Raw genomic sequence first — 226,784 nt, 5'->3', positions numbered from 1 at the left:
CGGGTCGACGGCCGTGACGGGCAGCCCGGCGGCGTCGTACGCGGTACGCCATGTGCCGCCCAGCGGATCGACGAGGGCCGTCACGAGGCCGCGTCCGTCGATCTCGAAGGTCGTGGTGGCCCCGGTGGGGTCGGTGACCGCCGTGCGGTTCCCCCGGGGGTCGAACCGCTGCCGCCAGACGGCCCCGTCGGCGCCGGTGATCTCGACGGGCAGCCCCGGCCCGTCGTGGACGACGGTGACCCGGGTGCCGTCCGGGCGGGTGACGAGGGCCAGGTTGCCGTCCCGGTCGTAGGAGTAGCGGGTGGTCCCGCCGAGCGGGTCGGTGCGGGACAGGAGGCGGTCGCGGCGGTCCCACTCCGAGCGGGTGACCCGCCCGAGCGGGTCCACCTCGGCGACCACCTGCCCGGCGTCGTTCAGGTGGAAGCGGGTGGTGTGCCCGAGGGAGTCGGTGAAGGCGGTCAGCCGGTCCGCGTAGGCGAAGTCCGCGTTCAGGAAGCCCCCGGTGCCCCGGCCGCGCACGCAGCGTCCCGCCTCGTCGTAGGTGTAGCGGTAGTCGCCGCCGTTGCTGTCGCGCCAGCGGGTGAGCCGGCCCTCGGGGTCGTGCTCGAAGCGTACGGCGGCCCCGGAGGAGTCGGCGACCCCGGCGAGCCGGCCGGCGTCGTCGTAGCGGTACCGCCGCAGCTCCACGCCCGTCTCCCCGGTCCGGGGCAGGAGGCGCAGCGCGGTGATCCGTTCCCCGGAGGTCTCCACCGTGATCCGGTGGTCCCCGGAGTGCCGCACCGTCGCCGGCGCTCCGGCGTCGTCGTAGTCGACCTCGACGCGGTGCCCGTTGCGGTCGGAGATCTCCGCCAGCGGGAAGACCTCCGGCGGCGTGCCCGCCGTCCTGGTGAACCGGAAGACGTGGCCGTTCTCCGGCACGGTGACCGTATACGTCCCGCCGTCGGCGCTCACCGTCAGCGGCCAGGGCGGTCCCTCGACGGGCAGCACCGGGGCCTCCGGCATCGGTGCCGGATAGGCGAGGATCATGCCGTCGGCCGCGGCGAAGCAGGCGCCCGACGCGTCGGCCTCCACCCGCTGGTCCAGCGTCGAGCTCCACGACTCCCCGAACCAGCGGCCCGCGCGGTAGAGCGAGGAGCTGTGCGCGCAGATCGTGCTCGCGGTGAACGCGGCGCTGGACGACCTGCGGGACCGGGTCGCGCGGGCGGGCGGCGAGGTGGACCACGAGGCGCTGCTCGCGCGGCTGCGGGAACTGCAGAGCGACTCGGTGCGGCAGATGGAGTCGTTCGCCCAGTCCATCGGCGAGATCGTCGGCCGCATCGAGAGCCGGACGGAGCGGTGAGCGGGCACGGGCCGGCGCGGCCGGTGCTGATCGTCAGCTCTCCCGGCCTGCGGGCCGTGGCGGAGGACCTCCGGGAGGCCGGCGAACGGCTGACCGGCCGGTGGGACGCCCTGTGGGCGTCGGTGAACACGGCGGGCATGTGCGGGGGCGACGACATGATCAGCCAGCTGATCAGGGCGTCCTTCACCTCCGTCATGGACCGGGCGGAGGAGTCGGTGAGGTCGGTGACGGAGCTGTGCGGCGTCTACGGCGCCCACGGCTCCCGAATGGACGAGCCGGTACGGCAGGGCGAACACGCCGTGGTGAGGCACATCGCGTCGATCGAAACCGCGGGGTGACGGATGGGACTCCAGCTTCCCCCGGCTCTGGCGGCCCTGCTCGTGGATCTCGGCTTCCAGTGGACCCGGTCGGACGAGGTGATCCTCGCGCAGGTGGGTGACCTGTGGCGGGACTTCGAGTCGGGGCTGGACGACGTCGAGCACCTCCTCGCGGGCGCGCTCCACCGCATGCGGGACGGTAACGCGGGGGAGGGCGTGGAGGCGTTCACGGCCGCCATGCTCGCCGGAGACGCGCCGCAGGCGACGGTGCGGGACGCGGGCACGGGCTCGCTGGCGGTCGGCGCGGGCTGCTACATCAGCGCCGCGATCGTGCTCGCGGTGAAGAGCCACGTGATCGTCCAGCTCGCCCTGCTCGCGGCGGGGCTCTCGGCGCTGTTCGCGGCGGCGGGGCCGACCATGGGGGCGTCGCTCGCCCAGGTCCCGGTCGTCAAACAGGTCACCGGCCGGCTCATCGACATGATCATCTCGCGCCTGACCGCGCTGCTCGTCTGACGGCCGCGAACGGGACCCGGCGCCCGGCCTCCGCCCGCCGTACCATCACCCGCCGAGCCGAGCCGAGCCGAGCCGAGCCGAGCCGAGCCGAGCCCGTGCCGCCGCCGGGGGCCGGCGGGTTCCCGGCCCGCGCCGCCGGGGCGTCAGCGGGTGCCGCCGGGCCTCCAGAGGATCTCGTCGCCGTGGGCGGCGACCCGGCACAGGATGAACATCAGGTCGCTCAGCCGGTTGAGGTATCTGGCGGTCAGCGGGTTGACGTCGTCGTGGGCGGAGAGGGCCGCCCAGACGGTCCGCTCGGCCCGCCGTACGATCGTGCGGGCCACGTGGAGCTGTGCGACGGCGGGGGCGCCGCCGGGCAGGATGAAGCTGCGCAGCGGCTTGAGACGCTCGTTGAACTCGTCGCAGCGCTCCTCCAGCCACTCGACGTAGGAGGGCTCGACGCGCAGCGGCGGGAACTCGGGGTTCTCGGTGACCGGGGTGCACAGGTCGGCGCCGACGTCGAACAGCTCGTTCTGGATCCGGCCGAGGACCGCCGCGACGTCCTCGTCGAGGGCGCCGGTCGCCAGGGCCACGCCGATCGCCGCGTTGGCCTCCTCGACGTCGGCGTAGGCGGCCAGCCGGGGGTCGGTCTTGTGGGTGCGGCTCATGTCCCCGAGCGCGGTCGTGCCGTCGTCGCCGGTCCGGGTGTAGATCTTGGAGAGCACCACCGGCTCGTCCCTGTCAGCTCGCGTCATGGGGTTCAGCGTAGCGACCGTAAAACCCTTACGATCCTCTTCATAGCGGACAATATGCTGGATAAATGGGCTCTGGTTTCTACCTCCGATTTCCCCATCTCTCCCGTGACACGCTGACGTTCGTCGCCGACGACGACGTCTGGGCCGCTCCCGTGGACGGCGGGCGCGCCTGGCGCCTGACCTCCGACCGGGCCCCCGCGGCGCATCCCCGCCTCTCCCCGGACGCCACGAAGGTGGCCTGGACGAGCTTCCGCGACGGCGACCCCGAGGTGTACCTCGCGGACCTGGAGTCCGGCTCGGCCGAGAGGCTGACCTACTGGGGGGACATGCGGACCCGCACCCGCGGCTGGACGCCCGACGGGCGGGTCCTCGCGGTCAGCGCGACCGGGGAGCCGTTCGCCGCCTGGAGCTGGGCCTACACCATCGGTGACGGCCTGCCCGAGCGGCTGCCGTACGGGCCGGTCACCGACCTGTCGATCGCCGGGGAGGGCGAGGAGGCGGGGGAGGCGGCCGGCGCGGTGGCGCTGCTGACCGGCGCCCTGGGCCGCGACCCGGGCACGTGGAAGCGCTACCGGGGCGGCACCGCCGGCCGGCTGTGGGTACGGCGGGCGGGCGAGGAGTCGTTCACCCGGCTGCTGGCCGACCTCGACGGCCACTTCGCCGACCCGATGCTCGTCGGCGGGCGCCTGGTGTTCCTGTCCGACCACGAGGGGATCGGCAACCTCTACTCCTGCGCCCTGGACGGCACCGGCCTGCGCCGGCACACCGACCACGACGTCTTCTACGCCCGGCACGCCACCACCGACGGCACCCGGATCGTCTACCAGAACGCCGGCGACCTCCACCTGCTGGACGGGCTGGACGCCGAGACCCGGAAACTCGACGTCAGGCTCGGCTCCCCGGCGCGGGGGCCGCAGCCGTACCGGGTGGACGCCGAACGGCGGCTGCACGACCTGGCGGTGGACGAGACCGGCCGGGCCAGCGCCGTCGAGGTGCAGGGGACCGTGCACTGGATCACCCACCGGGACGGCCCGGCGCGGCAGCTCAGCTCCGGCCTGGCCGCCGGGACCCCGCGCCTCCTGGGTACGGACCGGGTGGTGTGGGTCGTCGACGACGGGCACCGGCAGGGCCTGGAGATCGGGCCGGCCGGCGGCGGGGAGACCCGCAGGATCGCCGAGGGGCTGCTGGGCGAGGTCGGTGACGTGGCCGTCGCGCCCGACGGGAACACGATCGCGGCGGCGGCCAGGGACGGGCGGCTCCTGCTGGTGGACGTCACCTCCGGCGAGGTCGTCGAGCTGACCCGGGCCGAAGGGCAGGTCGACGGGCTGGCCTTCTCGCCCGACTCCGCCTGGCTGGCCTGGTCGCACCCCGAGGCCGATCCGCTGCGCAGGATCCGCCTGGCCCGGCTGGCGGACCGGGTGGTCACCGACGTCACCGACGGCCGGTTCGTGGACACCTCGCCGGCCTTCACCGGCGGCCACCTGGCGTTCCTGTCGCGCCGCGGCTTCGACCCGGTCTACGACGCGCACTCCTTCGACATGTCCTTCCCGTTCGGCCACCGCCCCTACCTGGTGCCGCTGTCGGCGGCCACCCCGTCGCCGTTCGCGCCCAGCGCCGAAGGGCGCCCCGTCGGGTCCCCGGACGACGACGGCGACGGCGACGACAAGGGCGAGGACGTCTCCGCCGCCCCCGCGCTCACCGTCGACCTGGAGGGCATCGCCGGGCGGGTCGTGCAGGTGCCGGTCCCCGAGGGCCGCTACTCGAAGCTCAGCGCGGTCAAGGACGGGTTCGTCTGGCTGCGCGAGACGCTGGCCGGGGAACTGGGCGAGGACCGCGAGAAGGTGGGGGCCGACGCGCCCAAGCCCGCGCTGGACCGCTACGACCTGGTCAAGCGCAGGTGCGAGGAGATCGTCGACGAGCTCGACGACTACTGGGTGAGCGGCGACGGCACCCACCTCGTCGTCTCCTGCGACGGCGAGCTCACCGTCCACAAGGTCGGCGGCAAGAACGACGACGACGTGACCGTGGACCTGTCGCGGATCCGGGTCACCGCCGATCCCCGCACCCACTGGCGGCTCGCCTACGACCAGTTCGGCCGCCGGATGCGGGCCGACTTCTGGGTCGAGGACATGGCGGACGTCGAGTGGGACGCCGTGCTGGAGGAGTACCGGCCGCTGGTGGAGCGCGTCGCCACCGCCGACGACTTCGCCGACCTGCTCTGGGAGGTCGCCGGCGAGCTCGGGACCTCGCACGCCTACGTCATGGCGGCCCCGTGGGGGCAGCCGACCTGTGACCGGGTCGGCCTGCTGGGGGCCGACCTGTCCCGGGACGCCGACGGACGCTGGCGGGTGGACCGGGTGCTGCCGGGCGAGTCGTCGGACGTGCACGCCCGCTCGCCGCTGGCCGCGCCCGGCGCGGCCGTCCGCCCGGGGGAGAGGCTGCTGGCGGTGGACGGCCGCCCGGTGCCGCCGGACGGGCCGGCGCCGCTGCTGGTCGGCGCGGCCGACAAGCCGGTCGAACTGACCCTGGACGGCGGGCGCAAGGCGGTCGTCACCCCGCTCGGCGACGACCGGCGCCTGCGCTACCAGGACTGGGTGAACGGGCGGCGGGCGCGGGTCCGCGAGCTGGGGGAGGGCCGGGTCGGCTACCTGCACATCCCGGACATGGTCGCCGAGGGCTGGGCGCAGTTCCACCGCGACCTGCACCGGGAGATGGCCCGCGAGGCGCTGGTCGTGGACGTCCGTAACAACCGGGGCGGTCACACCTCCGAGCTGGTCATCGAGAAGCTGATCCGCCGCGTCATCGCCTGGGGGAACCCCCGCGGCATGACGCCCCAGACCTACCCCCAGGACGCGCCGCGCGGTCCGCTGGTCGCCATCGCCGACCGCGACGCCGGGTCCGACGGCGACATCGTCACCGCGGCCTTCAAGTTCCACCGGCTCGGGCCGGTGGTGGGCACCCGCACCTGGGGCGGGGTGATCGGCATCGAGGACGCCCACCGCCTGGCCGACGGGACGCGCATCACCGTGCCGAAGTACTCCTTCTGGTTCGAGGACCTCGGCTGGGGGGTGGAGAACCACGGCGTCGAGCCGGACGTCGAGAGGGACATCACCCCCGACGACTGGGCCGCCGGACGCGACACCCAGCTGGAGGAGGCCGTACGGCTGGCACTGGCCGCGCTGCGGGAGCGCCCGGCGGTGACCCCGCCCGACCCGGCGACCCGGCCCTCCCGCCGCCGCCCGGTGCTGCCGCCGCGGCCGTAGCGGGCGACGGCGTCACCGAAAGGCCGTGTCCGCCGTCTCTCCGGAGAGGCCGCCGCCCGTCGCCGGACCCGGCGACGGGCGGCGGGACCACGGCCGTCCGGGAGCCCCGGGAGGGACGACGGGATCGGGCCCGTCCGATCCTCCGGAGAAAAAGGCCGGCTCCGGCAGAATTTTTTCCCTCCGCCGGGGCAGGCCTTTTCGGTAGGCGGAAGGATCGCAGGGGGTCAGACCATCGCCTTTCACATCACGTAGTCATCGAGCCGCTCCGTGTGACCGCCCCTACAGGTCACGCGCCGTGGTTCTCGTCCGGCCGCATCCCCGGCGGCCGGACACGAGGAGGAGGCATGCGCGTCGCTGAAAACCCCGAAGCACAGGTGGTCGACGTCGGGAACCGTCTCGACGTGGGCACCGTCGCCGAGGTGCGCCCGCGGCTGCACGAGGCCGTCGACACGGGGCACGGTGACCTGATCGCCGACCTCTCCGGGCTGGAGATGATCGACGCCACCGGCCTGGGAGTGCTGGTCGGCACGCACCGGCGCGCGGCGGCCGCCGGACGCCGGCTCATCCTGCGCGGCGTGCCGCCCAGGGTCATGCGCGTGCTGGCGGTGACCCGGCTCAACCGGGTGCTCACCGTCGAACTCCCGGTGGACGCGGTCGCCTGACCCCGGTCTCGGGTCTCGGGTCTCGGGTCTCCGGAAACGGCCCCGGGCGTCTGATTCCGGTCCCCGGAAACGGTCCCGGGCGCCGGCGGGCCATCGGGCCACCGGGCGGTGAGTCCCCTCACACCACCAAGGCCCGGTGGAAGACGTGCACGGCGGTGTCGATCATGTGGTCCACCTCGGGCGGGTCGTCGGCCAGCACCCATTCGGTGAGCAGCTCATGGATGGCCCCGATGACCCCGATGGCCAGCAGTCGCCGGTCCAGTCCGGCCGGGCCCGCCAGGGCGGGGTCATCGGGACTGATGATCTCGACTGCCTCGCGGAAGCCCGCCAGGGCCTGCTCACGCGCTTTGGCGAGGCAGCCGGCGGCTCGCCGTACCTCCAGGTGCATGAGGCGGGCCCGCCGCCTGTCCTCGGTGACGAAGCCGATGTATCCGCCGATGCCGGCCCTGATCCTTTCGAGCAGTGAGTCGGGGGCCTGCGCGACGGCCTTCGCCACGGACGCCAGTGACTCCTGCACGCACCGGTCGTGCACGGCCTCCATCAGCTCGTCGCGCCCGGAGAAGCACTCGTAGAAGGCGCGGTTCGAAATGCGGGCGGCGGCGCACAGCTGCTCGATCGTCGTCTCCGGGAATCCGAGATCGCAGTAGAGCGTGTACGCCGCGGTCATCAGGCGCTCGCGGCGGTCCGCCAGTCGCTCCTCGGATGACATTCCCCGATAGGGCCGTCCATTCATGTCAAGCTCCCGGTGCCGTCGTGAGCTTGACAATGCATCGCTTTATCACTTCCACCCCAAAGTCATGGCCCCAGAATCCACCATTATGGGTGCAAGATCCGTTTTTCTGGAAGAGTCAAAACGTCATGTATTCCGGTCTTCATGTAAGAAGGTCAGGATTCTGACCGGTCGGTCAAGCGCTCGGGGAGGCCGGAGCGGAAACACGAGAACATTTCTCATTTCGGACGGCCATGTGGCTTTCCGGAAAAGACGGCCCGGAGGGCGTCCGGAGGATCGGGGAGGGCTTCAGAAGAGCGTGTCGGTGCGCTCGATGCCCCGCAGCGCGTCGTAGTCGAGGGTGACGCAGCGGATGCCGCGGTCCTCGGCGAGCGTCCTGGCCTGCGGCGCGATGGCCTGGGCCGCCAGGATGCCGGAGACGGGGGCGAGCAGCGGGTCGCGGTTCATCAGCTCCAGGTAGCGCGTCAGCTGCTCCACCGCGTCGATGCCCGCGCGGCGCTTGAGCTCCACGGCCACGGTCGAGCCCTCGTGGTCGCGGCACAGGATGTCCACCGGCCCGATCGCCGTCATGTACTCGCGGCGGACCAGCGTCCAGCCCGCGCCGAGCGTGGTGATGTGCTCGGCCAGCAGCTCCTGCAGGTGGGCCTCGACACCGTCCTTGATCAGGCCGGGATCGACGCCCAACTCGTGGGTGGAGTCGTGGAGGATCTCCTCCATGGTGAGGACGAGCTTCTCGCCGCTCTTGCCGTGGGTCACCGTCCAGGTGCCCTCCTCCTCGCGGAGCCGGCACGGCGGGTTCATCCAGTTGAGCGGTTTGAACGCCCTGTCGTCGGCGTGCACGGACACGCTGCCGTCCGCCTTGATGAGGATGAGCCTCGGCGCCATCGGAAGATGAGCGGTGAGCTTCCCCACGTAATCCACGCTGCATCGCGCGATGACCAGCCGCATGGGGGCCAACCTTACCGCCGGAACGCCGGTGCCGGTGGCCACGCCGGCGGATCCGGCGACCCGCACCGGCGTTGAGCTGGATTTGGGGTGGTTTTGGGGAGAGCGGGGGACCTCTGGGAGACTGGTCGGCATGACGCGCAGCTTCGACCGGACCGGAGCGGCCGCCCCCGGCTCGACGGGCGCCGCGGGCGCCGTGACCTCCGTGGTTTCCCCGGTCTCCGCGGTTCCCGTGGTCTCCGCCCCCGTGCCGCCGCCCGGCCGCCCCGCCACGGCCGCGGCGCGGAGCGTCCGCGACCTGCCATGAGCCCCCGCCGATCCCGCCGCAAGGATCCCTTCGCCCGCGACGGCCGCGGCGGGCGCGGAGGCTCCGGCCGCCCGCCGTCCTCCCGCCCCGTGGGGATGTTCGTCGCCGGTGTCGACCAGGTCGAGGAGTGGCCGGACGGCGACTGGCACGTACGGCGGGTCACCGGCGCCGGGGCGGACAAGACCTACCGCTGCCCCGGCTGCGACCAGGAGATCAGGTCCGGCGTGCCGCACCTGGTGAGCTGGCCCGCCTGGACCGGCGGGGAGGAGGAGCGCCGGCACTGGCACACCGCGTGCTGGCGCCACCGGACCAGACGGGGGCCGGGCCGGACCAGATACTGACCGGATACTGAAAGGCGGCCGTACGGTCCCCGCACCCAGGGCGGCCGACGGCGGCCGACGGAGGCCGTACGGTCCCGTGCCCCGCTGCTCCGGCCACGACACGACGTCACGAAGTGAGGAACACATGGAGATCCGGGCCTCCACGGTGCTGCCCGCGCGCAGGGAGCCGATCGAGCTGGTCACCGCCGACGGGCTGACGCTCGTCGGCGAGCTGGCCCTGCCCGCGGACCGGCCCCCGGCCGCCACGCTGGTCTGCCTGCACCCGCTGCCCACGCACGGCGGCATGATGGACAGCCACATCTACAAGAAGGCGGCCAACCGGCTGCCCGCGCTGGCGGACCTCGCCGTGCTGCGGTTCAACACGCGCGGCACCACCTCCGACCGCGGCACCTCCCAGGGGGCCTTCGGCGGCGGCGAGGACGAGCGTCTCGACGTCGCCGCCGCGCTGGAGTACGCCGAGTTCCACGACCTGCCCCGGGCCTGGCTGGTGGGCTGGTCCTTCGGCACCGAACTGGCGCTGAAGTGGGGTCGCGACCCGCTGGTGGAGGGGGCGATCCTGCTCTCCCCGCCGCTGCACCGGGCCACCGACGCCGACCTCGACGGCTGGGCGGAGTTCGGCCGGCCGCTGACCGCGCTGGTCCCCGAGTTCGACGACTACCTGCGACCGGCCGAGGCCCGCGAGCGCTTCGCCCGGGTGCCCCAGGCCGAGGTGGTCGGGGTGGACGGCGCCAAACACCTGTGGGTCGGCGAGCCGTACGTGCGGATCGTCCTCGACGAGATCGTCCGGCGGGTCAACCCGGCCGCGCACCCCCTGCCCACCGAGGTCCCCGAACCGTAGCGCGGGCCGGCGCGATCCAGCGAGGCCGCCGGACGGCCGGGAGATCGAGGGGCCGGAAGACCGGGGCGCGGGCCGGCGTCTCCGGTCCGGCCATGCCGCTTCGCGCGTCAAGGGATGTCAGAACCGGGACGCGCGACTACCGTGGATCTGTGCATCTGTACACCCGGTCGGCGGGCGAAGGACTTCCGGTCGTCCTGCTGCATGCGTTCCCCCTGTCCTCTGCCATGTGGCTGGCCCAGCGCGAGGGCCTGTCCGCGGTCTGCAAGGTCATCACCCCCGACCTGCGCGGCTTCGGCGGCTCGGTGCTCGGGGACGAGGAGCCGTCCCTCGACGTGATGGCCGACGACGTCGCGCGGACGCTCGACCGCGAAGGCGTCGACCGGGCCGTCATCGGAGGGCTGTCCATGGGCGGCTACGTGACGATGGCCCTGTGCCGCCGCCACCCCGACCGGCTGCTGGGGCTCGTCCTCGCCGACACCAAGGCGAGCGCCGACCCCGACCAGGCCAGGGTCAACCGTGAGCGCATCGCCGCCGCCGTGGTCGAGGACGGCCCGGCCGTACTGCTGGAGGAGGTCCTCCCGCCGCTGGTCGGACGGACCACCGCCGAGCGCCGGGCGATGGTGTACGGCAGGGTGCGCGGGCTGGTCCAGTCGGCCCCGCCGCGGGCGGTGGCCTGGGCCCAGCGGGCCATGGCGGCCCGCCCGGACTCCTTCGACACCCTGCGCGCGCTCAAGGTGCCCGCGCTGGTGCTGGTGGGGGAGGAGGACGGCCTCACCCCGCGGGCCGACGCCGAGGCGATGGCCGGGGCGGTGCCCGACGGGCGGCTGACCGTGATCGAGAAGGCCGGCCACCTGAGCGCGGTCGAGCAGCCGGAGGCGTTCAACCGCCCGCTGGCGGGCTTCGTCGCCGAGCTGGCCGGGCGGGCGCCGCTCGGCGGCTGAGTGCGAACCGGCCCGGGGACGCGGGACCCGGGACGCGCGGGCCCAGGGACCGGGCGGACCGCGAGGACCCGGGGCGGGGGTTCCGGGACGCCGTGAGGACCCCGCGGCAGGGTTCGGGCGGAACGCGAGGATCCGGGGCGCGGGCTCGGGGACGGCGCCACGAGGACCCCGGAAGACGAAGAGGAGCCCGGCGATCCACACGGATCGCCGGGCTCCTCAGGTCAGCCGTCTCGACGCCTCCCGATCAGCGGCCCCCTACTCCTGCCACCACTCGGCGTCGTCGTCCTTGGTCTCGGCCTTGGGCGCGGGAGCCGGGGCCGGCGCCGAGGCCGGAGCCGGGGTCTCGGCCGGAGCGGAGATGGCCGGCTTGACCGGGGCCGGGGCGATCGCCGGCTCCGGGTCGGCGGCCGGAAGCGGCGCGCCACCGAGCAGCTGGCGGAGCTGCGCGAGGTGGCTGGTGATGCTGTCGCGCTGCCGGGTCAGCTCGTCGACCTGGCGCTGGGCGACCGAGAGACCCCGCTCGGCCTCGATCTTGGCCTCGGAGACGATCGTCTCGGCGTTCGTCTTCGCCTCGGCCACGAGCTGGTCGGCGTTCTTGCGCGCGTTGGCGAGCAGCTGCTTGGCGTGGGTGTCGGCGTCGCGGCGGGCCTGCTCGGCCTGCTGCGTGGCCTTGGTGGCCCGCTGCTCGGCGGTGGCGGCGCGCTCCTCGGCCTTGGAGACCATCTGCTGGGTGTGGGCCTGCGCGGTGGCGTGGCGCTCGGCCTCCACGCGCTCGGCCTCCTCGCGCCGGGCGGCGAGCTGGATCTCGAACTCGGCCTCGTCCTGGGCCCGCTTGGCCTCCGACTCCTCCAGGACCCGCTGGGCCTGGGCGCGCATCTCGTCGGCCTGGCGCTTGGCGGTGGTGAGGATCTCGTCACGCTCGCGCTTGGTCGAGGCCCGCAGCTGGGCGACCTCGCGCTCGGTGGTGGTGCGCAGCTTGTCGATCTCGCGCTCGGCGTCGGCGCGCTTCTCGGCCACCTCGTGGTCGGCGGTGGCGCGAAGCTTGGCCACCTCGCGCTCGGTGGTGGAGGTCAGCTCGTTGGCCTCGCGGCGGGCGGTCGAGCGGATCTCCTCGGCCTCGCGCTCGGCGGTGGTGCGCATCTCGTCGGCCTCGCGGGTGGCCAGGGCCCGCTTCTCGGCCGCCTCGTTCTCCGCGGCGGCGCGCGCGTCGGCGGCATCGACCTTGGCGGCGGCCCGGATCTCGTTGGCCTCGGACCGGGCGGCCTGGACCAGCTCGGTGGCCTGCTCCTCGGCGAGCCGGAGCAGCTGCTCGATCCGCGCGCCCAGGCCGGAGTAGGTGGGGCGCTCCTGCTCCTGCAGCTGGCGCTGGGAGTCGGCCAGGTCGCGCTGCAGGCTCTGCGCCTGTTCCTTCGCCTGACGCAGCTCGGCGTCGACCTGCTTGAGATGATCATGGACCTGGTGCCGGTCATAGCCACGGAGCACCACGTCGAATTCCCGAGCGGGGGAGTCTTCAAAGAAATTGTTGAGCTGGGCGTCGATGTCGGACTGCATGGAGGCTCGATCCTGGGTTGTCGAGACGGCTACACGGGGCGGACGAAGGATTCGGACACCCGAGCTGGGATCCGTGGCGGGACCCACGTCCGGTGATAGGCCAGCGTACTCTGGAGTTGCCGCGTTGGCGGTCCCCTCTGACTTTCTGCGTGACTTGTTACGTATGAACCTTTCCTGCATGTGACGCGACACCCGGCCGCCGCGTTGACCGCATCCGGCCGCCACTTGGCCGGGCGCGCCGGCGGCGACCGGCGGGCGCGTTGACCGGACACGTTGACCGCTTCCGGCCGCCGCGTTGACCGTGTCCGGCCGTCACCCCGATCGCTCCCGGGTGTCACGCCGCCCGCGTCCGCCGGACACGGGCGTCCGTGCCCGGCCGTCACACCGGCCGTGCCCGGGGTGGCAACGTCCGGCGGGGCCGTCGGCGTCCGGCGGGGCCGTCGGCGTCCGGTGGCCGGGCCGTCAGCGTCCGTGGGACGACGCGTCGCCGGTGCCGGGGGCCTGAACCAGCTCGGTCAGCACCCCGCCCATGTCCTTGGGGTGGAGGAAGGCGATCGACGACCCCAGCGTGCCGTGCCGGGGCTCGGCGTCCAGCACCCGGACGCCCCTGCCGCCGATCTCCCGCATCGCCTCCGCCACGTCCGGCACCCCGAACGCCACGTGGTGCACCCCCTCCCCGCGCCTGGCGAGGAACTTCCCGACCGGGGTGTCGGGGCCGAGGGGCTCCAGGAGCTGGATGTAGGAGCCGCCGCCCTCGCCGTCGGCGACGTGCAGCAGCGCCTCCTTGACGCCCTGCTCCTCGTTGGTCTCGCGAGCGACCACCCTGAGGTCGAAGGTGCGCTCGAAGAACGCGATCTTCTCCTCCAGGTCGTGGCAGGCGATCCCCACATGGTCGATGCGCATGAACATATGGACGGCCTCCATGGCGATCGGTTCGGTACTCATGGGTATGGTGGCAAAGTCGTTCGAAGACTCGCCAGGAGGCCCCTGCTCATGTCTGGTTCCGTCATCGTCGCCGGAGCTCGCACCCCCATCGGACGGCTGCTCGGCTCGCTGTCCGGCCTCACCGCCGCCGAGCTCGGCGGCATAGCCATCAAGGCCGCGCTGGAGCGCGCCGGCGTCGCCCCCGAGACCGTGCAGTACGTGATCATGGGTCAGGTCCTGCAGGCCGGGGCGGGGCAGATCCCCTCCCGCCAGGCGGCCGTCCTGGCCGGGATCCCGATGACCGTGCCGTCGCTGACCATCAACAAGGTCTGCCTGTCCGGCCTGGACGCCATCGCCCTGGCCGACCAGCTCATCAGGGCCGGCGAGTTCGACATCGTGGTCGCCGGCGGCATGGAGTCGATGTCGAACGCCCCGCACCTGATGCGCGGCCTGCGCCGGGGCGTCAAGTACGGCGACGCCACCGTCGTCGACTCGATGGCCTACGACGGCCTGACCGACGCCTACGACCAGATCGCGATGGGCGAGTCCACCGAGCGGCACAACGTCCGCCTGGGCCTGACCCGCGAGGAGCAGGACGCCTACTCCGCCCGCTCCCACCAGCTCGCCGCCGCCGCGATCAAGAACGGCGCGCTCGACGACGAGATCGTCCCGGTGCCGGTCCCGCAGCGCAAGGGCGACCCCGTCCTGTTCTCCGCCGACGAGGGCGTGCGCGGCGACACCACCGTCGACGTCCTGTCGCGGCTGCGCCCGTCGTTCGTCCCGGACGGCACCATCACCGCCGGCTCCGCCTCGCAGATCTCCGACGGCGCCTGCGCGGTCGTCGTGATGTCGAAGGCCAGGGCCGAGGAGCTGGGCCTCGACTGGCTCGCCGAGATCGGCGCGCACGGCAACGTCGCGGGTCCGGACAACTCGCTGCAGTCGCAGCCGGCCAACGCCATCAAGCACGCCCTCGCCAAGGAGGGCATCACCGCCGGCGACCTCGACCTGCTGGAGATCAATGAGGCGTTCGCCCAGGTCGTCCTCCAGTCGGTCAAGGAGCTCGACGTCCCGCTGGAGAAGGTCAACGTCAACGGCGGCGGCATCGCCATCGGCCATCCGATCGGCGCGTCCGGCGCCCGCATCGTCCTGACCCTCGCCCACGAGCTGAAGCGCCGGGGCGGCGGGACCGGCGCGGCCGGCCTGTGCGGCGGCGGCGGCCAGGGCGACGCCCTGATCATCCGTGTCCCGTCGGCCTGACGTGGAGACGTCCAGCCCCGCGGCGCGGCGCGACCCGCTGCCCGCGGAGGTCTCCGAACTGGTCGCGCAGGCGCGGCAGGGCCGTCCCCGGGCGGTCGCACGGCTGATCTCCCTCGTGGAGAACGGCTCGCCGCTGCTCCGGGAGGTCACCGCCGAGCTCTGCGCGGCCCGGCCGCCCCGGGCCCGCGTCATCGGGCTGACCGGCTCCCCGGGCGTGGGCAAGTCCACCTCGACCGCGATGCTGGTCCAGGCGTTCCGCAAGCTCGGCAGGCGGGTCGGGGTCCTCGCCGTGGACCCGTCCTCGCCGTTCACCGGCGGGGCGCTGCTCGGCGACCGGGTGCGCATGCAGGACCACGCCACCGACCCGGAGGTCTTCATCCGGTCGATGGCCAGCCGGGGCCACCTGGGCGGCCTGTCGTGGGCGACGCCGCAGGCGCTGCGGGTCCTGGACGCCGCCGGGTGCGAGGTCGTCCTCGTCGAGACCGTCGGGGTCGGACAGGCCGAGGTGGACATCGCCTCGCTGGCCGACACGACCGTCGTGCTGCTCGCCCCGGGCATGGGCGACGGCGTCCAGGCCGCCAAGGCGGGCATCCTGGAGGTCGCCGACGTGTTCGTGGTGAACAAGGCCGACCGCGACGGCGCCCAGGCGGTCGTGCGCGAGCTGCGCACCATGACCTCCCAGATCGAGGGGCCCTGGCGACCGCCGATCGTGACGACCGTGGCCTCCCGGGGAGAGGGCGCCGAGGACGTCGTCGCCGCCCTCGACGAGCACCTGGCGTACCTGGAGGAGTCGGGCGAGCTCGACCGCAGGCGCCACGTCAGGGCCCGCGACGAGATCGAGGCCATCGCGGTCGCGACGCTCCGCGCCCGCTTCGCCCACCTGCACGGCGACCGGCGGCTCGACGCGCTCGCCGGGCGCGTCGTGTCGGGCGGTCTCGACCCCTACACCGCCGCCGACGAGCTGCTGGACGCCGCCGGCTGACCCCGTGCCCGCCGTACGGCCCGCGCGTCCCGTGCCCGCCGTACGGCCCGCCGGTCCGGGACCGGCGGGCGGAGCCTACGGCCGGCCGTCCAGCGTGACGGTGACCTTCTTGAAGCCCAGGCCGCCCAGCATGCCCTGGAGCATGGCCCTGGTGTTCTGGTCGGCCCGGTCGCGCAGGTCGCTGGCCTGTGCGGCATCGGCGATCTTCTTCTCGGCCAGCTGGTAGAGCTCGCGCTGGTCGCCCGGGGAGGACGACAGGAAGTCCTGGACCCGGTCGAACAGGCCGCGCTGCTGGGCGTAGACGTAGGACCGCCGGTTGTCGAGGTTGGGCTTCTCGAGCTGCGCGTGCGGCAGCTTCACCGTCACCTCCCTGCGGTCGGGCGACACGGTCAGCGCGCCGGAGGACAGGCCGCCGAAGTCGACGTAGGCGTCGACGCCGCCGGCGCCCACGAAGAGGGTCCGGGTGCCCTTGACGGCGTCGGGCAGGAACGCGGCGTCCTTCTCCAGGTCGACGATGACCTGGAAGTTGCCGGTGGCCGCCTCGAAACGGCTGAGGTTGTGGATCGACTGCAGCAGCGCGGGCTGGCTGCGGTCGATCGAGGTCTCGCCGAACGGGTTCAGCCGCGTCCAGACCAGCCAGGCGGCTCCGGCGACGATGGCGAGCGTGACGACGACCCCGGCGAGGAAGCGCAGGCCGCGTCGGCGACGCGGCGGGGACGCCCCGGGGGGTGCCTGTGGAGAAGCGTTCACGACGATCTCCTTCCCCCCACGGGGTCCTTCTCACGCCCGCCGGCCCGGCCGTGCCCCCGGAAAGGCCGTCCCGGTGAATCGGAACGGGAGACCGGGGCGGGAGCCGTCCGGCGGCCCGGTGGTCCGGCAGTGATCCGGGAACGGTCCGGAAACGGTCCGGCGGGCCTCAGCGGTCCGGCGCGGTCCGGCCCGCCGGGGCCGTCCGGGGGAGGGGCGGCGCGCCCGCCACGGTGGGCGCGCCGCCCGGCGTCCCGTAGAGGGCGGACGCCTGGGGCGCCGGCCCGGCGGGCGCCGTGCCCCCGGCCCCCGTCCCTCCGGTCCCGAGGCCCCCGGCTCCCGGATACCCGCCTGCCGGAGGCGGCGCGGCCGGCTGCGCGACCTGCGGTACCTGCCCGCCGAAGTCGCCGCTCTGCAGCCGGCACCCGGCGAACCGGTCGTAGTGCGTCCGCAGCCAGTCGCGCCGCTGGGTGTCGGTGAGACCCGCGAACCACGCGGCGGCGTACTGGTGCTCGGCCAGCGGCCCGCCGGGCAGCGGCCGCCCCGCCAGCCACGCGACCACGATGTCGCGGTACCCCTGGGCGGTGGTGCCGGCGCAGCGGGGGGCCAGGCCCTCGACGAACTCGGCGGCCGCCTGGTCGGCGAACCCGCTGGACAGGTCGTCCACGTGGATCGGCACCGAGCCCGGCGGCAGCGGGGCGTCCTCGCGCCGCGGGCGCTGCTCCAGCCGGGAGAACTCCCCGGGCGTCCCGGCCAGCCGGGAGGCGATCCTGACGAACGCCGAGCCCAGCTCGGGCAGTCCGTCGCGCATCCCCGGATGCACGCAGACCATGATCGGCCACTCCTCGCAGCTGTAGACCACCCGCTGCGCGGTGACCGTCCGCGGCTCGTTGAGCAGCCGGGCCATCCCCGCCGCCGCGGCGAGCACGGCGAGCAGCGCGCCGGCCAGCGCGAGCGACTGGCGCGTCACGACCGCGGCCCAGCCGAGCAGCAGCACGGCGCTGATGCCCAGCAGCCAGAACGTCTGGTCGGCGAACGCCGACGTGCTCAGCCCCTGGAAGGGGTCGTACGGCTCGCGTGTGGCCGGGGCGAGCCGGTCGGCCCAGGTCCCGCTCTGGGCGAGCCAGGTGAAGAGGCCGTAGCAGCCGAGCCCGGCGATCACCGGGGTGATCGTCCAGGGCAGCAGCCACCCGATCACCCAGCCGACGGTGACGTACAGCGCCAGGCCGGCCATCCCCATGAACAGGCCGCTGGGCGGCAGCCGCCCGGACTGCTCGCCGAGGATCGTCCGGACGGCCAGCACCAGCGTCGTCGCGGCGAACGCCACGGCCGGCACCGCCGCCACCGCCAGCGGCGTGCGCACCGCGCGCCAGGTGGTCGGCAGCCACCGGCCGCTCTCGCGCCGCCTGCGCACCGCCACCCAGGCGGCGAACGCCGCGGACACCGGCCCCGTCAGGCGGAGCGAGCCGATCATGGCGACCACGGTGTTCTCCCAGGCTCCGACGCCGGGTATGAGGACGCTCCACGCCGCGGCCAGCCCCAGCACGAGCAGGACGGCGGCAGCCACCAACGCGCTCTGCTGGAGTTCTTCGCGTGAAACGCCCCTGTGCTCACGCACCGGCGTGCGTGGAACGCATCCACGCCGCGTCGGCCGGCCATGAGCTCGCGTGGCGCACGAGCGCCATCGGATCGTCGTTCATCAAGCACCCCCCGTGCTGTGAATGTGCGGTGGCCGGTCCCCTCGGCAACCGGTCCGGCGTGCATCCCCCGCAGCCGGACTGAGGCGACGCGGCTTTGGCCGCGCCCTCACCATTCGATGTGGGAACCATAACTGAGCGTGACGTTTGGTGCCCGGGTTCTTGGTGAAGCGGTCAATCTTGTGACTCTACGTATACGGGCGAACCGGGATGAGCTCGCGCTACCGTAGCCCTGTGGCTACAGGTCAGCTGAATCTGCCGTTCGACCCCATCGAGCGAGCCGCCCGGACGTGGCGCGTTCACTTCGGGCCGTCCTCGGCCATGGCCGCCGTCACATCGATCATGAGAGCGCACCAGATCCTGCTCTCGCAACTGGACACGCTACTCAAACCGCATGACTTGACCTTCGCCCGCTACGAGGCGCTGGTCCTGCTGACCTTCAGCAGGACCGGGTCGCTGCCGCTGTCGAAGATCGGCGAGCGCCTGATGGTCCACCCCACGAGCGTGACCAACACCGTCGACCGGCTGGAGCGCGCCGGGCTGGTCCGGCGCATGCCCAACCCGCGCGACGGCCGGGGGGTGCTGGCCGAGATCACCGGCAGGGGACGGAAGGCCGTCGAGGCGGCCACCGCCGACCTGATGGCCGCCGACTTCGCCATGACCATGTACGGCGAGGCCGAGCTGGAGGAGATGTTCGGCCTGCTCCGCACGCTGCGGGTGGCGGCCGGCGACTTCGCGGACTGAGCCCCGGCGGGCCGTACGGCTCCCGGCTCGCCGTGACGGTCCCCGGCCTCCCCGCGCTTCCCGTGGCGGCTCCGGTTCTCCCGCGCGTCGGCTCGCCGTGTTCTTCCTCGCGCCTTGACCAGAAATTATTAGGACGTCCTAGTATCTCTCCTAGGGGGATGTCCCGGGCCTCACCCGTCACGAGCGGGCGGCCCGCCGGCGTCCTCCACGAGGCCACGAGCCACGAGGCCACAAGCCGCACACGAGCCGCGAGCCGTACAAGGGAGTTGGCATGAACGCCGAGGAGATCGAGGCAGGGCGGGCGCGCTGGCAGGCGCGGTTCTACCAGACGGCCAGGCGGCCGACGGAGTTCCGGACCCTGTCGGGGCTGGAGGTGGAGCCCGTCTACGGGCCCCAGGGCGACGACCCGCGGATGGAGCGCATCGGCTGGCCGGGGGAGTACCCGTTCACCCGCGGCCTGCACGCCACCGGCTACCGGGGCAAGACCTGGACCATCCGGCAGTTCGCCGGGTTCGGCAACGCCCGGCAGACCAACGAGCGCTACAAGATGATCCTCGCCGCGGGCGGCGGCGGGCTGAGCGTCGCCTTCGACATGCCGACGCTGATGGGCCGCGACTCCGACGACCCGCGCTCGCTCGGCGAGGTGGGCCACTGCGGCGTCGCGATCGACTCCGCGCTCGACATGGACCTGCTCTTCGACGGCATCCCGCTCGGCGACATCACCACCTCGATGACGATCAGCGGCCCGGCCGTGCCGATCTTCTGCATGTACGTCGTGGCCGCCGAGCGGCAGGGCGTGCCGGTCGGCAGGCTGAACGGCACGCTGCAGACCGACATCTTCAAGGAGTACATCGCCCAGAAGGAGTGGCTGTTCGCCCCCGAGCCGCACCTGCGGCTGATCGGCGACCTGATGGAGTACTGCGCCGCCGAGATCCCGGCCTACAAGCCGCTCAGCGTGTCCGGCTACCACATCCGCGAGGCCGGCTCCACGGCCGCGCAGGAGCTGGCCTTCACCCTGGCCGACGGGTTCGGCTACGTGGAGCTCGGCCTGTCGCGGGGCCTGGACGTCGACGTCTTCGGGCCCGGCCTGTCCTTCTTCTTCGACGCGCACATCGACTTCTTCGAGGAGATCGCGAAGTTCCGGGCGGCGCGGCGGATCTGGGCGCGCTGGATGCGCGACGTCTACGGCGCGAAGACGGACAAGGCGCAGTGGCTGCGCTTCCACACCCAGACGGCCGGGGTCTCCCTCACCGCGCAGCAGCCGTACAACAACGTGGTGCGCACCGCCGTCGAGGCGCTCGCGGCCGTGCTCGGCGGCACGAACTCGCTGCACACCAACGCCCTGGACGAGGTCCTCGCGCTGCCCTCGGAGAAGGCCGCCGAGATCGCCCTGCGCACCCAGCAGGTGATCATGGAGGAGACCGAGGTCGTCAACGTCGCCGACCCCCTCGGCGGCTCGTGGTACGTCGAGGCGCTCACCGACCGGATCGAGGCCGAGGCCGAGGCGATCTTCCAGAGGATCCGCGACATGGGCTCCGACGGGACGATGACCTCCGGCATCCTGCGCGGCATCGAGGACGGCTGGTTCATGTCCGAGATCGCCGAGGCCGCCTTCGACTACCAGCGCAAGCTGGAGAAGGGCGACAAGCGGATCGTCGGGGTCAACTGCCACACCTCCTCCGTCGAGGAGCCGCTGGAGATCCTGCGGGTCAGCCACGAGGTCGAGCGCGAGCAGAACCGCGTCCTCGCCGGCCGCCGCGCCGCCCGCGACCAGAAGGCCGTCGACGCGGCGCTGGCCGAGATGACGCGGATCGCCGCGGGCGAGGGCAACCTCATCCCGCCGATGCTGGAGGCGGTCCGCGCCGAGGCCACGCTGGGCGAGATCTGCGACGCCCTGCGCGGGGTGTGGGGCGTCTACAGCGAGCCCGCCCGCTTCTGAGAGCCGCCGCCCCCGCCGGCCCGTCGTGGAGCGGGCCGGCGGGAGGCGGGAATCAGGGTGGCGATTCTGCGTGGCCTGCGGGATACGGCAGGATTGGAGTCATGAGCCCAGCGGACTTCAAACGACCCGGATCGCTGTACGGCGCCGTGGATCTCGGCGCGCGCAAGCAGGCAATGGAGGCGCAGGCCAAGCGCGAGGCCGTCGCGCGGGAGGGCGGCGGGACCGCGGCGCAGGTGATCCACGCCGACGACGCCACCTTCGCGACGGAGGTCGTCGAACGCTCCATGAACAGCCTCGTGCTGCTGGAGCTCACGGTGACCCGTGCCGAGCAGGCCAGGGAGTACAGCCTGCTGCTGGAGAAGCTGGCCGCCGAGAACGCCGGCCGGTGGACCCTCGCCCGGGTGGACGTGGAGACCAGCCCGCAGATCGCCCAGGCCCTGCGGGTGCAGAACGTCCCCGCCGTATACGCGATCTTCCAGGGGCAGCCGGTGGCGGTCGCCCCCGGCATCGCCACCGAGGAACAGCTCCGTGACTGGCTGTCGCAGCTCATGGAGGCTCTGGCCCAGTACCTCCCGCCGGCCGCCGAGGGCGCCGAGGCGGGGGAGGAAGGCCAGGCGGCCCCGGAGCCGCAGGCCGAGCCGGAGATCATCGCCGCCGAGCAGGCCATCGACGCCGGCGACCTCGAGGGCGCCGTGGCCGCCTACGAGCGGCTGCTGGCCCGCTCCCCGAACGACGTGGACGCCAAGCTGGGGCTGGCCGGGCTCGGCCTGATCCGCCGGACCCAGGACGCCGACCCCGCCGACGTGCAGCGTCGCCTGGCCGACCCCGCCGACATCGAGGCCCAGCTGCTGGCCGCCGACTTCGAGATGCTCTCCGGCGAGGTGGACGCCGCCTTCGACCGGCTCGTCGCGGTGGTGCGCCGTACCTCGGGCGAGGAGCGCGACCGGGCCCGGGTGCACCTGCTCGGGCTGTTCGACACGCTGCCCGCCGAGGACCCGTCCATCGCCCGGGCCCGCCGCAACCTCGCCAGCGCCCTCTTCTGAGACCGGCGTCCTCCGCTGGGGGCGGCGCCCTCTTCCGGGAACCGTCCCAAGCGGGGGCGCGGAGAATGCTGAACGCGCTCCCACGGGGCATTGAACGGGCATGCGGGTCGTCACCATCTCCGCGACGTACGGCACCGCCGGAAGCGTGATCGGCCCGGCGGTGGCCGGGCGCCTGGGCGTGCCCTTCGTGGACCGGGCGATCCCCGGCGAGGTGGCCGAGGTGCTCGGCTGCACGCTGGAGGAGGCGCTGGCCCGCGACGACCGGGCCGAGCACGGGCTGTCCATGCTGCTGTCGGGGGTCATGCGGCTCCCGGCCGTCACCTTCGGCGGCCTCGACGTCTACCTCCCGGGAGCGCCGCCGCTCCCGGAGGACTTCGTCGCCCACACCGAGCGGGTGATCAGGCGGACGGCGCGCGAGCGGGGCGGGGTGTTCCTCGGCCGCGCCGCGGCGATCGTCCTGGCCGACCACCCCGGCGCGCTGCACGTGCGGCTGGACGCCCCGGTGGCGCGCAGGGTCGTCCAGACCGCGACGCTGACCGGCGTCCCCGAGGAGGAGGCGCGCAGGCTCGTGCGCGACGCCGACCGGGCGCGGACCGCCTACGTCCGCCATTTCTACCGCGCCGACCCGGCCTCGGCGACGCTCTACCACCTCGTGCTCGACAGCACGACCATTCCGGTCGACACGTGCGTGGAGCTCATCGTGACCGCTTCGATGGCACTGAGCTGACCGAGCTGGCCCGTCCACCCGTCAGGTGATGGCACGATGGATGCATCCTTGAAGCAAGTCAGTCGCAAAGGAGCGGATTGACTGTGGCCACCGTGCCGAGCGTTTCATACTCCATCACCGTGCGCCTTGAGGTGCCGGCCGGCGGCAAGGCCGTCAGCCAGCTCACCCACGCCGTAGAGTCCGCCGGGGGTGTGGTCACCGCGCTCGACGTGACCACGGCGGGTCACGAGACCCTGCGCATCGACGTGACCTGTGCCGCGAGGGACACCGAGCACGCGCAGGCGATCGTCGACAACCTCGGCGGGGTCGAGGGCGTCGTCATCCACAAGGTCTCCGACCGCACCTTCCTCATGCATCTCGGCGGCAAGATCGAGATGAAGTCGAAGGTGCCGCTGCGCAACCGAGACGAGCTGTCCATGGCCTACACCCCCGGCGTCGCCCGGGTCTCGATGGCCATCGCCCGCAACCCCGAGGACGCCCGCCGCCTCACCATCAAGCGCAACAGCGTCGCCGTCGTCACCGACGGCTCGGCCGTGCTGGGCCTGGGCAACATCGGCCCGGCCGCCGCGCTGCCCGTCATGGAGGGCAAGGCGGCGCTGTTCAAGCGGTTCGCCGACATCGACGCCTGGCCGATCTGCCTGGACACCCAGGACATCGACGAGATCGTGCGCACCGTCCAGCTCATCGCCCCCGGCTTCGGCGGCATCAACCTGGAGGACATCTCCGCGCCGCGCTGCTTCGAGGTGGAGCGGCGGCTGCGTGAGCTGCTGGACATCCCGGTCTTCCACGACGACCAGCACGGCACCGCGATCTGCGTGCTGGCCGCGCTCACCAACGCGCTGCGCGTGGTCGGCAAGGAGCTGGGCCAGGTCCGCATCACCCTCGCCGGCGCCGGCGCCGCGGGTACGGCGGTGCTGCGCCTGCTGATGGCCGCGGGCGCGCGCAACATGATCGTCTGCGACTACCTCGGCGCGGTGCACGGCGGCCGGGACGACCTGGACGACACGCTGCGGTGGATCGCCGACCACACCAACGCCGAAGGCTACGCGGGCGACCTGCGCGGCGCGATCAAGGGCGCGGACGTGTTCATCGGCGTCTCCGCCCCGGGCATCCTCAGCGGCGACGACATCGCCACGATGGCCGACGACGCGGTGGTGTTCGCGCTGGCCAACCCCGAGCCGGAGGTCTCCCCGGACGACGCCCGCGAGCACGCCGCCGTGGTCGCCACCGGCCGCTCCGACTACCCCAACCAGATCAACAACGTGCTGGCCTTCCCCGGAGTCTTCCGCGGCCTGCTCGACGCCCAGGCCAACATCGTCAGCGAGGAGATGCTGCTCGCGGCGGCCAAGGCACTCGCCGCCGTCGTCACCGACGAGGAGCTGGGCCCGAACTACATCATCCCCAGCGTCTTCCACGCCGACGTGGCCGGCGCCGTCGCGGCGGCCGTGCGCGAGTCGGCGGGCGGCCGGGCACGCAGCGGCATGACCGAGGCCTGACGGAGAAGTCCCCGCCGAGGGCCTTCGGATGGTGAGACCCGGAATCGCCGGTCCTCGGTCCCACCATCCGGGGCCCGGCGCCGGCGGAGCCCGCGGTCACCCCGTCCGATCCGCCACCGACAGGACGATCTTCCCGGTGGTGCGGCCCGATTCGCCCAGCCGGTGCGCCTCGGCCGCCCGGGAGAGGGGAAGCACCGTCTCCACGCGTACGCGCAGTTCACCGCTCTCCAGCAGCCCGGCGATCCTGCGCATGCCGTCGTGGTCGGGCTCGACCAGCATGAATCCCGCGCGGATTCCCAGCGCCCGTGCCCGGGGAACCAGATCGTCGCCCCCACGCGGCAGCGACACCAGTACGCCGCCCTCATCCAGCACCCGCAGCGAGCGCGGGCCGTACTCACCGCCCACCGCGTCGATGACGACGTCCACCCGATCCACGGCGGTGACGAAGTCGACCGCGGTGTAGTCGATCACCTCGTCGGCGCCCAGGTCGCGCAGGAAACCGTGTTTGGCCGCCCGTGCCGTGCCGATGACGTGCGCGCCCAGATGTTTGGCCAGCTGTACCGCGAAGTGGCCGACGCCGCCCGCCGCCGCGTGGACCAGTACGCGCTGCCCGGGGCGGACCCCGGCGGTGTCCACCAGCGCCTGCCAGGCGGTGAGCGCCGCCAGCGGGACGGCGGCCGCCTCCACGTGGCTCACGTTCGCCGGCTTGCGGGCGAAGTGCCGGGCCGGCGCGGTGACGTATTCGGCGTAGGCGCCCGCCTGGTGGGGGAAGCACAGGAAGCCGAACACCTCGTCGCCCGGCGCGAGGATCCGCACGCCGAGCCCCACCTCCTCGACGACTCCGGAGACGTCGTAGCCGAGGATCGGCGGGTCGTCCCAGGGGACGAACCCTCCGGTGGCCCGCGACTTCCAGTCGATGGGGTTCACCCCGGCCGCGTGAACCCGCACCAGCACCTCGGTGGGCAGCGGATCCGGCCGGGGGAGTTCGATCTCGGTGAGAACCTCGGGACCGCCCCAGCCCAGGGGCGTGATCGCACGCATCATGGGCTCAGCCTCACCGGGGTCGGCCGCCTCCGCCAGCGGCCCGCATGCCGGTATGCGCAAGAATCGGGCCATGCACCGCGTCGCCGCCCTAGCCCTCGACGGGGTGGTCCCGTTCGAACTCAGCCTGGCCGCCCGGATCTTCGGCACCGCCGAGGGACTGTACGAGGTGATCACCTGTAGCCTGGACGGTGCGCCGGTCGCGACCGGCGCGGACTACTCGGTCGTGGTCGCGCACGACGCGAGCGTGCTGGCCGAGGCCGACACCGTGGTCGTCCCGGGGTCGGAGGCGCACGCCGCGTTCACCGGGCCGCACGCGCTGCCCGAGCCGCTGGCGATCGCGCTCGGCACCATCCGCCCCGGCACCCGGCTCGTGACGATCTGCATCGCCACCTATGTGCTGGCCGCGGCCGGATTGCTGAACGGGCGGCCGGCCACCACACACTGGCGGCACGCGGCGCACTTCCGGCGGCACTATCCCCGGGTGAGGCTTGACCCCGGCGTGTTGTTCGTCGACGACGGCGACATACTGACCAGCGCCGGTGCGGCCGCCGGGTTGGATCTGTGCCTGCATCTGCTCCGCCGCGACCACGGCAGCGAGCTGGCCAACCAGGTGGCCCGCCGGTGCGTGGTGCCGCCCTGGCGTGACGGTGGGCAGGCGCAGTACGTCGAGCGTCCGCTGCCCGCGTCCTCCGATGCCTCTGTGGCCGCCACCCGTGAGTGGGCGATGCGGCACCTGGGTGAACCGCTGTCACTGGTCACGCTGGCCGATCACGCACGGATGAGCCTTCGCACCTTCACCCGCCGGTTCCGCGCGGAGACCGGGACCAGTCCCGGACGGTGGCTCCTGCAGCAGCGTCTCGATCTCGCCCGTACCCTGCTGGAGGCCGGGGACCTGCCGGTGGACCGGGTGGCGACGCGTTCGGGGTTCGGCACGGCCGCCTCGCTCCGGCGGCACTTCGCGGTGGGGGTCGGCGTCTCACCCGTCGCCTACCGGCGCGCATTCCGGCGGGGGGCCGCCGTCGCGGTGAGCCCCGGGTGCTTTTCCGGGAATCCGGAGCCGGGGTGAGCGGCGCGAAGCGGGCCGTACCCCTCATCATGGATGTATGGCGGAAGCGATCTACGTCGGTGGGCTGCTGGTGGCCGCGCCGCAACTCGACGACCCCAACTTCCGGCGCAGCGTCGTCCTGATCCTGGAGCACGACGCCGAGGGCGGCACCCTGGGCGTGGTGCTCAACCGGCCCAGCGACATCTCGGTGACGCAGGTGCTGCCGACCTGGGACACGATGGTCACCGGGCCGCCCGTGCTGTTCCAGGGCGGTCCCGTGCAGACCGACAGCGCCCTGGCGCTGGCCGCGGTCCCGAGCGGGCAGGAGCCGCTCGGCTGGCGGAGGCTGCACGCCGGCACCCCGGCGGTGTCGCGGCTGGGCACGGTCGACCTCGACGCACCGCCGGAGATCCTCGCCGGTGAGATCGCCCAGATGCGGATCTTCGCGGGATACTCCGGGTGGACGGCCGGGCAGCTGGAGACCGAGATCGGGGAGGGAGCCTGGTACGTCGTGGACGCCGAACCCGGCGACACGTTCTACCCCGACCCCGGCTCGCTGTGGCGGGCGGTGCTGCGCCGCCAGCCGGGCGAGCTTGCCTACGTCGCGACCTGCCCCGACGACCCCTCCATGAACTAGCCGGGTACGGCCGCGCCGTACCCGGCGGGACCTACCCCCGGCGGCCGGCGGCTCAGCCGCCGCCCGGGATGGGACCGTCGTCCGGAGCGGAGCCGTCGCCCGGGACGGGAGCGTCGTCCGGAGCGGAGTCCTCGCCGGTCGCGCTCCCGTCGGGCGCGGGGCGGTCCCAGCCGGGGCGCAGCGAGCGTTCGGCCAGCCTGAGCATCGGCTCCACGTGGCGGGTCAGGTCGGCGAGGTCGTTGAGCTCACCCGGCCCGCACCCCTCCAGGCCGATACGGACGGCGGAGGTGAACAGCGAGACGACGAACTGGGAGAGCAGGTCGCCGGGGTCCCTGCCCTCGCGCCGGGCGATCTCGGCGGCCAGCATCCGCTCGTTCTGCATCATCATGCGCACGCCGCCGGCGAAGAGCGCCGGGGTGCTCTCGATCAGCTCACGCGCCTTGAGGAACCTGCTCCGGTCGGCGATGTCGGACTGTTCCATCAGCGTGATCATCGCGTGCATCGCGCGGCCCAGGGCGGTGAACGGGGACTCCTCCGCGGGCCTGGCGGCCAGCTCGGCGAGCAGGATCTCGTGTGCGTCGGCGTCCAGAGAGAGGGCGACGTCCTCCTTGGTCGCGAAGTAGCGGAAGAAGGTGCGGGGGGAGACGTCGACCGCGGCGGCGATCTGGTCGACCGTCGTGGCGTCGTAGCCCTGCTCGGCGAACAGGTCGAGGGCCGCGTCGACCAGCGCCTGCCGCGTCCTCTGTTTCTTGCGTTCACGCAGGCCGGGGCGGCTCATCTCTGTCACCTCTTCGAAACGTGGTGTTCACAGTGTGCCATACGTCACTGAGTGACAAAGTAAACAGTTTGCCAGTTGTCAGTGACTGCCATAAATTACCCCCGTATGACGCCTCATCCGGGGCGGCCGAGCGCAAGGGGGAGTTATCCATGGCAGAAGCCGAGACGGTGGCCGCGCCGTCACCCGACGTCGATCCGCCGCCGGTTCAACGGCATCCGTGGCTCACCCTCCTCGCGGTCTCGCTCGGCGTGATCATGGTGATGCTCGACGGCACCGTCGTCGCCATCGCCAACCCGGTGATCGCCACGGACCTGAAGGCGTCCCTCGCCGACCTCCAGTGGGTGACCAGCGGCTACCTACTCGCCCTCGCGGTGTTCCTGATCACCGCGGGCAAGCTCGGCGACCTGTTCGGGCACAAGATGATCTTCTTGGTCGGGGTCGCCGGCTTCGCGCTCTCCTCGCTCGCGATCGGCCTCAGCTCCTCGGTCGGCATGCTGATCGCGCTGCGCGTGCTCCAGGGCCTGTTCGGCGCGATGCTCCAGCCCGCCGCGCTCGCGCTGCTGCGCGTCGCCTTCCCCGGTGAGCGGCTGAAGACCGCGATGGGCGCCTGGGGTGGCATCATCGGCCTGTCCAGCGCCGCCGGCCCGATTGTCGGCGGCCTGCTCGTCGAGCACGTGAGCTGGCAGTCGGTCTTCTTCATCAACGTCCCGGTCGGCGCCGTCGCCCTGGCCATGGGCCTGTGGGTGCTCGTCGAGAGCAGGGCGCAGACCCTGTCCAAGGTCGACTGGCTGGGCGTCCTGCTGCTGTCGCTCACGATGTTCTCCCTGGTCTGGGCCATCATCAAGGCCCCCGAATGGGGCTGGGGCGACCCGCTGACCATCGGCTTCCTGGCCGCCGCCGTGGTGCTCGGCGCCGTGTTCGTGTGGTGGCAGCGCCGCGCCGCCGAACCGCTGCTGCCGCTCAGCCTCTTCGGCAACGCCTCGGTCTCCATCGGCACCGGCCTGATGGTGCTGGTCGCGTTCTCCATGTTCGGCGCGATGTTCTTCCTGACGTTCTTCTTCCAGGGCGTGCACGGGCTCTCGCCCATGGACTCGGGCCTGCGCATGCTGCCGATGAGCGCTGGAATGATCTTCGCCTCGCCGCTCGCCGCCGTGCTGATCGGCAAGCTGGGTCCCAGGGTGACGATCTCGGGCGGCATGCTCGTCACCGCCCTGGCGATGTTCCTGCTGTCGCGGCTCAGCCTCGACGCCGCCTTCATCGACAGCGCGATCCCGTTCGTGCTGCTGGCCTTCGGGCTCTCACCGGTCTTCGTCGGCGCCACCGAGATCATCGTCGGCAACTCGCCCGAGGAGCTCAGCGGCGTCGCGGGCGGCGTCCAGCAGTCGGCCATGCAGGTCGGCGGCGCGCTCGGCACCGCGATCCTCGGTGCGATCGTCTCGGCCCGGGTCGCCGACGTCTACCCGCGGCACTGGGCCGACACCGGCCTCCCGGCGCTGCCGCCCGAGCAGGCCGAACCGCTGAAGGCACTGGCCCAGTACGGCGGCGCGCCCACCGCCCAGCAGATGCCGGGCGTGCCCGAGCAGGTCATCCGGGGCATCGCCGACGTCTCGCACCTGTCCTTCCTGGACGGCATGCACCTCGGTTTCACGGTCAGCACGGCGGTCGCGGTCCTCGCCGCGGTGTTCGCCCTGTTCGTCAGGGCGGGCCGCAAGACCGCCGACGCCCCGATCCACATGGGCTGACCCGCCGGACCCGGTACGGCTCCCGCCCGCCGGGGCAGGGAGCCGTACCCGTTTCGTGGCTCTGAGCTGCGGCGACGCGATCGGGAAGGGGATTGGAAGTCCCCATGAACGGTTAGACGTCAGACATGAGAACGATCACCCACTGTTTCCGGATCACAGTGATGATCACCGTTTCCACGGTGATCCTCGCCCCCGGTCCGGCTCGCGCCGGAACCGTACCCTCCCGGAACTCCCGCGACGTCCCCGCGCCGGGGCCGCCCGTCCTGAGGTTCGGCGACGGCGCCGGCCTCGGCCGGGAGATCGTCGCGGTGAAGAAGCGGCTCAACGGGCTGGGGTTCAACGCGGGCCCGCCCACCCCCGTCTACGACTCCGGCATGCGCACGGCCGTATGGGCCTTCCAGAAGGCCAACGGGATGCGCCCGCTGGACCGTATCGACGCCGCCACCTGGCGGGCGCTGGTCCATCCGGCGCGGATCAGGCCGCTGGTGCGCGACGGGGAGCCGTCGAGGGTGGAGATCGACCTGCGCCGCCAGCTCCTCACCGTCTGGCGGCGCGGCAGACCCGTGCTGGTCAGCCACGTGTCCACCGGCGCGGAGCGGTCCTACTGCGAACGCGGCCACTGCGGGTTCGCCGACACCCCGCCCGGCGACTTCCGGGTGGGGGAGCGGGTGCGCGGCTGGTCGATGGGCTACCTGGGCGCGATGTACTACCCCGTCTACTTCAACGGCGGCATCGCCATCCACGGCTCCACGCTCGTCCCGCGCTACCCCGCCTCCCACGGCTGCGCCCGCATACCCCTGAACAACGCCGTGCCGCTCTTCCGCCTGGCACGGCCGGGGGAGCCGGTCCACGTCCGCCGGTCCGCACCGGAGCGGAACCGTCTCCCGGACCGGGGCGCGGATCGGGACGCGGACCGAGGCGCGAATCGGGGCGCGGATCGGGACGCGGACGGCCGCCGATGAGCGCCGGAGCGGCGACCGGTGGGATGCGGGCATAAAATCTGCAGGGTGAGCACGAAGATTCTCCCTGAGAGCGACGTCCGGCCGAACCTCTCGCACGGTGACGGCGACCACGAGCGGTTCGCCCACTACGTCGAGAAGAACAAGATCATGGAGAGCGCGCTGAGCGGCACCCCGGTGCGCGCGCTCTGCGGGAAGGTCTGGGTGCCCAACCGCGACCCACAGAAGTTCCCCGTCTGCCCCGAGTGCAAGGAGATCTACGAGGGCCTCCCCAAGGGTGAGGACTCCGGCGGCGAGTGAGTGTTGCTCGCGGCTGATCGCCGCAGGTCAGGCTAAGGTCGGTTCTCGCCGGACGGCGAACGACCGGCCGGGGTGACCTGTCGGGGGAGTGCATGGCTCGGCGCGCGATCGCCGTTCTCGTGATGTGCGTGTCGGCGGCGGGCTCCGCTCCCGGCGCACCGTCGCGGCCGTCCGCGGTGGCCGGACCGGCCCGGTGCGCCGAGACCGCGCGGGCTCCGGTCCCCGGCATGCCGGCCGTACGGCTGCCGGTCCCCGGTGCGCCGGCCGAGAGCACCCCGGTCCGGGAGTCGTTCCCGGGCACGCGGGCGCGGGCGCCGTTCCCCGGCGTGCGGGCCGAGGCCGCGCGGGTGCGGGCGCCGCTCCCCGGCGCGTCCGTCGAATCGCACGGCTCCGGCCGGGTCCAGGCCGAGGAGATGCTGGCCGACCTGCGGGCGCGCCAGGCCAGGCTGCCGCGTCCGGCGGGCCTGAGCTGGACCCCCGTCACGGTGCCCGTCCAGGCGCACGTCATCACCGCCGGTTCCCTCGGCGCGCCCGACGACACGGTGCGCGCCCAGATCGCCACGCTCAACGCCGCCTACGGCGGGCGGTACGGCGGGGCCGACACCGGGATCAGGTTCCGCCTCGACGGCCTGACCCGGACCGACGATCCCGTGCTGTTCCGTGACCCGCTGGGCCGTCTGGCGACGCTGGAGCGGATGCGCCGGGGCGGGCCGGAGACCCTCAACCTCTACATCGCCCAGCTCGGCCGCCTGGTGCTGGGCTACTCGACCTACCCGTACTGGTACGCCGGCGACCCCGCGGGCGACGGCGTGGTCCTCGACTGGCGCACCCTGCCGGGCGGTTCGCTGCGCGACTTCGGACTCGGCTTCACCGGGGTCCACGAGATCGGCCACTGGCTCGGGCTGCTGCACACCTTCGAGAACGGCTGCCTCCCGCTGGGCGACACCGTCGACGACACCCCGTCCGAGGGTCTCCCCACCCAGGGCTGCCCGGTGCGCAAGGACACCTGCGCGGGCGACGGCGCGGACCCGGTGCACAACTTCATGGACTACACCCACGACCGGTGCATGTCGGGGTTCACCGAGGACCAGGCGACCAGGATGCGGGAGATGTGGACGGCGTACCGGCGGACGCCGCCCGCCGGGCCGGAGCCCGAGGCGACGCACCGGCAGGCGTCGCCCGCGGAGCCGGAGGCCGGGACGATGCGCGAACGGGCGCGGGCCGCCGGGCCGGAGCCGGGCACGCCGTACCGGCAGGCGCCGCCTGCCCGGCCGTAGCGGGACACTACCCTTGTGAGGTGACAGTACCGAAGACGGTTAAGACTCCGTACGAAGCCCCTCGTATCTTCGGCCCCGCATACCGCACCGCCTCGCTCGGCATCCTGCTCGTCGTCACGCTCATCGCGTTCGAGGGCATGTCCGTCGGTGCGATCATGCCGGCCGTCTCCAAGGACCTCCACGCGCTCGACCTGTACGGCATGAGCTTCTCCGCCTTCCTCATCGCCGGTCTGTTCGCCAACGTCGTCGCGGGGCTGTGGTCCGACCGGCGCGGGCACGCGGCGCCGTTCCTCCTCGGCGTCGGCCTGTTCGTCGCCGGCATGGCCCTGGCCGGCGCGGCCGGCTCCAAGGAGCTGTTCATCGTGGCCCGCGCCGTACAGGGCCTGGGCGGCGGCGCGACCATCGTGGCGACGTACGTGATGATCGCCCGGGTCTACCCCCCGGTGGTCCGGCCCAAGGTGTTCGCCGCGCTGTCGGCGGCCTGGGTGCTGCCCGCGATGATCGGGCCGAGCGTCGGCGGCGCCGTCGCGGAGGTGTTCGGCTGGCGCTGGGTCTTCTACGGCATCGTGCCGCTGGTGATCCCCGCGATGCTCATGCTGCTGCCCGCGCTGCGCACCGGCGGGGGACCGGCGCCCGTGCCCGCCACCGGTCCCCGCTCCCGGCCGCTGGCGATGACCCTGTCGGCGGCGGCCACCGCCGCCGGCGCCGGTGTTCTGCTGTACGGCGTGGACCGCCTGCACACCGCCCCCGTCGTCGGCGGCGTCGCCACCGCCCTGGGCCTGGCCGGACTGGTCGCGGGCCTGCCCCGGCTGCTGCCCACCGGGGCGCTGCGGTTCGGCCGCGGCCTGCCCACCACGATCATGATGCGCGGCCTGCTGTCCTCGGCGTTCTTCGGGGTCAACTCCTTCATCCCGCTGGTGCTCACCTCGGTGCGCGGTTTCAGCGTCGCCGAGGCCGGGATCGCCCTCACCACCGGCGCGCTGGGCTGGTCCACCGGCTCCTACCTGCAGAGCCGCCGCGACTACGACCGCGCCCTGCTGGTGCGGATCGCCGCCGCCGCGGTCACCGCCGGCATCCTGCTGACCCTGCTGTCGCTGGTGCCGGGCGTCACCGGGTGGATCGACGTGCCCGCCTGGATCATCGCCGGGTTCGGCATGGGCGTCGGCGTCGCGAGCATCAGCGTCACCGCGATGCGCCAGTCTCCCGACGAGGAGCAGGGGGCGAACTCCGCCGCCCTCCAGGTCGTCGACACCCTGGGCAGCGCGCTCATGATCGGGTTCGGCGGCGTCCTGATCAACCTGGTCGGCCACGACGACATCGCCACCGGATACACCATGATCGTCATCCTGACGGCGGCCGTGGGGCTGTTCGGCACGATCATCGCCGTGCGCATGCGCGAGCCCGCCTCCTGACCGCCGCGCCCTCTTCCGCCGCGCCCGTCTCCTGAACGCGCGCCCGTCTCCTGAACGCCGCACCCCCTGGAAGAACTCGCCTCCTGATCGCGGCGGCCCCGGAGAGCCCGCCTCCGGGCCTCGGCTGCCCCTCCGGTGGCGTCCGCGCCCGGCCGCGGCGCTTCCCCCGTCGGTCCACGGCCTGATCTCCGTACGAGCCGTACGAGCCGTACGAGCCGCACGGACGCCCGGAAGGTCACGGAGGAGCGCGGCGGTTCCCGATCGGTCTATGGCCTGATCGCCCTCCGGAAGGCATGGTAGGACGGGATGACCGTGACCACCGGAGGGAGTCGTCGTGGGCGAACGGCCTCGCCGGGCGTGGCAGCCGGAGGAGCCCGGCGGGCGCCCGCACCCCCCGGAGGAACCTGAAGGACCCTCGCGTCCCGTCGGGTCCCCCGCCCCCGGACGCCAGCTGGGGGCGCCCCGGGACTTCGAGGAGTTCTGGACGCCGGACGACCATGACCCCCCGGGCTTCCGGGGGTTCCGGATGTTCCGGGGACTCCGGGGTTCCCGTGACGCCCGGGACTCCTCGAAGCCGCAGGACGCTCGGGACGCCGAGGGAGCCCGGAACCCCGGAGGCTCCGAAGGCCACGAGGGTTCCGGTGGTCTTGAGGACTCTGGGGGCTCCGAGGGCTCCGGAGGCGACAGCCGGGTGTGGCCGCCGGAGGAGCGCGGGCGGCGGGGCCAGCACCGCGCCCGGCCCGGGGAAGGACGGTCCCGTCGGGCCGATGAGCGGACCCCGCCGGGAAGGGAACGGTCCCGGCGGCCCGAGGAGCGGGCCCGGCCCGGGGACGCCCGGTTCGCCGGGGAGCGGGCCCGGCCCGGGGACGCCCGGTTCGCCGGGGAGCGCGCCCGCATCGCCGAGGAGCCCGCGCCTCCGCCTCCGCCCGCCCGGCCCCGCCGGGCACGGCACGCGGGAGAGCCCAAGGAGGACGACCTCCCCTCCCCGGCCCGCTGGTACGGCGGGCCCGCAGGAGTGCCGCGCGAGGACGACCTGCCACCGTCGGCCCGCCTGTACGGCGCGCCCGCCGCCCCCGCCCAGGCCCGCGTCCCCGGCCCGCTGCGCCGCGTCCTGCTCGTGCTGCTGGCCGTGCTGGTCGCCGGCGGGGCCGTCGCCTGGGGGGCCGCACTCCTGCTGCGGACCCTGCCGTCGTCCTCGGGACCCGCCGCGGTGAGCGACCCCGCCGCCGGAGTGCGCTACCCGCTGCCCGAGGGCTGGCGGACGGGCGGCCCGCCGCCGGTCACCGGGTTCACCTCCGTGGCCGGCCGGGACGGGCTGGTGACCGTGCTGACCAGGCCCGCCGATCCGGTGACCGACGCGCGCAAGGAGACGGTCCGGCTCGCCGACCTGTACGGCAGGCTGCTGCTGCACGGCGACGAGGTGAAGGTCACCGAGGACCGGGGGGTCACCGTCGGCGGGAGGACGGGCTACAGCCGCACCCTGCGGGCGGAGTACAGGGACGTGGTCAACCGCCCGGCCTACCTGCGTGTGATGTTCCTCACCGGCCGGACGGGACCACCGGTCGTCGTGCTCGCCGCCGCACAGCCGGACGACCCCCGGACCCGTGCCGAGATCGACACGGTGGTGGCCGGGATCCGCTAGGGGGCGGCACCGTACGGTGTCCGGAGCCCTTTAGCACCCGGAGGCGATATTGGCGAGCATCTCACCGGATCGGCACGTCCTGTCGGCGACTCAGATTACGCTGGTGACACTGTGAGCACTTCCGCCGCATCCCACCTGTCCCCCTCGTACCCCGACCGCGCAGCCTGGGGCACCGCGCCGAAGCTCCGTGCCTGGCAGCAGGAGGCGTTCGACCTCTACTGCCGCCGCGCGCCGCGTGACTTCCTCGCGGTCGCCACGCCCGGCGCCGGCAAGACCACCTTCGCGCTGCGCATCGCGAGCGACCTGCTGTCGCGGGGGATCATCAAGGCTGTGACGATCGTCACACCCACCGAGCACCTCAAGAGACAGTGGGCGGACGCCGCAGGCCGGGTCGGCATCGCCATCGACCCCGAGTTCAAGAACAGCCAGGGCGCGACCTCACGCGACTACGTCGGGGTGGCCGTCACCTACGCGCAGGTCTCGATGCACCCGGCGCTGCACCGCGCGCGCACCGAGGCCCGCAAGACCCTTCTCATCTTCGACGAGATCCACCACGCGGGCGACGCGAAGTCCTGGGGCGACGGCGTGCGCGAGGCGTTCGAGCCGGCCGCGCGGCGTCTGGCGCTGACCGGCACGCCGTTCCGGTCCGACGTCAACCCCATCCCGTTCGTCACCTACGCCGAGGACGGCGAGGGCATCCGGCGCAGCGTCTCCGACTACTCCTACGGCTACGGCCCGGCGCTGGCCGACGGCGTGGTCCGCCCGGTGATCTTCCTTGCCTACTCCGGCGAGATGCGCTGGCGGACCCGCGCCGGCGACGAGATCGCCGCGACGCTCGGCACCCCGCTCACCAAGGACCAGCTCGGCCAGGCGTGGAAGGCCGCGCTCGACCCCAAGGGCGACTGGATCCGGCAGGTGCTCCACGCGGCCGACCGGCGGCTGACCGAGGTGCGCCGGGGCGTCCCCGACGCGGGCGGCCTGGTGATCGCCACCGACCACGAGACGGCCCGCGCCTACGCCCGGCACATCCGCTCGATCACCGGCGAGGGCGCCACGGTCGTGCTGTCCGACGACCCCGACGCGTCCAAGAAGATCAAGATGTTCTCCGCCTCGCAGGACCGCTGGCTGGTCGCGGTCCGGATGGTCTCCGAGGGCGTCGACATCCCCCGGCTGGCGGTCGGGGTGTACGCCACCAGCACCTCGACCCCGCTGTTCTTCGCCCAGGCCGTCGGCCGTTTCGTCCGGGCGAGGAAGCGGGGGGAGACCGCGTCGGTGTTCCTGCCCTCGGTGCCCACGCTGATGGGCCTGGCCGGGGAGATGGAGGCCGAGCGCGACCACGTCCTCGACCGCAGACCGGCCGAGGAGGGGCTCGACGACTTCCTGCTGGAGGACGCCCAGCGTACGAAGGACAATCCTGACGTCATCGGCGACGAGCTGCCGTTCGAGACCCTGGAGGCGGTCGCCACCTTCGACCGGGTGCTGTTCGACGGCGGCGAGTTCGGCACCGCCGCCGAGCCCGGCTCGCCCGAGGAGGAGGACTTCCTCGGCCTGCCCGGCCTGCTGGAGCCCGACCAGGTGCGGACCCTGCTGAGCAAGCGCCAGTCCGACCAGCTCAGGGCCCAGCGCAAGGCCCCCGAGCCCAAGGAGACGGAGCTCGCCCCGCACGAGCGGATCGCCGAGCTGCGCCGCGAGCTCAACGGCCTGGTGGGGGCGTGGAACCACCGCACCGGCCAGCCGCACGGCGTCATCCACGCGGAGCTGCGCCGGGCCTGTGGCGGCCCGGCCATCGCGCAGGCCACGGCCGAGCAGGTCCAGGAGCGGATCGACCGGATCCGCCAGTGGGCCACCCAGCGCCGCTGACCCTCCGCCCCGGCTTTCCCGGGGTGGGCCCGCCCTGACGCCGGACCCGCCCCGGTCCAGGCTCACCTGGAGGCTCACCTGGTCCCGGTTTCGGCGGCGGTCAGGCCCGGTCGAGGGCGATGAGGAGGCCGCTGCGGCCGTCCACCGTCCGCAGCCTGCCCCGGACCGGCGGCGGGGCCAGGCGCGCCCGCACGGAGGCGACGCCGTCCGACACGGCCACCGGGACGGTCCTGGCTCGGGCCGGACGGTGCTCCAGGGCGCCCTCGTTCAGCCAGATCCGCACCTCGCGTCCTTCCCGGCCCTCCCGGCGCAGGAGAACGGTGGCGGTGCCGCACTCGTCCGCCGTGGCCGGCCAGAACAGCCGCAGCGCCCGCGGCTCGCCCGCGCGGCGGACCAGCGCCGCGCGCTCCGGCACGACGGGCCGGGCGGCGCAGGGTGCGGTGGGTCGCGCCGGCCCGGCCGTCCGGAGGTGGACCCCCGCGTGCCCGGCCGTGCCCGGGGCGATCGCGTGCCCGGCCGCCGCCACGGCCACGGTGCCCCGGGGCACGGCCGCCCCCGGGCCGCCGCCGTTGACCCAGACGGTGACCGCCTCCAGCCCGGCCAGCGCGCACACCGCCCCCGCCCGGGCCGAGCCCCGGCCGCGCACCAGCAGCCACAGGGACAGGGGGGCCAGGACCAGCCAGGAGACACCGAGCAGCAGCATGGGCGGACACCACCGTGAGATCGAAGAGCGTTTCCGCTCTCCGTGATACTCCTGCCACGGCCGGTGGTGTCGGCCTTGGACGTTCCGTGACCGTCCTTTACGAACGGATCACCGGGGCCTTCGCCCCCGGGGACCCGGGGAACGGCCGCGCCGTTCGGGCGCGGGACCGGCCTCCGGTCATCGGGGCGTCACCCCGGGAGCGATCGTGCCGTCCGGGTGCGGGACCGGTCCCCGAAACGGGCGCGCCTGTCCGGCGGACGCCCCGCCGCTCAGGCGCCGACCACCGGCTCGCCGCTGAGCTCGACCCCCGCGGCGCGCAGCTCGGCCAGCGCCCGCTCGGTGGTCGGCCGGGCCACCCCCGCGGTCAGGTCGAGCAGCACCCGTACGGCCAGCCCGCCGGCCGCCGCGTCCAGCGCCGTGGCGCGCACGCAGTGGTCGGTGGCGATGCCGACCACGTCCACCGAGTCCACACCGCGGTCGGCGAGCCAGCGGCCCAGGGGGGTGCCGTCGGGCGCGGCCCCCTCGAAGCCGCTGTAGGCGGCGGCGTGGGCGCCCTTGCTGAACACCTCCTCGGCGAGGGAGTCGTCGAGGGCCGGGTGGAACTCCGCCCCCGGCGTCCCGGCGACGCAGTGCGCGGGCCAGGAGTCGACGTAGTCGGGCTCGGCGGCGAAGTGCGGGCCGGGGTCCACGTGGAAGTCACGGGTGGCCACCACGTGGTCGTAGCGGTGGGCGGCGGCGTGCCGCGAGACGGCGGCGGCCACCTCCGCCCCGCCGCTCACCGCGAGGCTGCCGCCCTCGCAGAAGTCGTTCTGGACATCGACGATGATCAGTGCATTCGTCACGAAGCTAGTCAAACACGGTCGGAAGGACCGCGTCTCCCCGGGAGAGATGGTGGGCGTCCGAGGGCAGCTCCGCCAGCGCCTCGCGGTGCCAGGCACGCGACGCCTCCAGGCTCTCGCGGCCGACGACCTCGCCGCCGCGCACCAGCGGCACCTGGAGCGGCCGGGCGCCCGGCACCTGGAGCGGCCCGGCGTCCGGATCCCGGAGCGGCCCGGCGTCCCCGGCCTCCCCGGAGGTGAAGACCAGCTCGGCGTCCGCCGTACCGGAGGCGTCGAGCCGCCGGAAGGCGCGCTTGCGGCCCCCGCGGCTGGGCTTGCCCACCGACTTCTTGGCCACCGGCGCGAGTACCCCGGAGGCGTCCTCGCGGGCGACGAGCTTGTACACCATCGCGGCCGTCGGCACCCCCGAGCCGGTGACCAGGGACGTGCCGACGCCGTAGCCGTCCACCGGGGCCGAGGCCAGCGACGCGATGGCGTACTCGTCGAGGTCGCTGGTGACGATGATCCGGGTCTTGTGCGCGCCCAGCGCGTCGAGCTGTGCGCGGACCTCCGTCGCGACCTCGCACAGGTCGCCGGAGTCGAGCCGCACCGCGCCCAGTTCGGGACCGGCCAGCTCCACGCCGGTCCGCACCGCCTCGGCGACGTCGTAGGTGTCCACCAGCAGCGTGGTGCCCGCGCCGAGCGAGACGATCTGCGCCTGGAAGGCGTCCCGCTCGGAGTCGTGGAGCAGCGTGAACGAGTGGGCCGCCGTCCCGGCGGTCGGCACGCCGTACAGGTGGCCGGCCATCAGGTTGGAGGTGAAGGAGAAGCCGCTGAGGTAGGCGGCGCGCGCGGCGGCGACCGCGGACCTCTCGTGGGTACGGCGCGAGCCCATCTCGATGATCGGCCTCCCGGCCGCGGCGTGGACCATCCGGGCGGCGGCGGTGGCGATCGCGCAGTCGTGGTTGAGGACCGAAAGGATCACCGTCTCCAGCAGCACGGCCTCGGCGAACGTGCCCTCCACGGTCATGATGGGGGAGCCGGGGAAGTAGCACTCGCCCTCGCGGTAGCCGTACACGTCGCCGGAGAAGCGGTAGCCCGCCAGGAAGTCGAGGGTCGGCTCGTCCACCACCTCGCCGTCACGGAGGAACGCGAGCTCCTCGTCGCCGAACCGGAAATCCTCCACCGCGTCGAGCACCCGGCCGATCCCGGACACCACGCCGTACCGCCGCCCGCCGGGCAGCTGCCGGGCGAAGACCTCGAACACCGCGTGGCGGGACGCCGCCCCGCTGCGCAGCGCCGCCTGCAGCATCGTCAGCTCGTAGTGGTCGGTCAGCAGCGCGGTGCTCGTGGAAGTACTCACGATTCGAAGACTATGGGGACGGTAGGGCAGACTGTTCCTGTGGGTGGCATCGCTCCGATGGAGGTCGAGCGTCCGGAGACGGACGTCCGGCCAGACCTGCCATGGGTCACCGTCGTCTGGAACGACCCGGTCAACCTCATGTCCTACGTCACGTACGTCTTCCAGACCGTCTTCGGCTACTCGCGGGAGAAGGCCGAGAAGCTCATGCTCGACGTGCACCAGAAGGGCAGGGCCGTGGTCTCCAGCGGCACCCGCGAGGAGATGGAACGCGACGCGCAGATCATGCACTCCTACGGCCTGTGGGCCACGGTGCAGCACGACTCGTGAGCCGCGCCGTGGAGGTCCCTTCGGAGCCGGGTTCTCCCGGCGACCCGTCACGGGGCCGTGCGGCGGCGGGGTCCGTCGTGGGACCTTTCCGGCGGCGAGGTTCGTCGCGGGGCCGTTCCGGCGGCGGGCGACGGCGGACGAGTGAGGACAGGCGAGTGAAGGCAGGCGGCCGGTGAGTTCGGGATTCAGGCGAGGACACGAGGGCGGGGTGATCGCCGTCTTCGAGGACGCCGAGGTCTCGATCCTCCGCTCGCTCGCGGCCCAGATCCTCGACCTGATCGAACCGCCCGAGACCGGTGACGACCCCCTGGAACGCGCCCTCGGCATCGGGCCCTCCACGCCGTCCGAGCCGTCCGGCGACCCGGTGCTGGCCCGGTTGTTCCCCTCGGCGTACGAGGACGACCGGGAGGCCGCCGCGGACTTCCGCCGCTACACCGAGGCCACCCTGCGCGACGGCAAACGGACCGACGCCCGGACCGTGCTCGACAGCGCCGCGCCCGGCCGGGTCGAGCTCACCCGCGAGCAGGCCCACTCGTGGCTGCGCGCCCTCAACGACGTACGGCTGGCCCTCGGCACCCGCCTGGAGGTGACCGAGGACGTCCACGAGGAGTTCGCCGAGCTCGCCGAGGACGACCCCCGCTACCCGGCGTACGTCACCTACGACTGGCTGACCTACCTCCAGGACACCCTGGTCCGCGCCCTCTGACCGCCTCCGGATCCGGGGCGCGTCCCGGCGGCGGCGTCCCCGGCGGGTCCGGGGCCCGTCCCGGCGCTGCGTCTTCGGCGCGGACGGCCCCGTGTGACGGCGTTCCCCCTGCCCGGGGGATTCCGGGTGACGGTGTCTCCCCATCAGGGCGGGTCCGGGCGTCCCGGGTTCCCACCCCAGGTCACGACGCGGGTCCTCCGGGGCGCTCTGGTACCTTCCAGGCATGCTCACGATCTCTCGGGAACTGGCTGACAGGATCATCGCCCACGCCAGGGCCGACCACCCGGACGAGGCGTGCGGGGTGATCGCCGGTCCGGCCGGTTCCGACACACCCGAGCGGTTCGTCCCGATGGAGAACGCCGAGCGGTCGCCCACCTTCTACCGCTTCGACTCGATGGAGCAGCTCCGCGTCTGGCGGGAGATGGACGACCGTGACGAGGAGCCGGTGGTCATCTACCACTCCCACACCTCCACCGAGGCGTACCCCTCGCGCACCGACATCAGCTACGCCTCCGAGCCCGGCGCCCACTACGTGCTGGTCTCCACCCGCGAGGAACTGGGGGAGGACGCGGAGTTCCGCTCCTACCGGATCATCGACGGCGTGGTGGAGGAGGAAGAGGTGAAGATCGTCCCCGCGTGACCGCCGCCGTGCCGCCGCGGGCGCCCGCCGTACGGGCGCGGATCGCAGAGGAGGCCGTACGGTGCCTGCCGCTCACCGCATGGAACGCGGACCGGCGCTTCCCGACGGGCACCGGCATAGGGCGTAATCCTCCTTTTCGGTAAACTGACCACGCCGACCATCGACCCGAGCCAGGAGGACCGACATGCTGTCACGTCCCTGCGCGCGGGCCCGGCACACGGGCCTGGCGCCCGTGCAGACCTACCTCTTCGCGCACACTCCCACCGTCGTCGTCTACGACTGTCGCTGAACCACGGCTTTCCGGAAAACCCTGCAACCCCGCCCGGAATCCCCCTGTGCCCGCCGGTGTTCTGATCCGGGGGGCGAGCACTCTCATGACGACACAAGGAGATTGACCCGCGATGGCCATCGAGGTTCGCATTCCGACCATCCTGCGCACCTACACCGACGGCGCCAAGGCCGTCGACGCCAAGGGCGCGACGCTCGAGGAGCTGATCGGCGACCTGGAGACCCGGCACCCCGGGCTGCGGGACCGCCTGGTCGACAAGGGCGCGCTGCGCCGCTTCGTGAACGTCTACCTCAACGATGAGGACGTCCGCTTCCTGGGCGGTCTGGAGACCCCGGTCTCCGACGGCGACACCGTCACCGTGCTGCCCGCCGTGGCCGGCGGCGCCCGCTAGGACCTGCCTCGCGGATCCCCGCCCCGGCGGAGGGTCCGCATGACGGGGCTCTTCCAGGCCCTCCGCCGTCACCGGCCCTCCGGCGGGCCGGTGACGCGCCACTTTCCGGCTCCCGCCGCGCCGCAGGGCACGGCCGGTGCCGGGACACCACGAAGGTCCTGCGGCGCGGCTGGGCACGGCCGGCGCGGGAACACCACGAAGGTCCCGCCGTGCGGCCGGGTACGGCCGGCCGCCGGGACGCCACGAAGGACGACGCGGAAGCCACACCATGCGCTTTGACTCACTGATCGACTCCGTCGGCCGCACCCCGCTGGTCGGCCTGCCCCGGTTGTCCCCTTCCGAGGACGTGCGGGTCTGGGCCAAGCTGGAGGACCGCAACCCGACCGGTTCGATCAAGGACCGCCCGGCGCTGTGGATGATCGAGCAGGCCGAGAAGGACGGGCTGCTCAAGCCCGGCTGCACGATCCTGGAGCCCACCAGCGGCAACACCGGCATCTCCCTGGCCATGTCGGCCAGGCTCAAGGGCTACCGGCTGATCTGCGTGATGCCGGAGAACACCTCCGAGGAGCGCCGCCAGCTCCTGCGCATGTGGGGTGCGGAGATCATCTCCTCCCCGGCGGCCGGCGGCTCCAACGAGGCGGTCCGGGTGGCCAAGGGCCTGGCCGCCGAGCACCCCGACTGGGTGATGCTCTACCAGTACGGCAACCCGGCCAACTGGCGCTCCCACTACGAGACGACCGGCCCGGAGATCCTCGCCGACCTGCCGTCCGTCACCCACTTCGTCGCGGGCCTGGGCACCACCGGCACCCTCATGGGCGTCGGCCGCTTCCTGCGCGAGCACGTCCCCGACATCAGGATCGTCGCCGCCGAGCCCCGCTACGGCGAGCTGGTGTACGGCCTGCGCAACGTCGACGAGGGCTTCATCCCCGAGCTGTACGACCCCGAGGTGCTGACCACCCGCTACTCGGTCTCCTCCGGCGACGCGCTGCGCCGTACCAGGGAGCTGCTGGCCACCGAGGGCATCTTCGCCGGGGTCTCCACCGGCGCCGCCCTGCACGCCGCGCTGGGTATGGCCGCCAAGGCCGTCAAGGCGGGGGAGCGGGCCGACATCGTGTTCGTGGTGGCCGACGGCGGCTGGAAGTACCTGTCCACCGGCGCCTACGAGGGCACCCTGGACGAGGCCGAGGAACGCCTGGAGGGCCAGCTCTGGGCCTGACGCCGTAGCCCCGCGTGAGGCTGTGACGGTGCGGTACGGTCGTTGACGCCGTCCCGGCCAGGGGGAGGAAGTGAGCCCGGGCTTACCGCCGGAACCGGCGGGACCCCGGGCTTCGCGTTTTCCTGGCTTACCGGGAGACGGGACCCTTCTAGGCGATTGCTACAGAATGCAAACGATATTCCGACTTGCCCTCTTTGTGGGTCAGGTTCGGAGATCATCTGGGCATGGCAGAGCACCATCGTGCACAGGAGTCACACGAGCTCAGGCCACACGTACCGAACGTGGCCCGCATGTACGACTACTTCCTCGGCGGCAAGGACAACTTCGCCGCCGACCGGGACGCCGCCGAGAAGATCATCGCCATCACCCGCGAGGCGGGAGGCGACCTGCGCCTGCTGGCCCGCGAGCACCGGGCGTTCCTCGGCCGCGTGGTCCGCACGCTCGCCGGGATGGAGGTGCGGCAGTACCTCGACATCGGAACCGGGCTCCCCACCAAGGAGAACGTCCACGAGGCGGCCCAGCAGGTGACGCCCGACGCCCACGTGGTGTACGTCGACAACGACCCGGTGGTGCTGGTGCACGCCCGCGCGCTGCTGCGGGACGACCGGCACACCCGGATCGTCGAGGCGGACCTGCGCGACCCCGCCGGCATCGTGGACCACCCCGAGGTCCGCGCCTTCATCGACTTCGACCGGCCGGTGGCCGTGCTCCTGATGGCGATCCTCCCGTTCATCACGGACGAGGAGGACCCCGGGCGGATCGTCCGCGACCTCACCGCCCGCCTGCCCTCCGGGAGCCACGTGGCCATCTCCCACTTCTGCGCCGCGCAGACCAGCCCCGACCTCGTCCAGGAGGCGCAGGACGTCTACGCCCGGACGGGACCGACCGGGATCACCCTCCGCAGCCAGGAGGAGATCCTCGGGCTCTTCGACGGCCTCGAACTCCTCGACCCCGGCGTCGTCCCCATCAACGCCTGGCGTCCCGACCGGGAGGAGGAGGCGGCGCCCGCCGACTTCAGCCGCCCGTCCTGGCTCGGCGGCGTCGCCCGCGTACCCTGACCTGTCCCGGACCGATCGGCGGTCGAGGCCGGGGCCCTCGACGAGACCGAGGAGCGACCGAGGCCGACTTCTGGCCCGGCGTACTGTGTCACCCTCAACTCATGTCGTCCGGTGTGAGCAGCCCGAGGCGAAGCGCCGCGCGCTCGTAGACGTCCATCTGAGCTCGGGGACCGACGGCGAGGATCTGGATGAGAGGAAGCGTTCGCGGGCGATGAGCAGGTAATTCGCGGTAGACGATGCGCCAGCGTGCGAGCCTGGGGATCTCGTCGAAGTAGAGGCGGCGGCATCCGGTGAGATCAGGGTCGGCCGTGCCGATGAGTTCTCTCCCGCGTTCCTCTCCGTACATGAGGTTCTGGATCCGAAGGACCGCGATGCTTCGGAGGCGGTGTGTCGGAAGGTTCTTGAGGTCGTCATGGACCTCGGGCCTCAGCCGGACATCGAAGATGCGTTCACGGGGGGACATGATCCGGAGAGTAGCTGATTCATGACTCTCCGAAGTCATGTTGGGGCATTGCGTTATGCGGCTGACTCCCTCCCGGGGGGAGGGGCGGCGCAAGGCTCCTCCAGGTCTATTCCGAGGGAATCCGCCACCTCCTCCAGGGTCAGATCGGATTCGGCCGTCGAGTTCGCGAGGCGGTCCCGGATAAGGGGGGCCAGTTGGATCTCGTCGATGAGATCCGCGAGCTTCTCATAGAGTTCGAAGCTGATGATCACGGCTTCGGGCTTGTAACGGCGACCGATGACGACCGGTTCGGCCTGGAGGCCCTCTTCGCCGATGCGGGCGATGGTCTCGCTGAGCTGGGCGCGGGCGGTGGAGATTGGTTCCACGTGTACGAACTTCGCCATGCCGTGATCGTAGCACCACGGAAAGTCACTTGTACAAGTAGTTGTACAACTTTTCGTCGCGTCTGAACGTGTCCTGACGGGCGGCCGGCTGGCCGATCGGATCACGCTTCCCCTTCTCCTGGAATGACCGTCAAAACGGGGGAGCCGGTCGACCGACAGCGTGTTCGTAGTGGCCGACGGTAGCTGGAAGATCCGTCCATCGACGCTTATGAGGGCACTCGGGCGAGGTCGAGGAGCACCTGAAGGGGCGGCTCTGGCCTGACGCCGTATCCTGCCGCGCTCACGGCCTCGTCCGCGCCAGCGCCTCAAGCTGCTGGACGACCCTGTCGATCGGCGCACTAGCGTCGATCTCGGCGGTGCAGGTAGCCCGGAGCAGCGGCTCCACGTCGGCCAGGTCGCGCAGGATGGCCTCACGCTCCTCAGGATGCTTGCCGAAGGGGTTGTTGGTCCGCGTCGCGATGCGCGCGAGCATGATCTCGGCGGGAGCGCTGAGCAGGACGATGTGGTCGAACCGCGGGTAGAACCGCCCCTGGTTGGTCTTGCAGCCGGCCACGAAGAGGGTGCCCTCGCGGTGGCCGGTGAGCAGGTCGTCGATGGCCGGCTCCCGCCACGCCCAGTCGGTGGATCCGTCCGGCAGGGTCACCCAGTGGCTCCACCGGCCGCTGTCGGTGTCGACGGCGCGATGGCCCCGGGCCGCCAGCATCTCCATCGCGGTGGACTTGCCGGTGCCGGACATGCCCGTGACCAAGACCTTCGCCATCGGCCGAGACTACCGCGCCACCCCGAACTGCCGGAGCTGACAGGACCCCGGACTTCGCGCTTTCCCGGTCGATCACAGCGCAGTCGGAGGAGCGTGATCCCTGCCGCTGCTGATGTCGTTGCCGCGATCCTCTACAAGAACGAATCTGGCGGGTCGCTCCTGCCTGCGCGGGGACAATGCTCCCCGTGAAGGCGGGGCCGTCGCTGTGCCTTCGGATCAGGCGGCACGGTACTCGTCATCGATCTGGTCCGGCAGGAATGACGCGGGGATGCCATGCCCGATCAGGAAGCGGCGCTCACGCTCGAACACCTCGCGGGTGTGGCAGGCGTAGGTGGCCACATCTCAGAGGAGAGCGTGTCGCGAAACGGCCCCTCCTAGTCGTCGATCAGGTAGCAGGAATGGGTGCCTCGCATCCAGTCATGTCCGAACTCCGTGCCGGTGACGCGGCCGACGAGCACGAAGGCGGAGGTGACGCACTCCGCGAGGGACGGGCTGTAACCGTCCAGAGACAGCTGGGTGAAGTCCTCCCACTCGGCGGGCATGTCCTCCTCGTCCTCCTCCCCATGGGTCTCCGACCACTCCTCGTAGGCGAGCCAGCCGGGCAGCAGATCGGGATCGGTTCGCCAGCTCGTGTCCGCCCAGTCGAACCGCAGCCCTTCCGCATAGGCGTCGAGCGCGTACGGGTCGCCGCCGCGACGGGCCTTGGGCCGAGTGATACTCATCTCGGTCAGGTAGCTGCCGTCGGCCGCGTATAGAAGGGTGCCGGGATCATTCACATGCCGGCTCAGCCCAAGCGCCCGGCCGCCCATCGACAGCTCGTCGAGGGCGTCGATGGCCTGAACGCCGTGGTACTGCACCACTTGGGTCCATCGGTCATTCAACCGGCCGATCCATACCGCGCCCTCGTCTTCGGAGAAGTCGTGCTTCTCCAGTTCCGCCCAGCTCAGCTGAACTTCGCTCCCGAGATTCGCGCCCATGAGCCGCGCCGTATCATGCACTCCCCAGTTCTCCACCCATAGGCCCAGGAACTCCTGGCCCATGCCGTAGGACCGGATGAGATGCCACAGCCGCTCCTCATCTCTCACTTTTTCTCCTCGCGAATCGGGTAGAGGCCGCCGGTACGGCTTTCGCCGCGCCGGCGGCCCACGTTTCTACTTGATATGCACCCAGAACTTGTCGTTGGCGAGCACCCGATATCTGGCGTAGAAGATATTCAAGTGCCTGCCGGCGCTCGTGTTCTGGCTACCCAGGATGCTCTTCACCGAGAAGTTCTTCGCCCCATACCTGTCATGGACGAACGCGGCGCCCTGCTTGGTCGAGGCGAACGGGAACTCATCGCACTGCTCCCATTTCGTCTTGTTCTTCTCGCCCGTTAGCTTACGCGGCCGATCATCGAAGAACTCATCGCAGACCTCGTCCTTCGCGTCCTGGTTGGCCGTGTACCGTGGGTCCTTGCTGGTGATTCTGGACAACGCCTCCCCGCTCGGCCACTTGCCGGGGAAATGCTTGGGCCCGTCCGTCTTGAAGGGCACGGTGTCCTGTGGACGGGTGTAGGCCAGCTCGATATGACGGGCGACCGCTCCGTTGTCGAGGTCGAGACGTGACATCTCGTAGACCCGGCTCGAACCGTAGAAGACACATCCGCCTCGGTAGGTGGCCGTCTTCGCACCCATGGAGAGACTGTCGCAACGAACGGTGGGCGCCCCCGCGGACTTGTCGTTCTCGGGCTTACCCCACGCGGAGACCGCGATCTTGTCCCAGTTTCCCGCGTGCACCGGGTCGTTGTAGACCATCCAGGGGCGGATCGAGCATCGGCTGGCCCTTCCCGTGCCGAAGGTCGAATGGAAGATGAAGACGTCGTCTCCGTCGTCCATCCACTTCTTCACGTTCCCGGTGCGGGTCAGGCCGCCGTTGTCTCCGGAGGAGAACACCTTGACGCAGTCATTGGTGCCTCCGACGACGTCCACCTGCAACTTGAAGCTCTGGTACAGGTCATCAGGATCCGTACCGCCCAGGCCGAGCAACATGTTCCAGAAGTCGTCGTCCGCCGTCCAGAAGTTGTCGACTCTGGTCCAGACCTTGATGTCGCGGGGTGACAGGCTGGTTCCCGCTCCGCCGATCACGCTCAGCCCGTCGGCGGAGCCGAGGTAGCTGTGCATGACCACGGTCATGTCGAAGTTGAGGTAGTCCTCCACCCCGGTGGTCGTCAACATGCACTTGCAGTGCTTGTTGTACTTCGTGCTTCGCTCGTATATCGCGAAACTGAGGTGACGGCTCCAGCAGCCGCTGTAGGGCGCGATGGAGTCCCACCCTTCGCCTCCGTTCCAGATGTCGGAGCCGCCAGTGCGCTGGTCGCGGCCTCGCTCGCAGTCCTCCAGGGACATGTGGTCGTACTTGAAGTCGTCCGACGCCAGCGTGGACGCCTTCGCCGGTGGCGAGGCGAGCGGAGCCGGTGTGGACTGCGGCGCCTGAAGAGCGGTGATCTCCGCCGGTGTCAGGTTCTTCAGGTGAACACGGACCTCGTCGATGCTTCCCACCATGGCGCTGCCCACGGTCATGAGCCGGGCGGCGTCCCAGGTGGGGAAGGTGAGCGTGGCCGTACCGATGGCAGTGCCGTTGAGATGGATCGTGGCCGTCTTGGTGGCCGCGTCGTAGACACCGGCCAGGTGGAACCACTCGCCCACCGGGGGCTCCACGCCGGAGCGTACGCCCTCGACGGTGGCATCGGCGGAGTCAGCGCTGGTGAAGGTGAACACCAGCCCATGCTCAGGGTCGTTGCCCAGCCGGAAGGGAGCCTGGTGGGTGCCCTTCTGCTCGACGACGCTGTAGGTGCCGTCCTTGTCGTTCCAGCGCAGCCAGGCGGCCACGGTGAAGCTCTGGTCGGTGCGGATGACCGGTCCGGCGGTCTGAGCCAAGGGCTCTTCGCCGGGCTGGGCGACGTCGACGGTGACCTGCTGCCAGTCCGACCAGGTCGAGGAGGCCTGCTCGGTGACCGCGCGGACCCGCCAGCGCACCTTCCACCCGTCGGTCAGCTTCCCGGCGGGGACGGTGAGGCTGGCCTGGGTGCCGGAGACGACGTTGTCGGCGCTGCCGGTCCAGATCTGACCGCTGCCCTGCCCCGCAGGTGCGGCCGGGTCATGCTCGATCTCGGCTTCAGCCCGTAGTGCCTGGCCGGTTGGGTCGGTGACGGTGGCTTGCAGTGTGGGAGTGAGCGTGGTGCTCACCGCGACGCCGTCTACCACCTTCAACGGGGTGATGGTCAGGCCGGTTGCGGTGGGCTTGGGCAGACTGACGGTGAAGGACTGCCAGCCTGACCAGGCGGAAGCGGTGGTGGCCGAGACCGCGCGGACCCGCCAGCGCACCTTCCACCCGTCGGTCAGCTTCCCGGCGGGGACGGTGAGGCTGGCCTGGGTGCCGGAGGCGACGTTGTCGGCGCTGCCGGTCCAGATCTGACCGCTGCCCTGCCCCGCAGGTGCGGCCGGGTCATGCTCGACTTCGACCTCGGCGCGCAGTGTGCCTCCGGCAGGGTCGCTCACCTGGGCCAGTAGGCTGGGAGTGCGAGTGGGGGCGACGGTGGTGCCGTCCACCTGCTGGGATGGGGTGACCTGCAACGCACCCACAGCCGGTTCGGAGACCGGATCGGACACGTCGACGATGAGAGTTTGCCAGTCCGACCAGGGCGAACCTAGGGCGGTGGCGGGGTTTATCGCACGAGTCCGCCAGCGCACCTTCCACCCGTCGGTCAGCGTGTTCGCCGGAACAGTCACGATGGCCTGGTTGCCGGAGACGACGTTGTCGACCGCACCGGTCCAGACCCGCCCCGATCCCTGACCGGGGACGGCCGGGTCGTGTTCGAGTTCGAACTCGGCCCGTAGCGGCTGGCCGGCCGGGTCGGTGATCGTGGTGTGCAAGGCCGGGGTCAGGCTGGTGGTGACGGTGACGCCGTCCACCTGCTGAGCGGGGGTGACCTGGAAAGAGCCGACCGCCGGGTTCGGTACGTCCACGGTGGCCTGCTGCCAGTCCGACCACGCCGAGGCGCTCGATGCGGCCGCGTTAACCGCCCGGGCCCGCCAGCGCACCTTCCACCCGTCCGTCAGTTTCCCGGCCGGGACGGTGACCGTGACCGGGCTACCAGAGGCCACTGCGGCCGAGGCACCCGCCCAGACCTGGCCGGTGCCCTGGCCGGGAGTGGCCGGATCGTGCTCGATCTCGAACTCACCAGTCAGATTGCCGCCGATGACATCGGAGACGGTGGCGGTCAGTTGCGGGGTGAGCGAGGTGGCGGTGGTGTTGCCACCGGTGCTCTGGGCTGGAGTGATAGCTAGACCGCTCACCTGCGGAACCGAGGTCGGACCGGAGGTGGTGATGGTCAGCGTCGGCGGCCGGTTGAAGTCGGAGGTCTCCTCGGCTGAGGGGAAGACCCGGTAGTTGTCGGCGGTGTTGGCCTCGTTCGGGTGGCGCAGCATCAGCCCGTGGTTGGCCGAGCCGTTCGCCCAATCCTGGGCGATGCCGGTGATGTTCCACTCCAGCGGCGCCACACCCTGAGTACAGCTTTGCCCGAAGGCAGTCGTGTTGGTGACGGCGTCCTCTGTGGTCGCGGCGGGCTTGTTGCTCCAGTGCAGGTTGTTCTCATCCCAGGCCGCGGTCACTCGGCGCACCTGAAGGCCCGGCCCGACCGCGGTGCCGCAGCCCTGGGCGTCGATGTTGAGCAGCGACAGCCTGGCGTCGCTCACCGTCTGCCCGGCCAGGCCGGCGGTGTCGAAGCGCAGGTAGATCCGTGACAGCGAGCCGTACATGCGTCCGGCCGTCAGGTACCAGGCGGTCGGATCGGCGGGCCACTCGGCATCACTGCTGTCGGCGACCTCCACGTCATTGTTGAATGGCAGCGTGGTGGTCGGATCTACCCGCACCGGGTACGTGGTGGCCGGGTCGGTCAGGAACGCATGATCGGGCTTGAGCACCAGCTCGGTGCGGCCGTCCTTGACCACCACATCGGTGGCGACCTTGGCGTGCCGTGCCTTGGGTGAGCCGCCCTTGGCCAGACGATCCTTGGCCTGGGAAGCCTTGGTGCTCGCCTCCCACATGGCCGGCTGCGGCGCTGAGGCGATCAGCTTCTTGCCCTTACCCTTGGTAAGAAACAGGCGTCCGTCTTTCCCCTCGGACAGGGTCAGACCGTCGGCCTGCACACCGATGCGGATCTCCAGCGGCTTGGTGGGTCGCTTGTGTAGCACCACGTCATGCCGGAACCCAGTCGGCAACGCCGTCACCACTAAGTCGGCGCCCACGCCTGCGGCATCGGCGTAGGTAGCGACATTGTCCTTGATAGTCGGCTTGGGCAGCGGGATCGGCCACGTCAGCGCGTAGGATTTCCCATCGGCGGTCATCTTCACGAAGGGGTCCGTGCCACCACCGGAGATCTCCACGGCCGCGCCTTCGGCAAGGGCCTTGGGCCACAGCTTGCCACCCTGCTCGGCCAGCGTGGTGTTGATCGGCACCCATGCGTCGTTCTGCCGGGTCCGCACCGGGCCGGCCGTGATCTCGGTCTTGAAACTCTTCCCATCCGGCTGGGCGTAGGTAATGCTGGTGGCGGTCGTCTCGTCGTCGACTTCGACGGCCTTACCCTGCTTGGCCGCTGCCTGGGAGGCAGCGATCCGCGCCTGCGACGGCACGTTGGAAACCGCGTTGCCGTTTTTCCCCACGATCCACGCCGCCGTGTCGTTCAGGCTCGCGTTGTGACCGTTGCCCGACGAGTCGGCCGTGGTGGAACCTGTACCTTCGTCGAGCTTCCAGTGGGCGGCCAGCGTGCTGACCGTGAACGACCACGGGTGGGGGTCCATCTTATTGTTGGAGTCGTCGCGAGCCCCACTGACCAGCGCGGTGTATTTGGCTCCTGGCGTCAGCGGTCGGCCTGGCGTGAACGTCAGGACCTTGTTGCCAGCGTCCATGATTGAGGTGCCCTCGACCACCGCATCCTGGGCGTCTTTGACCGCGATGACGGCGTCGGTGACCGCCTCGTTGAACGTCGCGGAGATCTTGGCGGAGGGCAACGCGTCGGTCGAGTCCTCCATAGGGCTGACCGCGCTCACCTCCGGGTCGAATTCGTCCATCTCCGGATCGACGTCCGTGGTCCAATCCTCGCCTGGCAGGGGCGTCAGGTTCTCTGGACCCACGAAGTACGGCGTGGCCGCGTTGCTCTCCAGCCTCTCGGCGAGCGCGTCCGACATGGGCCCGAGGTCGATGACGGAGGAGTCAGCCTGTCTGGCCAACGCGAGCGCCTCTTCCGGCGTGGGCTTGGACCGCCTCGGAGCGCCGCTCTCCGTCCAGTGCAGGACGCTCCGCTCGACTGTCGCGGGCTCGTACTCGACCATAAGGGTGGGCGGGTGGCGGAAGCCCGGGTAGGGGCTGCCGCCGTATTCGCTGGCGTAGTACTGGCGCCAGTTGATCGCCGGGCTCTCAGTGACCGCCCGCAGCAGCAATCCGTGGTTGGGCACGCCCTCTTCAATCCAGGCGCGGGCCATGCCGGAGATCCGGTGGACGAGCGCCTCTTCCTTGGCGCACCACCCAGTGGCATTGGGGTCGATGCTGTAGCCGTACTCGTTGCCGCTGCCGCCCTCGGCTCCGTTGTTGGAGGGCTGGTTGTTCCAGCTCAGGTTGGTCGACGTGCCATCGAGGGTCCACGGGGAGGTAACGCGGGAGGCCACGATGCCCGACCTGATCTCACCACACAGCTGGTTGTTGGGCCCGCCGGACTTGTAGTTCCACACATACAGGTCCGCGTCGATGACCCTGGCGCCCTCCAGCTCCGGGACGGTGGTGTTGAACTTCAGGTATACGCGGGCGATGTCGGCGCTGGTCTGCGTGGTGCCCACGCGCAGGTATCCGGCCGAGGCGTTGTTGGCGCTGGGGCTGTTCTTGTTGACCCAAGCGTCGGTGGGGACGCCGCCGCCGAACCATTCGGAGGCGGCCGCGATCGTCACCGGGTAGGTCACCGCTGGGTCGGCCAGGAACGTCGCATCTGGGGTGAACACCAGCTCGTGGGTCTTGCCGGAGGGTTCCACGCTTGCGGTGACCGGGAAACTCTTGCCCTTCTCAGGCGAATTCTCCACCTTGGCGTCCATCGCGGTCAGCACGATCGGCGCCGCCTTCGGCTGTCCCTCGGCGTCCTGCAGCTGCGGCTGCCCCTCGGCGTTCTTGCCGAACTTCGTGTCCTTGGGCAGCGTGAGCGGCAGCCGCACCGTCACTGGGCCGGTCGGCTTGCGTCGGAAGACCACCTGGGAGACGAACCCGTCGGCCAAGGCCAGCACCACCAGGTCCGCCCCTGGTGCGACGGCGTCGGGGTAGGTGATCGTATTTTCGGAGATCTTGGGTTCCGGCAGTGCCCGGCTCACGCCCAAGCCGCTCTTGCCCTCTTCCCCGGTCGCTGACACCAGGTGCTTGGTGCCGCGTCCGCCGAAAGTCAGCGGGGTCTTGACCCGGGCGGCTTGCAGTTTGCCGTCGCGGGTCACGATGCGGGTGTCGATGGGCTCCCAGACGCCGCTGTCGGGGTTCTTCAACTGGACGGGCCGGGTGTGCAGCTCGGCACGCAGGTTCTTGCCGTCGGGGTCGGCCCAGACCTTCATGGTCTCGGTGGAGCGGGAGGGAACCTCGACGGGTTTGCCGGACTTGACGGCCTTGTCCCAGGCGCTCTTGAGGGTCGGATCTGAGGCGGCGCCTGGTGGTGTCGTCGATGCGGAGGCCGGGGTGGGGGATGGCGTGGGGCCCTGGGCGATCGCGGGCGCGCTCATGAGCGAGAGCGGCAGCATCAGCGTTGTGATCAGGGCAACGCGGTGGTGCGTCCGGGCGGATGAGCCAGACGCTAATCGGCGTGTTTTCACTCACGACCTTTCGAACATATGTATCAAAACGAAGCTATCGTCACATAAAGCAAAGGGATAAGTAAAGATTGTTTTCGGTATCGGGAAAGTGCTGCTCCGTGATCACCACACGTCGTCCACTCGCAGGCGCAGCCACGATCCGCTTGTGGCCTTGAGAATTTCGTCTGCCTTCGCGAGCCGTTCAGGGCGCCGCGAAGCGTGATCGGATTAACCGGACCGTGACAGGGGGGACTGGCCGACGACCGTTGTGTCGCTGAGACCGAGCAGAGGGAGCGGCTCACCGAGCGGCTGTCCATGAGGAAGATCGTCACCGCGCTGGACGCCGCCCAGCAGGAAGCGGCCGACGATGGTTATGGAGCGGTGGACACCGCGCTGGCCCTGTACGAGCTGATGCGCGAGCACGTGGCCTGTACCGACGACACTGCTCTCCGACTATCTGCCGCATCGGCGGCGCCTCCACCCTCAAGCGGCACCTGCTCTCCGTCGGGACATGACCGGCCAGTACGGTGAGCGCGTGAGTGGCGCCCCAATCCTCGGCAGCCGGATCACTGGCGGCATGAAGGCACCATGCCGCTCACCTCCTCGGGATCGGCGGACACCGATCCGCGCGACTCCACCGCACCGAAGATCTTCGCCATGATCCATCACCGGTGTGGGAGCCTGGGCGCGTGGCGGTCGAGTGGTCCCGGGAGGAAGCCCTTGAAGCGGTCAGGGCGTGCCTGCCGGGTATGAGCGCGATGACGGACGGGTGCTCCGGCCTCGATGTCGTCATGGAGCCGGACAACCTGCTGGTGGTCTTCCGCTGGCGGCGGGATCCGAACGTGTACGCCGTCGAGGTCGCGTTTCCGGCGACGCCCACGAGTCCGTGGACCGGCTTACCGGTGACCTCGGCGTACGAATGGGCCGCGGACGTCATGGCCGGCCTCTCGGAGAACCTCGCGACCGGATTGGTCCTCCGGAGCCGCCGGAAGGTCCGCGACGGGTATGTCGTGCTGGACGCCCGTGATGCCGTGGACGTCTGCCCCGCCGGTTACTTCATCGACTCGGTTCCCCTCGTCGGCGCGCCTTCCTCCTCGCGGCCGCCCTTCTCATGGTCGTGGCGGAGACGGACCCATGTCACCTGGGGGCCGCCGGAGGAGTCGGTTCCCCTGCCCGCGTCCGAGGTGGGCTCCTGGCTGGCCGGAGCGGGGATGGACGTGAGCCTACCCCGGCGGCTGATCGCCGAGGCGAGGCTTGCCTGCTGGCTGCAGGCCCATGTCGACAACGACCGTGGAGAACCCTATGTCGGCCAGGTGGTCGCGTCCTGGGAGGACGCGCGGTGCGCCACCGCACGTCTCGACCTGGTGCACACCAAGCCCGGCGTCCCGTCGGAGGTACGGGGTGCGTTGGTGCGTTCAGCGGTCCGCATGGTGACCGAGAACGGTGCTCTGCACGTGGTCACCGCGCTCGACGTTCCCGAACTGCACGGGCTGGGGTTCCGGCCCGCGAACGGTGGCGGTCTCACGTTGCGTACCAGCGACGCCGACCGGTCGTCGGCTCCCGTCGCCGAGGGCTGACCCCAGGCGTCGCTCGTCCGTCTCGTCCGAGGCCGGACCTCCGCGAGACCAGGGTGGAGACCCTCCGCGGGCGCATCCATGGAGGATTGCTCGCCATCGATGCGGGCGATGAGCGGGACGCCGGGTTCACGAACTCCGGCCGGAGAGCTGGAACCAGACGATGCGGCCAGCGGCGGTCTCGTACCAGCCCCAGGCGGTGGCCAGCTCCTGGACCAGCCACAGGCCGCGCCCTCCGCTGCCGTCGCCGTCGGCGTCCGAGCACAGGGCGGGGCGGCACCCCTCGGATCCGGCGTCGATGACGTCGATGTGGAGCGTTCCAGAGTGGTTGGCGACGGCGACGAGGACCCGGCCGCCGGGGACGCGGCCCGAGTCGGAGTGCCGTACGGAGTTCGTCACCAGTTCGGTGACCAGGAGGAGGGCGTCGTCGGTGTGCGGGTGCTCGGTGTCGTCCAGCAGGTCGCGGACGTAGCGGCGCATCCGGGGGACGGTGGCGAACTCGGCGGGCAGCTCGACCTGCCCGAGCAGTCCCAACGCCCTCAATTGAGGGAGCGCAAGGCTCTGACTCTTGAGGAGGCGGCCGAACGCGTCGGCTGGTCCACAGCGAAGGTCTCCCGTATCGAGACGGCCCGTGTCGGGATCACCTCCCCTGACCTCACCCGCTTGCTGGACCTGTACGAGCTGGACCCCGCCAAGCGGACCGCTTTGCACGCGTTGGCGCGAGCGGCACGAACCAAGGGATGGTGGGACGCCTACACGGACTCGTTGCCCAGCGACTATGCGACCTATATCCAGCTTGAAGCAGAAGCCGCATTCATCCGTAGTTTCGACGGCATGCTCGTCCATGGACTGCTCCAAACGGAGGACTACGCCCGTGAAGTGATCCGGTCGGCTCTGATGGCTCTGTCACCGCCCGCGGAGGTCGAACGCCGTGTTGAGGTCCGGCTGACCCGTCAGAACCTTCTTCTGCGCGAGGAGAGCCCGCTCCGGTTCTGGACGGTGATCGATGAGGCTGTCCTCGCTCGGCAGATCGGCTCGGAGGTGATCATGCATGATCAGTATGTCAAGCTCGTTGAACTTGCTGAGCAGGACAACGTCACGATCCAAGTGCTTCCATTCACCGCCGGAGTTCATCCCGCCACCTCTGGGACGTTCGCCATCATGGAGTTCCGCGAACCTTACGATCCTGACGTGGTGTACGTCGAGAGCATGACGAGTAGCTTGTACGTGGAGAAAGATGTCGAAATGTACTGGTACACGCTTGCTTTCGATCACCTCCGAGCGGCGGCGCTCGGCCCCGATGAGTCGAGAGCATTGATTTCAAAGATGGCGGAGAAGACCTTCTGAGAACAGCCTGCGCTCGATCGAAGGGTGAATCGATGAACGTGTCCCGCATTACGTGGCGCAAGAGCAGTCTTAGCGGAAACGGTTCAAACTGTGTTGAGGTTGGTGTCTGGCGCAAGAGTTCCTTGAGTGCCGCACAGGACTGCGTGGAGGTCTCCGCATGGCGGAGAAGCTCTCTCAGCGGTAGCGGTCAAAACTGTGTCGAGGTGGCCGCTGGATCCCAGCCCGACCGCCTCTTCCTGGTCCGTGACTCCAAGGACCCCGACGGTCCGGTGCTCTCCTTCGCCCCAGCCGAGTGGGACGCCTTCCTCGTCACCGTCAAGAGCGGCGCACTCGACGCGCTGGCCTGACCGGCTTTTCGACGGCCCAGATGCCGGCGGCAAGGAGGTGAAGAGGCTGTTCGGAAGACGCGGACCAGGCCCGGATGCCGACCGAGTGAAAGCGATGACTCCGCGGCATCCGGAGCCAGCCGGACGGGCAGGAAGGACATGAGCCCTACGCCACCGGTGCCCACTCGCCGGCGAAGGCTTCCGTCTACCTGATCGCGAGGTCCATGGCCCGGCCCGGTAGCGACCGGTTCGGCTCGGTATGGAAAAGGGCAGCGCCCGCGGAGGCGGACGCTGCCCCGGGGTGTGGATCAGTCGGCGTGGACCGGGCGGCCGGTCCTGGTGAGGGACGGGTTCTCCGCCGGCCTCCTCGCGGCGGACGGCTCCGTCGGGTACTCGGGAGCGCAGCGGGTGCCGGGCTGCGGCACCTTGAGCTCGATCAGATAGTTCGCGATCGTGTCGTGGGCGCAGACGCTGTTGCGGAACTGGCCGTGCCCGACGCCCTCGTACTCCAGCAGGACCGACTGCGGGATCTGCTGCGCGGCCGCGTGGTTCCAGGCCGCCGGGGTGCCGACGTCGTGGCGGGCGGTGGCCACCAGGATGGGCGGGGTGTCACCGATGCTGAGTCGGTGCTGCGGGTTGGAGACGGGGCCCTGCCAGTTGAGGCAGCTCGTCACGTCGGACCAGAACGGCGAGAGCTTCGTGTGGGGGGCGATCGTCTCAAGGCGCCGCCGGTACTGGTCGAGCTGGGCGAAGCTCGTGACGTCCCACTTCCAGTCGGAGCACCAGATGGCGGGGTAGGGGTTGGCGACCGCTTCGGCCTTAGCGGTGAACGAGGGCGGCGGCGCGGCGCCCTCGGCGAGGGCCTTCAGCCAGTCGGCGGCGTCGAACCAGTCACTCGGGGCGTACATGTAGTCGAACAGCCCCACCCGCAGTTCCTCGGCGGAGATCAGGTGTCCGTCGGCGGGGTCGGTGAGGTCTCTGGCCGTGGCCCTGGTGTGCAGGCCGTCCCACACGTCGACGACCTTCTCGTCGTGCAGCGCACAGGCCGCGGTCTCGCCGCACCACTCGGCGAACTCGAGGAAGCTGCCCTCGAAGTCCTCCGTCGTGGTCTTCAGGTAGTGCCACGCGGAGGTGATGCTGTGGTCCATGTTGGAGTCGATCGCCATCGCCCGGATGTTCTGGGGGAACATCTCGGCGTACTGCTGGCCGACCTGCGTGCCGTAGGAGATCGCGAAGAAGCTGACCTTGCGTTCGCCGAGCGCGATCCGGATCGCGTCGACGTCGCGGGCCGCGCTGGTGGTGTCCACATGGTCGAACAGCGGGCCGGTCCGCGCGCGGCAGTCCCTGGACAGGTCCGCGTTGAACGTCAGGAGCGACCGGTATTCGGCCTCGCTGGCCGGATAGGTGACCGGTGTGCGGTCGACCAGGTCCTCGCTGCACACCGCCTGCGTGCTGCGGCCGACGCCGCGCGGGTCGAGGCTGACCAGGTCGAAATACTGGCGGACGGGATCGCTGTCCGGGATGCCGCGGTTGAGGATGAGCGAGTTGATGCCCGAGCCGCCGGGGCCGCCGGGGTGGACGACCAGCACGCCGATCCGCTTGGCGGGGTTCAGCGCCTTGAGCCGTCCGATCGCCAGGTTCAGGGTCGGCCCGTTCGGCTTCTTCCAGTCGATCGGCACCTTCAGGGTCGCGCACTCACCCTTCTGGGTGGTGCCGCACTCCGTCCAGGTAGGCGGCTCGGAGGGGCGCCACTGCGAGGCGGAGGCGGTCTGGGCGGCGGGCTGCTCGGCGGAGGGCCGCTCAGCGTGGGCGAGGGCCGGGTGCGTGAACGAGGCCGTCAGAGCGAGCCCCGCGAGCGCGACGGTGAACAATCGCGTCTTCATGGATTCCTTTCATGAGCGTGCGCCGTGTGCGAGGGGGCGGCGACGGGTCAAGGACGTGTGGAAGCGGCCTTGACCGAGGCGGGTGGCACCCGTGGTGGAACGAGTGCTGCGGCGCCTGTCATGGAGGTTCACCCGGTCCTTCTGCGACGCCCGCCCCCTGGGCGGCATGAGAACCTGACGGGAACGTTCAGGAACCCACGCCCGAAGATCGCAAGTAGACGGGTGGATCTTGTCGTAGTCCGCATCCGGCCGCAAAGGGTTTCAGCCCTGGCTGAAAGGGATGCTTCGCCCAGGGCCGTACCGGGCCGGCGTCATGGGGACCCCTGCGGCGGACGATCTGTGCCGTGAACGGCCGGAGCCCGGCGACGGGTGGTCGCCGGGCTCCGTTCCAGGGCGTGGACCGGGTCTTCTCCCGGTCCCGGGCCTCACGTGACGGCCGGCCGTACGGCCGCCGGGCGCGAGGCGGGGCGGGTCAGTCGAACAGCACCCGCAGTGAGAAGGTCATCTCGTCGCCGGAGGCGGTGCCGCTCAGGCCCACGGCGCGCAGAGCCTGGAGGTTGGCCTTCTCCTCGCCCTGCATGCTCTTCAGGTAGAGGGGCTCGATCTTGTTGAGGTCGGCGAAGAGGGCGAAGGTCGCCTTGTCGCCGTCGGGGATGGCCTGCTTGAAGCTCTCGCTGTCGCCCAGCTCGCCGTCCTTGGACAGCGCGGTGGCGTACTCCTGGGTGCTGGCCACCGTGAACACGCCGTCGCCCGCGACCTTGCCGAGCTGCATGGGGGTGCCGGACTGGGAGAGCGCCTTCTCCAGCTTGCCGAGGACCGCCTGGGCCTTGGCCGGGTCGGTGGTGATGCGGGCGCCGACCCTGGGCTGGTTGTCGGTGAGGCCGTTGGCGTCCAGCGCGACGGTGAGGTTCTCGCCGAGCAGCGTCACCAGGTCGGCCGGGAGGGCCAGCCCGGTCTGCTGCTGGATCTGGGCGACGGACTGCTTGAGGCGTCCGCCGGCGGCCTGGTCGGCCGAATCGATGATCTTGGGCCACTGCTTGGCGACCGCGTCGCCGAGGCCGGAGATGGAGACCGCGCCGACGGTGGAGGCGGGCAGTCCGCCCATGCCGTTGGCGACCGGGTCCGCGAGGCCCTCGACCGGCTGGGCGCCGCGGGTGACGCCGGCCACTTCGGCGTAGGAGCCGTCGAAGCGGAGCGCCGCGGCGATCCGGGCGTTCTTGAGGGTGTCGAGGGCCGTGGTGTTGCTCTTGGACTCCTCGGGGAGGAACGGGATCATCCGTCCGGCGTTCACCCAGAACGACAGCACGCCGGTCTCGCCGAGCGCGCCCAGGTCGCCGGAGAAGTCGGCGTCGTCGGACAGCGGGGGCGCCTGCGCGGCCTGGTCGGCCTCCGCCTTGGTCTCGGCCACCAGCGCGTAGTCATCGCGGAAGGCGATGCCGTGCTTGTCCTCGCTCATCAGCTTGTCGATGCCGGCCTTGGCCTTGGCCTCGTCGGTGACCTGGATGGCGACCACGGGCCTCGGCTCGCCGCCGCTCTTGGCCGGCGGGAGCACCGCCACGCCGATCCGGCTGCCGAGCCACGGCTCGACGTCGGCGGCGTAGTCGACCTTGGCGAGATCGTTGCCGTCCTTCGTGAGCATCGAGTACAGCGCCTTGCGCGGGTCGTCGCCCTTGAAGGAGTCCCTGGTGTTCGAGAACTTCTGCGCGATCTGGAAGAGCGCGACCTTCTGGCCGGCGGCGGGGTCGAGGTCCAGGCGGGCGTAGACGATGGCGTTGCCGGGCAGCACGTCGTGCGGCTGGGTGCCGCCGCCGCTGAGCAGGTTGACCGCGTAGAAGCCGCCGCCGCCCACCAGGGCGGCGATCAGGACGGCGATCCCCGTGATCAGCATGCCCTTGCCGCTCCTGGGCCCCTTGCGGCGGGCCGGAGGGGACGCGGGGTGGCCGGAGCCGAGGATCTCGGTGTTCTGCCCGCCGCCGTAGGGCGGCTGCTGGCCGTAGGCCGCCTGGCCCCCGTACGGCTGGCCGCCGGAGGGCTGGCCCCCGTACTGCTGGCCGCCGTAGGGCTGCTGGCCCGCGCCGTGGGACGCCTGGTCACCGTAGGGCTGCTGGCCGCCGTACGGCTGCCCGCCGGAGGGCTGGCCCCCGTACTGCTGACCGCCGTACTGCTGGCCTCCGGACGCCTGGCCGCCGTAGGGCTGCCGGCCGTACGGCGTCTGCCCGGACGCCTGCTGCCCGTAGGACTGCTGCCCGTAGGGCTGGCCGGAGGACTGGCCGTAGGGGGGCTGCTGGTGGGCGGCCTGCTCCTGCCCGCCGTACGGCGTCTGCCCGGACGCCTGCTGCCCGTAGGGGGGCTGGCCGTAGACCTGGGTCTGGTCGTACCCGGAACCGCCCTGGGGGTGACCCGGCTGCGGCGGCTGCTGCGGGTAGCCGCCCTGCTGCGGGTGCCCCGAGGCGGGCGGTGAGACCCGCTGGGTGGCGTCGTTCCAGGGATAGGGGGACGTGCCGTCAGGCTGCCAGCCGGAGCCGGGAGGCTGGCCAGGGGGGTTGTTGGGAGACATGCTCTCTCACAATGTGGATTTAGTGGGTAAAGCGAAAATAGTGGACTTCGGTAGCCGGGCGCTTGCATTGCACTAACCGTGAGACCGCCTGTCAGGGCGGAGCCGGGGGCCGGAGCCTCTCGCGGGGGCGCGTCCCGTGCCCGGACGGTGAGGCGTCGGCGCAGGTCATGGCGGTGGTGAGAGGCCGGGGAGGCGGGACCCGCCGGGAGTCGGTACAGTGAACGCTCTAGAACAAGGTTCGGGAGCGTGGATGACGAAGTTCGACGAGGCGACGCAGGCGATCCGGGTGGACGAGGCCACCTACGACGTGTGCCTGGACGCCGGCTACTCGATCGGCGGCCCCCTCAACGGCGGCTACCTCATGGCGGTGCTGCTGCGCGCCGCGGTGGACGCCTCCCCGCACGAGCACCCCGTCAGCACCGCGGCCCAGTTCCTGCGCGCCCCCGTCCCCGGCCCCGCCCAGGTACGGCTGGAGCAGCTCAAGGCGGGCCGCACCGCGGCGATGACCCGCGCCACCCTCGTCCAGGACGGCGTCTCCTTCATCGAGGCCCTCGTGACGACGGCGACCCTCGGCGACGCCGCCCCCGACTGGACGGGCGAGCCCACGGCGGTCCTGCCGCCCGTCGAGGAGTGCGTCAGGCTGCCCGACCCCAAGCCGGAGTCGAACATGACGCTCAGCGCGCGGATGGACATGCGGTTCGACCCGCCCACCATCGGCTGGCTGCAGGGCAGGCCCACCGGCCGTCCCGAGGCCCGCGCCTACTTCCGGATGTCCGAGCCGCAGGACCCAGACCCCTACGTGCTGGCGCTGGCCGTCGACGCCCTCCCGCCCGTGGTGTTCTCCGCCGGGGCGCGCGGCTGGGCCCCCACCGTGGAGCTCACCTGGCACCTGCGCGCCCTGCCCGCGCCCGGCTGGCTCACCCTGGTCGGCGGCGGCAGGCTGATCAGCGACGGCTGGTTCGACGAGGAGGTCGAGGTCTGGGACTCCACCGGACGGCTGGTCGCCCAGTCACGGCAGCTCGCCCGGGTGGGCCGCGGCTGAACCCGGCCCGGCGGGACCCGGCCCGGCGGGATCGGGAACGTGGCGGGACCGGGGACGCGGCGGGACCGGGGACGCGGCGGGACCGGGGACGCGGCGGTGCGGGCGGTGGCCGTTCGAACCGGGCCCGGCCTGGAGCGGCCGGGACGTTCCGGGCACGGCCGGGGGAGCGCCGAAGCGGCGGACGCCGCTGTGACGATTATTACCGTGATCGGGGACCCGGGGTCCCCTAACCTTGGGAACCGTGTCCCAAGCGAGCATCGGGATCTTCGACAGCGGGGTGGGCGGTCTCACGGTGGCCCGCGCCGTCATCGACCAGCTTCCGAACGAGTCCGTCCTCTACGTGGCCGACACGGCGCGGCAGCCGTACGGGCCCAAGACCATCGCGCAGGTCCGCGCCTACGCGCTGGAGGTGATGGACCACCTCGTCGAGCACGACGTCAAGATGCTGGTGATCGCGTGCAACACCGCCAGCGCCGCGGTGCTGCGCGACGCCCGTGAGCGCTACGGCGTGCCGGTCGTCGAGGTGATCCAGCCCGCGGTGCGCCGTGCCGTACGGGCGACCCGCAACGGCCGGGTCGGGGTGATCGCCACCCGGGCCACCATCGAGTCGATGGCCTACCACGACGCCTTCGCCGCCGCCCCCGACGTGCTGCTGACCGGGGTGGCCGCGCACCGGCTGGTGGAGTTCGCCGAGCGGGGCGAGACCATGAGCGACGAGCTCATCGAGGTCGTCCGCGACTACCTCAAACCGGTGCTGGCCGACGGCTGCGACACGCTGATCCTGGGCTGCACGCACTACCCGCTGCTGGCCGGGCCGATCGCCTACGTGGCGGGGGACGGCGTCACGCTGGTCTCCAGCGCCGACGAGACCGCCAAGGACGTCTACCGGATCCTGCACGACCGGGGGCTGGCCGCGACCTCCGGCACTCCCCGGCACCGGTTCCGCACCACCGGTGACACCGGGCTCTTCGAACGGCTCGGGCGGCGGTTCCTCGGCCCGGAGATCGAGGCGGTGGAGTTCGCGGCGCTGGGCGACGGCCCCGGCGGGCGGCTCGTGGAAGCGGGGGAGGCGCCGTGAAGGTGACGATCGTCGGATGCTCGGGGAGCTTCCCCGGGCCGGACAGCCCCTCCTCCTGCTACCTGCTGGAGGCCGAGGGGTTCCGCATGCTGCTGGACTTCGGCAACGGCTCGCTGGGCGCGCTGCAGCGCCACATCGGCCTCTACGACGTGGACGCGATCTGCCTGTCCCACCTGCACGCCGACCACTGCCTCGACATGTGCTCCTACCACGTGGTGCGCACCTACTCCCCGCAGGGGCCGCACCCGAGGGTGCCGGTCCACGCGCCCGCCGACGCCCCCCGGCGGCTGGCCGGCGCCTACGGCATGCCCGACGAGCCGGGCATGGAGACCTCCTTCGACTTCGCGCCGCTGACCCCCGGCACGTTCGAGGCGGGCCCGTTCCGGGTGACGGCCGCGCCGATGAACCACCCGGTCGAGACCTACGGCTTCCGCGTCTCGTACGGCGGGCGCTCGGTGGCCTACTCCGCCGACACCGGGGAGACCGCCGAACTGGTCCGGCTGGCAGCCGACGCCGACCTGCTGCTGTGCGAGGCCAGCTTCCCCGACGTCCCGGGACTGCCCGCCGATCTGCACCTCACCGGACGCCAGGCCGCCGAGCACGCGGCCAGGGCCGGGGCGGGCACGCTGGTGCTGACCCACCTGGTGCCCTGGCACGACCCGGCCCGCATCCTCGCCGACGCCTCCCGGGCCGGTTTCCCCGGACGGATGGAACTCGCGCGGAGCGGCGCCGTCTATGACCTAGGGTGATGCCATGGCTCGTGCAGATGGACGCTCCCCTGACCAACTCCGCCCCGTCACCATCACCCGTGACTGGCTGACGCACGCCGAGGGCTCGGTGCTCGTCGAGTTCGGCGGCACCAGGGTGCTGTGCGCCGCGACCGTGCAGGACAGCGTGCCGCGCTGGCGGCGGGGCAGCGGCCAGGGCTGGGTCACCGCCGAGTACGCCATGCTGCCCCGGTCGACGAACACCCGCAACGACCGCGAGTCGGTGCGCGGCAAGATCGGCGGCCGGACGCACGAGATCTCCCGGCTGATCGGCCGCTCGCTGCGCGCCTGCGTCGACTACAAGATCCTGGGCGAGAACTCCGTCGTCATCGACTGCGACGTCCTGCAGGCCGACGGCGGCACCCGTACGGCGGCCATCACCGGCGCCTACGTCGCGCTGGCCGACGCGGTGAAGTGGATGCGCGAGCGGAAGATGTGCTCGGGCAACCCGCTGGTCGAGTCGGTCGCCGCGGTGTCCGTCGGCGTCGTCGGCGCGACTCCGCTGCTCGACCTCTGCTACACCGAGGACGTCGCCGCCGAGACCGACATGAACGTGGTGATGACCGGCTCCGGCGCGTTCGTCGAGGTCCAGGGCACCGCCGAGGGCCGGCCGTTCGACCGCGCGGCGCTGGACGAGCTGCTCGACCTCGGCGCCGCCGGGTGCGCGGAGCTGACCCGCCTGCAGAAGGAGGCCCTGGCGTGAGCGCCGGAGTCCCGTCGGCCGTGAGCCGGGGGGCGGGGAGCGACGCGGGCCACGGACCGGGGGTGCCGGCGTGAGCGCCGGAGCGGCGTCACCCGCGAACCCGGGGATGCCGGGGGTCCCGGAGGCCGCGGGCCGGGTGGTGCTGGCCACCCGCAACGCCGGGAAGATCACCGAACTGCGCCGCATCCTGGCCGAGGCCGGGGTGCCGGTCGGGATCGTCGGCCTGGAGGAGTTCCCCGAGATCGGCGACGTCCCCGAGACCGGCCTGTCCTTCGCCGAGAACGCCCTGCTCAAGGCGCACGCGGTCGCCCGCGCCTCCGGCCTGCCCGCGATCGCCGACGACTCGGGCCTGTGCGTGGACGCGCTGAACGGCATGCCCGGCATCTTCTCGGCCCGCTGGTCGGGCAGGCACGGCGACGACCTCGCCAACCTGGAGCTGCTGCTCGCGCAGGTGTCCGACGTGCCGGCCGCGCACCGGGGCGCGCACTTCGCGTGCGCCGCCGCGCTGGCCCTGCCGGACGGGCGGGAACGGGTCGCCGAGGGCGCGATGCACGGCGTGATCGTTGACGCGCCGCGCGGCACCGGCGGCTTCGGCTACGACCCGATCTTCGTGCCCGAGGGCGAGAGCCGGACGAGCGCCGAGCTGTCGGCGGCGGAGAAGGACGCCATCAGCCACCGGGGCCGCGCCTTCCGCGCCCTGGTCCCGATCCTGGTGGAGACGCTCTCCGGCGCGACGGGCTCGTAGCCGGGTCCGTGTGCGGCCGGGGCGCTCCCTCGTGGGCGGTTCCGTGCCCGGAGTCCGGGGGATGGGCCGGGCCGCAGGCACCCTGGCCGAGTCCCGTAATCGGCGCGTAAGATCCCGGCCCCGCCGCCGGGCGTAGCGTCGGAGGCATGAGGAGTGACAACCGCCTGCCCGTCTGGGCCTCGGCGCTGATCGGACTGGTGACCGGCGCGGTGGCGATCGGGGTCTCACTGCTGGCGGCGGGGCTGGTGAAGGCGTCCGCCTTCCCGGTCTTCGCGGTCGGCAACGCCGCCGTCGATCTCACCCCGGCCGGGCTGAAGGACTTCGCGATCCGGACCTTCGGTGAGAACGACAAGCCGGTCCTGCTGGCGGGCATCTTCGCCGTCATGGCCGTCCTCGCCGTCGCCGTGGGCGTCTCCGCCGCCCGGGACCTCCGGTACGGCCTGGCGGGACTGGCGGCCTTCGGGGTCGTCGGCCTGGCCGCCGTGCTGACCCGTCCCGATGCCGGCCCGGTGGATGCGATCCCCACCGTCGCCGGGGTCGCGGTGGGCGCGATCGCGCTACGGGCCCTGCTCAGACGCGCCTCCGCCGCCCGGGACGACGGCACCCGGGACGACGGCACCCGGGACGGTGACGCCCGGGACGACGGCGTCCGGGACGGCGACGCCCGTCCTGAGGAGACGGGGCCGCCGGTCATGCGGGCCGGGCGCGACCGGTACGCGGTGAACCGGCGCGGGCTGCTGACCGGCGTGCTCGGCGGCGCCGCCGTCGCCGGGGTGAGCGGCCTGGCCGGCCGGGCGCTGTCGGGCCGGTCGGAGGTGAGCGCCGCCCGGGTGGGCCTGGCGCTGCCCCGCCCGGCCGTGCCGGCGAAGCCGCTCCCGGCCGGGACGGATCTGCGGATCAGGGGCCTGACGCCGTTCGTCACCCCCAACCGCGACTTCTACCGGGTGGACACCGCGATCGTCGTGCCGCAGGTCGATCCGCGCGACTGGACGCTGCGGATCGGCGGCATGGTGGACCGGCCGGTCGAGCTCACCCTGGCCGACCTGCTCAAGCGGCCCCTGGTGGAGGGGGACGTCACACTGTGCTGCGTCTCCAACCCGGTCGGCGGTCACTACACCGGCAACGCCCGCTGGCTGGGCGCGCGGCTGGCCGACGTGCTGCGCGACGCGGGGGTGCGGAGCGGAGCCGACATGCTGCTCAGCACCTCCGCCGACGGCTGGACCTGCGGCACGCCGCTCGACGTCGTCCTCGACGGCCGCGACGCCCTGCTGGCCGTCGCCATGAACGGCGAGGCGCTCCCGGTCGACCACGGTTTCCCGGTCCGTCAGGTCGTGCCCGGCCTGTACGGGTACGTCTCGGCGACCAAGTGGGTCACCGAGATCAAGGTGACCCGCTTCGACCAGGACACGGCCTACTGGACGACCCGGGGGTGGGCGGAGAAGGGGCCGATCAAGACGCAGTCGCGCATCGACCTGCCGAGGGACGGCGGGAGCGTCCCGGCGGGCCGTACCGTGATCGCGGGTGTCGCCTGGGCGCAGCACCGGGGGGTGGACGCCGTCGAGGTGCGGGTCGACGGCGGGTCGTGGCTCCAGGCCAGGCTGGCCGAGGCGCCGACCGCCGACACCTGGCGTCAGTGGGTCGTCGACGACTGGGACGCCGTCCCGGGTCGGCACACCATCGAGGTGCGGGCCACGGACGCCACCGGCCACACCCAGACCGCCCAGCGGGCCCCGGTCACGCCCGACGGCGCCACCGGCTGGCACGCCGTCACGGTCACCGTCACCTGAGCCTTCCGGCCTCAGGCGGGCCTCACGACGGCCTGTACGAGACGGCCCGCACGGGACGGCCCAGGGCGATGACGGGACCGGTCCGGGCCGGGCCCTCGGCGCGGCGCCGGGCGCGGCACCTGCCCGAGTTCCTGGCCCGCGGGCAGGGCTTGGCGGCCTTGAACTGCGAGGTCACCGTGGAGAGCAGCCCGGCCGGCCCCGGGAGGCCGCCGAGCGTGCCCGGCGCCACCGCCGGAACGGCGAGGAGGGAGGCGAACATCGCCCCCGCCGAGAGGGCATGCTTGATCGTCGTCATGGGGTCACTCCCTGCCGTCAGTCGTTGATCCCGCCGGGACCTCCGGGACCGCCGGGCTGCAGGTTGTCGCCGTATCCGATGCCGGGCGGCTTCGGCGGCCTGCCGCGCTTCTCCTTCGGCGGGCGGGGCCGGTCCAGGCCGGGTCCGTAGGAGACCGCGGAGAAACCGCGGTGCCTGATGCACCTGCTGGCCTTGCGCCTGCTCGGGCAGGTGCCGTCGTCCCGTGTGAGGGCCGGGGCGGTGACCGGCGCGGCCCGCACGGCGGAGCCGGCCGATGCGGTCCCGGCCATGGCGGCCCCGGCCGCCGGGACGGCGAGCAGGGAGGCGAGCACCGTCCCCGTGAAGAGGGTGTGCCTGATCGTCATGGACATCACTCCGTCCGGCCCTCGGGTCCGGGTGCGGCCCGGACCGGCGAACCGCCGGGCCGCCGCCTCAACCGACGCCGTCCCGGCCTGGGAACCTCGTGTCCCACGGTAGGCACGGCGGGCCCCGGAGGTCGTCCAGGGGAGATCAAAGCCTTGCGCACGGCTTATTACCATCGAGTAACCACCTGTGACCGAAGGCATCGTTTCCATCACGGAAGGTGACATGGGCCACGCGGGGCATCGGCGCCGTCGCGCGCCGGGCCGGGGGCGCGGGTAACGCCCCGGTAGGTCGCCCCGTCGCCGTCCGGCCGCGGAACGTCCCGGTGCGCGTCCCCCGGTTCGGTCAACTCGCCCGCCGGTCTGGTCAACTCCCCCGCGCGGCAGGCGGGGCGGCCCTAGCATCGGGCCCGGACGGATGGGCGAGGGGGACGCATGACGCGGTTGTTTCTGCCCGAGGGGGTCTACAACCCCGTCGTGGCCGCGGACGGGCGGCGGTGGCGCGACTTCGAACTGGACGGCTCGCAGCCGCTCCCGGTTCCGGCCGCGCCGCCACGGGAGCCGGAGCCGGCGCGCTGGCGGCCGCTGCTGCTCGACCGGTGCCGGCCGTACGGCGTGGCGGGCGGGCTGGCGATGCCCGACCCGCAGACCCAGGAGGACGTGACGCGGGCGGTGCCGCTGACCGAACGGGGCGTGCCGCGGCGCTTCCCCGACCCGCGCGGCATGTGGATCAGGCTGGTCAACGGCTCCGGTCCCGCAGAGGACCCGTTCCGGGCGACCAACGCGGTGGACTGCGCGCTGGCGGTGCTGTCCACCTGGTACGGCGCGCCCGCGGTGGCGGCCCCCCGGCGGCCCGAGTACGACCGCGCCGGAAAGCCGCTGCTCACCGGGGAGGCCGGGGGGGTGGCCCGCGCCGAGCGGTGGCTGGGCCAGCGCTTCCGGTACGTCGGGCAGGGGCGGCAGGCCTACGTCCCGATCGCGCAGGCGCTGCTGTCCGGCGGGCACGGATCGTGCGCGGTCATCATGAACCGGTGGCCGGGCGGCGGCAGCCACGCCTGGAACGCGGTCAACTTCTCGGGCGAGGTGATCTGGATCGACGCGCAGCGGGGCCACATGTCGGTGGAGCCGCCGTACGGGTCGGTCGCCGGGGTCTTCTGCGTGGTGGTCGACGCGGAGGGGCGGCGGCTGTGAACCCCATCGATGTCATCGACGCGGAGGAGGGGCCGTGAACCTCGACCAGGCCAGGGCGATCGCCGAGGAGTACTTCAACGGCGTCCGCCGTCCCGGCTCCGCCGTGGAGATCCGGCTCCACGGCTTCGGCGGCGGCTACGTCGCCTGGGCGGCGGAGCCCGAGCCCGACGACCCCGGGGTGCTGCCCGACACCGTCGGCGGAGGCTGCGTGGTGATCGACAAGTACACCGGGGAACTCGCCATCCGGCCGCTGCTCCACCCCGAGGCGGTCGCCGAACAGTGGCCGGGCCCCCGCCTCCGATAAGATCGCTGCTTTTAGGAGTACGATACTTATAAATGTACTCCTAAAAATGGAGGGCCCGTGCGGCTGAACAAGCCTCCGGACATGTTCGACCGCGACTGGGAGTGGCGGCAGCTCACCCGCTTCGCCCGGGACGAGGGTGCGGGCGCCACCCTGGGGGTCGTCTCGGGACGTAGGAGGCAGGGCAAGTCCTTCCTCTTGGAGTCGCTCTGCGAGGCCGGCGGCGGCTTCTACTACGCGGCGACGGAAGCCGTGCCACGACAGGAGGCGCTCAGGCAGCTCGGTGACGCGGTGGCGGCCTACACCGGCGCACCGGGGACGGTCCGCTTCGGCGACTGGGCGCAGGCCGTCGACGGGCTGCTGGCCCTGGCGGCGGACCGTCCGCTCCCCGTCGTCCTCGACGAGTTCCCCTACCTGGTCAGGGAGGCCAAGGATCTTCCCTCGGTCATCCAGAAGGCGCTGTCGCCGCGTCGCGCCGAACGGCTGGCCTCCAGGGCGCGGATCCTGCTGTGCGGATCCTCGATCTCCTTCATGGGGGGCCTGCTCACCGGCGCCGCCCCGCTCCGCGGCAGGGCGGGCCTCGAACTGGTGGTGCCGACCTTCGACTTCCGGACGGCCGCCGGGTTCTGGGGCATCACCGACCACCGGCTCGCGGCCATGCTGTACTTCGTGCTCGGCGGCACGCCCGCCTACCGCACCGAGTATCTCCGAGGCGAAGCGCCGGCGAGCCTCGGCGACTTCGACGCGTGGATCGTCGAGCACGTGCTCAATCCGGCGAGCCCCCTCTTCCGTGAGGTGCGCGCTCTCCTTGCGGAGGATCCGACCCTCCGTGACACCGGCCTCTATCACACGGTTCTCGCCGCCGTGGCCGAGGGGAACGCCACCCGGGGCGGTATAGCGACCCGGATCGAGCGCAAGGCCACCGACATCTCCCACCACCTGACGGTCCTGGAGGACGCGGGTCTCCTCGTCACCGAACCGGACGCCTTCCGATCCAACAGGTCGGAGTACCGCATCACCGAGCCGCTGGTCCGCTTCTACCATGTGATCATGCGCCCGTACTGGGCGCAGCTGGAGCAGGTACGGCCCGGCCGTACCGAACGCATCTGGAAGGCGTCCGCGCCGAAGTTCCTCAGCAACGTCGCCGGGCCGGTGTTCGAGCGGATGTGTCGCGTCTGGGCGTCGAACATGGCCGCCGACGACACCTTCGGGGGCTTCCCCGCGAGGATCCTCTCGGGAGTCGTCTATGACCAGGCCACGCGCACGGGACACGAGGTCGACCTCGCCGCGTTCGACCCCGAGGGCGGATTGCTCGCCATCGGCGAGATCAAGTGGGGAGACGTCGTCGGTCTCGGCCACCTGAACAGGCTTGAGAAGATCGCCTCCTTGCTGGCCGCCCGGGGACAGGCGCCCGGAGTGCTCGTCATGTTCAGCGGAGCGGGGTTCACCGACGATCTCCGGACGGCGGCCGCCTCCGGTGACGGCCGAATCCAGTTGGTGGACCTCCGCAGGCTCTACACGGGGGAGTGAGGGAACGGCCGGGGCGCCGCCCCCGCGGACGGCCCCGGCCGTTCCCTGCGCGCACTCCGTCCGGCGCGCCGCCCGCCGCCCCTCGCGGACGCCCGGACGCGTTGGCGGCCGGTCAGCCCGTGGCGAGGGAGCCGACGATGGAGGCGCGGGCGGCCCGGCGGGCCGGCAGCACGGCGGCGACGACCCCGGCCAGGCCGGACAGCGCCACGAACGCCAGGACCTGCGTGACCGGCACCTGGAAGGCGACGTCGTCGGCCATCGTCCGCGTCGCGGCCCAGCCGAACCCGACGCCGAGCCCCACGCCGACCAGCGCGCCGATGAGCCCCAGGATCAGCGCCTCCACGGTGAGCATCCGCCGCAGCTGGGGCCGGGTCAGGCCGAGCGCCCGCAGGAGTGCCGACTCGCGGGTCCGTTCGTGGACCGACAGTGAGAGCGTGTTGGCGATGCCCAGCAGGGAGATGAGCACCGCCAGGCCCAGCAGGCCGGTGATGATCATCACCATCATGTCGAGCGACTCCTCGAACTCGCCGCGGACGTCGGCCGCGCTGGCGACCTTCGCCGTCGGGTACGGCCGCGCCGCCGCCTCGACCACCCGGCGGCCCACGTCGGCGCCGACGCCGTCCCGGGCGTTGATCATCAGCCGACTGTCGCCGACCGCGCCGAAGTAGCGGTCGAAGTCACCCGCCGGAACGGTGACCGGCGGCAGGACGCCCGAGTCGGGGTCGAAGGTGGCCACGACCCGCAGGCTCACCGTGCCGGCCTCGGCGGTCCGCACGCCGATCCGGTCGCCGGTCTTCAGCTTCAGGCTGGTGGCGACGTTCCGGTTGACGACCGCCGTCCCGGGCGTGAGCAGGGCGATCGACCCCTCGTCGAGCTTCGGCCGGAAGTCCGGCGCCGGGGTGAAGGTCCCCACCCGGAACTCGGCGCCGCGGTCCCCGACTTCGGCGATCTTCTCGCGGAACGCCGCGACCGAGGCGAGCTCGGGCCGCTTCCGGAGGCCCTCGCCCAGGGCGCGGGGCATCGTGGAGTCACGGTCCTGCGGCTGGACCAGGTAGTCCACCGGGAACTGCTCGTCGAGCCGCTCGGTGAAGGTCACCCGTATGGTGCCGGTGATGACGGCGATGAGGGTCATCAGCGTCACGCCCACGGTGAGCGCCACGGTCGTGGTGGCCGACCGGCGGGGGTTGCGGCCGGAGTTGTCCACCGCGAGCCTGCCGGGCACCCCGGCGAGCTTCGCGGGCAGCCAGCCGACCAGCGCGCCGAGCGGCCTGACGAGCACCGGGCCGATGATCAGCACGCCCAGGAAGAAGACCGTGCCGCCGCCCATGACGACGAACAGCGCGGACTCGCCGGGGCCCATGGCGACCCCGGCCGCGGTGACGCCCGCTCCGGCGAGCAGGAACAGCGCCGCCAGGGCCGTCCGGACGACGCCGGTCCGGAAGACGTGCTCCTCGGCCTGCGAACGCAGCGCCGCGATCGGCGCGACCCGCGTCGCCGTCCGGGCCGGCAGCAGCGCCGAGCCCACCGTGACGACGACGCCCAGGGCCACGGCCAGCCCGATCGTGCGCGGCGACAGCGCCGGTGCCGTGCCGGTGGGCAGCGGCGCGCCGAACGAGGTCAGCGCGGCGAGCGCTCCCAGGCTCAGGCCGTAGCCGAGCAGCAGCCCGAGGGCCGAGGAGATCAGGCCGACCACCGTCGACTCCAGCAGGACCGAGCCGAAGACCTGCCGGCGGGTGGCGCCGATGCAGCGCAGCAGCGCCATCTCCCTGGTCCGCTGGGCGACGAGGATGGTGAAGGTGTTGTAGATCACCAGGGCGGCCACGAACATCGCCACCAGGCCGAACAGCAGCAGGCCCGTCTTGAGGACCCCGGTGTCCGCGCCGTTCCGCTTCACCAGGTCGTCGGCGAACCTCTCCCCGGTCATGACCTGGTAGCCGGATCCCAGGGCGGCGGCGACCGCCGCGCGGGCCCGCTCCTGGGAGACGCCCTCGACGGCCGCGACGTCGATCTCGGTGAAGGCGCGCTGCCCGGTCATCCGCTGCGCCATGGCGGTGGTGTAGCCGACCGCGCCGGTGTAGCCGAGCTCCTGGTCGAGGCCGACGTCGAACAGGCCGACCAGCGTGAACTCGTGCCGGGCCTCGCGCGAGTCGAGCACCGTGATCCGGTCGCCGACCTTGAAGCCGCGGGTCCTGGCGGTGTTCTCGTCGAGTACGGCCTGCGCGTCGGTCCTCGGCGCCGTGCCGCTGGCGATCTCGGTGCGGTTCAGCGGGCCCTCGACGACGGAGACGCCGGAGGTCGGGTAGTCGCCGGCGGCCTTGCCGTCCTTGCCGATCAGGGCGGAGGTGCCCCGCACCAGCCCCTGGGCGTCGGCGACCCCGCCGGTGGCGCGGATCTTCTCCAGAACCGCCGCCGGGACGCGCTTCGGCTCCCGGCCGTCCGTGCCGGGGCCGGGCAGCACGGCGACGTCGATCCTGTCGGCCGCCGCGCCGAACCGCTGACCGAAGCCCGCGTCGATGGTGTCGGTGAGCACGAACGTGCCCGCGATGAAGCCCACGCCCAGCGCGATCGCCAGCGAGGTGAGCAGCAGGCGCAGCCGGTGCGCCAGCAGCCCGGCCAGTGTCGCCTTGATCATCTCCTCAGGCCTCCAGCTTCATCAGCGTGTCCAGCACGCTCTGCGGCGTCGGCCGGTGGATCTCGCTGACCAGCAGGCCGTCGCGGAGGAACACCACGCGGTCGGCGTAGGAGGCGGCCACCGGGTCATGGGTGACCATCACGATCGTCTGGCCGAGCTCGCGCACCGACGTGCGCAGGAAGGCCAGCACCTCGGCGCCGCTGCGGGAGTCGAGGTTGCCGGTCGGCTCGTCGGCGAAGATGACCTGCGGCTTGCTGATCAGCGCCCTGGCCACGGCCACCCGCTGCTGCTGGCCGCCGGACAGCTCCGCCGGGCGGTGCCCGAGCCGGTCGCGCAGGCCCACGGTCTCCACCACGCGGTCGAACAGGTCCCGGTCGGCCTGGCGTCCGGCGATGTCCAGCGGGAGCCGGATGTTCTGCTCGGCGGTCAGCGTCGGCAGCAGGTTGAACGCCTGGAAGATGAAGCCGATCCGTTCGCGGCGCAGCAGGGTGAGCCGCTTGTCGTCCAAGCCGGTCAGCTCGACGTCGCCGATGTGCACCTGTCCGTCGCTGACCGTGTCGAGGCCCGCCAGGCAGTGCATCAGCGTGGACTTCCCGGACCCGGACGGCCCCATGATCGCGGTGAAGGCGCCGGTCGCGAAGGAGACGTCCACCCCGCGCAGCGCGTGCACCGCCGCGTCCCCCCGGCCGTAGCTCTTCGTCAGCCCCTTCGCGACCACGGCGGGCGCCGCGTTCTCCCGCGCGCCCCGCGCGCCGACCTCGCCACCGGTGAGGGTCACGTCAACTCTCCTTGCGACAACAGCGTTCATTACCGGGAAAACGCTATTGCCAGGAGAAACGCCCGCCATCGGACTGCGGGACGGACCTGCCCTCCACCGGAGGGCTCGCGCGCGGCGGCCGTTTCCCACCGCCGGAGTAGCCCGGCATCGGCCGTTCGGCCGACCCGGCCCCGCGTGACCCTCCCTGTGCCCGACCGCTCCGTGCCCGACCGGCTCGTTCCTGCCTGACCCGCTCCGGCCTGACCCGCTCCGGCCTGACCCGGGCACGGACCCCGGGCGGGGTCAGCCCGCCGAGTTCGGGGTGACCAGGCCGCTCTCGTAGGCGTACACCACCACCTGCGTCCGGTCCCGCAGGCCCAGCTTGGCCAGGATCCGGCCCAGGTGCGTCTTGACCGTCGCCTCGGCCAGGACCAGCCGGCCGGCGATCTCGGCGTTCGACAGCCCCCGCGCCACCAGCACCAGCACCTCGCGCTCCCGCGCGGTGAGCCCGTTCAGCGCCGCCGGCTCCGCCGTACCCGGCGAGGGGAGGTGTACGGCGAAGCGCTCCAGCAGCCGCCGCGTCGTGCTCGGCGCCACCACCGCGTCGCCGCTGTGCACCGACCGGATCGCGCTGACGAGGTCGGCGGGCGGCACGTCCTTGAGCAGGAACCCGGCCGCGCCCGCCTTCAACGCGGCGAACGCGTACTCGTCCAGGTCGAAGGTGGTGAGGATCAGCACCCGCGGCCCGTCCGGCTCGGCGCGGATCAGCCGGGTCGCCTCCACCCCGTCCATGACGGGCATCCGCACGTCCATCAGCACGACGTCCACCCCGGTCGTCCGCGCGGCCCGGACCGCCGCGGCGCCGTCGCCCGCCTCCGCGACGACCTCGATGTCGGGCTGGGCCCCGAGCACCATGCGGAACCCCGTCCGCAGCAGCTCCTGGTCGTCCACCAGCATCACGCGGATCACGCCCCGCCCACCTTCTCGCTCGACTCTCGTCCGACCCTCGATCAGCCTTTGCTCAGTTCTGCTCAACCGGCCGCGGGCTCGCCCACCGGCAGCCGCGCCGTCACCTGGAACCCGCCACCGGGCCGGGGCCGGGCGTCGACGCTCCCGCCGAACACCGCGGCCCGCTCCCGCATGCCGACCAGGCCGTGACCGTCCGGGCTGCGGGGGGCCGCGGCGCCGCGGCCGTCGTCGGTCACCCGCAGCAGCAGCTCGCGCGCGCCGTACTCCATCTCGACCATGGCCCGCGTGCCGGGACCGCCGTGTTTGAGGGTATTGGTCAGCGCCTCCTGGACGATCCGGTACACCGTCAGCTCCTCCCCCTCGGGAAGGGCCTGGCGGTCCCCGGCGATGCGCAGGTCCACCGGCAGGCCGGAGGAGCGTACCCGCGCCACCAGGTCGTCGAGCTGGGAGAGGCCGGGCTGCGGGGTGTACTCCTCGGTGGTGTCGTCGGCCCGCAGCACGCCGACCATCCTGCGCATCTCGGCCAGGGCCCGCCGTCCGGTGGCGGAGATCGTCCTCATCGCCTCGCGGGCCGTGTCGGGGTCGCCGCCGCCCAGCGCGTAGCCGGCGCCGTCGGCCTGGACGATCATCACGCTGACGTTGTGCGCGACCACGTCGTGGAGCTCGCGGGCGATCCTGGCCCGCTCGGCCGCGGCGGCCAGCCGGGCCTGCTGGTCGCGCTCGCGCTCGGCCCGCTCGGCCCGCTCCTCCAGCCCCTCCAGGTAGCGGCGGCGGGTGCTGGTGTAGATCCCGGTGATCCAGATGGCCATGACGAACACCGAGGCGCTGGCGAAGGGCTTGCCCTCGAACTCGCCGGGGAGCCGGACGAGGGCCAGGAAGATGCCCAGTTCGGAGGTGAGCAGCGCGCCGATCGCCCAGCGCGGCGCGCGGTACGCCGCCACGCCGTACATGGCGATGAGCACGGAGAGGTTGAAGAACAGCGGCTGCACGTCGGCGAGCCACTGGGCGAAGCTGACCAGCGAGACGGTCGCGAACACCGCCAGCGGGCGGCGCCGCATCCAGAACAGGGGCGCCACCAGCGCCGTCGCGAGCGCGAGGAACCCCCAGGAACCGAGGTCCCGGCCGAGCGGGCTGACGTTCCCGGAGCGGATCTGCTCCGCGTTGACGAGCGAGAGCAGCAGGAACGGCGTCAGCCACAGGAGGCCCACGACCGCCGGGTGCCGCCGGCTCCAGGAGTGCAGTCTGCCGAACACATCCCCACGATACGTACGGGCGGATCGGTCCCCTTCCGCCTCAGGGTGGAGCGCGGTGTACGACCCAGGTAGCACATTTTGTACGGCTTACGTGTGCTTTACCGCTCCTTGGGCATCATGGTGTCCGGGAGCGCCCTCCGGGGTGAGTAAAGGGAGACCGTTGGTGATGGCGGATCACAGCGCCGGGCCGCGCGATGGTGAGGACGCACCGCGCGGCCCGGCGACTCGGGAGACGTCCGTCCGCCGGTCCGGCGACTCGGGAGAACCCGCCGGCCGGTGACGATGGGAGAGCGCGAAGCGGCCCCGGCCCCTGGGGAGGGGACCGGGGCCGTCGCGGTCACGTGACGGACGGGCCGCCACGCCGGAACCGCCGGATCAGGACTTGGTGATCTTCACGTCGTCGACACCGGCCTCGATGAGGCTCGCCGTCGAGGCGTCGGCCGTCTCGACCAGCAGGCGGACCGTCTGGCCCGCGTAGGACGACAGGTTCACCGTCGCCGTCTGCCAGGCCCCGGCCCGGTCGGAGGCCGCGCCCAGCTGCTGGAACACCACGGTGTTCGAGCTGCCGCTCACCACGCGGACCCGGAAGTAGTCGCTGCTGCTGGCGTTGTTCAGGTGCGCCAGGTACCAGGAGAACGTCAGCGTCAGCGTCCCGGACGGCAGCGCGATCTCCGGCGAGCGGACGCTCGTCAGGCCGCCGTCCACGTCGTAGTCGCCCGCCGCGGTGCCCGCCAGCCGGCCGGTGACCAGGTCGTTGGACCCGCTGACGGTGGTGCCGAGCTGCAGCGTCACACCCGAGGAGGTCGCCGCCGGGTCACCGCGCTCCCACTGCCCGGTGGTGGCGGTGTCGGTGCCGCCCGCGTTCACCGTCCAGCCCAGGTCGGTCTCGAAGGTGTCGCTGAAGACGACATTGCCCGACGTGCCGACCGTGAGGGTGAACGTGGCCGTGTGGTCCACGCTGGCGCCGTCACCGGTGACGATCACGTTGTAGGTGCCCGAGGCGGTGCCCGCCGGAACCGAGATCGTCATGGTGGAGGAGGCGCCCGAGGTCACCGACGCCGGGCTGAAGGACGCGGTCGCCCCGGACGGCAGGCCGGAGGCCGAGAACGTCACGCTCTGCGCGCTGCCCGAGGTGGTCTGCGTGCCGACCGTCGAGGTCGCCTGCTGGCCGGCCTGCACACTGGCCGAGGACGGGTTCAGCGTCATCGAGAAGTCGTTGCTCGTCGAGCCGCACGAGGCGGGCTCACCCGAGGCGGCCGGGACGTTGACGGCGTTCCACGCGGCCTTGGTCGCGTTGAACTCGGTGCAGGAACCCGGGAACAGCTGGATCGCCGCCTCCAGGCTCGCCTTGCGGACGAGCTGGTGGGTCCACGTCGAGGTCTTGCGGTTCAGCGCGCCCATGAAGATCTGGCCGGCCTTCTGGATGCCGACGCCGGTGACCGCCGTGCCGTTGCAGGTCGGGCTGACCGGCTGGCCGTTGGTCGGGTTGGACCCCATCGAGAGCAGGTAGAACCAGTGGTTCTGCACGCCCGCCCCGGCGTGGACCTCCAGGTTCGGCACCGAGGAGGAGTAGCAGTCGGGGTGGCCGGAGATCTGCGACGGCTTGTGCATGTAGCGGATCGGGCCGTTGCCGACGAGGTTGACCTCCTCGCCCACACTGAGGTCCGGCGGGTCGTACTGCGCGGGCTCGTTGGCGTAGAACTCCGTCAGCGCGCCGAAGACGTCACCGGTGGACTCGTTGAGCCCGCCCTTCTCGTTGCTGCCGGTCGAACCGCCCGGCGTGGTCTGGAAGATCGCGTGCCCGAACTCGTGGGCCACCACGTCGATCGGCGTCGCCTGGCGCTGGTTGTCCTGCGAGTGGCCGAAGTTGGTGTAGCTGCCGTTCCAGTAGGCGTTGACGTCGCTCAGGCCGACCCGCGCGGGGAAACCGCTGCCGCTGCCGTTGATGCCGTCGCGGCCGAGCCAGTTCTTGAGCATGTCCCATTCCTGGGCCACCGCGTACATGGCGTCCACGCACGCGGTCTCCAGGTTGGTGCCCGAGCCGTTGCCCCAGCTGTCGTCCGTACCGGTGTAGGCGGTGCCGCCCTGGCCGCCGCAGCGGATGCCCGGGCGGGCCGGGTCGGTCATGGAGTACGACGTCCCGGAGCCGGTGGTGCCGATGGTGACCGGGCCGTTGTAGTAACTCGACCCCGAGCCGTCCCTGACCTCGTCCGACTTCTCGGCGACCTCACCGGTCACCGCGTCGACGAAGACGTGCATCTTGCTCTCGCGGCCGCGGTCGGCGCCGGTCACCAGGACCTCGTAGGCCAGCCGGCCCCGTCCCTGGGCCATCACCGAGAGCTTCGGCGCGGCCACCTCGGCGGGGTCGCTGATCTGCGTCCGGGCGATCTCGGCGGCCTTCGCCGCGTCGATCTTCGGGGTGGTCGGGACGCTCAGCGGCTCGGTCTGGGCGACCGACGTGCTCAGCACGCCGCCGGCGGCGTTCGTCACGACCACGAAGTCGCCGCCGTAGACCGGCAGGCCGGCGTAGGTGCGCTGGTAGGCGATGTAGCTGAGCCCGTCCTTGGTGGCGAGAGCGCTGTGGCGCAGGAAACGGTCCTTGGGAGAGGCCCGCAGGATCGCCGGTTCTGACTCCACCAGGCGGTCGGCGGCCTGGGCGGGAGTGTCGGGGGAGGCGGCCGGCGGAGCCTGGGCGATCAGCCCGGCGGCTCCGGCGGACGGGGCGGACAGTGCCACGGCGAGGCTTGACGCCGAGGCAACGAGCGCAAACGCGACAGAGCGTTTCACGCGGGTGCTCCTTTGCTGAGCGGCGGCCACGGGATCTTTTTGGGGGGTTGTCCGTGGTCCGCCGTGGTGCACGGTGGCGAGTCCCGGAGCGCGTTCACGCACGCTGCGCGCCTGGCGATGGTGAACGGCGGAGGGGAGAGACTCGTCGGTAGCACTGGGGCTGAGAGGATTTGACCCTGTGGAGAGATCGCCGTCAATATCTTGGTCAAAAGAGGAAATTTCACGATTTGGTGACGGAAAGCGATTGCTGCACGGAGCCCCTGTTCACAGACTCCGTCCGTCGTTCACGACCGGGTTCCGGCGTTCACAATCCCCTCCGGCCGGCGCCCCGCGCGCGGCGCGCCGGCCGGATACGGCGGGCCGTCGAACCGGCGGCGTGCGACCGGAACCATTCGCCGGGCCGCCGGGCCGGCGGCCGGGCCGTTCCGGCGGGCGTCGGACCGGCGGCGTGCGGCCGGAGCCATTCGGCGGGCCGTCAGACCGGTGGCCGGTGGCCGGGCCGTTCCGGCGGGTCGCCGAACCGGTAACGGGTGGCGGAAACAATCCGGTGGACCGTTAAACCGGTGGCGGAGCGCCGGAACCGCCTGGCACCATCTGCCCGATGAACCGCGACCTGATCAGCCACATCGCCCATCTCGACCATCCCGTCGCAGCCCCCGTGAGCGAGACGAACCTCGACCGCCTCCTCCGCCGGCCGCGCCTCCCCGACGGAGCACGGATCCTCGACCTCGGCTGCGGAGAGGCCCGCTGGACGCTCCGGGCGCTGGAACTCCACCCGGGGACGATCGCCGACGGCGTGGACGTCTCCCCGAGCGCCCTGGCCTCCGCCGGAGAGGAGGCCGCCCGCCGCGGCCTCACCGAGCGGCTCCGCCTCCACGAGACACCCGCCGCCGAGTTCGGCGGCGCCGCTCCCTACGACCTCGTCCTGTGCGTCGGAGCCACCCACGCCTACGGCGGGCTGCGCCCCACCCTCGACGCCGTCCGCAGCCACCTGCGCCCCGGAGGGCTCGCCCTGGTGGGGGAAGGATTCTGGGAGACCTCGCCCACACCGGCCTTCCTGGACCGGTTCGGCGCCGAACCCGACGAGTACGCCGACCTCGCGGGCACCGTGACCCGGGCGGAGGACGCCGGATACGCCACCGTCTACGCCCACACCAGCGAACTCGCCGAATGGGACGACTACGAGTGGTCCTGGACCGGCACCCTCACGAACTGGGCCCTCGACAACCCCGGCCCCGACGGCGACGCCGCCCTGGCCGCCGCCCGCGACCACCGCGACATGTGGCTCAACGGCTACCGCGGCGTCCTGGGCTTCGTCACCCTCCTGCTGCGCCGTACCGGCTGAGGTCACGACCCTGGATACGGGCGGCCGCCGGCCGGGCGCCGGCGGCGCGTTCCTCCTCGAGGGTCGTCTCACGCAGCAGTCGCAGCGCCTCACGGATGACCGCGGACCTCGACTTCGCGCCCTTCTTCTCCCGGTAGTACTCGATGAAGAAAGCGTCCTGGGGCGAGACTGTCACGGCGGTGTCCACGGATCTCAGAACCGCCGAGTTGTTTTCGATTCTTTTGTGGGGCCGACGGGATTCGAACCCGCTCTGTACAGTACCTAAAACTGCCGCCTCCTGCCGTTGGGCTACGGCCCCTTTATTTTTTCCCGCGAAATTCTCTGTCTGAGAATGGCAGTTCGGGCAGAGAAAACGCAAGTTGTTTATTCTGTTGTCGAGCCAGTCGCCGTTGATGTGATCGACGTGCAGGGTCAGGTTCCGGCCCTGCCAGACTCCCTCGATCTTACAGCCCTCGCAGCGGTAGGGTACGCCCACTTCCTGGAGCGCCCGACGCAGCATGGGAGGCTTGATCCTGTGGGATCCGGGCGGGAGCACACGAAGGATCTGATCTGACGACAGGCGCTGGCGCGAGCGGCCTCCCCGATGGTGAGCCTGGCCGAGGAAGTGGGACGTGTCGATGCCGAAGCGCTTCAGCTGGCGGCTGATGTGGGCGTGGTTGCCTCCGGCGACCGTCACGCCCAGGCGGCGGAGGACCTCGGTGACGCTGAGGGATTCCGCCGCCGCCTCGGCCAGCATTTCGGGGGTGTATTTGTATTTGATGGGCACGTGCCGAGGATGGGCGGCGTGACCGACAATTCTCGGGGCGCGATCAAATGGCGATAAAAGGGTGAAAAGGTTATTCGTCCACGCCCAGCTCCCGGCGGAGACGCGCCACGTGGCCGGTGGCCTTCACGTTGTAGAGAGCCTTTTCGATTTTGCCGTCGGCGTCGATGACGAAGGTGGAGCGCAGCACTCCGACGATGGTCTTGCCGTACATCGTCTTCTCGCCGTGCGCGCCGTACGCCTTGTGGACCTCCAGCTGCGGGTCCGACAGCAGCGGGAAGGTCAGTGCGTCGCGCTCGGCGAACTTCGCCAGCCTGGCGGGGGAGTCCTTCGACACCCCCAGTACGGCGAAGCCGGCGGCGGCCAGCGAGTCGAGGCCGTCGCGGAAGTCGCAGGCCTGCTTGGTGCAGCCCGGGGTCATCGCGGCGGGATAGAAGTACAGGATCACCCGCCTGCCACGCAGACCCTCCAGGGAGACGGTCGTGCCGTCGGCGGCGGGAAGGGCGAAGTCCGGGGCGGCGTCGCCGGGCTCGAGTTTCATGGTGTCCCTTCGTGGAATCGTTCCCGGGTCAACTTACCGGTCGGCCCGAAGTGTCGTCGGGGGGACGGACCTGACAGACTGATCGATGTCAAGGGCGAGGAGAGGAGAGCCATGGCGGACACCGATCCCATGGAGCTGGAGCGGCGCATCGCGCGGACCCGTGCCGAGTTGGCCCAGACGGTGGATGCCATCGCCGACCGGGTGAGCCCGAAGAACGTCGCGCGCCGGACGGTCGCCAAGGCCGAGTCGGACGCCAGGCGGTTCCTGGTCTCGGTGAGCGAGCGGGTCGGCGAGGCGGTCGGGCTGAACCCGCGGCCGGTGCGGCCGGGGGAGGAATCCGAGGACCTCTGGGCGGGGGAGCAGCCGGAACTGGCGGAGCTCGGGCCGATCCTGGTGGGTGTGGGCGCGGTGCTCGCGGTCAGCGCGGCGGTCCTGCTCTGGCGGCGGCGCCGCCGCTGACCGGGCGGCGGGCCGTACGGACGGCGTCGCCGGGGAAACAAGCCGCCGGGGAAACAAGGCGTCAGGGAAACAAGCCGCCGGGGAAGCAAGGTGCCGGAGAAGTGAGTCCACGGGGACGTGAGTTGCCGGGGACGTGAGGACGTGAGGCCCGCGGGTGTGAGCCCGCGGGCCGTGTGCGTCAGAGGGGGCCGGATGCGTCAGAGGAAGGTCCGGCCCTCACCGCGGTAGGTGGGAGCCTCCTCCACGATCTCCTCGCCGTCGACGAGGTGCAGGCTCGCGAAGCGCTCGGACAGCTCGCCGGCCTTGGCGTGGCGGAACCATACGCGGTCGCCGACGCGCAGCTCCTCGGCCGCCTGGCCGAGGAGGGGGGTCTGGACCTCCCCGGCGCCCTCGTCGGGGTCGTAGCGCAGGCCGCAGGGGAGGTAGGGCTGGGGGAGGCGGTCGGGGCCGGGGGCGCCGGAGGCGTGGTAGCCGCCTCCGAGGACGGTGACGACGCCGGCGGCGGGGCGGCGGACGACCGGGAGGGCGAACAGCGCGGCGGGCCGGCCGGTGAAGCCGCGGTAGAAGTCGAACAGGCGGGGGTGGAAGAAGCCCGATCCGGCGGCCACCTCGGTGACGGCCTTCTCGCGGGCGGTCTTCTCGATGCTGCCGGTGCCGCCGCCGTTGACGAACTCCAGGTCGGCGACCTGGCGGACGGCGTGGACGATGCGGCCCCGGCGGGAGACGAGCTCGCGTCGCGACCTGGCCTGCATCCACCGGATCGCCCGGGTGCGGGCGGCGCCGCCCGGCGGGGCGTCGCCGACCCCGGCGATCTGGGACTCGTAGGCCATCAGCCCGACGAGGCGGAAGCCGGTCCGCTTGGCGATGCCGGCGGCCAGGTCGGCGGCCTGGCCGGCCTCGCGGACGGTGGAGCGGCGGGCGCCGACCCGGAGCCGGCCGCCGAACGCGACGAACCCCGCGTCGATGTCAAGGCAGACCCGGATCTCGTGGCGGTCGCGGACGCCGGCCACGGCCGACTCGACGAGGTCCAGGTGGTCGGGGTGGTCGACCATGATCGTGATCTCCCGGGCCGCGCGGCCGTCGGCGGCCAGTTCGGCGAGCGCGGCGCGGTCGGCCGTGGGGTAGGCCACGAGCACGTCCCGCAGTCCGGTGGAGACGAGCCAGAGGGCTTCGGGGAGGGTGAAGGCCATGATCCCGGCGAAGCCGTCCATGGCGAGGATCCGTTCGAGGACGGGGCGGGAGCGGATCGACTTGCTGGCGACCCTGATCGGCTTGCCGCCGGCCCGCCGGACCATGTTCTCCGCGTTGGAGCGCATGGCCGCCAGGTCGAGGACGGCGAACGGGGGGTCCAGGTGCGCGGTGACCCGGTCGTAGCGCTGGCGGTCGTCCATGACGGCAGGATAACCCGGCGCGGCCGAACATGAGCAGTATTCATGTCCATCGGGCGGCGGTAAAGTCTCCCGCCAGGGCGATCACAAGATCATGAAAATGGCAGGTCGCGGCCCGCACGGGAGCTTCCGGCCGGTTAAGCCTGGGGGCGTGACGAGTAGCCTTCAGGAGACCTCGGCGGGGCTCGGGGGGACGACGGCCGAGGAACAGCAGCACGCCGCGCGCCGCCGGGCGGTACGGCTGTTCCGCCCGGCGAGGAGCCCGGCCGGCGTGGTGGTCGCCCTGATGACGTCCACCGCGTTGTCGGCCGCCGCCGGGGTGACGGTCGGGATGGTCACGGACCACCCGCTGGGGCGGGTGCCGTACCGGAGGATCGCCACCGGGCCCGGCGCCGCCGCCTGGTCGGACCCCTCCGTGATCCTCGTCTCGGTGGGCGCGATCGTGGCCGGCGCCGTGCTGCTCACCCTCGCGCTGCTGCCGGGGCGCACCCGGCTGGTGCCGCTGGAGACCTCCGATCCGCGGCTGTACATCGGCCTGACCAGGAGCGGGCTGCGCCGTACGCTCCGGGCGGCGGCCGAGTCGGTGGACGAGGTGACCGGCGCGCGGGTACGCCTCGGCGCGCGGGACATCGAGATCACGGTCATCAGCGGCGCCGAGCGGACCGGCCCCCTGCTCCGCCAGGTCGGCACGGTGGTGGGCGACCGGCTGGCGGGCCTGGGCGCGATCTCCGAGGGGGAGATCGTGGTACGGCTCCGCAAGCGGGGACTCTAGATGTCCGGCGGACGGGAGCGGCGGATGGACGGAGAGCGCGGATGAGGCCGTACCGGGGCAACCGCATCGGGCTCGCCGTCGTCGGGCTGGCGCTGGCCGCGGCCGGCCTCTACGGCTTCCTGCGCGGGGAGGGCAAGCTCCCCCGGCCGCGCGGGGAGCGCCTGCTGCCCCGCGGGCTGCCCGCCCGGGTGGCCGAGCATCCGTGGGCGGGGTGGGCGGCCGCGCTGCTACTGACGGCGCTGGCGCTGCTGTCGATCCTCTGGCTGATCCGGGCCGTGGGGCTGGGACGCCTGGGGAGCCGGAGCGGCAGCGCGACCGCCATGCTGGGGGTTGCGCTTAAAGAAATCGAAGGGCTCGCCCGGATCCGCGTCCGGTGGGTCAAATGCGACCGGCTGCGGATCTCGGTGACCTGCGGGCCGTCGTCGGACCTCGCGAAGCTCGTCGCGCGGCTGAACCGCGACGCGGTCGGCAAGGTGCGCCGGACGGTCGGAGACGACGATCTCGGGGCGGTCGTCCGGCTGCACGTCGGACGGCGCTGACCCGCCGGACCACGACCCGGCCGGTACGGCGGGCGTCGGCCGGTCCGCCCACGGATCCCGGTCTCCCAGGCTCGGGTAGGCATCGCGGGACGGGCTGAAGAACGTGCCGGGACGCGCGTCGGCCGCCGCGGCGACCGGGATCGGATGCACGAGCCGGTCGCTCCGCCCGGGCGCGGGGAAGGCCGGCACCTCCGGGCCGGACGCGCCCGGGGTCTCCTCATCCGCCGCACGAGGTCTCCTGGAGGTCCGGGAGAAGGCCAGCCCGGCCGCCAGGCAGGCGAACGGCAGGGCGGGCACCACGTACCGGTGGTCGAAGGCCGCGATGAACGGCGGCAGCGCCAGCAGCGTCGCGCCGGCCGCCCACGGCAGCAGCACGGCGCCGCCGAGCCGCCGGATGCGCGCCAGGACGCCGACCAGGCCGATCAGCACGATCGCGGCGATGAACGGGCCGCGCAGATAGCCGTACCGCTGGTAGTCGCGGAGCAGCCCGGCGTACGGCTCGGCCAGCACGGGCCGGCCCGAGACGCCCTGGTAGGCGGCGGTGATCTGCTCGGCCGTCCGGCCCCGGGAGGCGGCGCCCTCCGGGAAGGGCCTGGCCGTCTCCGGGAAGACGTAGGCGCTCTGCGGGCCGGGGGCGGGGTAGACGCGGCGGTTCCAGTCGAAGATGTGGGCCACGTCGGCCAGTCCGGTGCGCAGGAAGTCGAGGGGCTGGGCCCTGATGGCCTGGGCGGCGAAGTCGCCGGCGAGCCGGTCGCGCTCTGCCCAGCTCCCCTCGATCTCGTTCAGCGGGGAGGAGCCGTCCCAGATGTACGCCGGTGGGGCCTTGCGCTCGCTCACCGGCTCGTCCGGGCACAGGACGGCCTCCGGACCGGCCGGTCTGATCTTCGGGCAGTCGGCGAAGGTGAGCGTGCGCGCGTACAGGAAGGCGTTGCCACGGGTCAGCCCGTAGGAACCGTACTCGGAGTGGAACCAGGCGGCGTAGGCGCCCAGGCCCAGCGCGGCGGCCACGGCGGTGGCGGTGACCGCCCGCCAGCCGGCCCGGCGGATCACCAGGCAGACGAGGACGACGGCGGTCAGCGGCAGGCCGATCGTCCGGGTGACGGTCGCCGCGGCCAGCAGCAGTCCGGCGAACAGGGCGGCCGGGACGCCCGGCCGCTCCCGCCGCAGCAGCAGCGTGACGGCCAGCACCGCGAGGAACTCCATCAGGGAGTCGGCCATGACGAGGTGTTCGAGCTGGACCTGGTGGACGTCCAGCAGGACCGGCAGGGCGGCGAGCGTGGCGCCCCAGCCGGGCAGGCCGCCGGGGCGGCGCAGCACGAGGTAGACGCAGACCGCCGTGGCCAGGCCGAGGAGGTGCTGGACGACGACGACGGCCGGCACGCTGGACAGGGGGTGCAGCAGCCACAGGAACAGCGAGTATCCCGAGGGCCGCGACTCCATGGGCCGCGGGTCGAGGCCGCCGTTGAGGTAGACGAAGGAGTCGGCCCAGAACCACAGGGCCGGGCGGTAGCCGAGCACGGCCAGGGCCCGCAGCGCGCCCCCGGCGAGCAGGGCGGCCAGGAAGACCCAGTGGGCGCCGAGAAGGCGGAGAAGGCGCGGGGAACGGCGGTCCGGACGTACTCCCGCTGACACCTTCCGACCTCCGGGTCCATCTCGGGTGGAAGGCTCCTGCGGCCGGAACCTCCGCGACGAGCCAACCAGCATAGGCCGCCCGGCGGAGATCAGGTGCGGAAAGGCGGCTTTTGCGCTGATTCTGCCGATTCTGATGATTCGATGGTCATGCGCCGGAGACCTTCCCGCACGGTGACCTGCGGAGACGTGCGCGCGGCCTGCGGTGGCGGCTCAGCACTCGATGACGTTCACCGCGAGGCCGCCGCGGCTGGTCTCCTTGTACTTGTCGAGCATGTCCCGGCCGGTGTCGCGCATCGTCTTGATCGCCTTGTCCAGCGGGACGAAGTGCCGGCCGTCGCCGCGCAGCGCGATCCGGGCGGCGGTGATCGCCTTGATCGAGGCCACCGCGTTGCGCTCGATGCACGGGATCTGCACCAGTCCGCCGATCGGATCGCAGGTCAGGCCGAGGTTGTGCTCGATGCCGATCTCGGCTGCGTTCTCCACCTGCTCCGGGGTGCCGCCCAGCGCCTCGGTGAGCCCGGCCGCGGCCATCGAGCAGGCCGACCCGACCTCGCCCTGGCAGCCGACCTCGGCGCCGGAGATGGAGGCGTTCTCCTTGAACAGCACGCCGATCGCCCCGGCGGTCAGCAGGAAGCGCACCACGCCGTCCTCGCCGGGCGTCGGCGTGAACCGGTGGTAGTAGGTGAGCACGGCCGGGATGATGCCCGCCGCGCCGTTCGTCGGGGCGGTGACGATCCGGCCGCCGGCCGCGTTCTCCTCGTTCACCGCCAGCGCGAACAACGTGACCCAGTCCATCGCCTGCAGCGGGTCCTGCCCGGACGACTCGCCGCTGAGCCGCCGGTGGAGCTGGTGGGCCCGGCGGCGGACCTTCAGCCCGCCGGGCAGCACGCCCTCCTTGTCGATGCCGCGCCGCACGCACTCGCTCATGACGCGCCACAGGTTCAGCAGGTCGTCGCGGATCTCCTGCGCGGAGCGGCCGAACGCCTTCTCGTTCTCCATCATCAGCCCGGAGATCGACAGGCCGGTCTCGGCGCAGTGCGCCAGCAGCTCGGCACCGGTCGTGAAGGGGTACGGCACCGCGGTGTCGTCGGGCTTGATCCGGTCGGCACCGGTGGCGTTCTCGTCCACCACGAACCCGCCGCCCACCGAGTAGTAGACCTTCTCACGGAGCGGGTCACCCGACTCGGAGAAGGCGGTGAAGCGCATGCCGTTGGGGTGGTGCGGCAGCGAGATCTTCCGTTCGAAGACGAGGTCCTCGCCGATCACGAAGGGGATCTCGTGCGCGCCGTACAACCGGACGGTCCCGCTCTCGCGCATGGCGGCCAGCCGCTCGTCGACGGTGTCGACGTCCACCAGCTCGGGCTTCTCACCCGACAGGCCGAGCAGGACGGCCTTGTCACTGCCGTGGCCCTTGCCGGTCAGCCCGAGCGAGCCGTACAGGATCGCCTCGACCCTCGCGGTCTTCTCCAGCAGCCCGTCCTGGGCGAGGCCGCGGGCGAACCTGTGCGCCGCGGCCATCGGGCCCCCGGTGTGCGAACTGGACGGGCCGATACCGATCTTGAAGAGATCGAAGACGCTGATCGCCATTGATCTGGTCCTTGCTTGCGTCGCCGCGACCACGCGAGCCCCCATGGCCCGCATGGTCACGGCACTGTTGGGAGGAGGTCAGGACTCACCGGAGGTGAGCACGCCGTACTCCTCGGCGGACAGGAGGTCCTCGGGCCGGCCCTCCATACGGACGCGGAAGAGCCAGCCCTCGCCGTAGGGGTCGCTGTTGACCAGCGACGGGTCGTCCACGACCAGGTCGTTGACCTCGACGATCTCGCCGCCCACCGGGGCGAAGATGTCGCTCACCGACTTGGTGGACTCGACCTCGCCGACCGCGTCACCCGCGGCGACGGTGGAGCCGACCTCGGGGACCTGCACGTAGACCACGTCACCGAGCGACTCGGCGGCGTAGGCCGTGACGCCCACGGTGAGGGTCAGGCCGTCGTCGATGCCCGCGACCCACTCGTGCTCCTTGGTGTACTGCAGGTCATCGGGAATGCTGCTCACTTTTTCCTCCTGTAGAAAGGCAGGTCGACGACCTCGACCGCTTCATGGGTACCCCGGATGCTCACGGCCAGACCCTCGGAACGGTCACCGTCCACGTAGGCCATGGCGATGGGCCTGCCCAGGGTCTGGGACGGGGCTCCGCTGGTCACCTCGCCGACGACGGCGCCGTCACCGGCGACGACCACCGGGTAGCCGTGGCGGGGCACCCTGCGGCCGGTCGCGATCAGTCCGACCAGGCGGCGCGCGGGCGGGACGTCCCTGAGAGGCTCCAGGGCGGCCCGGCCGACGAAGTCGCCCGGTTTGTCAAACCTCACCACACGGCCGAGCCCGGCGTCGAACGGGGTCAGCCCGGACGTCAGCTCGTTGCCGTACAGCGGCATGCCCGCCTCCAGGCGGAGGGTGTCGCGGGCGGACAGGCCCGCGGGGATGAGACCGTGCGGGGCGCCCGCCTCGGTCAGCGCCGACCACAGCGCCTCGGCGTCACCGGCGGCGACGAACAGCTCGAAGCCGTCCTCGCCGGTGTAGCCGGTGCGGGCGATGAGCGCCCGGACCCCGGCGACGGTCGCGGGCAGGCCGGCGTAGTACCTCAGGCCGTCGAGGTCGGCGTCCGTGAGCCCGCCGAGGATGGCGCGCGAGTTCGGGCCCTGCACCGCGACCAGCGCGTACTCCTCGGAGCGGTCGTCCACCGCGGCGTCGAAGTCCTTGGCCCGATCGGTCAGCTCGGCGGCGACCCGGGGGTAGTTGGACGCGTTGGCGACGACCATGAACTCGTCGGCGGCCAGGCGGTAGACGATCAGGTCGTCCAGCACGCCGCCGTCCGGCGAGACGATCATGGTGTAGCGGGCGCGGCCCGGCTCCAGCGCCGACAGGTGGCCGACCAGCGCGTAGTCGAGGGCCTCACCCGCCTGCGGGCCGGTCACGAAGATCTCACCCATGTGGGAGAGGTCGAACAGGCCCGCCGCCTGGCGGACAGCGTTGTGCTCGGCGGACTCGCTGCCGTAACGCAGCGGCATCAGCCACCCCGCGAAGTCGGTCAGGGTGGCGCCGAGAGCCTCGTGGACACCGCGCAGCGGCGTGGGTCGTGACATGTTCGCACCTCAGGCAGGGGACGGATGAGAGCATCCTCCCCCTCTGTCATCGTTGCCTGAGAGCTTCGCCCGATTTTTGCCGGACTTTCACCTTCGGCGAGGCCGTACGGCCTGCTTTCCAGAGGTCACCTACCCGCACGGTCCTTTGCCTTGAGAGGTTCGCGGGGAGGGCTTGCTCCTTCAGGGGTCCTGGCCTGGATGTCAGGACTCTCTCCCGCACGGGTTCATCGGTGCCGTGGCCAGCCTAACCGGCGGCACCCGCCGAGCGAAATCCCTCACGGGGACTCACCGGGAACTCACCGGGGACTCACGGGGGCTCGCGGGGGACTCGCGGGGAAACGTCCGTCTCCGCCCGGCCGTACGGCGGGGCGGCCGTGTCGCATGGGTTCCTTGCATAATCTGATGAATCGATGGACGACTTCTTCCGCGAGAGGATCCTTGAGACGGGACGGCTGCCGCTGTTCTGCTTCTTCGTCGCGCTGATCGCCGCGTTCGTGCTGACCAGGATCAACGTCCGGCTGATCCGGGCGAAGATCGGCTGGTTCGGGAACGTCAGCGTCGGTGACATGCACATCCACCACGTGGTGTTCGGCGTGGTGCTGACCCTGCTGGGCGGGGTGGCGGGGCTGGTCGTCTCGGGCCTCTCCCAGGGCTGGTACGCCGTGACGGCCGCCGTGTTCGGGGCGGGGGCCGCCCTGATACTGGACGAGTTCGCGCTGATCCTGCACCTTCGCGACGTCTACTGGGAGGAGGAGGGGCGGGCGTCGGTGGACGCGGTGTTCACCGCGATCGCGATCACCGGCCTGCTCCTCACCGGTCTGCGCCCGCTGGTCTGGGAGAACTCCGACGGCACGCCGCGTGGGGCGTGGCTCACCGCCGGCGTCATCGTGGCGAACCTCGCGCTGGCCGTGGTCACCCTCCTCAAGGGGAAGATCTGGACCGGCCTGGCCGGTCTGTTCCTGCCGCCGCTGCTGATCGTGGGCGCGTTACGGCTGGCCCGTCCGGGCTCGCCGTGGGCGCACTGGTTCATGGCGCCCGGCTCCCGGCGGCCCCGGCCCCGGAAGATGGCCACGGCGGTGCACCGGGAGAGGCGCTGGCGGCGACCGGTCATCCAGGCGAAGATCGCCTTCCAGGAGTTCGTCTCCGGCCGGCACGACCTGCCCTCCACCCGCCGCCTGGTCAGGCTCCAGGAGCGCCACGAGCACCCTGCGGGTCAGGAGCGCGTCACGGGCCGGGAACGTGCCACGGGCCGGGGACACCACGAGGGCGCCGCGGGCCGGGACGGCCGCGAGCAGAGCCGGGACGACCGCGGGCACACCACGGGCCGGGGACGCCATGAGGGCGCCGCGGGCCGGGACGGCCGTGAGCACACCGCGAGCCGGGAGTGACCCGGCCGTGAGCGGACTTCCGTCCCGCTGGGAGGGCGTGGCGCACCGGGTGCCCGACTCCCTCGCCGACCTGCGCGGCCCCGCCACCGGGGTGGTCAGCCTGCCCGTCCACCTGGCCTGGTCGGGCCTGACCGAGTTCGACCTGGGGAACCGGCTGCTGCGGATGAGCCTTTACCGGACGGTCATCACCGGCGGCGGGCGCGAGGACGCCGAGGCGTACCTCAACGCCGGGATCCTCCTCGCCGACTGGCCCCTGCTGCGCCGTGGCCTCGGGCCGAGTTACCGCGGAGCCTGGGAGGGCAAGATCTCCGCGTTGGGACGAGCGCGAGCCAGGTGGGAGTGAGCAGGGTGGACGCGATACGACTGCCCCCGTTGCAGGAACGGATGCTCCAGGCCGTCCTGCCGGTCTGCGACCGGTTCGGCCTCGTGCTGGCCGGCGGCTACGCCATGAACGCCCACGGCCTCACCGAACGCCCGAGCAACGACCTCGACTTCGCGACCGCCGCCGAGACGCCGCTGCCCGAGGTGGCCGGCGCGGTCGCCGACACGTTCCGGGAGGCCGGGCTGGACGCCACCGTGGTGGAGTCCGGGCCCCGGATGGCGCGGCTGGTGGTGAGCGACCCGGTGACCGAGCAGAGCTGCGAGTTCGACCTGCTCAGGGAGGCGCTCCAGCGCGGGCCCGTGGTCGTCGGCGACGTGTCCGTGGTCTCCCTGGACGACGCGGTCGGCCTGAAGATGCGGGCCCTGCACGAGCGCAGCCTCGCCCGCGACGTCATCGACGTCGTCTCGGTCTCCCACCTGTACGGCTTCCGCGACCTGGAGGGCCTCGCCCGCCTGCACAACGAGGAGTTCTCGCTCGCCGAGCTGGTGATGCGCCTGGAGTTCGTCGAGCTGATCGCCGACGAGGACTTCGAGGCCTATGGCCTGACCGCGGAGGAGACCGCCGCGATCCGCCGGTACTGCGCCGCCTGGGTGGAGGACGTCAAGCTCCGCCGCCCGGAGGACGGCGACGCCGAGTACGGCGCCGAGTCGGCCGACCTCCCCGACATCGGCTGATCCTCGGGGAGGCCGTCCGGCGTCGGACGGCCGAACATGTGGATCTCCGCCGCGAAAGTCTCGCCCGTGCGCGACCTGGTGTGCAAGGGGCGCCGGACGGCGGTCCTCGACGCCCGAAGCGGTCCGCCGCCCGCCGCCTGCCGCCTGCCCTCCGTCGCCCGTCGCCCGCCGTGCCAGAGCCGGGCGGCGGACCGCTTCAGTGCCAGCACGGGCCGATTCGTGGTCCGGCAGGCATATCCGGCCGCTCCCCGGGAAGCTGAAGGGCCTGCCTGCCGAAGGAGTGTGGATCGTGGGTCTGGTCGAGAAGCTCAATCTGCGTGAGATGAAGGCGAAGGCCAAGCGGAAGCTCGGCGGCCGGGTCGGCGACCGGCGGCTCGCCGCCGAGGGGCGGACCGAGGAGGCCGAGGCCAGGCTCCTCAAGACCCAGGACGAGATCCTGGACACCGTGGCCGAGATGCGCAGGGAGTACGGCGCCGCCCGCCGCGGCTGACACCCGCCTCCGCCCGGCGGCGCCGGGCGCCGGCGCTCCGCGGCCCGTGCTCCCCCTCCGGGCCGTGGAGCGCCGGCGCCCTGCGCCGCCGTCAGTCCAGGCTCTGCACCTGGTAGCGGGGCCCGAGCTCGGAGTGCCAGGGGTCGGTGGCGGCGACGACCAGGCCGGGCCCTCCGATGAGCTCCGCCAGCACCTCCTCGACGCGCCCGGGGTCCAACCCCGTCACCCGTGCGATCTCCGCCACGTGTCCCGGTCCGCCGGAGCTCTCCAGCTCCGAGACCGCCCTGAAGACCGCGGCCTGTTCCGCGGTCAGGTTCGCGTCGGCGGACGGGCCGATGTCCGCCGCGTCACCCGACACCCCTGTCATGTCCGAACCGCCGGGCAGGTTCACATCGTCCGCGTCCTTCATGCCGGTCCCCCTCCTGGCGCTTTCCGGTACTCGGCGGGCCCCCTGACCGTCACCATCCCCCCGGGTGACCGCCTCAAGCCTTCGGCGGGGATTGCGGAAAATCTGCGTAGCGGGTGGCGAGATACTTCGGAAGACCCGGCTTCCCGCTGATTCGCCGCTCCGGAAAGCGGGCACCTGGCCTGTGCGGAGCCTCTTCTTCGCAATTCGGAGCGTCCCGTGGGCGCTCCCCGGCTCACTCCTCTTCGCCCAGTCCGTGCGGGACTAGGGTCAGGGCGGGGGCCGGAGGACGGCCGGAAACGGAGGGCGTCCCGGCGGCGGCCGGGACGCCCTCCCGCACCGGGCCCCGCACACACCCTCCCGCACCGGGCCCCGCACACACCCTCCCGGGCGGGCCCCGCACACGGCCTCGCACATCGGGTCTCCCGGACCGGGTCTCCCGGACCGGACCTGCCGCGCCGGGTTGACCCGTGGCCTCCGGGTGACAAATATGAATGCATTCATTCATGACGATGAGGAGGCTCGGTCATGACCGGCAGCCGGACCGTGCGCGCCCCACGCGGCACCACGCTCACCGCCAGGGGATGGCCGCAGGAGGCGGCGCTCCGCATGATCCAGAACAATCTGGACCCGGAGGTGGCCGAGCATCCCGAGCAGCTCGTCGTCTACGGCGGTTCGGGGCGGGCCGCGCGCGACTGGCGCTCCTTCGACGCGATCGTCCGCACCCTGACCACGTTGGAGGGTGACGAGACGCTGCTGGTGCAGTCCGGCCGCCCGGTCGGGGTGTTCCGCACCCACGAGTGGGCGCCTCGGGTCCTCATCGCCAACTCCAACCTGGTGCCCGACTGGGCGAACTGGGAGGAGTTCCGCCGCCTGGAGGCCGCGGGCCTGACCATGTACGGGCAGATGACGGCCGGCTCCTGGATCTACATCGGCACCCAGGGCATCCTGCAGGGCACCTACGAGACCTTCGCCGCCGTCGCCGCCAAGCGGTTCGGCGGCTCGCTCGCCGGGACGATCACGCTGACCGCCGGGCTCGGCGGTATGGGCGGCGCCCAGCCGCTGGCCGTGACGATGAACGGCGGCGTGGTGATCTGCGTCGACTGCGACCCCCGGTCCATCGACCGCCGCATCGAGCACCGCTACCTGGACGTCCGCGCCGCCGACCTCGACGAGGCGCTGCGCCTGGCCTACGACGCCCGCGACCGGCGCGAGCCGCTCAGCATCGGGGTCGAGGCCAATGCCGCCGACGCCTTCCCCGAGCTGCTGCGCCGAGGCGCCGAGATCGACGTCGTCACCGACCAGACGTCGGCGCACGACCCGCTGATGTACCTGCCGTCCGGCATGGCCTTCGAGGACATGGCCGCCGAGCGCGACAAGGACCCGGCAGGCTTCACCCGCAGGGCCCGCGAGTCCATGGCCCGGCACGTCGAGGCCATGGTCGGCTTCCAGGACGCCGGCGCCGAGGTCTTCGACTACGGCAACTCCATCCGGGGCGAGGCGAAGCTGGCCGGCTTCGAGCGTGCCTTCGACTTCCCCGGCTTCGTGCCCGCCTACATCCGGCCGCTGTTCTGCGAGGGCAGAGGTCCGTTCCGCTGGGCCGCGCTGTCGGGGAACCCCGCCGACATCGCCAGGACCGACCGGGCGATCCTGGACCTGTTCCCCGACAACGAGCCGCTGGCCCGCTGGATCAGGATGGCCGGGGAGAGGGTCCACTTCCAGGGGCTGCCCGCCCGGATCTGCTGGCTCGGGTACGGCGAACGTCACCTGGCCGGGGAGCGGTTCAACGACATGGTGGCCTCGGGGGAGATCGAGGCGCCGCTGGTCATCGGCCGCGACCACCTCGACTGCGGGTCGGTGGCGTCGCCGTACCGGGAGACCGAGGGCATGGCGGACGGCTCCGACGCGATCGCCGACTGGCCGCTGCTGAACGCCATGCTCAACGTCGCCTCCGGCGCCGCGTGGGTCTCCATCCACCACGGCGGCGGCGTCGGCATCGGCCGGTCGATCCACGCCGGTCAGGTCACCGTCGCCGACGGCACCCGGCTCGGCGCGGAGAAGCTGAACCGGGTCCTGACCAACGACCCCGGGACCGGTGTGATGCGCCACGTCGACGCCGGCTACGACGAGGCCGTCACGGTGGCGGAGGAGCGCGGCGTCCGCGTCCCGATGCGCGAGTCCTGACCGGCCTGCGGGCCCGAGGGCCCGCGCCGGAACACGGGCGGGCCCGCCTGGCAGCCGGGCCCGTCCGACGGCCGGGCCCGCCGGAGAACCGGGCCCGCCGGCCAGGGCGCGTACGGGTCCCGTCCGGGCGGGTACGCGCCGGTCGTGCGGCGGTCACGTGCCGGACGCGCGGTGGACGCACACCGGATGCGCGGCGGGTGCGGGAATGCCCGTGCGCGGCCCGGCGGTTGGAGGGGACGTGGGGCACGGACTCGATCGACTTCTTGAAGGCCGGCGGCTGTCGCCCGTGCAGCGGCGGATCGCCCGTTACCTCGGCGACCACCTGGACGAGGCGATCTTCCTGTCCAGCGTGGAACTGGCCGACCGGGCCGGGGTGAGCCAGCCGTCGGTCACCAGGTTCGCCGTCGGGCTCGGCTTCGCCGGGTATCCCGAGCTGCGGCAGGCGCTGCGGCCCCTCGTGGTGGGCGACCGGGTCCCGCCGCGCGCCGGCGACCCGCGGAACGCCAACGATCTGCAGACCGCCATCGACGTCGAGATCGGCAACCTGCGCGGCGTGCGCGAGGGCCTGGCCGACCCGTCGCCGGTCGCCGAGCTGGGCGCCGCGCTCGCCGGGTGCGAGCCGCTGCCCGTGCTGGGGCTGCGCGTCTCCAGCGGGCTGGCCACCACGTTCGCCTACTTCGCCCGCCGCATCCACCCCGACGTCCGCCTGATGGTCCACGGCGGCTCCGAGCTGGCCGACGGCCTGCACGCCGCGCGCCGGGCCGGGGCGGGCTGGCTGGTCGCGGTGGTCCTGCCCCGCTACCCCGCCGAGGCGGTCGCCGCCCTGAACCAGGCACGCGAGCTGGGCCTGCGGACCGCGGTGATCACCGACCGGCGCGACGTGCCGTTCGAGGCCGACGTCCTGCTGGACGCGCCGGTCGGCGAGCGGCTGGTGTTCGACTCGCACGCGGCACCGCTCGCCCTGGCCATGGTGCTGGTGGAGGCCATGGCCGACGCCGCGCCGCTGCGCACCCAGGCCCGCCTGGAGGAGTACGAGCGGATGACCGACCAGGGCGGGGTCTTCGTCGAGTGACGGCCCCACGGCCTCCCAGACCCCGGCCCGTCGCCCGGCCCCACCACCTCCCCGGCTCCACCACCTCCCCGGCCCCGCCACCGGGAGGCGGGAGCCGGGGTCGCGGGAGGACCGGGGAGCGGGCGGGCGCCGGGGCCGGGGGAGCGGGCTGCGCGGGTCAGCCGGCCAGCTTGCGCAGCGAGCGGACCGACCAGGTCAGGGTGAGGACGCCCAGGACCAGGAACAGCGCGAAGGCGGTCGGGATCGTGCCGCTGGAGAAGTCCCCCGCGAACAGCGCCCGGCCCGCCTCGACCGCGTAGTACAGCGGGTTGAACTTCGCGGCCGCCTGCATCCAGTCCGGGCCGAGGGAGATCGGCAGCATCAGGCCGGACAGCAGCATCAGCGGCAGGAGGAAGAACTGCACGATCTGCGACATGCCGTTCTCGTCGCGGATCGACAGCGCCAGGCCGTACGACAGGTTCGCGGCGAACAGACCGGTGACGGCCATGAGCAGCAGCATGAGGCCCATCGCGGCCAGGGAGATCCGCAGGCCCATCAGCGCGGCCACGCCGAGGACCAGGAGCGACTGCAGGACCAGCATGATCATGTCCTTGGCGACCCTGCCGAGGACGATCGAGGGCCGCCACGCCCGGCTGACCGCCAGCCGCTCCAGCACCCCGTTGCGGGTCTCGTTGATCATGCCGAACCCGGTGAACATCGAGCCGAACAGGGCGATCATCACCAGGGCGGCGGGGGTGAACACGACCAGGGCCTCGGACAGCGTCCCGCCCGGGGTCAGTTTGGTCAGCAGCGGGGCGAACAGCAGCAGGTAGAGGACGGGCTGCATGATGCCGAGCAGGGGCCAGGCGGGGTTGCGGCGGAGGTTGCCGAGTTCGTAGCCCAGAAAGAGCATGGTGTGCCGGAGCATCGGGGGGTTCCTTCTTCGGTCGGGGGTCGGGGGTCGGAGGCCGCACGGCCGGGCGGCGGGTGCCGGGTGGCGTCGTGCGGTGACGGCCGGGCGGCGGGTGTCAGGCGGCGTCGCGCAGGGAGCGGCCGGTGTGCTTGAGGAAGACGTCGTCGAGCGTGGCCCGGTCGAGGGAGATGGAGCCGATCGTCACGCCTCCGGACTCCAGGGCGCGCAGCAGCGCGGGCAGGCTGTGCTCGCCGTCGTCGAGGTAGGCGCGCAGGACCTCCCCCTCCAGACGCGTCTCGGCGATGTACGGCTGCGCGGCCAGCAGTTCCCGGGCCGCGGCCGGGTCGCCGGTCCGCAGGGTGACGACGTCGCCCGCGACCTCCTTCTTCAGCCCGGCGGGGGTGCCCTCGGCGACGATCCGGCCGTGGTCGATGATGACCAGCCGGTCGCACAGCGCGTCGGCCTCGTCGAGGTAGTGGGTGGTCAGCAGCACGCTGGTGCCCGCGTCGCGCAGGGCGCGGATCTCGTCCCACAGGTTGGCGCGGTTCTGCGGGTCCAGTCCGGTGGTGGGCTCGTCCAGGAAGACCAGCGGCGGCCGGTTGACCAGGCCGATGGCCAGGGCGAAGCGGCGCTTCTGCCCGCCGGAGAGGGTCCGCGCCGGGCGGTTCGCGACCTCGGTCAGACTGAAGGTCTCCAGCAGTTCGCCGGCGCGGGCCAGCGCGTCCCTGCGGGAGGCCCCCGCGAGGCGGGCGGCCAGCACCAGGCTCTCCAGGCCGGGGGCGTTGTCGTCCACGCCGCCGGCCTGGCTGACGTAGCCGATCCGCTCGCGGACCTTGGCCGCCTCGGTGACCACGTCGTGTCCGGCGACCCGGGCGGTCCCGGCGGTGGGGACGGTGAAGGTGGCGAGCATCCGGACCGTGGTGGTCTTGCCCGCGCCGTTGGGGCCGAGCGCGGCGAAGATCTCGCCCTCGCCGACGCTCAGGTCGATGCCCCGGACGGCCTCCACCTCCTCGGCCTTGCCGCGCCCGCGCCGGGCGGTGAAGGTCTTGCGCAGCCCCTGCGCCTCAATGATCATGATTCTCCGTTCGGGGATGGGGGGTCGTGCGGTGCTCCGGGGTGTTCGCCGGAGAAGAGTGGCGAACGCAGGGACGTGCCCTTCCGGAGGGCGTGGCTGGAAGGTCCGGAAGGCGCGCCAGGACGTTTCACGGCGCGTCCCAAGAAGAGGGTGAACCCTCCGGTGGGGTGAGGCTCAACCGGTTTTTCAGGGCAACTCGCCGTTCCTGACCTTCTCGGCGGCCTCCTCCACCCAGGTGAGCTGGGCCTGGAGCTGGAGGAGGTTCAGCCGCAGGCACTCGTCGATGTGCGGGGGAGCGCCGTAGGCCTGCTTGCCGCCCATCGCCCGCCGGACCATCTCGACGGAGAACCGGAGCTGGGCGGCCCTGGCGTCCAGCGCCGAGGTCAGTTCGGCCGGCGCCAGCCGGTCCATGAAGGTGAGCGCCACCTGGAACGGGTCGACGATCGGCTTGATCTCCCACCAGTTCGACAGCAGCAGGCGGTTGAACTCCTCCCGGCCGGTCTCGGTGATCGCGTAGACGGTCCTGCCGCCCCTGCCCTCCTCCGCCCGCTCCAGCAGGCCCTCGTCGGCCATCTTGGCCAGCCCGTGGTAGATCGAGCCGTAGGCCACGTTGGCCCAGTGGTGGGTGCCCATGACTTCGAGGCGGCGCCGTACCTCGTAGCCGTGGAGCGGGCCGTCGAGCAGCACGCCGAGCAGGAGAACGCGGGTGGAGGACATATACAAGTTTGTATTCAAGTTTGTATATGGTGTCAACCGTGAGAGAGATCAGACGCGACGACGACGGCGCCCTCCTGGGCTACCTGCGGCAGAACGGCGACGGCTGGGAGCCGCTGACCGTGTTCGGCTACCCCCTCGGCGAGACCGGGTCCGAGGACCAGGCCGACGAGGAGGTCCGGCGGTCCGGGCTGGAGGTGCTCATGGGGCACTGGGAGTTCCTGCGGGACGGCGAGTGGTACCGCTGCGTCATCCTGGAGGCCGCCGCCGGGGAGGTCCGGGTCCGCCCGGACGACCACCGCTACCCGCACGACGAGTACGCCCTGACCCTGGAGCGGCCCGGCCCCGCGACCTTCCGCCCGTACCGGTAGCCGTGCCGGTGGCACCCCGGCGGTGAGCCGGTGGCGACCCGGTGGCGGCCCGCGGACGGGCGGTGACCTGGGCGGCGCCGCCCGGAGGGGGTGACGGCGGGCCGGCGGGCCCGGAGTAACGTGGCCCGCATGTCCGCACGACCGACCGCACTGGTCACAGGAGCCTCCCGGGGAGTCGGGGCCGCCGTCGCCCGTGCCCTCGCCCCCACCCACGATCTGCTGCTCGGCGGCCGCGACGCCGAGGCGCTCGGCAAGCTGTGCGCCGAGCTGCCCGGCGCGCGGCCCTGGCCGGTGGAGCTCACCGCCGTCACCGAGGCCGACGTCGCCGGGATCGACCGGCTCGACGTGCTGGTGCACAGCGCGGGCGTGGTGACGCTGGGCCGGATCGAGGAGACGCCCGCCGAGGTGTGGCGCCGCACGATGGAGGTCAACGTCGTCGCGGTGGCCGAGCTGACCCGGCTGCTGCTGCCCGCGCTGCGCGCCGCCCACGGCCAGGTGGTGGCGATCAACTCGGGGTCCGGGCTGAACGCCAACCCCACCTGGGGGTCCTACGCCGCCAGCAAGTTCGCGCTGCGCGCCTTCGCCGACGTGCTCCGGCAGGAGGAGCCCGCCCTGCGGGTGACCACCGTCTACCCCGGGCGCATCGACACCGAGATGCAGCGCGGGGTCCGGGCCCAGGAGAACGGGGCCTACGAGCCGGAGAGATACCTGACGCCGGAGTCGGTGGCCCGCGCGGTGCTGGCGGCGGTGACCGCCTCGCCCGACGCGCACCTCACCGACATCACCCTCCGCCCGGCGGTCCGCCCCGTCGCCTGACGCCTCGCGAGCCGCCTGGGGAGATCGGGCCGCCCGGGGGAGATGAGGGCTCGCAAATGAATGGCTTCATTCACATAATGGGATGGTGTTCGACGAGATGTGGGGTGCCATCGAGCACCTCGGACGTGACGGCCGCACCGGCGGGTACCTGCGCGACGCGTGGTCGCCCGCCGACCGGGAGCTGCGCGAGTGGTTCCGCCAGGAGGCGGAGCGGCGCGGCCTCGACCTGCGCCAGGACCGCAACGGCAACCTCTGGGCCTGGTGGGGCGACCCGTCCGCCCGTCCCGGCGTCGTCACCGGCAGCCACCTGGACTCGGTGCGGCAGGGCGGTGCCTTCGACGGCCCCCTCGGCGTCGTCTCCGCCTTCGCCGCCCTCGACACGCTGCGCGCCAGGGGCGCCGAACCCGCCCGCCCGCTGGGCGTCGCCTGCTTCACCGACGAGGAGGGCGCCAGGTTCGGCGTTCCCTGCGTGGGATCCCGGCTCCTCACCGGTGTCCTCGACCCCGACCGCGCCCGCGGACTGACCGACGACGAGGGCGACTCGCTGGCCGAGGTGCTGCGCCGGGCCGGACGCGACCCCGGAGCCCTCGGCCGGGACGACGAGACGCTCCGGCACATCGGGGTCTTCGTGGAGCTGCACGTCGAGCAGGGCCGCGGCCTGGTCGACGCCGGAGCCCCGGTCGGCGTGGCCTCGGCCATCTGGCCGCACGGCCGCTGGCGCTTCGACTTCCGCGGACGGGCCGACCACGCCGGCACCACCCGCCTGGCCGACCGCGACGACCCCATGCTGCCCTTCGCCCGGACCGTCCTGCTGGCCCGCGAGGCCGCCGAACGCGCCGGGGTGCTCGCCACCTTCGGCAAGGTGCGCGTCTCGCCCGGCAACGCCAACGCCGTGCCCGGCCTGGTCAGCGCCTGGCTCGACGCCCGGGGCGAGACGGAGGACGCCGTCCGGGCGCTGGTCGCCGAACTGGCCGGCTCCTCCGGCGCCGAGGTGAGCGCCGAGTCGTGGACCCCCGTCGTCGACTTCGACACGGACCTGCGCGACCGCCTCGCCGCGGTCCTCGGCGGCGCCCCCGCGCTGCCGACCGGCGCCGGGCACGACGCCGGGATCCTCGCCGCCGCGGGCGTTCCCAGCGCCATGGTGTTCGTGCGCAATCCGACGGGAATCTCACACTCCCCGGACGAACACGCCGAGACGTCCGACTGCCACGCGGGGGTCGCCGCCCTCGCCGACGTGCTGGAGGACCTGTGCCGGAGCTGAACTACTGGTGCGAGCTGGCCTGGCTGCCCCCGGGAGAGGCGGTGAAGGGCGTGCTCGTCACCGTCACCGGCTCGATGATCTCCGATGTCGTCCCCGGCGTGGCCGAGCCGCCCGCCGGGGCCGTCCGCCTCACCGGGCTGACCCTCCCCGGCCTGGCCAACGCCCACTCCCACGCCTTCCACCGCGCCCTGCGCGGGAGCACCCAGCGGGAGAAGGGCAGCTTCTGGACCTGGCGCGAACAGATGTACGCCCTGGCCGCGGCGCTCGACCCCGACTCCTACCTCGCCCTGGCCAGGGCGGTGTACGCCGAGATGGCGCTGGCCGGGATCACCTGCGTCGGGGAGTTCCACTACCTGCACCACGCGCCCGGCGGCAGGCCGTACGAAGACCCCAACGTCATGGGGCACGCCCTCGTGCGGGCGGCGCGGGAGGCGGGCCTGCGCATCGCGCTGCTGGACACCTGCTACCTGACCGGCGGCATCGGCACCCCGCTGACCGGAGTCCAGCAGCGGTTCGGGGACGGCGACGCCGAAGGGTGGGCGGCGCGGGCCGAGGCGCTGCTCGCCGCCTACCGCGGCGAGAAGGACGTGGAGATCGGCGTGGCCGTCCACTCGGTGCGCGCCGTCCCCGCCGAGCAGATGCCGGTGATCGGCGCGTTCTCGGCGCACCACGCGGTCCCGGCCCACGCCCACGTCTCCGAGCAGCGCGGCGAGAACTCCGCCTGCGTGGAGACCTACGCCGCCACCCCGGTCGAGGTCCTGTGCGAGCACGACGTCCTCGGACCCCGCTCGACCGCCGTGCACGCCACCCACCTGTCCGACGTCGACATCGCGCTGCTCGGCCAGTCCGGCACCCACGTCTGCATGTGCCCCACCACCGAGCGCGACCTGGCCGACGGCGTCGGGCCCGCCCGGAGGCTGCGCGACGCGGGATCGCCGATCACCCTCGGCTCCGACAGCCACGCCGTCATCGACCTGTTCGAGGAGGCGCGCGCCGTGGAACTGGACGAACGGCTGGTCAGCGAACAGCGCGGCCACTGGACGGCCGCCGAGCTGCTGTGCGCCGCCACCGCCGACGGCCACTCCTCGCTCGGCTTCGCCGACGCGGGCATGCTCGTGCCGGGCGCGTGGGCCGACCTGGTGTCGGTCCGCCTCGACTCGGTCCGTACGGCGGGCACGCCCGCGCGCGACCTCGCGGAGACCGTGGTCTTCGCCGCGTCGGCCGCGGACGTCCACTCGGTGGTGTCGGGCGGCCGCCGCGTCGTCGAGGACGGCCGGCACGTCCTGGGCGACGTCGGCGCGATGCTGGGCGAGGCTATCGCGGCGGCCCGCGGGGAGGGGACGTGAAGGGCGTGCGCGGGTCGGCGGGTACGGGCGGCGGAGCGGATCGGGGGAGCGGCGTGGTGGGAACGGAGCGGGTGGACGGTACGGCGGGGGAGGGGCGGAGCACGCTTTTCCACCGGATCGGGCTGCTCTACACCGGCGACCCCGATCGGGAGGAGATCACGGACGCCGCGCTGGTCGTCGAGGACGGCCGGGTGGCGTGGATCGGAGCCTCCGGTGAGGCGCCCGCCGCCGACGAACGCGTGGACGCCGGCGGGCGCTGCGTCGTCCCCGGATTCGTCGACAGCCACGCCCATCTCGTCTTCGCCGGGGACCGCACCGCCGAGTTCGCCGCCCGCATGTCGGGCGAGCGCTACACCGCCGGGGGCATCCGCACCACGGTCGCGGCGACCCGCGCCGCCACCGACGCCACGCTGGCCGGGCGGGCGGCCGCCCTGGTCGCCGAGATGCTCGCCCAGGGGACCACCACCGTCGAGATCAAGAGCGGCTACGGCCTCACGGTCGACGACGAACGCCGGTCCCTGGAGATCGCCCGGCGGTTCACGGCCGAGACCACCTTCCTGGGTGCCCACGTCGTGCCGCCGGACGCCCCGTCCGCCGACGACTACGTCCGCGTCGTCACCGGGGAGATGCTCGCGGCCTGCGCGCCGTACGCCAGGTGGGTGGACGTGTTCTGCGAGCGCGGCGCGTTCGACGCCGAACAGAGCCGGGAGATCCTGCTGGCGGGCATGAAGTCCGGGCTGCTGCCGCGCGTCCACGCCAACCAGCTCGGCGAGGGGCCCGGAGCGCGGCTCGCCGCCGAGGTGGGCGCCGCCTCGGCCGACCACTGCACCCACCTGACGGACGGGGACGTCGATGCCCTGGCCGCGGCGGGGGTCGTCGCCACCCTGCTGCCGGGTGCGGAGTTCTCGACCCGCTCGCCGTACCCGGACGCCCGGCGGCTGCTCGCGGCCGGGGTGACCGTCGCGCTGGCCACCGACTGCAACCCCGGCTCCTCCTTCACCTCGTCCATGCCGTTCTGCGTCGCGCTGGCCGTACGGGAGATGCGGATGACGCCGCTGGAGGCGGTCCGGGCCGCCACGTACGGCGGAGCCAGGGCCCTGCGCCGCGACGACGTCGGGGTACTGCGGACGGGAGCCGCCGGTGACCTGGTGATCATGGACGCCCCGTCCTACGTCCACCTCGCCTACCGGCCCGGGGTGCCGCTGGTGGCACAGGTCTGGAAGGAGGGGCGTCGTCTGGTTTGAGGCCTCGGTCGTCTGGTTTGAGACCCGTGAGACGTGGGCAGCGGCGGGGGGTGTGACACCACGCGCGCGGACGTCCTTCCCGGGGAAGGCATCCTCCTTGAGGAGGAAATCCAAAACCATTCTCCAGGCGTACTTCTTTAGGGAATCTTTGCTCCGGTCCGAGCGTTGATCAGACAAGCGGTGTGTCCGTGCACGCGGGGCGTTGAGCGAATGCGTGGGCACGCCATAAGCAGGCGGAGCGAGGTGCCATCGGATGGCAAGGCCGACGGGGAATCGGACGCAGGAGCAGCAGGTCTCGGATCGGGACCTGCTCGGGACCTACCTGGCTGAGATCGGGCGGGTCCCCCTGCTCACCGCGGAGGAGGAGGTGGAGCTCGCCAAGCGCATCGAGGCGGGCCTCTTCGCGGAGCAGTTGCTGGACGGCGGGCTGCCGGAACCGCGGATCGGGGACGCGGCCGACGAGGAGCTGGAACGGATCGCCGTTTCCGGGCAGCGGGCCAAGGACGAATTCATCCAGGCCAATCTACGTCTTGTGGTGGCGGTCGCGCGCAAATACTCCGGCCGGGGAATGCCGTTGATCGATTTGGTCCAGGAAGGAAACCTGGGCCTGGTGCGGGCGGTCGAGAAATTCGACTACCGCCGGGGTTACAAGTTCTCCACCTACGCCACGTGGTGGATCCGCCAGTCGGTGGGGCGCGCCATCCACGAGCAGGCCCGCCCGGTCCGGCTGCCCACCCACGCGGGCGAGCAGATGACCCGGCTGATGAGGGTCCGGCGCGACATGCTGGCCGAGTTCGACCAGGAGCCGACCGACGCCGATCTGGCCACCGTGCTGGAGCTGCCGATCGAGCGCGTCCGCGAGCTGCGCCGCTGGGCCTCCGAGCCGGTGTCCCTGCAGCTCGGCGTGGGCGACGAGGACGAGACCGAGCTGGGCGACATGATCGCCGACGAGACGTGGGCCGACCCCGAGCAGCAGGCCATGGACATCCTGGAGCGCGAGCGCCTGGAGCAGTGGCTGACCGGTCTGGAGGGGCAGACCCGGGAGATGCTCCGCTGGCGGTACGGCCTCATGGACGGCCGTGAGCACACCCTCACCGAGGTCGGCGAGCGCTACGGCATCGGCCGCGACCGCGCCCGCCGCATCGAGCGCGACGCCCTGGCCCGCCTGCGGAAGATGGCCACGGCGGCCTGATCCCGTTTCCACCAGGCCCGGCTCTTCGGAGCCGGGCCTTCCGTTTTCCGGGTGATGAAGGCGGGGCGGGGGTTTCCTCGGGCTGGGGCTTTTCCGCCGGGTGGCCGGGCGCCGTGGTCTCTCGCTTTCGGGCCGCTCACGGTTCCCGCCGTGGTCGTCACCGGGGCCGGCCCGCCGGGATCATGACCCCCAGGTGACGGGGAGTTCGTGGACTCCGAAAATCATCATGTCGTCGCGGAGGGGGACCTTCTCCGGTGGTACGGCCAGCCTCAGGTCGGGGAAGCGCCGGAACAGCGCGGAGAAGCCGGCCCGGATCTCGACCCGCGCGAGCTGCTGGCCCAGGCACTGGTGGACGCCGTGCCCGAAGGCCAGGTGGCTGGTGGAGGGTCTGGTCAGGTCGAGGGTGTCGGGGTCGGGGAAGCGCTCGGGGTCGCGGTTGCCGCCGGGGATCGAGACCATGACGCTCTCGCCCGCCCGGACGAGGACGCCTTCGATCTCGATGTCCTCCAGGGCGGCGCGGATCGTCCCCGGGACGATCGGGAGATAGCGCAGGAGCTCCTCCACGGCGCCGTCGGCGGTCTCCGGGTCGGTGAGCGCCGGAATCCGCCCGGGGTTCAGCAGCAGGGCGAAGGCGCCGAGCCCCAGGACGTTCGTCGTGGTGTCGAAGCCCGCGCCCAGCAGCATGAACGCGATGTTGGCCAGCTCCTCGTCGGTCAGCCCGGCATCCGCGACGAGCCCGCCGAGTATGTCGTCGGTGGGCTCGGCCCGCTTGCGCCGTACCAGCTCACCGAGGTGGCCGCCGACGTCGGCCATCGCCCGCTGCCGGTCCTCCTGGGTGGCGTCCTTCCGGATCATCTCCGTGACGTCGGCCTGGAACCGTTCGCGGTAGTCGTACGGCACACCCAGCAGTTCGCAGATCACCAGGGCGGGAACCGGCGCGGCGTACTCCCGTACCAGGTCGGCCGGAGGGCCGGCCGCCTCCATCCGGTCGAGCCGTTCCTCGGCGATCTGCTCGACGCGGGCGGCGAGCCGCCGCATCCGGCGTACGGTGAACTGCCCGGTGAGCAGGCGCCGGTAGCGGGCGTGGTCCGGGTCGTCCATTCCGATGAACATGCCGGGAAGGGCAGGCGGGATCTCCGCGGCGCTGAACGGGCTGTTGCGCAGCTCCTGCCGGGCGCTGAACCGGGGGTCGGCGAGGACCGCGCGGATGGTCGCGTGCCGGGTGACCATCCAGCCGAGCCTGCCGTCCGGGAAGCGGACCCGGGCGATCGGCCGCTCGCCGCGCATCGCCAGGATCTCCCGCGCCGGGTCGAACGGACCGGCGGCGGTCATGGGGAACGTCAGGGGCTCTGTCGGCATCTTCGCCGTCCTCACCGGGCGACAGGGGTCGCCCACGTCGTCTCTCGGGGCTGTCGTGTTCCGGCCTCCGCGATCTCATGAAACTACATCAAGTGTAAGAATACAATGAGGGTAAGAATAGTTTGCATGTAAAGTGAGTTCGTGGACGATTCACGGCGCGAGCGGAAGAAGCGGCAGACCAGGCAGCTGATCGCGGAGACGGCGATCAGGCTGTTCGGCGAGCAGGGATACGAGCAGACGGCCGTCGCGCAGATCGCGGCCGCCGCGGACGTGGCCACGAAGACGTTCTTCAACCACTTCCCCAGTAAGGAGGACGTGCTGTTCGCCGACGCCCGGGAGCGCAACGCGGTCCTGCTGGAGGTGCTCGCCGGCCGTCGTCCGGGGGAGAGCCTCCCCGACCTGTTGACCCGGATGTACGACAGGCTGCTGGCCGACTACCTGGTGGCGGGTGCGGACGACCCCGAGCTGATGGAGACCTACACCCGCCTGGTCATGACGGTGCCCGCCCTCCAGGCGAAGGCGTTGCACATGATGTTCGAGCTGCAGAAGGAGATGGCGGCGGTCCTGGTGAAGGTCTATCCCGACGAGCTCGACCCGGTCGGCGCCGCCGCGGCGGTCGGCTCGGTGATAGGCGCCGTCCAGGGGGCCGCGCTGGCCAGTATGGACCTGGGCGAGCCGGAGGAGCGGTTCTGGGTGTCGATGCGCCGTGGCTTCGACCTCGCCCTGCGTGCCCTGCGCGCTCCCTGAGTCGTTTTCGCCCGTGGAGACCCGGGTGTAGGCCCGGGTCTCCCGTGGCCTCATTCCGGATACGCGGGGCGACCGAGGCGGTCACCGGCCCTGTGGAGCAGGTCGCCGAACGTCTTCCGGGTGCCGTCCTCGAATCCCGCGAAGAAGCGGTTGGCCATGGGCACGGCCCAGCGGCTCCGCCGTGCCACGTTGAGGACGCGGTGGACGAGACGGGTTCCCCGGGGGTGGGGCTGGAGGAGATACTCGCCGCGGTACCACCAGTTGCCCTGCAGCGCGAGGGCGTTCCGGCTCACCTCGACCGTCATCGTGTGGCCGGGGGCGTGGAGCGTGAACCGCTCCGGACCGCCGGACAGTCTCCCCTCGTGCGAGCCGTCCAGCAGCCACAGGTTGTCCGGGCCGACCGGGCCGGGCCGTACGGCGAGCAGCAGCCCGGCCACCTCGGCGACGGGGGCCTCGATCACCCCCGCCACCTCGCAGATCGTAGATCTCACCGGCTGGGCCCGGCCGGTGCCGACGGGTTCGTCCGCCGGGTGTTCTGGAAGGAGGCGAAGCGCCAGGCGTCGGGTTCCCGTACGGCCGTCAGGGTGATGACGGAGTCGCGCCCGGGGTCGGGCGTCCCGTCGAGGGACGAACCTCCGCCGGCGACCACGACCGCGACGTCCGGTCGCAGGAAGCGGATCGAGGGGGACGCCAGGCCGGTCAGCCTGGAGCCCTTCAACGGCCCCTCGAAGAGCGCGCGGTGGGAGTCCTCGATGGCCTTTCGGCCCGTCATGTGCAGGCCGAAGAACGTGACGTAGTCCGCGTCCTCGGTGAACTGCCCGGCGTAGGCGACGGCGTCGCCGTCGTTCCAGGCGGCGGTCATCCGCCCCAGCAGCTCTCCGACCTCCTCGATGGCTTCCACGGCGTGGTCGGTCATGTGCTCCTCCTCAGGAATCGGGCCCGTACGGGCTCTGGTCCGGTCCGTGAGGCGGCCTATCCTTGGAGACTGCGAGTCCTGGACGGCCGCATCGCGGATCCGGTTCGGGGTCATCCGTCGGCCGGGTGTTGGCGCACCCGGCCGGCGGTCTCTCACTCCTGTGGCGGCTCCTCGTCGAGGAGGCCGTCCAGCAGGGTGCTCTTGACGGAGGCGGGCCAGGCGAGCTCGCCCGACTCCAGGCGTGCGACCACCCCGCGCACCCAGCCGAGTTCGGCGGCCCTGAGCGCCCGGTCGCACTCCACCTCCAGCGTCAGGATCGCGGGCAGCCCGGAGGCCGCCAGCCCGCTGATGTGGGCGTCGGCGGCCACGACCATGCCTTCGAGGGTGGCGGCCCGGGTTCGCAGGCACCGGCCGGCGTCCTCGGGCGACAGGCAGCCCATGAGGGAGACGGCCGCCGTGAACGCGCCGCCGTCGGCCCCGGCCTCCTCCAGGAGCCTCCGGAGCCGGCTGCGCAGCTCGGCCCCGCCCTCCGGGGTGATCTCGTACACCGTGCGCTCGGGCCGGCGGCCCTCCCTCGTCGTCCCGGCGGGCGTGATGAGCTCCTCCGCCGCCAGCCGGTCCACCGCGTGGTAGAGGCTGCGGGGCAGGCCGGTGACGTAGTCCTTGTGGGTCTCGACGATGAGGCGGTGCAGCTCGTAGGGGTGGCTGGGCCGTACGGACAGCAACGCGAGCACGGTCAGCCCGACCAGATCCGGTTCATGTCTCCGCCGCGCCGCCATCCCCGCCTGCCTTCGATATGCAACTCTCTATATTGCATATTGCACTATCGCGACATGCGCGTCCAGACGGAGTCGGGATCCGGCGGCCGCCGTCCCTTTCGCGCGCCCGGTCATCCCGCGCCTCAAGTCGCTGAAAGTGATCACACGGCTCCCAGGGTCTACGCTGTCGGCCACGGTCGATGAATCAATGATCATGGGACGGTCGTCTTCACGACGCCTGGCCGGACATCGTGAAGCCTTGATGGAGTACCGGGGGGTCTGCCAGGTGTCCGAAATCGACAACAGGGCCTTGCTGGAGGAGGTCTTCGCCGAGACCGCGAAGGGGAACGGGCGGCCGTTCGTCGACGCGCTGGCCGACGACCTCCGCTGGACGATCATCGGGCGGACCGCGTGGTCGCGCGTCTACGAGGGGAAGCGCGCCGTACTGGACGAGCTGCTCCGTCCGCTCTCGGAGCAGCTCGGCGGACGCAACGTCGTCAGCGCCGAGCGTTTCGTGGCCGACGGCGACGTGGTCGTCGTCGAAGCCCGCAACCACGGTGTCACGACGTCGGGGCATGACTACCCGAACCGTTACTGCTGGATCTTCGTCATGCGCGACGGCGAGATCGCCGAGATCACCGAGTACACCGACACCCAACTGATCGCCGAGGTGCTCGCCCCGCCTCCGGCGGCCCGGTGACCGTCCGAGCGCCGGGTGAAGTCTGACGCGGTCGTCGCTCCCCGGCGCCGGCGCGCCGGGGAGCAGGGGGCTTCCGCCGGTCAGTGCCAGGCGCCGGCGATCGCGCCGAGCACCGGCAGCTTCACCAGCCAGTCCCCGGCGTGTGCCGCGGCGAGCCGCCACGGGGTGTTCTCGTGGAGGATCGCGCCGGTCCACAGCACCGCGGGAAAGCCGAGCCACAGGACCAGCCCCAGCAGCAGGCCGCCGGTCCAGGTGCCGGTTCCGGTCCATACGGCGAGGCCGGTCACCGCGCAGGCCAATACGAGGCAACGCCCGAACTCGGCCGCGAACGTCCGCGGCGAGGCGGGGGCCGCCGAGGTCACCACCCGGCCGCCGAGGACGGCGTAGTAGAGGCCGCCCAGCACGAACGCCGTGACGGTCATGACCGGGACGAGGAGGAAGAGGGACTCAGGCATCGGCGGCACCGCCCGCGAAGTCCGCGGCGAGCGAGGTCAGGCGGTCACGCCACCACCGCTTCGCCCGTTCGGCCGCCTCGGCGTCCGAGAGGCGGGCGTGCTCGACCGTCACGGTGCCGCGGTTCTCACTCTTGGCGGTGAACGTGACGTGGACCCGGGTTCCGTCCTCATCCCAGTCGAAACGCGCCGACCTGGGCCGGGTGGCCGTACGTTCGCGCAGCCGCCCGTCGGGAAGCCAGCGGTCGCGTTCGGTCTCGTCCACGAAGGCGGTGAAGAGCCGGTCGGCGGAGGCGTCCATGGTCCGCGACACGGTGACGGCGAACCCGTCCGCGCGCTGACCGACGGCGCGCCCGCGGGCCCGCTCATAACTCCCGGTCACCGCCTGCGGCTCCCACGCCAGCGGGACGGCGCCCAGCGACCCGGCGACCCAGCGGGCGATCTCCCGATGCGGTCGTCCCGCCATCCCGGCGGCGTCGAGGAGGTCGAACCACTCCTCCCAGCCGCGCCCGGTCCGCCGCCGGATCGTCTCGTCGGAGGCCGCCAGCACGGGGGCCGCGCCGGGGCCGTCCGGCTCGCGGGCCGCGAGCAGCGCGGCGCGCGCCGCGGCGTAACGTTCGCCCGTCTTGGCCATCCGCAGCCGGACGAGCTGTTTGAAGGATCGCTGCACGGTCAAGGTCCGCTCCCTGTCCACGGCGGCGATCCGCGACCCACGCTCGCGCGACCCCGCCGGAAGGGGCGTGACAGACCGGCGCCCCGAGGGCTCGGGCCCCCTTTGCCCCCGCTGGGCCGGTGGCGTGAGCACCGGAACCGGGGGTTGGGCGCAGGACGGCGCCGCACACCGAGATTACACCGCCGATGCCGGCTTGCCGATCGATATGTTCCGTTCGAAGGGAAAGACCGAGGTATGAAGGGTTCCTCAGGAACACACATGACCGGCACCCCCGGAGGCGCGTGATGCGTATGGACGTCAACGGCGTGGAGCTTGAAGTCCAGGTCAGCGGGGAGGGGCCGGACGTCGTGCTGTTGCACGGCTACCCGGACACCCACGCCTGCTGGCGGCACCAGGTGGCCGCGCTGAACGCCGCCGGATACCGCACGATAGCCCCCGACCTGCGGGGCTTCGGAGCCTCGGCCAAACCGGAGGGGCTGGAGAACTACCGCCTCTCCCGCTACGTGGCGGACCTGCTCGGGATCCTGGACCACCTCGGCGTGGAGCGGTCCCATCTCGTCGGCCACGACTGGGGGTCGCCCATCGTGCAGCTCACCGCCGTCGCGGCGCCGCAGAGGACGCTCAGCCTCACCTGCATGTCGGTGGGTCACCCCGCCACGCTGGCGGCGGCGGGCCCGGCGCAGTGGAGGCGCTCCTGGTACATGCTGCTGTTCCAGCTCCCGGGCGTCGCCGAGCGGTGGCTCAGCCGCGACGACTTCGCGGCCATGCGGCGGTGGATGGGGCACCCCGAGGCGGAGGAGGTCGTCGCGCGCATGCGCGACCCCCGCGCGCTCACCTCCTCGCTGGCGATCTACCGTACGGGGCTGCGCCGCATGCCGTCCGGCAGGATCGCCAAGCTGCCGCCGGTGCCCGTCATGGGCGTGTGGAGCAGCGGCGACCGGTTCCTCACCGAAAGGGCGATGCTCCTCACCCAGGAGCACGTCACCGGACCGTGGCGCTACGAGCGGGTCGACGGCGCGGGCCACTGGATGCAGCTGGAGGCCCCGGACAGGGTCAACGCCCTGCTCCTCGACTTCCTCTCCACCGCCGCCCCGCCCCGCTGACCTCGCCGGCTCCCCTGCCTGGCCCCAGGGCCGGTGGAGGGGGAGCGGCGACTCCCCTCAGGCGAGGTCCGCGTCGTGCACGAGGATCGCCGCCTGCACCCGGTTGGTCAGGCCCAGCTTGGCGAGCACCCGGCTGACGTGTGCCTTCACCGTCGCTTCGGCCAGCCGGAGCTCCCGTCCGATCTCGGCGTTCGACAGGCCGCGGGCCAGCGCCCTGATCACGTCCTCCTCCCTGGCGGTCAGCGACGCGAGCCGGTCGCGAGCGGTCTCGGCGCGTGAGGGCGCCCGGTCGACGAAGGAGGTGATCAACCGTTTGGTGACGGTGGGGGACAGCATGGCCTGGCCCGCCGCGACCGTGCGGACGGCGGCGGCCAGCTCCCGGGGCGGGGTGTCCTTGAGCAGGAACCCGACCGCGCCCATCCGCAGCGCCTCGTGGACGTACTCGTCCAGGTCGAAGGTGGTGAGCATGACCACCTTGGGCGCGCCGGGCGCGGCCAGGACGCGTGCCGCGGCGGTCAGGCCGTCGGTGCCGGGCATGCGCACGTCCATCAGCACCACCTCGGGCCTGAGCCTGGCGACGGCGGTGACCGCCTCGTCGCCGCCGCGGGCCTCGCCGACGACCACGATGTCGCCCGCCGCCTCCAGGATCATCCGGAGCCCGGACCTGACCAACGCCTCGTCGTCGGCGATCAGCACGCGGATCATGCGGCGGGGATCCTGGCCAGGACCTGGAAGCCGTCTCCGTCCCGCGGACCGGTCTCCAGCCGCCCGCCGGCCAGCTCGACGCGCTCCCGCAGACCGACCAGCCCCCATCCGGAGCCGGGCAGGCCGCGGCCCGGCTCCGCCGAGGGTCCGTTGCGCACGACGACCTCCAGTGCGGCGGGCAGGTAGCGGACGAACACGTCGGTCTCGGCGTCGCCCGCGTGCCTGTGCACGTTGGTGAGCGCCTCCTGGACCACACGGTAGGCGGTGCGTTCCGCGGTGGGCCCGAGCGGGCGCGCCTCGCCCTCGTCGTGACGGCTGACCGTGAGGCCCAGCGCCCGGGTCTGGTCGAGCAGCCGGTCGAGGTCGGCCAGCGTGGGCTGAGGATCGCGTGCGGGGTCCTGTGAGCGCAGCACGCCCAGCACCTCGCGCAGGTCGCTCAGCGCCTCCCTGCCGATGCCGCCGATCAGCGCCGCGGCCTCGGCGGTGCGGTCGTCGGTGGCTCCGACCTCCAGGGCACCCGCGTGCAGGACCATCAGCGACACCCGGTGCGCGACGACGTCGTGCATCTCCCGCGCGATGCGGGCGCGTTCCTGGCCGCGAGCCCGCTCCGCGCGCAGCGCCTGCTCGCGGCGCAGCTGCCGCGCCTGTTCGCGCGCCGCCTCCAGCACCTGCCGTCTGGAGCGGATCCACATCCCCACGACGAGGGGGAGCCCCAGCAGCGCGGCGCCGAGGAGGAACACGTTGGCCGGGGTGCCCGCGACGATTTCCCGGTACCCGCCGCCCCACCGGGAGACGAGGCCGCCGAGCAGCCACACCACGACGGCGACGGCCCCGTAGAGCCGCAGGTGGCGGCGATGCAGGCGCGTGCCCGCGTAGTAGGAGGCCACGGCGGCGGCGGGCCACATCACCAGCCAGACGTAGGTGACGGCCCCCACCGCGGCGAGCGGCCACGGCGAACGCCTGGCGTGGACCGCGGCCGCCCCGGAGACGGCGGCGACGCCCGCGAGCACGGGGACGGGCAGCTCGGATCCGACCCCCACCGAACCGGTCGCGGACGCCATGGAGAGGAGGAACACCGCCGCGCCGAGCGCCCACGGCGTGATCCGCTCGACGATCCCGGCGTCGCCGTACGTCATGAGCCGAGGTTATCCGGCCGTCCGGGCGGCGCCCCGCTACGAAAGTAGCGGGTGCCGGGAGACTTCCGCCGGGGACGGTACGGCAGGACCGCCCGGCAGGGTGGCGGCATGAGAAAAACGATCATCGCGAGCGCGCTCGCCCTCTGCGCGTTCACCGACGCCGGCACGGCGCACGCCGCGTCGCCCACATCCGCACCCACCATGCCCGCGCCCGTCCTGCCCGCGCCGACCGGCGACCACCCCGTCGGACGGACGGTCGTCCACCTGGTCGACTCCACCCGCCCCGACCCGTGGGTCGAGGGGAGGAAACGCGAGCTGATGGTCTCGATCTGGTATCCGGCGCGCAAGGCCGTGGGGAAGCGGGCCCCGTACGTCACGCCCCGGGAGTCGGAGCTGATCATCAAGAGCGTGCCGCAGCTGAAGGACGTGCCGCCGGACACACTCGCCAGGACGAGGACGTACGCCCACGTCGACGCGCCCCCGCTGAAGCGCAAGGGCGGGTGGCCGCTGGTGGTCATGTCACCCGGCATGACGCTGCCCCGCGCCACGCTGACCTCGCTGGCCGAGGACTTCGCCGGCAGGGGTTACCTGGTGGCGGGCATCGAGCACACCTACGAGTCGGTGGCCACCACGTTCCCGGACGGCAGGACCGTCACGTTCGAGGCGGGCAGGGGCGGCCAGACGCCGGAACTGGGGGAGAAGGTCGCCCGGGTCCGGGCCGCCGACACGGCGTTCGTGCTGAATGAGCTTGAGAAGGACAGGCGCTGGAACCGGCTGGTCGACGAGACCAGGACCGCGATGGTGGGACATTCGGTCGGCGGGCAGAGCGCCGCGCATCTCCTGCAGGGGAACCGGCGGATCCGGGCCGCGGTCAACCTGGACGGCACCTACAACCCGAAGACGCCGGCCGAGCCCGTCCGCAAGCCCTTCATGATGATCGGCAACCCGCGGCACGAGCCGGCCGGTGACGGGGAGGACGGGTCCTGGAACCTGTTCTGGCCGCATGTGACCGGCGACTGGAAGCGCTGGCTGACCGTCACCGGCGCCGAGCACATGAGCTTCGTCGACTACGCGGTGCTCCAGCCGCAGCTGGGACTGCCGGCCGCCCCCCTCGACGGCGAGCGCTCCCTGGCGATCACCCGTGCGTACGTCGGCGCCTTCCTCGACCTGCACCTGAAAGGCGAGCGCAGACCGCTGCTTGACGGCCCGTCGGACGACTACCCCGAGGTGAGGTTCTGGTAACCGGAGAGCCGCTCCCGCCCCCCAGGCCCTGTTTCTCCCGATGCCGGGGCCACGGGGAGGAACGGCCACGGCGAACTCCATGAGCGACCCGAGGGGGTCGGGTACGGCGGGTACGGTGGGCGGTCCGTAAGTGAGGGGCTACGGCGCCCGGCCCTGCGCTCTCCCCTGTCAGTGTGGCCGCAAGGCTACGGCGACCAGCCCTGAGTGGGGAAGCAGGGTGGCTTCAGCATCGGTGAGGACCGTGGGCCGCCCGAAAGCAAGAAGCTACGGTGAGCCGGCCGTACGGACGAAGCGGTCTTGGCGCGGAGGTGGGCGGGTGTTCCGGCCGGCTTCAAAACGCCAGAAACCGTCGCGCCCGGGACCAGGCCGGAGGCCGGGAAACACCAGAGCCCGGCCACAGCGCCGGCCGGAACACCCGCCCACCGCAGCGCGCACCGTCGTCCAGCCCGGGAAGGGGCCGGAACACCCACCCACCGCAGCGCGCGCGACCGCTCACCCGGTAAGCGCCGACCCGCACAGACCCAGGGAAACGCCCCGAGCCTCGAAACAGGCGGTGACCGTTCCGAGCCCAAGACCGTCACGGTCGAAGACCCGTCTTGGCCCCGCCCGGAGTTCGAGGTCGTTTCAGGTCGAAGCGCCGTTCGAGGACCGAAGCGTCGTACGGGATCAGGGCTTGGCGTACTTCTCCAGGTCGTCGAGGATCTTCCCGGCCGCGGTGACGCCGATCCCGGTCATCCAGATCTCGTCGTCCACGTTGTGAGCCGTGCCGTTCTCGACCGCCTTCAGGTTCTTCCAGAGCGGCCCGGCCGTCACCGACGCCTGCGCCTGCGCGGCCTGCTCGCCGTACGCGCAGTAGAAGAGGACGTCGCCGTCGGCCTGGGAGAGGTTCTCCTGGCTCAGCTCGGCGAAGCGCCGGTCGGCGACGCCGTTCAGCTGCTGGGGCTCGGGGCGGGCGAAGCCCGCGTCGCCGACGACGATGCCGCTGAACGACGTGGGACCGTACATCCGGATCGTGCCGGGGATGAAGCGGATGATGCTCACCGTGCCCGCGTCCGAGCCGTTCAGAGAGCGCGCCCGGGCCTGGTAGTCGGCGAGGAGCTTCTCGGCCTGGGCCTTCTTCCCCAGCGCTTCGGCGTCGAGGAGGAAGTTCTCCTTCCAGGTGGATCCCACCTTCTCGGTGAACACCGTCGGCGCGATCCGGCTTAGCTTGTCGTAGAACTGCTCCTGGCGGAACTTCGAGCCCAGGATGAGGTCGGGCTTGAGGGCGGCGATGGCCTCCATGTTGGGCGCCTGCAGGGTGCCGACCGCCTTCGTCGCGTCCAGGGCGGAGCCCAGGTACTTCGGCCATTTCTGGCTCGCGTCCGCCTGGGCCGCGCCGACCGGGGACAGGCCGAGGGAGACCATGCTGTCCAGCTTGTCGGTGTCGAGCACGACGACCCGCTTGGGCGTCTCGGGCACCTTCGTCTCGCCCATCGCGTGTTTGACCGTCCGGGTGGGGCCCTCGGCGGTCTGATCCCCGCTGCCGGAGGAGCCGCAGGCGGCGAGGGCGGCGGTCGAGAGCAGAACCGCGGCGGCGGCTCTGACCAGGCGGAAGGACATGGGTTCCCCTCGGTTCATAAGGTAAGGCAAGCCTAACTATAGATGCGGTCATCTCCCGGTCAGGAACCCGCCTGCCCGAAACGCGACCGAAACACCGCGCGCCCGGGTTTCACAGGCCCGAAACACCCGTGCACGAGCGCTGAAACCGTGCGCCACCAGGCTGTGGGCCAACGTCAGTGCGCGGCCGGTCAACGAAGCCCAGAAGCGTCCACTGCGACCTTGAGACGGCCATACGCCATGTGTAAGGGAGGGTCGCGTCGAATGAAGATCGATAGCGGCACCACTGCCTGGATGCTCACAGCCGCCGCCCTGGTGCTGCTGATGACTCCGGGCCTCGCGTTCTTCTACGGGGGCATGACCAGGGCCAAGAGCGTTCTCAACATGATGATGATGTCGTGGGTCAGCATCATCGTCGCGACGATCGCCTGGGTCCTCTACGGCCACTCGCTGGCCTTCGACGAGGCCGGCTCCGGCGTCGTCAACAAGATCGTCGGCGGCCTCGACAACCTTGGGCTGGCCGGCCTGGCGGACACCGCCACCAAGGACGACGGCACCGGCATGCCGAGCCTCGTCTTCTCCATGTTCCAGATGACCTTCGCGATCATCACTGTGGCCCTGATCAGCGGCGGGCTCGCCGACCGTGTCAAGTTCGGCGCCTGGGTCGTCTTCGCGACCGTCTGGGTGAGCGTCGTCTACTTCCCCGTGGCCCACTGGGTGTGGGGCGGCGGCTGGCTGAGCAACCTCGGCATCGAGGACTTCGCCGGCGGCACGGTCGTCCACATCAACGCCGGAGCCGCGGCCCTGGCGGTGGTGCTCGTGATCGGCAAGCGGGTCGGCTGGGGCAGGGAGCCGATGCGGCCGCACAACCTCCCGCTCGTCCTGCTGGGCGCCGGGCTGCTGTGGTTCGGCTGGTTCGGCTTCAACGCCGGCTCCGAGCTCGCCGTGGACGGCACCACCGGCCTGGCGTTCATCAACACCCAGATCGCCACCGCGGCCGCCGCCGGCGCCTGGATCGTGGCCGAGAAGCTCCGCGACGGCCACTCCACCAGCCTGGGCATCGCCTCCGGCGCCGTCGCGGGCCTGGTCGCCATCACCCCGGCCTGCGGTTTCGTCGACCCCTGGGCGGCGTTCGTCATCGGCGCGATCGCCGGCGCCGTCTGCGCCTACGCGGTCGGCCTGAAGCACAGGCTGGGCTACGACGACTCCCTGGACGTGGTCGGCGTGCACCTGGTGGGCGGTGTCATCGGCGCCGTGGCGCTCGGTTTCGTCGCGGCCTACCCGTTCGCCGACGGCCAGGCCAAGGGCATCCTGCTGGGCGGGCCGATCTCCCAGCTCGGCGTCCAGGTGCTCGGCCCGGTCGCCGTCGGCCTGTACTCCTTCGTCGTCTCGTGGATCCTCGCCAAGGTCATCGACAGGACGATGGGCTTCCGCGTCACGCAGGAGCAGGAGGTCGCGGGCGTCGACGTCACCACCCACGCCGAGACCGGGTACGACCTCGGCACCATCCACTCCTCCGGCGTGGCCTCCCCCAACGGCGCGGCCACCGCCCCGGTGTCCAAGAAGGTGGACGCATGAGACTCATCACCGCCGTGATCAAGCCCTTCAAGCTCGACGACGTGAAGGCCGCCCTCGAACAGTTCGGCATCAAGGGCATGACGGTCAGCGAGGCCAGCGGGTACGGCCGGCAGCGCGGCCACACCGAGGTCTACCGGGGCGCCGAGTACCAGGTGGACCTGGTGCCCAAGGTCCGCCTGGAGGTGCTCGCCGAGGAGGACGACGCCGAGGACGTCATCGACGTGATCGTCAAGGCCGCGCAGACCGGGAAGATCGGCGACGGCAAGGTCTGGTCGGTCCCGGTGGACGCCGTCGTGCGGGTGCGCACCGGCGAGCGCGGCCCCGAGGCGCTCTGACCCGTGAGGGGTGACGCCCGCTCCTACGCCGCGGTCCGCAGGGACCGGGCGGCGGACATCGACCGCTGGCTCGCGGACCTGCTCCGGGCGGCCTGCGGCACACCGTACGGCGCCGCCGCCGGGAACACCGGCGGGGACGGCGGCCCGTACGGGATGTCCGGAAGGAGCACGCCGTACGAGGTCCAGGACGCTTCGCGGGGGGGCGCGCACAGGGCTTCGAACGGTTCCCCGCACGGCGCTTTCAACGGTGTCACGCGCGGCGCCCGGCGCGGCCCCTCGCGCGGGGCGCCGGGCGGCGGGATCCCCGAGGGCGTAGCGCTGGTCGCGGTGGGCAGCCTGGGGCGCGGGGAACTCGCCCCGGGCAGTGACCTGGACCTGGTCCTGCTGCACGACGGCAGACAGGACGTGGCGCGGGTCGCGGACCGCCTCTGGTACCCGGTCTGGGACGCGGGGGTGGGCCTGGACCACTCGGTGCGCACGGTGGAGGAGGCCGCCGCCGTGGCCCGGGACGACCTCAAGGCCGTGCTGGGCCTCATCCAGGCCCGGCACGTGGCCGGGGACCCGGAGCTGACCCGGGCGGCGCGCGAGGCGGTGCTCGCCGACTGGCGGGCCGACGCCAGGCGGCGGCTGGGCGAGCTGCGGGAGGCGTCCGAGGGGCGGGCGGAGGCGTACGGGGAGCTGGCGTTCCTCCTGGAGCCCGATCTGAAGGACGCCCGCGGCGGTCTCCGCGACGTGCAGGCGATGCAGGCCGTGGCCGCGGCCTGGGTGGCCCCGGCCCCGGGGCCCCGCTCCCGCGAGGCCTACGAGCTGCTGCTCGACGTGCGGCACGCCCTGCACCTGGTCACCGCCCGCGGGGCCGACCGGCTGGTGCTCCAGGAGCAGGACGCGGTGGCCGGGACGCTGGGCCTGCTCGACGCCGAGGCGCTGATGCGCCGGCTGGCCGAGGCGGGCCGTACGGTGGCGCACGCCCTCGACGCCACCTGGCGCGCCGCCGACCGGCTGCTCACCGGTCCCGCGCCGCGGGGCCGCCGTCCGCTGGCCGACGGCGTCGTCGAGCACGGCGGCGAGGTGGCGCTCGCCCGCGGGGTGAGCCCCCGCACCGACCCCGTGCTCGTGCTCCGCGCCGCCGCCGCGGCGGCGCAGGCCGGGTTGCCGCTGGCCCCCGCCGCGGTCACCGCGCTGGCGGCCCAGTCGCCGCCGATGCCGGTCCCGTGGCCGCCCGCGGCGCGTGACGCGCTGGTGGCGCTGCTCGGCGCGGGACGCGCGGCGGTGCCGGTCTGGGAGGAGCTGGACCAGGCGGGGGTGCTGGTCCGGCTCCTGCCGGACTGGGAGCGGGTACGGCACCGCCCGCAGCGCAACCCGGTGCACCGCTACACCGTGGACCGGCACCTCATCGAGACCGCGGCCGCGGCGGCCGCGCACACCCGTGACGTCTCCCGCCCCGACCTGCTGCTCATCGCCGCGCTCCTGCACGACGTCGGCAAGGGCTGGCCCGGCGACCACTCCGCCACCGGCGCGGTGGTGGCCCGCGACATCGGGACCCGCATCGGGCTGCCGCCCGCCGACGTCGCCGTCCTGGAGCGGGTGGTCCGGCACCACCTGCTGCTGCCGGAGACCGCGACCCGCCGCGACCTGGACGACCCGGTGACGATCTCCCGGGTGGCCGGGGCGGTCGGCTCGCGGGAGGTCCTGGAACTGCTGGCCGCGCTCGCCGTGGCCGACGGCGCCGCCACCGGCCCGGCCGCCTGGAACGCCTGGAAGGCGTCGCTGGTGGCAGACCTCGTGCGCCGGACGCGCTCGGTGCTGGCCGGTGCGCAGCCGCCCCCGGCGCCCACGCTGTCGGCGGAGCGGGCGTCCCTGGCCCGGCACGACGGCTGCGCCGTGCGGGTCGGCGGGGGAGCGGTCACCGTGGTGGCCCCCGACCGCGCCGGGCTGCTGTGGCGGGCGGCCGGGGTGCTCGCCGCCCACCGGATGGTGGTGCGCGCCGCCTCCGCCGCCTCGGCGGGCGGCACGGCCGTCATCGAGTTCGCGGTCGTGCCCGAGTACGGCTCGCCGCCGGACCCCGCGACCCTGGAGGCCGACCTGCGGCTGGTGCTGGCGGGGCGGCTCGACATCGAGGAACGCCTGGCCAGGAGGGCCAGATCGATGCGCCCGTCCCGGGTACCGGTGGCTCCGCCCCGGGTCGCGCTGCTGGACGACGCGTCCGCCACGGCCACGGTGATCGAAGTGCGCGCGCACGATAGACCCGGACTATTGTGGCGAATCGGCAGGGCTTTCGGAGACTGTGGTCTTGACGTACGCGCCGCGCGTGTGGAGACTCTCGGCGCGGAGGCGGTGGACGTTTTCTACGTCGTCGACAGGGCCGGACGTCCGCTGACCGACGCGGTTCAGCGAGTACAGGTGCGGGACCAGGTGCTCGCCGCTCTGCGGTAACCGTAGCCAATCGTTCCTTTGTCACCTTCGTAACGATTAAGGCCGGTTTGTCGGCTATGCCGATTGCGTCCCGTGACCTTGTGGTCTCATTGTGGCCACGTACGTCGGTTAGGTGAGAGGTGTCGAGAGCGTGACGACGGCGACAACCGACAGCGGCCGTCATCCGGCGCGCGATCGCGGCAAGCGTGCCGGTGGCAGGTTCAGCCTGCGCAACTGGCGCGTGCGGTCCCGCCTCACGGCCCTGATCCTGGTGCCCACCGTGGTGGGCGTCCTACTCGCCGGAACCCGGGTGTACGCCTCCGTCGAGAGTGTGGCCGGTTACCAGCGGGCGGCTTCGGCCGCCGAGTACGGCAACCGGATCCGCGACCTCGCGCAGGCCCTCGGCCTGGAGCGCGACCGGGTCGCCTGGGCCTCGTTCCAGCCGGGCAACAAGGGGCTGAAGTCGAGCGCCGAGGCGCAGATGGAGACCGTGGACGGCAAGGTCACCAAGGTCCTGGCCGACCTGGGCGCCATCGACGACTCCTACGGCCGGCGGGCGACGGACGCAGCCAGGGACGTGCGCTACCAGCTGTCCGGGCTGAAAGAGCTACGCCGGCTCTCCGGGACGATCCGTGTGGAACGGTACAGCACCATGGTCGCCCCGCTGCTGCAGCTCCACGAGGAGCTCACGGCGGTCAGCGACGACCCGGAGATCGTGGGCAACACGCGCGCGCTCAGCGCGCTGTCCTACGCCAAGGAGGAGGTCTCCAGGCAGCGCGCCCGCCTGCTGTCCGGCTACTACGCGCCCTGGCTGATCAACGCCCAGGAGCTGGAGAAGTTCATCGCCTCCCGCTCGCGCATGCAGGACTACGTGGCCGACTTCACCGTCGAGGCGACCCCGGCCAACGCCCAGCTCCTGTCCAACGCCCTGATCGACGAGCGGGTGTACCGGGCCGAGCTGACCAAGGCCAGGGCGATCGTGCTGGCCAGCGACCCCCGCCACCAGGGCCGGCTGCTGACCGACTTCGCCGACGTCAAGCAGTGGTTCTCCGACAACGCCGTGACCATCGACAAGATCGCCAAGGTCGAGTCCAAGGTCGCTGCGGACGTGGTCACCCGCGCCCGCGACCTGGAGGACACCGAGCAGCGCAACGCGATCATCACTTCCGCGCTCATCCTGCTCCTGCTGGCGCTGGTCATCGGTCTCACCGTCCTCATCGCCCGGTCGATGGTCCAGCCGCTGCGCCGCCTGCGGGCCGAGGCACTGGACGTCGCCGGGCACCGGCTGCCCGAGGTGGTGCGCAACCTGCGGGTCTCCGGCGACAGCCAGATCCCCGAGGTCGACCCCATCCCCGTCGACTCCAAGGACGAGATCGGAGAGGTCGCCAAGGCCTTCGACGAGGTCCACCGCCAGGCCGTACGGCTGGCCGCGGAGGAGTCGGAGCTGCGCTCCAACATCAGCGCGATGTTCGTCAACCTCTCGCGCCGCACCCAGACCCTCGTGGAACGGCAGATCTCGCTGATCGACGGTCTGGAGAAGGGCGAGGAGGACGGCGGGCGCCTGGGCGACCTGTTCAAGCTCGACCACCTGGCCACCCGCATGCGCCGCAACTCCGAGAACCTCCTGGTCCTCGCGGGCCACGAGCCGACCCGCCGGCGCAGCCAGCCCGCCAAGCTCGTCGACGTCGTACGCGCCTCCCTGTCGGAGGTCGAGGACTACGAGCGGGTGCAGGTCAAGGTGCACCGGACGATCTCGGTGGCCGGGATCGCCGCCAACGACATCGTCCACCTGGTCGCTGAGCTGGTGGAGAACGCCATCCAGTTCTCCCCCCGGGCCAGCCAGGTCGTGGTCTCCAGCAGCATGGTCGAGGGCGGCGCCGCGCTGCTCGCGGTCAGCGACTCCGGCATCGGCATGACCACCGAGGAACTGGTCGAGACGAACCGCCGCCTGGCCGATCCGCCCGTCGTGGACGTCTCGGTGTCGCGGCGGATGGGCCTGTTCGTGGTCGGCCGGCTGGCCCTGCGGCACGGCATCCGCGTCCAGCTCCGGCCGCAGGAGGGCGGCGGCCTGATCGCCATGGTGCTCTTCCCGCCGGAGCTCATCGTCCAGCAGGTCCAGCCGGGTCAGACCCCCTCGTGGGGCGGTGAGTCGCAGGCCGGGCGGCAGTCCCCCTTCGACCAGCCGTCGTTCGGCCAGTCGCCGGCGTCCCAGCCGTCGTTCGGACAGTCGTCCTTCGGTCAGCCGCCGGTGTCGCAGCCGTCCTTCGGTCAGCCGTCGTTCGGCCAGTCCTCCTTCGGCCAGTCCTCCTTCGACCGGCCGATGGCCGGGCGGCCCGCCCCGGCGCCGAGCCCGGCGGCGGGACCGAACGGCGAGTACCCGCTGCCGCGGCGACAGCCCCGGGCGGCCGCCCAGCCGCAGGCGGGCGAAGCGTCCTGGGGGCAGGCGTCCGCCTGGGAGCAGCCGCCTGCCTCCTTCGACCGGCCGCCTGCCTCCTTCGACCAGTCGCCCCCTTCCTTCGAGCAGCCGCTCCCCTCCTGGGACCAGCCGCCTGCCTCCTGGGGGCAGGCGTCCTACGAGGAGCCGGTGAACACCCCGATGCCGGCAGTGGAGGTCTCCCCGCTCGAACCCGAGCAGGAGGAGTACCTGCCGATCTTCGCCTCCGTCGAGTCCGCCTGGTTCCGCCGGCCGGACGCCTCGGAGCCGCGCCCGGCCGCCGGGGCCTCCCCGGCCGGCCGGCCCGCGCCGTACGACCCGCTGGCCGCGGGGCCCACGCCCCCGGCCGGAATGCCGGCCGCCGAGCCGGTCGCCGCCGAGCCGGTCGCCGCCGAGCCGGTCGCCGCCGAGCCGGCCCTCGCCGAGCCGGTCACCGCGGGCGGGGGCTGGCACAGTCCCGCCGACGCCGGATGGCAGGCGGCCAGGGCCGCGAGCGAGCCTGCTCTCGGCGGGCTGACCGCGGCCGGCCTGCCCAAGCGGACGCCCAAGGCCAACCTGGTGCCGGGCGCCGCGACGAGCACGCCCGCGCCGGCCGCTCCGATGGCGCCGGTCTCGGCCGAGCGGGTCCGCAACCGTCTGTCGAGCTTCCAGCAGGGGATCCGGCGCGGTCGCGCCGAACTGTACGAGGACACCGCCGGGAACACGGCGGATAAGGAGGAGCGCTCGTGACGACCCTGAGCCATGAGGCACGCAGGTTCGACTGGCTGATCACCGAGTTCGTCCGCGGCACCCCCGGCGTCGCGCACGCGGTGTGCGTCTCGGCCGACGGACTGCGGCTCGCCAGCTCCGAAGGGTTCCCCGACGACCGCGCGGACCAGCTCTCCGCGGTGGCGGCCGGGTTGCTCAGTCTCACTGTGGGCGCGTCCCGCGTCTTCGACGGCGGGTCCGTCACCCAGACGGTGGTCGAGATGGAGCGCGGACTGCTGCTGGTCATGGCGATCAGCGACGGCTCCTGCCTGGCGGTACTGGCCTCCGCCGAGTGCGACATGGGTCTGGTGGCCTACCAGATGACCCTGCTCGTCGACCGGGCCGGCCAGGTGCTCACCCCCGCCCTGCGGGCCGAGCTGCAGTCCACCCGGGGGCGTTGATGAGCGCGCGCGTCACGGGAGAGGTCCATGATCGGTAACGACGGGATCGGGGACGAGGAGCCCCTGTTCCGTCCGTACGCGATGACCGGCGGCCGCGCCGAGCCCCGTTACCACCTGGCGCTGGAGACGCTGGTCTCGTCCTCGTTCGTCACGGACGAGGAACTCGTCCTGCTCACCCCCGAGCAGGACGCCATCATCAGATTGTGCCGGTCCTTCCGGTCGGTCGCCGAGATCTCCGCCCTGCTGCGGGTCCCCCTGGGCGTGGCCCGGGTGATCGTCGCGGACATGGCGGACGAGGGCCTCGTCCGCCTGCACCAGCCGCAGCTGGACAAGGGGCAGCCGGATCTCGACATGCTCGAAAGGGTGCTCAGTGGACTTCGCAGGCTCTAACCCCGGCGGCCTGACCTCGACGAAGATCGTCGTCGCCGGCGGGTTCGGCGTCGGGAAGACCACGTTCGTGGGGTCGGTCTCGGAGATCCTCCCGCTGACCACCGAGGCGGTGATGACCGACGCCAGCGCCGGCATCGACGACCTGGGACTGACGCCCAACAAGACGACGACCACGGTGGCCATGGACTTCGGCCGGGTCTCGCTGGACCAGGACCTGATCCTGTACCTGTTCGGCACGCCGGGTCAGCACCGGTTCTGGTTCATGTGGGACGACCTGGTGCGCGGCGCCCTCGGCGCGGTGGTCCTGGTCGACACCCGCAGGCTGGCCGACGGGTTCCCCGCGATCGACTACTTCGAGGAGGCGGGACTGCCCTTCGTGGTCGCCATCAACGGCTGGGACGGGCAGTTCATGCACTCCCAGGACCAGGTGCGCGAGGCGCTGGCGCTGGCGCCGTACGTCCCGGTGGTGACCACCGACGCGCGCTCGCGCGACTCCGTCAAGAGCACGCTCATCACGCTGGTCGAGCACGTCCTGCGGGTCCGCACGGGCCACGGCATGCCCGCCTGACCGGTTCCCGCCGCGCCTGACCGGCCCGTCGCCGGGGCCGATCAAGGCGTCGGGGCCGGGCCGGCGCCGTGTGGCCCGGCCTCCGTACGGCCCGCGGGACCGCCCCGGGCGGCCGGCGTCCCGCGGTGCGGTGCCGGCGGGGGGGGGCGGTCCTCAGCCGATCCACCACCGGGCGGCGACCAGTTCGGCCACCAGCGTCTCGGTGAGCAGGGCGACGCCGGGGTCGTCGTCGTGGCGGTAGCGGACGGAGTCCCGGGCCCCGGACAGCTCTCCGCCGACGGTGAGCACGGTGGAGCCCCGCTGCCGGATCCAGTCCATGGCCTGCTCGTCGTAGGCGGACCCGGGGAAGAGGATCGCCCGGTAGTCGAGGGTCTTGGTCAGGTAGACGTCCACGTGGGCCCAGTCGCCGGTCTCGCAGGCGTCGGCCGCGCGGCGCGGGCCCTCGCGGAACATCAGCGCCGACTGCTCCGCCGACGACAGCCGCTCGGCGGGGGCGATCGTGTACACACCGTGCGGGCCGTCGAGCAGCTCCGCGGCCCGCTCCAGCCACTCGCCGCGCCGCTCCAGCAGGTCGGCGGCGGCCTCGGCGGAGCGGCGCAGCAGGGCGGGCACGTCGGGTCCCGAGCCGGTCAGGCGGCCGTGCAGGGCCAGCAGCAGCGCGATCGTGTGCTGGAAGGTACGGCAGGACACCCCGCCGCGCTCCTCGCCGGCGGACATCGGGACCGTCAGGTCGGCGCCCTCGGTGACGGGCGAGCCCTCCCGGTTGGTCATCGCCAGGACGAACGACCGGCCCCGGTGGCGGGCGACCGCGTCGAGGGTCTCCCGGCTGCCGCCGGTCGCGGAGATCGCCACGACGAGCGTGCCGGGGTCCGGCGGGTAGGAGGCGGCGGCGGAGGCGTACTCGGCGACCGCGTCGATCCCCGCCGCCCGCAGGCGCGCCGCGGCGACCCCGGCGGCGTAGCGGGAGCTGCCCATGCCGAGGAGGAGGACCCGCCGTACGGCGGGCGGCAGGGCGCCGAACGGGTCGCCTGCCTCCAGGGCGTCCGCCAGCCCGGTCAGCGCGGCCGGCTTGGCCTCCAGGTCGGCGAGGTACAGCTCGGGGTTCACGTTCGCTTCTCTCCTTCGGCGGGTGTTCCCCGGGGTCCGGGGTGACTTCGGCGGTGGGGACGGCGGGGGCGGAGTCCGGGTGCGCGGCTTCCCGGGCTCCGCTCCGCGGGCTTCCCGGGCTCCGCGGGTTTCGCGGGGATCTCTCAGGGGCGCGGCGGCTCAGCCGTACCAGGACCGCAGGACCCCCATCGGCGCGTAGCGCCAGCGCGGCAGGTGCCGGGCGGCGTAGACGAGCTCCCGGCACTCCTGCTCGATCTCGAAGGGCCGCAGCAGGAAGTCGTCCAGCAGGTCCGGCCGGCCGTGCTCGGCGAGGCGGGCGCGGTAGGCCGTCTCCAGCGCGGTGCGGGCCGCCGTCGCCCAGGCGCCGGCCGCGGACGGGTCGGCCCCACGGCGCCTGATCGCGACCTGGGCGACGTGGTCGACGCTGGTGGTCAGCTGGGCGAGGTCGCGGGCGGCCGGCTGGAAGGGGTCCGCTCCGGTGACCGTGGGGTTCCCGTCGAAGTCGATCACCGCGTAGCCGCCGCGCCAACGCAGGATCTGGCCGACGTGCAGGTCGCCGTGGATACGGATCAGCGGGGTGGGGCCCGCGCCGGCCAGCGGAGCGAGCCCGGTGCGCAGTGCGCCGGCGCGGGCGGCGAGCCAGTCACCGTCCTCGCCGCCGGTCAGCGCGAGCGCCTCCTCCAGCGCCGCCAGTGCCCGCCCGTGCGGCTCGGGACTGATCGGGGCGTGCCGTACCGGGCCGGGGACGGCGGACGAGGGGGTGGCCAGGGCCGCGTGCAGGTCGGCCGCCAGCGTCCCCAGTTCGGCGGCGAAGGCCGCCCCGCCGCCCGCGGCCTCGTCCACGCACCACTCCCAGCCGTCCGAGGCGTCGGGGAGGTAGGCGGTGACCAGGGCGAGGAGCACCTCGCCGTCACCCCCGTCTCCGTTTTCGCGCCGGGTCACCGCCGCGTACGGCGTGGCGGTGGCGGTGAAACCGACCTCGGTCAGATGGGCGAACATCTCGGGTGCCGGCTGGGGAAGCGAGGCGGGGGGTGTGAGCCACTTCACGACCACGCTCTCGCCGACGATCACCGAGTGATTCGTCTGGTCGGCGTCGAAGCCCCGCTCCACCGGCGGGCACCCGGCGGAAACAGGTGTCGACTGAATAAGCGATGAAAAGCTTCCGACATCCGTCCCGGGAAGCGGCCGGAACTGTCTCACGGCGAACGGCGAAGGAATTTCGCTGGTCAGAGCCTTGATGAGTTCACCGCTGCGCCCATCACCGGCACGCGGCGGAGCTCCGAGCCGCTCCCAGATTGAACGTGGATTTAACAAACTGATCAAACTTCCCTGGGACGTTGTCGGGCAAAGTCTTGCTCAAGATATTCTTGCCTGCAACACTCCTGCTTTGGTCTGCCGTGTCCGTTACGGCCGGTCTACCCCCCTTAACCTGAATTCCGAAGGAGTAGCGGCCGTGTTCCGTGCTCGGTCCCCCCGTTCCCTCTCCGCTGCCGCGCTGGTCACAGGCCTGGCCCTCGCCGTCTCCGCCTGCGGCGGAGGTTCCGGTGAGACCACCGCCGCGGACGCCGGCGGCCCCACCGCCGCGGCCGCGCAGCTCGACCCGAACGCCGACCTGACGAAGCAGAGCGTCACCCTCACCGTATGGGAGGGCTACACGCCCAAGGAGCTTCCCGAGAAGGTCAAGGAGAAGCTCAAGTTCGACCTCAAGGTGACGCCGCACGACACCAACGAGACCGCCATGGCCAAGCTGACCTCGGGCGCCGACAGCGGCATCGACGTGGCGTTCGTCTCCGGCCAGTACGCCCAGGCGCTCAACGAGGCCGGGCTGCTGGAGCCGCTCCACCCCGAGCTCATCCCCAACCTCGCCAACCTCTACCCCGAGGCCAAGGAACTGGCCTACGACAAGGGCAACGTCTTCTCCGTCCCCTACACCTGGGGCACCACCGGCATCTGCTATCGCACCGACCTGGTGAAGACCCCGCCGGCGAGCTGGAACGACATCCTCAGCCCGGCCCCGGACGCCGAGAAGAAGGTCACGATGATGACCACCGAGCGCTGGCTGGCCCTGCCCGCCATCAAGGCGCTCGGCTACTCGGTCAACACCCGCAGCGACGAGGAGCTGGCCAAGGTCAAGGAGAAGCTGCTGGAGGCCAAGCCCCACCTGCTCGGCTACGACGACGTCACCTTCGGCGACAAGCTCAAGTCGGGCGAGGCCGTGATGGTCGAGGCGTGGGACGGCTGGTGCCCCACCACCGAGAAGAACATCAAGTTCGTGGTGCCCAAGGAGGGCAGCGACCTGTGGGTGGACACCATGGTGATCCTGAAGTCCTCCAAGAACAAGGAGGCCGCCCACGCGCTGATCAACTACATCCTCGACCCGGAGATCCACGGCTGGGCCGCGGAGAACATCCTGTACAAGGTCCCGAACAAGGCCGCCATGGACCGGGTGGACGCCAAGCTCAAGGCCGACAACACCCCGCTGCAGATGACCCCCTCCCAGCTCCTGCAGGGTGAGTCGATCGTCGACCTGGGCGAGGACTCGACCAAGTTCAGCCGCCTCCAGACCGAGGTCAAGGCAGCGAAGTGACATCTTCCACCGTCTCCGGTGCGGCCGCGGGTCCGCGGCCGCACCGGTCGCGTGTGATCGGACGGCTGACCTTCCTCGGCCCCGGCCTGGCCTACCTGGTCGTCTTCCTGCTGGTGCCGCTGGCGCTGGTGCTGAGCTACACGCTGTTCCGCCGGGGACGGTTCGGCGGAGTCGTCCACGAGGTCACGGGGGAGAACTTCACCCGGCTCCTCGACCCGCTCTACCTCGACGTGGTCGTCGGCTCACTGCGGCTGGCCGCGCTCGCCACGCTGATCGCGCTGCTCGTCGGCTACCCCACGGCCTACCTGATCGCGCAGCTGCCGCGGAGATGGAAGACGATCGCGCTGGTGGCGATCGTGCTTCCCTTCTGGACCAACTTCCTGGTCCGCATCTACGCCTGGATCATCCTGCTGAGCGGTCCCGGCCTGGTCAACTCCGCGCTGACGAAACTCGGCCTGGTCGAAAAGCCGCTGGAACTGCTGTACAACGAGGGCACCATCGTCACCGGCCTGGTCTACTCCTACCTGCCGCTGATGGTGCTCCCGCTGTACGCCGCGATCGAACGGCTCGACCCGCAGCTCCGCGAGGCGTCGGCCAACCTCGGCGCCCGGCCGGCCCGCACGTTCGTGTCGGTGACGCTGCCGCTGACCCTGCCGGGCGTGCTCAGCGGCTGCCTGTTCGTCTTCGTGCCGAGCTTCGGCAACTTCGTCATCCCCGAGCTGCTCGGCGGCGGACGCTCGATCATGGTCGGCAACCTGATCCGCGACCAGTTCCTCAACGCGCGCGACTGGCCGTTCGGCGCCACGCTCTCGCTGGCGCTGCTCGCCGTACTGATCGTCCTGCTGCTGCTGCAGGCATGGAGTTCCCGCCGTGCGTAGACCGCGCCTGCTGTACGTCCCCTTCTGGGCGACCTACGTCTTCCTCTACACCCCGATCGTGGTGCTCGTCGCCATGTCGTTCAACGCCGGGAAGTCGCCCTACGTCTTCGCCGGTTTCAGCCTGAAGTGGTACGGCGAGCTCGCCGGCGACGCGACCATCCGCGACGGCCTGGTCAACACGCTGATCGTGGCCGCGGGGTCCACGGCGCTGTCCACCGTCCTCGGCACCCTGCTCGCGGTGGGCCTGGCCCGCCACACCAGGTCGCGGGTGCTGGACGCGCTGGGCGTGCTGCCCGCCGTGCTGCCCGACCTGGTGCTGGCCATCGGCCTGCTGGTGTTCTACGCCGCGGTCAAGATGACGCTCGGGCTGCACTCGGTGCTGCTGGCCCACACCGTGTTCGGCATGGCGTTCGTCACCGCGGTGGTCCGCACCCGGCTCAGCCACGCCGACACCTCCCTGGAGGAGGCCTCCCGGGACCTCGGCGCCACGCCGTTCGCCACGTTCTTCCGCGTCACGCTGCCGCAGCTCGCGCCCGGCGTGGCCGCGGGCGCGCTGCTGGCGTTCACACTGTCGGTCGACGAGTTCGTCATCGCGTTCTTCACCGCGGCGCCGACCGCGCCGACCCTGCCCATCGTCATCTACTCAATGGTCCGCTTCGGGGTCACCCCGGAGATCAACGCGCTGGCGACCCTGCTGCTGGCGGTGAGCTTCACCGTGGTGATCGTGGCCCAGCGGATGACCCGACTGACGGAGTCCCTGTCGTAATGCTGCAGATCACAGGTGTCAGCCGCCGGTTCGGCGAGATCACGGCGCTGTCGGAGGTCTCCCTGGACATCCGGCAGGGGGAGTTCTTCGCGCTGCTCGGCCCCAGCGGCTGCGGCAAGACCACGCTGCTGCGGATCCTCGCCGGATTCGAGACCCCCGACTCCGGAGCCGTCACCCTCGACGGCTCCGACCTGCTCGCGCTGCCCGCGCACCGCCGCCCGGTCAACCTGATGTTCCAGTCGTACGCGCTGTTCCCGCACATGACCGTGGCGAAGAACGTCGCCTACGGCCTGGAGCGGGAGCGGCTGCCCCGGGCCGAGGTCCGCGAGCGCGTCGAGGAGGTCCTCGCGAAGGTCGGCCTGGCCGAGATGGCCGGACGCCGGCCGCAGCAGCTGTCCGGCGGCCAGCGGCAGCGGGTCGCGCTGGCCCGCGCGATCGTGAAGCGGCCCCGGATGCTGCTGCTCGACGAGCCGCTGTCCGCGCTGGACAAGAAGGTCCGCGCGGAGATGCAGCTGGAGCTGAAGCGGCTCCAGCACGAGGTCGGCATCACCTTCGTCGTGGTCACCCACGACCAGGAGGAGGCCATGTCGCTGGCCGACCGGATCGCGGTCTTCAACGCGGGCCGCGTCGAGCAGGTGGACGAGCCTGTGGCGCTGTACGAGCGGCCCCGCACGCCGTTCGTCGCCGGGTTCGTGGGAGCCGCCAACCTCTTCGAGGGCGAGGTCCGCGCGGGAGGCCTGGACGGCGGGCCGCTGGGCGTCCTGCCGGGTGCGGGGGACCTGCCCGAGGGGGCCTCCGCGCTGCTGGCCGTACGGCCGGAGCGGATCAGCCTGGCGGACTTCGGCGTGCCGGAGGAGCCGGCGGGCTCGGGGGAGACGTCCCCGGAACCCGTGGAGGAGGCCCCGGCGGAGCTCACGGAGCAGTCCCCGGAGTCCCCGGAGTCCCCGGAGTCCCCGGCGGAGGCGGCGGCGGAGCCGGCGGGGGAGCGGGGCGTGCTGCGGGGGAAGGTGGCCGACGTCAGCTTCTACGGCGGCGTCTCGCACGTCTCCGTCGTCGTGCCGGGACGCCCGGCGCCGGTCCTGGTGGCCGTCCAGGGGGCCACCAGGGTCCGGACCGGATCGGCGGTGGCCCTCCGCTGGACGGCGGACGACGGGGTGCTGGTGCCTCAGTGAGACGTCTTGAGCGGGTTGTCCGTCGCGGTCCGGGCGTAGGCCAGGATGAGCTCCGCCGCCTCCTCCGGGCCGATCACCGGGTGGCGGGCCGTTATGCGGTAACCGTACGCGTCCTCGAGCGCGACGAGGTTGCGCGCGACGACCAGGGAGTCGTCGGCCAGAGTGAAGGCCCCCAGGGCGGCCCCGGTCTCCAGGACGCTCTGGTACAGCGAGACCTGGCGGTCGTAGAGCGTGGTGAGCAGCAGGGCGTACATCCGGTTGCGCGGCGCCGCCCCGCCCAGCTCGTTGAGGAGCCGCACGTCGGGGTCGTCCGGCCCGTGCGGCAGACCGGAGCGGATGGTGACGACGAGCTTCTCGACGGGGTCGCGCATGCCCGCGATCCGCTTCAGCCTCTGCTCGTAGAAGCGCTCCATCCCCGCGTGGTGGGCGTCGACCAGCAGGTCCCCGAGCTGGGGGTAGTGGTAGAGCACCGCCCCGGAGGTCAGCCCGGCCTCCTCGGCGACGTGGTTGAGGTGGACTCCGTCGGTGCCGTGCCGGATTATCGCCCGGTGCGCGGCCGCTATGAGATCGAGCCGCCTGTCCGCCCGGTTCTTGCGCGTCATGATACCCCGCTCGTTGAAAAGAAATCCGTGACCCCGGGGTCCATGGTGGCCCCTTTCCGGCGATTTAGCCAGACACAGAATTGAACCACTCTTCAAAGCCCAGAACACCACAACATACGGAGGCGTGATGTCGCTCACGATCCTGTTCATGCCGGAGAGCGCTTACGGGCCGACGAACAACTGCATCGGCATCGGTGACATTCTCCGCAAGCGCGGTCACCGGGTCGTCTTCGCAGCTGAGGCCTCCTGGAAGGGCAAATTGGAAGCGCTCGGATTCGAGGAGGACCTGGTCGACCTCGCGCCTCCGTCCGAAGAGGAGCAGGACGCCGGGCAGTTCTGGAAGGATTTCATCCGCGACACCGCGCCGGAATACCGCAAGACGACCGCCGAGCAGCTGGAGACGGTGACCAAGCCGATCTGGGAAGCGCTGATCGACGGTGTGAAGTACTGCGAGCCGCAGCTGAGGGAAATCATCGGGCGGGTCAGGCCGGATGTGATCGTCGAGGACAATGTGATCACTTTCCCGGCGCTGCTGACCGCGGGAAAGCCGTTCGTCCGCATCGTCTCGTGCAACCCGCTGGAGGTCCGCGGCGAGAACGTCCCGCCGGTCTTCTCCGGACTGCCCGCCGACGACCGCTCGGAGTGGGACGCCTTCCGCGCCGAGTACGACCGCACCCACCGTGAGCTGTGGAGCGCCTTCAACGAGTGGTGCGTCGCGCAGGGCACCGAGCCGCTGCCCGACCTGGACTTCATCCACGAGGGCGACCTGAACCTCTACCTCTATCCGGAGATCGCCGACTACACCGACGCCCGGCCGCTGGACGAGCGCTGGCACCGCCTGGACTCCTCGGTCCGCGAGACCGACGCCGAGTTCGAGCTGCCCGAGCCGCTGGCGTCCCGGGACGGCGCGCTGGTCTACTTCTCGCTGGGCTCGCTCGGCTCGGCCGACGTCGCGCTGATGCAGCGCGTCATCGACGTGCTGGCCACCACCCCGCACCGCTTCATCGTCTCCAAGGGCCCGCTGCACGAGGAGATCAAGCTCGCCGACAACATGTGGGGCGCCGAGACCCTCCCGCAGACCACGATCCTGCCGATGGTGGACCTGGTCATCACCCACGGCGGCAACAACACCACCACCGAGGCGCTGCACTTCGGCAAGCCGATGATCCTGCTGCCCCTGTTCTGGGACCAGTACGACAACGCGCAGCGCGTCCACGAGCTCGGCTACGGCGTGCGGCTCGGCACCTACACCTTCACCGACGCCGAGCTGACCGGCGCGCTGGAGCGGCTGCTCGGCGACACCGCGCTGCGCGAGCGGCTGGCCGCGGCCGGCGAGGAGATCCGCCGCCGCGACGGCCTGCGCAGGGCCGCCGACCTGATCGAGCGGGCCGGAGCCCCCGGAGCCTGACGTCCGCCCCCGCGGGTTCCTCCCGGTCCCCGCGGGATCTCCACCGGGCGGGACGCCGCCGTCCGCCCCGGCCCGGCCCCTCCGCCGCGAGAGGCCCGGCCGGGGCGGACGAGGAACCCCGCCCACCACCACGAGGGAACGACCATGGGCAAGTTGATCAACCCGGCGACCGGCGGGCTCCTGCGGGAGGTCGCCGACACCCCCGTCGCGGAGGTGGCCGCCGCCGTACGGCGGGCGCGGGCCGCGTTCGCGGAGTGGGGCGAGGCCACCCCGGCGGAGCGGGCGAAGGTGCTGCTGCGCCTGGCCGACCTCGTCGAGGCCGACGCCGAGGAGCTCACCCGGCTGGAGGTCGCCGAGACCGGCAAGCCCGCGGCGGTGTTCCGCGACGGCGAACTGCCGTTCGCGGCCGACAACCTCCGTTTCTTCGCCGGCGCGGCCCGCTCCCTGGACGGCACCGGGGCGGGGGTGTTCAGCTCCGGCTACACCTCGGTGATGGTCCGCCGCCCGGTCGGCGTGGTCGCGTCGATCTCCCCGTGGAACTTCCCCCTCGTGATGGCGGTGTGGAAGATCGGCCCCGCCCTGGCCGCGGGCAACGGCGTGGTCATCAAGCCCGCGCCGCAGACGCCGGGCACCACGCTGCGGCTGGCCGAGCTGTTCGCCCGGGCCGGAGCGCCCGAGGGACTGCTCCAGGTCGTCCTCGGCGACGCCGAGGTGGGCGGGGCGCTGGTCGGCGACCCGGGCGTGGACATGGTGAGCGTCACCGGCTCCACCGAGACCGGCCGCGCCGTCATGCGCGGGGCGGCCGGCTCGCTCAAGCGGGTCCACCTGGAGCTCGGCGGCAAGGCCCCGGCGCTGGTCTTCGGCGACGCCGACCTGACCGAGATGGCGCGCGGGGTGGCCATGGGCGCCACCTACAACAGCGGGCAGGACTGCACGGCCGCGACCCGCGTCTACGTCTCCCGCGAGGTGTACGGCGAGGCCGTCGAGGCGCTCCGCGCGACGCTCACGCAGGTCACGGTGGGCGACCCCTGGGACGACGCCACCGACATCGGCCCGCTGGTCTCCGCGGGGCACCGGGACCGGGTCCACGGGTTCGTCGAGCGGGCGGTCGCCGAGGGCGCCTCGGTGCTCTGCGGCGGCGCGCCCCTCGACGGTCCCGGCTCCTACTACCCGCCGACGCTCGTCGCCGGCGCCCGCCAGGACAGCGAGATCGTGCGGGGCGAGCTTTTCGGTCCGGTGCTGGTGGTTCTGCCCTTCGACGGCGAGGACGAGGCGGTCCGCCTGGCCAACGACACCCCCTACGGCCTGGCCTCGTCGGTCTGGTCACGGGACGTGGCCCGGGCGCTGCGCGTGTCGCACCGGCTCGACGTGGGCGTGACGTGGGTCAACGACCACCTGCCGATCGCCTCGGAGGCGCCGCACGGCGGGGTCAAGCAGAGCGGCTTCGGCAAGGACATGAGCCAGGAGGCCGTTCAGGAGTATTCGGTCACCCGCCACCTTATGATCAAGCATCAGGACCCCGAGGCCAGGGCCTCTTTCCGGCCCGCATGACAGCCTGGTGTTATGTCCTTTTTATGGCGGTTTGACGATATTTACGCCATTCGAAGTGAAATAAAGGATGTGTTCAAATTGTCTGCGCCGCATCCGAATCCGGCGAGGGGTTACGTAGGCCAGTGAAGACAAAAGACCGCCGGAGCCGCCGCGCGCCGAACGCCGGGAGCAGACTGCTGCCGTCGAACTGGCGAGTACGCCCGCGACTGGTCGCTCTGATCATGCTTCCCACGGCCGCCGCCGTGCTGCTGGGCGGGCTCCAGCTCTCCGGTTCGCTGTCCGGCGCGAACACGTACCGCAGGATGACCGAGGTCGCCGCGCTCGTCGACAAGCTCGGCACCCTGTCCTACGAGCTGGCCGAGGAGCGCGACCTCACCTCCTGGTACATCGCCGACCGCCGCAACAGCCGCAGGCTCGCCAAGGTCCGGGAGCAGCGCGAGGAGGTCGACCGTACCCGCGTCGACGTGCTCGCCGCGATCGACGCCCTCAGCCCCGACCAGCCGGCCCGCGTCCGCGCCGAGACGACGCGGATGCGCAACTGGCTGCGCGGCCTCCCCGGCCTGCGCAAGCCGCTCACCGAGGGCGGCGTCCTGCCGCGAGCGGCCCTCGACATGTACTCGGACATGATCGACGACCTGACCACCCTCTACGACGACCTCGGCCGGAGCGGCGGCGACGAGCGCCTGATCGGTGACGCGCTCGCGCTGGGCGCGCTGACCCAGGCCAGGGAGCAGTCGTCCCGGCTGCGCGGCATCCTGCTCGTCGGCCGCATCGAGGGACGCTTCGACTTCGACGACCCGGCGCAGTTCCTGGGCGCCTGGCAGGACCAGCTGAACCAGGTGGCCGCCTTCCGCGCGGCCGCCTCGCCCACCGACATCAAGCGCTTCGACAACGCCACCGACACCGTCAAGGCCGCCCGGGCCGACGCCTCGCGCGCCCTGGTCATGTCCCGGATGCGGGAGAACCGCGGCCTGCCGCGGACGCTGCGCATCAACGACTGGTTCGACACCTCCTCGGCGCTGGTGGACGGCATGCGCACGGTCGAGAGCGGAATGTCCACGGCCGTCGTCGCCCGAAGCCAGGAGCTGGAGGCCGCCGAGCGGCGCAGCGCCATCATCTTCGGCGCCGCGATCGCCGTCCTGCTGGTCCTGATCCTGCTGATCACCGCCTGGGTGGCCGGTACGCTGGTGCGGCCGCTGCGCAGGCTGCGGTCCGAGGCGCTGGAGGTGGCCGACACCCGGCTGCCCGAGACGGTCCGCACGCTGCGCGAGTCCGGCGACCACGCCCCGGACGTCGAGGTGCCCTCCATCGGGGTGGTCTCCCGCGACGAGATCGGGGAAGTGGCACGGGCGTTCGACGAGGTCCACCGCGAGGCGATCCGGCTGGCGGGCGACGAGGCCCGGCTGCGGAGCAACGTCAACTCGATGTTCGTCAACCTCTCCCGGCGCACCCAGTCGCTCGTGGAGCGGCAGATCGACCTCATCGACGACCTGGAGCAGGGCGAGCAGGACGAGGGCCGGCTCGCCAACCTCTTCAAGCTCGACCACCTGGCCACCCGCATGCGCCGCAACTCCGAGAACCTGCTGGTCCTCGCGGGTCAGGAGCAGAGCCGCCGGTGGAGCGAGCCGGTCCCGCTGAGCGACGTGGTCCGCGCCTCCCTCTCGGAGGTCGAGAACTACGAGCGTGTGGCGCTGCGGGTCGAGGGCGGCATCTCGATCATCGGCTCGGCCGTCAACGACATCGTCCACCTGATCGCCGAGCTGGTCGAGAACGCCATCTTCTTCTCGCCGCAGGACACCAAGATCACGGTGGGCGGCAACGTCAACGAGACGGGCGCCGTCATCCTGGCGGTCACCGACGCCGGCATCGGCATGAGCGACGAGGAACTCGGCGAGGCCAACCGCAGGCTGGCCGAGCCCCCCGCCGTGGACCTGTCGGTGTCCCGCCGGATGGGCCTGTTCGTGGTCGGTCGCCTGGCCATGCGCCACGGCATCCGCGTCCAGCTCCGCAGCCCGGAGAGCGGCGGCCTGAGCGCCGTCGTCATGCTGCCCCCGCAGGTGGTGGCCCAGGGCTCGCCGGAGCTGGCCCTGACCGGTCCGGGCGCCTCCCAGTCGTCGTTCGCCGGCTCGTCCTTCTCCGACGCCTTCGGCGGAGCCTCGTTCGGCGGCACGCCCGCAGCCACGGACTCGTTCGGCGGCAGGTCCAACGCCGGTCCGTTCGGCGGCGCGCCCGCAGCCGCGGACCCGTTCGGCGGCGCGCCGGCGGCCGCGGACCCGTTCGGCGGCGCGCCCGCCGGCGGCTCGTTCGACCGTTCCTCCTCGGTCTTCGGCTCGCCCGGGGACGACGGCCCCGACCCCTTCGGGTCCGGCTGGGGAGACTCCCCCCGCAGGCCCGCCGCGCCCGAGCGGCCCTCCACCCCGGAGCGGCCGCCGGCCGCCGCGCAGCCGCCCGCGGCCTCCCCGACGGCCGATCTGTGGTCGTCGCCCGTGGTCCCGGCCTCCGCGGTGGAGGACCTGTGGTCGTCGCCGCTGACGTCCGTACCGCCGGCCTTCCCGTCGGCGCGGCCCGACCCGGCGCCCGGGGAGACCTCCGGGCCCGGCCGGGGCGGGCCGGGACGGCCCGGGACCGGGCAGCCGTCCGGAACGCCCGCGGGTCCCTCGGCGCCCTCGCCGTCCTGGCCGGAGATGCCGCCCGCCGACCCCTGGACCCCGCCGCGCAGGGAGCCCGCGCAGAGCAGCCCGTCTCTGCCCGCGGTCGAGGTGTCGGCCACGGAGCCGGAGCCGGAGGAGTTCCTGCCGATCTTCGCGGCGGTGGGGTCCGACTGGTTCCGCAGCAGTGCCTCCGTCGAGCAGGCGGCCCCGCCCGACCTCGGCGACGCCCGCCCGGAGCCGGAGCCGGAGGCGGCGGCGGATCGCCGGCCGGAACCCTCCGTGGAGGAGCCGCTGCCCGTCCGGCAGCCCAGGCCGGTCGAGAGAGCGCCGTGGAGCAGCCCCGCGGACGAGGGCTGGGCCGCGGCCAAGGCGGCGAAGGAGCCGTCGCTGGGCGGGGTCACCGGCTCGGGCCTGCCCAAGCGGGTGCCGAAGGCCAACCTCGTCCCCGGATCCGCCACTCCCGCCCAGGCTTCGCCTCCGCCCATCCCTCCGCTCTCCGCGGAGCGGGTGCGCAGCCGACTTTCCAGTTTCCAGCAGGGCATCCGCCAGGGCCGTGCTGAGATGAACGAGCGGCTGAACGCCGCCGAAAGAGAGAAGCAGTGAACCACCAACTCAGTCAGGCCGCTCGGGGCTTCAATTGGCTGATCACCGAGTTCGTCAAGGAGATGCCCGGGGTCGCCCACGCCGTGATCGTCTCGGCGGACGGCCTCCCGCTGGCCTACTCCCAGGGATTCCCCAAGGACCGCGCCGACCAGCTCGCCGCGATCACCGCCGGCCTCATCAGCCTGACGCAGGGAGCCTCCCGGGTCTTCGAGGGCGGCCCGGTCGTCCAGACCGTGATCGAGATGCAGCGGGGCCTCCTGCTGACGATGTCGATCAGCGACGGGTCCGCGCTGGCCGTACTGGCCTCGCCGGACTGCGACATGGGCCTGGTGGCCTACCAGATGACGTTGCTGGCTGAGCGTGCCGGACAGGCGCTCACGCCCGCGCTGCGGGCCGAGCTCCAGTCGGCCCAGCGATAGGGAGGTGATATGGACGCACCAGGTTGGCGCGGCCAGGGAGACGATTCTCCCGCCCCGCCCCAGGCCAAGAGCGGGCGGAACCGGCTGATCCGCCCGTACGCTGTGACCGGTGGGAGAACCGCGCCCCGGATGCAGCTCGCGCTCGAGGCACTGGTCTCCTCGGCGACATTCGTGAGCGTGGATTCGGCTACGCTCTCCACGGAGTATCAGGCGATCATCTCGTTGTCCCAGCAGGTGCGCTCGGTCGCGGAGCTGTCGGCTCTGCTGCGCATGCCGCTGGGCGTCACCCGAGTCCTGATCGCGGACATGGCGGCCGAGGGCCTGGTGCAGATCCACCAGCCGTCGCTGGATGCCGGAAAGCCGGATCTCAACTTGCTTGAAAGGGTGCTCAGTGGGCTTCGCAGGCTCTGACGCCGGAATGACGTCAACGAAGATCGTCGTGGCCGGAGGATTCGGCGTCGGCAAGACGACCTTCGTCGGCGCGGTCTCCGAGATCATGCCGCTGACCACGGAAGCGGTGATGACGGAGGCCAGCGCGGAGGTCGACGACCTCTCGCACATCCCGACCAAGCGGACCACCACGGTGGCCATGGACTTCGGCCGGGTCTCGCTGGACCGTGACCTGATCCTGTACCTGTTCGGTACGCCGGGTCAGCACCGGTTCTGGTTCATGTGGGACGACCTCGTCAAGGGCGCCATCGGCGCGATCGTGCTGGTCGACACCCGGAGGCTGGCCGACAGCTTCCCGGCGATCGACTACTTCGAGGAGGCCGGGCTTCCCTTCGTCGTCGCCCTCAACGGCTTCAACGGCTCGCACATCCACGCCGAGGAGGAGGTGCGGGAGGCCCTGACGATCTCCCCGCACATCCCCGTCGTCCGGACCGACGCCCGGTCACGGGACGCGGTGAAGACGACCCTGATCACCCTGGTGGAGCACGTCCTCACACTGAGGGTCTGAACACCGAGGGGCTGACAACGGGGCAAGGGCCCCGTCCCCGCCGCCGGGCCGTACGGCTCCGCGGCGGGGACGGGGCCCTTGTCGTGACCCCGTGGAGCGGGGTCCGCGCCGGTTCCTTCGAACGGCTTCTCCGCCGGAGCCGGATCCTCGACGAGGGAGCCGGGCTCTCGGTGAGAGGGCTCGACCGCAAGGCTGAATCCTCCGTCAGGAGGATCCCTCTGCCCGGAGAGAGCCCCGACGTGGTCCCCGGACATCGGAGAGAGGGCTCCGGTCGCGGATGTTGAATCATCCTTCAAAATGTCTCCGGCTTTCGGCGCCCCCTTTCAGGTTTTCCGTTCCGCCCGCCGGAGCCGTTCCGGCGGGCCGCGCCCGCCGGTTTCCGGGGGTCGATTCTCCTGCCGTCCGGTGGAATCCGCCTCGCCCCGCCTCTCTCGACGGCCTTTTCGGGAAGTGCTTTCCCTGAGGGGAAGCCCGGATAAGGCATCGAAGTATGCTGTAGCCACAATTCGCGATCTTGACGGAAAATCGCCATGGATTTCCGGCGTGGGTGGAGGACGTATGCGGGTGTTGGTCGTCGGCGGAGGAATCGGTGGTCTCACCACGGCTCTCAGCCTGCACGCCGCGGGGATCGAATGCGTGGTCGCGGAGTCGGTGCGGGAATTGCGGCCTCTCGGGGTCGGAATCAATCTCCAGCCGCACGCGGTCAGGGAGCTGACCGAGCTCGGAATGGGCGACGAGCTCGCGGGCCTCGGCGTGCCCACCAGCTTCCAGACCTTCACCGACCGCTTCGGCAACACGATCCTGTCGCTGCCCAGGGGCAAGGCCGCCGGCTACCGATGGCCGCAGTACTCCGTGCACCGGGGCGCGCTGCAGATGTCACTGCTCGGCGCGGTGCGCGAGCGGCTCGGTCACGCGGCGGTCAGGACCGGCCTGACCTTCGAGAATCTCACCGAGGGGCGCGGCGGCGTCGTCGCCTCGTTGCGGGACGCGAGCACCGGCGGGCTCGTCGAGATCGGCGCCGACGTCCTGGTCGGCGCCGACGGCCTGCACTCGACCGTGCGCGCCCGGCTGCACCCGGACGAGGGGCCCCCGCTGTGGGGAGGAGTCCGGATGTGGCGGGGCATCACCGAGAGCCGCCCGTTCCTGGACGGCTCCACTCTGCTGATCGCCGGCTCCAACCACTCGTGCAAACTCGTCGCCTACCCCGTATCGCCGGATCGGACCCGGATCAACTGGGTCGCGGAGGTGAAGGTGGCCGAGGGCGGGACGGCTCCGGCCGCCGACTGGTCGCGGCGAGGGCGGCTGGAGGACGTGCTGCCGCACTTCGCGGACTGGAAACTTCCCTGGTTCGACGTGCCCGAGCTGCTGTCGAACGCCGGGCGGATCCTGGACTACCCCATGGTCGACAGGGAGCCGCTGCCATCGTGGGGGCGAGGCAGGACGACCCTGCTGGGTGACGCCGCCCATCCGATGTACCCCGTGGGGTCCAACGGCGGCTCGCAGGCCGTTCTCGACGCGCGGGCGCTGGCGCGCTGCCTGGCCGCCGCGGGACCGGTCGACGGGCCGGCCGCGTACGAGGAGGAACGCAGGCCGGCCACCGCGCCGTTGGTCCTGGCCAACCGGGAGATGCCGATGGAGCGGACGATCCAGATGGTCACGGAGCGGGCGCCCCTCGGCTTCGGCGACGTCTCCGAGGTGCTCACCCCGGCGGATCTGGCGGAGATGGCCGCGGGGCATCGGCGTACCACCGACATGGACGTCGCCTTCCTCAACGAGCGCCCCTCCTGGAACGCCGGCGGCCGGTGACGTGGGCCTCCACGTCACCGGCCGCCGCGCAGGACCGCTCCGGACCGGTCAGGCGGGCAGCGCCTCGACGATGGAGGCCCCGCCGCCCAGCTCGATCTGGCGGCTGAGCCGCAGTCCCGCCTTGGCCAGCAGCTCGCCGTAGTGCGAGAGGCCGCGCTCCATGCCCTCACCGAAGAGGGCGAGCATCCGCATGTCCAGGTCCTTGCTGATGTGAGGGGCGTCGTCGTCGGGCACGACGAACTCCACCAGCAGCACCCGGCCGTCCTCCGCCATGGCCTCCCTGACGTTGCGCAGGATCCGCGTCGCGTCCTCGTCCGACCAGTTGTGCACCACGCTGCCCAGCAGGTACGCGTCCGCCCCGGAGGGCACGGAGACGAAGAAGTCGCCGCCGACGAATTCGCATCGGTCTTCAAGACCGGCCTCGGCCATGAGCTGCCGCGCCCCGGGGACCACGTGCTCCAGGTCGAACAGCACGCCACGCGTATTTGAATGAGCGTTCAGGACGGCGGCCAGGATGTGTCCTTTGCCGCCGGCCACGTCCACCAGGGTCCGCACGCCGGAGAAGTCGTAGCGGGAGGCCACAGCCCGGGCGACCGGCCAGGCCCTGGACACCATGTAGTCGTCGAACAGCCGACCCACCTCGGGGTTGTCCCGGTATCGGGTGTACATCGGGCCGAAGCGCTCGACGAACGCCGACCGGCCGGTCCGGGTGGTCCGGGGGACGTTGCCCATGCCGTACCAGAAACCCTCCTCGGCGATCATCCGTACGGCGGGGCGCAGCGACTCGGGCGCGTCCTCGCGCAGGGTGGCGCCCACCTCGGTCAGCTCGTAGACACCGGGGGCCGTGGTCGCCACCACGCCCATGGCCGCGAGCTGGCGCAGCACCCTGCCGAGCGCGGCGGGGTCGGCCTGGCAGCGCAGCGCGAGCTCGTCGACGCTCAGCGGCCCCTCGTGCAGGTGGTCCGCGCAGCCCAGCTCCGCCATGGTGGCCAGGGCGGCGAAGCGGGAAACCCCGCCGATCGCGTCCCAGATCGGCGCCTGCGGGTCGTTCATCGAATACCTCCAGCGTGGGCCCCGCCTCCGGGCGGGGGAGACGCGGCGTGACGCCGCACGGAATGTTCTCGGACGCCTGCGCGGTCCGGTCCTCACGGCCGCCCCTCCTCGGCCGGGGCGGCCGGTTCTCACCGGGCGGAGGCCGACGGGCTCCGCATGCCACGGACGAGGCGGCCGACCTCGGCGCGCAGGTGCACGAAGTCGGGGTGCTCCCTGGTGGTGATCTGGTCACGTGGGCCGGGCAGATCCACCCGCAGGTCGCCGACGACCTCGGCGGGCGCTTTGGACAGGACCACGACACGGTCGCCGACGTAGACGCTCTCGTCGATGTCGTGGGTGATGAGCAGGATGGTCATGTTGTGGTGGCCGCGGACCCTCAGCGTGAGGTCCTCCAGATCCTCGCGGGTCTGGGCGTCCACCGAGCCGAAGGGCTCGTCCATCAGCAGCAGGGCGGGCCGGTAGGCGAGCGCGCGGGCGATGGACACCCGCTGCTGCATTCCGCCGGAGAGCTGCCACGGATACTTGGTGGCGGCGGCCTCCAGCCCGACCTGCGCCAGGGCCTCCGCGGCGGCCTCCGCACGCCCCTTCTTGTCCATTCCTCTGCGGCGCAGCGGAAGGGAGACGTTGTCGGCCACCGACATCCAGGGGAACAGCGAGCGGCTGTAGTCCTGGAAGACCACGGCCAGGTTGTCAGGCGTCCGCTCGACGGGGACGCCGTTCAGCGCGACCCGGCCACCGGTGGGGCGCAGGAGCCCGGCGATGGAGCGCAGCAGTGTCGACTTGCCGCACCCGGAGGGGCCGACGATGCACACCAGTTCGCCCTCCGCGACCGACAGGTCGACGCCGCCCAGGGCGTGGTGGGCGGACGGGCCCGTGCCGTAGGTGTGGGTCAGGTTCGAGATCTCAAGCACGGCAGGTCCTCAGCTCGTCTGCTTGGCGGTCCGGTGCCACGACAGGATGCGCCGTTCGGCCGTGAGGAACATCGCGTTCAACACATATCCCAGGACACCGAGTACGACGATGGTCCCCCACACGCCGGGCAGGTCGTAGGACCTCTGGGCGTCCAGGAGCTGGAAGCCGATCCCGTCGGTGCTGCCCACCAGTTCGGAGATGACCATCAGGATCAGCGCCAGGGAGAGGCTGACCCGCAGGCCGGCGAAGATGTTCGGCAGCGCCGAGGGCAGGACGACCCGCAGCAGGCGCCGGCCGCGCGTCAGACCGAACACCGCGGCGGTCTCCAGGTGCAGGCGGTCGACCTGCCGGGCGCCCTCGGCGGCGTTGATCAGGATCGGCCAGACGACGCCGAACGCGATCACGTTGATCTGCATCCGGGGGCCGATGGCGAACAGGGCCATGAAGAACGGCAGCAGCATGGGCGGGGGGATGGCGCGAGCGAACTGGATGAGCGGGTCGAGGAAACGGAAGAGCACCGGGGAACGGCCGATCGCCAGTCCCAGGGCCGTTCCGGCCACCCCGGCCAGCAGCCACCCGGCCAGCAGCCGGCCGATGCTCGCGGGGATGTTCGTCAGGGCCGCGTCGTTGAGCCACAGCCGCCCGGCCGGGCCGGTCAGCCACATCCGCTGTATTCCGGCGGCGATCTCGGTCGGCGGGGGGAAGGACAGGTCACCCGCGGCGCGGGCGGCCAGCTCCCAGCCGGCCAGGACGACCGGGACCGGCCACAGGTGGACGGCGGCGCGCAGCGGCCGGCTCATCGGGCCGTCCCCGTCCGGGCGGTGTGCCAGCGGAAGATCCGCCGCTCCACGAGGACCAGGAGCGCGTTGACGACGAAGCCGAGGATCCCGGCCCAGATCGCCGCGGCGATGATGTACTCCAGCGCGTCGGCGCTGCCGCCGGCCTCGATGACGAACGTCCCGATGCCGCTGGCGCCCCCGGCGAGCAGTTCCGCGCTGATCGCCACGATGAGCGCGATCGAGGCGGCCAGCCGTACCCCGGTGGCGATGAACGGTGCGGTGCTGGGCAGCGAGACCCGCCACAGCACGGCCAGCGGGCCGAACCCGAAGCTGCGAAGGGTCTCCTTGGCCAGCGGGTCGACGTCCTTGAGGCCGTACATGGTGTTGATCAGTACCGGCCAGCTCGCCGCGTAGACGATCAACATGACCTTCATGTCGGTCTTGTCAGAGAACAGCACCAGCGCCAGGGGGATCAGCGCGACCGAGGGGATCGGCCGCAGGAACTCCAGGATGGGGCGGAACGCCCGCTCCACCCGTGGCAGGGTGCCGAGCGCGAAGCCGAGAGGCACGGCGATCACGACGGTGAGCAGGAGGCCGGCGGCCCACGCGCCGATGGTCGAGACGACATCGGCGAGGAAGTCCCCCTCGGTGGCGAGTTCGGCGGCGCGGCCGAGCACGGTCGAGGCGAGCGGGAAGACGACCGGGCTGATCAGGCCGGTGCGGCCGGCGGCCTCCATGGCGCAGAACAGCCCTGCGACGCCGAGGGCGCCGCAGAGCAGTCTGCTGTCCAGCGGACGTCGGCCAATCACCCGAGGTTGCCCGGCAGGATGCTCTTGGCGTCGACCTTGCTCTTCAGGTAGCCCTGCTCCAGCATCAGGTCGGCCACGCGCTGGAGGCGGGTCTCGTCGAGGCTGGTCGGGAAGGAGCCCATGGTGATGACGGCGGCCGTGGCCGCGTCGATCTTGGTGTAGGTGGGCAGGATCTCCTCCACCACCTTGCGGTTGGAGGCCGCCAGCTTCTGGGCCTTGTCCAGCGCCCGCTGGAAGGCCGCCACCGTCTTGGGGTTCTCGTTCGCGAACTTCTCGGTGACCACCATGCCGGCGATGGGGAAGTCGGCGGTCGCGTCGACCATGGTGTCGGCGAGCTTACGGGCGCCGATCTTCTTCTGTGCCGCGGTCAGGTGCGGCTCGGTCATCCAGGCCGCGTCGACCACGCCCTGCTCCAGCTTCCCGGCCATGTCGGGGAAGGGGAACTCCACGAACTCGACGTCCTTGTCCGTCAGCCCGTAGGTCTTGAGAACGGAGGTCACCGCCAGGGTGCCGATGTTCTTGAGGCTGTTGACCGCGATCTTCTTCCCCTTGAGGCCGGCCGGGTTCTCGATCGTGGAGTCCTTGGGGACCATCAGGTTGAAGGCGTTCGGGGCCGCCTGGTACATGTCAGAGATGATCTTCAGCTTGTTGCCCGCCGACACCGCGAGGAAGGCCGAGACGTAGTTGGTCTGCGTGGAGTCCAGCGAGCCGCCCAGCAGGCCCTGCTGCGCCTGTGCGCCGCCCTGGACGGTCTCGATCTTGACGGTCAGGCCCTCCTGCTGGAAGAAGCCCTGCTTGTTGGCGATGTACAGCGAGGCCGCGTCAGGAATGGGGAGGGCACCGACGACCAGGTTGGTCTTCTCCAGCCCGCCGCCCGCGCTGGCGGCCTTGGTGTCGGTGTCCGAGCCGCCGCAGGCGCTGACACCGAGCGTCAGCGTGGCGACGAGTCCTGCGATGACCGCCCGGCTCGCGAGGCTGAACCTCATGGGTCTCCTTAGCTGCAACTGATCGCTCTCGCCGGACCCGCTGGGAGTTGTCGGACGGCATGGAGATGGTCCTGGGAGGCATGCGATCGCGGGGGGTATGCCGACCGCCGATCAGAGTAGCGGAGTAGATCAGCAAAATTACAAATACCGGTCCAAAGGACCGAAGCAGACATAGGCCAGCAGGTTTCGCCCTGATTACGAAACGTGGTCGCCACGGTTTACCCAGTGATCACCTTTTTGAGCATAGAGGGAAGGCCGTTCCGAGTTCTCTCCGGCTCTTCCCGCGTAAACCCAGAGTTACTGCCCGATTACCGACGTGATGCGTTGATTCAACCGATACGGCGTATTTTGTACTGTTGGCCGAACTCATCCGCCTGTGCTCCAATAACCCCTACCCCATGGATGCGTCTGCGTCACTCCCATCATTTAGGTGACGCGATCCCCCCCAAGTGGACGATCCGAGGAGAGGCAGCGGAGGCCAGTGAGGACAGCGTCAATTTCCGGCGAGCGCGAATCCAGGCCGGCGGCCACCCGGGGGTTCGACACACAGGAGGCGCCGCCGGGCGGCTCGGCTTCGGACTCCACGGGTGAGGAACCCGGCGGGCGGAGGGGCGGCAGGTTCGCCCTGAAGAACTGGCGCGTGCGCTCGCGGCTGATCGCGATCATCATCATCCCCACCGTGGCCGCGATCGTCCTCGGCGGGTTCCGGGTGGTCGGCTCGATCAACACCGCCGCCGAGTACGAACGTGTCCGCGTCGGCACCGAGCTCGCCGCCAAGCTGAGCGAACTCGCGGACTCCCTGCAGGCCGAACGGGACGTGTCCGCCAGATTCGTCGCGCAGGGGCGCGGCGGAGCGGCCAGGCAAGCGCTGCTGGAGAAGCAGTACCGGATCGTCGACGAGGCCGCCAAGAGTGTGCGGGACCGCATCGGGCTCATCCTCGACAGCGAGGACGCGGGAGGATTCGGCGAGCGGGGCAGGAACGAGCTCACCCAGATGCGCGGCCGCGTCGACGAACTCGCGAGCATGCGCAAGACCGCGACCGACACCCAGCTCCAGGCCGAGCCCACGATCGCCATGTACTCCCGGACGATCACCGACCTGCTGGCCCTGCATGACGAGATCGTCCAAGGCGTCACCGACTCCGACCTCGCGAGCGGCGCGCTCGCGTTCGGCGCCCTCACCAGGGCGAAGGAGCAGGTCTCGCTGGAGCGGGCGAACCTCGCGGTCGCCCTGGCCACCAGGGCGTTCACCCCCGGGACCCTGAACGCCCTGCTGGCGGCCCGTGCTCAGCGCGACAGCGAGCTCGCCACCTTCCGCGCCAAGGCGTCGCTGGCCCATCGCCAGCTTTACGACGACACCGTCAGCAGTCAGGAGAAGGACCGGGCCGCGGCCATGCGCGCACGCGCCCTGGTCCTCGGCCTCCGCAACGAACCGCTGGTCCATGTCGACGTCTCCGGTGCGCGCGCGGGGGACCAGACCACCTGGTTCAACGCGTCGTCCGACGCCATAGGACGCATGCGCCAGGTCGAGAAGCAGGTGGCCGACTCCCTGATCGCGCGGAGCCGTGTCCTGCAGGAGACCGAGCAGCGCAGTGCGCTCATCACCGGTGCGCTGACCGGTTTGCTCCTCATCCTCGTGCTGATCATCACTTCGGTCATGGCGCGCTCACTGGTCAAACCGCTGCGCATGCTGCGCACCGAGGCCCTCTCGGTCGCCGGTCAGCGGCTGCCCGACACCGTGCAGCGGCTGCGGGAGAGCGGTGAGGGCGCCGCGTCCGCGGACGTCCCGCCGATCGGGGTCGACTCCGACGACGAGATCGGTGAGGTCGCCCGCGCGTTCGACGAGGTCCACCGTGAGGCCGTACGGCTGGCGGGCCAGGAGGCGACGCTGCGGAGCAACGTCAACGCGATGTTCGTCAACCTCTCCCGGCGCAGCCAGACCCTCGTCGAGCGTCAGCTCGCCCTCATCGAGAGCCTGGAGCAGGGCGAGCAGGACGAGGGCCGGCTGGGCAGCCTGTTCCGGCTCGACCACCTGGCCACCCGCATGCGCCGCAACAGCGAGAACCTCCTGGTCCTCGCCGGGCAGGAGCCCGCGCGCCGGTGGAGCCAGCCGGTCCCGCTGATCGACGTGGTCCGCGCCTCCCTGTCGGAGGTCGAGAACTACGAGCGGGTCGACCTGCGGATCTCCGGCGGCGTGTCCGTCACCGGCACGGCCGTCAACGACGTCGTCCACCTGATCGCCGAGCTCGTGGAGAACGCGATCTCCTTCTCCCCCCGGGAGACCAAGGTCGTCGTCTCCAGCAACCGCATCGACGGCGGCGGCCTGATGGTCTCCGTCACCGACATCGGCATCGGCATGACCCCGGACGAACTCGCGGAGGCCAACCACCGGCTGGCCAACCCGCCGGTGGTGGACGTCTCCGTCTCCCGCCGGATGGGCCTGTTCGTGGTCGGCCGGCTGGCCCTGCGGCACGGCGTCAGGGTGCAGCTGCGCCAGCAGGACAGCGGCGGCCTGACCGCGATGATCCTGCTGCCCGACTCGCTGGTCTCCCTGTCGGGCGTCCCGGCCAAGCCGGCGACCCCGGTGGACTGGGCCGCGTCCTCGGCGTCCCTGGAGCGGCCGGCGGTGATGGCCAGCCCGACCACGTTCGACACGGCGGCGCCGTCCTCGTTCTCCTCGTTCTCCTCCTTCGACGCCACCCAGCGGCAGCAGCCGCTCGGCTCGTTCGACTCCGCCTGGCAGTTCGGCTCGGCGGAGGCGCCGCGCTCCGCGCCGGGCGGAGACCCGGGCCGGGCGCCGCTGGACACCCCCTGGCCCGGCCACGTGCCGCCGCCCGGATCCGCCTCCGGATGGTCGGCGACCTCCCGGGCCGACGCGCCCGTGTGGCCCGAAGCCTCCGCGCGCGGCGGCGCGCCGGCGTGGCCGGACGCTCCGGCGCGCGGCGGCGACTCCGTCTGGTCCGACACCTCCGCGCGCGGCGGAGACTCGATCTGGTCCGACGCCCCGGTGCGCGGCGGAGACTCGGGCGCCTGGCCCGTCCCGCCCGCCCGGCCCGGAGACTCCGGCGGGTGGCCGCCGGCCGGAGCGGCCGGGCCGTTCGGCCGCCGCGGCCCGGAGGAGGCCGAGAACACCGGCCCGCTGCCGGCCGTCCAGGAGCCCTCGCCCATGGAGGAGGCGAAGGAGGAGTTCCTGCCGATCTTCGCCGCGGTCGAGTCCGACTGGTTCAAGAAGGCCGAGCCCGTGGCGCAGAACCCCGGGCCCGCCCGCGAGCCGGCCCGCGAGCCCGAAGCCGCCGCCACGCCGGACGCCTGGTCCTCGCCCGCGGACGCGGGCTGGCAGGCGGCCAGGGCGGCGGCCGAGCCGACGCTCGGCGGGCTCACCGGGTCCGGGCTGCCCAAGCGGGTGCCCAAGGCCAACCTCGTGCCCGGCACGGTCTCGCCCGACCTGGGCGCCCCGGCCCCCGCTCCCGCGCCCAGGCCCGCCGTCTCCCCCGAAGCGGTGCGCAACAGGCTCGCGAGCTTCCAGAAGGGCGTGCGGCAGGGCCGCGCGGCGGCCAGGGGCGAAGCCGGCGAGGACAGGCCGTATCCGGACTTCGGCCGGGACGTTGAAGCTAACGAGGAGGACCGGTGAGCGAGCTCATCAAGGTCGTCGAGGAGGATGACACGTGCGTGAAATGAGCCAGGCCGCCCGGGGGGTCAATTGGCTGATCACCGACTTCGTGACCAACGTGCCGGGCGTGGCGCACACGGTCGTCGTCTCGTCCGACGGACTGCCGCTGGCGTACTCCGACGGCTTCCCCCGGGACCGGGCGGACCAGCTGGCGGCGGTCGCGGCCGGCCTCATCAGCCTGACCCAGGGCGCCTCCAGGGTCTTCGAGGGCGGCGCGGTCACCCAGACGGTGGTGGAGATGCAGCGTGGGCTGCTCCTCATCATGTCGATCAGCGACGGCTCGTGCCTCGCCGTGCTGGCCGCCGCGGACTGTGACATGGGGTTGGTGGCCTACCAGATGACCCTGCTGGTGGAGCGCGCCGGGCAGGTGCTGACACCCGCCGTGCGCGCCGAACTCCAAGCAGCCCACCCACGGTGATGACGACGACCCCAGGAGGATGCCGTGGCAAGCCGGGACTGGCCGGGTGACGGGGGCCCGCTGAGCGGGCCGCCTTCCTGGTCGATGGACGACCCCCACCGGTCGCATGGGTGGCCGGCGGACGACCCCCACCGGTCACAGGGATGGCCGGCGGACGATCCCCACCGGTCACAGGGGGTGCCCTCGCACGTCGTGCAGCCCCCGCCGGGAGAGCAGAGCTCCCTGGTGCGCCCGTACGCGATGACCGGGGGGCGGACCGCCCCCCGCATCCAGCTCGCCATGGAGGCCCTGGTCTCCTCGGCCACATCCGCACATCATGATCTGTCCAACCGCACCCCGGAGTATCAGGCGATCAGCGCGCTGTGCCGGCAGGTGCGTTCGGTCGCTGAGATCTCCGCGATGCTCCGCATCTCCCTCGGCGTCACCCGGATCCTCGTCGCCGACATGGCGGCCGAGGGTCTGGTGCAGCTGCACCAGCCGCAGCTCGACGCGGGCAAGCCGGATCTCAACCTGCTGGAAAGGGTGCTCAGTGGACTTCGCAGGCTCTAACCCCGGCGGCCTGACCTCGACGAAGATCGTCGTCGCCGGCGGGTTCGGTGTGGGCAAGACCACGTTCGTGGGGTCGGTCTCGGAGATCCTCCCGCTGACCACCGAGGCGGTGATGACCGACGCCAGCGCCGGCATCGACGACCTCGGGCTCACTCCCAACAAGACCACCACCACGGTGGCCATGGACTTCGGGCGGGTCTCGCTGGACCGTGACCTGATCCTGTACCTGTTCGGTACGCCGGGTCAGCACCGGTTCTGGTTCATGTGGGACGACCTCGTCAAGGGCGCCATCGGCGCGGTCGTGCTGGTCGACACCCGGAGGCTGGCCGACTGCTTCCCGGCGATCGACTACTTCGAGGAGGCGGGACTGCCCTTCGTCGTGGCGATCAACGGCTGGGACGGCGGCTACCCGCACGGTGAGGAGGAGGTGCGCGAGGCGCTGACACTGGCCCCGCACATCCCCATCTCGCGGACCGACGCCCGGTCGCGTGACGCGGTGAAGAGCACGCTCATCACGCTGGTCGAGCACGCGCTCACCACGCGGATGGCCGTCCCCGGCTGGGGGCGCTGAGCTCCGGGGCGTCAGTCGTGCCTCCCAGCGGATAGGCTGGGAGGTCGAGTCGCAGACCCGTAGCGCAGAGGCTGGCCAAACACGTGTTCGAGACGCTTTCCGACCGGCTCACATCGGTCTTCTCCTCCCTCCGTTCCAAGGGTCGGCTGTCCGAGGCCGACATCGACGCCACGTGCCGCGAGATCCGCATCGCGCTGCTCGAGGCCGACGTCGCCCTGCCCGTCGTCAGGACGTTCGTGGCCCAGGTCAAGGAGCGTGCCCGCGGTGCCGAGGTCTCGCAGGCCCTCAACCCGGCCCAGCAGGTCGTCAAGATCGTCAATGACGAGCTGATCGAGGTCCTCGGCGGCGAGACGCGGCGTCTCCGCTACGCCAAGAACCCGCCGACCGTCATCATGCTCGCGGGCCTTCAGGGCGCCGGAAAGACCACCCTGGCCGGCAAGCTGGCCCGCTGGCTGCGCGACCAGAACCACGTGCCGCTGCTGGTCGCCGCCGACCTCCAGCGCCCCAACGCGGTCCAGCAGCTCGCCGTCATGGCCGAGCGTGCCGGTGTGGCGGTCTACGCCCCCGAGCCGGGCAACGGCGTCGGCGACCCGATCGCCGTGGCCCGCCAGTCGATCGACCACGCCAGGCGGCAGCAGCACGACGTCGTCATCATCGACACCGCCGGCCGCCTGGGCATCGACCAGGAGCTGATGAAGCAGGCCGCCGACATCCGCGACGCGGTCTCGCCCGACGAGGTCCTGTTCGTCGTGGACGCCATGATCGGCCAGGACGCCGTCACCACGGCCCAGGCGTTCATGGAGGGCGTCGGCTTCGACGGCGTCGTGCTCACCAAGCTCGACGGCGACGCCCGGGGCGGCGCCGCCCTGTCGGTCCGCCACATCACCGGCAAGCCGATCATGTTCGCCTCCACCGGTGAGAAGCTGGAGGACTTCGACGCCTTCCACCCGGACCGGATGGCCTCCCGCATCCTCGACATGGGTGACATCCTCACCCTCATCGAGCAGGCCCAGAAGACCTTCGACGAGGCCGAGGCCGTCAAGATGGCGGGCAAGCTCACCTCGGGTGAGGGCTTCACGCTGGAGGACTTCCTCGAGCAGATGATGATGGTCCGCAGGATGGGCCCCATCAAGAACCTCCTCGGCATGATGCCCGGCATGGGGCAGATGCGCGACCAGCTCGACCAGTTCGACGAGCGCGACCTCGACCGCATCGCCGCGATCATCCGTTCGATGACCCCGGCCGAGCGCGAGAACCCGAAGATGATCGACGGCTCCCGGCGGGCCCGCATCGCCAAGGGCTCCGGCGTGACGGTGACCGAGGTCAGCGGCCTGGTCACCCGCTTCTTCGACGCCCAGAAGATGATGAAGCGGATGGCCGGCGGAATGGGCCTCCCCGGCATGCCCGGCGGCCGCAAGGCCAAGGCCGCGCAGAAGAAGGCCGGCAAGGGGCGCCGGGTCAGCGGCGACCCGCGCAAGGCGGCCCTCGGCAAGAAGGCATCCGGTGGGGCCGACGGCAAGGTCCCCGGCGGCGCCCTCGGCAACCTGGGCGCCGGGCAGCTCCCCGGTCAGCTTCCGCCGGGCCTGGAACTGCCGCCGGGCTTCGACCCCTCCAAGTTCAAGTTCCCGGGCCAGAAGTGAGCGACGGCCGGGACGGTGGCGGCTTCCACGGGCGCGCCCGGTGGATCTGGGTGGTCATCATCCTCGGTTTCATCGCGATGGCGACACTGGAGCTCCTCGGCCTCGGCCCCCGGTAGCGGGCCGGACCACCGGTGAGGAAGGGGGCGGCGGGGGAGACCCGCCGCCCCCTTCCGGTTCCGGCCCCCGGCGCTCGGCGCTCGTGCCCGGAGTCCGGCGGACGACCGTGAGGTCTTTCCGCGCCGAGGGCCCGGCGGGCGGACGGTCGTACGGCGGCGTCCGCGCTCAGGATCCGGCGAGCGGACGGTCGTACGGCGTCGTCGCCAGCGTCAGCAGCACCCGCAGCAGCGACGGCAGGTCGTCCGCCGGCGCGGCCGGCCGTACCGGGGCGGCGCCGGGGGCCGCGGCCCGGACGACCGCGTGGTCCCACCGGCCCCCTCCGGCCGGGGGCGCCTCGCCCGCGGGGGAGGCGGCCCGCATCGTGAGCACGGCGCCCAGCACGGCGATCGACCCGGCGGCGGTGAGCGTCAGAGATCTCAGGGTGGTTGCCACGGCGGCCATTTAGCGCAGCGGCGGGCCCGTCCGGCACGGCGGACACACACGGATTACCGACTCTTGCCCCGGGCTCGCCGTACGGGATGGCCCTTCGGGGCCGGGCACCCCCGCGGGTCTGGCACAATGGCATGTTGGAACACCGTGACCCTGTGGGTGCCCTCTCACCCCCGCGCGGCACGGCCTGTCCCTTGAACGGTCTTCTCCTCGTGCCCCACTCGATGAGATGCCGCTCACCCACGCTTTCGAAGCAGGAGAGACCACAGCAGTGGCAGTCAAGATCAAGCTCAAGCGGCTCGGCATGATCCGCAACCCGCAGTACCGCGTCGTCGTCGCCGACAGCCGCACCAAGCGTGACGGCCGTGCGATCGAGGAGATCGGCCTGTACCACCCGAAGGAGCACCCCTCGCGCATCGAGATCGATGCCGAGCGGGCGGCCTACTGGCTGGGTGTCGGCGCGCAGCCGACCGAGCCGGTGCTGAAGCTCCTCAAGCTCACCGGCGACTGGCAGAAGTTCAAGGGCGAGCCGGCTCCGGCCCCCCTGAAGGTCGCCGAGCCCAAGGCCGACCGCCACGCCGCCTACGAGGCCGCGGCCAAGGAGGCGCTGTCGCTCGACGCCGCCGCCGCCACCACGCCCAAGAAGAAGGCATCCAAGGCCGCCAAGGCCGAGGAGCCCGCCAAGGCCGACGAGGCCGCCGCTGAGACCCCGGCTGAGCCGGCGGCTGCGGCGGAGAAGCCGGAAGGCGAGGCCTGAGGTGCTTGAGGAGGCCCTCGAGCACCTGGTGAAGGGCATCGTCGAACATCCCGGCGATGTCCAGGTTCACGCCCGTCGCATCCGCAGCGGCCGTGTGCTCGAGGTCCGGGTCCACCCCGACGACCTCGGCAAGGTCATCGGTCGCGGTGGCCGCACGGCCAAGGCTCTGCGCACGGTCATGAACGCGCTGGGCGATGGCAAGTACGTCCGGGTCGACCTCCTCGACCTCAACGAGGCCCGTTAGGTCCCGCTCGCACCGAGCGGGACCCAGCGGTGAACGCATATCGAGCGAACGGGCCACCCGCCCAGCGTGGGTGGCCCGTTCGCCTGTCATCACACGAACCACTTGGAACCACTTGGGAGGCGGGCGTGCAGCTTGTCGTAGGCCGGATCGGCCGGCCGCACGGGCTCCGCGGCGAGGTGTCCGTGGAGGTGCGCACCGACGACCCGGAGAGCCGTTTCGCCCCGGGATCCGCCCTCTCCACCGATCCGGCGTCCGCCGGCCCGCTCGTCGTGGAGTCCCGGCGGTGGCACTCGGGGATCCTGCTGGTGAGGTTCCTGGGAGTGGCCGACCGCGACCGGGCCGAGGAGCTCCGCGGCACCATGCTCGTCATCGACTCGGAGGAGATCCCGCCGTCCGAGGACCCCGACGAGTTCCACGACCACCAGCTCATCGGCCTCGCGGTGGTCACCCCCAACCGGGAACGGGTCGGCGAGGTGACCGACGTGCTGCACCACGGCCAGGACCTCCTGGTCGTGCGGCGTGACTTCGGCGACGTCTACGTCCCGTTCGTCAAGGCGCTCGTCCCGGTGGTCGACCTGGACGAGGGCATCCTGGTCGTGGACGCCCCCGAGGGCCTGCTCGACCCCGACGCGGCCGTCTGACGGCCATCCGGACATGCGCATCGACATCATCTCGATCTTCCCCGAGTACTTCGCCCCGCTCGGCGTCTCCCTCATCGGCAAGGCACGCGAGCGCGGCATCCTCGACGTCCACCTCCACCAGCTCCGCGACTGGGCCCACGACGTGCACCGCACCGTCGACGACACGCCGTACGGCGGCGGCCCCGGCATGGTCATGAAGCCCGAGCCGTGGGGGGAGGCCGTCGACGCGGTCCTCGCCGCCGACCCGGACGCGCGGCCCAGGATCATCGTGCCGACCCCCAGCGGGGTGCCGTTCACCCAGCGCCTGGCGATGGACTACGCCGCCGAACCCTGGCTGCTGTTCACCCCGGCCCGCTACGAGGGCATCGACTCCCGGGTCATGGCCGAGTACGGCTCGCGCCTGCGCGTGGACGAGGTGAGCATCGGCGACTACGTGCTGGCCGGCGGCGAGGCGGCGGTGCTGGTGATGGTCGAGGCCGTCGGCCGGCTGCTGCCCGGCGTGCTGGGCAACGCGCGCTCGGCCGTGGACGACTCCTTCGCGCCGGGGGAGATGGAGAACCTCCTCGAAGGCCCCGTCTACACCAAGCCGCCGGAGTGGCGGGGGCACCGGGTCCCGGAGATCCTGCTCTCCGGGCATCACGGGAAGATCGCCCGGTGGCGGCGGGACGAGGCGCTGCGCCGTACCGCCCGGAACCGGGCCGAGCTGCTGGCGGCGCTCGACCCCGAGTCCCTCGACAAGCACGACCGGCGGCTCCTCACGGAGCTCGGCCTGCTTCCCTGAGGGGCCGCGGCCGGTTCCTCTGTGTCCGTTTCGCCCGTTCCAGGTCGTCCGGCCGGTTCCGCGTGATCGTTCCGTGTGGTCATGGTGGTTGATTTCCGGTCGGTCGCCGGGATATGGCAGACTGAAGCGTTGCCGCCGACTGCCTGCAGGCCGGCGCGCTGTCGGGCAGACGGTCCGGCTCCGCGGAAACAGGCGCGGAGGCGGGCACAGACGCATCCATTCCAGTACGCGTGTCCACCGCGACGCCGCCTCACCGCGGCCGGGTGAACCTCCGCGTGCTCGCTCAGATGAGGTACCACTGTCATGCACACGCTGATCAGCGAGCTTGAGAAGTCCACGCTCCGTTCCGACGTCCCGGCCTTCCGCCCCGGTGACACGCTCGAGGTTCACGTCCGAGTGATCGAGGGCAACCGCTCCCGTGTCCAGGTCTTCAAGGGCTTCGTCCTGCGCCGCCAGGGCGGCGGCGCCCGCGAGACCTTCACCGTCCGCAAGGTCAGCTACAGCGTCGGCGTCGAGCGCACCTTCCCGGTGCACAGCCCCGTCATCGAGAAGATCGTCCTGGTGACCCGCGGTGACGTCCGCCGCGCCAAGCTGTACTACATGCGTGACCTGCGCGGCAAGGCCGCCCGCATCCGCGAGAAGCGCGAGAGCCGCTGACGCCTCGCCGCGTCTCCGGCGCCTCCGGCCCGTGTCCCCTCACCGGGGAGGCGGGCCGTTCGCGTCCGTACAGGCTTGACCGCCTTTGAGGAAACGCATGGCATGAGGTAACCGGACTGGCGAACGTCCGGCCCCATCCATCATTTAGGCTCATCACCGATGAGTAGCGAAGACCGGGAGTCCGGCGCAGCCTCGCGTCGACCTGTCGAGGACGAGGTGCACGTGGTCGCCGAAGACACGCAGAAGACCGCCAAGGGTGACGAGGGCAAGAAGAAGGGCTCCTTCTGGAAGGAATTGCCCATCCTGGTCGTCGTCGCACTGGTCCTCGCACTGGTGATCAAGACCTTCGTGGTCCAGGCGTTCTACATCCCCTCGGAGTCGATGGAGAACACCCTCCTGGTCAACGACCGCGTCCTGGTGAACAAGCCGGTCTACCGGATCCGCGACATCGAGCGGGGCGACGTGGTGGTGTTCTCGGGCGTCGACTCCTGGGACGGCGAGGTGGAGATCCCCGAGCCGTCCAATCCCCTGTCGGCGGCCCTCCACTGGGTCGGCGGCGTGTTCGGCATGGTGCCGAACGAGAAGGACTACATCAAGCGCGTCATCGGCGTCGGCGGCGACACGGTCGAGTGCTGCGACGTCAAGGGCCGGGTGACGGTCAACGGCGTCCCGCTGGACGAGAAGACCTACCTCTACCCCGGTGACGTGCCCTCGCGGGAGCCCTTCAAGGTCAAGGTCCCCGCGGGACGGCTGTGGGTGATGGGCGACCACCGCTCGGTCTCCCTCGACTCCCGTTCCCACCTGGGTGACCCCGGCGGCGGGACGATCCCGGTGGACAAGGTGATCGGCCGTGCCTTCGTGATCGTCTGGCCGTTCTCCAGGGCGAAGGTCATCTCGATTCCGGACACCTTCGGCCAGCCGGGCCTCCAGCCGGTCGCCGCGGCGGCCGCCGGGGCCACCCCGCTCCTGGGCGGGTTCGCGCTGGCCACCCCGCTGCTGCTCTGGCGCAGGCGCAGGCGCTCCCGGAGCTGACGGCCCCTTCGGGGCACGGGGACCGTACGGGGGTCCGGGTGCCCTCCGCCCGGCGCGGACGGCCTTTCCGGGCCTTTCCGGGCGGGGAAGCCGCGCGTCCCCGGGGCCCGGTGGCCTTACCCTCATGATTGTGGAACCTGACAGCGAAACGGCGAAGTCCGGCGAAGACGCACCCGGGGACGCGACGGGGAAGGGCACGGCCGGGGACGGCGCGAAAACCGGGACGGGTGCGGCCGGGGACGGCGCGAAGGAGTCCAAGGAGTCCTCCGGCAAGGGCGGCGGCCTGCGCGAGTCGATCCTCCTGATCGCATCCGGTGTGGTGGCGGCGCTGCTGCTGCACCTGTTCGTCGTCGAGTCCTTCTCCATCCCGTCGGAGTCGATGGAGAACACCCTGAAGGACGGCGACCGGGTGATCGTCAACAAGCTGCACGGCGAGACCGAGCGCGGCGACGTCGTCGTCTTCACCGGCTGGCGGGACGAGTACACGATCAAGAGGGTCATCGCGGTCGGCGGGGACACGGTCAGGTGCTGCGACGCCCAGGGGCGGATCACCGTCAACGGCGTCCCGCTCGACGAGAAGGCATACCTGCACCCGGACGACTTCCCCTCGGGGCAGAAGTTCGAGAAGGTCGTGCCGGAGGGGCGGCTGTGGGTGATGGGCGACCACCGCTCCGCCTCGGCGGACTCCCGCTCCCACGAGAAGCAGCAGGGTGAGGGCACGATCTCCGAGGATCAGGTCGTCGGCCGCGCCTTCGCGATCTACTGGCCGTTCTCCAGGGCCACCGTGCTGTCGACCCCCGGCACCTTCGCCCGGACCTTCACCGGTACGCGATAGCGGTACCGAACGGGCCGCACAGGGCGTAACCTCTGCCCATGGTCGCTATGTCTGCCGCGGTGCCGTGACGGGCGCGCTCCGTCCCGCACCCTGTGTGGTCCGGCGCGACTCGGGGCTGTACGGCTACGAGCGGGCCCTGGAGCGTCGCGGGCTGGGGCCGGTGGCCGGGGTCGACGAGGCGGGCCGGGGCGCCTGTGCGGGGCCGCTGGTGGTCGCCGCCGTGGTGCTCGGCCGCCGGATCGACGGCCTGGGCGACTCCAAGCTCCTGACGGCCGCCCGCCGGGAGTCCCTCTACGAGCGCATCACGGCGACCGCGAAGGCGTTCGGCGTGGTGGTGATCCCCCCGGCCGAGATCGACACGCGCGGCCTCCATCGCTCCAACATCGAGGGCATGCGCCGTGCCGTCGCACGGCTGCCGTGCGCCCCCGGCTACGTGCTCGTCGACGGTTTCGCGGTCCCCGGCATGTCCGCGCCGTCCCTCGCGGTGTGGAAGGGCGACCAGGTCGCGGCCTGTGTCGCGGCCGCCTCGATCGTGGCGAAGGTGACCCGTGACAGGATGATGATCGCCCTGCACGAACGTCACCCGGATTACGGTTTCGCCGCGCACAAGGGGTATGGGACCGTGAGCCATCGCCGGGCGCTGGAGAGACACGGCCCGTGCCCGGAGCACCGGTTCTCCTTCGTCACGGTGGCGAGGGCGGAGCCGGGGCGGTCGATGGGCGAGAATGAAGTGGGGGCCGGTGTCGCCTGATCGGGCGGGCCGGGCAAGGCCTTTAACAGGAGGACCGGTATGAGCGCAGAGGATCTCGAGAAATACGAGACCGAGATGGAGCTGCAGCTTTACCGCGAGTACCGTGACGTCGTCGGGTTGTTCACCTACGTCGTCGAGACCGAACGGCGCTTCTATCTCACCAACTCCGTCGACCTGGACGTCCGCACCGCCGAGAACGGCGACGTGTTCTTCGACGTGAAGATGCAGGACGCCTGGGTGTGGGACATGTACCGCCCGGCGAGGTTCGTCAAGAACGTCCGCGTGGTCACCTTCAAGGACGTCAACGTCGAGGAACTCGCCAAGGCGGACCTCGAGATGCCCAAGGAGGGCTTCTCCGGCTGACCCCGGTTCCCGGGGGTTGTCCACAGGCGCGCCCGGTGCCCGTCGTCTGTCCACAGAACCGCGTTCGGTCCTCCGGGGCGGGGCCGGATCAGGCGAAGGTCTGGAACCGGAGGTGGTTCCATGGCCGCGAAACACGAGCTGGGCCGGTACGGCGAGCAGATCGCCGTCGACTATCTGCTGGCTCAGGGCATGCAGATCCTGGATCGCAACTGGCGGTGCCCGGACGGAGAGATCGACGTGGTCGCCCGGGAGGGACGGGCGCTCGTCGTCGTCGAGGTGAAGACCCGCTCGGGTCAGAGCCACGGCACCGCCTTCGAGGCGGTGACCGAGGCCAAGCTGGCCCGCCTGCGCCTGCTGGCGGTCAGATGGCTGGGGGCCGGGCCCCGGCGGTTCGAGTCGATCCGCGTCGACGTCGTGGCGCTGGAGCGGTTCGCCGGAGACTTCGCCATCCGGCACGAGCGGGGGGTGTGCTAGATGCGCACCACGCCGCCGCGCGCCGTCCGTCACCGGGGGGTGATGTGAGTGGCCGTCGCGCGCACCCGCTGCGTCGCCCTGATCGGGGTGAGCGGCCATCCCGTCGACGTCGAGGCCGACGTCGGAGCCGGCGTGTCGGGGCTGCACCTGATCGGCATGCTGGACACCGCGCTGAGCGAGGCGCGTGACCGCGTCCGCTCCGCCGTGGTCAACAGCCGCCACCCCTGGCCCGACACGCGGATCACCGTCAGCCTGTTCCCCGCCAGCCTGCCCAAGCGGGGGAGCCTGTTCGACCTCGCGATCGCGATCGCCCTGCTCGCGGCGGCGGGGGTCGTGCCGGCCGCCAAGGTGGCCGAGCCGTTCTTCCTCGGCGAGCTCGGCCTCGACGGCTCGGTGCGGCCGGTGCGGGGTGTGCTGCCCGCCGTCCTGGCGGCCGCCGCGGCGGGGGCCCGCACCGTCGTCGTCCCCGCACGCAACGTCGCCGAGGCGTCTCTCGTGCCGGATGTGACGGTGGTCCCGGTCGCCGCCCTTTCCGACCTGGTGAAACTCCTGCGCGGTGACGGGCCGCCGACTCCGGGAGGCGTCGCAGGCGAGGCGGAGGACACCGGGGGCGACAGGGGCCGCAGAGGCGACGCGGGTGACATGGGCGACGCAGGTGACATGGGTGACGCGGGCGACATGGGCGACACGGCCGGCGGGCCGGGGGGCGTCGCCCCCGACCTGGCCGACGTCGCCGGTCAGCCCTTCGCCCGCCGCGCGTTGGAGATCTGCGCGGCAGGAGGGCACAACTTCTGGATGCTCGGCCCGCCGGGCACCGGCAAGACGATGCTCGCCGAGCGGCTGCCCACCCTGCTGCCGCCCCTGGAGCGGGACCAGGCGCTGGAGGTGACCGCCATCCACTCCGTGGCGGGCGTCCTGCCTCCCGACCGCCCGTTGCTGACCCGCCCGCCCTTCGTCGCGCCCCACCACACCGCGACCGTCGCGGCCATCGTGGGCGGGGGAAGCGGGGCGGTCCGTCCGGGCGCCGTCTCGATCGCCCATCGCGGCGTGTTGTTCCTCGACGAGGCCCCGGAATATCCCGCGAGCGTCCTCGACTCGCTCAGGCAGCCCCTCGAGTCGGGCCGGGTGACGGTCTCCAGGGCGCAGGGCACGGTCACGTTCCCGGCCCGGTTCATGCTCGTGCTGGCCGCCAACCGCTGCCCGTGCGCGCGCCCGTCCCGGCCGGACGACCCGTGCCGGTGCTCCCCGGCGGCCCGCCGCCGCTATCTCGCCAGGCTCTCGGGCCCGCTGCTGGACCGTATCGACGTCAAGGTCACCCTCTATCCCTCGACCCGGCGGGAACTGCTCGCCGACCGGCGGTTCACCGAACCGAGCCGGGTGGTGGCCGAGCGGGTGCTGCTCGCCCGCGAGCGCGCGGCCAGGCGCCTGGCGGGCACGCCCTGGCGTTGCAACGCCGAGATCCCCGCCCGGGCGCTGCACACCGTCTACCGTCCCGCGTCGCAGGCGATGGCCCCGCTGCTCACCTGCCTCGACAGCGGCGCGTTGAGCGCGCGGGGGCTGGACCGGGTGCTCCGGCTGGCCTGGACGCTCGCCGACCTCTCCGGGAAGGCCGGCCCCGAGGTCGCCGAGACCAACGCCGCGCTCGGTCTGTGGCTGGGGGAGGAGCGGTGAACGACAGGCTCGCGCGGGTCACACTGATGCGGCTGGCGGAGCCCGGCGACACGCTGATGGGCGGGCTGGTGGCTTCGCTGGGCGCGCAGGAAGCGGTGGAGCGGGTGCGCGCCGGCCACCCGGACCCGGCGCTCGTCCGTCTGCTGACCGGTGGTGACGGCGGTGACGGTGGTGACGACGATGACGCCGGAGGCTCCGCCGGGGGTGCCGGTGGGAGCGGGACGGGCGGGTCGCGGGAGGAACGGATCGCGGGCCGGCTCGGGCGCGCGTTCGCCTCCTGGTCGGCCCGGCTGGAACCGGCCGACCCCCGGCGGGACCTGGCGGAGGGGGAGCGGAGCGGGGCCCGGCTGGTGATCCCCGGCGACCCGGAATGGCCCACCCAGCTCGACGACCTGGGGCGGAGCCGCCCCTACGCCCTCTGGCTCCACGGCGACGCCGACCTGCGATTCTCCTGTCTGCGTTCCGTCGCGATCGTGGGCTCGCGGGCCGTCACACCGTACGGCGCGCACGTGGCGGCGGAGTTCGGCGCCGGGCTGAGCGGGCGCGGCTGGAGCGTCGTCTCGGGAGGCGCCTACGGCGTCGACGGCGCGGCCCATCGGGGGGCCCTCGCCGGAGACGCGCCGACCGTAGCGGTGCTCGCCTGCGGCGCCGACGTCGCCTACCCCAGCGCGCACCACCAGCTCTTCGCCGCCGTGCGCGCTCACGGCGTGCTGGTGAGCGAGTGTCCCATGGGCTCCCATCCGACCCGCCCACGGTTCCTGATCCGTAACCGGCTCATCGCAGCGCTGTCCAGGGGCACGGTGGTCGTGGAGGCGGCCGTGCGCAGCGGGGCGCTCAGCACCGCGAGGCACGCGCTGTCACTGAACCGCGTCCTCGGGGCGGTGCCCGGGCCGGTGACGTCGGAGACGTCGGCCGGATGCCACCGGCTGATCCGGCAGGGGGCGGCAGTCTGCGTCACCACCCCCGAGGAGGCGGTCGAGCTCACCGGCATGATGGGGACCGACCTGGCCCGTGAGCCGTGCGGCCCGGTGCTGCCGCGTGACGGGCTGGAGCCCGAGACCCGGCGGGTGCTGGAAGCCGTGCCGGCCCGGGGCGGAGCCGGGCCCGCGGCGATAGCGGTGACGGCGGGCGTCGGCATGGACACCGCGCTGTCCTGCCTCGGCGGCCTGGCCGCGGCCGGCTACATCGAGCGGGTCACCCGGGGCTGGCGCCTGCGCCCGGAGGGGCCGCGGAGCCCTTCCGGGCGGTGAGGCGGTGAGGCGGTGACCGGGATTCGGACAGGCCCGGCGCCCGTCATACGCCGGGAGCGTCCGTGGCAGCAGCGCGTCGATGTCGCGGGTCGCCTCGGTGACGGCCGCGGCATCCCGCAGGTCGACTTCGCGGGCGTCGACGAGGTCGCCCCAATTCCCGCGGGCCTGTTCGGGGTGGTGGCTCAGCTCACGAAGGCCGACGGCCGTCCCCGCGCGGGCGGATGCCCGTCCTATGGAGAGCACGACGGCAAGCGCGTCCGCCGGCCGCCTCCGTGCGGGGCCGAAGGACCTTCGCCGGTCACATAGCGAGCGGGCGTGGTTCCGACGTGCCGGACGAAATGCCGGTTCAGGTGCGCCTGGTCATGGAATCCCACACTCGTGGCCACCTCGGCCGGCCGTTGGCCGTTCAGCAGGAGCCGGCGCGCCCGCTCGATGCGTCGGCCCGTGAGATAGGCGTGCGGTGGCAGGCCGTACGTCTGCTGACGGTCCAGCCCGAAGTCGACCGCGCCGTCGTCGAGGATCATCAGGTCCCACGTGTCGTGAACGTGGGCCGGATAGGCGTGGTCGGTGAAGTGCGCGTGGAAGACCTCGGCGATGCCCGGGACCGACGGTTCCCAGGCGGTGACCGCTGCCGGCGGACGGTGGGAGGTCATGCCAGGAACGTACAAGACGCGCGGGGCCTCAGCGGGCCAGGCTTGCCGTATCGGTCACCGCCCCTGTCCGGGCGGTCCACGGCAGAAAGGCGCCATCGGATGTCCGTTTCCCTGAGCCCCGTCAACATCGCGCACAGGCTCTCCCGGTTCGACGAGCTGTGGACGCAGAAGACGATCGCCGGCCTCAACGACTACGAGATCAAGCTCGCCAAGCTGAAGGGAGAGTTCGTCTGGCACACCCACCCGGAGACCGACGAGCTGTTCCTGGTCGTCAGCGGCCGACTCACCATCCGGCTCAGGGAGGGGGACGTCGCCCTCGGCCCTGGCGAGCTTTACGTGGTGCCCCGCGGTGTCGAGCACTGCCCTGTGGCGGGGGAGGAGACGGCCATCCTGCTGGTGGAACCGGCGGGCACACTCAACACCGGTGACGCGGGAGGCCCGATGACCAGGGTCGCCGAATCCCTCGATTAGCGGGCGCCGTACTCCGTCACCCGCCTGGAACCGGCCTGTGCGTTTCCGGGTCCGCCCGTGCTCCGGCGACCCGGGGACCGTCCGGCGCCGGAGCATCCGGGTGCCCGGGTGTGCGAGGGTTCCGTCGTTCTCCGTGACGAAAGGTCGTGAGCCGATGCGGAATCTGATCACCGCCCGTCTGGTGCTCGTCCCCTGGGAGCACCGTTTCCTGGACGATCTCGTCCGGCTGTCCGCCGACGAGCGGGTTATGAGGTTCGTCGGCAGCGGGCCGTGGGACGGGCGGTACGCCGGCGAACGGCACGAGTCGGCCCTCGGACAGTGGGCGACGCATGGGTTCGGGATGCGTGCCGTCACGAGCGCGGACGACGGGAGGTTTCTCGGCCTCGTCTCCCTGGGCGAGTCCCGGGCCACCGGATTCGAGACGCCTGTCTTCGAGATCGGCTGGTGGGTGGACCCGGCGGAGTGGGGACACGGCATCGCCACCGAGGCGGCGGCGTCGGTCCGGGACGAGGCGTTCAGCCGGGTGGGGGCGAGGTCGATCGTCGCCTGCTTCCACCGCGACAACACCGCCTCCGAACGCATCATGGCCAAGCTCGGAATGAGCCCTCACGGGGATGTCATCGACCGGTACGGCGAGCCCGCCCGGATGTACGCGCTGACCCGTGCCGAATGGGAACGTCTCGGGTCTCCGAAGCCCCTGAGCCCCTGAGGCCGTGATCGTCGGGTGGGGGTGCGCGGCCGGGCGCGGCGGGGTCACCGATCCCGGCGCGTGGGCCGGACCGGCAGCAGCCGTACCCGTCCCCGGCCCAGCAGAAGCAGCGGGTCGAGGTACAGCCGGTCGCGGAGCAGCCCCCAGTGCAGGCAACCGGCGGGGCAGTGACCGGGGATGTCCTGGAGGGTGCCGATCACCTGGTCCCGCTCCACGGTCTGTCCGCGCCGTACCGAGGGGGTGACGGGGAGATAGGTCGTCCGCAGACCGCCGTCGTGGAGAACGGTGACCACGCTCCGTCCGGCGAGCGGCCCCGCGTAGCCGACCGTGCCGGCGCCCGCGGAGCGGACCTCCGTGCCGGGTGGTGCGGCGAGGTCGGTTCCCCGGTGCCCGGCCAGCCAGGGCCGCGCCGGGGGCGCGAACTCCCGGAGCACACGGAGCCGTCCGGCGAGCGGCCGGCCCCACCGGGGAGAGGGTTCGACGTTCCGGGGCCGGGGCGAGGACGTCGTCTCCGGGCGGGGCGAGGACGCGGCTTCCGGGTGAGGGGAGGGCCGGCGGGAATCGGGCCGGGAGGCGGAGGCTTCCAGGCGGGTCGTCCGATCGCCCTGGTCCGGGGCTGGAGGACCTGCGGCTCCCGGCGAGGTGAGCAGCAGCGCCGGCAGCAGGAGATGTGTCCCGAAGACGCGGAAGGAGCTCATCCGCCCAGGATGGGGATCACCGCGAGGGCGGGGCCGGGCCGAACACGGTTCTGTGGACGACCGGCGTGCGCTCCCGGACGGCACGCGTCCTCGGGGAGGCGCGATGTCCCGGGCGGCACGTGTCGCCGGGGAAGCGGTTCCGGACGGCACGCGTCCTCGGGGAGGCGGCGCGACGTCATGGGCGGCCCATCTCACCGGGGAAGCGGTCCGAAGCGGTCCCGGACGGCACGTCTCATCGGGGATCATCGGGAAAGCGGAGCGGGGGAGTGGCGCAGCGGGGAGAGCCAGACCAGCGGGATGGCGAGGAGCACGATGCCCGCCGCGCCGCACCACAGCACCGAACGCAGGCCGAACAGCTCGCCGGCCACGCCGCCCGCCAGGCCGCCCGCGGCGACGACGCCGTGGATCCCGAAGGTCATCGTGGCGTTGACCCGGCCCCGCAGTTCGGCGGGCGCCTCCCGGAGGGTGATGGCCCCCATGGAGGTGGCGAAGGCGACGATCGCCGCGCCGCTGACGAGCCCGCTGGCCGCCATGACGGCGAACCTGGTCCAGACCGGCCCGGAGGCGAGCGCCGTCACCACGTAGTCGAGCGGGAACAGCAGCATCGCGTAGCGGAGGATGCGGTTCTCGCCCACCCGCCCGATGAGGCGCGCCGCGGCCAGGGCGCCGAGCAGGCCGCCCACACCGAAGCACGCGCTGACCGCGCCGACCATCCCGGCGGGCAGGTCGAGGACGGTGACGGCGTAGAGGACGAAGATCGCCATGTACGCGCCGCCGAAGAAGTTGATCGCCATCCCGGAGCCGCAGAGCGCGCGGAGCGCGGGGTCCGCCGTCACGGCGCGCAGGCCCTCGCGGATCTCGGCCCACATGCCGCGAGGGACCGCGGGCACGTGCTTCTCCGGGGCCCGGATGCCGCGGATCAGGAACGCCGAGGCGAGGAAGGACAGCGCGTCGACGAGCAGGGCGAACGGCGCGGTGGCGATCTGGACGAGCAGGCCGGACAGGCTCGGGCCGCCGATGATCGCCAGTGAGGTCGCCGACTGGAAGCCGGCCAGCGCCTGGGGTCGCCGGCTCTCGTCGACCACGGCGGTGACGTGCGGGAAGCTGCACGCCCGGAAGAGCACCGAGCAGAGGCCGACGGCGAACGTCACGGCGATCAGCCACGGCACGGTCAGCCATCCGGCGAGCCAGGCCACCGGGACCGTGGCGGTCGCCGCCGCCGCCGTCACCTCACAGCCGGTCATGACGGGCCGGTGCCGCCGCATCCGGTCGGCCAGCGCGCCCGCCTGGAGCCCGGCCAGCAGGTAGGGGAGGGAGCCGGCCGCGGCGAGCACGCCCATCTGCGCGGGGGAGGCGCCGAGGAGGGTGGCGGCGGTCAGTGGTACGGCCAGCCGGGAGACCTCGGCGCCGGTCTCGGAGACGGCGCGCGCCGAGAGCAGCAGCCGGTAGTCGCGCTGCCGGCGAAGGGGGACGGGGCGAGGTCCGGAGACGGCGTCGTCAGTCTGAAGGGAATGCTTCACATCTGTGAAAGTAATCCTTCACAGATGTGAAGGCAACCCTTCAGACCTGAGCGGGTACGGTTTCCCCATGACCCAGGAGGCGCGCAGGCAGCTCACCGACCCCGTGGCGATGCGGGCGCTCGCCCACCCCGCGCGGCTGGCGATCCTGAACCGGCTGCAGGCCGAGGGGCCCGCCACCGCGACCGAGGTGGCCGAGGTCGTCGGCGTCACGCCCAGCGCCGCCAGCTACCACCTGCGGATGCTCGCCAAGTACGGCTTCGCCGAGGACGCGCCCGCACGCGGCGACGCCCGGGAGCGCATGTGGCGGCACAGCTCCGGTGGCATGGTCATCAGTCCCGAGGCCGACGACCCGCCGGAGGTGCGGGCGGCCAAGGAGCTGCTCATCAAGGCCGTGCGCGATCACGCCGCCGACGAGGCGACGCGCGCGCTGGCGAGCTTCGACCGCGAGCCCGCCGAGTGGCAGGAGGCGTCGATCTTCTACCGGACCGTCCTGTTGGTGAGCGCCGAGGAGCTCAGGGAACTGCACCGGCGGATCGACGAGTTGCTCGATCCCTACTCGATCAACAGGCGCGACCGGGCGGAGGTCCCGCCCGGCGCCCGGGTCGCGGAGGCGCAGGTGAACCTCTTTCCCCGCGCCGAGCGGCGCCCGCACGGGCTCCCGCAGGAGGGCACGCATCCCGGCCCCCTCGACGGGTAGGCCCTTTCCCGCTCGCCGGCGCGGCGGCCGTCCCCTCGCGGGAAGGGGCCGTTCGCCGGCTCCGAGCCCCGTCCCGGTCCCCTTCGCGCGGCTCCCTCGCAGGCGGGGGCCGTTCCCCCGCCTGCCGGGAGGCGGTTCCCCGTGGGCGGTCAGGATGGCTGACGCGCCGAGGTCGGGCGGAGGTCCGGCTGAGGGTACACTTTTCGATGGCCTGCACCACGCGGGCCGACTTCGCATGTCCCGCTGAGAACCGTCTCCCCCGGTCCGGGTGAGAGCCCGGCTGGAGCCGGTTCGGGACATCAGGGCGGTGGCCGAGGGCCGCCGCGTCAACCGAGAACAGCGCCCAGCGATGGGTGCCCCGACCTGGAGGACAATCACATGTCCACCCCCGTCGTCACCATGCGACAGCTGCTCGAGAGCGGCGTTCACTTCGGCCACCAGACTCGTCGCTGGAACCCGAAGATGAAGCGCTTCATCTTCACCGAGCGCAACGGCATCTACATCATCGACCTCCAGAAGTCGCTGTCCTACATCGACAGGGCCTACGACTTCGTCAAGGAGACCGTCGCCCACGGCGGCACGATCATGTTCATCGGCACGAAGAAGCAGGCGCAGGAGGCCATCGCCGAGCAGGCGGCCCGCGTCGGCATGCCGTACGTCAACCAGCGCTGGCTGGGCGGCATGCTCACCAACTTCTCCACCGTGCACAAGAGGCTCCAGCGTCTGAAGGAGCTCGAGGAGCTCGACTTCGACAACGTCGCCGCCTCGGGGCTCACCAAGAAGGAGCTCCTCATGCGTCGCCGTGAGAAGGAGAAGCTCGAGCGCACCCTCGGCGGTATCCGCGACATGGCCCGCGTTCCGAGCGCGGTGTGGGTCGTCGACACCAAGAAGGAGCACATCGGGATCAGCGAGGCCCGCAAGCTCAACATCCCGGTCGTCGCGATCCTCGACACCAACTGCGACCCGGACGAGGTCGACTACCCGATCCCGGGTAACGACGACGCCATCCGCGCCGTCGACCTGCTGACCCGGGTCGTGGCCGACGCCGTCGCCGCCGGTCTCATGGCCCGCGCCGGCGCCAACCGCGGTGACGACAAGCCGGCCGTCGCCGGTGGCGCCGAGCCGCTCGCCGAGTGGGAGCAGGAGCTGCTCGCCGGCGGTGAGAACGAGGCCAAGGCCGAGGCCGCCCCGGCTGAGGCCCCGGCCGCCGAGGCCGACGCCGACGCCGCCGAGGCCCCGGCTGCCGAGGCTGAGGCTCCGGCCGCCGACGCCGCTGAGGCTCCGGCCGCCGACGCCGCCGAGGCTCCGGCCGCCGAGGACGGCGCCGAGGGCGAGAAGGCCTAGTTCTCATCTCGTACGGTTCGCCGTACGAACCCGCAAGGCTCTTTTCGGGTGGGCGCGCCTCCTTCGGGGGGTGTGCCCACCCGGTCCACGACGATTCCGACGAGGAAAAGACAATGGCTTCCGTGAACATGGCCGACGTCAAGCGGCTTCGCGAGCTGACCGCCGCCGGCATGATGGACTGCAAGAAGGCTCTGGAGGAGTCCGCGGGCGACTTCGACCGCGCCATCGAGATCCTGCGCCTCAAGGGCGCCAAGGACGTCGGCAAGCGCGAGGCCCGCACCGCCTCCAACGGCCTGGTCGCCCTGAAGCAGGACGGCGACTCGGCCGCCGCGCTGCTGGAGCTCAACTGCGAGACCGACTTCGTGGCCAAGGGCGAGCGCTTCCAGGAGCTGGCCGCCCAGGTCGTCGAGCACATCCTGGCGTCCCGCCCGGCCGACGTCCCGGCCCTGCTGGAGTCGGAGTTCGACGGCAAGACCGTCAAGACCCACCTCGACGAGGCCAACGCCGCGCTGGGTGAGAAGATCGAGATCCGCCGCTTCGCGGTTCTGGAGGGCGGCTACGTCGGCGCCTACATGCACAAGACCGACCCGCAGCTCCCGCCGGCGGTCGGCGTGCTCGTGCAGCTCGACGCCCCGAACGCCGAGGTCGCCAAGGACATCGCCCAGCACGCCGCCGCGATGGCTCCGAAGTACCTCAACGCGGACGCCGTCCCCGCCGACGTCATCGAGAAGGAGCGCGCGCTCTTCGAGGAGATGACCCGCGAGGAGGGCAAGCCCGAGGCCGCCATCGGCAAGATCGTCGACGGTCGCATCAACGGCTGGTTCCGTGACTTCACCCTGCTGCAGCAGGCGTTCGTCAAGGACAACAAGAAGTCCATCGGCAAGTACGCCGACGAGAACGGTGTCAAGGTCGAGGCCTTCGTCCGCTTCAAGGTCGGACAGGCTTAGTCTTAACCCAGCTTCTCTCAGCCACAGCACTACAACGAGGAGGCCGCCGTCGTGCAGGAGAACTCAGAATCCGCTACGTCGGCGGTTTCTTCGTATTCAGGTCCGCTCCGCTGGAAGCGGGTCATGCTGAAGCTGTCGGGTGAGGCGTTCGCCGGCGGAGAGCCGCTGGGCATCGACCCCGGGGTCGTCGGCCACCTGGCCGACTCGATCGCGGAGGCCGTCCGTAAGGGCGTGCAGGTCGCGGTCGTGGTCGGCGGCGGCAACATGTTCCGCGGCGCGGCCCTGTCCGAGCGCGGCATGGACCGCGCCCGGGCCGACTACATGGGCATGCTCGGCACGGTGATCAACTGTCTGGCCCTCCAGGACTTCCTGGAGAAGCGGGGCATCGACACCCGTGTCCAGACGGCGATCACCATGCAGCAGGTCGCCGAGCCCTTCCTGCCCCGTCGCGCCATCCGCCACCTGGAGAAGGGGCGCGTGGTCATCTTCGGAGCCGGGCTCGGTTCGCCGTTCTTCTCCACCGACACCTGCGCCGCGCAGCGCGCGCTGGAGATCGGTGCCGAGGCGCTGCTCAAGGGCACCCAGGTGGACGGCGTCTACGACGACGACCCCCGGAAGAACCCCGACGCCGTACGGTTCGACCACCTCGAATATGGTGAGGTCCTGACCCGTGGCCTCGGTGTGATGGACGCCACGGCCATCAGCCTCTGCATGGACAACGGCCTGCCCATCGTGGTCTTCGACCTCATGGGTGAGGGCAACATCCTGCGGGCGGTGCGTGGTGAGAAGATCGGCACGCTGGTGAGTCCGGCAGGGAAATAGGGAGCGAGCCTGACGAGCGAGCGGAGCGGTGCGCGACGCAGGAGTGTCCCGCGAAGTGAGTGAGGATGGTGAGTGACCCATGAGCGGGGAGCGAGCCTGACGAGCGAGCGGAGCGGTGCGCGACGCAGGAGTGTCCCGCGAAGTGAGTGAGGATGGTGAGTGACCGAGAAGAAGGAGTCGCTGTGATCGACGATACCCTCCTCGAAGCCGAGGAAAAGATGGACAAGGCCGTGTCGGTGGCGAGGGACGACCTCGCAGGCATCCGTACGGGCCGTGTCACCCCGTCGATGTTCAACAAGATCACCGCTGAGTACTACGGGACGCCCACTCCCATTCAGCAGCTGGCCTCGTTCCATGTCCCCGAGGCCCGCATGGTCATCATCCAGCCCTTTGACAAGAGCTCGATGGCCGCGATCGAGAAGGCGATTCGCAACTCCGACCTCGGTGTCAACCCCGGTAACGACGGTCAGGTCATCCGCGTGGCCTTCCCCGAGCTGTCGGAGGAGCGCCGCAAGGAGTACGTGAAGGTCGCCCGGACCAAGGCGGAGCAGGCCAAGGTCTCCATCCGCAACGTCCGTCGCCACGCCAAGGAGACGCTCGACAAGATGATCAAGGACGGCGAGGCGGGTGAGGACGAGGTGCGTCGCGCGGAGAAGGAGCTCGACGACCTCACCCAGAGGCACGTCGCTAAGATCGACGAGCTGCTCAAGCAGAAGGAAACCGAGCTGCTCGAAGTCTGATTCGTAATCCTTGTCCCGTCCGGATCTCCGGTACGGGACAAGGATTTTGTGTACGGAAGTGGGACCCCTTGGAAGCTGCGGCGGGCGGTAGCCGTACCGGCCGGAATCTCCCCGCCGCCATCGCGGTGGGCGTCGGCCTGGGAGCGGCCGTCATCGGCTCCCTCTATTTCGTCAAGGTGCTCTTCCTCGCCGTGGTGGTCGCGGCGGTGGGCGTCGGCGTGACGGAACTGGTCAGGTCGTTCGCGGAGAGGGACATCCGGGTTCCGCTGATCCCGTCGCTGGCCGGGATGACCGCCATGCTCGTCGGCGCCTACTACGGCGGCCCCGCCTGGATGCTCGGCCTCTTCGCGGCGACGGTCCTGACACTGATGATCTGGCGGATGTTCCAGGGCACCGAGGGGTACGTCCGTGACACCTCCGCCACCGTCCTGGTCGCGGTCTATCCGTCGTTCCTGGTCGCGTTCGTGGCGCTGCTGCTCAGTCATCCGGTCGACGGCCCGGACCGGGTGATCACCTTCATCGCCACCACGGTCGCGAGCGACATCGGCGGATACGCCGCGGGAATCCTCTTCGGCAAGCACAGGATGTCCCCGCTGATCAGCCCGAAGAAGACCTGGGAGGGTTTCGCCGGCTCGGCGGTCGCCTGCATGGCGGTGGGCGGCTGGCTGGTCTCCTGGCTGCTGGAGGCCGAGATCTGGAAGGGCGTCCTGATCGGCGCGGTGGTCGTGGTGTTCGCCACGCTCGGCGATCTCGTCGAGTCGGTGATCAAGCGGGACCTCGGCGTCAAGGACATGGGAAGCGTGCTGCCCGGCCACGGCGGCCTGATGGACCGGCTCGATTCCCTTCTCGCCGCGCTCATCCCGGTCTGGGCGCTGCTCACCCTGCTGATCTGATCGTCCCGGACGCTCCCGAGGGGCGGCCGGGAGGTCAGCCCACCCGGGTGATCCGGTCGGCCGTCAACCGGGGCAGCAGCGCGCGGTAGCCGCTCGCCGCGGCCAGGCGCAGCTCGTCGTCGGTGAGCGGCACCAGCCAGAGCCACCGTACGGCGTCGCCGCCGAAGGTGAAGCCCGACAGGTCCGGCAGGCCCGGTGGTCCGGCCAGCATGAGGACGCCGTTGTAGGCGGAGCCGAGGGGGAACGTCTCCGGCCGGTGGTACCACTTCGCCGTGTGCCCGTGACCCAGCCAGGTGACCGAGTGCCATGGGTACTGCGCCAGCCACAGGAACAGCCGGGCGGCCTCCCGGGCGTCGCCCCGGGTCGCGACGGCGAGTTCCACCCGGGCGTACGCCTCCGGGCGGTCGATGTACTGCTCCACGGTGGGCATCCGCTGGCAGCTCATCCCCACCGTGGACAGGATCGTGTGCTCCCGGCCCCGCTCCGGCGGCCGCTCGGTGATGCCGACCGTGGGCAGCCGGCCGCCGCCGGCGTCCCAGAACCTCCCCGCGGTGCCGACCGCCCGGTCCAGGTGGCCCATCACGAACTGCTGGAAGGACGCCCAGGAGCCCTCGCCGTCGCGCCATTCCCAGTAGGAGCCGGCCTTGGCCAGCCGCGGGGCCAGGGCCTCCATGGCGTCCTCAAGGGACCAGGCGAACGGTGACTCGCCCACCGCGTCGCGGGAGTATCCCGGCATGCCGCGGCTCACGTCGGCCCAGCCAGGAATGACCGCCAGCAACTCGTCGTTCTCGTACAGGGCGACGCCGTCGCCCTCCTCGAACCACAGTGACCGCAGGGTGCCCAGGGGTCGTCTGCCGCCGGGGTGCCGGGTGTTCGCCCGGGGGGCCACCGGCGGGAGTTCGGAGGCCAGCCGATCCAGGTCGATGGTCTCCGGGGCCGGGACGTGGTTGGCCAGCCACACCGCTCCGTGGACCTCGCCCTTCGGACCGCACAGGTAAGCTACCGAGGAAGTCTCGTCGCGTTCGACCACCAGGGTGCGGCTTCCGTAGGGGCCGGTGTCGCTGAGCAGGATCTCGATGCCGTCTCCCCGCTCGCCTGCGGACCGGATTGTCGCCATATCTCCGGACTTTAGATCAGAGTCGAGTGTCGCTTCGAGTAACCGTCGAGAGAAGGCTTTGGACGTGTCGACTGCCAGCCAGCCCGGGACCCCCGTACCCGGCCAGCTCACCTTCGTGGCGCCCCGCAGGGCCAAGCCCGCGCGCCACCTGGCCGACCTGACCATGGCCGAGCGTCGCGCGGCCGTCGCCGAGCTCGGCGAGAAGCCGTTCCGGGCCGACCAGCTCTCCCGGCACTACTTCGAGCGGCTCACCGCCGACCCGGGTCTGATGACCGACCTGCCGGCCGCGGCGCGTGACAGGTTCGCCGCGCTGTTCCCGACGCTGCTCACCTCCGTCCGGGAGATGACGACCGACGGCGGCACCACCCGCAAGACGCTGTGGCGGCTCTTCGACGGCGCGCTGGTCGAGTCGGTCCTCATGCGCTACCCCGACCGCGCCACCATGTGCGTATCCTCCCAGGCCGGCTGCGGCATGAACTGCCCGTTCTGCGCCACCGGCCAGGCCGGCCTGACCCGCAACATGAGCACCGCGGAGATCGTCGAGCAGGTCGTCGCCGGGGCGCGGGCCCTGGCCGCGGGCGAGGTCCCGGGCGGCCCCGGCCGGGTCAGCAACGTGGTCTTCATGGGGATGGGCGAGCCGCTGGCCAACTACAGGGCGGTGATCGGCGCCGTGCGCCGGATGGTCGAGCCCGCTCCGAACGGCCTGGGCATCTCCGCCCGCGGCGTCACCGTCTCCACCGTCGGGCTGGTCCCCGCGATCGGCAAGCTCGCCGACGAGGGCCTGCCGGTGACGCTGGCGCTGTCCCTGCACGCCCCCGACGACGAGCTCCGCGACACCCTGGTGCCGATCAACACCCGGTGGAAGGTCGCCGAGGTCCTCGACGCGGCCTGGGCGTACGCCGCCAGGACCAAGCGCCGCGTCTCCATCGAGTACGCGCTGATCAAGGACGTCAACGACCAGGAGTGGCGGGCCGACCTGCTCGGCAAGCTGGTCCGCAACAAGCTCGTGCACGTCAACCTGATCCCGCTCAACCCCACCCCCGGCTCGAAGTGGACGGCCTCGCGCCCCGAGGACGAGCGCGCCTTCGTCCGCCGCCTGCAGTTCCACGGCGTCCCGGTGACCGTCCGCGACACCCGGGGCCGCGAGATCGACGGCGCCTGCGGCCAGCTCGCCGCCGCGGAGTAGCCCACCCGTCCGGGCGGCGGCGGGAGACGTCCCGGCCCTGACGGCCGCGGAGACCGGGAGGGCCGCGGCATGCGCCCCTCCCGGTCCGGTGACGGGATCCGGAGGATCCTCAGAGAGGCCGCGAGCAGGGCAGGCCGCCGCCCGCGTGGTTGATCAGATCCTGGTAGACGACGCTCTTCCGGATCGGGGTGCGGCTGGTGACCGTCTGCACGGTCCTGCCGTCCCGGACGAGCTCGAAGACGGGGGTCGTGCCCGGCACCATCGGCACCTTGAACGACACCATGCCCGCCGAGCTCACCTCCTTGGTCTTCACGTCTTCGCCCTGCCTGACCACCAGGGTGCCCGGCGACCTGACGAAGGCGAGCAGCTCGACGTCGTCGGTGGCCGCGTCGCCGTACGGGATGGCGATGGGGCCGATGGTCTGCTTGGTCTTGTCGAACGGCGCGTCGGTGCGGTGACTGCGGTGGAAGTAGTACAGCGCGTCACGGACGACGCTCGGAGCCTTACCGGTCTTGAACCAGGTGGTGTAGTAGGCGATCACGTCCGCCGGCGCGTATCCCCGCTCCACCGAGGGCGCGAGCCAGGATTCGGCGTAGTCGTTCCAGGTGGTCAGGGAGACGATGTCCGCGTCGCCCTCCATCGCCTTGACGAAGGACTGCCGCAGCGTGCCGCTGTTGGACGGTTCCCAGTACCTCTTGTCACGCGGGCGCACATCCTCCAGGGCCGCCGGGGCCATGTAGAAGCGTCCGCGCCTGGCGGCCTCGATGCCCGCCTTGCGGTAGCCGTCGGTCGAGCTCTCCCAGCGGACGCCCCACGAGGAGTAACCCGCCACCGAGTCGTTCCACTCGGTCTTACCGCTGCCGCTCCAGTCCAGGAAGATCGGGACGAGGGAGGTCTTCATGCCCTGCGTCGCCAGCTTCGCCCGCAGGTCGTCCCACCAGGCGGGTGACTGCCGCTCGGGGTAGAACGGCGCGAGCGGGACGGTGCCGTCGGGCAGGCGGTAGAGCGAGGGGTGCCCCTTGGCGAGAAGGACGTCGGAGATCACCTTGTCCGGCGAGGCGTCCTTGGTGGTGGGGAAGTCCGGGCTCAGCATGATCCGGAATCCGGGGTCGACGGCCTTGGCCGCCGCCAGCAGGTCGGCGATGTGGTTGAAGCGCTGGTCGGTCGCCGAGGTGTGGTGCTCGTAGATGAACCCGTCGAGTCCCATCGCGATGGCCTGCCGTACCTCGACCTCGAAGTCGGCCTGGCGCCAGCCGCCTCCCGAGCGCACCGGCCGGGGGAGCGGCCTGTCCCGGGAGTGACCGCCCTGCGCGGCGTACATCCCGTTGGAACCGGCGGGGTCGAGCCAGGAGGCGTACTGGTCCTTGGCCGGGTCCTTGTTGTCGATCGACAGCGGGTAGGGCGGGAAGTAGAAGGCGAACACCTTCTTGTCGTATGAACGCAGCGCGGCGGCCGACGGCTTGTCGAACGGCAGGCACTGGTTCCCGCCGGATGTGGGGGTGGCTGTCGGGGTGGCGCTCGGCGTCGCACCCGGAGTCACACTCGGCGTGGGGGAGGGGGTGGCCGTGGCGAGGGTGTAACTGATCCTGAGGCGGGGCCCCTTGCCCGCGGTGCGCGTGGAGTACAGCACCGCCACCGGCCCGCTGGACGCGGTGAGGCCGAAGGAGTACGTCCCGTTGCCGAGGTAGGCGTCCGAGACGTCCAGGTCGGCGACGGCGTCCGCGGTGAAGCCGGTGTGCGTGCTCAGCGCCGTGCCGAAGGTGGGACGGGAGTTCCATGATGTGCCGGTCTGCGACCAGGAGCCGGTGACCTTGTGCACCGAGACCGTGGTGTCCGTCGTCCTGGTCGCCCGTACCTGCAGGGTCATGGTGACGTTCGCGGCGTTCTCCGGAATGCCGGAGACGGTGAAGCCGGTGAGCGCCCTGCGCTCGCCGGCCGTGGAGCCGCTGCAGGCCTTCGCGCACACGGAGAGCCATTCGGCGGTGCCGTACATCGTGGCGGGGGCCGCCTGGCTGATGAAGACGTCCTTGGCGGGCTGGACCACGAGGTTCACCGGGGCCGCCCGGGCGGTCGCATGGGCGGCGCCCAGGGGGACGGCGCAGACCACGGTGATGAGGGCGGCCAGCGCCGCCCGTCTGAGGGGGAACAAGGAACCTCCTGCGGGTGCTCGGAAACGTGATCATCGCACCCGTGCCGAAAGGAGGTAATGGACATTGAATATTATTGTTCAACGTCCTCTATATTCTTTATAGGGGTACTAATCCCATTGGAGCGGGACATTTTTCGGGAGTACGCCCGCCGCCGGGACAGCCGCCTGCCCGGGCGGCGCGAACGGGCGTACCGCGTCCGAATCATCGGCGGATCCACGACCGTTCCGCCGGAGGACAGGCGACCGGTCTGTCAGCTGACCAGCGACCATCCTCTCAGGAACATGGCGGCCATCCTCTCAGCCACCCTTGAGTTGTGCCATGCTGAAGCCATGGCCGGCGCTGTACGGAGCCCTCTCGGCAGGGTCCTTCCCCATCAGGCGGGTCCCCGCCTGGTCGCGCAACCTCAGCAGTCGTGCGGTCGGAACGCCCAAGGTGGCCTTCGTCGACTCGGGGATCGCCGCGAACCTGCTGGGCGCCGACGCGCGGAGCCTGCTGCGGCCCGAAGGGGCCTTCGGGCCGCTCCTGGAGGGCTTCGTGCTGATGGAGCTGTCCCGGCAGCTCTCCTGGTCCGAGGAGCGCGTGGAGCTGTTCCACTACCGCACCAAGGACAAGGTGGAGGTGGACGCCGTCCTGGAGAACCGGCAGGGACGCGTGGTCGGCATCGAGGTGAAGGCGTCATCGACGGTGCGGCCGGACGACTTCAGAGGGCTACGCCACCTCGCCGGCCGCCTGGGGGATGACCTCGCGGTGGGAATCGTCCTCTATACGGGGACGCAGACGCTTCCCTTCGGGGAGCGCATGCGGGCCATGCCGGTGAGCGCTCTCTGGGAGGTGGCGGCGCCCCGGCGATGATCGGCTGATGCGGATCTACGGCCTGGTGCGGCGGAGCCGTGTGTAGGCGATGAGGCCCGCGGCGGACCAGAGGAGCGCCGCGGCGGCGACCGGGAGCAGGACGGTGTCGAGGACGCCGTCGTTGGCCGCGCGCATCCACGGCATGACCGGCACCGTGAACCGGCCCACCGGGGTCAGGCTGACCAGCAGCAGGGCCACGTACCCGCCGAACAGCGTCAGCATCGACGCGGCCGGGGACGGCATGATCGGCTGACTGGTCAGCGCGCCCAGCGCCGTGCCCGCGACCAGGCCGAGCAGGTGCAGGACGGCGCCGCGCGCCACGTCGCCGGGCGCGGGCGTGGCGGCGAAGCCGTGCAGCAGCGGCGTGACGACCGCGATCGCCGCGAACGCGAGGTTGACGGCGAACGCGGCCAGCAGTCCCGCGCCGATCTCCCGCCCGGGACCGCCGGCCGCCGTCATCGAGACCAGCCGCTGCGCCGCCGGTTCGGTGTCGAGCAGGCTGCGCGCGGCCCAGGCGAAGACGACGATCAGCAGGCCGGCCGAGTCGGCGTAGGAGGACAGCTCCTTGCCGGGCGGCGTCAGCGTCGAGTAGAAGATCACCAGCATCAGGAGCAGCCCGACCGCCGGCTGGAACAGCTGGTGGGAACGGGCGTAGGCGCTCAGCTTGAACCGGATCAGACGCGTCAACGGTGCCTCCTGCCGTACGACGTGCTCTCGGGGGTCACGCGGTCCGCCGTACGGTGTAGCCGTCGGCGCGGAGCTTCTGCTCGACCTCGTCGGCCTCGCCGGGGTCCACCAGCACCTCGATGACCGCCCGGCCACCCGTGCCGGGCCCCTGCCCGGACGCCCGTCCGGCGTCCCGCGCCCGCCCGGGTCCGGGATCAGGCCCGGGGTCCGTCCCGGACGGCCGCCCGGATCCCGGCCCGGTGGAGCGGACGGTGACCGCGCCGTCGGCGACGAGCCAGTGGTCGGCGCCGGGGAACTCCCGGAGCTGGTTCTGGTGGTCGCTGACCACGACCGCGCCGCCGCGGGCGGCGATCTCACCGAGGATGACCGGGAGTTCGGCGCGGGTCTGCTCGTCCAGCCCGGCGAAGGGCTCGTCCAGGATCAGCAGGTCCGGCGGGCCCAGCAGCGACTGGATCAGCCCCACCTTCTGCGCGCTGCCCTTGGACAGGTCGCCGAGCGGCAGGCCGAGCAGGTGGACGGCGTTCAGCCGCCGCGCGAGGTCGCCGGCCGCGGCGGGGGAGACGCCCCTGACGCGGGTCATGTGGTCCAGGTAGGCGGAGACGGTGAAGGGCTGGCCGGTGGGGAAGACGTCGGGGGCGTAGCCCACGGCGCGGGGCCGGCCGGAGACCGAGCCGCGGGCCGGCGGGACGAACCCGGCGAGCAGCCGCAGCAGGGTGGACTTGCCGGCGCCGTTGCGGCCGGTGACCTCGACGACGGACCCCGGGCGGAGCGTGAGCTCGACGTCCCTGAGGATCCAGGGGCCGCGGCGGGAGTACCGGAAGGACACCTGGGAGAGCCGCATGGACCGCACCCTACCGGGATCATGCTCTTCGCGCCCCGGCCGCCGGAAACCGCCCCGGCCGCGGGCCGGTGGGACCGGCCGGTCCGCTGTCGTCGGCCGGCCGGGGGCCCCGAACCGTCCGAATCCATCCGGTCAGCCGGCCGTCCGTCCCGGTCGCGGGCCGGTGAGACCGGTCGGCCCGGGACCGTCGGTCAGCCGGTGAGGCCGAGCTGACCGGCGGCCCGGACGGCCAGCCACACCTCGGCGAACGCGCCCGTGGACGTCAGGTCCCGGCCGGTGAGCGCGGTGAACCGGCGCAGCCGGTAGGCGAGCGTGTTCGGATGGATGTGCAGCGCCGCCGCCGCGTCCTCGGTGCGGCGGTCGCGTTCCATCCAGGTGCGGACCGAGGCCAGCAGGCGGGAGTCGTGGGCGGCGTCGTACCGGATCACCTCGCCGAGCACGTGCTCGACCAGCGCCGAGAGCACCGCGGGGTCCTCCGGCAGCCATCGTCCGGCGGTGTCGTCGCCGTATCGGACGAGCGCCTGGCCCGACTCGGCCGCCCGGGAGACGGCCCACACCGCCTCCCTGCGGGCCACCCGCAGGGAGGTACCGGCGGCGAACGGCCGGCTCATCCCGGCCGCGACGCCCGGCGCTCCGGCGACGGCGGCGGCCGCTTCGGCGGTGCCGAGGACGTAGCGGTCGTCGCCCCTGCCGAGCATGAGGAACGGGCGGTCGTCCAGGGCGCGCAGCAGCCCGTCGTCGGACACGCCGCGGACGGCCAGCAGGACCAGCTCGTCGCCGGGCAGGCCCAGCCGGATCAGCCGCCGCCGGGCCGTGGCCGGGTCGAGCACGTCCTGCAGCAGCTCGGCCAGGATCTCCGCGCCCTCGCGGCGCAGGGTCTCACGCTCGTGGCGGGCCATGGCGACCTGGAGCGCGGCGACGGTGGCGATGTGCTGGGCCACCGCCAGGCCGGCCGGGCGGGCGCCCTCCCGTTCCAGGGCGACGAGGAAACCGGCCGGGCCGCCCGGCGCGGGCACCGGGAGGACGAACCCGCCGGGGATCGTCGGGGGAGCGTCCGCCGTCCTGGGCAGCAGATCCGGGTCGGGCACGGGGACGCCGGGCAGCAGTGGGCGGCCCTGCGGCGTGCACAGGTACACCGTGTAGCCGCTGAGCCGTTCCAGGCGGCGGAACAGCGTCACGGTGCCGAGGTCCTCCGAGGCCATCCAGCGCAGCGCGCCGAAGACCTGGAGCTGCGCGCCGAGCCGCTGGCGGGCGTCCTCCCGCACGGCCGCGGCGACCTCCTGGCCGACGGCGATGAACGGTACGGCCAGCGGCACCTCCAGGACCGGCATGCCGCGCTCCTCAGCGGCGGCGAGGAACGCCGGGTGCAGCGGCGGCACGTGGAGCTGGGCCGACAGGGCCAGCGCGGACACCCCGGCGTCGTCGAGCCGTTCCAGGTAGGCCCGCTGGCGGGCGGCGGATCGGGGGATCGCGATGCCGGTCGTCATGATCAGCTCGGCGCCCAGCAGCCAGGGCGTGGGATCGTCCAGTTCGCTGACGTGAGCCCAGGACACCGGGCGGCCGAGTCCCGCGCGGCCGGCGAGGACGCGCAGCCGCAGGGCCGGGAAGCGGACCAGCTCCTCGACGGTGAGCCGGTCGGCGGTGTGTTCGTGGTCGGCCACAGGAGACCCCGTCGTAGTTCGTGCTTCCCACAATACCCAAACGGGTATAAATCTCCCAGAATGTAAGGACAGCCCGCTCTGAGCCGGGCCTGCCACGCCCTCCCCCGCCGTTCCACGTCCCTCGGAAGAAGCCCCCGCAAGAAGCCCCCGCAAGAAGCCTCCCGAAAGACTCTCCTCGAAAGGACCGTGCGGCATGACCGAGCCCCGGGGCCCCGTCGACTCCTCCCGCGTCCCCCGCTTCGCGGGCCCGGCGACGTTCGCGCGTCTGCCGCGCCTGGACGAGGTCGGGCGCTGCGACGTGGCCGTGGTGGGGGTGCCGTTCGACAGTGGGGTCTCCTACCGTCCCGGCGCCCGCTTCGGCCCCTCCGCGGTCCGCGAGGCCAGCCGCCTGCTCCGGCCGTACCACCCCGGCCTGGACGTCTCGCCGTTCGCCGCGGTGCAGGTGGCCGACGCCGGCGACATCGCCTGCAACCCGTTCGACATCGGCGAGGCCGTCGAGGCGATCGAGGACGCCGCGACCCGGCTCCAGGAGGACGGCGCCCGCCTGGTCACCATCGGCGGCGACCACACCATCGCGCTGCCGCTGCTGCGCTCCCTGGCCAGGCGGCACGGCCCGGTGGCCATGCTGCACTTCGACGCCCACCTCGACACCTGGGACACCTACTTCGGCGCCGAGTACACCCACGGCACGCCGTTCCGCCGGGCGGTGGAGGAGGGCATCCTCGACACCGAGGCGATCGGCCACGTCGGCACGCGCGGCCCGCTGTACGGCAGGCGGGACCTCGACGACGACCGCCGCCTCGGCTTCGGCATCATGACCTCGGCCGACGTGATGCGCCGCGGTGTGGACGAGACCGTCGACGCGCTCCGGCAGCGGATCGGCGACCGGCCGCTCTACCTGTCGATCGACATCGACGTGCTGGACCCCGCGCACGCCCCCGGCACCGGCACCCCCGAGGCGGGCGGCCTGACCAGCCGTGAGCTGCTGGAGATCCTGCGCGGCCTGGCCGGGTGCAACCTGGTCGGCGGCGACGTGGTCGAGGTGGCCCCCGCCTACGACCACGCGGAGATCACCGCGGTGGCCGCCTCCCACGTCGCCTACGACCTGGTCAGCCTGCTGGCGCTGTCCAAGCCCTCTTCCTGACGGGGCCGGGCGGTCCGCCCGCCGTACGACCCGGACCGGCCGTACGGCGGGCGGTCCCCGGAGGGCGTCAGCGGGTCCCCCAGGAGTAGGTCTGCTTGTGCAGCTTGAGGTAGACGAACGTCTCGGTGGCGCGGACCGTGGGGATGGCCCGGATCTTGCCGAGGATGTCCAGCAGGTGCAGGTCGCTCTCGCAGACCACCTCGACCATGACGTCCACCGAACCGGCGGTCAGCACGACGTAGTCGATCTCCTTTATGGCCGACAGTTCGTCGGCCACCGTCTCCAGGTCGCCCTCGCACTTGATGCCGATCATCGCCTGGCGGGAGAAGCCGAGGGTGAGCGGGTCGGTGACCCCGACGATCTGCATGACCCCGGCGTCGAGCAGGCGCTGGACCCGCTGGCGGACGGCGGCCTCGGACAGTCCCACCGCCTTGCCGATCGCGGCGTAGGGCTTGCGGCCGTCGGCCTGCAGCTGTTCGATGATCTGTTTGGAGATCTCGTCGAGGACGACCGTGCCGTGCTTCGCGTCGTTGTCGCGGCGTACCTTGGGCGGGGTCGTCATCCGCGCTCCCTGGCGTCGTGTTAAGGGGTCGTTGCGGGCGTCGCACGCCCTGCCGACATGTTGCGGCTCGCTGCGACATGCTGTCAGTTTTTATGGCTCTGTCAAGCGATTTCGTCGCGATTTGGTATCTTAACAACGAAATCCCTTGTCGCGTAGGCTCTCCTCTGTAAGAGTCCCCATAACCAAGCCACCTCACAGGAGGTCAACGGTGACCACCCGTCTGCAGAACTATGTCAACGGCGAGCTCGTGGACGCCAAGAGCGGCCGGTTCTCCGACGTCATCGACCCCTGCACCGGAGAGGCATACCTGCAGGCGCCGATCTCCGGCGCGGAGGACGTCGACGCCGCCTACGCCGCCGCGGCCGCCGCCTTCGAGTCATGGAGCCTGCTGACCCCCGGTGAGCGGGCCAACCTGCTGCTCAAGGTCGCGGACGCCCTCGACGCGCGCGCCGGGGAGATCAACGAGGCCGAGTGCCGCAACACCGGCAAGCCCCGCGCCCGGATGGCCGAGGACGAGACCCCGGTCGCGGCCGACCACTTCCGCTTCTTCGCCGGCGCCGCCCGCACCCTGGAGGGGCCGACGTCGGGTGAGTTCCTCGCCGACCACACCTCCGTGATCCGGTACGAGCCGATCGGCGTCGTCGGCCAGGTCACCCCCTGGAACTACCCGATGATGATGGCGGTCTGGAAGATCGCCCCCGCGCTCGCCGCGGGCAACACCGTCGTGCTCAAGCCGTCCGACACCACCCCGGTCTCCACCCTCAAGATGGCCGAGATCATCGGTGAGGTCCTGCCGAAGGGCGTCTTCAACGTCGTCACCGGCGACCGCGAGACCGGCGCTCTCGTGGTGGGCCACCCGACCGCCCAGATGGTCGCCATCACCGGCTCGGTCGGCGCCGGCATGGCCGTGGCCAGGACCGCCGCCGAGGACGTCAAGCGGGTCCACCTGGAGCTCGGCGGCAAGGCCCCGGTCATCGTCTTCGACGACGTCAAGGACTTCAAGGCCGCCGCCGAGGCGATCGCCATGGGCGGTTTCTACAACGCCGGCCAGGACTGCACCGCGGCCTGCCGGGTGCTGGTCCACGAGGACGCCCACGACGAGTTCGTCGCGGCCCTCGTCGAGGCGGCCACCGCCACCGTGACCGGCGACCTGTCCAACGAGGACGCCCTCTACGGCCCGCTCAACAACGCGGACCAGCTGGCGCGGGTGACCGGCTTCATCGAGCGGGCGCCCGGCCACGCCAAGGTCCTGACCGGCGGCCGGCGGATCGGTGACAAGGGATTCTTCTTCGCCCCGACCGTCGTCGACGGCCTCCAGCAGGACGACGAGATGGTGCAGAACGAGGTCTTCGGGCCCGTCATCACCGTCCAGACCTTCTCCGACGAGGCCGATGCCGTGGCCAAGGCCAACGGTGTCCGGTACGGCCTCTCCAGCTCGGTCTGGACCTCCGACCACGGCCGGGCGATGCGGGTGTCGAGGCGACTCGACTTCGGCGTCGTGTGGGTCAACACCCACATCCCGTTCGTCTCCGAGATGCCGCACGGTGGCTTCAAGCACTCCGGCTACGGCAAGGACCTGTCGGTCTTCGGGCTCCACGACTACCTGCGAGTCAAGCACGTCATGCACTACATCGGCGAATAGCCGCGAAACAAGAGGGACAGCCTGGTATGACCGAAACCCAGGCGGATGTGGAGGCGGTGGTCTCCACCGCCTCCGGCCCGCCCCCGGTGCCCGCCATCGAACTCGACGGAGTCGTCAAGGAGTACCTCGCCCACGGTGAGGTCGTCCAGGCGGTCAAGGGCGTCACCCTGACCATCGCCGAGGGCGAGTTCTTCTCGCTCCTCGGCCCCTCGGGGTGTGGCAAGACCACCACCATGCGCATGATCGCCGGGTTCGAGGACCCGTCGCGCGGCACGGTGCGGCTGCACGGCCGGGACGTGACCGACGTCCCGCCCAACAGACGCGACGTGAACATGGTGTTCCAGTCGTACGCGCTCTTCCCGCACATGAACGTCTGGGAGAACGTCGCCTTCGGCCTGCGGCGCAGGAAGGTGGCCGACGCCGAGATGAAGCGTCGCGTCGGCGAGATGCTGGAGATCGTGGACCTCGGCGGGCGCGAGAAGCGCCGCCCCCGCGAGCTGTCCGGCGGCCAGCAGCAGCGGGTGGCCCTGGCCCGGGCCCTGGTCAACCGGCCCAGCGCGCTCCTGCTGGACGAGCCGCTGGGCGCCCTCGACCTCAAGCTGCGCCAGGCCATGCAGATCGAGCTCAAGCGCATCCAGCGCGAGGTCGGCATCACGTTCGTCTACGTCACCCACGACCAGAGCGAGGCGCTCACCATGAGCGACCGCATCGCCGTCATGAACGACGGCCTGGTCGAGCAGCTCGCCGCGCCCCGCGAGATCTACGAGCGCCCCGCCAGCGCGTTCGTCGCCGGGTTCATCGGCACCTCCAACCTGATCAGCGGGACGGTGGACCGCGTCGAGGACGGCTGCGCCGTACTGCTGCTCGAAGACGGAGGACGGGTCCTCGCCGGGGAGGGCGGGCACCGGGCGGGGGACGCGATCGCGGTCACCGTACGCCCGGAGAAGATCATGATCTCCACCGAGGAGCCCGCGGCGGGTCTGAGCGCCGTGCGCGGCACCGTCGCCGAGGTCGTCTATTTGGGCCTGTACAACAGCTACGCGGTGCGCCTGCCCGGCGGCACCGAGGTAACCGTCTTCCAGCAGAACGCGCTCGACAGCACGAGCACGGCCGAGCGCGGCGACGCGGTCTGGCTGTCGTGGCGGCCGCAGCACTCTTACGTGATCGGAAGTTGAGCCACCATGCACCACGACTCCTCACTCGACACCGCCCTGCTGCGCGGCATGACCCGGCCCCGCTCGGTGACCCGCCGCGACGCCTTCCGCCTCGCCGGCCTGTCGGCCGCCGGGATGGCCCTGGCCGCCTGCGGCGTGCAGGGCAAGAAGGCCGCCCCGCCCATAAAGGACGGGATCGCCGACTACTGGGCGTCCAAGAAGAAGAACGGCGCCCTGCGGTTCGCCAACTGGACGCTGTACATCGACAAGGAGGACGGCCGCTACCCCTCCCTGGAGAAGTTCACCGCCGACACCGGCATCAAGGTGACCTACACCGAGGCCATCCAGGACACCCCCTCCTTCTTCGGGAAGATCCAGCCGCTGCTCGCCTCGAACACCGACATCGGCTACGACCTGATGGTCATCACCAACGGCCTGCACCTCAGCAAGGCCATCGCGCTGGGCTACCTGGTGCCGCTGGACCACGCCAGGCTGCCCAACTTCGCGGCCAACGCGGCGGAGAAGGTCAAGAACCCCACCTGGGACCCGGACAACACCTACACGATCCCCTGGACGGCGGGCCTGACCGGCATCGCCTACAACCCCAAGTACGTGGACGAGGTCACCAGCATCAACGACCTGTGGAACCCCAAGTACAAGGGCAAGGTCGGCATGATGCTCGACCCGCAGGAGGTCGCGAACTTCGGGATGTTCGCCGAGGGCATCGACCCTGACAAGTCCACCGAGGCCGACTGGCGCAAGGCCGCAGCGAGGCTGCAGAAGCAGCGCGACGACGGCCTGGTGCGCAAGTACTACGAGAACGACTACGTCGACGCGCTGGCCCGGGGCGACATCTGGATCACCATGGCCTGGTCGGGTGACATCTTCCAGCAGGTCGCCGAGGGCAAGGACCTCAAGTTCGTGATCCCCCAGGAGGGCGGCACGATCTGGACCGACAACATGTGCATCCCCAAGACCGCGCAGAACCCGCTCGACGCGCTCACGTACATGGACTACGTCTACCAGCCGAAGATCGCCACGATGCTGGTGGAGGCCATCAACTACATCACCCCGGTGCCGGGCACCAAGGACCTCGTCCTGGCCGACGCCGCCAAGGCGAGCGGCGACGACAGGAAGTCGCTGGAGCAGCTCGCGAAGAGCCCGATGGTCTACCCCGCCGAGGCCGACATGGCCCGGCTGCGGTCCTACAAGGCACTGAACACGGCCGAGGAGAAGATCTTCGAGTCCGTCTTCCAGCCGATCACCCAGGGCTAGGCGAACGATGAGGCGCTTCGCCCCCTACCTGCTCATCCTCCCGGGCGGGCTGTGGCTGGTGATCTTCCTGGTGGTGCCGATGGTCTTCATGGCCTCGGTGTCCACCCAGGAGGGCGACGTGGTCAACGGCTTCGTCCAGACGTTCAACCTGTCGATCTACGGCGACGTCCTGTCTCAGTACGGCACGCAGTTCCTGCGCTCGGCCGGGTACGGCCTGGTGGCGACGGTCATCTCCATCGTGCTGGCCTACCCGACGGCCTACTGGATCGCCTTCAGGGGCGGCTCCCGCAAGTCGACCTACCTGCTGCTGGTGCTGCTGCCGTTCTTCGTGTCGTTCGTGCTGCGCACCGTGTCGTGGAAGTTCCTGCTGGCGGACAACGGGCTGCTGCTGTCGCCGCTGAAGTCGCTGGGCGTGGTGCCCGGCGACTTCCACGTGCTGCAGACGACGGTGGCGGTGATCGGCGGGCTGGTCTACAACTACCTGCCGTTCATGATCCTGCCGATCTACGTGGCCCTGGAGCGGGTGGACCCCCGCGTCGTGGAGGCCGCGCGGGACCTGTACGCCGCCCGCCGGCAGGCGTTCACCAAGGTCGTGCTTCCGTTGTCGCTGCCCGGTGTGTTCGCCGGGGTGCTGATGACGTTCGTCCCGATGACCGCCGACTACGTCAACGCCGAGATCCTCGGAGGCCCGGCGAACACGATGATCGGCAACATCATCCAGTCCAGGTTCCTGGTCAACAACGACTATCCGTCGGCCGCGGCGCTGTCGTTCGCGCTGATGGCGGCGATGCTGCTCGGCATCTTCGCCTACGCCAGGGCGCTGGGCACCGAGAACGTGCTGGAGGCCGCGGCCCGATGAGCACCGCCACCGCCACCGCGTCCGCGCCCGCTCCGGCGCCCGCCCGGCGCCGCCGCCACCTCCTCGACCGGCTGCTCAAGGTCTACGTCTGGCTGATCCTCGCCTGGCTGTTCCTGCCGATCGTGGTCATGATCATTTTTGGCTTCAACGACACCAAGAGCAAGTCGAACGTCACCTGGCAGGGCTTCACCTTCAAGTGGTGGGGCATGCTCGACCAGGACCCCAAGCTGATCGAGGCGGTCGTCAACTCCCTGGAGATCGCCGTGCTCGCCACGGTCATCACCACGGTCATCGGCACGCTGATGGGCCTGGCGATGGGCCGCCACAGGTTCCGCGGGCTGGGCGCCGTCAACCTGGTGCTCTTCGCCGCCATCGCCTCGCCCGAGCTGGTCATGGGCTCCTCCCTGCTGTCGCTGTTCGTCAGCGCCGGGGTGCAGCCGGGCTTCGTGACCGTGGTCATCGCGCACGTGCTGTTCTCGCTGTCGTTCGTGGCGATCACCGTACGGGCCCGGGTCGTGGGGCTCGACCCCTCGATCGAGGAGGCGGCGCGCGACCTCGGGGCGTCCACCTGGACGACGTTCTGGCGCGTCACGTTCCCGATGATCCTGCCCGGCGTCGTCTCGGGCGCGCTGCTGGCGTTCGCGCTGTCCATCGACGACTTCGTGATCACCCAGTTCACCAGCGGCGCCCTCCAGACGTTCCCGCTGTGGATCTGGGGCGCCACCCGGATCGGGGTCCCGCCGCAGGTCAACATTCTGGGGACCCTTATATTCGCGGTAGGCGTGGTGATCGCCGTGGTCAACACGGTCACCGCCCGCCGCCGCACCTAGCGTCGTCAGGCCCCCGTACCGCCAGCGGTTGGCGGCACGGGGTTTCGGCGTACCCGGAAGATGTCCCCGGCACAGAACAGGGAGGCGAGATCGGATTCAGGCGGGGGGAACCCGCGCGTGACCTCTGAGGTCACGCGATACCTAGACAACGAATTTCAACTCACCGTAGGGAAGTGAGATTTGTGGATCCGCTGAAGGCTCTTGCTGACGCGGAGCGCAAGCCGTACTGGCTCGACAGTCCGGCGAAACCCGAGCCGCTGCCGCGGCTCCTCAAGGACACGACCGCCGATCTCGCGGTGGTCGGCGGAGGCTTCTCGGGGCTGTGGACCGCCCTGATGGCCAAGGAACGCGACCCGTCCCTCGACGTGGTCCTGCTGGAAGGACGCGGGATCGGCTGGGCGGCCTCCGGCCGCAACGGCGGGTTCGCGGTGGCGTCGCTCACCCACGGCCTCGCCAACGGGCTGGAACGCTGGCCCGAGGAGATCACCACCCTGGAACGGCTGGGCCGGGCCAACCTCGACGAGATCGGCGAGACCGTCGGACGGTACGGCATCGACTGCGACTACGAGCGCACCGGCGAGCTGCACGTGGCCACCGAGCCCTGGCAGCTCGACGAGATGCACGAGAGCGTCCGGGCGGCGCGGGAGCTGGGCCTGGACCACGACGTCCTCGGCCGCGACGAGATCCGGGCGGAGGTGAACTCGCCCACCTACGTCGGCGGCTACTGGGAACGCGACGGCTGCGCCATGATCGACCCCGCCCGGCTGGCCTGGGGGCTCCGGCGGGCCTGCCTGGAGCTGGGCGTGCGCGTCCACGAGCGCACGCCGGTACGCCACATCCGGGACAACCGGGCCACCATGGACCTCGTCACCCCGCGCGGCACCGTCAGGGCCGCGAGGGTCGCGCTCGGCACCGGCGTGTTCCAGCCGCTGCTGCGCAGGCTGAAGCACTTCCTGGTGCCGGTCTACGACTACGCGCTGGTGACCGAGCCGCTGTCTCCGGAGCAGCTCGCCTCCGTCGGCTGGCGCAACCGCCAGGGCGTGGGCGACTCGGCCAACCAGTTCCACTACTACCGGCTGACCGCCGACAACCGCATCCTGTGGGGCGGCTACGACGCGGTCTACTACAACGGCGGTCGCATCAGGCCGGAGTACGAGCAGCGCGACGAGACCTTCGCCAAGCTGGCCGAGCACTTCTTCACCACCTTCCCGCAGCTCGACGGGGTGCGCTTCACCCATCGGTGGGGCGGCGTCATCGACACCTGCAGCAGGTTCAGCGCCTTCTACGGCCAGGCCCACGGCGGGCGGCTCGCCTACGCCGTCGGCTACACCGGCCTGGGGGTCGCCGCCACCCGCTTCGGGGCCAACGTCATGCTCGACCTGCTCGCCGGGGAGCCGACGGAGCGGACCGGACTGCGGATGGTCCAGGAGAAGCCGATTCCCTTTCCACCGGAACCGGTCCGCTCGGCGGGGATCCAGATGACCCGCTGGTCGCTCGCCCGGGCCGACCTGCACGAGGGCCGCCGCAACCTGTGGCTGCGCACCCTGGACCGGATGGGCCTGGGCTTCGACTCCTGAGACGTCCTCTGAGACGTCTTCCACGGCGTCCTCTGAGGCGTTCTCTCAGGCGTCCCGTCCCGGGGGGCGGGGCCCGACACGGCCCCGCCCCCCGGCGAGGTTCGCCGGGGGGCGGGGCCGGTAATCCGATTGCGGAGTCCGGCCGATCCGGTGCAGGGTGGGCGGATGATCGTCCGCCGCGAGACCCCCGCCGACATCGACGCCGTCCACGAGGTGACGGCCGCCGCCTTCGCCAAGCCCGACCGGCCCGGCGAGACGCCCGCCGAGGAGCCCCTGCTCCGCGAGCTCCGCGGCTGCGACGAGTGGATGCCCGAGCTGTCCCTCGTCGCGATCGGCGCGGACGGCGAGGTCGCCGGGCACGTGCTGGGCAGCCGCGCCCACATCGAGGGGGCTCCCGTCGTCGCCGTCGGCCCGGTGAGCGTCCGCCCCGGCCGTCAGCGGCGCGGCGTCGGTCTCGCCCTGCTGCACACGCTCCTCGGCGCGGCGGACGCCATGGGCGAGCCGATGGCGGTGCTGCTCGGCTCGCCCGCCTACTACTCGCGCTTCGGCTTCCGGCCCGCCGCGGAGTACGGCGTCGTGCCCCCGGTGCCGGAATGGGAGCCGTTCTTCCAGGTCCGCGTCCTGTCGGCGTACGACCCGGACGACCCGCGCCTACGCGGAGCGTTCGCCTACGCCGAGCCTTTCAACCATGTCTGACACGCCGGGGCGGGAGTCGTACAGACTGGGGCGCATGACCGAGAGGGTTGAGTTCGAGGCCGACGGGATCACGCTCGTCGGCGACCTGCGGACGCCGGACGGCCCCGGCCCGCACCCGGCGCTGGTCCTCACCGGGCCGTTCACCGGCACCCGCGACCAGGTGACCGGCCTGTACGCCGAACGGCTGACCGCCGCCGGATACGTGACGCTGGCCTTCGACCACCGCAACTGGGGGGAGTCCGGCGGGACGCCGCGGCAGCACGAGGACCCGCAGGGCAAGCTGCACGACCTGCGGGCGGCGGTCTCGCTGCTGCGCTCGCGGCCCGAGTCCGACGGCGCCAGGATCGGCGCGGCCGGGATCTGCCTGGGCGCCGGCTACGCGCTGAAGTTCGCCGCCTTCGACCCCCGGGTGCGGGTCTTCGCCGGGATCGCCGGGGCCTACAACAGCCCCTACGCCATGCGCGCCGGGATGTCACCGGCCGGGTACGAGGAGGCGCTGGCCTCCTTCACCGAGGTCCTGGAGCGCCAGGACCTCGGCGGCGAGGCCGAGTACGTCCCCGCCGTGGCGGCGGAGGGGGAGGCGGCCATGCCCGGCGACGAGCCGTACGCCTACTACGGCACCGGGCGCGGCGCGTCCCCGCACTGGCGCAACCGGGTCACCCGGGCCTCGATCCGCGAGCTGGTCACCATGGACAACATGACCGGCGCCGACTTCCTGTCGCCCAAGCCCGGCCTGGTGGTGCACGGCGTCGTGGACCGCTTCTGCTCCCCGGAGGGCGCGGAGGAGGCCTACAAGCGGATGGACGAGCCCAAGCGGCTCGTCTGGCTCGACGCCCGGCTCCACATCGACCTCTACGACGCCGAGCCGCACGTGAGCCGGGCGGTGGAGGCCGTCGCCGCCTTCCTCGCCGAGCACCTCTGACGTCCCGGGGACGGTTCAGGGGTGGCTCGGGACCACCCCCGGCCGCCTCCCCGGTACGGAGCGGCCGCCGGGGACCCGGGCGCTCCGGTGTCACGCCCTCCCCGGTGTCACTCCGGCTCGATGTGCATGGCGGCCTCCTCGGCGGTGTAGCCGCCGAAGTCCGCGCCGACGTCCTCGGCGATCATGTCGGGCTCGGTGTCGGTCGCGGCGCCCTGGTCGGGCTCGACCAGCCGGCCCGCCTGGCGCGGCTCGTCGTCCCCGTATCCGCCGACCGGCCCGGACGGCTGCGACTGATAGCCGACGTCGATGTCCTCGTCACGCTCGTAGTCGGTGTTGAGGTCCGAGCCCACGCCGAGACCGCTGGTCTCGGTCACCTGCTCGTCGAGGCTGTCCGGGACGTCCGGGTCGAGGCCGTCCTCGCCGGTGGCCGCCTCGTCCTCGCCGCGGCCGGTCCTCTCGCCCTCCTCGGTCCCGAACAGCGGCTGGGGTTCGGGCTCCTCCCGGCTGAGGCGGCCGTCGAGGGGTTCCCCTGCGCTCCACTCCTCGGCCGTGGTCCCGTAGTCGTCCAGCGCGCCCGGCTGGTCGGCGGGCAGGGGCTCCTCCTGGGGGTCCACCGCCCACTGCTGTTCGGGCGTCCCCTCCTGAAGGTCAGGGATCCCTTCGTCCTCGGCCCGTGAATACGGGTCGCCCGGCATGTTCCGCCTGTCCACAGCGATCCCCCTCCGATCATCTCGCCGTCCTTGCGGTGTTCCTCCTGTCACCCGTGCCCACCCCGTCGCGGACATAACGAGACGTATGTATCCGTCCTCTCGCCTCACCCGCCGGTCGGAGGGCGACCGGTCCGCCGTTCGATGTACGCCGCGACGGTTCCGGGGGAGGATGTCCGGCCGGGCCGGGTCCGAAATCGTGGGAACGTGACGACACGACGCATCGACGCGCTGGACCTGCTCCGGGGCATCGCCATCATGGGGACGCTGGGCACCAACATCTGGATCTTCACCGGTCCGGCGGGTCCCGCCGGGGTGCTGGACGCGCTGGGCGGGACCGGCGCGGTGGAGACCTTCCTGCGTTTCCTGACCAACGGCAAGTTCCTCGCCCTGCTCACCCTGCTCTTCGGGGTCGGGCTGGAACTGCAGTACCGCTCGGCCGCGCGCCGGGGCACGCCGTGGCCCGGCTGGTACCTCTGGCGCGCGGGGCTGCTGTTCGTCGAGGGGCTCCTGCACTACCTGCTGGTCTTCGAGTTCGACGTGCTCATGGGATACGCGGTGACCTCGGTCGTGGTGGCCTACCTGATAGGCCGGAGCGACCGGGTGATCAACGCGTGGATGACGGGCGCCGGGGTGGTGTTCGCGTCGATGGTCGGCCTGGTCACCCTCGTCCTGATGTACGGCGACGTCTCCACGCCGCCCTCCGGGCCGGTCACGCTGTTCACCGACGGCTCCTACGCGGACCAGGTCGCGACCCGGATCGAGTTCTTCGGCCTCTATCGGCTGGAGGCCGTGTTCATCGTCCCGCTCGGGATCACCCTGTTCCTGCTCGGCGCCCGGCTGATGCGCGCCGGGGCGCTGGAGGACTCCGCCCGCGGCGCCGCGCTCCGCGGGCGGCTCATGGCGGCCGGGCTCGGCGTGGGCGTGCCGCTGAACCTGCTCACCTCCTTCGCCGGGGGCGACTGGGTCCTGGTCGACCGCTACCTGCTGCCGCCCCTGGTGGCCCTCGGGCTGCTCGCCCTCGTCACCGCCGCCGCGCACCGGATGAGCCGTCTCTCCGGCGGGACCCCCGGTCCCGCGCGGCGCGGCCTGACCGCGGTCGGGCGCACCGCGCTGAGCTGCTACGTGGCCCAGAACCTGATCGCGTCGGTCCTCTGCTACGGCTGGGGCCTCGGCCTGGCCGCGAGGTTCGCGGACCTGCGGCCGTGGTGGACGGTGGCCGCCTGGGCCGCCATCTGCCTGCTGCTGGCGACGCTGTCGACGCTCTGGCTGCGCCGTTTCCAGCGGGGACCGCTGGAGTCGGTCTGGCAGTGGGTCTACGCCGCACCCCAGCGTCGTTTCGTGACAGATGATAAAATGGCGGACAATTCCCCCAAGAGTTAGGGCATGGTTTGTCGCGGAGGATCGTCGGTACGGTCGCCGCGATCCTGCTGTCCCTGTTCGCCGTCGTCCACGCCCCTCTCGCGACGCCCGGCGACCGTCACCACGCACCCGGCGTCGCCGTCATGCTGGCGGGCGGCGCCGTACTGCCTCCGGCGGCACCGCACCAGGCCGACCACTTCTCCGCGGCTCCCGAGGCCGGGCGGATCACCGGCCCCGGGCCGGGGACCCGTCTTCCGGTCCGGCCCTCACGGGTGCGCCTCGCCGTGCCCGCCGTACGCGACCTCCCCGGCCCGCGGGCGCCTCCGCCGGGCGATCTCTGACGCACCGACACCGAGATCGCTCCACAGGAGGTTTCCAATGTTCGACGAATGTGTGTTCACCATGCCCGGACTCCATCCGGAAGGCGGGCCGCATGGCACCGGGTGACGCTCTCATCGCCCTGGGCGGGTCCTTCCTGGCCGCCGGGGTCATCGCCAGGATCGGCAACCGCATCGGGCTGCCGACGATTCCGCTGTTCATGCTCGCGGGCATCGTGTTCGGCCCGCACACCCCCGGCCTCGCGCTGGTCGAGAACCCGGCGGACCTCAAGCTCATCGCCGCGCTCGGCCTGATCTTCCTGTTGTTCTACCTCGGCCTGGAGTTCTCCCTCGACGACCTGGTCGAGGGAGGCAGGCGGATGGTCCTGGCCGGGGCCCTCTACATCCTGCTCAACGTCGGAGGCGGCCTGGCCTTCGGGTTCGCCGTCGGCTGGGGGTTCCGCGAGGCGATGGTCCTGGCCGGGGTCATCGGCATCTCCTCCTCGGCCATCGTGACCAAACTGCTGATCGACCTCGGCCGGCTCGGCGACCCGGAGAGCCGCCTCATCCTGGGTGTCATCGTGGTCGAGGACGTCTTCCTCGCGCTCTATCTCGCCGTGCTGCAGCCGGTGCTCAGCGGGGCGGACTCCTTCGCCGCCGCGGCCGCCTCCTTCGGCAGGGCGTTCGCCTTCCTGATCGTGCTCACCGCGCTGGCGCGCTGGGGCTCCCGGCTGGTCAACCGGCTCGTCAGCACCAGGGACGACGAGCTGCTCGTGGTGATGTTCACCGGTCTGGCGATCTTCACCGCCGGAGTCGCCGAGGAGTTCGGCGTGTCCGACGCCATCGGGGCCTTCATGGTCGGTCTCATCCTGAGCTCGACCAAGGCGGCGCCGCGCATCCGGCAGTTCGTCCATCCGCTCAGGGACGCGTTCGCCGCGCTGTTCTTCTTCGCCTTCGGCCTGTCCATCGAGCCGGGCGACATGCTCTCGGTGGCCTGGCCGATCGCGGCCGCGGTGGCGATCACCCTGGTGCTCAACGTGGCGGCCGGGACGGCGGCCGCGAAGCTGAACTCCTTCGGCAGGAGGGAGGCGGTGAACATCTCGCTCACCGTGCTCTCACGCGGCGAGTTCGCGCTGGTCCTGGCGACGATGGCGCTCGCCGCCGGGCTGGACGCGAGGCTCGCCCCGTTCATCGCCGGGTACGTGCTCGTTCTCGCCCTGCTCGGGCCGCTGATCGCCAGCCGGTCGGAGACGATCGTCCGCCTCCTCTCCCGGCGTTCCACGAAGAAGCGGGCGAAGAAGCCGGCGGAGGACCCCCGGGAGGAACCGGCGGAGGACCCCGCGGAGAGGGAATCGCGGGATCCGGCCTGACCCTCAGGGAACGGTGATCGTTCCGGAGGTGCCGTCCACGGTGATCCGCAGGCCGGTGGAGACCCGCTCGGTCGCGTGCGCGACGCCCACGACGGCGGGGATGCCGTACTCGCGGGCCACCACCGCGCCGTGGGAGTTGGCGCCGCCCATCTCCATCACCAGGCCGCCGGCGGTCAGGAAGAGCGGTGTCCAGCCCGGATCGGTGGAAGGGCAGACCAGGATCTCGCCCGGCGCCAGGTGCGCGCCGACCGGGTCGAGCACCACCCTGGCGACGCCGGTGACGGTACCGGCCGACGCGGGGGTGCCGGTGAGCGAGCCGTCCGCCGGGGCGCCCGGCTGCCGGACGGCCTCGGGTTCGGTGCCGTCCGACAGCAGCACGCGGGGCAGGTGCCTGCGCAGCAGCTCGCGGGCGGCCTCCTGGCGCCGCTCCGCCACCACGCCGGCCGGCGTGCCGGGGTGGCGGGGCGGCGCGGTGAGGGCCGCCCTGACCTCGGGGAAGGTCAGGAGGAAGACGTCGTCCGGGCGGGACAGCAGGCCGCGGTCCGCCAGGTCGGCACCGACGGCCGCCAGTTCGGCGCGCATGGCGGCCAGGACCGACACCAGGTGGTGCTTGGGCAGCTCGCGCAGGCCCGCCAGGGCGCGGGTCCGGCCGAGCGCGAACCGGATGACGCGACCGCGGAGGCCCCCCGCGCGGGCGGCCAGCGTCCCGATCATGCGCTCGGCCTCCGCGGCGCCCTCGGCGAAGAGGACGTCGGGGGCCAGGGCCGGGTCGTCGAGACGGAGGTAGTTGGCCAGGACCCCGATGACGTGCTCGGGATCCTCCGACCACCGGGGCACCCCGAGGTCGATCTCGGCGACGGTCCGCATGCCGTGGGCGGCGAGGAAGCCGCGCAGCCCCTCGCGCACGACGGCCGGCAGCGTCCCGTCGTGGAAGCGCGTGGCGAGCTCGGCCGCGGGGGTGTCCAGCAGGAGCGCCGCGGCGTCCGCGTCGGCGCGGATCCGGGAGGCCAGTCGCCACAGCTCCAGGTCCATCTCGGTGGTCACGTTGTGCGGGAGCCCGCGCAGGACGGTCTGCAGCTCGCCCGGCCGGGCCAGGCCGCCGAGGAGGCGGTGGGCCAGGCCGAGCATGGCGAACCCGGCGGCCGGGGCGGGCGCGATCCTCGGTATCACCTGGAAGACGCTGTCGCCGAGCCTCCGCTCGACGTGGTCGAGCCGTTCCAGGGAGGTGGCGCCCGGCGGGGACGCGAGCCGGGACCGCGTCTCCGCCGTCAGCCGTTCCACCCGCCGGCGCGCCGCCTCAGGGTTGAGCAGGGCCTGCGCGGCCCGTTCCGGAATCCGGTGATGGGCCGCGACCCGGGCCGCCCGGAGCAGGGCGGGCCGCACGGAGCGCCGGGTGACGGTGAAGCGGGGATCGTCGGCCAGGGCGCGGAGCACCTTCGCCGACCTGGCCTCCATCACGTCGAGGAGCCGGGGGAGGATCGCTCGGCCCGCCCGGCTGCGTACGACACCGGTGACGTCGGCGAACATCCGTCCGGCGGCCTCGGCGAAGACCGGGGCCCCGGCCTCGCGGTCGCGCACCGGGAAGCCCAGCGTCCCGGCGCCCGCGGCCGACAGCAGCCGGAAGGCCGACATGCCCATCGGGGTGATCGGCCGGTAGACGCCCTGGGCGACGCTGAGCGAGAAGTAGATCCGCGTGCCGCCGTCGCCGTCGGCCGTCTTCCCGCTTCCCGGGCGGTGCTCGGGGATCGGGAAGAGGGTGGTGACCGGGCGCGACTGGGTCAGCCACAGCGCTCCGGCGGCGTCGACGGCCCACTCGATGTCCTGCGGCGCGCCGTAGTGGGCCTCGACCCGGCCGCCCAGTTCGGCCAGCGCCCTGACCTGGGCGTCGGTCAGGCAGAACTCGTCCGCACCGGCTCCGGCCCGCTCGACGTGCTCGACGCCGCCGCCGGGGGCCGGCTGTACGGCCAGCCGCTTGTCCCCCGGCCGCCGCTCGGTGATCCGCCCGGTGGCGACGTCCACCACGAAGTGGTCCGGGTTGACCGCGCCGGAGACCACGGCCTCTCCGAGGCCGGGGGCGGCGTCGATCACCGCCTCGCGCCGCCTCCCGGTGACCGGGTTGGCGGTGAACATCACCCCCGCCACCTCCGGCCGGACCATTTCCTGGATCACCACGGCCAGTCGCACGCTCCGGTGGTCGATGCCGTGGGCGGCCCGGTAGGAGGTGGCCCGGTCGGTCCACAGCGAGGCCCAGCAGCGCCGGACCGCCTCCAGCGTCGCGTCCGCGCCGACCACGTTGAGGTAGGTGTCCTGCTGGCCGGCGAAGCTGGCGTGCGGCAGGTCCTCGGCGGTCGCCGAGGAGCGGACCGCGACGGGGCCGCGCGCGCCGAGCCGTACGGCGTCGGCGATGTCGGCGGGGACGGGGGCGTGGAGCACGAGGTCGCGGGCCCGGGAGGCCAGCTCGCGGAGGGATGCGACGTCGTCGGCGGGGACGGCGGCCAGGGCGTCGAGCACCTCCTCCAGGCCCGCGCCCGCGGCGACCCTGCGGTAGGCCTCGGTGGTGACGCACACGCCCGGCGGGACGGGGAACCCGGCGGCGGTGAGCACCCCGAGGTTGGCGGCCTTCCCGCCGACCTCAGGGAGCGACTCCGCGCTGACCTCGGCGAATCGGAGGACCAGCGGGGCGGATGTCTGCGGGCCGGACTCGACGCGGTCCGCGGGATCGGCGGCGTTCAACGGGCATCTCCTCGGGCCGCTGCTCGCACCTGAGGGCCGGTGCGTGCCCGTAACGCTAGGCTCGGCCCGCAAATAAGTCAACAAGTGATGAAATAAAGCGGACGGCCGGACGGCGACGGGCGGTGACAAGGCGGCGGGGCGGGCGCGGTCAGGGGCGGTGTGTGGAGCCGCGCCGGACCAGGGCCCAGCGAGGGGGCTCGGCGTCCCCGGCCGCGGGGGGCGCGCCCACGGCCACCCGCGCGCAGCGCGCGCCCTGGTCGCGCAGGGACTGGGCGACGGTGGTCAGCTCCGCGGCGGCGGCCGCCCCGGTGTCGTCCCACCCGGTGACGGCGAGGTCGCCGGGGACGGCCACTCCCAGGCGCGCCGCGGCGCGGAGCGTGCCCAGGGCCAGCTCGTCGCTCATCGCCGCGATCGCGTCGCAGGGGTCGGGGCCGGTCAGCAGCTCCGTCGCGAGCGCGTCCGCCTCGCGCGCGTCGTTGGTGGAGCAGACGGCCACCCTGACCTGCTCCCAGAGCCCGCCGGTCGCGGTCCAGGCGTCCCGGAAGCCGAGCAGGCGCTGTCTCGTGACGCGGAAGGTCGCGGAGGCGGGGTCGACGCCGGGCAGGACGCCGGCGGCTCTGACGCGGTCGAGCGGGAAGCCGAGCACCGCGGGCCGCCGCGCGTCGGCGAACGCCTCGCGCCCCGCGGCCTCGGCGGCGGCCCGGTCGTCCGCGGCCACCAGGGGGAGGTCGTCCCGGAGCGGGCCGCCGTGCACCACGGCCGGCAGTCCCAGGGCGGCGACGGCCTCGATGACGGGGTCGTCGTCCGCGGTGGTCCAGACGACGAAGCCGTCGACGGCCGCCTCGGTGACACGGTCGGCGTCGGCCGGGCCCCCGGTCACCGGGACGAGGGTCAGCCCCATGCCGTGGTCGGCGCAGACCTGGGCGACCCCCGCGAGGAATCGGGTCGCCTGCGGGTCGTCGAAGGCGTAGGTGAGGTGCTCGCCGAGGACGACGCCCAGGTTGCCGGTGCGGCCGCGGCGCAGCGATCGCGCCCCGGGGTGCGGGCCCGGGTAGCCGAGACGTTCGGCGGCCTCGCGGACCCTGGCCCGGGTGGCGGCCGAGACCCGGTCGGGGCGGCCGTAGGCGTAGGAGACGGTCATCACCGACACCCCCGCCTCACGGGCGACCTCCGCCATGGTCGCCCGCCGCCCGCCCGCCGTCCCCGTCATGGGAGAAGGATACCTGTGTAACGATACACACTTTCTGTGTATCGTTACACACATGTCCTCTCCTCCAAGCGCTTCAGGGGTTCGTGCCGCCTACGCGGCCTTCGCGGTCTTCGGCGCGTTCTGGGGCGTCTGGGGGGCGTCGGTACCGGCCATCCGTGACCAGGCGGGCCTGGACGACGGGCGGCTCGGCATCGCTCTGCTGTTCGTGGGCGCCGGGGCGCTGCCCGCCATGCCCGCCGCGGGCGTTGCCGTCGATCGCTGGGGGCGCCGGCCGGCCGCCCTCCTGCCCGTGCTGCTCGGCGCGGCGGGAACGGCGGTGGCGCTCACGGCGCGCGACCTGTGGAGCCTGTCGGCGGGCCTCACCCTGCTCGGTGCGGCCTCAGGGGCGGCGGATGTGGCGATCAACGCGGCCGCCGGGGCGGTTGAGCGGGCCGCGGGCCGGCCCGTCATCACCCGCGCGCACGGGTTCTTCTCCGCGGCCGTCGTGCTCGCGAGCCTCGCCACCGGCCTGCTGGCCGGCACGGGGGCACCGGTCTTCCTGCCGTTCCTGCTGGTCGCGATGGCCGCCGCGGTACTGACCCCGGTGATCGCGGCGGGAGGGCGGACCGCCGCGGCCGACCGCGGGACGGAACGCGACGCGGACGCGGCGGGGGAGCGGGCGGCGGGCGCGGGACGGCGCACGGACCCGCGCGGGGAACGGGTGGACGGCGACGGCGGCCTCACGCGGGCGCGGCCGGCGGAGGAAGGGGGTCCGGAAACGCGTCCGGGACGGCCCGCCGCCCGCCTCGCGCCGCTCCTGCTGTTCGGCGGGCTGGGCGCGCTGGCCTTCGCCACCGAGAACGCCCACCAGAGCTGGGGGGCGGTCTACCTGGCCGACGTACTCGGCGCCGGGCCGGTGCTCGCCTCGGCCGCCCCGGCCGTCTTCGCCGCCGTCGTCGCCCTCACCCGTTTCTCCGCCGGCCGGGTGGCGTCCGGGCGCGCCGCGACCGTGCTCGTCTGCGGCGCAGCGGCCGCGGCCGCCGGAAGCGCGGCGGTGGCCGTCGCCCCCTCCGTGCCGGTGGCGCTGGCCGGGCTCGTCCTGGCCGCGGCGGGGACCGCGGTGCTGTTCCCCACGTTGCTGGCCGCGGCGAACGACGGTGTCGGGCACGCCGTGCGCGGCCGGGCGACGTCCGTGGTGACCGGCGTCGCCTACCTGGGCTTCCTCGCCGGTCCCGTCTACGTCGGATGGTGGGCCGACGTGACCGGCCTGCCGGGGGCCATGGGAGCCGTGGCGGCGCTGGCCCTCGTCCTCGCGCTCGCCGCCTGGCCGGTCCTGCGGGCGGTCCACGGACCGGCGGGGAACGAGAAGTGCCCTGTTTAGGGTAAATTGTCTGCTTGGTGTGCCCGAAGCGGCGCACCCGTAATGACCGCACGGCGGCCGCGATCCCGCGGTATCCACCCCGGTCGAAGCCCACCACGACGGTGCGGCTCGCCCCGGCCGGGTGACGCCCTCCGTCTGGACCCTGGACGGAGACCCTTGAAGTCCTACCTGGCCGTACTCGGCCTGCCCGGAGCCTGGCGCTTCCTCGCCCCCGCGTTCGTCGCCCGCCTGCCGTACGCCATGCTGCAGATCGGCATCCTGCTCCTGGTGCAGTGGTCCACCGGCTCGTACGGCGCGGCGGGGATCGCCTCGGCCGCCGCGGCCGTCGCCCAGGCGCTCGTCGGCCCGCAGACCGGGCGGCTGGCCGACCGGTACGGCCAGCCCAGGGTGCTCGTCCCGCAGGCCGTCCTGCACGCCGCCGCGCTGGGCGCGCTGCTGGCGCTGGCCGCCTCACACGCCTCACCCGTCGCGCTCACCGCCGTGGCGGCGCTGGCCGGCGGGTCGATGCCGCAGGTCGGCTCGATGGTGCGGGCCCGCTGGGCGAACGTGCTGGGCGGTTCCGGCAGGCTGGGCACGGCCTTCGCGCTGGAGTCCATGACCGACGAGCTGACCTTCACCCTCGCCCCCGTGCTGCTGGTCGCCCTGTCGACCGGTTACTCGCCCGTCTGGGCGCTGCTCGCGGCCCTCGTCATGGTGGTGGCCGGCACACTCGTGTTCGCCGGGGTCCGCGAGGGCGCCCCCGAACCGGTGCCGGTCCGCACCCGCTCCCGGCGGGGGGTGCTGCGGCTGCGGGGCGTGGCCCCGCTGGCGGCCGCCTTCGTCGCGCTCGGCGCCGTCTTCGGCAGCCTCCAGGTCGGCGTCACCTCCTCGACGGCGGCGCTCGGTCAGGCCGCCGCGGCGGGACCGGTCTACGCGACCTTCTCCGCCGCAAGCTTCGCCGGAGGGCTCCTCTACGGCGTCGTCCGCTGGAGGACCGGCGCCCCGGCCCGGCTGGCCGCCGCCCTGGGCCTGCTCTCGGCGGCCACCGTCGCGCTGTGCTTCGCCGGGTCCGTCCCCATGCTGTACGGCGGGGCCGCCGCGGCCGGTCTCCTCATCGCCCCGGCCGTCATCACCGGCTACACCCTCGCCGAGGGCCTCGTCCCGGCCGAGGTGCGGACCGAGGCGTTCACCTGGCTCAACGGCGGGATCGGCCTGGGCATCGCCACCGGCGCCGCCGTGGCGGGCCAGCTCGTGGACCGCTTCGGCGCGTCCCTGGCCTTCCTCGTCCCGCCGGTCACCACGGGCCTGGCCGCCCTGCTGGTGCTGCTCTCCCTGCGTCTCCTCCGGCCCGTGCCCGAGTCCGCCCCCGCGCGGGAACCGGTCCTGACCTCCTGAGCCTCCGCCCGCGGGCCCGTACCGGCCGGACGTCTGCGCGGGGCCGGTACGGGGGCCGTCCGGGGAGCCCGGAGGAGCCCGTCCGGCCGGACTCGGACGGCACGGCTGATCGGACACGAACAGTACGGCTGATCGGACATGGATCATGCGGCTGATCGGACACGGAGCACCCTCCCGGCGGTTCCGTGGCCGCCCCGGAGGCGGGGCGGCCACGGCCGGAAGGCGGTCAGGAGCCGGCGGCCTCGCGGGCGCGGCGGGCCTCGCGGCGCTCGACGAAGCGCGAGGCGGTCACCTCAAGGCGGTCGAGGAACTCCGACAGCTCCTGACGGGCCTTGTCGCCCTCGCCGTCCAGGTCCTCGCGCTCGAACACCGACCACTGCCGCAGGACCGGCATGATGACGTCGTCGAGGTGCAGGCGCAGGTCGTAGATCCCGGCGTGGGCGATGGTCATCGCCTTGCGGGTGAAGCCCTGGATGCCGGTGCCGGGCATCTGGAAGGTGGTGACCACGTCGGTGACGGCGCGCATGGTCTGGCCCGGGTTCAGCTCGAAGGCCGCGCCGAGCAGGTTGCGGTAGAAGAGCATGTGCAGGTTCTCGTCGGCGGCGATCCTGGCGAGCAGCCGCTCGCAGTTCGGGTCCCCCGAGGCCTTGCCCGTGTTGCGGTGGGAGATGCGGGTGGCCAGCTCCTGGAAGGAGACGTAGGCCAGCGAGTGCAGCACGCCCTCGTAGGAGTTGGTGAACCCCTCCTCCATGTGCGACATCCGGGCCCGCTCCAGGGCCACCGGGTCCACCGCCCGGGTGACCGTCAGGTAGTCGCGGATGGCGGTGCCGTGGCGGCCCTCCTCGGCGGTCCAGCGGTGCACCCAGGTGCCCCAGGCGGCGTCGCGGCCGAAGGTCGTGGCGATCTCGTGGTGGTAGCTGGGGAGGTTGTCCTCGGTCAGCAGGTTGACGATCAGGGAGGTCCGGGCCTCCTCGGGGATCGTGGAGTCGGTCTCGGACCAGGCCTCGCCACCGAAGATCCCGTCGTAGTCGCGACCCTCGGACCACGGCACGTACTCGTGCGGGAACCACTCCTTGGCCATTTTGTGGTGCCGGTCGAGTTCTCCGGCGACGACGGGCTCGAGTTCGAGTAGCAGCTCGGTCTGGCTGAACTCCCGCATAGGACCTCTTCCTCACTCTCTACGGTTCCGTAACCTACGTTAGCGTAGGTAAAAGCGGCCCCTGCGGTGGGGATATGTCTCTTTTGTTACTGTCCGGTAGGTTTCATCTCGCGCTCAAGGAACACCGGCCCCGCATCCGGAGAAGCGGCCGGCGGCCGGACCGCGTGGGCCCGGGCACCCCGCCCGCCCGCGTGCCGGGCCGCCAGGAGGACCACGGCCGCGTCGCCCAGCAGTGCCAGCCGCTCCAGCAGGCCGTGGTAGCCCGGACCGCCGACGATCTCCGCGAACGGCGATCCCGGGCGGGCCGCGAGGAACGCCGCCAGCGCCGCCACCGACAGACCGGCCGCCAGCGACAGCAGCGGTTCGCCGAACCGGCGCCCGAGCAGCCGGCCCGCACAGGGCAGCGCGGTGAGGACCACGGCCGCCGCCCAGTGGTGGACCTCACCGCCGCCGGAGACGGCCCCGGGGGCCGTCTCGACGGGGAAGACCGCGGTGAGCAGCAGGCCCAGCGCCGCCGCGACGAGCAGGACGCGCGCCGCGGCGCTGCGCGCCGGATCCACCCGGGTCAGACCGTAGGCCGTCCACACACAGCTCATCGCCAGCGCGATCGCGGAGACGGCCATCGCCCAGCCGCTCGGGCCGAACAGCGCGTAACGACCGGTCGGCTCGGTCATCGGATCCACCGATCCGGCCGCGGCCAGATGGGCGTAGGCCATCGCCGCCAGGGCCAGGCCCGCGCAGGCCGTCGCGGGCCGTCGCCACACCGGGTCCTCCTCCGCTCCCACCCGGTCATCCCTCATCGCGCGACATCCCGGTAGATCGCCTCGAACCGGGCGAGGGACACCTGGTGGTCGTGGGTGAGCGCGATCATCCGGCTCGCCGAGCCCATGGCGGCCCGCCGCTCCGGCGCTCCCAGCAGGTCGCCCAGGCGGCGCGCCAGCTCCAGCACGTCCCCGGGCCGGTAGAGGTGACCGTTCCCGCCGGGCCGTACCAGGTGGGGCAGGGCCATCGCGTCGGCGGCGACGACCGGCAGCCCCGACGCCATGGCCTCCAGCGTCGCGATGCTCTGCAGTTCGGCCACCCCCGGCATGGCGAAGACGTCGGCGGCGGCGTAGGCGTCCGGGAGCGACTCGTCCGGGACGAAACCGAGGAAGAAGACCCGGTCGCCGACCCCGATCCGGTGCGCGAGCCGGGCGAGCGACTCGCGCTGCCCGCCCGTGCCGGCCAGCGCGACCTGCGCGTCATGGTCGTTGAGCACGTGGGGCAGCGCCCGGATGAGCTCGTCCAGCCGCTTCTCCTCGTCCAGTCGCCCGACGAACAGCACGGTGTGGCGGTCCGGCAGGCCGAGCGCCTCGCGTGCCAGAGACCTGAGGCCGCCGCGCGGCTGGAACCGGCGCAGGTCGATGCCGCACGAGACCGGCTCCACCGGACGGCTGAAGCCCTTGCCCGCCAGCAGTTCGGCGGCGATCCGAGTCGGCGTGGTCACCCGGTCGGCCCGGGAGAAGACACGCCGGAAGTCCCGCCAGGCCAGTTCGCCCACCCGGTCGCGGAGCGCGCCCGGGACGTGGGCGAACTGGAAGAGGTTGTCCGGCATGAAGTGGTTGGTGGCCACCACCGGGACGTCCGCGCGCCGGGCCGCCGAGATCGCGGCCCTGCCCACCACGAAGTGCCCCTGCGCGTGGACCACGTCCGGCGAGACGGCCGCCACCAGATCGTCCAGCCGCGACGGCACCGAGATCCGCATCGTCGGGTGCACCAGCACCGGCACCGACCGCAGCCGGTGCACCGTCACCCCGTCCGCGTACTCGGTCCTGGCCGGTCCCTCGTCGGAGGCGCAGGCCACGTGGACCTCGTTGCCCCGGGCGGCCAGCCCGCAGGCCAGCCGGTGGGTGAAGGAGGCGGCGCCGTTCACGTCCGGAGGGTAGGTGTCGGTGGCGATCAGCACCCGCCGCGGCCGGACGACGGGAAGAGCGCGGCCCGGTACGGTGACCGGCGCGGCGGCGGGGGCGGGCGCGAGGGGAGCGGGAGCGGTGATCATCGATGGGACTCCGTTCGGAGGGGTTCGGGGGAAGGCCGGAGGCGGCTCGCGGAGGCGGCTCGCGGGAGCGGGGAGCCGGCGGACGGCCGGGGACGGCCGGGGACGGTCGGGTGCGGTCGGGTGCGGTCGGGACGTGGTTTCAGCGGGGCCGGGAGCGGGATCCGCGGGGTTCAGCGGGCCGGGGGGACGTGCGCGGCGGGCGGTGGACCGGTGCGGGCCAGCGCGACGGTGCCGCAGGCGGCCAGCAGCGCGGCGGCCAGCGCGGTCAGCGCGGCCGTCGCACCGGTCGGCAGCGGCTCGCCCAGCAGGACGGCCCCGAGGACGACCGCGGTCAGCGGGTCGGCCACCTGCAGGGAGGCGAAGGCGACGCCGAAGTGACCGCAGGCGTAGGCGCGCTGCAACAGGCCCAGCGCGGCCAGGGCGGGCAACGGCGCGGCGAGCAGCAGCCACGGCTCCCAGGAGCCGTCGACCAGCACCCGGGTCAGCGTGGCGGTCGCGCCGTACAGCACGCCCGCCGCCATCGCCAGCAGCCCGGCCCGCGCGGTGGGGGAGACGCGCCGGGAGACGGCCAGCAACCCCAGGGCGGCGGCGGCCGCCCCCGCGAGCAGGGCCACCGCCCCCCAGGGGCCGAGGCGGGCGTCACCGGTGTGCTCCGGCACGGTCAGCACCAGCCCGGCCAGCCCGGCGGCGACCGCCGCGGCGGCGGCCAGCTCGCGCGGCCGCGGCCTGCGGCGTTGCAGGGCCGCCGCGCAGGGCAGGGCGAACAGCAGGCTCGCCACCCCCAGCGGCTGGACCAGCGTGAGCGGCCCGTACCTCAGCGCGAGGACGTGCAGCGCGGTGCCGGCCGCGATGGCGAGGCCGCCGAGCAGCCAGCGCGGGCGCCTGGCCAGGTGACGCAGCGCGACCCGGTCCGGCCCCGTCTCCGACTGCTGCAGCGCGGCGCCGAGCGCGAAGAACAGGGACCCCAGCAACGCCAGGCCGACGGCCGCCACGCTCATGGACCCTCCTCCGTCACGCTCTTCCCGCCCCCGCCGTCCGGCGGGACACGGCTCCCTCCCGATCCCGGCTCTCCTCCGGCCCCGGGTCCTCTCCTTCCGATCACGACACGGCGAGGTGGCCGGAACGTCTCGGCGAGGCGTCCGGAGGACGTCCTCCGGCGAACCTCTCGCAGCCTCCCGCGGTCGCGGCACCCTGATCCATCGGGGTCGTCCCTGACTTCGGCGCGGATTCCCCCGGGGACGGGTCGGGGTCGGTCAGTCGTCCGAGACGGCGAGGACCGGCTCCCGCTTCGGAGCCCCGGCGGCCCGCCGCCGCACGTGCCGGACCGTCTCGGCCACCGCGGTGACCGACAGGGCGATGCCGAGACCGAGCAGCAGCCCCTTGAACGGGTCGTGCTCGAACGCCGCGCCGCCCACGTAGCCGATCAGCACCGAGTAGACCGACCAGGTGACGGCCGCGACCGCGTCGAAGAGGGCGAACGACCGCCGGGGGTAGGCGACCGCGCCCATGGTGAGGGTGCAGGCCGTACGGCCCCCGGGGATGTAGCGGGCCGCCACCAGGACGAGCCCGCCGCGTTCGGCCAGCGCGCGCCGCGCCCAGGCGAACGCCCGGCCGCCGCCGCGACCGCCCCTCCGCAGCCGGCCGTTCGCCGAGCGTCCGATGGCGTAGGAGACGTGGTCGCCCGCGAAGGCGCCCAGCGCCGCCACCGCGATCACCGCCGCGACGTCGGGCGCGCCGGTGGAGGCGGCGAACACGCCCGCCGTGATGACGGACGTCTCGGCGGGCACCACGGGGAAGAACCCGTCGAGCAGCGCCAGCGCGAACAGCGCCAGGTAGATCCAGGGGGAGGACATCGCCTGCTGTACGGCGTCGAGAATGGCCTGCGTCACGGACGCGCTCCTCATCGGTGGGGGTCGGGTGCGGGCGGATCCGGCCGGAGCCGGGGGATCCCCCCAGCACGCTGGAGGACCGCCGGACTCCGGGCATCGGGGAAGGGCCCCCGGACCTCGGGACGGCGTCCCTGAGATCTCCCGGGGACACCGCCGGAACTCGTGCGCCACCGACGCTAGGACGCCGGCCGCGGCCGGCACATCGGACGTTCCGCCCGTGCCGCCCCCTACTTTCGACGGGGGTCGGACCCGGTCCCGGGGAGGAGCCGCCCGGTTCCCGGGACTTGTAACGTCACGAAGGTGATGAGAAGGATGGGGCGGCCGGACCGGCGGGAGGCCGTGACGGCCCTGCTGCTCTGCCTGCCGGCGCTGCTGTTCCCCGCCCCTCCGCCCTGGCTGGGACCGCCCACCGCCTGGACGCCGCTGTGGACCGCGGCCGCCGAGGTGGCCGTGATCTGCGCCGCCGTGCTCGCGGGCCGCCGCGCGCCGGTGCCGGCCATGCTGGCCGTGCTGGTGGCGGGGACGTGGAACGTCGCCGAGGGAGCGGCCACCTTCCAGCTCGGGGGCCTGGACCTGCCGTCGTTCAAGGTGCTGCCGCTGAACGGCCTCACCCTCGCCGTCATCGTGCTGAGCCTCCGGGCCGGCCGTCGCGCGCCGGACGCCCGTCCCGCGCTCGGGGCGTTCGCCGCGCTCCTGGGCGTCGGAGCCGTCGCGGTCCTCGCCCTCTCCCTCCTCGGCGGCCCGCGGCCCGCCCCGGCCGTCACCGCCTTCTGGCTGCCCGCCCTGTCGGGCGTCCTGCTGTCCGGCCTGCTGCCCTGGAGCATCGGCCTGCTGCTCCGGCAGCGGGCCGAGCAGCGCCTGCGCGAACGGCGGCTGGCCGCCGGCCAGGCACGGCTGCGCGAGCGCAACCGCATCACCCAGGACATGCACGACTCCATCGGCCACGACCTCGCGCTCATCGCGCTGCGCGCCGCGGCCCTGGAGATGGCGCCCGACCTGCCCGCACGGCACCGCCGGGCCGCCGGGGAGCTCCGCGAGGCCGCGGCCGACACCACCGAACGGCTCCGCCGGGTCATCGGCGTGCTCCGCGAGGACGATCCGGCGTCGCTGACCCCGCCGGAGGAGAGCGTCTCCGACGTCGTCGAACGGGCCGCCGCCTCGGGGATGCGGGTGGAGCTGCGCGGCGACGGATCGCTGCGCGACCCCGCCGCCCGCAGGGTCGTCCAGGAGTCCCTGACCAACGCGGCCAAGCACGCCCCCGGCGCGCCCGTGACCGTGCGGGTGCTCGGCGGGCCCGCCGGGGTCACCGTCGAGGTGACCAATCCGGCGTCCCGGGCGGCGCCGGGCCGCCCGCCCGGCGCGTCCGGCGGGATGGGCCTGGAAGGGCTGCGCGAGCGGGTACGGCTGGCGGGCGGCGTGTTCGAGGCGGGCCCGGGGAACGGCGGTTTCCGGGTCACGGCCCGCCTTCCCCACGCGGAACGGCCCGGCGGTGAGCGGCTCGATGGGGAGTGGCCCGACGGTGAGCGGTCCCACGCGGGACGGTCCCGTGCGGAGCGGTCCGGTGCGGAGCGGTCCGGTGCGGAGCGGTCCGGTGCGGAGGCCCTCCGGGAGGAACGGCTCCCCTCCCCGGGAGGGATCGAAGAGGACGTGGACGTGAACGTGGGGGACGGAACGCGATGATCAAGGTGCTGCTGGCCGACGACGAGGCCATGATCCGGGCCGGGGTGCGCGCCGTACTGGCCGTCGACCCGGAGATCGAGGTGGTCGCCGAGGCCGCCGACGGCCGGGAGGCGATCCGGCTCGCCCTCGCCCACCGCCCCGACGTCGCCCTCCTCGACATCCGGATGCCCCGGATGGACGGGCTGGCGGCCATCGCCGAGCTGCGCCGGGTCGTCCCCGGCACGGCCGTGGTGATGCTCACCACCTTCGGTGAGGACGACTACATCGCCCGGGCTCTCGGGGAGGGCGCGGACGGGTTCCTCCTGAAGTCGGGGGACCCCCGCGAACTGCTGGCCGGCCTCCACGCCGTCGCCGAGGGCGGCGCCTGCCTGTCGCCGCGCGTGGCGCGGCGGGTCGTCTCCGCGCTCGCGGACGGCAGGATGACCCGCGAGGCGGCCGCCCGCGAGCGGGTCGCGGCGCTCACCCCCCGCGAGCGCGACGTCCTCACCCTGCTGGCGGCGGGGCTGCCCAACGCGCGGATCGCCCGCCGCCTCCACCTGGTGGAGGGGACCGTCAAAGCCCACGTGAGCTCGATCCTCATCCGGCTGGGGGCCGAGAACCGGGTCCAGGCGGCGATCGTCGCCCACGAGGCCGGACTGACGGCCGGGACACCGGGGACAGAGGTCAGTTGAGCCGCCAGACGGCGAAGTTCAGCGCGGCGGCGAAGGTGACCCACAGCAGGTAGGGGACCAGGAGCCAGGCCGCCGGGCGGCTGATCCGGCGGAAGGCGACGACGGTGGCGACGATCGACGCCCAGAGCAGGACGATCTCCGCGAACGCCAGGCCGTACCGTCCGGCGCCGAAGAACAGCGGCGACCAGGCCGCGTTGAGGGCGAGCTGGACCGCGTAGACGCCGAGCGCCGGCGTCCAGCCGCGCGCCGACCAGGCGAGCCAGCCGGAAACCGCGATCATGACGTAGAGCACGGTCCAGACCGGGCCGAACAGCCACGAGGGCGGCGCCCACGACGGGCGTTCCAGAGCGAGGTACTCCTCCCCGGAACCGGCCGACGCCAGCGAGCCGGCGACCGCCACCAGCGCGAGGGCGACGACGAAGACCGGGAGCCCCGCCCACCGTTTCGGTCCGTGTGTGATGACCATGTCCACCTCCTGCCCTCTCCTTCGCGCTCCTACCGGCCGCCGGTTTCCCCACCGGAGAAGCGGTCCGCCGGTCGCCGGTCCCCCAGGGCGGGGAGACGGGGCCTCTCCCGGTCGCCGGGGCCGCCGATCCCCCCGCGGGGGAGGGGATCGGGCAGTCGCGGGTTCCCCCCTCCGGGGGAGGCGGATCCCCGGCCGGCGGGAGGGACGGCGCGGCCGGAACCGGGAGGGTCGGGGTATGACACACACGATCGACGCGACCGGCGGCCCGGCCGGCGACGCGGACACGACCGGCGGCCCGGTCAGCGGTCCCGCCGACGATGCCGACACGATCCGTGGCCCGGCCGGCGCCGGGAACGGCGGGACGACGGCGAGCGCGCTCCGGCTGACGGCCGCCGCGGTGGCCATGGCGGGCATGGTCCCCTACATCACCCTCAAGGTCATCTGGCTGACCGGCGGCTCGGTCGGCATCGGGGACCCGGCCCTGCTGCGCGACGGCGGCTTCTTCGGCCTCAACCTGCTCACCCTGGGCATGGACGTGGTCGCCCTGCTGGTCGCGCTGGCGTTCGTCCGGCCCTGGGGCCTCAGGATCACCGCGGGGGCGATCCTGGCGCCCATGTGGGCCGGCACCGGCCTGCTGGTCCCCATCGCCGTCCAGGCCCCGCTCGGCGGGCTGTTCGCCCTGGTCAGCGGGGAGAAGCCGATCGGCGCGGACAGCCCGGTCGCCGGGTGGGTCTACCTCGTCGTCTACACCGGCTTCACCGCCCAGGCGTTCGGGCTGACGGCCGGGTTCGTCCACCATGCGCGCCGGCGCTGGCCGTGGGTGTTCGCCGCGCGGACCTCGGACGGCAGGCCCGGCCCGGCGCGCCAGGCACAGGTGTTCGTCGCCTGGGCCGCCCCGGCCGTAGCCGTCGTCATCGCGGTCCTCGACCTGGCCCTGCTGCCCGGCGCGGTCAGCGGCCTCCCGGCCGGCCTCTCCTTCACCGCCGGCCTGCGCGGCCTGGTGGACGCGCTGCTGCCGGTCCTCGCGGCGACCGGCCTGCTGGCGATCGTCCGCGGACGGTCCGCGCGGCCGCTGTGGAGGCCGGTGGCCCTGGCCTGGCTCGGCTCGGGCGGCATGTTCGGCTGGTCGATGTGGTCCCTGATCACCGCCCTGACGCCGAGCGCCCTCAACCCCGGCGGCTCCGGCGGCCCGGCCGCCCTGATCAGCCTGTTCACCGCGCTGACCGGCCTCGCCATCGGCCTGACCGGCATCCTCACCCTGACCGGCGCCTTCACCCCCGCCACCCGCCGGTCCTGACGGCTTCGCACCCGCTCCGCCGTACGGGGGCCGCCCGTCAGGACGTCGCGGGGAGGGCGGGGGCGGAGGTGGGGTGGAGGCGGTGCAGGACGCGGCGGAAGGCCCAGACGGAGAAGGCGATCGCCGCACCGCTGATCAGCGCCACGACCGAGGTGCGCACCAGCAGGTAGGCGCCGATCGACTGGTGCAGCAGGAGCCAGATGCTCACCGTCGAGTTCGCCAGCAGCACGAACCCCCACAGCAGGGTGATCCGCGCGAAGAACCGGCGGACCCGTTCGTGCCCGAGCACCGCCGAGGGAAGGTGGATGTAGTCGAGGGTCAGCTTCTGCGCCATCGGGCGGTTCAGCCGGACCGAGGCCAGGAAGACCACGCTGATGCAGATCGTGCCCAGCTCGGGCTGGAGGAAGTAGAACACCATGCTGCCCGTCCACAGGCCCAGCAGCGTCCGCACGGTGATCGCCACGGTGGCGAGGATCATCGTGGCCGGCACCGGGACGCGCCGCAGCAGCCGCCACCCCACCCCGATGTAGACCCAGCTCAGCGCGGCGATGAGCGCTCCGCGCTCACCGAGGACGGCCAGCGCGGCGTAGAAGACCGCCAGTGGGGCGACGACGCCCTCCAGCAGCTTCGGCGCGGCCTGGCGGGCGAGGACGGTGAGACGGGGGAGGGTGATGGACGTATGGCTCATGACGCGCTCCACGGAAAGGTGGAATGACCGGCGGTGAGGCTTCACGCCTACCCGAACAGCCGGTGAACAGACATGACGACTCGCCGTTCCGGGATACCGGGGATCACCCGGCGCCGGGGGCGGTTTACCGTACCCGAACCCGGAGAATGCTTTCGCTTTAACCGACCGATGCCGCATGGGTCGCGGCGGATCGGCCGATACTCGGAGTGTGTCCAAGCGGTAACGGTTCGGAAACATGACTTTCCCGAACCCTTGGGGTTCGCGACGATTCGCGTATGGCAGTGCACGCGCGCACGTCCAGTCGGCCAACCGAAGGTGTCGCGCACGTCGCGACCCAGCTCTCCCACTGGCCCGCCCTCGCGCTGAAACGCACCCGCAGGGGCATCGGCTTCAGGTCCGAAGGCCGGGAGATCGTCAGGATGCGCGGGGACCACACCGCGGAACTCCTGCTCACCACCGGCGTCATCGACCGCTGGGCCCGGGTCCTCACCGACTGCCGGCGGGTCGTCCCGGGCAGCGGGGACGGCTGGGTGTCGATGGCCATCGACGGCAGGGCCGACGCCGAACTGTTCCTCTCGCTGGTCAGCGTGGCGATCAAGGCCAACCAGGACGGCCCCGGCCAGGCCTGACGACCACCGTCGGATACCCCGGCGCGGCGAGCACGCCCCCGCGCCCGGCCGCACGGCGTCCCGAACGGCCGGTGCGGCTCAGCCCGGCACGGCCGTACGGCGTCAGCCCAGCGTCGCCGTGGCCAGCCGCGCCCCGAAGCCGATGAACAGCGCGCCCACCCCCGAGGTGAGCCCGGCCGACAGCCGGTGGCGCGCCCGGAACTGGGAGGCCAGGAAGCTCCTGGCGAAGATCAGCGTCGACAGGTACAGCACGCTGAACAGCTGGCAGATCGCCCCCAGGATCAGGAACGACAGCGCCGGCCTGCCGTAGGAGGGATCCACGAACTGGATGAAGAAGGAGATGAAGAACAGGATCGCCTTCGGGTTCATCAGACTGATCGTCAGCGCCTTGCGGAACGGGTCCCTGGCGGGCCGGCCCGCCTCCGCCGCCGGGGCCCCGGCGGCGTCCGCGGCCCCGGCGGTCCCGTGGCTCCGCCACGAGCGCCACGCCCCGCGCAGCATCTGCACGCCGATCCACGCCAGGTAGGCGCCCCCGGCGTACTTGACGACGTCGAACAGCATCGGCTCGGCCCGCAGCGCCGACGCGGCCCCGGCCGCAGCCAGGACCATCAGGACGGTGTCACCGAGGAACACCCCCACGGCCCCGCGATAGCCCCGGCGCACCCCCTGCTGCGCCGCGACGCTGAGCACGTAGAGGGAGTTCGGGCCGGGCAGCAGGACGATGAAGAAGGCACCGATGACGTAGGTCCAGATGTCGGTGATGCCGAAGAACATGGGGCACTCCAGGGGGCGAAACAAGACGAACCTACGGTACTCCCCCCGAACAATCCCCAATCGCCTTACTTGATCACCCGGACGGGATCGATGGAACTCTGGGCGACATTCCATGTGCGGAGGGTAAGAATGGATGGGAATATTGCTCCATAGGTATGGCTAGCCACGTCAACGACTCCCTCCTGAAGGAGAGGGCTTCCAGGTGCGGTGATGCGTCTTGAAGCCCCGCGTTTACCAGCCTGAGTCGATCACTTGGAAGGAGGTGCATTCGATTGACGACGTTTCACGTAGGCCAGCAGACCCACCAGTCCGTGCTTCCTCAGCGGGCTGCTCTGGAATCCGCGTCAGCAGACACGCCCGAGGGTGGGCACGAAACGGGACGCGGACACCGCCTCAGCGCGGTAACCGGCGTGGAACACGGGCGAGGGGAGATCGGCGGCCTCGGCACCCGGGGCCGGCGGCGTCACCCTGACCCGGCTTCCGCCGGGAAGGGGCTGGGCGGTAACGCCTGCGTGTTCGTGCTCGACCGGAAAGGGCGGCCTTTGCAGCCGTGCTCGCCGCGCCGGGCGAAAGAACTCCTCCGCAAGGGCCGGGCGGCCGTGGTCCGGCACACCCCGTTCGTCATCCGGTTGCGCGATCGCGCCGCCGCTGATTCCACGGTCAAGGGCGTCGAGGCCGGCATCGACCCCGGTTCCAGACACACTGGCATCGCCGTGTTCACCGGTCACGGCGGAAGCCGGACCGGCGTGTACGCGCTCCAGCTCGACCATCGTGGCGGGGCGATCCGTGACAAGCTCACCACTCGAGCCGCGCTACGGCGGCGACGTCGTAGCGCGAACCTGCGTTATCGCGCGCCCCGGTTCGACAACCGCGTCAAACCGAAGGGATGGCTGGCCCCGTCCTTACGGCACCGCGTCGACACCACCATGTCGTGGGTGGCGCGCCTGAGGCGTTGGGCGCCTGTCACCGTCGTCCACGTGGAGCGGGTCTCCTTCGACACGCACGCCATGTCGGCCGGGCGGCCACTCCAAGGCGCGGAGTACCGTCAGGGCACGCTCGCCGGGTACGAGGTCCGCGAATACCTCCTGGCCACGTGGGGCCGGGCGTGCGCCTACTGCGGCGCGACGAGCGTGCCGCTGAACATCGACCACATCCACCCGCGCGCCCGGGGCGGCTCGGACCGGATCACCAACCTCACCCTGGCATGCGTGCCGTGCAACCAGGCCAAGAACGCCACCCCCGCACAGGAGTTCCTCAAGGCCAAGCCCGCTCTCCTGGCGAAGATCCTCAGGCAGGCGAAGCTTCCGCTGCGTGATGCCGCCGCCGTCAACGCCACCCGATGGGCGCTATGGCGGGCACTGGAGGCGACCGGCCTGCCGGTCACGACGGCCTCCGGCGGGCGCACGAAGTGGAACCGGTCGCGAACCGGCGCGCCGAAGTCCCACACCCTGGACGCCTTGCACGTCGGATGCCTGGAGACCGTGACCGGCTGGCCGTCGACGGTCCTGGTGGTGAAGGCGACCGGGCGTGGCACGTACTGCCGGACGCGTACCGACCGCTACGGCTTTCCCCGGTTGCGGCTGCCCCGGACCAAGACGGTGCGGGGCTTTCAGACGGGCGACCTGGTCCGGGCGAACGTCCCGACGGGCAAGAAGGCCGGGGTCCACACCGGCCGCGTCGCGGTCCGCTCCACCGGCAGTTTCAACATCACCACCCGGCACGGCACCATGCAGGGCATCGACCACCGCCACGTTCGACTGCTCCAGCGGGCGGACGGCTACGGCTACACCACCCACCCGGAAACGCGGCACGATGCCACGTTTCCTCCCCCACCTGAAGGCGGGGGTCTCCACACTGGAGGCATTTGATGGAGACGACCGTCGACATCGCGGACGGGTTGCTCCAGGAGGCCCGGCAGCTCGCCAGGTCCGAGGGAACGACTCTGCGGGCCCTTATCGAGGAGGGACTCCGGTCCGTCCTGGCGCCTCAGGCACGAGGGGTGAGGTACGCGCTGCCCGACGCGTCCGTGGGCGGTCAGGGAGTGCAACCCTCTAGGCGAGGCGCCTCCTGGGAGGACATCCGGGCACTGGCCTACGAGGACCGCCTGTGATCGCCGTCGACACCAACATTCTGGTGTACGCGCATCGCAGGGACAGCGAGTTCCTCCTCAAGGACTGACGGGGGCGAACGGGGCCGAGGTGTGAATGGGCTCAGTCGTCGGCCAGGGGCTGGACGCGGTGGGCCACCACGGTGGAGAGGGTGATCACCGTGCTGCTGCGCCGTACGCCGGGGATGGCGAGCATCCGGTCGATGACCCGCTGGATGTGCTCGTGGTCGCGGCCGGCGATCCGGCACCAGACGTCGCCGGGGCCGGTGACGATGTGCGCCTCCATGACCTCGGGGATCGCCTCCAGGGCGGAGGAGATGCCGGGCCGGGAGACCTGCTCGACCTCCAGCGTGGTGAACGCCTGAACCGGGTAGCCGAGGGCGCGGGGGGAGAGGTTGGGCCCGAAGTCGACGATCACTCCGTCGGCGACCATCCGGTCCAGCCGGGCCTGGACCGTTCCCCGGGCGACCCCGAGGATGCGGGAGATCTCCAGCAGGCCGGTGCGCGGGCGCTCCCTGACCAGGCGGAGCACCCTGCGGTCGAGTTCGTCCAGGCCGTTCCGGCCGGCCCTTCTGGCTGCCAATCTGCTCACCTCCGCGGACCCCGCGGCGACGGAGACTGACGATCTGGCAGCGTTCCGGGCGGGGTATTGCCCTATTTTTCACCGCCATTCAGACTACGCGCGCACATATGACGAATAAGGAGGCATCGTGCCGCGCGAGCACAGCTACCCGTTCATCCCCTACCGGCCCGCCCGCTACCCCGAGGACGAGATGCTGGCCCGGGGCCGGGAGTTCTACGAGCACATGGACCGGCGGCGGAGCGTGCGGTTCTTCAGCGACGAACCGGTGCCCCGCGAGTGCGTCGAACTGGCGATCCGGACCGCGAACACCGCCCCCTCCGGGGCCCACCAGCAGCCGTGGAAGTTCATCCTGGTCGGCGACGCCGGGACCAGGCGGCGGATCAGGGAGGCGGCCGAGGTCGAGGAGCGCAGGAACTACGAGGAGGGGCGGCTGACCCCGGAGTGGCGCGCCGCCCTGGCCCCCCTGGAGACCGGCCCCGGGAAGGACTACCTGGAGACCGTGCCCTGGCTGGTGGTCTGCTTCGCGGAGAAGTACGGCGTGCGTCCCGACGGCACGCGGGTCAGGCACTACTACGTCAACGAGAGCGTCGGCATCGCGTGCGGCCTCTTCATCGCGGCCCTGCACTCGATGGGGCTGTCCACCCTCACCCACACCCCCAACCCGATGGCGTTCCTGAGCGACATCTGCGGGCGGCCGGCCAACGAACGGCCCTACATCCTCTTCCCCGTGGGCTACGCCGCCCGGGACGCGGAGGTCCCCGATCTGACCCGCAAGCCGCTGCCGGAGGTCATGGCCTGAGGGTTCGCTCCCCGTCTCGTTTCGGTCTTGTTTTGGGTCTTGTGAAGGAGGGTTGTCAAAGCTACGATCGCCACAACTCTTAGGAAACTTTCCTAAAAGATGAGTCGGACGGGACGCCGATGACCCGTTCGCCGACCCGGAACCCCTTCTGAGCAGCGTGGACGCCGCCGACCCCCGGCGGCGGCGTCCACGCCCCGCATCACCCGGAGCGGTACCGCGCCATCGCCGCTCCGAGTGGACACCCGCGTGGCGCGCCGGCGGCCCGTCCGTCTTGACCACGCCCTTGACCACGCCGGAGAACCCGGGCCGGCCGGAAAAGCCACCCGCCCCGCCCCGCGGCCCCGCCGCCGGCGGGACGCGACACCCCCCGACAGAAGGAACAGCGAATGAGACTTCGCCGAACAGCAGCCGCGGCTCTGGCCGCACTCCTGACCGCGCTCGGCGCGGCCGCGACCGCGGCGCCCGCCGGGGCGGAGGCGTCCCCCACGGCCGTCTTCACCAAGGTCTCCGACTGGGGCACCGGCTTCGAGGGCAAGTACACGATCACCAACGGCGGCGCCACCACGATCAACGGCTGGTCGGTGGCCTTCGACCTGCCCTCCGGCGCGTCCGTCGGCTCCTCCTGGGACGCCGCCATGACCCGCAGTGGACAGCGCTTCACCTTCACCAACGTCGGCTGGAACGGCACCCTGGCCCCCGGCGCGTCCGCGAGCTTCGGCTTCAACGGCAGCCCCGGCGGCGTCACCCCGTCCAACTGCACGCTCAACGGCAACCCCTGCGGCGGAGGCACCGGCAACCCCGGCGCCCCGGGCGCACCCGGGGCCGTGACCACGACCTCGACCAACACGTCGATCACCCTGTCCTGGGGCGCCTCCAGCGGCACGGTCACCGGCTACCGCGTCTACGAGGGCTCGGCGCTCAAGACCACCGTCACGGGCACCACCGCCACCGTCTCCGGCCTCGGCACCTGCGAGTCGCACACCTACACGGTCAAGGCGTACAACAACGCCGGCGAGTCGGCCGGAAGCGGCGCCACCGCCACCACCACCGGCTGCACCACCCCGCCGCCCGGCGGCAAGATGCCCGGCGCCCCCTACCTCTACATGGGCTGGGGCAACCCGCCCAGCCCGGCCACGGTCATGGGCGCCACCGGCGTCAAGTCCTTCACCATGGCCTTCATCCTGGCCCAGAACGGCTGCAACCCCGCCTGGGACGGCCAGCGTCCGCTGACCGGCGGCGCCGACCAGTCCGCCATCAACCAGATCAAGGCCGCCGGCGGCAGCGTGCAGATCTCCTTCGGCGGCTGGCAGGGCAACAAGCTCGGCCCCAACTGCTCGACCCCCCAGGCGTTCGCCGGAGCCGTGCAGAAGGTCATCGACGCCGTCGGGCCCGCGGTGGTCGACTTCGACATCGAGAACACCGACGAGTTCGAGAACTACACCGTCCAGGACCGCATCCTCAACGGCCTGAAGATCGTCAAGTCGGCCAACCCCGGCGTCAAGGTGGTCGTGACCTTCGGCACCTCCACCACCGGCCCGACCGCCCCCGGCATCCGTCTGATCAACCAGGCCAAGGCGCTGGGCGTGCCGATCGACAACTACACGATCATGCCGTTCGACTTCGGCGGCGGCGCGAACATGTACCAGAGCACGGTCAACGCCGCCGAGGGCCTGAAGAACGCGCTGAAGTCCGCCAACGGCTGGACCGACGCCCAGGCATACGCGCACATGGGCATCTCCGGCATGAACGGCCTGTCCGACCAGCAGGAGCAGACCTCCCCGGCGCAGTGGACCCAGATCCGCGACTGGGCGAACTCCAAGGGCCTGACCCGCCTCGCGTTCTGGTCGGTCAACCGCGACCGCCCCTGCCCCGGCGGCGGCGTCCAGGAGAGCTGCAGCGGGATCGCCCAGGCCGACTGGGAGTTCACCCGGATCACCGCGGGATTCTGACCCTCGCCCGCCCGGCTCGCCCGGCTGCCGGGAGGCCGTACGGCCCGCCCACCGGTGAACCGTACGGCCGCCCGCAGGGGGGCCGGCCCGCCGTCCCGGTCCGCCGTCCGGGTCCTCTCCACGGCGAGCCGGCCCCCTTCACGGCGCGGCCCCGTCCCACGAGGCGCGGGGCCGCGCCCCGGAAGACCCCAGCCCACCCCACCACCACCCTTGCGGGGCAAGAGATGAACCTCAGGAAACTCGCGGCGGCCGCCGTACTGGCCCTGGGCGCGGCGACGCTCGCCGCGCCGCCCGCGCACGCCGCCGCCCTCATGACCAACCCCGGGTTCGAGAACGGACTGACCGGCTGGACCTGCTCCGCCTCCTCGGCCGCGACGACGGTGTCGTCCCCCGTGCACGGCGGCGCCGCGGCGCTACAGGCCACCGCCCAGGGAACCGACATCGCCCGCTGCGGCCAGAAGGTCGCCGTCAAGCCGTCCTCGTCGTACTCGCTGTCGGCCTGGGTGCGCGGCGGCTACGTCTTCCTGGGCGCGACCGGCACCGGTACCACCGACCCCAGCACATGGACGTCCTCGCCGTCGTCCTACGCGCGGCTGACCACGTCGTTCACCACCGGCCCGTCCACCACCTCGGTGACCGTGTACGTCAACTCCTGGTACGGCCAGGGCGCCTACCAGGCCGACGACCTCGTCCTCGACGGGCCGCCCGGCGACGGCGTCCCGGGCGACACCGTCCCGCCCACCGTCCCGGCGAACCTCACCGTGGGCGGCGCCACCGCCACCTCGCTGGCCCTCTCCTGGTCGGCCTCCACCGACGACTCCGGCACCGTGGCCCGCTACGAGGTCTCCCGCGACGGCGGCGCACCGGTCGCCGCGGGCTCCGCCACCTCCTACACGGCCACCGGCCTCACGCCCCGCACCGCCTACTCCTTCCGGGTCCGGGCCTGCGACCCCTCGGGCAACTGCTCGGCCTACGGCCCCCAGACGAGTGGGACGACCACCGGCGACACCACCCCGCCGCCCGTCGGGGAGATCCGCTACGCCCCCTACATCGACATCACCATGCCCACGCCCTCGCTGGCGGGCGCCGCCGCCGCGACCGGGGTGAAGAACTACACCCTCGCCTTCGCCCTCGGCGACAGCACCGGCTGCAACCCGGCCTGGGGCGGCACCATCCCGATCGACGACCCGCGGATCATCGGCGACGTCCGGGCGCTCCAGGCGCAGGGCGGGCAGGTGATCGTGGCCACCGGCGGCGCCCAGGGACCGTACCTGGAGCACAACTGCGCCTCCTCCGCCGCGCTGCTCACCGCGTACAAGAAGGTGCTCGACGCGGTCGGGACGAACCACCTCGACGTCGACGTCGAGGCGTCGATCGACGCCGCCAAGGTCAACACCGCGCTCAAGCAGCTCCAGGCCGAACGCGGCACCGTGGTGAGCTACACCCTCCGGGTTCAGGGCCAGGACTACGGCGTGGACCCGTTCTCGCTGTCGATCCTGCGGGACGCGGCCTCCAGGGGCCTCGACGTGATCGTCAACCCGATGCTGATGAACTTCGGCTACACCGGCAACTGGGGTGACGCGATGATCGCCGCGGCCGAGGCGACGCTCGCGCAGATGAGGACGGTCTGGCCGGCGAAGACCGACGCCCAGCTCAAGAGGATGCTCGGCCTGACCCCGATGATCGGCAAGAACGACACCGGCATGACCACCACGCAGGCGGACGCCCGCAAGCTGCTCTCCTGGGCCAACGCCAACCACGCCGGGTTCGTCGGCTTCTGGTCCGCCGGCCGCGACAACGGCGGCTGCCCCAACGGGCAGGTATCGCCCACCTGCAGCGGAGTCGCCCAGTCGCCCTGGGAGTTCACCGGCATCTTCAAGGGGTTCACCGGCTGACGGCCGGGGCCCCGTCCAGGACGGGGCCCGACCCCCGAAAGCCCCTCGCCGCCGGGAGAGACGGACTCCCGGCGGCGAGGTCATGCCAGGAACCGGCCCGCCACCTCTTCTTCGGTGGCTGAAAGTGACGATTCGGCTTCTTTCCGTGAAGAAACCTGGGAGAGTGAACTCGTTTCGCGGCCCGAGTGGTCGCTTTCCCTCGGCTTCCGGCACTCTGGTAGACGTCATGGACTACGCAATCCAAACGGGGCTCCTCCTCGCCGCAGGTGTCGTGCTCGCACTCGTCGCCCAGTGGCGGCACTGGCGTCCGTCGCTGGCCGTGGCGCTCGCGGCCGGAATCGTGTTCCGTCTGCTGATCATGGTCGCCGCGGCGAAGAGCGAGTGGCAGCCGGTCGACTTCGTGAACAGCTTCAAACCGGCGGGCGAGGCGGTCCTGAACCGTCAGGACCCCGTCCTTGGCAGCAACGGCGGCTGGCACTTCCTGCCGACCATCCCGTACGTGTACGGCCTGCTGCTCTGGCTGGGCATCCCGTGGGAGATCGCCGGGCGGCTCGTCACCGTGGTGGCCGACATCGCGCTGATCCCGCTCGTCGGCAGGCTCGCCGGGGGACGCTACGCCTCGCTGCGCGCCTTCCAGTACGCCTGCAACCCGCTGGCCCTCCTCGTCGCGTGCATCCACGGCCAGGTCGAGCCGGTCGCGCTGGCCTTCGGCGTCGCCGCGTTCGTGGTGGCCCGCGGCCCGGGACCGGCCGAGCGCCCCGGTCTCGTCAACGACCCCATCGCCATGACCCGGCGGAGCGTCTCCGCCCTCGGGTTCCGCGGCGCCGTACGGCAGGCACTGGCGGCGGCGCCGGAGACGCTGCGCCTGGCGCTGCGTCCGGGCCCCGGCGACCGGGCCGGCCTGCGCCGCGCCCTGTTCGCCGGCCTGCTGATGGGCCTGGCCCTGTGCGCCAAGAGCTGGCCCATCTGGCTGATCCCCGGCATGCTCCTGTTCCTGCCGACCGTCCGCGCCCGCATCGTCGCCTTCGTGGCCACCGGCATCGCACCGGTGTTCTTCATCGTCACCCTGCCGATCTTCGCCGGGACCTCCCTGAGTCAGATCCCCGAGGTCATCAAGGTGATGAAGACCATCCGTCCCATCGTCGGAGAGTGGAGCTACAGCGCCCTCCTGGTCGGCGGCGACTGGACGCTCCACCAGGGGATCGCCACGTTCGGCACGTGGCTGATCTACTTCACGCTCGTGGTGGTCGCCATCCTGTGGCGCCGCGCCGACCCGGTGGACGTCACCACGGCCCTGCTGCTCGCCTTCATGGTCGCCACCCCCCGCCTCGGCGCGCAGTACCTGCTGTGGTTCATGCCGTTCCTGGTCGCCCGCCCCACCCGCTTCGCGTGGCCCGCCATCCTCGGCGTCTCCGTCTGGGCGGCGTACGGCTACCTCTACATGACGCAGTACCGCGGTCTGGCGTGGGGTGAGCTGCACTCGGTCTGGGCGCAGTGCTCCATCGTGCTCCTGCCGGTCCTCATCGCGGCCATGCCCTGGAACCGCCGCGTCTCCGCGGCGCGGGCCCCCGCGCCGAGTACGGCCCCGCAGAAGACCGCCCCGGCGGCCGTCTGAGCCATCCGGCCCCGCCCGCCCCGATCACCCGGGCGGGCGGGATTCTCCGGAAGGGCGGAGGATAGGCTCCGGTGGGCATGAGAGAAGATCTGGAGATCCTGCGCTACACCGCCTTCACGCACGACCCCGAAGGGGGCAACCCCGCCGGGATCGTCCTGGACGCCGGTGGCCTCTCCGACGCCGAGATGCTCGCCATCGCCGCCGAGGTCGGATACTCCGAGACCGCCTTCGTGACCGGCCGCGACGACGAGAGCCGCACCTTCCGGGTCCGCTACTTCGCCCCCTCCACCGAGGTGGCCTTCTGCGGGCACGCCACCATCGCCACCGCGGTGGCACTGGCCGAACGGCTCGGCGCCGGCCCGCTGGTCTTCCACACCCCGGCCGGTGAGATCGCCATGGACACCGGGATCGACGACGGCGTGCTCCGCGCCACGCTCACCAGCGTCCCCACCCGCTCCCGGCCCGCCGGGGAGGAGGAGCTCGACGCCACCCTCGACGCGCTCGGCTGGTCCCACGACGACCTCGACCCGGCCTTCCCGCCGCACGTCGCCTTCGGGGGGAACGACCACCTCGTGCTCGCCGCCGCGACCCGCGAGCGTCTGGCGGACCTCGACTACGACTTCGACGCGCTGCGGTCGATCATGACCGCCCACGGCTGGACGACGGTGCACCTCTTCTGGCGCGAGAGCGACCTGCGGTTCCACGCCCGCGACCCCTTCCCGGTGGGCGGGGTCGTTGAGGACGCCGCGACGGGGGCCGCGGCGGCCGCGTTCGGTGGCTACCTCCGCGTGCTGGGCACCGGGTCCGACGAGTTCACCGTCCTCCAGGGGGTGGACATGGGACGGCCGAGCGTCCTGAAGGTGTCGATCGCCTCCCCGGACGGCCGCAGCCGGGTGAGCGGGGGAGCCGTGGAACTGCCCACGCCGTCCCCGGCCTGACGCCTGACGCCTGACGCCTGGCGTGGCTTCGGCCCGGCGCCCGCCCCGGTCCGACGTCCGGTCCGACGTCCGGTCCGACGTCCGGTCCGACGTCCGGTCCGACGTCCGGTCCGACGTCCGGTCCGACGTCCGGGGCGGCCCCGGGCCGAGGCCCGCCCCGGTTCTCATCGGGCCCGGGATCTCCGTGCCACCGGACCCCGGCCCCCGGTCCTAAGCCCGGGTCCTACGCCCGCGGCCCCTGCCGCGGGCGTCATGCCCCGTGATCGAATCAGGCCATGGAGGAATACCTGACACGAATCGGCGCGCCCCGGCCCGCGAGCCCGGACCCCGAGTCGCTACGCGAACTGCAGGCCCGCCACCTGCTGACCGTTCCGTTCGAGAACCTGAGCGTCCACCTCGGCGAACCCGTCGTGCTCGACGATCGCGCACTGGTGGAGAAGGTGGTGGACAGGCACAGGGGAGGTTTCTGCTACGAGGTCAACGGAGCCTTCGCCGCGCTGCTCCGCTCGCTGGGCTACCGGGTGTCCTTCCTCTCGGCCAGGGTCGCCGCGGACGGCGTGCCAAGGGCGCCGTTCGACCACATGGCCCTGCGTGTCGAGAGCGGCTCGGCGTCGTGGCTCGTCGACGTCGGCTTCGGCCGGCTCTCCCGGTATCCGTTCCGTCTCGACCTGCGTACCGAGCAGCCCGACCCGGAGGGGGTCTTCCGCGTGGCCGAGACCGGCGAAGGCGATCTCGACATCCTGCAGGACGACGTGCTCCAGTACCGCGTGGAACCGAGGCCGTACGCCCTGTCCGACTTCGAGATGGCCTGCTGGTGGCACCAGACCTCCCCGAAGTCGCACTTCACCCGCTCGACGGTCTGCACGATCCTCACCGAGACGGGCCGTGTCACGCTGAGCGGCGGCCGGACGCTCATCCACACGGTGGGGGGCGTCCGGGAGGAACGGGAACTGCTCACCGACACCGAGGTGCTCGCCGCCTACCGGAAACACTTCGGCATCGAGCTGAGCACGCTTCCCCCGGCGGGCCCGCGGACGGACGGCGGGAGCCGTACGACGACCGAACCCGCCTCGCCCTGACCGATGACGCGGCGGCCTGGACGGGACCGCCCTCACCGGTCCACGGCGCCGCGGACCGGCGTCCACGGTGCTCACGGCGCCGTTTCCCACGAGGTCCTACGGCGTGGCGGGCCGGTCCTCGCCGGGATCGTGCCCGGAGACCAGCGCCGCCGCCCACTCACCGTCGGGGTCGCTGTCGATCAGCAACGCCCGGACCAGCAGGCTGAGCGGGATGGCCAGCAGCGCACCCAGCGGACCGAGTACGAACGCCCACAGCAGCAGTGACAGGAGCGTCATGGTCGTGGACAGGCCGACGGCGTCGCCGAGGAACTTGGGCTGGATCAGCGACTGCACGACGAAGTTGATCAGGATGTAGGAGAGGACCACGAAAAGCAGGGTCTTGGGCCCGCCCACGAGAAGGCCGAGCAGCGCCGGCGGTATCAGGCCGATGACGAACCCGATGTTGGGGATGTAGTTCGTGATCAGAGCCAGCACGCCCCACAGCAGCGGGAGCGGCACGCCGAGCAGCCACAGTGCGGTCGCGTCCAGCGCCGAGCAGACCAGCCCGAACATCGTCGAGACGACGAGGTAGCGGCGTGTCTTGTGGGCGAAGTCGGTGAGTGCGCCGATGAGCAGGGGACGCCGCGCGGCTCCCTTCCGGAGCAGCCGGGAGAAGGCCGGGGCGTCGAGGCACATGGCCAGCAGCAGAACGACGATGAGGACCAGCCCGGAGAAGACACTGAGAAGGCCGGCGGCGAACCCCTGGAGCAGCTGGAAGATCTTCCCGGGGTCGAGCGTCCGTATCGCCTGGTTCATCTGATCGGTGCCGATGCCGAGCCGCGCCGCCAGCTGCTGGGCATCCACCACGAGCTGGTCGAACTGGCCGCTGTAGGTGGAGGCCAGAGTGGCCAGCTGCGCGACCGAGAGAGTCAGGATCGCCACCATGCCGAACAGCAGGAGCAGCACGATGGCCAGTGGAACCGCCACCAGCGTCCATCCGGGTGCGCCGCGCCTCTGGAGCATGCCGCGGACCGGGGCGACCGCGAGGACGAGGACCAGGGCGAGGAGCACCGGTCCGACGATCGACCCGACCTCTCGTACCCCGGCCAGTGTGATCACGGCGCTCGCGGCGCAGACCAGCACGATGAGTGCTCTGGGGAGGAGCCTTCCGTCCGTCATACCGCCACCACTACCCGCAGGGAAGGAAGGTTTCCTCTGGGGGAGGGGTTGATTTGACGGAAGGGGCGACCCTACATAGAGTTCACAGGCCCGAGAACGCCGGTGGAGATCACCGGGAGCTCGGGACCTCCTCTGATGATCCACCTCTCGGTGGGACCTTTGTGTCCTGGCGAGATTCGGTTTGACCAAGACTGAATGTTGGAGTAAGTTAGAGGGGTTGCCCTGGAGACGGGGTGGTCGAGATCCGGGTGGATCCGGCGGGTGCGGGTCGGCTGAAGCGAAAGCGACAGTTTGACACAAACCAGGCGGAGCTGCTAAGATTGAGACGCGAAACGAATGCCCCGGAGGGCGGATCGATGATCCGGCTCGACGGTGAACGCGTCCGTTTCTTGAGAACTCAACAGTGTGCTAAAAGCCAGTGCATGATGCACAACCCCGTCCCACCCATCTTCGGTGGGAGG

At 72.1% G+C, this 226,784-nt stretch carries 213 protein-coding genes, 1 tRNA gene, 2 pseudogenes and 2 riboswitches (1 of these 218 running past the window's edge); of the genes and pseudogenes, 134 read left to right on the top strand and 82 right to left on the bottom strand.

Annotated features, from left to right (window positions below; genetic code table 11):
• Positions 1-1,149: pseudogene (locus ACZ6W9_RS18310) on the bottom strand (DUF6531 domain-containing protein); its annotated part reaches 57 nt to the left of the window's first position; the annotation flags it as partial.
• A 10-nt stretch (positions 1,150-1,159) separates the two neighbouring features.
• Between ACZ6W9_RS18310 and ACZ6W9_RS18305 the strand changes: the two are divergent.
• From ACZ6W9_RS18305 to ACZ6W9_RS18295, 3 genes are read left to right on the top strand one after another with little or no spacing between them, the layout of a single operon-like run.
• The gene (locus ACZ6W9_RS18305) at positions 1,160-1,339 is read left to right on the top strand and encodes a hypothetical protein (RefSeq protein ID WP_389965221.1); all 180 of its coding nucleotides are present in this window, start codon (positions 1,160-1,162) and stop codon (positions 1,337-1,339) included.
• Positions 1,336-1,677: a hypothetical protein gene (locus ACZ6W9_RS18300; protein WP_389964672.1), complete on the top strand. Its 342-nt coding sequence runs from the start codon at positions 1,336-1,338 to the stop codon at positions 1,675-1,677. Before ACZ6W9_RS18305 ends, ACZ6W9_RS18300 begins: the two co-directional genes overlap by 4 nt.
• A gap of 3 nt (positions 1,678-1,680) precedes the next feature.
• Positions 1,681-2,169 carry a WXG100-like domain-containing protein gene (locus ACZ6W9_RS18295; RefSeq protein ID WP_389964675.1) on the top strand — a complete coding sequence of 163 codons (489 nt, stop codon included), beginning with the start codon at positions 1,681-1,683 and terminating at the stop codon, positions 2,167-2,169.
• Between the two features lie 143 nt (positions 2,170-2,312).
• On the opposite strand, the gene ACZ6W9_RS18290 is transcribed toward ACZ6W9_RS18295, so the two are convergent.
• Positions 2,313-2,903 carry a cob(I)yrinic acid a,c-diamide adenosyltransferase gene (locus tag ACZ6W9_RS18290; protein ID WP_389964678.1) on the bottom strand — a complete coding sequence of 197 codons (591 nt, stop codon included), beginning with the start codon at positions 2,901-2,903 and terminating at the stop codon, positions 2,313-2,315.
• Positions 2,904-2,968: 65 nt separating this feature from the next.
• Here ACZ6W9_RS18290 and ACZ6W9_RS18285 point away from each other — a divergent pair, with 65 nt between their 5' ends.
• Positions 2,969-6,166 carry a S41 family peptidase gene (locus ACZ6W9_RS18285; RefSeq protein WP_470118732.1) on the top strand — a complete coding sequence of 1,066 codons (3,198 nt, stop codon included), beginning with the start codon at positions 2,969-2,971 and terminating at the stop codon, positions 6,164-6,166.
• A 344-nt stretch (positions 6,167-6,510) separates the two neighbouring features.
• On the top strand, positions 6,511-6,828 hold the full coding sequence (locus ACZ6W9_RS18280) for an STAS domain-containing protein (RefSeq protein WP_362930475.1): 318 nt from the start codon (positions 6,511-6,513) through the stop codon (positions 6,826-6,828).
• A gap of 118 nt (positions 6,829-6,946) precedes the next feature.
• Here ACZ6W9_RS18280 and ACZ6W9_RS18275 read toward each other — a convergent pair whose 3' ends face one another.
• Together ACZ6W9_RS18275 and nucS are read right to left on the bottom strand one after the other, a co-directional pair.
• Positions 6,947-7,537, bottom strand: coding sequence for a TetR/AcrR family transcriptional regulator (locus tag ACZ6W9_RS18275; protein ID WP_389964685.1), 591 nt, complete (start codon positions 7,535-7,537; stop codon positions 6,947-6,949).
• 309 nt (positions 7,538-7,846) lie between these two features.
• Positions 7,847-8,506, bottom strand: a complete 660-nt coding sequence (gene nucS / locus ACZ6W9_RS18270) for an endonuclease NucS (protein ID WP_362930479.1) — start codon at positions 8,504-8,506, stop codon at positions 7,847-7,849.
• A 130-nt stretch (positions 8,507-8,636) separates the two neighbouring features.
• On the opposite strand from nucS, the gene ACZ6W9_RS18265 reads away from it, so the two are divergent.
• From ACZ6W9_RS18265 to ACZ6W9_RS18250, 4 genes are all read left to right on the top strand, one after another.
• On the top strand, positions 8,637-8,810 hold the full coding sequence (locus ACZ6W9_RS18265) for a hypothetical protein (protein ID WP_389964688.1): 174 nt from the start codon (positions 8,637-8,639) through the stop codon (positions 8,808-8,810).
• On the top strand, positions 8,807-9,151 hold the full coding sequence (locus tag ACZ6W9_RS18260; RefSeq protein ID WP_389964691.1) for an ATP/GTP-binding protein: 345 nt from the start codon (positions 8,807-8,809) through the stop codon (positions 9,149-9,151). Before ACZ6W9_RS18265 ends, ACZ6W9_RS18260 begins: the two co-directional genes overlap by 4 nt.
• A 124-nt stretch (positions 9,152-9,275) precedes the next feature.
• Positions 9,276-9,989, top strand: a complete 714-nt coding sequence (locus ACZ6W9_RS18255) for an alpha/beta hydrolase (RefSeq protein ID WP_362930485.1) — start codon at positions 9,276-9,278, stop codon at positions 9,987-9,989.
• 149 nt (positions 9,990-10,138) lie between these two features.
• Positions 10,139-10,930 (top strand): alpha/beta fold hydrolase, encoded by a 792-nt coding sequence (locus ACZ6W9_RS18250; RefSeq protein WP_470118728.1) that lies wholly within the window; start codon positions 10,139-10,141, stop codon positions 10,928-10,930.
• A 255-nt stretch (positions 10,931-11,185) separates the two neighbouring features.
• Here the strand turns inward: ACZ6W9_RS18250 and ACZ6W9_RS18245 are convergent, their stop codons facing one another.
• Together ACZ6W9_RS18245 and mce are read right to left on the bottom strand one after the other, a co-directional pair.
• Positions 11,186-12,481: a DivIVA domain-containing protein gene (locus tag ACZ6W9_RS18245; protein ID WP_362930489.1), complete on the bottom strand. Its 1,296-nt coding sequence runs from the start codon at positions 12,479-12,481 to the stop codon at positions 11,186-11,188.
• Between the two features lie 462 nt (positions 12,482-12,943).
• On the bottom strand, positions 12,944-13,390 hold the full coding sequence (gene mce, locus ACZ6W9_RS18240; RefSeq protein WP_389965182.1) for a methylmalonyl-CoA epimerase: 447 nt from the start codon (positions 13,388-13,390) through the stop codon (positions 12,944-12,946).
• An 84-nt stretch (positions 13,391-13,474) separates the two neighbouring features.
• Between mce and ACZ6W9_RS18235 the strand changes: the two genes are divergently transcribed.
• Together ACZ6W9_RS18235 and meaB are read left to right on the top strand one after the other, a co-directional pair.
• A complete protein-coding gene (locus ACZ6W9_RS18235; protein WP_389964700.1) occupies positions 13,475-14,662 on the top strand; it encodes an acetyl-CoA C-acetyltransferase in 1,188 nt (395 codons plus the stop codon).
• Between the two features lies 1 nt (position 14,663).
• A complete protein-coding gene (meaB, locus tag ACZ6W9_RS18230) occupies positions 14,664-15,644 on the top strand; it encodes a methylmalonyl Co-A mutase-associated GTPase MeaB (RefSeq protein WP_362930493.1) in 981 nt (326 codons plus the stop codon).
• 75 nt (positions 15,645-15,719) lie between these two features.
• Here meaB and ACZ6W9_RS18225 read toward each other — a convergent pair whose 3' ends face one another.
• Together ACZ6W9_RS18225 and ACZ6W9_RS18220 are read right to left on the bottom strand one after the other, a co-directional pair.
• Positions 15,720-16,394, bottom strand: a complete 675-nt coding sequence (locus tag ACZ6W9_RS18225) for a DUF4230 domain-containing protein (protein ID WP_362930495.1) — start codon at positions 16,392-16,394, stop codon at positions 15,720-15,722.
• Between the two features lie 166 nt (positions 16,395-16,560).
• Complete coding sequence (locus ACZ6W9_RS18220; RefSeq protein ID WP_470118725.1) at positions 16,561-17,958, bottom strand: hypothetical protein; 1,398 nt, start codon at positions 17,956-17,958, stop codon at positions 16,561-16,563.
• Between the two features lie 340 nt (positions 17,959-18,298).
• Between ACZ6W9_RS18220 and ACZ6W9_RS18215 the strand changes: the two genes are divergently transcribed.
• The 5 genes from ACZ6W9_RS18215 (at position 18,299) to ACZ6W9_RS18195 (ending at position 24,037) form a co-directional block, all read left to right on the top strand.
• Positions 18,299-18,832: a MarR family winged helix-turn-helix transcriptional regulator gene (locus ACZ6W9_RS18215; RefSeq protein ID WP_389964709.1), complete on the top strand. Its 534-nt coding sequence runs from the start codon at positions 18,299-18,301 to the stop codon at positions 18,830-18,832.
• A 271-nt stretch (positions 18,833-19,103) separates the two neighbouring features.
• Entirely contained in the window at positions 19,104-20,771 is a 1,668-nt protein-coding gene (locus ACZ6W9_RS18210; protein ID WP_389964712.1) for an acyl-CoA mutase large subunit family protein, read from the top strand.
• A gap of 101 nt (positions 20,772-20,872) precedes the next feature.
• Positions 20,873-21,814: a co-chaperone YbbN gene (locus tag ACZ6W9_RS18205; RefSeq protein ID WP_470118722.1), complete on the top strand. Its 942-nt coding sequence runs from the start codon at positions 20,873-20,875 to the stop codon at positions 21,812-21,814.
• Positions 21,815-21,914: 100 nt separating this feature from the next.
• Positions 21,915-22,541: a cytidylate kinase-like family protein gene (locus ACZ6W9_RS18200; protein ID WP_389964717.1), complete on the top strand. Its 627-nt coding sequence runs from the start codon at positions 21,915-21,917 to the stop codon at positions 22,539-22,541.
• Positions 22,542-22,624: 83 nt separating this feature from the next.
• The gene (locus ACZ6W9_RS18195; protein WP_389965185.1) at positions 22,625-24,037 is read left to right on the top strand and encodes an NAD-dependent malic enzyme; all 1,413 of its coding nucleotides are present in this window, start codon (positions 22,625-22,627) and stop codon (positions 24,035-24,037) included.
• A 96-nt stretch (positions 24,038-24,133) separates the two neighbouring features.
• Here ACZ6W9_RS18195 and ACZ6W9_RS18190 read toward each other — a convergent pair whose 3' ends face one another.
• Complete coding sequence (locus tag ACZ6W9_RS18190; RefSeq protein WP_389965188.1) at positions 24,134-25,078, bottom strand: NADP-dependent oxidoreductase; 945 nt, start codon at positions 25,076-25,078, stop codon at positions 24,134-24,136.
• A 55-nt stretch (positions 25,079-25,133) separates the two neighbouring features.
• Here ACZ6W9_RS18190 and ACZ6W9_RS18185 point away from each other — a divergent pair, with 55 nt between their 5' ends.
• Together ACZ6W9_RS18185 and ACZ6W9_RS18180 are read left to right on the top strand one after the other, a co-directional pair.
• The gene (locus ACZ6W9_RS18185) at positions 25,134-26,147 is read left to right on the top strand and encodes a GlxA family transcriptional regulator (RefSeq protein WP_470118720.1); all 1,014 of its coding nucleotides are present in this window, start codon (positions 25,134-25,136) and stop codon (positions 26,145-26,147) included.
• A gap of 37 nt (positions 26,148-26,184) precedes the next feature.
• Positions 26,185-26,763, top strand: a complete 579-nt coding sequence (locus ACZ6W9_RS18180) for a YqgE/AlgH family protein (RefSeq protein WP_362930509.1) — start codon at positions 26,185-26,187, stop codon at positions 26,761-26,763.
• 52 nt (positions 26,764-26,815) lie between these two features.
• Here ACZ6W9_RS18180 and ACZ6W9_RS18175 read toward each other — a convergent pair whose 3' ends face one another.
• Positions 26,816-27,541 carry a TetR family transcriptional regulator gene (locus ACZ6W9_RS18175; RefSeq protein ID WP_470118718.1) on the bottom strand — a complete coding sequence of 242 codons (726 nt, stop codon included), beginning with the start codon at positions 27,539-27,541 and terminating at the stop codon, positions 26,816-26,818.
• 149 nt (positions 27,542-27,690) lie between these two features.
• On the opposite strand from ACZ6W9_RS18175, the gene ACZ6W9_RS18170 reads away from it, so the two are divergent.
• The 7 genes from ACZ6W9_RS18170 (at position 27,691) to ACZ6W9_RS18140 (ending at position 36,733) form a co-directional block, all read left to right on the top strand.
• The gene (locus ACZ6W9_RS18170) at positions 27,691-29,283 is read left to right on the top strand and encodes a DHA2 family efflux MFS transporter permease subunit (protein WP_389964725.1); all 1,593 of its coding nucleotides are present in this window, start codon (positions 27,691-27,693) and stop codon (positions 29,281-29,283) included.
• A gap of 125 nt (positions 29,284-29,408) precedes the next feature.
• Positions 29,409-30,245 (top strand): L,D-transpeptidase family protein, encoded by an 837-nt coding sequence (locus ACZ6W9_RS18165; protein WP_470118715.1) that lies wholly within the window; start codon positions 29,409-29,411, stop codon positions 30,243-30,245.
• Positions 30,246-30,290: 45 nt separating this feature from the next.
• Positions 30,291-30,542, top strand: coding sequence for a DUF3039 domain-containing protein (locus tag ACZ6W9_RS18160; protein WP_346022096.1), 252 nt, complete (start codon positions 30,291-30,293; stop codon positions 30,540-30,542).
• Between the two features lie 92 nt (positions 30,543-30,634).
• Positions 30,635-31,819: a zinc metalloprotease gene (locus ACZ6W9_RS18155; RefSeq protein WP_470118713.1), complete on the top strand. Its 1,185-nt coding sequence runs from the start codon at positions 30,635-30,637 to the stop codon at positions 31,817-31,819.
• Positions 31,820-31,839: 20 nt separating this feature from the next.
• Positions 31,840-33,231 carry an MFS transporter gene (locus tag ACZ6W9_RS18150; RefSeq protein WP_470118711.1) on the top strand — a complete coding sequence of 464 codons (1,392 nt, stop codon included), beginning with the start codon at positions 31,840-31,842 and terminating at the stop codon, positions 33,229-33,231.
• A 691-nt stretch (positions 33,232-33,922) separates the two neighbouring features.
• Positions 33,923-34,873, top strand: coding sequence for a hypothetical protein (locus ACZ6W9_RS18145; protein ID WP_470118709.1), 951 nt, complete (start codon positions 33,923-33,925; stop codon positions 34,871-34,873).
• 111 nt (positions 34,874-34,984) lie between these two features.
• Positions 34,985-36,733 carry a DEAD/DEAH box helicase gene (locus ACZ6W9_RS18140; protein ID WP_389964743.1) on the top strand — a complete coding sequence of 583 codons (1,749 nt, stop codon included), beginning with the start codon at positions 34,985-34,987 and terminating at the stop codon, positions 36,731-36,733.
• Positions 36,734-36,833: 100 nt separating this feature from the next.
• Here ACZ6W9_RS18140 and ACZ6W9_RS18135 read toward each other — a convergent pair whose 3' ends face one another.
• The 3 genes from ACZ6W9_RS18135 to ACZ6W9_RS18125 all read right to left on the bottom strand — a co-directional run bounded on the left by ACZ6W9_RS18135 (position 36,834) and on the right by ACZ6W9_RS18125 (position 39,566).
• On the bottom strand, positions 36,834-37,436 hold the full coding sequence (locus ACZ6W9_RS18135; protein ID WP_470118707.1) for a hypothetical protein: 603 nt from the start codon (positions 37,434-37,436) through the stop codon (positions 36,834-36,836).
• Positions 37,437-37,705: 269 nt separating this feature from the next.
• Positions 37,706-38,278 carry an isochorismatase family protein gene (locus ACZ6W9_RS18130; protein WP_389964749.1) on the bottom strand — a complete coding sequence of 191 codons (573 nt, stop codon included), beginning with the start codon at positions 38,276-38,278 and terminating at the stop codon, positions 37,706-37,708.
• Positions 38,279-38,282: 4 nt separating this feature from the next.
• Entirely contained in the window at positions 38,283-39,566 is a 1,284-nt protein-coding gene (locus tag ACZ6W9_RS18125) for a nicotinate phosphoribosyltransferase (RefSeq protein WP_389965190.1), read from the bottom strand.
• 108 nt (positions 39,567-39,674) lie between these two features.
• On the opposite strand from ACZ6W9_RS18125, the gene clpS reads away from it, so the two are divergent.
• From clpS to ACZ6W9_RS18095, 6 genes are all read left to right on the top strand, one after another.
• Positions 39,675-39,944, top strand: a complete 270-nt coding sequence (clpS, locus tag ACZ6W9_RS18120; RefSeq protein ID WP_389965193.1) for an ATP-dependent Clp protease adapter ClpS — start codon at positions 39,675-39,677, stop codon at positions 39,942-39,944.
• Between the two features lie 172 nt (positions 39,945-40,116).
• Positions 40,117-40,650, top strand: a complete 534-nt coding sequence (locus tag ACZ6W9_RS18115) for a DUF2017 domain-containing protein (RefSeq protein ID WP_389964752.1) — start codon at positions 40,117-40,119, stop codon at positions 40,648-40,650.
• A gap of 223 nt (positions 40,651-40,873) precedes the next feature.
• The gene (locus tag ACZ6W9_RS18110; protein WP_362930534.1) at positions 40,874-41,290 is read left to right on the top strand and encodes a M67 family metallopeptidase; all 417 of its coding nucleotides are present in this window, start codon (positions 40,874-40,876) and stop codon (positions 41,288-41,290) included.
• Positions 41,291-41,691: 401 nt separating this feature from the next.
• Positions 41,692-41,970, top strand: coding sequence for a MoaD/ThiS family protein (locus tag ACZ6W9_RS18105; protein ID WP_179819177.1), 279 nt, complete (start codon positions 41,692-41,694; stop codon positions 41,968-41,970).
• A gap of 268 nt (positions 41,971-42,238) precedes the next feature.
• Positions 42,239-43,186 carry a PLP-dependent cysteine synthase family protein gene (locus ACZ6W9_RS18100; protein ID WP_389964757.1) on the top strand — a complete coding sequence of 316 codons (948 nt, stop codon included), beginning with the start codon at positions 42,239-42,241 and terminating at the stop codon, positions 43,184-43,186.
• A gap of 224 nt (positions 43,187-43,410) precedes the next feature.
• Complete coding sequence (locus ACZ6W9_RS18095; protein WP_470118703.1) at positions 43,411-44,244, top strand: SAM-dependent methyltransferase; 834 nt, start codon at positions 43,411-43,413, stop codon at positions 44,242-44,244.
• Between the two features lie 94 nt (positions 44,245-44,338).
• Here the strand turns inward: ACZ6W9_RS18095 and ACZ6W9_RS18090 are convergent, their stop codons facing one another.
• The 6 genes from ACZ6W9_RS18090 to ACZ6W9_RS18065 form a co-directional block, all read right to left on the bottom strand.
• A complete protein-coding gene (locus ACZ6W9_RS18090) occupies positions 44,339-44,707 on the bottom strand; it encodes a hypothetical protein (RefSeq protein WP_389964763.1) in 369 nt (122 codons plus the stop codon).
• A 53-nt stretch (positions 44,708-44,760) separates the two neighbouring features.
• Complete coding sequence (locus ACZ6W9_RS18085; protein ID WP_362930544.1) at positions 44,761-45,090, bottom strand: type II toxin-antitoxin system Phd/YefM family antitoxin; 330 nt, start codon at positions 45,088-45,090, stop codon at positions 44,761-44,763.
• Between the two features lie 280 nt (positions 45,091-45,370).
• Positions 45,371-45,850, bottom strand: coding sequence for an AAA family ATPase (locus ACZ6W9_RS18080; protein ID WP_389964766.1), 480 nt, complete (start codon positions 45,848-45,850; stop codon positions 45,371-45,373).
• Between the two features lie 216 nt (positions 45,851-46,066).
• Entirely contained in the window at positions 46,067-46,189 is a 123-nt protein-coding gene (locus tag ACZ6W9_RS18075; RefSeq protein ID WP_362930548.1) for a hypothetical protein, read from the bottom strand.
• A gap of 35 nt (positions 46,190-46,224) precedes the next feature.
• Entirely contained in the window at positions 46,225-46,935 is a 711-nt protein-coding gene (locus tag ACZ6W9_RS18070; RefSeq protein WP_389964769.1) for a DUF6461 domain-containing protein, read from the bottom strand.
• A 66-nt stretch (positions 46,936-47,001) separates the two neighbouring features.
• Positions 47,002-53,652 (bottom strand): DNRLRE domain-containing protein, encoded by a 6,651-nt coding sequence (locus ACZ6W9_RS18065; protein WP_470118700.1) that lies wholly within the window; start codon positions 53,650-53,652, stop codon positions 47,002-47,004.
• Between the two features lie 366 nt (positions 53,653-54,018).
• On the opposite strand from ACZ6W9_RS18065, the gene ACZ6W9_RS18060 reads away from it, so the two are divergent.
• Both ACZ6W9_RS18060 and ACZ6W9_RS18055 read left to right on the top strand, forming a co-directional pair.
• Positions 54,019-54,234, top strand: coding sequence for a hypothetical protein (locus ACZ6W9_RS18060; protein WP_470118698.1), 216 nt, complete (start codon positions 54,019-54,021; stop codon positions 54,232-54,234).
• Positions 54,235-54,452: 218 nt separating this feature from the next.
• Positions 54,453-55,280: a hypothetical protein gene (locus tag ACZ6W9_RS18055; protein WP_389964775.1), complete on the top strand. Its 828-nt coding sequence runs from the start codon at positions 54,453-54,455 to the stop codon at positions 55,278-55,280.
• Positions 55,281-55,406: 126 nt separating this feature from the next.
• Here the strand turns inward: ACZ6W9_RS18055 and ACZ6W9_RS18050 are convergent, their stop codons facing one another.
• Positions 55,407-55,820: an ATP-binding protein gene (locus ACZ6W9_RS18050; protein WP_389964778.1), complete on the bottom strand. Its 414-nt coding sequence runs from the start codon at positions 55,818-55,820 to the stop codon at positions 55,407-55,409.
• On the opposite strand from ACZ6W9_RS18050, the gene ACZ6W9_RS18045 reads away from it, so the two are divergent.
• Together ACZ6W9_RS18045 and ACZ6W9_RS18040 are read left to right on the top strand one after the other, a co-directional pair.
• The gene (locus ACZ6W9_RS18045) at positions 55,821-56,624 is read left to right on the top strand and encodes a helix-turn-helix domain-containing protein (protein WP_470118695.1); all 804 of its coding nucleotides are present in this window, start codon (positions 55,821-55,823) and stop codon (positions 56,622-56,624) included.
• 32 nt (positions 56,625-56,656) lie between these two features.
• A complete protein-coding gene (locus ACZ6W9_RS18040; protein WP_470118693.1) occupies positions 56,657-56,971 on the top strand; it encodes a DUF397 domain-containing protein in 315 nt (104 codons plus the stop codon).
• 287 nt (positions 56,972-57,258) lie between these two features.
• Here the strand turns inward: ACZ6W9_RS18040 and ACZ6W9_RS18035 are convergent, their stop codons facing one another.
• Together ACZ6W9_RS18035 and ACZ6W9_RS18030 are read right to left on the bottom strand one after the other, a co-directional pair.
• Positions 57,259-58,833, bottom strand: a complete 1,575-nt coding sequence (locus ACZ6W9_RS18035; RefSeq protein WP_389964787.1) for an alpha/beta fold hydrolase — start codon at positions 58,831-58,833, stop codon at positions 57,259-57,261.
• Positions 58,834-59,305: 472 nt separating this feature from the next.
• Positions 59,306-61,390, bottom strand: coding sequence for a DUF3352 domain-containing protein (locus tag ACZ6W9_RS18030; RefSeq protein ID WP_470118691.1), 2,085 nt, complete (start codon positions 61,388-61,390; stop codon positions 59,306-59,308).
• Between the two features lie 250 nt (positions 61,391-61,640).
• Between ACZ6W9_RS18030 and ACZ6W9_RS18025 the strand changes: the two genes are divergently transcribed.
• The 6 genes from ACZ6W9_RS18025 (at position 61,641) to ACZ6W9_RS18000 (ending at position 67,512) form a co-directional block, all read left to right on the top strand.
• Positions 61,641-62,432: a thioesterase family protein gene (locus ACZ6W9_RS18025; protein ID WP_389964793.1), complete on the top strand. Its 792-nt coding sequence runs from the start codon at positions 61,641-61,643 to the stop codon at positions 62,430-62,432.
• Positions 62,433-62,673: 241 nt separating this feature from the next.
• Positions 62,674-63,510 (top strand): glutamate racemase, encoded by an 837-nt coding sequence (gene murI / locus ACZ6W9_RS18020; protein ID WP_389964796.1) that lies wholly within the window; start codon positions 62,674-62,676, stop codon positions 63,508-63,510.
• Positions 63,507-64,259 (top strand): MBL fold metallo-hydrolase, encoded by a 753-nt coding sequence (locus ACZ6W9_RS18015; RefSeq protein ID WP_389964799.1) that lies wholly within the window; start codon positions 63,507-63,509, stop codon positions 64,257-64,259. Before murI ends, ACZ6W9_RS18015 begins: the two co-directional genes overlap by 4 nt.
• A 4-nt stretch (positions 64,260-64,263) precedes the next feature.
• Entirely contained in the window at positions 64,264-64,980 is a 717-nt protein-coding gene (rph, locus tag ACZ6W9_RS18010; protein ID WP_362930567.1) for a ribonuclease PH, read from the top strand.
• Between the two features lie 106 nt (positions 64,981-65,086).
• Positions 65,087-65,725: an RdgB/HAM1 family non-canonical purine NTP pyrophosphatase gene (gene rdgB / locus ACZ6W9_RS18005; RefSeq protein ID WP_389965196.1), complete on the top strand. Its 639-nt coding sequence runs from the start codon at positions 65,087-65,089 to the stop codon at positions 65,723-65,725.
• A 146-nt stretch (positions 65,726-65,871) separates the two neighbouring features.
• The gene (locus tag ACZ6W9_RS18000; RefSeq protein ID WP_470118688.1) at positions 65,872-67,512 is read left to right on the top strand and encodes a molybdopterin-dependent oxidoreductase; all 1,641 of its coding nucleotides are present in this window, start codon (positions 65,872-65,874) and stop codon (positions 67,510-67,512) included.
• 22 nt (positions 67,513-67,534) lie between these two features.
• On the opposite strand, the gene ACZ6W9_RS17995 is transcribed toward ACZ6W9_RS18000, so the two are convergent.
• Together ACZ6W9_RS17995 and ACZ6W9_RS17990 are read right to left on the bottom strand one after the other, a co-directional pair.
• On the bottom strand, positions 67,535-67,807 hold the full coding sequence (locus ACZ6W9_RS17995) for a hypothetical protein (RefSeq protein ID WP_470118686.1): 273 nt from the start codon (positions 67,805-67,807) through the stop codon (positions 67,535-67,537).
• Between the two features lie 17 nt (positions 67,808-67,824).
• A complete protein-coding gene (locus tag ACZ6W9_RS17990) occupies positions 67,825-68,172 on the bottom strand; it encodes a hypothetical protein (protein WP_389964808.1) in 348 nt (115 codons plus the stop codon).
• Positions 68,173-68,604: 432 nt separating this feature from the next.
• Here ACZ6W9_RS17990 and ACZ6W9_RS17985 point away from each other — a divergent pair, with 432 nt between their 5' ends.
• The 3 genes from ACZ6W9_RS17985 to ACZ6W9_RS17975 are packed head-to-tail and all read left to right on the top strand — an operon-like array spanning position 68,605 to position 71,191.
• Positions 68,605-69,360 (top strand): toxin glutamine deamidase domain-containing protein, encoded by a 756-nt coding sequence (locus ACZ6W9_RS17985; protein WP_389964811.1) that lies wholly within the window; start codon positions 68,605-68,607, stop codon positions 69,358-69,360.
• 34 nt (positions 69,361-69,394) lie between these two features.
• Positions 69,395-69,664: a PepSY domain-containing protein gene (locus tag ACZ6W9_RS17980; protein WP_389964814.1), complete on the top strand. Its 270-nt coding sequence runs from the start codon at positions 69,395-69,397 to the stop codon at positions 69,662-69,664.
• Between the two features lie 57 nt (positions 69,665-69,721).
• Positions 69,722-71,191, top strand: a complete 1,470-nt coding sequence (locus tag ACZ6W9_RS17975; protein WP_389964817.1) for an ATP-binding protein — start codon at positions 69,722-69,724, stop codon at positions 71,189-71,191.
• Positions 71,192-71,303: 112 nt separating this feature from the next.
• Here ACZ6W9_RS17975 and ACZ6W9_RS17970 read toward each other — a convergent pair whose 3' ends face one another.
• The 5 genes from ACZ6W9_RS17970 to ACZ6W9_RS17950 form a co-directional block, all read right to left on the bottom strand.
• Complete coding sequence (locus tag ACZ6W9_RS17970; protein ID WP_470118683.1) at positions 71,304-73,823, bottom strand: ABC transporter permease; 2,520 nt, start codon at positions 73,821-73,823, stop codon at positions 71,304-71,306.
• 4 nt (positions 73,824-73,827) lie between these two features.
• Complete coding sequence (locus ACZ6W9_RS17965; RefSeq protein WP_389964822.1) at positions 73,828-74,601, bottom strand: ABC transporter ATP-binding protein; 774 nt, start codon at positions 74,599-74,601, stop codon at positions 73,828-73,830.
• 282 nt (positions 74,602-74,883) lie between these two features.
• The gene (locus ACZ6W9_RS17960) at positions 74,884-75,549 is read right to left on the bottom strand and encodes a response regulator (protein ID WP_389964825.1); all 666 of its coding nucleotides are present in this window, start codon (positions 75,547-75,549) and stop codon (positions 74,884-74,886) included.
• Between the two features lie 62 nt (positions 75,550-75,611).
• On the bottom strand, positions 75,612-76,802 hold the full coding sequence (locus tag ACZ6W9_RS17955) for a sensor histidine kinase (RefSeq protein WP_389964828.1): 1,191 nt from the start codon (positions 76,800-76,802) through the stop codon (positions 75,612-75,614).
• Positions 76,803-77,177: 375 nt separating this feature from the next.
• Positions 77,178-79,538, bottom strand: a complete 2,361-nt coding sequence (locus tag ACZ6W9_RS17950; RefSeq protein WP_389964831.1) for a M4 family metallopeptidase — start codon at positions 79,536-79,538, stop codon at positions 77,178-77,180.
• A 652-nt stretch (positions 79,539-80,190) separates the two neighbouring features.
• Between ACZ6W9_RS17950 and ACZ6W9_RS17945 the strand changes: the two genes are divergently transcribed.
• Positions 80,191-80,934, top strand: coding sequence for an SAM-dependent methyltransferase (locus tag ACZ6W9_RS17945; protein ID WP_389964834.1), 744 nt, complete (start codon positions 80,191-80,193; stop codon positions 80,932-80,934).
• Here ACZ6W9_RS17945 and ACZ6W9_RS17940 read toward each other — a convergent pair.
• The 4 genes and pseudogenes from ACZ6W9_RS17940 to bcp form a co-directional block, all read right to left on the bottom strand.
• Complete coding sequence (locus tag ACZ6W9_RS17940; RefSeq protein WP_470118853.1) at positions 80,906-81,109, bottom strand: hypothetical protein; 204 nt, start codon at positions 81,107-81,109, stop codon at positions 80,906-80,908. The two genes, ACZ6W9_RS17945 and ACZ6W9_RS17940, sit on opposite strands and share 29 nt — an antisense overlap.
• A gap of 49 nt (positions 81,110-81,158) precedes the next feature.
• Positions 81,159-81,232 (bottom strand) — tRNA-Leu (locus tag ACZ6W9_RS17935).
• Positions 81,233-81,262: 30 nt separating this feature from the next.
• Positions 81,263-81,433 (bottom strand): annotated as a pseudogene (locus tag ACZ6W9_RS17930) (HNH endonuclease); the annotation flags it as partial.
• Between the two features lie 337 nt (positions 81,434-81,770).
• The gene (gene bcp, locus ACZ6W9_RS17925) at positions 81,771-82,238 is read right to left on the bottom strand and encodes a thioredoxin-dependent thiol peroxidase (RefSeq protein ID WP_470118679.1); all 468 of its coding nucleotides are present in this window, start codon (positions 82,236-82,238) and stop codon (positions 81,771-81,773) included.
• A 111-nt stretch (positions 82,239-82,349) separates the two neighbouring features.
• Between bcp and ACZ6W9_RS17920 the strand changes: the two genes are divergently transcribed.
• Complete coding sequence (locus tag ACZ6W9_RS17920; protein ID WP_389964843.1) at positions 82,350-82,697, top strand: DUF3618 domain-containing protein; 348 nt, start codon at positions 82,350-82,352, stop codon at positions 82,695-82,697.
• A 197-nt stretch (positions 82,698-82,894) separates the two neighbouring features.
• Here the strand turns inward: ACZ6W9_RS17920 and ACZ6W9_RS17915 are convergent, their stop codons facing one another.
• A complete protein-coding gene (locus ACZ6W9_RS17915; RefSeq protein ID WP_470118677.1) occupies positions 82,895-84,088 on the bottom strand; it encodes an amino acid deaminase/aldolase in 1,194 nt (397 codons plus the stop codon).
• A 148-nt stretch (positions 84,089-84,236) separates the two neighbouring features.
• Here ACZ6W9_RS17915 and ACZ6W9_RS17910 point away from each other — a divergent pair, with 148 nt between their 5' ends.
• On the top strand, positions 84,237-84,857 hold the full coding sequence (locus tag ACZ6W9_RS17910; RefSeq protein WP_389964849.1) for a DUF6286 domain-containing protein: 621 nt from the start codon (positions 84,237-84,239) through the stop codon (positions 84,855-84,857).
• A 227-nt stretch (positions 84,858-85,084) separates the two neighbouring features.
• Here the strand turns inward: ACZ6W9_RS17910 and ACZ6W9_RS17905 are convergent, their stop codons facing one another.
• The 4 genes from ACZ6W9_RS17905 to gcvT all read right to left on the bottom strand — a co-directional run bounded on the left by ACZ6W9_RS17905 (position 85,085) and on the right by gcvT (position 90,171).
• Complete coding sequence (locus ACZ6W9_RS17905) at positions 85,085-87,028, bottom strand: hypothetical protein (protein ID WP_470118675.1); 1,944 nt, start codon at positions 87,026-87,028, stop codon at positions 85,085-85,087.
• A gap of 210 nt (positions 87,029-87,238) precedes the next feature.
• Positions 87,239-88,615, bottom strand: a complete 1,377-nt coding sequence (locus tag ACZ6W9_RS17900) for an L-serine ammonia-lyase (RefSeq protein WP_389964855.1) — start codon at positions 88,613-88,615, stop codon at positions 87,239-87,241.
• A gap of 78 nt (positions 88,616-88,693) precedes the next feature.
• The gene (gcvH, locus tag ACZ6W9_RS17895; RefSeq protein ID WP_362930604.1) at positions 88,694-89,083 is read right to left on the bottom strand and encodes a glycine cleavage system protein GcvH; all 390 of its coding nucleotides are present in this window, start codon (positions 89,081-89,083) and stop codon (positions 88,694-88,696) included.
• On the bottom strand, positions 89,080-90,171 hold the full coding sequence (gcvT, locus tag ACZ6W9_RS17890; protein WP_389964858.1) for a glycine cleavage system aminomethyltransferase GcvT: 1,092 nt from the start codon (positions 90,169-90,171) through the stop codon (positions 89,080-89,082). Before gcvT ends, gcvH begins: the two co-directional genes overlap by 4 nt.
• Positions 90,172-90,204: 33 nt before the next feature.
• Positions 90,205-90,299: riboswitch (glycine riboswitch) on the bottom strand.
• Positions 90,300-90,398, bottom strand: a riboswitch (glycine riboswitch).
• Positions 90,399-90,581: 183 nt separating this feature from the next.
• On the opposite strand from gcvT, the gene ACZ6W9_RS17885 reads away from it, so the two are divergent.
• The 4 genes from ACZ6W9_RS17885 to ACZ6W9_RS17870 all read left to right on the top strand — a co-directional run bounded on the left by ACZ6W9_RS17885 (position 90,582) and on the right by ACZ6W9_RS17870 (position 93,105).
• Positions 90,582-91,559 carry a hypothetical protein gene (locus ACZ6W9_RS17885; protein WP_470118672.1) on the top strand — a complete coding sequence of 326 codons (978 nt, stop codon included), beginning with the start codon at positions 90,582-90,584 and terminating at the stop codon, positions 91,557-91,559.
• Between the two features lie 7 nt (positions 91,560-91,566).
• Complete coding sequence (locus ACZ6W9_RS17880; protein WP_362930610.1) at positions 91,567-91,902, top strand: hypothetical protein; 336 nt, start codon at positions 91,567-91,569, stop codon at positions 91,900-91,902.
• Positions 91,903-91,907: 5 nt separating this feature from the next.
• Entirely contained in the window at positions 91,908-92,615 is a 708-nt protein-coding gene (locus ACZ6W9_RS17875; RefSeq protein WP_362930612.1) for a nucleotidyl transferase AbiEii/AbiGii toxin family protein, read from the top strand.
• A 289-nt stretch (positions 92,616-92,904) separates the two neighbouring features.
• Positions 92,905-93,105, top strand: a complete 201-nt coding sequence (locus ACZ6W9_RS17870; RefSeq protein ID WP_362930616.1) for a hypothetical protein — start codon at positions 92,905-92,907, stop codon at positions 93,103-93,105.
• Positions 93,106-93,196: 91 nt separating this feature from the next.
• Here ACZ6W9_RS17870 and ACZ6W9_RS17865 read toward each other — a convergent pair whose 3' ends face one another.
• Positions 93,197-93,514, bottom strand: a complete 318-nt coding sequence (locus tag ACZ6W9_RS17865; protein ID WP_389964868.1) for a hypothetical protein — start codon at positions 93,512-93,514, stop codon at positions 93,197-93,199.
• Between the two features lie 525 nt (positions 93,515-94,039).
• On the opposite strand from ACZ6W9_RS17865, the gene hutU reads away from it, so the two are divergent.
• Both hutU and ACZ6W9_RS17855 read left to right on the top strand, forming a co-directional pair.
• Positions 94,040-95,695, top strand: a complete 1,656-nt coding sequence (gene hutU / locus ACZ6W9_RS17860) for a urocanate hydratase (protein ID WP_389964871.1) — start codon at positions 94,040-94,042, stop codon at positions 95,693-95,695.
• A gap of 238 nt (positions 95,696-95,933) precedes the next feature.
• Positions 95,934-96,767 (top strand): MurR/RpiR family transcriptional regulator, encoded by an 834-nt coding sequence (locus ACZ6W9_RS17855; protein ID WP_389964874.1) that lies wholly within the window; start codon positions 95,934-95,936, stop codon positions 96,765-96,767.
• 157 nt (positions 96,768-96,924) lie between these two features.
• Here the strand turns inward: ACZ6W9_RS17855 and ACZ6W9_RS17850 are convergent, their stop codons facing one another.
• From ACZ6W9_RS17850 to ACZ6W9_RS17840, 3 genes are all read right to left on the bottom strand, one after another.
• On the bottom strand, positions 96,925-97,674 hold the full coding sequence (locus ACZ6W9_RS17850) for an ABC transporter permease (RefSeq protein ID WP_362930624.1): 750 nt from the start codon (positions 97,672-97,674) through the stop codon (positions 96,925-96,927).
• Between the two features lie 100 nt (positions 97,675-97,774).
• The gene (locus tag ACZ6W9_RS17845) at positions 97,775-98,734 is read right to left on the bottom strand and encodes an ATP-binding cassette domain-containing protein (RefSeq protein ID WP_389964878.1); all 960 of its coding nucleotides are present in this window, start codon (positions 98,732-98,734) and stop codon (positions 97,775-97,777) included.
• Between the two features lie 186 nt (positions 98,735-98,920).
• On the bottom strand, positions 98,921-99,451 hold the full coding sequence (locus ACZ6W9_RS17840; protein WP_389964881.1) for a PadR family transcriptional regulator: 531 nt from the start codon (positions 99,449-99,451) through the stop codon (positions 98,921-98,923).
• 38 nt (positions 99,452-99,489) lie between these two features.
• Here ACZ6W9_RS17840 and ACZ6W9_RS17835 point away from each other — a divergent pair, with 38 nt between their 5' ends.
• The 6 genes from ACZ6W9_RS17835 to ACZ6W9_RS17810 all read left to right on the top strand — a co-directional run bounded on the left by ACZ6W9_RS17835 (position 99,490) and on the right by ACZ6W9_RS17810 (position 105,678).
• Complete coding sequence (locus ACZ6W9_RS17835) at positions 99,490-99,819, top strand: hypothetical protein (protein WP_362930630.1); 330 nt, start codon at positions 99,490-99,492, stop codon at positions 99,817-99,819.
• Positions 99,820-99,948: 129 nt separating this feature from the next.
• Positions 99,949-100,635 (top strand): SDR family oxidoreductase, encoded by a 687-nt coding sequence (locus ACZ6W9_RS17830; RefSeq protein ID WP_389964886.1) that lies wholly within the window; start codon positions 99,949-99,951, stop codon positions 100,633-100,635.
• 82 nt (positions 100,636-100,717) lie between these two features.
• Entirely contained in the window at positions 100,718-101,896 is a 1,179-nt protein-coding gene (locus tag ACZ6W9_RS17825; RefSeq protein WP_389964889.1) for an allantoate amidohydrolase, read from the top strand.
• Complete coding sequence (locus tag ACZ6W9_RS17820; RefSeq protein WP_470118666.1) at positions 101,884-103,242, top strand: formimidoylglutamate deiminase; 1,359 nt, start codon at positions 101,884-101,886, stop codon at positions 103,240-103,242. Before ACZ6W9_RS17825 ends, ACZ6W9_RS17820 begins: the two co-directional genes overlap by 13 nt.
• Before the next feature lie 53 nt (positions 103,243-103,295).
• Positions 103,296-104,486 (top strand): imidazolonepropionase, encoded by a 1,191-nt coding sequence (hutI, locus tag ACZ6W9_RS17815; protein ID WP_470118842.1) that lies wholly within the window; start codon positions 103,296-103,298, stop codon positions 104,484-104,486.
• 253 nt (positions 104,487-104,739) lie between these two features.
• Entirely contained in the window at positions 104,740-105,678 is a 939-nt protein-coding gene (locus ACZ6W9_RS17810; protein ID WP_389964897.1) for a sigma-70 family RNA polymerase sigma factor, read from the top strand.
• Between the two features lie 180 nt (positions 105,679-105,858).
• Here ACZ6W9_RS17810 and ACZ6W9_RS17805 read toward each other — a convergent pair whose 3' ends face one another.
• A complete protein-coding gene (locus ACZ6W9_RS17805; protein ID WP_389964900.1) occupies positions 105,859-107,037 on the bottom strand; it encodes a cytochrome P450 in 1,179 nt (392 codons plus the stop codon).
• A gap of 141 nt (positions 107,038-107,178) precedes the next feature.
• Here ACZ6W9_RS17805 and ACZ6W9_RS17800 point away from each other — a divergent pair, with 141 nt between their 5' ends.
• Complete coding sequence (locus ACZ6W9_RS17800) at positions 107,179-107,784, top strand: TetR/AcrR family transcriptional regulator (protein ID WP_470118663.1); 606 nt, start codon at positions 107,179-107,181, stop codon at positions 107,782-107,784.
• Positions 107,785-107,834: 50 nt separating this feature from the next.
• On the opposite strand, the gene ACZ6W9_RS17795 is transcribed toward ACZ6W9_RS17800, so the two are convergent.
• The 3 genes from ACZ6W9_RS17795 to ACZ6W9_RS17785 form a co-directional block, all read right to left on the bottom strand.
• Positions 107,835-108,254: a hypothetical protein gene (locus ACZ6W9_RS17795; RefSeq protein ID WP_470118661.1), complete on the bottom strand. Its 420-nt coding sequence runs from the start codon at positions 108,252-108,254 to the stop codon at positions 107,835-107,837.
• Positions 108,255-108,271: 17 nt separating this feature from the next.
• A complete protein-coding gene (locus tag ACZ6W9_RS17790) occupies positions 108,272-108,700 on the bottom strand; it encodes an SgcJ/EcaC family oxidoreductase (RefSeq protein ID WP_389964909.1) in 429 nt (142 codons plus the stop codon).
• A 152-nt stretch (positions 108,701-108,852) separates the two neighbouring features.
• Positions 108,853-109,479: a PadR family transcriptional regulator gene (locus ACZ6W9_RS17785; protein ID WP_389964912.1), complete on the bottom strand. Its 627-nt coding sequence runs from the start codon at positions 109,477-109,479 to the stop codon at positions 108,853-108,855.
• 265 nt (positions 109,480-109,744) lie between these two features.
• Between ACZ6W9_RS17785 and ACZ6W9_RS17780 the strand changes: the two genes are divergently transcribed.
• Positions 109,745-110,158: a nuclear transport factor 2 family protein gene (locus ACZ6W9_RS17780; RefSeq protein ID WP_389964915.1), complete on the top strand. Its 414-nt coding sequence runs from the start codon at positions 109,745-109,747 to the stop codon at positions 110,156-110,158.
• An 80-nt stretch (positions 110,159-110,238) separates the two neighbouring features.
• Here the strand turns inward: ACZ6W9_RS17780 and ACZ6W9_RS17775 are convergent, their stop codons facing one another.
• Both ACZ6W9_RS17775 and ACZ6W9_RS17770 read right to left on the bottom strand, forming a co-directional pair.
• Entirely contained in the window at positions 110,239-110,613 is a 375-nt protein-coding gene (locus tag ACZ6W9_RS17775; protein WP_470118658.1) for a DUF1761 family protein, read from the bottom strand.
• Complete coding sequence (locus ACZ6W9_RS17770) at positions 110,606-111,286, bottom strand: hypothetical protein (protein ID WP_470118656.1); 681 nt, start codon at positions 111,284-111,286, stop codon at positions 110,606-110,608. The genes ACZ6W9_RS17775 and ACZ6W9_RS17770 overlap by 8 nt, the downstream gene beginning before the upstream one ends.
• A 281-nt stretch (positions 111,287-111,567) precedes the next feature.
• On the opposite strand from ACZ6W9_RS17770, the gene ACZ6W9_RS17765 reads away from it, so the two are divergent.
• The gene (locus tag ACZ6W9_RS17765) at positions 111,568-112,386 is read left to right on the top strand and encodes an alpha/beta fold hydrolase (RefSeq protein ID WP_470118654.1); all 819 of its coding nucleotides are present in this window, start codon (positions 111,568-111,570) and stop codon (positions 112,384-112,386) included.
• Positions 112,387-112,443: 57 nt separating this feature from the next.
• Here the strand turns inward: ACZ6W9_RS17765 and ACZ6W9_RS17760 are convergent, their stop codons facing one another.
• Together ACZ6W9_RS17760 and ACZ6W9_RS17755 are read right to left on the bottom strand one after the other, a co-directional pair.
• A complete protein-coding gene (locus tag ACZ6W9_RS17760; RefSeq protein WP_470118652.1) occupies positions 112,444-113,091 on the bottom strand; it encodes a response regulator in 648 nt (215 codons plus the stop codon).
• On the bottom strand, positions 113,088-114,227 hold the full coding sequence (locus tag ACZ6W9_RS17755) for a sensor histidine kinase (RefSeq protein ID WP_389964930.1): 1,140 nt from the start codon (positions 114,225-114,227) through the stop codon (positions 113,088-113,090). The genes ACZ6W9_RS17760 and ACZ6W9_RS17755 overlap by 4 nt, the downstream gene beginning before the upstream one ends.
• A gap of 108 nt (positions 114,228-114,335) precedes the next feature.
• Between ACZ6W9_RS17755 and ACZ6W9_RS17750 the strand changes: the two genes are divergently transcribed.
• Complete coding sequence (locus tag ACZ6W9_RS17750) at positions 114,336-115,469, top strand: alpha/beta hydrolase family protein (protein WP_389964933.1); 1,134 nt, start codon at positions 114,336-114,338, stop codon at positions 115,467-115,469.
• A gap of 666 nt (positions 115,470-116,135) precedes the next feature.
• Here ACZ6W9_RS17750 and ACZ6W9_RS17745 read toward each other — a convergent pair.
• On the bottom strand, positions 116,136-117,068 hold the full coding sequence (locus ACZ6W9_RS17745) for an ABC transporter substrate-binding protein (RefSeq protein ID WP_470118649.1): 933 nt from the start codon (positions 117,066-117,068) through the stop codon (positions 116,136-116,138).
• Positions 117,069-117,329: 261 nt separating this feature from the next.
• Here ACZ6W9_RS17745 and ACZ6W9_RS17740 point away from each other — a divergent pair, with 261 nt between their 5' ends.
• The 7 genes from ACZ6W9_RS17740 (at position 117,330) to ACZ6W9_RS17710 (ending at position 125,930) form a co-directional block, all read left to right on the top strand.
• Positions 117,330-118,643 carry an ammonium transporter gene (locus ACZ6W9_RS17740; RefSeq protein WP_470118647.1) on the top strand — a complete coding sequence of 438 codons (1,314 nt, stop codon included), beginning with the start codon at positions 117,330-117,332 and terminating at the stop codon, positions 118,641-118,643.
• A complete protein-coding gene (locus tag ACZ6W9_RS17735) occupies positions 118,640-118,978 on the top strand; it encodes a P-II family nitrogen regulator (protein WP_189246045.1) in 339 nt (112 codons plus the stop codon). Before ACZ6W9_RS17740 ends, ACZ6W9_RS17735 begins: the two co-directional genes overlap by 4 nt.
• Positions 118,979-118,981: 3 nt before the next feature.
• Complete coding sequence (locus ACZ6W9_RS17730) at positions 118,982-121,411, top strand: [protein-PII] uridylyltransferase (protein ID WP_470118645.1); 2,430 nt, start codon at positions 118,982-118,984, stop codon at positions 121,409-121,411.
• 130 nt (positions 121,412-121,541) lie between these two features.
• Positions 121,542-124,553, top strand: coding sequence for a sensor histidine kinase (locus ACZ6W9_RS17725; protein WP_470118643.1), 3,012 nt, complete (start codon positions 121,542-121,544; stop codon positions 124,551-124,553).
• The gene (locus ACZ6W9_RS17720) at positions 124,550-124,972 is read left to right on the top strand and encodes a roadblock/LC7 domain-containing protein (protein WP_386149223.1); all 423 of its coding nucleotides are present in this window, start codon (positions 124,550-124,552) and stop codon (positions 124,970-124,972) included. The genes ACZ6W9_RS17725 and ACZ6W9_RS17720 overlap by 4 nt, the downstream gene beginning before the upstream one ends.
• A 27-nt stretch (positions 124,973-124,999) precedes the next feature.
• The gene (locus ACZ6W9_RS17715) at positions 125,000-125,362 is read left to right on the top strand and encodes a DUF742 domain-containing protein (RefSeq protein ID WP_362930670.1); all 363 of its coding nucleotides are present in this window, start codon (positions 125,000-125,002) and stop codon (positions 125,360-125,362) included.
• A gap of 10 nt (positions 125,363-125,372) precedes the next feature.
• Positions 125,373-125,930, top strand: a complete 558-nt coding sequence (locus ACZ6W9_RS17710) for a GTP-binding protein (protein ID WP_389965199.1) — start codon at positions 125,373-125,375, stop codon at positions 125,928-125,930.
• A 153-nt stretch (positions 125,931-126,083) separates the two neighbouring features.
• Here ACZ6W9_RS17710 and ACZ6W9_RS17705 read toward each other — a convergent pair whose 3' ends face one another.
• Both ACZ6W9_RS17705 and ACZ6W9_RS17700 read right to left on the bottom strand, forming a co-directional pair.
• Positions 126,084-127,037 (bottom strand): SIS domain-containing protein, encoded by a 954-nt coding sequence (locus ACZ6W9_RS17705; protein WP_389964950.1) that lies wholly within the window; start codon positions 127,035-127,037, stop codon positions 126,084-126,086.
• A gap of 159 nt (positions 127,038-127,196) precedes the next feature.
• Complete coding sequence (locus ACZ6W9_RS17700) at positions 127,197-128,147, bottom strand: hypothetical protein (protein WP_470118640.1); 951 nt, start codon at positions 128,145-128,147, stop codon at positions 127,197-127,199.
• 343 nt (positions 128,148-128,490) lie between these two features.
• Between ACZ6W9_RS17700 and ACZ6W9_RS17695 the strand changes: the two genes are divergently transcribed.
• From ACZ6W9_RS17695 to ACZ6W9_RS17680, 4 genes are read left to right on the top strand one after another with little or no spacing between them, the layout of a single operon-like run.
• Positions 128,491-129,624, top strand: a complete 1,134-nt coding sequence (locus ACZ6W9_RS17695) for a polyamine ABC transporter substrate-binding protein (protein ID WP_389964956.1) — start codon at positions 128,491-128,493, stop codon at positions 129,622-129,624.
• Between the two features lie 53 nt (positions 129,625-129,677).
• On the top strand, positions 129,678-130,502 hold the full coding sequence (locus ACZ6W9_RS17690; RefSeq protein WP_389964959.1) for an ABC transporter permease: 825 nt from the start codon (positions 129,678-129,680) through the stop codon (positions 130,500-130,502).
• Positions 130,495-131,268 (top strand): ABC transporter permease, encoded by a 774-nt coding sequence (locus tag ACZ6W9_RS17685; RefSeq protein WP_389964962.1) that lies wholly within the window; start codon positions 130,495-130,497, stop codon positions 131,266-131,268. The genes ACZ6W9_RS17690 and ACZ6W9_RS17685 overlap by 8 nt, the downstream gene beginning before the upstream one ends.
• The gene (locus tag ACZ6W9_RS17680; protein ID WP_470118637.1) at positions 131,268-132,440 is read left to right on the top strand and encodes an ABC transporter ATP-binding protein; all 1,173 of its coding nucleotides are present in this window, start codon (positions 131,268-131,270) and stop codon (positions 132,438-132,440) included. Before ACZ6W9_RS17685 ends, ACZ6W9_RS17680 begins: the two co-directional genes overlap by 1 nt.
• Here the strand turns inward: ACZ6W9_RS17680 and ACZ6W9_RS17675 are convergent.
• Entirely contained in the window at positions 132,434-133,042 is a 609-nt protein-coding gene (locus tag ACZ6W9_RS17675) for a TetR/AcrR family transcriptional regulator (RefSeq protein ID WP_389964968.1), read from the bottom strand. The two genes, ACZ6W9_RS17680 and ACZ6W9_RS17675, sit on opposite strands and share 7 nt — an antisense overlap.
• A gap of 127 nt (positions 133,043-133,169) precedes the next feature.
• On the opposite strand from ACZ6W9_RS17675, the gene ACZ6W9_RS17670 reads away from it, so the two are divergent.
• The 7 genes from ACZ6W9_RS17670 to ACZ6W9_RS17640 all read left to right on the top strand — a co-directional run bounded on the left by ACZ6W9_RS17670 (position 133,170) and on the right by ACZ6W9_RS17640 (position 142,438).
• The gene (locus ACZ6W9_RS17670) at positions 133,170-134,450 is read left to right on the top strand and encodes a glycosyltransferase (RefSeq protein ID WP_389964971.1); all 1,281 of its coding nucleotides are present in this window, start codon (positions 133,170-133,172) and stop codon (positions 134,448-134,450) included.
• Positions 134,451-134,594: 144 nt separating this feature from the next.
• On the top strand, positions 134,595-136,001 hold the full coding sequence (locus ACZ6W9_RS17665) for an aminobutyraldehyde dehydrogenase (protein ID WP_470118634.1): 1,407 nt from the start codon (positions 134,595-134,597) through the stop codon (positions 135,999-136,001).
• A 122-nt stretch (positions 136,002-136,123) separates the two neighbouring features.
• Positions 136,124-139,255, top strand: coding sequence for a sensor histidine kinase (locus ACZ6W9_RS17660; protein WP_470118632.1), 3,132 nt, complete (start codon positions 136,124-136,126; stop codon positions 139,253-139,255).
• Positions 139,252-139,674: a roadblock/LC7 domain-containing protein gene (locus ACZ6W9_RS17655; protein ID WP_179819103.1), complete on the top strand. Its 423-nt coding sequence runs from the start codon at positions 139,252-139,254 to the stop codon at positions 139,672-139,674. Before ACZ6W9_RS17660 ends, ACZ6W9_RS17655 begins: the two co-directional genes overlap by 4 nt.
• A gap of 129 nt (positions 139,675-139,803) precedes the next feature.
• The gene (locus ACZ6W9_RS17650) at positions 139,804-140,085 is read left to right on the top strand and encodes a DUF742 domain-containing protein (RefSeq protein ID WP_373287382.1); all 282 of its coding nucleotides are present in this window, start codon (positions 139,804-139,806) and stop codon (positions 140,083-140,085) included.
• A gap of 7 nt (positions 140,086-140,092) precedes the next feature.
• Positions 140,093-140,632, top strand: a complete 540-nt coding sequence (locus ACZ6W9_RS17645) for a GTP-binding protein (protein ID WP_362930698.1) — start codon at positions 140,093-140,095, stop codon at positions 140,630-140,632.
• Between the two features lie 558 nt (positions 140,633-141,190).
• Positions 141,191-142,438: a flavin-dependent oxidoreductase gene (locus ACZ6W9_RS17640; RefSeq protein ID WP_470118629.1), complete on the top strand. Its 1,248-nt coding sequence runs from the start codon at positions 141,191-141,193 to the stop codon at positions 142,436-142,438.
• A gap of 48 nt (positions 142,439-142,486) precedes the next feature.
• Here ACZ6W9_RS17640 and ACZ6W9_RS17635 read toward each other — a convergent pair whose 3' ends face one another.
• The 5 genes from ACZ6W9_RS17635 to ACZ6W9_RS17615 form a co-directional block, all read right to left on the bottom strand.
• Positions 142,487-143,491 carry a methyltransferase gene (locus ACZ6W9_RS17635; RefSeq protein ID WP_470118627.1) on the bottom strand — a complete coding sequence of 335 codons (1,005 nt, stop codon included), beginning with the start codon at positions 143,489-143,491 and terminating at the stop codon, positions 142,487-142,489.
• A 128-nt stretch (positions 143,492-143,619) separates the two neighbouring features.
• The gene (locus ACZ6W9_RS17630) at positions 143,620-144,402 is read right to left on the bottom strand and encodes an ABC transporter ATP-binding protein (protein ID WP_389964988.1); all 783 of its coding nucleotides are present in this window, start codon (positions 144,400-144,402) and stop codon (positions 143,620-143,622) included.
• A gap of 9 nt (positions 144,403-144,411) precedes the next feature.
• On the bottom strand, positions 144,412-145,203 hold the full coding sequence (locus tag ACZ6W9_RS17625; RefSeq protein ID WP_389964991.1) for an ABC transporter permease: 792 nt from the start codon (positions 145,201-145,203) through the stop codon (positions 144,412-144,414).
• A complete protein-coding gene (locus ACZ6W9_RS17620) occupies positions 145,200-145,991 on the bottom strand; it encodes an ABC transporter permease (protein WP_389964994.1) in 792 nt (263 codons plus the stop codon). The genes ACZ6W9_RS17625 and ACZ6W9_RS17620 overlap by 4 nt, the downstream gene beginning before the upstream one ends.
• Positions 145,988-146,977 carry an ABC transporter substrate-binding protein gene (locus ACZ6W9_RS17615; RefSeq protein ID WP_389964997.1) on the bottom strand — a complete coding sequence of 330 codons (990 nt, stop codon included), beginning with the start codon at positions 146,975-146,977 and terminating at the stop codon, positions 145,988-145,990. The genes ACZ6W9_RS17620 and ACZ6W9_RS17615 overlap by 4 nt, the downstream gene beginning before the upstream one ends.
• A gap of 640 nt (positions 146,978-147,617) precedes the next feature.
• Between ACZ6W9_RS17615 and ACZ6W9_RS17610 the strand changes: the two genes are divergently transcribed.
• From ACZ6W9_RS17610 to ffh, 5 genes are all read left to right on the top strand, one after another.
• Positions 147,618-150,608 (top strand): sensor histidine kinase, encoded by a 2,991-nt coding sequence (locus ACZ6W9_RS17610; protein ID WP_389965000.1) that lies wholly within the window; start codon positions 147,618-147,620, stop codon positions 150,606-150,608.
• A gap of 43 nt (positions 150,609-150,651) precedes the next feature.
• On the top strand, positions 150,652-151,065 hold the full coding sequence (locus tag ACZ6W9_RS17605; RefSeq protein WP_389965201.1) for a roadblock/LC7 domain-containing protein: 414 nt from the start codon (positions 150,652-150,654) through the stop codon (positions 151,063-151,065).
• A 240-nt stretch (positions 151,066-151,305) separates the two neighbouring features.
• The gene (locus tag ACZ6W9_RS17600; RefSeq protein WP_389965204.1) at positions 151,306-151,614 is read left to right on the top strand and encodes a DUF742 domain-containing protein; all 309 of its coding nucleotides are present in this window, start codon (positions 151,306-151,308) and stop codon (positions 151,612-151,614) included.
• A 10-nt stretch (positions 151,615-151,624) separates the two neighbouring features.
• Positions 151,625-152,185 (top strand): GTP-binding protein, encoded by a 561-nt coding sequence (locus ACZ6W9_RS17595; RefSeq protein WP_389965206.1) that lies wholly within the window; start codon positions 151,625-151,627, stop codon positions 152,183-152,185.
• An 83-nt stretch (positions 152,186-152,268) separates the two neighbouring features.
• Complete coding sequence (gene ffh, locus ACZ6W9_RS17590; protein WP_362930716.1) at positions 152,269-153,825, top strand: signal recognition particle protein; 1,557 nt, start codon at positions 152,269-152,271, stop codon at positions 153,823-153,825.
• A gap of 282 nt (positions 153,826-154,107) precedes the next feature.
• On the opposite strand, the gene ACZ6W9_RS17585 is transcribed toward ffh, so the two are convergent.
• Entirely contained in the window at positions 154,108-154,374 is a 267-nt protein-coding gene (locus tag ACZ6W9_RS17585) for a hypothetical protein (protein WP_389965003.1), read from the bottom strand.
• A gap of 268 nt (positions 154,375-154,642) precedes the next feature.
• On the opposite strand from ACZ6W9_RS17585, the gene rpsP reads away from it, so the two are divergent.
• From rpsP to dprA, 12 genes are all read left to right on the top strand, one after another.
• Entirely contained in the window at positions 154,643-155,128 is a 486-nt protein-coding gene (gene rpsP, locus ACZ6W9_RS17580) for a 30S ribosomal protein S16 (protein ID WP_362930720.1), read from the top strand.
• Between the two features lies 1 nt (position 155,129).
• On the top strand, positions 155,130-155,372 hold the full coding sequence (locus ACZ6W9_RS17575) for an RNA-binding protein (protein WP_362930722.1): 243 nt from the start codon (positions 155,130-155,132) through the stop codon (positions 155,370-155,372).
• A 125-nt stretch (positions 155,373-155,497) separates the two neighbouring features.
• Complete coding sequence (gene rimM, locus ACZ6W9_RS17570) at positions 155,498-156,013, top strand: ribosome maturation factor RimM (RefSeq protein WP_389965008.1); 516 nt, start codon at positions 155,498-155,500, stop codon at positions 156,011-156,013.
• 13 nt (positions 156,014-156,026) lie between these two features.
• Positions 156,027-156,794, top strand: coding sequence for a tRNA (guanosine(37)-N1)-methyltransferase TrmD (gene trmD, locus ACZ6W9_RS17565; protein ID WP_389965011.1), 768 nt, complete (start codon positions 156,027-156,029; stop codon positions 156,792-156,794).
• Positions 156,795-157,097: 303 nt separating this feature from the next.
• Positions 157,098-157,451 (top strand): 50S ribosomal protein L19, encoded by a 354-nt coding sequence (gene rplS / locus ACZ6W9_RS17560; RefSeq protein WP_362930728.1) that lies wholly within the window; start codon positions 157,098-157,100, stop codon positions 157,449-157,451.
• 159 nt (positions 157,452-157,610) lie between these two features.
• A complete protein-coding gene (gene lepB, locus ACZ6W9_RS17555; protein WP_389965014.1) occupies positions 157,611-158,483 on the top strand; it encodes a signal peptidase I in 873 nt (290 codons plus the stop codon).
• 124 nt (positions 158,484-158,607) lie between these two features.
• Entirely contained in the window at positions 158,608-159,318 is a 711-nt protein-coding gene (gene lepB, locus ACZ6W9_RS17550; RefSeq protein ID WP_470118624.1) for a signal peptidase I, read from the top strand.
• Positions 159,319-159,412: 94 nt separating this feature from the next.
• A complete protein-coding gene (locus tag ACZ6W9_RS17545) occupies positions 159,413-160,069 on the top strand; it encodes a ribonuclease HII (protein WP_389965020.1) in 657 nt (218 codons plus the stop codon).
• Positions 160,070-160,108: 39 nt separating this feature from the next.
• Positions 160,109-160,432: a DUF2469 domain-containing protein gene (locus ACZ6W9_RS17540; protein ID WP_026215037.1), complete on the top strand. Its 324-nt coding sequence runs from the start codon at positions 160,109-160,111 to the stop codon at positions 160,430-160,432.
• 120 nt (positions 160,433-160,552) lie between these two features.
• The gene (locus ACZ6W9_RS17535) at positions 160,553-160,906 is read left to right on the top strand and encodes a YraN family protein (RefSeq protein ID WP_389965024.1); all 354 of its coding nucleotides are present in this window, start codon (positions 160,553-160,555) and stop codon (positions 160,904-160,906) included.
• 48 nt (positions 160,907-160,954) lie between these two features.
• Positions 160,955-162,577, top strand: a complete 1,623-nt coding sequence (locus tag ACZ6W9_RS17530; protein WP_470118620.1) for a YifB family Mg chelatase-like AAA ATPase — start codon at positions 160,955-160,957, stop codon at positions 162,575-162,577.
• Positions 162,574-163,827 (top strand): DNA-processing protein DprA, encoded by a 1,254-nt coding sequence (dprA, locus tag ACZ6W9_RS17525; RefSeq protein WP_389965030.1) that lies wholly within the window; start codon positions 162,574-162,576, stop codon positions 163,825-163,827. Before ACZ6W9_RS17530 ends, dprA begins: the two co-directional genes overlap by 4 nt.
• A 230-nt stretch (positions 163,828-164,057) precedes the next feature.
• Here the strand turns inward: dprA and ACZ6W9_RS17520 are convergent, their stop codons facing one another.
• The gene (locus ACZ6W9_RS17520) at positions 164,058-164,480 is read right to left on the bottom strand and encodes a helix-turn-helix transcriptional regulator (RefSeq protein ID WP_389965033.1); all 423 of its coding nucleotides are present in this window, start codon (positions 164,478-164,480) and stop codon (positions 164,058-164,060) included.
• A gap of 99 nt (positions 164,481-164,579) precedes the next feature.
• Between ACZ6W9_RS17520 and ACZ6W9_RS17515 the strand changes: the two genes are divergently transcribed.
• Both ACZ6W9_RS17515 and ACZ6W9_RS17510 read left to right on the top strand, forming a co-directional pair.
• Positions 164,580-164,951 carry a cupin domain-containing protein gene (locus ACZ6W9_RS17515; RefSeq protein WP_389965036.1) on the top strand — a complete coding sequence of 124 codons (372 nt, stop codon included), beginning with the start codon at positions 164,580-164,582 and terminating at the stop codon, positions 164,949-164,951.
• A 154-nt stretch (positions 164,952-165,105) separates the two neighbouring features.
• Positions 165,106-165,660: a GNAT family N-acetyltransferase gene (locus ACZ6W9_RS17510; RefSeq protein WP_362930747.1), complete on the top strand. Its 555-nt coding sequence runs from the start codon at positions 165,106-165,108 to the stop codon at positions 165,658-165,660.
• A gap of 44 nt (positions 165,661-165,704) precedes the next feature.
• Here the strand turns inward: ACZ6W9_RS17510 and ACZ6W9_RS17505 are convergent, their stop codons facing one another.
• Together ACZ6W9_RS17505 and ACZ6W9_RS17500 are read right to left on the bottom strand one after the other, a co-directional pair.
• Positions 165,705-166,358, bottom strand: a complete 654-nt coding sequence (locus ACZ6W9_RS17505) for a murein hydrolase activator EnvC family protein (RefSeq protein ID WP_389965039.1) — start codon at positions 166,356-166,358, stop codon at positions 165,705-165,707.
• Positions 166,359-166,600: 242 nt separating this feature from the next.
• The gene (locus tag ACZ6W9_RS17500) at positions 166,601-167,878 is read right to left on the bottom strand and encodes an MFS transporter (protein ID WP_470118616.1); all 1,278 of its coding nucleotides are present in this window, start codon (positions 167,876-167,878) and stop codon (positions 166,601-166,603) included.
• 67 nt (positions 167,879-167,945) lie between these two features.
• Here ACZ6W9_RS17500 and ACZ6W9_RS17495 point away from each other — a divergent pair, with 67 nt between their 5' ends.
• From ACZ6W9_RS17495 to ACZ6W9_RS17470, 6 genes are all read left to right on the top strand, one after another.
• Entirely contained in the window at positions 167,946-168,575 is a 630-nt protein-coding gene (locus tag ACZ6W9_RS17495; protein ID WP_389965045.1) for an ArsR/SmtB family transcription factor, read from the top strand.
• Positions 168,576-168,953: 378 nt separating this feature from the next.
• Positions 168,954-169,919 carry a 30S ribosomal protein S2 gene (gene rpsB, locus ACZ6W9_RS17490; protein WP_470118614.1) on the top strand — a complete coding sequence of 322 codons (966 nt, stop codon included), beginning with the start codon at positions 168,954-168,956 and terminating at the stop codon, positions 169,917-169,919.
• A 113-nt stretch (positions 169,920-170,032) separates the two neighbouring features.
• The gene (gene tsf, locus ACZ6W9_RS17485; RefSeq protein ID WP_362930757.1) at positions 170,033-170,866 is read left to right on the top strand and encodes a translation elongation factor Ts; all 834 of its coding nucleotides are present in this window, start codon (positions 170,033-170,035) and stop codon (positions 170,864-170,866) included.
• A 123-nt stretch (positions 170,867-170,989) separates the two neighbouring features.
• Complete coding sequence (pyrH, locus tag ACZ6W9_RS17480) at positions 170,990-171,688, top strand: UMP kinase (RefSeq protein WP_218911649.1); 699 nt, start codon at positions 170,990-170,992, stop codon at positions 171,686-171,688.
• 182 nt (positions 171,689-171,870) lie between these two features.
• The gene (gene frr, locus ACZ6W9_RS17475; protein ID WP_389965053.1) at positions 171,871-172,428 is read left to right on the top strand and encodes a ribosome recycling factor; all 558 of its coding nucleotides are present in this window, start codon (positions 171,871-171,873) and stop codon (positions 172,426-172,428) included.
• A 68-nt stretch (positions 172,429-172,496) separates the two neighbouring features.
• Entirely contained in the window at positions 172,497-173,321 is an 825-nt protein-coding gene (locus ACZ6W9_RS17470; RefSeq protein ID WP_389965055.1) for a phosphatidate cytidylyltransferase, read from the top strand.
• A gap of 34 nt (positions 173,322-173,355) precedes the next feature.
• Here the strand turns inward: ACZ6W9_RS17470 and ACZ6W9_RS17465 are convergent, their stop codons facing one another.
• On the bottom strand, positions 173,356-174,438 hold the full coding sequence (locus tag ACZ6W9_RS17465) for a suppressor of fused domain protein (protein WP_389965058.1): 1,083 nt from the start codon (positions 174,436-174,438) through the stop codon (positions 173,356-173,358).
• Between the two features lie 64 nt (positions 174,439-174,502).
• Here ACZ6W9_RS17465 and rlmN point away from each other — a divergent pair, with 64 nt between their 5' ends.
• Positions 174,503-175,624, top strand: a complete 1,122-nt coding sequence (rlmN, locus tag ACZ6W9_RS17460) for a dual-specificity RNA methyltransferase RlmN (protein WP_389965062.1) — start codon at positions 174,503-174,505, stop codon at positions 175,622-175,624.
• A 109-nt stretch (positions 175,625-175,733) separates the two neighbouring features.
• Here the strand turns inward: rlmN and ACZ6W9_RS17455 are convergent, their stop codons facing one another.
• On the bottom strand, positions 175,734-177,773 hold the full coding sequence (locus tag ACZ6W9_RS17455) for a glycoside hydrolase family 71 protein (RefSeq protein WP_470118610.1): 2,040 nt from the start codon (positions 177,771-177,773) through the stop codon (positions 175,734-175,736).
• Positions 177,774-178,092: 319 nt separating this feature from the next.
• Between ACZ6W9_RS17455 and ACZ6W9_RS17450 the strand changes: the two genes are divergently transcribed.
• Entirely contained in the window at positions 178,093-178,626 is a 534-nt protein-coding gene (locus ACZ6W9_RS17450) for an ATP-binding protein (protein WP_389965068.1), read from the top strand.
• Positions 178,627-178,641: 15 nt separating this feature from the next.
• Here the strand turns inward: ACZ6W9_RS17450 and ACZ6W9_RS17445 are convergent, their stop codons facing one another.
• The 3 genes from ACZ6W9_RS17445 to ACZ6W9_RS17435 form a co-directional block, all read right to left on the bottom strand.
• The gene (locus tag ACZ6W9_RS17445) at positions 178,642-179,313 is read right to left on the bottom strand and encodes a hypothetical protein (protein ID WP_470118607.1); all 672 of its coding nucleotides are present in this window, start codon (positions 179,311-179,313) and stop codon (positions 178,642-178,644) included.
• Between the two features lie 34 nt (positions 179,314-179,347).
• On the bottom strand, positions 179,348-180,154 hold the full coding sequence (locus tag ACZ6W9_RS17440; RefSeq protein ID WP_470118605.1) for an ABC transporter ATP-binding protein: 807 nt from the start codon (positions 180,152-180,154) through the stop codon (positions 179,348-179,350).
• Positions 180,155-180,345: 191 nt separating this feature from the next.
• Positions 180,346-181,815, bottom strand: coding sequence for a PucR family transcriptional regulator (locus ACZ6W9_RS17435; protein ID WP_389965077.1), 1,470 nt, complete (start codon positions 181,813-181,815; stop codon positions 180,346-180,348).
• Positions 181,816-182,008: 193 nt separating this feature from the next.
• Between ACZ6W9_RS17435 and speB the strand changes: the two genes are divergently transcribed.
• Complete coding sequence (gene speB, locus ACZ6W9_RS17430; protein WP_389965080.1) at positions 182,009-182,959, top strand: agmatinase; 951 nt, start codon at positions 182,009-182,011, stop codon at positions 182,957-182,959.
• Positions 182,960-183,026: 67 nt separating this feature from the next.
• Here the strand turns inward: speB and ACZ6W9_RS17425 are convergent, their stop codons facing one another.
• The gene (locus tag ACZ6W9_RS17425) at positions 183,027-183,521 is read right to left on the bottom strand and encodes an Lrp/AsnC family transcriptional regulator (protein WP_362945228.1); all 495 of its coding nucleotides are present in this window, start codon (positions 183,519-183,521) and stop codon (positions 183,027-183,029) included.
• A gap of 208 nt (positions 183,522-183,729) precedes the next feature.
• Between ACZ6W9_RS17425 and ACZ6W9_RS17420 the strand changes: the two genes are divergently transcribed.
• From ACZ6W9_RS17420 to ACZ6W9_RS17385, 8 genes are all read left to right on the top strand, one after another.
• Positions 183,730-185,163, top strand: coding sequence for a gamma-aminobutyraldehyde dehydrogenase (locus ACZ6W9_RS17420; protein WP_389965083.1), 1,434 nt, complete (start codon positions 183,730-183,732; stop codon positions 185,161-185,163).
• A 26-nt stretch (positions 185,164-185,189) separates the two neighbouring features.
• On the top strand, positions 185,190-186,338 hold the full coding sequence (locus ACZ6W9_RS17415) for an ABC transporter ATP-binding protein (RefSeq protein WP_389965086.1): 1,149 nt from the start codon (positions 185,190-185,192) through the stop codon (positions 186,336-186,338).
• A 6-nt stretch (positions 186,339-186,344) separates the two neighbouring features.
• Positions 186,345-187,592 carry an ABC transporter substrate-binding protein gene (locus ACZ6W9_RS17410; protein WP_389965089.1) on the top strand — a complete coding sequence of 416 codons (1,248 nt, stop codon included), beginning with the start codon at positions 186,345-186,347 and terminating at the stop codon, positions 187,590-187,592.
• Positions 187,593-187,599: 7 nt separating this feature from the next.
• Complete coding sequence (locus tag ACZ6W9_RS17405) at positions 187,600-188,451, top strand: ABC transporter permease (RefSeq protein ID WP_362945236.1); 852 nt, start codon at positions 187,600-187,602, stop codon at positions 188,449-188,451.
• Complete coding sequence (locus tag ACZ6W9_RS17400; RefSeq protein WP_470118601.1) at positions 188,448-189,281, top strand: ABC transporter permease; 834 nt, start codon at positions 188,448-188,450, stop codon at positions 189,279-189,281. Before ACZ6W9_RS17405 ends, ACZ6W9_RS17400 begins: the two co-directional genes overlap by 4 nt.
• Positions 189,282-189,463: 182 nt before the next feature.
• Positions 189,464-190,858 carry an NAD(P)/FAD-dependent oxidoreductase gene (locus tag ACZ6W9_RS17395; RefSeq protein WP_389965209.1) on the top strand — a complete coding sequence of 465 codons (1,395 nt, stop codon included), beginning with the start codon at positions 189,464-189,466 and terminating at the stop codon, positions 190,856-190,858.
• A 165-nt stretch (positions 190,859-191,023) separates the two neighbouring features.
• Positions 191,024-191,554 carry a GNAT family N-acetyltransferase gene (locus ACZ6W9_RS17390; protein WP_389965095.1) on the top strand — a complete coding sequence of 177 codons (531 nt, stop codon included), beginning with the start codon at positions 191,024-191,026 and terminating at the stop codon, positions 191,552-191,554.
• Between the two features lie 34 nt (positions 191,555-191,588).
• Positions 191,589-192,476, top strand: coding sequence for an alpha/beta hydrolase (locus ACZ6W9_RS17385; RefSeq protein WP_389965098.1), 888 nt, complete (start codon positions 191,589-191,591; stop codon positions 192,474-192,476).
• Positions 192,477-192,583: 107 nt separating this feature from the next.
• Here ACZ6W9_RS17385 and ACZ6W9_RS17380 read toward each other — a convergent pair whose 3' ends face one another.
• Entirely contained in the window at positions 192,584-193,186 is a 603-nt protein-coding gene (locus tag ACZ6W9_RS17380) for a DUF5709 domain-containing protein (RefSeq protein WP_389965101.1), read from the bottom strand.
• A gap of 204 nt (positions 193,187-193,390) precedes the next feature.
• Here ACZ6W9_RS17380 and ACZ6W9_RS17375 point away from each other — a divergent pair, with 204 nt between their 5' ends.
• The 3 genes from ACZ6W9_RS17375 (at position 193,391) to ACZ6W9_RS17365 (ending at position 196,232) form a co-directional block, all read left to right on the top strand.
• The gene (locus tag ACZ6W9_RS17375) at positions 193,391-194,566 is read left to right on the top strand and encodes a DUF418 domain-containing protein (RefSeq protein ID WP_470118598.1); all 1,176 of its coding nucleotides are present in this window, start codon (positions 193,391-193,393) and stop codon (positions 194,564-194,566) included.
• Between the two features lie 8 nt (positions 194,567-194,574).
• Positions 194,575-194,886 carry a hypothetical protein gene (locus ACZ6W9_RS17370; protein WP_389965107.1) on the top strand — a complete coding sequence of 104 codons (312 nt, stop codon included), beginning with the start codon at positions 194,575-194,577 and terminating at the stop codon, positions 194,884-194,886.
• 92 nt (positions 194,887-194,978) lie between these two features.
• The gene (locus ACZ6W9_RS17365; RefSeq protein ID WP_389965110.1) at positions 194,979-196,232 is read left to right on the top strand and encodes a cation:proton antiporter domain-containing protein; all 1,254 of its coding nucleotides are present in this window, start codon (positions 194,979-194,981) and stop codon (positions 196,230-196,232) included.
• A 3-nt stretch (positions 196,233-196,235) separates the two neighbouring features.
• Here the strand turns inward: ACZ6W9_RS17365 and ACZ6W9_RS17360 are convergent, their stop codons facing one another.
• Both ACZ6W9_RS17360 and ACZ6W9_RS17355 read right to left on the bottom strand, forming a co-directional pair.
• Positions 196,236-198,965 carry a PEP/pyruvate-binding domain-containing protein gene (locus ACZ6W9_RS17360; protein ID WP_470118595.1) on the bottom strand — a complete coding sequence of 910 codons (2,730 nt, stop codon included), beginning with the start codon at positions 198,963-198,965 and terminating at the stop codon, positions 196,236-196,238.
• Between the two features lie 148 nt (positions 198,966-199,113).
• A complete protein-coding gene (locus ACZ6W9_RS17355) occupies positions 199,114-200,175 on the bottom strand; it encodes a LacI family DNA-binding transcriptional regulator (RefSeq protein ID WP_389965115.1) in 1,062 nt (353 codons plus the stop codon).
• A gap of 52 nt (positions 200,176-200,227) precedes the next feature.
• On the opposite strand from ACZ6W9_RS17355, the gene ACZ6W9_RS17350 reads away from it, so the two are divergent.
• A complete protein-coding gene (locus ACZ6W9_RS17350) occupies positions 200,228-201,535 on the top strand; it encodes an MFS transporter (RefSeq protein ID WP_470118593.1) in 1,308 nt (435 codons plus the stop codon).
• 156 nt (positions 201,536-201,691) lie between these two features.
• Entirely contained in the window at positions 201,692-202,909 is a 1,218-nt protein-coding gene (locus ACZ6W9_RS17345) for an MFS transporter (RefSeq protein ID WP_389965121.1), read from the top strand.
• A gap of 226 nt (positions 202,910-203,135) precedes the next feature.
• Here ACZ6W9_RS17345 and ACZ6W9_RS17340 read toward each other — a convergent pair whose 3' ends face one another.
• The 5 genes from ACZ6W9_RS17340 to ACZ6W9_RS17320 form a co-directional block, all read right to left on the bottom strand.
• Entirely contained in the window at positions 203,136-204,068 is a 933-nt protein-coding gene (locus ACZ6W9_RS17340) for an acyl-ACP desaturase (protein WP_389965124.1), read from the bottom strand.
• 86 nt (positions 204,069-204,154) lie between these two features.
• Positions 204,155-204,868, bottom strand: coding sequence for a DUF998 domain-containing protein (locus ACZ6W9_RS17335; protein ID WP_389965127.1), 714 nt, complete (start codon positions 204,866-204,868; stop codon positions 204,155-204,157).
• Positions 204,865-206,106 carry a glycosyltransferase gene (locus tag ACZ6W9_RS17330; RefSeq protein ID WP_389965130.1) on the bottom strand — a complete coding sequence of 414 codons (1,242 nt, stop codon included), beginning with the start codon at positions 206,104-206,106 and terminating at the stop codon, positions 204,865-204,867. The genes ACZ6W9_RS17335 and ACZ6W9_RS17330 overlap by 4 nt, the downstream gene beginning before the upstream one ends.
• 170 nt (positions 206,107-206,276) lie before the next feature.
• Positions 206,277-207,104, bottom strand: coding sequence for a DMT family transporter (locus tag ACZ6W9_RS17325; RefSeq protein ID WP_389965133.1), 828 nt, complete (start codon positions 207,102-207,104; stop codon positions 206,277-206,279).
• A gap of 255 nt (positions 207,105-207,359) precedes the next feature.
• Positions 207,360-207,995, bottom strand: a complete 636-nt coding sequence (locus ACZ6W9_RS17320) for a DedA family protein (RefSeq protein ID WP_389965136.1) — start codon at positions 207,993-207,995, stop codon at positions 207,360-207,362.
• A gap of 303 nt (positions 207,996-208,298) precedes the next feature.
• On the opposite strand from ACZ6W9_RS17320, the gene ACZ6W9_RS17315 reads away from it, so the two are divergent.
• A complete protein-coding gene (locus tag ACZ6W9_RS17315; RefSeq protein WP_470118839.1) occupies positions 208,299-209,675 on the top strand; it encodes a sensor histidine kinase in 1,377 nt (458 codons plus the stop codon).
• Positions 209,672-210,346, top strand: coding sequence for a response regulator (locus tag ACZ6W9_RS17310; RefSeq protein ID WP_389965139.1), 675 nt, complete (start codon positions 209,672-209,674; stop codon positions 210,344-210,346). Before ACZ6W9_RS17315 ends, ACZ6W9_RS17310 begins: the two co-directional genes overlap by 4 nt.
• Here the strand turns inward: ACZ6W9_RS17310 and ACZ6W9_RS17305 are convergent.
• Positions 210,339-210,812: a TspO/MBR family protein gene (locus ACZ6W9_RS17305; RefSeq protein WP_470118589.1), complete on the bottom strand. Its 474-nt coding sequence runs from the start codon at positions 210,810-210,812 to the stop codon at positions 210,339-210,341. The genes ACZ6W9_RS17310 and ACZ6W9_RS17305 overlap by 8 nt on opposite strands.
• A gap of 235 nt (positions 210,813-211,047) precedes the next feature.
• Here ACZ6W9_RS17305 and ACZ6W9_RS17300 point away from each other — a divergent pair, with 235 nt between their 5' ends.
• On the top strand, positions 211,048-212,109 hold the full coding sequence (locus ACZ6W9_RS17300) for a hypothetical protein (protein WP_470118587.1): 1,062 nt from the start codon (positions 211,048-211,050) through the stop codon (positions 212,107-212,109).
• A 37-nt stretch (positions 212,110-212,146) separates the two neighbouring features.
• On the opposite strand, the gene ACZ6W9_RS17295 is transcribed toward ACZ6W9_RS17300, so the two are convergent.
• The gene (locus ACZ6W9_RS17295; protein WP_389965149.1) at positions 212,147-212,797 is read right to left on the bottom strand and encodes a VC0807 family protein; all 651 of its coding nucleotides are present in this window, start codon (positions 212,795-212,797) and stop codon (positions 212,147-212,149) included.
• Positions 212,798-213,072: 275 nt separating this feature from the next.
• Here ACZ6W9_RS17295 and ACZ6W9_RS17290 point away from each other — a divergent pair, with 275 nt between their 5' ends.
• A complete protein-coding gene (locus ACZ6W9_RS17290; RefSeq protein ID WP_470118585.1) occupies positions 213,073-213,426 on the top strand; it encodes a luciferase domain-containing protein in 354 nt (117 codons plus the stop codon).
• Between the two features lie 102 nt (positions 213,427-213,528).
• On the opposite strand, the gene leuE is transcribed toward ACZ6W9_RS17290, so the two are convergent.
• Positions 213,529-214,200: a leucine efflux protein LeuE gene (gene leuE / locus ACZ6W9_RS17285; protein WP_470118583.1), complete on the bottom strand. Its 672-nt coding sequence runs from the start codon at positions 214,198-214,200 to the stop codon at positions 213,529-213,531.
• Between the two features lie 512 nt (positions 214,201-214,712).
• Between leuE and iscB the strand changes: the two genes are divergently transcribed.
• The gene (iscB, locus tag ACZ6W9_RS17280; protein WP_470118837.1) at positions 214,713-216,068 is read left to right on the top strand and encodes an RNA-guided endonuclease IscB; all 1,356 of its coding nucleotides are present in this window, start codon (positions 214,713-214,715) and stop codon (positions 216,066-216,068) included.
• Positions 216,068-216,310: a type II toxin-antitoxin system VapB family antitoxin gene (locus tag ACZ6W9_RS17275; RefSeq protein WP_389965218.1), complete on the top strand. Its 243-nt coding sequence runs from the start codon at positions 216,068-216,070 to the stop codon at positions 216,308-216,310. Before iscB ends, ACZ6W9_RS17275 begins: the two co-directional genes overlap by 1 nt.
• 100 nt (positions 216,311-216,410) lie before the next feature.
• On the opposite strand, the gene ACZ6W9_RS17270 is transcribed toward ACZ6W9_RS17275, so the two are convergent.
• Positions 216,411-216,890, bottom strand: coding sequence for an Lrp/AsnC family transcriptional regulator (locus ACZ6W9_RS17270; RefSeq protein WP_389965158.1), 480 nt, complete (start codon positions 216,888-216,890; stop codon positions 216,411-216,413).
• Positions 216,891-217,017: 127 nt separating this feature from the next.
• Here ACZ6W9_RS17270 and ACZ6W9_RS17265 point away from each other — a divergent pair, with 127 nt between their 5' ends.
• The 6 genes from ACZ6W9_RS17265 (at position 217,018) to ACZ6W9_RS17240 (ending at position 225,165) form a co-directional block, all read left to right on the top strand.
• Positions 217,018-217,689, top strand: a complete 672-nt coding sequence (locus ACZ6W9_RS17265) for a nitroreductase family protein (RefSeq protein WP_389965161.1) — start codon at positions 217,018-217,020, stop codon at positions 217,687-217,689.
• Positions 217,690-218,075: 386 nt separating this feature from the next.
• Positions 218,076-219,638 carry a cellulose binding domain-containing protein gene (locus tag ACZ6W9_RS17260; RefSeq protein WP_389965164.1) on the top strand — a complete coding sequence of 521 codons (1,563 nt, stop codon included), beginning with the start codon at positions 218,076-218,078 and terminating at the stop codon, positions 219,636-219,638.
• Between the two features lie 224 nt (positions 219,639-219,862).
• Positions 219,863-221,533, top strand: a complete 1,671-nt coding sequence (locus tag ACZ6W9_RS17255) for a carbohydrate binding domain-containing protein (protein ID WP_389965167.1) — start codon at positions 219,863-219,865, stop codon at positions 221,531-221,533.
• Positions 221,534-221,759: 226 nt separating this feature from the next.
• Positions 221,760-223,148 (top strand): hypothetical protein, encoded by a 1,389-nt coding sequence (locus ACZ6W9_RS17250; RefSeq protein ID WP_470118579.1) that lies wholly within the window; start codon positions 221,760-221,762, stop codon positions 223,146-223,148.
• A 77-nt stretch (positions 223,149-223,225) separates the two neighbouring features.
• The gene (locus tag ACZ6W9_RS17245; RefSeq protein ID WP_389965173.1) at positions 223,226-224,086 is read left to right on the top strand and encodes a PhzF family phenazine biosynthesis protein; all 861 of its coding nucleotides are present in this window, start codon (positions 223,226-223,228) and stop codon (positions 224,084-224,086) included.
• Positions 224,087-224,361: 275 nt separating this feature from the next.
• The gene (locus tag ACZ6W9_RS17240) at positions 224,362-225,165 is read left to right on the top strand and encodes an arylamine N-acetyltransferase family protein (protein WP_470118577.1); all 804 of its coding nucleotides are present in this window, start codon (positions 224,362-224,364) and stop codon (positions 225,163-225,165) included.
• Between the two features lie 96 nt (positions 225,166-225,261).
• On the opposite strand, the gene ACZ6W9_RS17235 is transcribed toward ACZ6W9_RS17240, so the two are convergent.
• Positions 225,262-226,323 carry an AI-2E family transporter gene (locus ACZ6W9_RS17235; RefSeq protein ID WP_362945298.1) on the bottom strand — a complete coding sequence of 354 codons (1,062 nt, stop codon included), beginning with the start codon at positions 226,321-226,323 and terminating at the stop codon, positions 225,262-225,264.
• Positions 226,324-226,784 lie beyond the last annotated feature (461 nt).

The organism is Streptosporangium sp. NPDC053982 (assembly GCF_055585205.1).
The sequence above is the reverse complement of the archived record's forward strand: the minus strand, read 5'-3'. Positions and strand labels throughout refer to the sequence as shown.

Coding starts and splice junctions, on each gene's coding strand:
- ACZ6W9_RS18295 (WP_389964675.1), top strand. CDS start 1,681: ATGGGACTCCAGCTTCCCCCGGCTCTGGCGGCCCTGCTCGTGGATCTC.
- ACZ6W9_RS18290 (WP_389964678.1), bottom strand. CDS start 2,903: ATGACGCGAGCTGACAGGGACGAGCCGGTGGTGCTCTCCAAGATCTAC.
- ACZ6W9_RS18285 (WP_470118732.1), top strand. CDS start 2,969: ATGGGCTCTGGTTTCTACCTCCGATTTCCCCATCTCTCCCGTGACACG.
- ACZ6W9_RS18280 (WP_362930475.1), top strand. CDS start 6,511: ATGCGCGTCGCTGAAAACCCCGAAGCACAGGTGGTCGACGTCGGGAAC.
- ACZ6W9_RS18275 (WP_389964685.1), bottom strand. CDS start 7,537: ATGTCATCCGAGGAGCGACTGGCGGACCGCCGCGAGCGCCTGATGACC.
- nucS (WP_362930479.1), bottom strand. CDS start 8,506: ATGCGGCTGGTCATCGCGCGATGCAGCGTGGATTACGTGGGGAAGCTC.
- ACZ6W9_RS18265 (WP_389964688.1), top strand. CDS start 8,637: ATGACGCGCAGCTTCGACCGGACCGGAGCGGCCGCCCCCGGCTCGACG.
- ACZ6W9_RS18260 (WP_389964691.1), top strand. CDS start 8,807: ATGAGCCCCCGCCGATCCCGCCGCAAGGATCCCTTCGCCCGCGACGGC.
- ACZ6W9_RS18255 (WP_362930485.1), top strand. CDS start 9,276: ATGGAGATCCGGGCCTCCACGGTGCTGCCCGCGCGCAGGGAGCCGATC.
- ACZ6W9_RS18245 (WP_362930489.1), bottom strand. CDS start 12,481: ATGCAGTCCGACATCGACGCCCAGCTCAACAATTTCTTTGAAGACTCC.
- mce (WP_389965182.1), bottom strand. CDS start 13,390: ATGTTCATGCGCATCGACCATGTGGGGATCGCCTGCCACGACCTGGAG.
- ACZ6W9_RS18235 (WP_389964700.1), top strand. CDS start 13,475: ATGTCTGGTTCCGTCATCGTCGCCGGAGCTCGCACCCCCATCGGACGG.
- ACZ6W9_RS18215 (WP_389964709.1), top strand. CDS start 18,299: ATGAGCTCGCGCTACCGTAGCCCTGTGGCTACAGGTCAGCTGAATCTG.
- ACZ6W9_RS18210 (WP_389964712.1), top strand. CDS start 19,104: ATGAACGCCGAGGAGATCGAGGCAGGGCGGGCGCGCTGGCAGGCGCGG.
- ACZ6W9_RS18205 (WP_470118722.1), top strand. CDS start 20,873: ATGAGCCCAGCGGACTTCAAACGACCCGGATCGCTGTACGGCGCCGTG.
- ACZ6W9_RS18200 (WP_389964717.1), top strand. CDS start 21,915: ATGCGGGTCGTCACCATCTCCGCGACGTACGGCACCGCCGGAAGCGTG.
- ACZ6W9_RS18190 (WP_389965188.1), bottom strand. CDS start 25,078: ATGCGTGCGATCACGCCCCTGGGCTGGGGCGGTCCCGAGGTTCTCACC.
- ACZ6W9_RS18185 (WP_470118720.1), top strand. CDS start 25,134: ATGCGCAAGAATCGGGCCATGCACCGCGTCGCCGCCCTAGCCCTCGAC.
- ACZ6W9_RS18180 (WP_362930509.1), top strand. CDS start 26,185: ATGGCGGAAGCGATCTACGTCGGTGGGCTGCTGGTGGCCGCGCCGCAA.
- ACZ6W9_RS18175 (WP_470118718.1), bottom strand. CDS start 27,541: ATGAGCCGCCCCGGCCTGCGTGAACGCAAGAAACAGAGGACGCGGCAG.
- ACZ6W9_RS18170 (WP_389964725.1), top strand. CDS start 27,691: ATGGCAGAAGCCGAGACGGTGGCCGCGCCGTCACCCGACGTCGATCCG.
- ACZ6W9_RS18165 (WP_470118715.1), top strand. CDS start 29,409: ATGAGAACGATCACCCACTGTTTCCGGATCACAGTGATGATCACCGTT.
- ACZ6W9_RS18155 (WP_470118713.1), top strand. CDS start 30,635: ATGGCTCGGCGCGCGATCGCCGTTCTCGTGATGTGCGTGTCGGCGGCG.
- ACZ6W9_RS18135 (WP_470118707.1), bottom strand. CDS start 37,436: ATGCTGCTGCTCGGTGTCTCCTGGCTGGTCCTGGCCCCCCTGTCCCTG.
- ACZ6W9_RS18125 (WP_389965190.1), bottom strand. CDS start 39,566: ATGCTGCAGGCGGCGCTGCGCAGCGGGGCGGCGTCCCGCCACGCGGTG.
- clpS (WP_389965193.1), top strand. CDS start 39,675: ATGGAGGTCGAGCGTCCGGAGACGGACGTCCGGCCAGACCTGCCATGG.
- ACZ6W9_RS18110 (WP_362930534.1), top strand. CDS start 40,874: ATGCTCACGATCTCTCGGGAACTGGCTGACAGGATCATCGCCCACGCC.
- ACZ6W9_RS18105 (WP_179819177.1), top strand. CDS start 41,692: ATGGCCATCGAGGTTCGCATTCCGACCATCCTGCGCACCTACACCGAC.
- ACZ6W9_RS18100 (WP_389964757.1), top strand. CDS start 42,239: ATGCGCTTTGACTCACTGATCGACTCCGTCGGCCGCACCCCGCTGGTC.
- ACZ6W9_RS18095 (WP_470118703.1), top strand. CDS start 43,411: ATGGCAGAGCACCATCGTGCACAGGAGTCACACGAGCTCAGGCCACAC.
- ACZ6W9_RS18090 (WP_389964763.1), bottom strand. CDS start 44,707: ATGTCCCCCCGTGAACGCATCTTCGATGTCCGGCTGAGGCCCGAGGTC.
- ACZ6W9_RS18085 (WP_362930544.1), bottom strand. CDS start 45,090: ATGGCGAAGTTCGTACACGTGGAACCAATCTCCACCGCCCGCGCCCAG.
- ACZ6W9_RS18080 (WP_389964766.1), bottom strand. CDS start 45,850: ATGGCGAAGGTCTTGGTCACGGGCATGTCCGGCACCGGCAAGTCCACC.
- ACZ6W9_RS18065 (WP_470118700.1), bottom strand. CDS start 53,652: ATGCTGCCGCTCTCGCTCATGAGCGCGCCCGCGATCGCCCAGGGCCCC.
- ACZ6W9_RS18060 (WP_470118698.1), top strand. CDS start 54,019: ATGAGGAAGATCGTCACCGCGCTGGACGCCGCCCAGCAGGAAGCGGCC.
- ACZ6W9_RS18055 (WP_389964775.1), top strand. CDS start 54,453: ATGAGCGCGATGACGGACGGGTGCTCCGGCCTCGATGTCGTCATGGAG.
- ACZ6W9_RS18040 (WP_470118693.1), top strand. CDS start 56,657: ATGAACGTGTCCCGCATTACGTGGCGCAAGAGCAGTCTTAGCGGAAAC.
- ACZ6W9_RS18035 (WP_389964787.1), bottom strand. CDS start 58,833: ATGAAGACGCGATTGTTCACCGTCGCGCTCGCGGGGCTCGCTCTGACG.
- ACZ6W9_RS18030 (WP_470118691.1), bottom strand. CDS start 61,390: ATGTCTCCCAACAACCCCCCTGGCCAGCCTCCCGGCTCCGGCTGGCAG.
- ACZ6W9_RS18025 (WP_389964793.1), top strand. CDS start 61,641: ATGACGAAGTTCGACGAGGCGACGCAGGCGATCCGGGTGGACGAGGCC.
- rph (WP_362930567.1), top strand. CDS start 64,264: ATGGCTCGTGCAGATGGACGCTCCCCTGACCAACTCCGCCCCGTCACC.
- rdgB (WP_389965196.1), top strand. CDS start 65,087: ATGCCGGGGGTCCCGGAGGCCGCGGGCCGGGTGGTGCTGGCCACCCGC.
- ACZ6W9_RS18000 (WP_470118688.1), top strand. CDS start 65,872: ATGAGGAGTGACAACCGCCTGCCCGTCTGGGCCTCGGCGCTGATCGGA.
- ACZ6W9_RS17995 (WP_470118686.1), bottom strand. CDS start 67,807: ATGACGACGATCAAGCATGCCCTCTCGGCGGGGGCGATGTTCGCCTCC.
- ACZ6W9_RS17990 (WP_389964808.1), bottom strand. CDS start 68,172: ATGACGATCAGGCACACCCTCTTCACGGGGACGGTGCTCGCCTCCCTG.
- ACZ6W9_RS17985 (WP_389964811.1), top strand. CDS start 68,605: ATGACGCGGTTGTTTCTGCCCGAGGGGGTCTACAACCCCGTCGTGGCC.
- ACZ6W9_RS17970 (WP_470118683.1), bottom strand. CDS start 73,823: ATGATCAAGGCGACACTGGCCGGGCTGCTGGCGCACCGGCTGCGCCTG.
- ACZ6W9_RS17945 (WP_389964834.1), top strand. CDS start 80,191: ATGAACCGCGACCTGATCAGCCACATCGCCCATCTCGACCATCCCGTC.
- bcp (WP_470118679.1), bottom strand. CDS start 82,238: ATGAAACTCGAGCCCGGCGACGCCGCCCCGGACTTCGCCCTTCCCGCC.
- ACZ6W9_RS17920 (WP_389964843.1), top strand. CDS start 82,350: ATGGCGGACACCGATCCCATGGAGCTGGAGCGGCGCATCGCGCGGACC.
- ACZ6W9_RS17915 (WP_470118677.1), bottom strand. CDS start 84,088: ATGGACGACCGCCAGCGCTACGACCGGGTCACCGCGCACCTGGACCCC.
- ACZ6W9_RS17900 (WP_389964855.1), bottom strand. CDS start 88,615: ATGGCGATCAGCGTCTTCGATCTCTTCAAGATCGGTATCGGCCCGTCC.
- gcvT (WP_389964858.1), bottom strand. CDS start 90,171: ATGTCACGACCCACGCCGCTGCGCGGTGTCCACGAGGCTCTCGGCGCC.
- ACZ6W9_RS17885 (WP_470118672.1), top strand. CDS start 90,582: ATGGACGACTTCTTCCGCGAGAGGATCCTTGAGACGGGACGGCTGCCG.
- ACZ6W9_RS17865 (WP_389964868.1), bottom strand. CDS start 93,514: ATGAAGGACGCGGACGATGTGAACCTGCCCGGCGGTTCGGACATGACA.
- hutU (WP_389964871.1), top strand. CDS start 94,040: ATGACCGGCAGCCGGACCGTGCGCGCCCCACGCGGCACCACGCTCACC.
- ACZ6W9_RS17850 (WP_362930624.1), bottom strand. CDS start 97,674: ATGCTCCGGCACACCATGCTCTTTCTGGGCTACGAACTCGGCAACCTC.
- ACZ6W9_RS17845 (WP_389964878.1), bottom strand. CDS start 98,734: ATGATCATTGAGGCGCAGGGGCTGCGCAAGACCTTCACCGCCCGGCGC.
- ACZ6W9_RS17840 (WP_389964881.1), bottom strand. CDS start 99,451: ATGTCCTCCACCCGCGTTCTCCTGCTCGGCGTGCTGCTCGACGGCCCG.
- ACZ6W9_RS17830 (WP_389964886.1), top strand. CDS start 99,949: ATGTCCGCACGACCGACCGCACTGGTCACAGGAGCCTCCCGGGGAGTC.
- ACZ6W9_RS17825 (WP_389964889.1), top strand. CDS start 100,718: ATGGTGTTCGACGAGATGTGGGGTGCCATCGAGCACCTCGGACGTGAC.
- ACZ6W9_RS17810 (WP_389964897.1), top strand. CDS start 104,740: ATGGCAAGGCCGACGGGGAATCGGACGCAGGAGCAGCAGGTCTCGGAT.
- ACZ6W9_RS17805 (WP_389964900.1), bottom strand. CDS start 107,037: ATGCCGACAGAGCCCCTGACGTTCCCCATGACCGCCGCCGGTCCGTTC.
- ACZ6W9_RS17790 (WP_389964909.1), bottom strand. CDS start 108,700: ATGACCGACCACGCCGTGGAAGCCATCGAGGAGGTCGGAGAGCTGCTG.
- ACZ6W9_RS17785 (WP_389964912.1), bottom strand. CDS start 109,479: ATGGCGGCGCGGCGGAGACATGAACCGGATCTGGTCGGGCTGACCGTG.
- ACZ6W9_RS17775 (WP_470118658.1), bottom strand. CDS start 110,613: ATGCCTGAGTCCCTCTTCCTCCTCGTCCCGGTCATGACCGTCACGGCG.
- ACZ6W9_RS17765 (WP_470118654.1), top strand. CDS start 111,568: ATGCGTATGGACGTCAACGGCGTGGAGCTTGAAGTCCAGGTCAGCGGG.
- ACZ6W9_RS17760 (WP_470118652.1), bottom strand. CDS start 113,091: ATGATCCGCGTGCTGATCGCCGACGACGAGGCGTTGGTCAGGTCCGGG.
- ACZ6W9_RS17755 (WP_389964930.1), bottom strand. CDS start 114,227: ATGACGTACGGCGACGCCGGGATCGTCGAGCGGATCACGCCGTGGGCG.
- ACZ6W9_RS17750 (WP_389964933.1), top strand. CDS start 114,336: ATGAGAAAAACGATCATCGCGAGCGCGCTCGCCCTCTGCGCGTTCACC.
- ACZ6W9_RS17745 (WP_470118649.1), bottom strand. CDS start 117,068: ATGTCCTTCCGCCTGGTCAGAGCCGCCGCCGCGGTTCTGCTCTCGACC.
- ACZ6W9_RS17740 (WP_470118647.1), top strand. CDS start 117,330: ATGAAGATCGATAGCGGCACCACTGCCTGGATGCTCACAGCCGCCGCC.
- ACZ6W9_RS17735 (WP_189246045.1), top strand. CDS start 118,640: ATGAGACTCATCACCGCCGTGATCAAGCCCTTCAAGCTCGACGACGTG.
- ACZ6W9_RS17715 (WP_362930670.1), top strand. CDS start 125,000: ATGATCGGTAACGACGGGATCGGGGACGAGGAGCCCCTGTTCCGTCCG.
- ACZ6W9_RS17680 (WP_470118637.1), top strand. CDS start 131,268: ATGCTGCAGATCACAGGTGTCAGCCGCCGGTTCGGCGAGATCACGGCG.
- ACZ6W9_RS17675 (WP_389964968.1), bottom strand. CDS start 133,042: ATGACGCGCAAGAACCGGGCGGACAGGCGGCTCGATCTCATAGCGGCC.
- ACZ6W9_RS17670 (WP_389964971.1), top strand. CDS start 133,170: ATGTCGCTCACGATCCTGTTCATGCCGGAGAGCGCTTACGGGCCGACG.
- ACZ6W9_RS17665 (WP_470118634.1), top strand. CDS start 134,595: ATGGGCAAGTTGATCAACCCGGCGACCGGCGGGCTCCTGCGGGAGGTC.
- ACZ6W9_RS17650 (WP_373287382.1), top strand. CDS start 139,804: ATGCAGCTCGCGCTCGAGGCACTGGTCTCCTCGGCGACATTCGTGAGC.
- ACZ6W9_RS17645 (WP_362930698.1), top strand. CDS start 140,093: ATGACGTCAACGAAGATCGTCGTGGCCGGAGGATTCGGCGTCGGCAAG.
- ACZ6W9_RS17640 (WP_470118629.1), top strand. CDS start 141,191: ATGCGGGTGTTGGTCGTCGGCGGAGGAATCGGTGGTCTCACCACGGCT.
- ACZ6W9_RS17635 (WP_470118627.1), bottom strand. CDS start 143,491: ATGAACGACCCGCAGGCGCCGATCTGGGACGCGATCGGCGGGGTTTCC.
- ACZ6W9_RS17625 (WP_389964991.1), bottom strand. CDS start 145,203: ATGAGCCGGCCGCTGCGCGCCGCCGTCCACCTGTGGCCGGTCCCGGTC.
- ACZ6W9_RS17615 (WP_389964997.1), bottom strand. CDS start 146,977: ATGAGGTTCAGCCTCGCGAGCCGGGCGGTCATCGCAGGACTCGTCGCC.
- ACZ6W9_RS17605 (WP_389965201.1), top strand. CDS start 150,652: ATGAGCCAGGCCGCCCGGGGGGTCAATTGGCTGATCACCGACTTCGTG.
- ACZ6W9_RS17600 (WP_389965204.1), top strand. CDS start 151,306: ATGACCGGGGGGCGGACCGCCCCCCGCATCCAGCTCGCCATGGAGGCC.
- trmD (WP_389965011.1), top strand. CDS start 156,027: ATGCGCATCGACATCATCTCGATCTTCCCCGAGTACTTCGCCCCGCTC.
- rplS (WP_362930728.1), top strand. CDS start 157,098: ATGCACACGCTGATCAGCGAGCTTGAGAAGTCCACGCTCCGTTCCGAC.
- lepB (WP_389965014.1), top strand. CDS start 157,611: ATGAGTAGCGAAGACCGGGAGTCCGGCGCAGCCTCGCGTCGACCTGTC.
- lepB (WP_470118624.1), top strand. CDS start 158,608: ATGATTGTGGAACCTGACAGCGAAACGGCGAAGTCCGGCGAAGACGCA.
- ACZ6W9_RS17540 (WP_026215037.1), top strand. CDS start 160,109: ATGAGCGCAGAGGATCTCGAGAAATACGAGACCGAGATGGAGCTGCAG.
- ACZ6W9_RS17535 (WP_389965024.1), top strand. CDS start 160,553: ATGGCCGCGAAACACGAGCTGGGCCGGTACGGCGAGCAGATCGCCGTC.
- ACZ6W9_RS17520 (WP_389965033.1), bottom strand. CDS start 164,480: ATGACCTCCCACCGTCCGCCGGCAGCGGTCACCGCCTGGGAACCGTCG.
- ACZ6W9_RS17515 (WP_389965036.1), top strand. CDS start 164,580: ATGTCCGTTTCCCTGAGCCCCGTCAACATCGCGCACAGGCTCTCCCGG.
- ACZ6W9_RS17510 (WP_362930747.1), top strand. CDS start 165,106: ATGCGGAATCTGATCACCGCCCGTCTGGTGCTCGTCCCCTGGGAGCAC.
- ACZ6W9_RS17505 (WP_389965039.1), bottom strand. CDS start 166,358: ATGAGCTCCTTCCGCGTCTTCGGGACACATCTCCTGCTGCCGGCGCTG.
- ACZ6W9_RS17495 (WP_389965045.1), top strand. CDS start 167,946: ATGACCCAGGAGGCGCGCAGGCAGCTCACCGACCCCGTGGCGATGCGG.
- rpsB (WP_470118614.1), top strand. CDS start 168,954: ATGTCCACCCCCGTCGTCACCATGCGACAGCTGCTCGAGAGCGGCGTT.
- tsf (WP_362930757.1), top strand. CDS start 170,033: ATGGCTTCCGTGAACATGGCCGACGTCAAGCGGCTTCGCGAGCTGACC.
- pyrH (WP_218911649.1), top strand. CDS start 170,990: ATGCTGAAGCTGTCGGGTGAGGCGTTCGCCGGCGGAGAGCCGCTGGGC.
- ACZ6W9_RS17465 (WP_389965058.1), bottom strand. CDS start 174,438: ATGGCGACAATCCGGTCCGCAGGCGAGCGGGGAGACGGCATCGAGATC.
- ACZ6W9_RS17450 (WP_389965068.1), top strand. CDS start 178,093: ATGCTGAAGCCATGGCCGGCGCTGTACGGAGCCCTCTCGGCAGGGTCC.
- ACZ6W9_RS17440 (WP_470118605.1), bottom strand. CDS start 180,154: ATGCGGCTCTCCCAGGTGTCCTTCCGGTACTCCCGCCGCGGCCCCTGG.
- speB (WP_389965080.1), top strand. CDS start 182,009: ATGACCGAGCCCCGGGGCCCCGTCGACTCCTCCCGCGTCCCCCGCTTC.
- ACZ6W9_RS17425 (WP_362945228.1), bottom strand. CDS start 183,521: ATGACGACCCCGCCCAAGGTACGCCGCGACAACGACGCGAAGCACGGC.
- ACZ6W9_RS17415 (WP_389965086.1), top strand. CDS start 185,190: ATGACCGAAACCCAGGCGGATGTGGAGGCGGTGGTCTCCACCGCCTCC.
- ACZ6W9_RS17410 (WP_389965089.1), top strand. CDS start 186,345: ATGCACCACGACTCCTCACTCGACACCGCCCTGCTGCGCGGCATGACC.
- ACZ6W9_RS17405 (WP_362945236.1), top strand. CDS start 187,600: ATGAGGCGCTTCGCCCCCTACCTGCTCATCCTCCCGGGCGGGCTGTGG.
- ACZ6W9_RS17400 (WP_470118601.1), top strand. CDS start 188,448: ATGAGCACCGCCACCGCCACCGCGTCCGCGCCCGCTCCGGCGCCCGCC.
- ACZ6W9_RS17390 (WP_389965095.1), top strand. CDS start 191,024: ATGATCGTCCGCCGCGAGACCCCCGCCGACATCGACGCCGTCCACGAG.
- ACZ6W9_RS17385 (WP_389965098.1), top strand. CDS start 191,589: ATGACCGAGAGGGTTGAGTTCGAGGCCGACGGGATCACGCTCGTCGGC.
- ACZ6W9_RS17365 (WP_389965110.1), top strand. CDS start 194,979: ATGGCACCGGGTGACGCTCTCATCGCCCTGGGCGGGTCCTTCCTGGCC.
- ACZ6W9_RS17355 (WP_389965115.1), bottom strand. CDS start 200,175: ATGACGGGGACGGCGGGCGGGCGGCGGGCGACCATGGCGGAGGTCGCC.
- ACZ6W9_RS17350 (WP_470118593.1), top strand. CDS start 200,228: ATGTCCTCTCCTCCAAGCGCTTCAGGGGTTCGTGCCGCCTACGCGGCC.
- ACZ6W9_RS17340 (WP_389965124.1), bottom strand. CDS start 204,068: ATGCGGGAGTTCAGCCAGACCGAGCTGCTACTCGAACTCGAGCCCGTC.
- ACZ6W9_RS17335 (WP_389965127.1), bottom strand. CDS start 204,868: ATGAGGGATGACCGGGTGGGAGCGGAGGAGGACCCGGTGTGGCGACGG.
- ACZ6W9_RS17330 (WP_389965130.1), bottom strand. CDS start 206,106: ATGATCACCGCTCCCGCTCCCCTCGCGCCCGCCCCCGCCGCCGCGCCG.
- ACZ6W9_RS17325 (WP_389965133.1), bottom strand. CDS start 207,104: ATGAGCGTGGCGGCCGTCGGCCTGGCGTTGCTGGGGTCCCTGTTCTTC.
- ACZ6W9_RS17315 (WP_470118839.1), top strand. CDS start 208,299: ATGAGAAGGATGGGGCGGCCGGACCGGCGGGAGGCCGTGACGGCCCTG.
- ACZ6W9_RS17310 (WP_389965139.1), top strand. CDS start 209,672: ATGATCAAGGTGCTGCTGGCCGACGACGAGGCCATGATCCGGGCCGGG.
- ACZ6W9_RS17305 (WP_470118589.1), bottom strand. CDS start 210,812: ATGGTCATCACACACGGACCGAAACGGTGGGCGGGGCTCCCGGTCTTC.
- ACZ6W9_RS17300 (WP_470118587.1), top strand. CDS start 211,048: ATGACACACACGATCGACGCGACCGGCGGCCCGGCCGGCGACGCGGAC.
- ACZ6W9_RS17295 (WP_389965149.1), bottom strand. CDS start 212,797: ATGAGCCATACGTCCATCACCCTCCCCCGTCTCACCGTCCTCGCCCGC.
- ACZ6W9_RS17290 (WP_470118585.1), top strand. CDS start 213,073: ATGGCAGTGCACGCGCGCACGTCCAGTCGGCCAACCGAAGGTGTCGCG.
- leuE (WP_470118583.1), bottom strand. CDS start 214,200: ATGTTCTTCGGCATCACCGACATCTGGACCTACGTCATCGGTGCCTTC.
- ACZ6W9_RS17275 (WP_389965218.1), top strand. CDS start 216,068: ATGGAGACGACCGTCGACATCGCGGACGGGTTGCTCCAGGAGGCCCGG.
- ACZ6W9_RS17260 (WP_389965164.1), top strand. CDS start 218,076: ATGAGACTTCGCCGAACAGCAGCCGCGGCTCTGGCCGCACTCCTGACC.
- ACZ6W9_RS17255 (WP_389965167.1), top strand. CDS start 219,863: ATGAACCTCAGGAAACTCGCGGCGGCCGCCGTACTGGCCCTGGGCGCG.
- ACZ6W9_RS17250 (WP_470118579.1), top strand. CDS start 221,760: ATGGACTACGCAATCCAAACGGGGCTCCTCCTCGCCGCAGGTGTCGTG.
- ACZ6W9_RS17245 (WP_389965173.1), top strand. CDS start 223,226: ATGAGAGAAGATCTGGAGATCCTGCGCTACACCGCCTTCACGCACGAC.
- ACZ6W9_RS17240 (WP_470118577.1), top strand. CDS start 224,362: ATGGAGGAATACCTGACACGAATCGGCGCGCCCCGGCCCGCGAGCCCG.
- ACZ6W9_RS17235 (WP_362945298.1), bottom strand. CDS start 226,323: ATGACGGACGGAAGGCTCCTCCCCAGAGCACTCATCGTGCTGGTCTGC.